Source organism: Methylobacterium sp. HJ2 (assembly GCF_056431005.1).
In genome coordinates this window covers 1-225,627 of record NZ_JBWJYM010000003.1, presented here as the reverse complement: position 1 = coordinate 225,627, position 225,627 = coordinate 1, and the positions used below count along the sequence as shown (strand labels likewise).

Here is a 225,627-nt window from a genome sequence, read left to right as displayed (position 1 = left end):
GAGGGCACGACGCGGATGAACGGCCTGCACGAGCTGCGCGTGAAGGAATCCGACCGGCTCGCCGCGGTGGCGGCGGGGCTCAAGGCCAACGGCGTCGCCCATCTCGTCGAGGGCGACGACCTGATCGTCCACGGCGACGGAGCCGCGCCAGCGGGCGGCGGCACCGTCGCCACGCATCTCGACCACCGCATCGCCATGGCGTTCCTGGTCATGGGGCTGGCCGCGCGCGCGCCCGTCACGGTCGACGACGGCGCGATGATCGCCACGAGCTTCCCGAGCTTCCTGCCGACGATGCGGGATCTCGGCGGCGCGATCGCGGAGTGAGCGGCGTGCCGATGGTGATCGCGATCGACGGCCCCGCCGCTTCGGGCAAGGGAACCCTGGCCCGCAGGCTGGCCGACCATTACGGCCTGCCCCATCTCGATACCGGGCTGCTCTACCGGGCGGTGGCCCTGACCCTGATCGATACGGGCGCGTCCCTCGACGACGAGGGCGCCGCGGCCCGCGCCGCCGCCGCCCTGATCGCCGACCGGCTGGCCGACCCGCGCCTGCGCGAGCGGGCGATGGGGGAGGCGGCCTCGCGCATCTCCGGCATCCCGGCGGTGCGCGCGGCGCTGCTCGCGTGGCAGCAGCGCTTCGCCGGCGCGGCGCACGGCGCGGTCCTCGACGGGCGCGACATCGGCACGGTGATCTGCCCCGACGCGCGGGTGAAGCTGTTCATCACGGCGAGCGCCGAGGAGCGGGCCCGCCGCCGCCACCGCGAGCTGACCGGGCGGGGCGAGGCCGTGACCCTGGCGGCGATCCTCGCCGACATCCAGGCCCGCGACGCGCGGGACGCCTCGCGCTCCGCGGCGCCGCTCAAGGCCGCGGCCGACGCGGTGGTGCTCGACACCACCGAACTCGACGCGGACGAGGCCTTCGCCGCCGCCCGCGCGGTGGTGGATCGGGCCCGCACCCAGTGACCCGGCCGGCGCCGTGACCGCGCCGGATCCCGCGCCCGGGCCTGCCTCGCGCCGCGACGCGCGCCCGGCCTCGCTGACGCTTCTCGTCGCCGTCACCATGACGGGCACGGTGGCCCTGCACATCTTCGTGCCGGCGCTCGCCGCCGCGGCCGCAGATCTCGGGACCACGCCGCGGGCCGCCCAGCTCACCATCACGCTCTACCTCGTCGGGCTCGCGGGCGGGCAGCTCGTCTACGGCCCGCTCTCCGACCGGTTCGGTCGGCGTCCGGTCCTGATCGCGGGCTTGAGCCTCTATCTGGCGGGCCTCCTCCTGGCGATCCCGGCGCCGAATATCGGCGTGCTCGTCGGCGCCCGGATCCTGCAATCGCTGGGCGCCTGCGGCTCCCTGGTGATCGGCCGGGCGATGGTGCGCGACGTCTCGACCAGCGCCGACGCCGCACGCAAGCTCGCGCTCCTCACCATGGCGATGACGCTGACGCCCGCCCTCGCCCCCGCGATCGGCGGCCTGGTCACCGCCACGCTCGGCTGGCGCGCCGTGTTCGGGGTTCTGGCGCTTCTCGTCGGCGTTCTCGGCGCCCTGGTGGTCTTCACCCTGCCGGAGACCAACCGGCACCGGGTCGCGCTGCCGGGCGTCGTCGCCATGGCGTCGGCCTACCTGCGCCTCGTCCGCGCACCGGTGTTCCGGGCCTACCTGATCGCCGGAGCCTGCGCCGGCACCAGCCTCTACGCCTTCCTGGCGGTGGCGCCCTTCCTGCTCGTCGACCGGCTCGGGCGCTCCTCCTCGGAGGTGGGGCTCGATTGCCTGATCGTGGTGTTCGGCATGGTGGCGGGCGCGGTCCTCGCCAACCGCCTGGCCGGGCGGGTGCCGATCCGCCAGGTTGCGCGCGGCGGCAACCTGCTCTGCCTCGCGGGCGCCATCGGGCTGCTCGCCGTCGATCAGGCCGGGCTCCTCACGGTGGTCAGCCTGATCCTGCCGCTCGTCGTCTACGCGGTCGGCGTCGGCCTCGTCGGACCGAACGCCGTCGCGGGGCTGATGAACGTCGACCCGCACGCGGCGGGCTCGGCCTCCAGCCTCTACGGCTTCCTGCAGATGACCTTCGGAGCGGCCTTCACGGTCGCGGTCGCGGCCTTCCCGACCGGATCGGCGACCCCCGTCGCCGGGACGCTGCTCGCTGCCGCGACGATCGCCGCGCTGGCGCTGCGGCGGGCCTGAGGCCCATCGGTCGGACGCGCATTCCTTCGACGAGCCGGCGACCGCGTCGTCGGCCTGCGCTCTAGCCGCCGGTCATGGGCGGGAAGAACGCGATCTCCCGCGCGCCCGCGATCGGGGCGTCGGGCTTGGCGTGAACCCGGTCGATGGCGGCGCGCACCACGCCGGGATTCTCGAAGGCGTAGGCATATTCCTCGCCGCGGCCCCGCAGCCAGCCGACGAGGTCGGCGACGGTCGCGATGCCGGGCGGCAGCTCGACGCTCTCCTCCGGACAGCCGACGCGCTCGCGCACCCAGGCGAAATAGACGAGCTTCATCGCGGCACTCTCCAGAACCTCGGGACCGCGCCTCAGCGCTGGTCCTCGATGGCGTGCTTCACCCCCGCCCGCATGTAGTCCCATCCGGTCCACAGCGTCAGGGCGGCGGCGGCCCAGAGCAGGCCGAGGCCGATCCGCTCGGTGCCGGGCAGGATGGTCTCGCCGGCCGGCCCCGCGACGAGGAAGCCGAGGGCGACGAGCTGCACCGTGGTCTTCCACTTGGCGACCCGGCTCACCGGCAGCCCGACCTTCAGCTCGGCGAGATACTCGCGCAGGCCCGAGACCAGCACCTCCCGGCACAGGATCACGATGGCGGCCCAGGTCGAGGGACCGCTGATCGTCCGGTCGGCCACCAGCATGAGCAGGCAGGCCGCCACCAGCAGCTTGTCGGCGATCGGATCGAGCATCCGGCCGAGCGCCGAGGATTGCGCGTAGGCGCGCGCCACGTAGCCGTCGAGGTAATCGGTGATCGCCGCCGCGACGAAGACCGCGAGCGCGGTGAAGCGGGCGGGGATCGAGTCGGGCCAGAACAGGAGCGCCACCATCACGGGGACCGCCACGAGGCGTCCGTACGTAAGGCAGTTTGCGAGCGTCCAGGCCTGCGACCGACGTCGGGGGAGGACGGCGTTCATCGGGGCGGTGAAATCACGGGTTCTCTCCACCGTCAACGGGTCGGGGATCTCGCTCACCCATCAGGCTCCGGCGTGGAAGAAGTCGTAGACGGCGCGCGCCGTCGCGGCGTTCACACCCGGCGTCCGGGCGAGATCCTCCAGCGCGGCCCGCTGGATCGCTTTCACGGTGCCGAAATGGTGCAGGAGCGCGCGCTTGCGCGTCGGCCCGATGCCGGCGATCTCGTCGAGGGGGTTCCTCACCAGTTCGCGCTTGCGCTTGGCCCGATGGCTGCCGATGGCGAAGCGGTGGGCCTCGTCGCGCAGGCGCTGCACGAAGTAGAGCGTCGGGTCGCGCGGCGGCAGGCGGAAGGGCGCCCGCGCCGGCAGGAAGAAGGTCTCGCGCCCTGCATCGCGGTCGCGGCCCTTGGCCACGCCGACGAGGGGCACGTCCGTGACGCCGATCTCCTCGAGCGCCGTGCGGGCGGCGTCGAGCTGCCCCTTGCCGCCGTCGATCAGCACGAGGTCGGGCCAGGCCGGGAAGGCGTCGGCATCGGGCGGGGGCTCCGGCACCGGCTCGGTCGCGCCTCCCTCGAGCGCTGCGACCGCGGCCTCGCGGGCGGTGCGCGGCGCCTCCTTGACGAGGCGCTTGAAGCGGCGCTGAAGGACCTCGCGCATCATGCCGTAATCGTCGCCGGGCGTCAGCTCCTCGGACTTGATGTTGAAGGTGCGGTAATGCGTCTTCATGAAGCCCGTGGGACCGGCGACGATCATGCCGCCGACGGCGTTCGTGCCCATGATGTGCGAGTTGTCGTAGACCTCGATCCGGCGCGGCGCGCGCTCGAGCCCGAAGGCCTGGCCGAGGGCGGTGAGCAGCTTGCCCTGCGAGGCCGTGTCGGCGAGGCGGCGGGCCAGGGCCTCCTTGGCGTTGCGCTGGGCGTAGTCCACGAGGTTCTTCCGCTCGCCCCGGCGCGGATGGTGGATCTCGACCCGGTGCTCGACCCGGCTCGACAGGGCGGCGGCTACGAGCTCGGCATCCTCCACCGGATGGCTCGTCAGCACCGTGCGGGGCGCCGGCTTGTCGTCGTAGAACTGGGAGATGAACGAGCCCAGCACCTCCTCGGGCGTCATCGAGCGGTCGGCTTTGGGGAAATAGGCGCGGTTGCCCCAGTTCTGGAAGTTGCGGAAGAAGAACACCTCGATGCAGAACTGGCCGGCCTGCTCGTCGAGGGCGAAGACGTCGGCCTCCTCGACCCCTTGGGTGTTCACGCCCTGCACACCCTGGATCGCCGAGAGCGCGGCGATGCGGTCGCGGAAGCGCGCCGCGCGCTCGAACTCCATCGCCTCGGAGGCCTCCTGCATCTCGGCCCGCATCCGGTCCTTCACGGCATTCGACTTGCCGTCGAGGAAGGCCTTCGCGGCCTCGGCGAGCCCGCGATAATCGTCCGTCGCGATCTCGCCCGTGCAGGGGCCGGAGCAGCGCTTGATCTGGTAGAGCAGGCAGGGCCGGGTGCGGTTCTCGTAGTAGCTGTCGGTGCAGGTGCGCAGCAGGAAGGCGCGCTGCAGGGCGTTCACGGTGCGGTTAACCGCCCAGACGCTGGCGAAGGGACCGTAATAGCTGCCCTTGCGCCGCCGCGCGCCGCGGTGCTTGACGATCTGCGGCGCCGGGCCGTCGTCGGTAACGAGGATGTAGGGGAACGACTTGTCGTCCCGCATCAGCACGTTGAAGCGGGGCTTCAGCTGCTTGATCAGGTTGGCCTCGAGCAGCAGCGCCTCGGTCTCGGTCGCCGTGGTGACGAATTCCATCGCCGCCGTCTGCGAGATCATGCGGGCGATACGGTTCGAATGCGCCTGCCCCCGGGCGTAGGAGCCGACCCGGGCCTTCAGGTTCTTGGCCTTGCCGACGTAGAGGACGTCGCCCTTGGCATCGAACATCCGGTAGACGCCGGGCGAGCCGGGCAGCGTCGACCAGAACCGCCGGATCACTTCGGTGCCGGCCTGGACCGCGCCCGGCTCGAAATCGAAGTCGATCTCCTGCCCGTCGTCGGGCACGAGATCGGGCGCCTCGTCGTCGCGGCCTCCGCCGAGGCCGTCGTCGAAGCTGTCGGGCGGAAGGTCTGACGGGGCGCGCCGGCTCATGGGGCTGATCTAAGCCCCGGGAAAACGCCGGAAAAGGGGTGCGGGCCGCGCGCGGCGCGCATCATCCCCTGGCGGGGCCGCGTGCGAGACGCGCATCGGCCTCCGGCGAGGCCTCAATCGAACAGCGCGTCGATGTCGGTCTGGTCGACGTGGCCCGGATCATCCTCGAGCTTGGGGCCGTTCAGCAGCGACGCCTCGTCGTTCGGATCGATCGTCTCGGTGCCCGCGCCCAGGACCTCACGGAAGCCGTCGAGGCCGCTCCAGGCCTCGAGCACCCGGTCGAGATGGTCCTCGACGAACTTCATCACGTTCACGATCTTGCTGATGCGTTGACCGGTCAGATCCTGGAAGTTGCAGGCCTCGTAGGCCACCACGACGCGCTCCAGGATCACGTCGATCCGCTCCTCCGCCACCTTCGGCAGGCGGGCGGCGCGCATCATGTTGGCGCTCTGCTCGATATCCTCGATGGCCGTCAGCAGGGTCGACGTCGCGTGTTCGGTGGATTCCACCACGGCATCGAGTTCGTCGGCCGCGCGGCGCATGCCCTTGCCGGAATGCTCGGAGCGGTGGAGGGCGGCGAGTTCCGCCTTGGTCCGCGTGATCGCGTCCTTCATCAAGTCGAGGTCGCCGCGCATCGCGAAGGCTTCGCTGAGCTCCCGACGGCAGGCCTCCACGGTCTCGCCCGCGCTCGCCTGGGTGATCTTCCGCAGATCCTGGATCGCGCTGAGGATCTCGTCGAGCCGCGGGCTGTCGGCCGCTCCCGCCTCGGCAGCCGAGGGCGCAGCGGCCTGGGGCAGGCCGAGGCTCTGTTCGATGCGATAGCGTTTCTGGATCATCGGGTCGGCCGGCTCGGGATCGTCTGGTGCCGACTATGCGATCAACTGGTTTCCAGACCTTCAACGGCGGGCGTCGCTTCGGCCCGATCGCCCAAGCCTTAATCGGGGATTCACGCTAGTCGCGAAGCAGCGGGGAGAGGCGGGGGCGACGCCCCGATTCACCATGTTCGTTCACCGGATCCGCCGTTGCCCGGCGGGATCGTCGAACCTGCGCGGGCCGGTTCTCGGCCTATGGGCGCGGGAGTTCACAGGCGATGCGCGGACGGATGCTCGGACGGACTTTGGGAACCATGTGCGCGGCGGCGGTCGCGACGGCGCTGGCGGCGGGAGCCGCCAAGGCCCAGAGCCGCTACGCGGAGCCGGGCGCCTATGGCGGCGGCCTGATCGAGTACCTCGTCACCGGCACCGCGCAGCCCCTGCGGGCGACGGCGCCGACGCGGCGTGCCTCGACCGATCCGCGGGACGTCGGCACCTACGGCGGCTGGACCTCGAATCCCCAGGCTGCCGCCGCGACCCAGCGCTACGCCGCGCTTCCTCCGGCCCGCGATCCCTATGCGGGGCAGGTGCCGCGCGAGACCTATCCGGCCGAGGACCGCATCGCGCGCGGCATCGATCCGCGCTACCTGCGCCAGGAGGTCGCCTTCGACGGATCCCAGCGCCCCGGCACGATCGTCGTCGATACCCCGAACAAGTTCCTCTACCTCGTGCAGCCGGGCGGACGGGCCCTTCGCTACGGGATCGGCGTGGGACGGCCGGGCTTCTCCTGGGCCGGAATCAAGACGGTCAGCCGCAAGGCGGAGTGGCCCGACTGGACGCCGCCCGCGGAGATGCTGGCCCGCCGCCCCGACCTGCCGCGCCACATGGAGGGCGGCCCCGCCAACCCATTGGGCGCGCGCGCGCTCTATCTCGGCTCCTCGCTCTACCGCATCCACGGCACCAACGAGCCGCACACGATCGGCCAGTCCGTCTCGTCGGGCTGCATCCGGATGATGAACGAGGACGTCACGGATCTCTACGAGCGGATTCCGGTCGGCACGCGCGTCGAGGTGCTGTGATGACAGGACGGGGCGGCAATTTTCCCGCCCCGTGCCGACGAAGCGCCGCGGCGTTCCCCGAAAGCTCCCGACTTGGCATCAGGTCGGCATTCTGAGCGATGACCGATCCCGGGCCCGTCATCGCTCCCGGCATCCGAAGCCGGCCCGATGACGGGCCTCGGTCTGTCTCCGGATCGCAGACGAGCCCGCGCACGGGGTCGATCGTCCTGAAGCCCGGCAATGGAGTGCGGTGGCAGTGATCCACCTTTGCCCCTCGCACCGGATGCTCCTTCGCCTGGCGCGGCAGGATGACCGGGGCCCGGACCGCCGGATCCGCTCGAGCTGCGCATCGTGGACCAGCCAGCCCGCCGCCTGACAGAAACGGGCCGACCCCGTCGTCACCGTCGCGCCCGTGCATCCCGGTCGACGCGACACGGTCCACCGCCGGCGGGGCCACACCGTCACGTCCCGACGCGACCTCGCGCCGTCTCGCGCAATGCCGAACTTTCCTCCGACAAGGGTTCCGTAGAAGCGGACAACGCGTCGTTATGAGGGGCGACAAATCCACACGCTCCCCCCCTGGACAAGGGATTCGGCTGTCGAGAGACCTCTTTCCGAACGGAGCGGTGGTGGGCCCGGCAGGACTCGAACCTGCAACCAGACCGTTATGAGCGGTCGGCTCTAACCATTGAGCTACAGGCCCCACGTTCTACAGACGCCCCGGAGGCATAACCGAGCGGGGGACTTCCGTCACCCCGCATTCGCCGGATCCCAGCGCCCTGAAGGATCGGCTATCATCGACGCATTCCGTCTGGCAGTGCTGGGTTTCGTGTCTTGAGTTTGATTGCCGACGCTGTGGCCTGAATTGTCGGAGTTGCGGCAAGCGACGGGACCGGCTGCTGGCTCGCAAGAACGGGACGACATTTTCCGAGGACCGAAGGCGATCCCCAAAAAATCACCGTGGTAACGGTCGGTCGAACGCGTCGTTCGTCGGCAGGCGCGTCAGGGGTTCTCCGCAGGGCTCACCAACCTTGCGCACGCGGCCTGTTACGCTCGATTGCGGATATCGATCGGATCGGAACCGCCAGAGGCGCCCCCGGGCGCTAATCGGCGCCCGGGGTCCCGGATCGATCTCAGGCCCAGTCGCTGTCGTCGCCACCGCCCATGTCGCCGGCGAAATCGTCGCCGCCGCCGCCGTTGTCGAACCCCGGATCGGGGAAGCCGCCGCCGAGCGGTGCGCCGAGATCCTGATTACCGCCGGCATCCGAGCCGAAGTAGTTGTTCTCGACGATCGTATCGCCACCGCCGCCGAGCCCGGCCGCCGCGGCGCTGCCGAGGCTCGAATGGCCGCCCGCGAAGGCGTTGGAGAGAGCGCTCCCGAGCAGCATGCCGCCCGCCGCGCCGGCCGCCATCGGCAGGGCGGTGGCCAGGAAGCCGCCGCCGCGCGCGGGCTGCTGCGGCTGGCCGCCCCAGGGGCCGCCTTGCTGCTGCGGGTAGCCCTGTTGCGGGTAGCCCTGCTGCGGGCCGGGTTGCTGTCCATAGCCGGGCTGCGGCTGGCCATAACCCGGCTGCCCGCCCCAGGCGCCGCCCGGCCGCTGCTGCGGCTGAGGCTCCTGGCGCTGCGAGCCGCCCCCGAAGATGCTCGACAGGAACCCGCCGCCGCCGGAGCTCTGGGGCTGCGCCTGCTGGCGCGCCTGCTCCAACTGCTGGTTGAGGCTCTTGATCGCCTCCTCCTGCACGTAGATCAGTTGGGCCATCGCGTAGGGCGCGTAGGGCTGGGCACGGAGCTTGTCGGCGATGAAGCGCTCGGCATCCGCGTCGCGGGGCTGGCTCGAGGCCTGCTCCAGGCGCTGGAAGATGCCGGAAATGACGTCGCGTTCTTCGCTGTTCATGGAGTCGTCCTCCTCGAATCGACCCGCTTCGACCGATGGGCCGCGCGGACACGAGACGACATGGGGAGGTGCCCCGTTTTTTGTCAGGGGGCGCGCACGAAACTTTGCGGTGGGCGCCGCGGAAACGGCCGGATCGCAGGTGTGGACACAGCGAGCACAGACGCGAAAAGCCCGACCTTGCGGCCGGGCTTCGCGCAGGCTTGGCCGGGTTCGGGCGGGCCTGAGGCCCGCCCCGATCGGGTCTTAGTACGAGCCGAACTTGTAGTTGATGCCGGCGCGGACGACGGCGAACTCGGTGTCGTTGCGGCGGTTGCCGCCCTGGACGAGGGTGACGCCGGTGCTGCCGATGCCGACCGGGATGCCGCTGGCGCCGACCGCGAAGAGGCCGTTGTTGCGGTTGCCCTGGTCGAGGTTGACGTAGAGGCCTTCGACCTTGAGCGTCACGGCCGAGGAGCGGAAGAAGTTCAGGAAGGAGTCGGTGGGCAGCGCGTACTCGACGCCGCCGCCGGCGGCCCAGCCAGTCTGGAAGCTGTCGGTGCTGGCGTTCGGCAGGCCGAACTGGCGCCCGCCGCCCGAGCCGTAGGCGAAGCCGCCGGTGGCGTAGACCAGGGTGCGGTCGAAGGCGTAGCCGAGGCGCCCGCGCACGGTGCCGAAGTAGTCCAGGCTCGACAGGCCGTTGGGGTTGAACACCAGGGCGTTGAAGGCGATCGGGTTGGTGGCCGAGAAGCGGTTCCGGTTGCGCCCGAAATCGGCGTACTGGGCGTCGGCCTCGATGCCCACCACCACGCCCGAGCCCGGGGTGAACTGGTAGTTGTAGCCGACCTGACCACCGCCGACGAAGCCGTCGCTCGAGCTGGTGCCCGGGAAGGCGATCACGCCGTTATAGGCGGCCGGGGCCTGGAACACGGCGTAGCGGTTGGGCACGGCCACCACGGTGGCGGTGTTGTTGTCGTTGGCGCCGAAGCCGTAGCCCGCGTTGAAACCGGCGTAGAAGCCCGTCCAGGTGAACACCGGAACCGGCTGGAACACCGGCGGAGGCGCTGCACGGCGCGGCAGGTCGGCGGCGAGCGCGGAGCCCGCGACGGCGAAGGCGGCGAGGGCGGTCGCGCCCCGAAGCATGGACTTGATCATCTGGTCCTCCAACACGGCGGCGCGGCGACGCGAGCCGGCACGCTGATCGTTCGATCTCGGCAGTCTCAGGGGCGGCTTATGCCGGCAGCGCACCGACCGTCCGTGGACGGTCCCTTACGGTGACGCTGCTCTCTGCTCCCCGAGCACCTTGCAACGAGAACGTATCCGAATGGTCAAGGTTCCACGGCAAAGCTTGTTTTTCGCGCTTCCAGACTGACAGATTGTCGCAGCCCGGTGAGGTCCGGGCGCCGCCTCACGGCAGCAACGTGATCGCGGAGATCAGCCGGCCGTAATCGGGCTCGCCCCGGTGGGTCGTGCGGCGGAAGCTGTAGAACCGCTCGGGATCGGCGTAGGTGCAGAGATTCAGCGCGGCGGCCTCGCCGATCCCGGCCTCGGCGAGTCGGGCCAGGATGAAGCCCGGCAGATCGAACTGCGCGTGGCCCGCCCTGCGGCCCTCGCCCAGGAACCGGTCCATGCCGGGCGCCTCGTCGCGGAAGCGGGCGACGAAGTCCGGCCCGACCTCGTAGGCCGCCTGCGCGATGGTGGGGCCGAGGACCGCGACGATGCGGGTCCGCTCGGCGCCCAGCGCTTCCATGGCCTCGACCGTCGCGGCGACGACGCCCGTGAGCGCGCCCTTCCAGCCCGCATGGGCGGCCCCGACGACGCCGTTCTCGGGATCGGCGAACAGGATCGGCCCGCAATCGGCCGTGGCGATCCCCAGCGCGAGGCCGGGCACCCGCGTGACCATCGCATCCGCCTGCGGGCGCTCCGCGAACGGCGCCTCGACGGTGACGCAGGTCGCCGAGTGCACCTGGTAGAGGCTGACGAGCCGGTCGTCCGGCAGATCGAGATGCGCGCACATCCGCGCCCGGTTCTCGGCCACGGCCTCGGGCAGATCGCGCGAGCCGAGCCCGCCGTTGAGCGAGGCGTAGAGCCCCTCCGAGACGCCGCCTTGCCGGGTGAAGAAGGCGTGGCGGAGGCCGGCATGGCCGCCGAGTTCCGGGGCTTCGATGAACATGCGGATGATTCCAAGCCCTTCCTGACGACACCGGCTTCGATAGCCGAACCGCCAGGCCCTGACGACCGTTGTTCGCACAGGAGGGATCCGCTGGCGCGGAGCCCCGAACGCGTGAGATCGATCATGGCGCAGAGGATCAAACCCGACCGGCCGATCTGGCCCTCGCTGCCCGAGATCGGGCGCCCCGTCCCCAAGCCCGCCTCGGGCGTCGCAGGCCCGGTCCGCTCCACGGGCCGCGAGGCCGATCCGGCCACCCGCCGGGCCGCGCCCGCGACCGGCTCGCTGCCGGGCTAGGCTCAGCCCGGTCCGAGGGCGGGCAGCGGCCCAAGGGCCGGGTCGGCGAGCCCCAGGACCTTGAACAGGCTGCCCATGCCGGGGCGGACCGGGTCGGTCAGGCGCGCCGCGGCCGCATCGATCGCCGCGGCCTGCGCCGCGCTGGCCCGCGCCTTCAACCGCTCCGCACGGGCCGGAAGGCCCATCGTGAGGAGGAAGTCGCGCTGGTCGACCGGTCCGTGGACCGCGGCACCCGCATGGGCGGCGGCGCGGGCCAGCGCGCCGAAATCGACGTGGGCGGTCAGGTCCGCCTCGCCCGGCGCCGCCAGAGGGTCGACGAAGCGGTGGCGGGCGAGCGCCTGCAGGGTGTCGCCGAAGCCCGGGCGGACATGTCCGTAATCGATGGCGAGCAGGGCTCCGCCCTGCGCACGCAGGCGCTGCCCCAGGCGTCGCACCAGATCGAGCGCGGCGCCCGGCACCGCCAGGACCGCGCCGTCCGGCGCCTCGGCGGCGATCTCGCGGCTCGGCTCCGGCGCGAGGCCGAAGGCGAGGCCGCCCTCGGCTGAGAGCCCGACGACCCGCTCGCACCAGCCGCGCGGCGTGCGCACGAACTGGCGCACCGGCAGGCAGTCGAAGAACTCGTTGGCGACGAAGAGGGCGGGGCCGTCGGGCAGGGTCTCGATCGCGTCGTGCCAGACCGGATCCGCGCCGGCGAGGTTTTGGGCCTGCGCCGCGCGCAAGGGCGGGCTCGTCTCGACGAGATGGAGGTCGAGCGCGGCGCCCGGCGCGGCGGCCCTCAGGGCCCGCAGGGCATCGGCCATCAGGGTGCCGCGGCCCGGCCCGAGTTCCACCAGGGCGAGGCGCGCGGGCTCCCCCATCGCGGCGCGGACGAGCGCGAGCCAGACCCCGATCAGCTCGCCGAACATCTGGCTGATCTCGGGCGCGGTGGTGAAGTCGCCGCGCGTGCCCAGCGGGTCGCGGGTGCGGTAGTAGCCGTGGAGCGGGTGGCCGAGGCAGAGCGCCATGTAGCGGTCGACCCCGATCGGCCCGGTCTCGCGGATGAGCGCGGCGAGCTCGGCGGTCAGCGGCGTGCCGTTCACGCCTCGACTGCCGTCCGCTCCGGGCCTGCGGCCGCCCCGACCGGGTGGCGCGGGCGCGTGACCCCGCGGGCGGCCAGCACGATATAGGTCAACCCGATGAGCGCCATCGGCACGCAGAGCAGCATCCCCATGGTGATGCCGCCGCCGAGCGGTCCGAGATGATCGCCGAACAGGAAGCCGAGCTGCCGGTCGGGCTCCCGGAAGAACTCGCAGCCGGTGCGGGCGACCGCGTAGCCGAGTACGAAGATGCCGCCGAGGAGCCCGGGCTTGCGGAAGCCGAAGCGCGAGACGGCGAGCGCCATCACGATGAAGAGGAGCAGGCCCTCGGTGGCCGCCTCGTAGAGCTGGCTCGGGTGGCGCGGCAGCGGCCCGCCGCTGGGAAACACCATGGCGTAGGCGAAGTCGGGCGCGACGCGGCCCCAGAGCTCGCCGTTCACGAAATTGGCGATGCGCCCGAAGAACAGGCCGATCGGCACCACCACCGCGCCGATGTCGAGGAGCGTGTAGCCGTTGAGCTTCCGCGCCCGGGCGAAGAGCAGGAAGGCCAGGATCGCGCCGAGGAACCCGCCGTGGAACGACATGCCGCCGTTGCGGATGGCGAAGATCTCGATCGGGTCGGAGAGGTAGAGCGGCAGGTTGTAGAACAGCACGTAGCCGATGCGACCGCCCAGGACGACGCCGAGCGCCACCCAGACCACGAGGTCGTCGATGTCGGTGATGGTCGGCCGGCGCACCACGCCCCAGAGCCGGTCGGCGAGCACGAGCCGGCGGGCGTAGTACCAGCCGCCGATCAGCCCGGCGATGTAGGCCAGCGCGTACCACTTGATGGTGATCGGCCCGATGGCGAGGGCCACCGGATCGATCGCGGGAAAGGGCAGGGCGAGGAGCGGCGGCATCGGCAACGGCCTCCGGGCATGATGCCGGCGCATTGGACGCGCCGGCGAGGATGCGTCAACCCACCCGCGCGCAGGGCTCGGCGCCCCTGAGACGCGCGCCGCCGCTACGGAGCTTGGCTCGTACCGAGGGACGCGCGCAACCCGGCAGGGCTCGGCGCGCGCCCGTTACTGCGAGCGCCGTCCGAACGAGACGGCGTAGGCCTGGACCCGGAAATCGATCAGCGGATCGTCCGAGACCTCGATCCCGTCGGGCAGCGCGTTCGGCATGAACAGCAGGGCCTTCTCGGCCTCCTTGCTGTCCGCCACGGGCTTCGTCAGCGTCAGCGTGCCGAGATCGGCGACGCGGCGTGCGTCCGGCCAGGGCTTCGAGGCATCGTTCGTCGGGTCGCCCGGCTCGGCGAGCTGGGCGAGGACCCGGAAGCGCACCGGCGCTTTGGCGACGCGCGAGCCGATCTCCCCCATCAGATAGTCCTTGTCGCGCTTGGCCGCCTCGTCGGCCGACAGGAATTCCTCGCCGTCCACGGGCTCGATCCGGTAGCGGAAGGCTTGGCGCTTGCCCGCCTTGTCCACGAGGATGAAGGCGTTGACGCCGTTGTAGGTCTGGCGGGCGAGGCTCGTGGGCGGGCGCGCCGTTGCGCCGGCCTTGCCCGCGGCCGGATGGGCGGCGACGAAGGTCTCGGCCGGCGTCGGCTTCGGGGCGTCCGGCCCGCTCTTCGCGATGGCCAGGAGCAGGTCGCGGAACTCCTCGCCGGTGGCGACCGGGAAGTATTTCAGCGCGTTGGTGACGACGTCCATCTCCGATCCGTCGGCGAGCTTGAACTTCAGCGACAGGCCGTGCGGGTTGGCCGGGGCAGCTCCGTCCGAGATCATCGGCAGGCCGGTGGAATCGGAGAAGCGGACCGTCACCGGCACGGCCGGGCCGGCGAAGACCGAGGCCTTGCTGAGCGTGGGCGCCTCGCCGCTCGGGGTGAAGCTGCCTTCCAGAACCGTACCCTTGGCGTGGTTCGCCCGGATGCCGGGATGCCGGCCCCAGAGCGCGTTCATCGCGTCGACGGTCTGCTCGGCGGTGCTCGGATCCTCGGCGTATGCCGGCGTCGCCAGGGCCAGCTCGGCGAGCAGGCACAGACGGAGCGTGGTGCGATGCATGTGGTTCCCCATTGCGATCGGCCGACCGCCGTTGCGGAGGGCTGGAGCAGGACACAACCACAAGCTATGCCGTCAAGGGATTTTCAGCAGCAGGAATCCGTGTCCGTCCGGTCCGGCCGCGTAGGCTGCCGTGCCGTCCGGGGCGGCGGAGACCCGATAGCCCGCCTTCCGGATCGCGGCGGCGCAGGCGGAGAGATCGGGAACCGCCAGGACGAAGCGACTGCTCGCCCGATCGCGCGGGCCGTACGGAGCCGGGCTCGGGCGAGAGCTCGCAGGGCGTCTGTAATGCAGCACTTCCACGTGCGGCGCAGGGTTTCCCCGCGGCGCGAGCGCCACGACATCGACCTCGGGATCGGCCAGACCGTCGAGCCTGGCCTGTTCGGGACCGGTGTTGAGGCCGCGCTGGACGAGGCGCAGGCCGAGCGCGCCCATGAAGAAGGCGAGCGTGGCCTCGAGATCGGTCACTGTGATCGCCGAATGGTCGATGCCGAGGAACAGGCCGGGTGCCGAGGCCCAGGCCTGCGCGGCGGGCCCATCGGGAAAGTAGATCAGCTCGACCGGGTGTCCGTCCGGATCGCGGACCTTGTAGGCGGTGACGCCGCCCGATGCGGCCGGCAGGGCCTGCGGACCGTTCCGGCTGATCGGCACGGGCCCGACCCGCGCGAGCTGCCGGCTCGCGGCCTCCATGTCCCGGACCGGGATCGCGATGTGCTGAAAGAACGGATCGGTCGCGGCCGGGTCCGCGGGGTAGGGCGCGCCGGGCGGGTCGAAGGCGACGAGCGTGAGGCTCTGCGCGCCGAGGCGCAGGCGCAGGCGCCGGGCGGCGACGCCCGCGCAGCCCAGCGCCTCGCGGATCGAGGCCGGCACGGGCTCGGGCGGCCCCTCGGCCGCGAAGCCGAGGCCGTCGCGGTAGAACGCCTCGGAGCGGCCGAGGTCGGCGACGGTGCGGTCGATCGCGATGATGGCCGCGACGCTCACACCAGCCGGGCTCCGCGCACGTTGAGGTAGATCGCCATCAGGCTGTGCGAGACGCAGAGGAACAGCCGGCTGCGAAAGCGGCCGCCGAAGGCGAGATTCGAGACCAGGGCGGGCGTCAGCACCTTGCCGATCAGGGCGCCGCCGGGGTCGATGCAGTGCACCCCGTCCCCCGCGCTCGTCCAGAGGTTGCCCGCCTCGTCGCAGCGAAAGCCGTCGGCCATGCCGGGCTCGACCGTGTGGAAGACGCGACCGCCCGACAGACCGCCATCCTCCGCGACGTCGAAGACCCGGATGTGGCGTTCCGGATCGTCGGCGAATTGCAGCCCGGTCTCGGCGACGTAGAGGCGGCGCTCGTCGGGTGAGAAGCACAGGCCGTTCGGCCCCAGGAAGTCGCCGGCCGCCACGGTGAGCGAGCCGTCGCGCGGATCGAACCGGTAGACGTTGGCCGGAAGCTCCGATTCCTGCTTGCCGCCCTCGTAATCGGTCTGGATGCCGTAGGGCGGGTCGGTGAACCAGATCGTGCCGTCCGACTTGCAGACGATGTCGTTGGGCGAGTTCAGACGCTTCCCCGCGAAGGCGTCGACCAGGACGGTGACGGCGCCGTCGAGCTCGGTCCGGGTGATGCGGCGGAACCGGTGCGAGCACGACAGCAGCCGGCCCTGACGGTCGCGGGCGTGGCCGTTCTCGAAGCCGGCCTGCGCCCGGTAGACGCTCACGCCTCCGCTCTCGCTCCAGCGCATCACCCGATCGTTCGGCACGTCGGAGAACAGCAACTCGTCGCGATCGGCGAACCAGACCGGGCCCTCGCACCAGCGGAAGCCCTCGGCCAGGGTCTCCAGCGGCGCGTTCGGCAGGACGAAAGCCTTGAAGCGCGGGTCCGCGATCGTGAAGCCATCCATCGGCCGCGCCCTACCGGAACCGCCCGGGCCGGTTCACGGTCGGCTCCACGTCGAGGCCGGTGACGATCATGGTGCAGGGCTCGTCGCCCACCGTGCCGGAGAGATGGCCCTTGCGCCCGTCGCGGAGCCGGGTGTTCTGGTCCTCGCCGAACATCAGCTCGCCCGGCCCCATCTCGACCCGGGTGCCGTCCATGGTCTCGACGAACCAGCGCCCGCTCAGCACCGCGATCCACTGCGGCTTCGGGTTCTCGTGCCACTCGCCGACCCAGCCGACCGGGAGGACCGTGAAGGTCACGCCGGCCTGGGACGGATCCATCTTGTCGTTCCATTGCGGGGCCACGTCCGGCCCGACGCCCTGGAAGCGGAACTCGGAGAGCCAGAACCGCGCCTGCCGGCTCACGCCCGCGTCGTCGGTGTAGACGTGCCAGTAGGGCATGCGGGGTCTTGCGGGTTCCGACATCTGCCGATCCTCACGGGTTGGCGCTGGGCGGGGCCGACCAGGGCCCGGACGAGAGCGGGTGGCGGACCACCTCGGAGGCGGGTGCGTAGGCCCCGCCGATCACCACGAGGAGAAGCCCGCCGACGAGGCCGAAGTTCTTGAAGAAATCCCAGAAATGCGCGCGGCCCTCGCCGCCCTTCGACCAGAAGCCCGGGAATTCCCAGAAGCGGTGGTAGAGGACGGCCGTCACCGCGCAGAACCCCATCAGCACGAAGGCCGCGGCCCGGTCGTACCAGCCGGTCACGATGAGGACGGGCGTCACGGTCTCGACCACGATGCCGAGAACGAGGAGCAGGCCCGGGAAGGGCAGGGGACCGGAGCGGGCCTGCCCCATCGCCTCGTCCCAATGCATCACCTTGTCGAGCGCGCTCGGCGGAAACATGCAGACGAGGCAGACCTTCGCGATGAGCGGCACCGCGACGAGGTTGAGCCACGCGCCGAAGCCCATGCCGACATCCATCGCGTTCCGCCTCCCAGCCCTCGTCCGTTCCGGCAACGCCGCCGTCCGGCCGAGGTTGCCGCCGGCTTTGCTGCATTGCGATGCAGGACCGGCTGCACGGGCGCTCGCACGATCCCGTGACGGCCATGCGCGAACCTGTCGGGCCCCGGAACGGCACCGGTCCGGCTACGTTGCCGCGATGTCATCCCGCATCGCGTGACGCCCGGACCGCGGATCCCGCGCGGTGGGCCCGATCCGCGATGCCGCGCTGCAGGACGTCCGATGCAGGATCATTACGAAGTCATCGTCATCGGCTCGGGGCCGGGCGGAGGCTCGCTGACGTCGCGGCTCGCCGGGACCGGCAAGCGCATCCTGCTGCTCGAGCGGGGCGATTACCTGCCGCGCTCGCAGGCGAACTGGAACGCCCGCACCGTCTTCGTCGAGGGCGCCTATCAGGCGCGCGAGACGTGGTACGGCGGGGACGGGCGTCCCTTCAGCCCGGCGCTGCACTACTACGTCGGCGGAAATTCCAAGGTCTACGGTTCGGCGCTGCTCCGCCTCCGGGAGGCGGATTTCGGCGCCGTTCGCCACGTCGACGGGATCTCACCGGCCTGGCCGGTCTCGTATGCCGAGTTCGAGCCCTACTACGCGCAGGCCGAGACGCTCTTCGCGGTGCATGGGCAGCGCGGCGAGGATCCGACCGAGCCCTGGGCCAGCGGACCCTACGACCATCCGGCGGTGAGCCACGAGCCGCGCATCCAGAAGCTGGCGGACGATTGGGCGAAGGAGGGGCTGCAGCCCTTCCACCTGCCGCTGGGCATCCGCCTCGACGAGCGCGACGGCAAGCCGACGCCGACGAGCATCTGCATCCGCTGCGACGCCTTCGACGGCTTCCCCTGTCTCCTCAACGGCAAGGCCGACGCGCAGGTGATGACCGTCGACCCGACGCTGGCCAAGCACGACAACGTCACGCTGCTCGTCAACGCCTACGTCTCGACGCTGGAGACCGACCCCGCCGGGCGCAGCGTCACCGCCGTCAACGTCACCCGCGAGGGCCGGGCGGAACGCTACAGCGCCGACATCGTCGTGGTGGCCTGCGGGGCGCTCTCCTCGGCGCTGCTGCTGCTGCGCTCGCACAGCGACGCCCATCCGAACGGACTCGCCAACGGCTCCGACCAGGTCGGGCGCAACTACATGCGTCACAACATGTCCGTGCTGATGGCTTTGTCCAAGGAGGCCAACGACACCGTCTTCCAGAAGACGCTCGCGCTCTCGGACTTCTACTTCGCCTCGAAGGCGTGGGAATACCCGATGGGCCTGATCCAGATGTGCGCCAAGACGCATCCGGATCAGATCCGCGGCGAGGAATTCCCGAAATGGACCGGCTTCCTGCCGAACGCCCCCTTCGACATGGTGGCGCGCCATTCCATGGACTTCTGGCTCCAGAGCGAGGACCTGCCCCACCCCGACAACCGCGTCTCCATCGACCGCGACGGACGCACCATCCTCGACATCGAGCAGAACAACCGCGAGGCGCACGACCGCCTGCGCGCCAAGCTCTCCGACCTGCTGGAGCCCGGCGGCGCCTACACCTACCTGTTCGAGCGCCACCTCTATCTCGGCAAGAACATCCCCCTGAGCGGCACCGCGCACCAAGCCGGCACGCTGCGCTTCGGCACGGACCCGAAGGCGAGCGTGCTCGACCTCGACTGCAAGGCCCACGAGCTGGACAACCTCTACGTCACCGACGCGAGCTTCTTCCCGTCGATCGGGGCCGTGAACCCGACGCTGACCATCGTGGCGAACGCACTCCGCGTGGCCGACCGCATCGCCGAACGCCTCGGCTGAGCGGGCTCTCTACGAGTCGGCGATCGCGGGACGGCAGCCGTCCGCACCGACCTTCGCCCGAGTGCAGGATGGGCGCGACCCATGCTAGGACTATCGTCAGATCCGACAGCGAGGCAGCTCCCTCTCCCGGTCGAGGGCCGGAGGGTTTCGCAGGCCCATCGGCGCCGCTCAGGCGGCCGGATCGGGCATCGGCTGCCCGGCTTCGAAGGCGGTCCGCCAGAATTCCCCGGAGATCTGGGCGCCGACCCGTGTCGCGAAGGCGTAGCGGGAGCGCGCGGTGCGTGTCCCGTCCGGCGAGCGCACCACCCAGCGGAAGCACTCCGCCTCGGTGGTGCAGGGCTCCACAGCGAGGCTGTGGGAGCGGATTGGGTTGAACCACATAGGACGATCATCGCATGGCCGGCGCCCGGGACCAAACCGCACCGTCGGGTTCCCATCAAAAGCCGGCCTAGCGCGGCTTGCCTGAGGGGGACGAATCCTGATAAAGGGGCCGCCTTTCCGCGATGCGTGCGCCGCCATCGCAGGGGGCCCCCGGGCTTCCCGCTCCCGACACCCATGCATGGACGGCCGTCGCGCCGCTGACACACGATGAAGATTCGCAACTCCCTCAAGTCGCTCCGCGGCCGTCATCGCGACAACCAGCTCGTGCGCCGCAAGGGTCGGGTCTACGTGATCAACAAGACCCAGAAGCGCTTCAAGGCCCGCCAGGGCTGAGGCGGCCGGCCCGCCGCGTGCGGGCAGGTCCGGACTATCGGGAGCGGGGGTCGCCGATCGGGCGGTCCTTGCTCTTTTTGCATGTCCGCACGGAGCCGGACGCGCGGCATGCGGGCGCGTTGACGGCGCGGGCGCGGGCGCACAAGCTCGCGCCATGCTGCGCCCCATTCCCATCCCCTTGCCGGCAGCCCTGATCGCGGCACTCCTCGTCGCGGGATCCGCGCAAGCCGCGCCCTCCGGCGGCCAGGGCCGGCCCGCCGCGGCCGACGAGGCCCAGGGCGAGCGCCGGAAGCCCACGCCGCCGCCGAGCCTCGACGACCTGTTCGCGCGGCTGCGCGCCTCCGAGGACGACGCCGAGGCCAAGGGCGTCGCCACGCTGATCGAGCGCCGGCTCGACCGCTCGGGCAGCGCCACGGCCGACCTGCTGACCGAGCGGGCGCGGCAGGCGATGGGCACGCAGGACTTCCCCCTCGCGGCCGAGCTGATGGACCGGGCCACCGCCCTGGAGCCGGGCTGGTCCGAGGGCTGGAACCGGCGCGCCACGGTGTTCTGGCACCTCTCCGACAGGGTGAACGCCGTGGCCGACATGCAGCGCGCCCTGGTGCTGGAGCCCCGCCACTTCGAGGCCTGGGCGACGCTCGGCCGGCTCTACCTGTCCATGGACGACAAGGCGCGGGCGCTGAGCGCCTTCCGCCGGGCGATCGCGCTCTACCCGCGCATGCCCAAGATCCAGGAGGCGATCGAGCGCCTGACACCGGACGTCGACGGCCGCGAGCTGTGAGGGCCGCGCTCCTGGCGCTGGCGCTCGTCGTCGGCGCCCCCGTCCTGATCGCGCTCGCGGTGCTGGCGGCGGGCGCGGTGGCGACGCTGGTGATCACGCTCCGCGTCGAGGCCGCGCATCCGCCGGCCGGACCCTTCGTCGCCGTGCCGGGCGGGCGCCTCGCCACGCTCCAGGCCGGACCCGAGGCGGGGGCCCGCGCCACCGTGGTGCTGATCCACGGCGCCTCGGCCAACGCCGCCGACCCGATGGAGAGCGTCGGGCGCGCCCTCGCCGCGCAAGGCTTCCGGGTCGTCGCCTTCGACCGGCCGGGCTTCGGCTGGAGCGACCGCGTCGGCGGAGCCGAGGCCGGCTCGCCCGCCGTCCAGGCCGAGGCGATCGCGCGGGGGCTCGCCGGGATGGGCCTCGGACCCGCGATCGTGCTGGGCCATTCCTGGGGCGGCGCGCTGGCGCTGGCGCTGGCCCTCGACCATCCCGAGCGGGTCTCCGGCCTCGCCCTCGTCTCGCCGGTCGGGCTGCCCTTCCCGCAGCGGGTGGCGCTGCCCTGGTACTGGCGCCTCGCGACCGATCCGCCGGTGGCGTGGCTCCTCAGCCGGACGATCGGGCCGCCGGTCGCCGCCTATTATCTCACGGGCGCCGCCGGCCACGCCTTCCGGCCGCAGCCCGAGACGCCCGGATACCTGGAGCGGGCGCGCGCCGCTTTGGTGCTGCGGCCCGGAGCGCTCCTCGCCAACGTGCAGGATCTCCTGGGCCTGCCGGCTGCGCTCGCCGCGCAGAGCCCGCGCTACGGCACGATCCGGACGCCGACCGTCGTCGTCTCGGGCGACGCCGATCCGCTGGTGCGCGCCGACGCCCAGGCCGAGCCGCTCGCGCGCGCGATCCCGGACGCCCGGCTCGTCCTGCTGCCGGGCATCGGCCACATGGTGCCCTGGGTCGAGACCGACGCGCTCGCCCGCGCCGTCTCGGACCTCGCCGAGCGGATCGACGCGGCGCGCGCCGTCCCGGCGCGCTGAGCGCCCGATCCGCCGGATCAGGCCCGCTCGGCGTGCTCGCGGGTGATGAAGGCGATGCGCACGAGGTTGGTGGCGCCCGGCGTGCCGAAGGGGACGCCCGCCACCACGATGATGCGGTCGCCGATCTCGGCGAAGCGCTCGCGCACCGCGAACTTGGCGGCCCGGAACGCCATGTCGTCCACGTCGCTCGCGTCCTTCGTGACGATCGGGTGGGTGCCCCAGGCCATGGCGAGGCGCCGCGCCGTCTCGCGCCGGGGGGTGAGGGCGATCACCGTGGCGTTCGGGCGCTCCCGCGACAGGCGCAGCGCCGTCGAGCCCGAATGGGTCCAGGCCATGATCGCGTCGAGATCGAGGGCGTCGACCATCTGGTGAGCCGCCGCCGCGATGGCGTCCGCCGCGGTGTGGTCGGGCTTCGAGGCCTGGGCCCGGATGATCGACCAGTAGAGCCCGTCGCGCTCCACCTGCTCGGCGATCCGGCTCATGGTGGTGATGGCCTCGACCGGGAAGGCGCCGGACGCGCTCTCGGCCGAGAGCATCACGGCGTCGGCGCCTTCGTAGACGGCGGTCGCCACGTCCGAGACCTCGGCGCGGGTCGGCACCGGCGCGGTGATCATCGATTCGAGCATCTGCGTCGCCACGACCACGGGCTTGCCCTGGCGGCGCGAGGCGCGGGTGATGCGCTTCTGCACGCCCGGCACCTGCTCGAGCGGCATCTCGACGCCGAGATCGCCGCGGGCCACCATCAGCCCGTCGGAGATCTCGATGATCTCCTCCAGCCGCGAGAGCGCCTGCGGCTTCTCGATCTTGGCCATCACCAGGGCGCGCCCGGCGGCCACCTTCTTGACCTCGGCGACGTCCTCGGGACGCTGCACGAAGGAGACGGCGATCCAGTCGGCACCCGCATTGAGGCCAGCCTCGAGGTCCGAGCGGTCCTTCTCGGTCATGGCCGGGACCGGGATCACGGTATCGGGCAGCGAGACGCCCTTGCGGTTCGAGACCCGGCCGCCGACGACGACGCGCGTCACCGCCCGGGCCTCCCCGACCTCCGTGACGGTGAGCCGGAGCTTGCCGTCGTCGATCAGGATGGCGTGGCCGGGCTCCAGCGCCTGCAGGATCTCGGGGTGGGGCAGGTGGACGCGCTCCGCGGTGCCGGGCGTCACGTCGCCGTCCAGCACGAAGGTCGCGCCGTTCTCGATCGTCTCGGCCCCGTTGGCGAAGGTGCCGAGGCGGAGCTTCGGCCCCTGCAGGTCGACCAGGATCGCTATCGGCCGCTTGGCCTCGCGCTCCACGGTGCGGATCGCCTCGACCTTCTCGGGCAGCTTCTCGCGGGGCAGGTGGCTCATGTTGAGCCGGAACACGTCGGCGCCCGCGTGGAACAGCTTGGCGATCATCTCGGGCGAGTCGGAGGCCGGACCGAGGGTTGCAACGATCTTCGTGCGGCGGGAGCGTTTCAACCGGGCCTCCAGGGTTTTCGTCCCGCGCATCCGTCGCGTGCGAACCGGCGCAGGTTGGCGTGGCGCCAATGAGCCCGCGCGGACCCTCGCGTCAAGGCGCGAGCGGCATCCGATCAGGGCGGACGCGGATCGGGGGCCGCCGCCGAGGCGCCGTGGGATGCGAAGCGCTCAATGCGCCGCGCGCGGGCGCTGCGCGGCGTCTCGCCGGGGCGGCAGGGGGAGGGCAGGGCAGGCGAGCAGCAGCCGCGCCGCGCGGACCGCCGAGAGGGCCGCCTCGGAGGCGCCCTGCCAGCGCGCCTCGTACTCGATGCGGTCGAGCCGCTCGGTGACGCGCTCGACGGCGGCGGGGTCGCGCTCGGCCCGGGCTTCCCCGAGAAGCGAGACCAGCGCGTTGACGACGGTGCAGGGTCCGGGAGCGGCTTCGGTCAGAGCGGGGATCACGGGGGCCTCCGGCAGGCGCGTGCGGCTGAACGCCAGGGCCGATCTCCTCCCGGTCGACGCGCGGCGTGCCGCCAGTTCAGTCGTCGACACGCTAGCGGATCGGCCGATGGACGGCCGCAACAAACGTTAAGCTTAACCTGGGGCGGACACGGAGCCGGCAAAGTGCGGCGCGCCGCCCTATCTGCCGGCCGAGGCCGCGCGCCGAGACGCGGCACGATCCCACGGGAGGAAGCCTGTCGATGTCCGAACCGATCGCGCCGCGTCCGCCCGAACTGCTATCGCCCTGGCGCAGCGAAGCCCGTCTCGCCCTCCAGGCGGAAGCCCGCGCCTTCGCCCGCGACGTGGTGCTGCCGCTCGCCGACACCCTCGACCGGCACAAGGGCGAGATGCCCCGCGCGCTGATCGACCAGATGGCGGACAGGGGCTGGTTCGGCATCACGATCCCGGCCGAGCACGGCGGGATGGGCCTCGGCGTGTTCGAGTACTGCCTCGTCTCGGAGGAACTCGCCCGCTCCTGGCTCTCGGTCGGCAGCATCCTGGCGCGCGGGCAGGGGCTCGGCACGCAGACGCTCGACGCGGACCGCCGCGCCGACCTGCTGCGGAAATCGGCCCAGGGGCGCTGGATCGGCAGCATCTCGCTCTCGGAGCCGACGGCGGGCTCGGATCTCGCCGGGGTGCAGACCCGGGCCGTGCGCGACGGCGACAGCTGGCGCCTGACCGGCACCAAGCGGTGGGCGGGCTTCGCGCTCGCGGCGGACTTCATCGAGGTGCTGGCCCGCACCCGCGACCCCGAGCCCGGCGAGTCGCGCTCGGCCGGGCTCGAGCCCTTCCTGGTGGTCAAGGCGCCCGGGACCTTCCCGGAGGGCATGACGGGCCACGCCATCGACAAGGTCGGCTATCACGGCTTCCAGACCTACCAGCTCGAACTCGACGGGGTGCGGGTGCCCGAGAGCGACCGCCTGACCGGCCTCTACGGGGATGTCGGCGCGGACGCGGATTCGGGCGGGTTCGCCGCCGTGCAGCGCGGGCTCAACATCGCCCGTGTCCACACCGCGGCCCGCGCCGTCGGCGTCGCCCGCGCGGCGGTGGAGGACACCCAGGCCTACCTGCAGGAGCGCGAGCAGTTCGGGCACCCGATCGGGGACTTCCAGGCCCTGCGCTTCGCGCTGGCCGACATGGCCGCCGAGGTCGCCCAGGCGCGGGCCTTCTGGCAGCAGGTGGCCCATCTCCTCGACCAGGGCGAGGCGGCCGAGTCGGAATCGGCCATGGTGAAGCTGCTCGCCACCGAGATGGCCGTGCGGGTGACCAACCAAGCGATGCAGCTTCACGGCGGCAACGGCTACACCACCGAGCGCCGGGTCGAGCGCTACTGGCGCGACGCCCGGCTCACCACGATCTTCGAGGGCACCAGCGAGATCCAGCGCCGGATCATCAGCGACAGGATGCTGCCGCGGGCCTGAGCGCGGGTCGGGCGGAGGCGGTGATCCTCCCGAATCCGGTCGATCCGGCGGGAGGGCGGATCCGGGCGCCGCGCGGGCCGAGCGAGACGGGCTCTGCTCTCGGCAGGCACAGGCCGTATGGTCCCGGACCCGGGACCGTTCAGGCGGCCTGCCGGTCCGGCGCCTGCAGCGCCTCCAGGAAGCCCCGGATCTGCTGCTCGATCGCCCGGCTCTGTCGTCCGAGGCTGTCCGACACGGTGAGCATCGAGCCCGCGGCCTCCTGCGTCTCGCCCGCGGTCCGAGTCGCGGTGCACATCGCCCGGGCAAGGGTGTCGGTGCCCGACGCGGCCGAGCCGATGCTTCCGGCGATCTCGCGCGCCGCCGCGTCCTGCTGGCCGACCGAGGCCGCGACCGCGACGGTGACGCCGTCGATCTCGCGCATGACCGCGGTCAGCGCCTGGATGCCGTCGACCGCGTCGCGGGTGGAGGTCTGGATCTCGGCGACGTAGCCGGCGATCTCCTGCGTGGCCTGCGCCGTCTGGGCGGCGAGGTCCTTCACCTCGTTGGCCACCACGGCGAAGCCGCGGCCGGCCTCGCCCGCGCGGGCCGCCTCGATCGTCGCGTTGAGCGCGAGCAGGTTCGTCTGGCTGGCGATCGCCTGCACGGTCGCCACCACCACCCCGATCCGGGCGGCGGACTGGCTCAGGCGATCGACCTGCTCGGCCGAGCGCTGTCCCATCGCGGCACCCTGGCGCACGACGCCGGTCGCGCCCTCGACCTGCCGGGCGATCTCCTGGATCGAGCTCGAAAGCTCCTCGGTCGCACCGGCAACGGACGTGACGTTGTCGGCGGTGGTCACCGATGAGGAGGTCGCGGCCTGGGCCTCCGCCGCCGAGCGGGCGGCGATGTCCGTGAGCGTGAGGGCGGTCGCCTGCATCGTGCCGGCGTCGCGGGCGAGGTCCGCGAGGGCACCCTGCACGGTCTCGCGGAAGGCGTCGATGCCGGTCTCCAGCTGAAGGCCGCGCTCGGCCCGGGTCTGCGCCTCGGTCAGGGCGCGGGCCTCGAGTTCGCGCTTGCGCGTCGCGTCGTCCCGCAGAACCTCCAGGGCGCGGGCCATGACGCCGATCTCGTCGCCGCGGTTGCTGCCCGGGACGGCGGCCTGCTCGCTGCGCGCGATGCGGGCCATCGCGTCCGCGAGGCCGAGCATCGGTCGCGCCACGTTCCGGCCGATCAGGGCCGCGGTCAGCCCGACCAGGGCCAGGACCGCGAGCAGGCCGCCGCCGAGCCGCAGCACCGTGCCGCGCAGATGGGCCGCGGTGTCGTCGGTATAGACGCCCGCCCCGACGATCAGGCCCCAGGGCTTGAAGCCCGCCACGTAGGAGATCTTGGCGACCGGCTCCTCGGCGCCCGGCTTGGGCCAGCGATAGGAGACGAAGCCGGCACCATCCCGGCGCACCGTCTCGGTCATGGCCACGAAGAGCTTGGTCCCGTCCGGATCGGCGAAGTCGCTCATGTCCTTGCCGTCGAGGGCCGGCTTGATCGGATGCATCACCATGCGCCTGGCCTCGTCGATGACGAAGAAATACTCGTCGCCGGAGAAGCGCAGCGCCCGGATCGCGGCGAGCGCCGCCTTGCGCGCCTCCGCCTGCGTGGTCCGGCCGGCGCGCGCCTCGGCCTCCTGGTGGGCGAGCAGGCCGTGGGCGAGTTCGACCGCCTGACGGGTGCGAAGCGCCCGCGCCTGATCGACCTCGCCGGAGAGACCCTGGATCGCCAGCGCGATGATGACCAGCATGCCGACGAGCGCCGTCGCGGTGACGGCATGGATCTTCCATGCGAGGCCCAGTCTCATCGGTCCGATCCCTGTTCACGTTTCAGTGAACGCAGGTAACCGCGCCGGACTTAAAAATATGTGATCGGACAGGATTCGGAGCGCGGATCTCGATCGGATCAGTGCGGAATGAAACCGATTGACTATAGGTCTGTCCGAATACTTTGGAATGCGCAGCTCAAAGCGATCGGATCAACGGGATTCATCGCCCTGACCATTCCGATGATTGCCGAGCAGGGCCGCGAACCGGGCGACCAGGCGCCGCCCGACCTCGTCCTTGGCCAGTGTCGGCCAAGTCTCGACGGTTCCGTCGCGGGCGATGAGGTGCACGGTGTTGGCGGTACCGCCCATCACGCCCCCGGACGGCGAGACGTCGTTGGCCACCAGAAGGTCGCAGCCCTTGCGGGCGAGCTTGGCGCGGGCGTGGTCGAGCACCGTGTCGGTCTCGGCGGCAAAGCCCACGACGAGGCGCGGGCGCCCGTCCCGCAGCGCCGAGACGGTGGCCAGGATGTCGGGATTCTCGACGAGCGCGAGGGGCGGGGGCGCCGCGCCGTCCTTCTTGATCTTGTGGCCCTGCTCGGCCGCCGGGCGCCAGTCGCCGACCGCGGCGGCGAAGATCGCGAGGTCGGCGGGAAGCGCCGCCTCCACGGCGGCGAGCATCTCCCGGGCAGTCTCGACGCGCACCACCGCGACGCCCTCCGGGTCGGGGATCGCCACCGGTCCGGTGACGAGCGTGACAGCCCCGCCCGCCGCCGCCGCCGCCGCCGCGATGGCGTGGCCCTGGCGGCCCGAGGAGCGGTTGGCGAGGTAGCGCACCGGGTCGATGGGCTCGTGCGTCGGGCCCGAGGTGACGAGCACGCGCCGCCCCGCGAGCGGCCCGGGCTTCGCGCGGTCGGCCAGGAAGCCGAACGCGGACCCCTGCCCCTCGGATAGCAGCGCGGCGACCGCCTCGGCGATCTCGTTCGGCTCGGCCATGCGGCCGGCGCCGGTCTCGGCCTCCGCCATCCGGCCGGAATTCGGCCCGACCACCCGGACGCCGTCGCCCCGCAGGGTCTCAAGGTTCCGCCGGGTCGCCGGATGCTCCCACATCCGCACGTTCATGGCGGGCGCAATCAGGATCGGCAGGGTGGTGGCGAGCAGGACCGTGGAGGCGAGGTCGGGCGCGTGGCCGGTGGCCATCCGGGCCATCAGGTTGGCGGTGGCCGGCGCCACCACCACCGCGTCGGCCTGCCGGGCGAGCTTGATATGGCCGATATCGGCCTCCTCCGCCCGGTCGAACAGGTCGGTATGCGCCCGCTCGCCCGCGAGCGCCGCGGCGGCGAGCGGCGTCACGAATTCCTGCGCGCCCTGTGTCAACAGGGGGCAGACGCTGGCGCCCCGCTCGCGCAGACGCCGGATCAGGTCGAGGGCCTTGTAGGCCGCGATGCCCCCGCCGATGACGAGGAGGATCCGGCGGCGGGCGAGGGTCTGGTCCATGCGGGCGATCGTAGCGGATAAGACCGCCCGGTTTCCACCGGGACGCCTACTCGGCGGCCGGCCGGGCGGCCTCCCGGAACGGGTGGGCCGGGTAGGTGCCGATCACCTTCAGCTCGCGCGAGAAGAAGGCCAGCTCGTCGAGGGCGCGGGCGAGGCCCGGCTCCTCCGGGTGGCCGTCGACCTCGGCGTAGAACTGCGTCGCGGTGAACTGGCCCTCGACCATGTAGCTCTCGAGCTTGGACATGTTCACGCCGTTGGTGGCGAAGCCGCCGAGCGCCTTGTAGAGCGCCGCCGGGATGTTGCGGACCCGGAAGATGAAGCTCGTCACGTAGGGCGTGCCGTCGTTCTCGGCAGGTTCGGGCTCGGGGGAGAACACCACGAAGCGGGTGGTGTTGTGGGATTCGTCCTCGACGTCGCGGGCCAGGATGTCGAGGCCGTAGATCCCGGCCGCCATGGCGGGCGCGAGCGCCGCGCGGGTCGGGTCACCGATCTCGGCCACCTCGCGGGCGGCGCCGGCCGTGTCGCCGGCCACGATGCCCTTGAGGCCGAGGCGCCGGACGATGCGGCGGCACTGGCCGAGCGCGTGGACGTGGCTGTGCACGCTCACCAAGCTCTCCAGCGGCGTCCCGGGCAGGGCCATCAGCTGGAAATGGATCGGCAGGAAGTGCTCGGCGACGATCCGCAGCGGCGAGGTCGGGATCAGGTGGTGGATGTCAGCGACGCGGCCCGCGATCGAGTTCTCGATCGGGATCATGGCGCGGGCGGCCCGCCCCTCGCTGACGGCCGCGAAGGCGTCCTCGAAGGTCGGGCAGGGCAGGTAGGTCCAGCCCGGGAACGCCTCGGCGCAGATGATGTGCGAGTTGGCGCCGGGCTCGCCCTGGTAGGAGATGGTGCGGTTCGTCATCGTCATCACGTCAGTTGAGGCGCCGCCGCGCCATCAGGGCCCGGGCGCGCTCGAGGTCGGCGGGGGTGTCGACGCCGAGCGGCAGGTCGTCGACGATCACGGCGTCGATGCGCATGCCGGCCTCCAGCGCGCGCAGCTGCTCCAGCTTCTCGCGGGTCTCGAGCTCGCCCGGGGGCAGGGCCATGAAGCGGGCGAGCGCGGTGCGGCGATAGGCGTAGAGGCCGATATGGTGGAACAGGGGGCCGGCGCCCCAGGGCGCGCGGGCCCGGGTGAAGTAGAGCGCGCGCAGGCGGCGCGGGCCGACCGCGTGGCCGACGAGCTTGACGACGTTCGGGTCGTCCGCCTCCTCGGGCCGGACGATCTCGGCGCAGAGCGTGGCGATGTCGACGGAGCGGTCGGCGAGCGGCGTCACCGCGGCGCCGATGATTGCGGGATCGATCGTCGGCAGGTCGCCCTGCAGGTTGACGACGACGTCGTGGTGCCCCTGGGGATCGACCGTCTCCAGCGCCTCGGCGAGACGGTCGGACCCGGAGGGGTGGTCGGCGCGCGTCATCACCGCGACGCCGCCCACCGCCTCGACCGCCGCGGCGATGGAGGCGGTGTCGGTGGCGACCACCACGGGGCCGATCCCGGCCTCCACGGCGCGGCGCCAGACATGCACGATCATCGGCTCGCCCGCGATGTCGGCCAGGGGCTTGTCGGGCAGGCGCGTGGCGGCGAGGCGGGCCGGGATCAGGACGAGGGGATCGGACATCGGGCCCTGGACGTCGCGGAGACGGAAGCGGGCGGGTGCTTAACAGGCCGCCGGACCCTTGTCATGGCGCGCAGGGGAGCGGCCGGACCGGGCACCGGGCGAGGAAGCGGCCGGGACGCGGTCCCGGCGCGGGCGCGAAGTGTTGCGGGATCGGCGCGCCGGCGCTCTGCGACCATGCGGTACCCGCCTCGATCCCGATCCGCCATTGTCAAGATCGGCCCCGAGCGGCTAAGGCACCCCGGAAAGCTTCCAAGGTCCGGCGTGCCGCCATGCGTCGGTCGCCGACGTGTGCCTCCGGGGTCGAGACAGAATGGATTCGTTCGAACTGAACAAGGTGGCCGGCGCGGTTCTGGGCGCCCTGCTGTTCGCGGTCGGATCCGGCTTCGTCGCCGAACTGATCTATCACCCCAAACCGGCCGGTAAGGCAGGCTACGACCTGCCGGAGCCGCAGCCCGAGAGCACGGCCGCGGCGCCTGCCGCCAAGGTCGAGCCGATCGCCGTGCGGCTCGCCAGCGCCAACCCCGAGAAGGGGCAGGGCGGCACCAAGGCCTGCCAGGCCTGCCACAGCTTCGAGAAGGGCGGCCCGAACAAGGTCGGCCCCGATCTGTGGGAGGTCGTCGAGCGGCCCAAGGGCGCGCACGAGGGGTTCGACTACTCGGCCGGCATGAAGGAGAAGGGCGGCACCTGGACCTACGCCGACCTCGACCATTTCCTCGAGAATCCGAAGGCCTACGTGAAGGGCACCAAGATGGCCTTCGCGGGCATCGCCGGCCCGCAGGACCGCGCCAACGTCATCGCCTACCTGCGCACCCTGGCGGACAGCCCGAAGCCGCTCCCCGCCGCCGAGAAGACCGAGGACAAGCCGGCCGAGGCCGCCAAGCCCGCAAGCGAAAGCAAGCCCGCAGGCGAGACCAAGCCCGCAGGCGAGAGCAAGCCGGCCGCCGGGACCAAGCCGGCCCAGCCCACCGATGCCAAGCCCGCGACGGACGGCAAGCCCACCGCGGCGAGCCCGGCGGCCAACAAGGGTTCCGAGGGCAAGGACAGCCCGGCCAAGCCTGCCGACATCAAGGCCGACGACGCGAAGCCGGTGCTGGACAAGGCGCCGGGCAGCCCGAAGCCGAACGCCGACACGCCGAACCGCAACGCCGTCGCGCCCCAATCCGCCCCCGAGAGCAGCGGCCCGACCGAGACCAAGCCGGCCGAAGCCTCCCCCGCGACGCCGCCTGAGCCGGCCGCCAAGGAAGCCCCGGCCCAGGCCGACCCGGCCGCCGAGGACAAGGCGAAGACCCTCCAGAACAACGGCTCGACCGAGGGTCAGCCGGCGAAATAGCGCCGGTTCGTCCCTCTCTCCGCCGCGCTCCGGGCTTCACCGATCGTGGAATGCCCCGCTTCCCCCTCCGCGGGAGAGGGAAGCGGGGAATCCCGGACGGGACCGGGCGCGCCGGAACGCGATACCGGGACCCGGTCGCCCGCAATGGCGCGCGGATCCGAGTTATCACCTGGGGTGATCGCAGCCGGTGCGTGGGGCTGCCGGGCTTACGCCGAGCGGGCGGCGGGGGCGCTCCCCTACCGGAACGCCATGACCAGCGCGCCGATGGCGATGCCCCAGAGGGCCAGCGTCTGCCAGATCGCGCGGCGGCGCTCGTTGCGGGCGAAGCGCTCGAGGCGCTGAGCGTCCTCGTTGCCGGATTCGTCGAGGCGCACCAGGATCCGCTTGAGGCGCTGGGCGAGGTCGGGCATCTCGGACACGACGTCCGCGATGGTGCGCACGGCCTCGGCGCCGCTCTCCAGCCGGCCCACCGGCCCGAGATTGCGGGCGATCCAGGCGCGCACCACCGGCTCGGCCGTGGTCCACATGTCGAGACGCGGATCGAGGGAGCGGGCCACGCCCTCGACCACCACCATGGTCTTCTGGAGCATCACCAGCTCGGTCCGGGTGCTCATGTCGAACAGGGCCGTGATGTCGAAGAGCAGGGTGAGCACCTTCGCCATCGAGATCTCGTCGGCGCGGCGCTGGTGGATCGGCTCGCCGATGGCGCGGATGGCCTGGGCGAAATCATCCACGGAGTGGTGGGCCGGCACGTAGCCGGCCTCGAAATGCACCTGCGCCACCCGGCGGTAGTCGCGCATGATGAAGCCGAGCAGGATCTCGGCGAGAAAGCGCCGCTCGTTGCGCCCGAGCCGGCCCATGATGCCGAAATCGACCGCGACCAGCCGGCCCTCCGCGTCCACGAACAGGTTCCCCTGGTGCATGTCGGCGTGGAAGAACCCGTCGCGGATGGCGTGGCGCAGGAAGCCCTGGATCACCGCGCGGCCGACGGCCTCCGGGTCGTGGCCCGCCGCCACGATGTCGGCGCGGCTGTGCAGGCGCGTGCCGTCGATCCACTCCGAGGAGAGCACGTCGCGCGCGGTCAGCTCCCATTCGGGCTTGGGCACCCGGAAATCGGGGTCGCCCTTCGTGTTCTGGGCGAGCTCGGAGGCGGCCGCCGCCTCCAGGCGGAAATCCATCTCCATCATCACCGAGCGGGCGAGGATCTCGACCACCTCGCGCGGACGCAGGCGCTCGGCCTGGGGCGAGAGGGCGTGGACCACCCGGGCGATGAAGCGCATCACCTGAAGGTCGCGCTGGAAGCGCTCGCGCACCCCCGGCCGCATGATCTTGACGGCGAGGCGCCGCTGCGTCCCGTCGGGATCCTGCACCACGGCCCGGTGCACCTGCGCGATGGAGGCCGCCGCGATCGGCTCGCTGAAGGAGACGAACAGCTCGCCGATCCGCCGGCCGAAGGCGGCCTCGACCACGCGGATCGCCTGTCCCTGCGGGAAGGGCGGCACCCGGTCCTGCAGCTTCTCCAGGTCGAGGGCCGCGGCCATGCCGACGATGTCGGGGCGGGTCGCCAGGAACTGGCCGAACTTGACGTAGCTCGGGCCGAGCCGGGTCAGCGCCGTGGAGAGCCGGGCCGCGCCCGCGCCGAGGCCGGGCCGCTCCAGGCTGCGCCCGAGGCGGAGCGCGAGCCGCAGGTGGGGCGGCAGCTCGGCCGGGTCGACGAAGGAGAGCGCCCCCTCGCGCGCCAGCACGAAGCCGACCTGGGCGCCGCGCGCCAGATGGAAGACCGCACCGAGCACCGCTCAGCGCTCCCGACCGGATGGGACCACGCTCAGGAGACCTTCCAGCCGGAATGGATCGCCACGATGCCCCCCGACAGAGCCCGGTGGCTGACATGGCGGAAGCCCGCCGCCTCGATCAGCCCCGCGAAGGCCCCGCGCGTCGGGAACTTGCGGATCGATTCGACGAGGTAGCGGTAGGATTCCGCGTCCCCCGCCACCCGCGCGCCGATGCGCGGGATCACGTGGAACGAGTAGGCGTCGTAGATCCGGTCGAGCACCGGCAGGTCGACCTGCGAGAATTCGAGGCAGAGGAAGCGCCCGCCGGGCTTGAGCACCCGCTTCGCCTCGGCGAGCGCCGCCTCGATCCTGGGCACGTTCCGGATGCCGAAGGCGATGGTGTAGCCGTCGAAGGTGTCGTCCGGCAGCGGCAGGGTCTCGGCGTTGCCGGTGACGAAGTCGATCCGGCCGGGATAGCGCCCGGCCGCCCGCTCGGCGCCGACGCGCAGCATCGATTCGTTGATGTCGAGCACGGTGACGGCCGTGCGCTCGCCCCCGGCATCGAGCACCCGGAAGGCCACGTCCGCGGTGCCGCCCGCCACGTCGAGATGGCGGAACGGCCGCCCGCGCGGCGGGCGCAGCATCGAGACGAGATTCGTCTTCCAGGCGCGGTGGAGGCCCGCCGACATCAGGTCGTTCATCAGGTCGTAGCGGCGGGCGACCGAGTGGAACACCTCGTCCACACGCCCCTGCTTCTGCTCCAGCGCCACGCGCTCGAAGCCGAAATCCGCGCTCTCCGCACCCGACGTCCCGTCCCCGGCCTTCATGCACCACCCGCTTCTGCTCGCAGGGCCTCATAGCGAAGCGGCGGGCAAAGGGCCATGCGGTGCGAAGCACCGCCTCAAGGCGAGGATCGGTGCGAAGCGCCGCCTCCGGGAGAGGATCGGTGCGACGCGCCGCCTCTCGGCGAACATCGGTGCGCCCGCCCCCGCGGCATTGCCCGGCATTGCCTGCGCGGGCGGGCGCGCCGATATCGGGCCGGACATCCGATCCGCGAACGCCAGACCCATCATGCCCGAATTGCCCGAGGTCGAGACCGTACGGCGCGGCCTCGCGCCCGCGATGGTCGGGGCCCGCTTCGCCCGCATCAGCCTGCGCCGCCCGAACCTGCGCTTCCCCTTCCCCGAGGATTTCGCCGCGCGGCTCGAGGGCCGCACGGTGACGGATCTGGCGCGCCGGGCGAAATACCTCACGGCCGGGCTCGATTCGGGCGAGACCCTGATCATGCACCTCGGCATGAGCGGGCGCTTCGACGTGGCGATGCCGGACGGGCGCAACCTCTCGCCGGGCGATTTCTACCTCGAAGGCGCTCAGGGGGTGCCCAAGCACGACCACGTGGTGATGGCGATGGGATCGGGCGCGACCATCACCTACAACGACGTGCGCCGCTTCGGCTTCATGGATCTCGTGCCGACGGAGACGCTCGCGGCCTGCCGCCACTTCGCCCGGATGGGGATCGAGCCGCTCGGCAGCGAACTCGACGGAGCGGCGATCGCCCGGCTGTTCCGGCACAAGATCACGCCGCTGAAGGCCGCGCTCCTCGACCAGAGCCTGATCGCGGGGCTCGGCAACATCTACGTCTGCGAGGCGCTGCACCGGGCGGGGCTTCATCCCGAGACGCCGGCGGGCCTCCTCGCCAAGCCCGACGGGCGCCCGACTCCGAAGGCGACGCGGCTCGCCAAGACCATTCGGGCGGTGCTCACCGAGGCGGTGGCCGCGGGCGGCTCGACGCTGCGCGACTACGCCCACACAGACGGGAGCGCGGGCGCGTTCCAGCACGCCTTCCGGGTCTACGACCGCTTCGGCGAGCCCTGCCGCGCCCCGGGATGCGGCGGCACCGTCGCCCGCATCGTGCAGTCCGGCCGCTCGACCTTCTTCTGCGCCGCCTGCCAGCCGGCCGCGGGGGGATGAGACCGGCGCGCATTTGACATTCCGGGTGCGATCACCGACACGGCCGGCCGCGACGCCGCGCACCGGTCCGGAGCCGCCCACGGCCACCCCACCCGGGACACGGGACCCCTCGATGACGGACCACGCATGACCAGCCTGTCCGCGGGCCGCGCGGCGGGGCGCACGGGTCCCGACCTGATCGACCGTCTGCCCGCGCTCGCCGCGCTCAGCCACGCCCGGGCCTGCGCCGTCCTGCTGCTCATCAGCCTCGTCCTGTTCCTGCCGGGCCAGATCTCGCTCCAGCCGATGGACCGGGACGAGCCGCGTTTCGCCCAGGCCTCCAAGCAGATGCTGGAGACGGGCGATCTCGTCGACATCCGTTTCCAGGGCGAGGCGCGCCACAAGAAGCCCGTGGGCATCTACTGGCTCCAGGCCGTCAGCGTCGCGGCCGGCGAGGCGCTCGGCGTGCCCGCGGCGCGCACGCAAATCGCCCTCTACCGCCTGCCCTCGCTCCTCGGCGCCCTGGCTTCCGTGCTCCTGGCCTATTGGGCGGCGCTCGCTTTCCTGGGGCGCCGCGGCGCGGTGCTCGCCGCGGCCCTGTTCGCCGCCTGCGTGATGCTCTCGGCCGAGGCGCGGCTCGCCAAGACCGACGCGCTGCTCACCGCCTGCGCGGCGGCGAGCCTCGGGGCGCTCGCCCGGGCCTGGCTGTCGCGGGGCAGCGCCGTACCCCTGCCGGCCTCGGTGCCGGTCGCCTTCTGGGGCGGGATGGCGCTCGGCATCCTGGTCAAGGGCCCGATGGTGCCGCTCTTCGCCGGCCTGCCCGCGCTCGCGCTGTCCGTCTGGATCCGCTCCGGCGACTGGCTCCAGCGCCTGCGCCCTCTGCCGGGCCTGGCTTTCGTGGCCCTCGCAGTGGCGCCCTGGTTCGTCGCCATCGCCTGGAAGAGCGGCGGCGCCTTCTTCGGCGAGGCGGTGGGGCACGACATGCTGGGCAAGGTCGGGGGCGCCAAGGAGAAGCATTGGGGACCACCCGGCGCCTACCTCGTCGCCTTCTTCCTGACCTTCTGGCCGGGCGCACCCTTCGCCGCACTCAGCCTGCCCTTCGCGTGGCGCGAGCGGCGCGACGAGGCGGTGGCGTTCCTGGTCGCCGCGATCCTGCCGGCCTGGCTCCTGTTCGAGTGCGTGCCGACGAAACTCCCGCATTACGTGCTGCCGCTGATGCCCGCGGTCGCGATCCTGACGGTCCTCGCGCTGACCCGCGGCGGCCTCGACCCCGCCCGGCGCGGCGCCCGCGCGGTGGCGGCGCTGCTGGTCGCGATCCCCGTCGCCCTCACGATCGGCGTCGCGCTCGCGTGCTGGCAGCTCGACCGGATCGTGCCCTGGAGCGCGATGCCGCTGCTCGCCGCCGCCTGCGCCGCCGCGTTCGCGGGCTGGCACGCCTTGGCGCAGTCCAGGCCCGAGCGCGCGCTGGTGCTCGGCGTGCTCGCCGCCCTCCTGCTCTCGCCCGCGCTGTTCGGGCTGGCGCAGCGTCAGATCCCGGCCCTGAAGATCTCGCCGCGCCTCGCCGCGATCCGCGACGCGCTGCCCTGTCGCGAGCCGCGAGTGGCGAGCTTCGGCTATCGCGAGCCGAGCCTCGTCTTCCTGATGGGCACGGACCTCGCGACGCCCGCGAGCGCCGGGGAGGCCGCGGCCTTCCTGCGCGCGGGCGGCTGCCGCCTCGTCGTGGTGGACGGCCGGCTCGCGGCCGACTTCGCCGCGGCGACCGCCGACGGGCCGCCGCCACGGGCTGTGGGCACCGTCTCGGGCTTCAACATCAATGGCGGCCGGCGGCTCGACCTCACGGCCTACGCGGTGGTCCCGTGAGCGAGATCCGTCTGAGCGTCATCGTGCCGGTGAAGAACGAGGCCGGCAACATCGCGGGCCTCGTCGCCGAGATCGGGCAGGCCTGCGCGGCCTTGGCGCCCTTCGAGGTGATCTACGTCGATGACGGCTCCACCGACGCGACGCCCGAGGCCCTGGCGGCGGCCCGCGCCCGGCACCCCTGGCTGCGGGTGCTGCGCCACGCCCGCAGCGGCGGCCAGTCGGCGGCGGTGCGCAGCGGCGTGGCGGCCTCGCGCGCCGAGATCATCGCGACGCTCGACGGCGACGGCCAGAACGACCCGGCCTTCATCCCGGCCCTCGTCGCGGCGCTCGAGGAGGGCGGCCCGGGCGCGGGCCTCGCCCAGGGGCAGCGGCGCGGGCGCAAGGACGGCGCCTTCAAGATGGCGCAGTCGCGCATCGCCAACGGCGTGCGGGGCCGGATCCTGCGCGACGCCACCCGCGACACCGGCTGCGGCCTCAAGGTGTTCCGCCGCGCGGTCTACCTGCGGTTGCCCTATTTCGACGCGCTGCACCGCTTCATGCCGGCGCTGGTCTCCCGCGAGGGCTTCCGCGTCGTCCATCGCGACGTGGTCGACCGCCCGCGCTTCTCCGGGCACTCGAATTATGGCCTGTTCGACCGGCTCTGGGTCGGCATCCTCGACCTCGCCGGGGTGTGGTGGCTGATCCGGCGCAAGCGCCCGACTCCCGAGGTCGCCGAAACGGGGGGCCCCGGACCATGCTGATCCAGCTCGCGCACGACCTGCCGGACTATTTCTACGACGTCTTCGTCACCCGGTTCGATTTCTGGCTGGTCTTCGGGATCGCCGCGCAGCTGATCTTCGGCTCGCGCTTCATCCTGCAATGGATCGCGAGCGAGCGGGCGGGCAAGAGCGTCATGCCGCTCTCGTTCTGGTTCCTGTCGATCGCGGGCGGGCTGATGACCCTGGTCTACGGCTTCGTGCGGCGGGAGCCCGTGATCATCATCGGCCAGGGCCTCTCCACCGGCATCTACCTGCGCAACCTCGCGCTCATCGCGCGCGAGCGCCGCCGCCGCGGCCGGGAGGCCAAGGCCGGATGAGCCGCGCGCCGCTGCCGCCCTTCCACGACGACCTCGACGCCTGCCGGGCCGAGCTCTGGCGGCTCCTGGGCGACGGGGCGGAGCGGGGGCGCAGCGGCTTCCACCTGCCGGTGCTCGGCACCGTCGACGCCGCCGGCCGGCCGCGGCTGCGCACGGTGGTGCTGCGCGAGGCCGACCCCGCCGCGGGGACGCTGCGCATCCATTGCGACACCCGCTCGGACAAGGCCGCGGAGATCGCGCGCGCCGCGGATTGTGCGCTCTGCGCCTACGACGGCGAGACCAAGATCCAGATCCGGGTCGAGGGCATCGCCCGGCTGCACACCGACGACGCGGTGGCCGATGCCGCCTGGGCCGCCGCGCAGGCGATGAGCCGGGTCTGCTACGGCACCGATCCGGGGCCCGGCACGGAGATCCCGGCCGGCGATGCCTACGCGCTGCCCGACGCGGCGGCCGCCCCCCAACTCGGCCGGCCGCATTTCGCCGCGGCGATCGTGCGGGCCGAGCGGCTCGAGTTCCTCTATCTCGACCGGCGCGGCCACCGGCGCGCGGCCTGGACCCGGCAGGGGTCGGGCTGGGCGGGGCGTTGGCTGGTGCCCTGACCCGGCATCTCCGCCGGGACCAAGACCGTCCGGGTCCGGGATCGGCCGGGACCCGCGACACCACGATCGCCAGATAACGGGAGCTTCGGACGATGCCGCGCTGCCTTCGCCTGCTCATCCTGATCCTGGCGCTCGTCCGTCCGGCCCTCGCCGGAGAAGGGCTCGCAGGAGAAGGGCTCGCAGGAGGAGGGCTCACCGGGGAGGCGCCGGTCCTCCAGACCCTGGACTACGCCAACACGCGCTTCTCCGACCTCGCGCAGATCGACGCCGCCAACGTCGCCACGCTCAAGGTCGCCTGGACCTTCTCGACCGGCGTGCTGCGCGGGCACGAGGGGGCGCCCATCGTCGTGGGCAACCGGATGTTCGTGCACACGCCCTTCCCGAACATCGTCTATGCCCTCGACCTCGATCACGAGGCCCGGATCCTCTGGCGCTACACGCCGCGCCAGGATGCGGGCGTCATCCCGGTCCTGTGCTGCGACACCGTCTATCGCGGGCTCGCCTACGCCAACGGGCGGCTGTTCCTGCATCAGGCCGACACCACCCTCGTCGCCCTCGATCCCGAGACCGGCGCGGCGCTGTGGTCGGTGCGGAACGGCGACCCGGGGCGGGGGGAGACCAACACGGCGACCGTGCTGCCCGTGAAGGACAAGATCATCGTCGGCATCTCGGGCGGCGAGTACGGGGCGCGCTGCCACGTCACCGCCTACGATCAGGCGAGCGGGCGCCGGCTCTGGCGCGCCTACGCCACCGGCCCGGACGCCGACATGTTGGTCGATCCCGAGCGGACGACGGAGCTCGGCAAGCCCGTCGGCCCCGAGTCCTCGCTGAAGTCCTGGGAGGGCGACCAGTGGCGCCTCGGCGGCGGCTGCAGCTGGGGCTGGTTCTCCTACGACCCGGCGCTGAACCTCGTCTATTACGGCACCGGCAACCCCTCGACCTGGAACCCGGCCCAGCGCCCCGGCGACAACCGCTGGTCGATGGCGATCATCGCCCGCGACGCCGATACGGGTGTCGCGCGCTGGGTCTACCAGATGACGCCCCACGACCAGTGGGACTACGACGGCGTCAACGAGATGATCCTGACCGAGCAGGAGATCGGCGGAAAGCGCCGCGCGGTCCTCACTCATCTCGACCGCAACGGCTTCGGCTACACCCTCGACCGGGCCACCGGCGAGCTCCTGGTGGCCGAGAAGTTCGACCCGAGCGTCAACTGGGCGAGCCGGATCGAGCAGGACCGGGCGAGCCCGGATTACGGCCGGCCCGTGGTCGACCGGCGCTACGCGCCGGAGGCGGCCGGGGAGGACGAGACCACCACGGGGATCTGCCCCGGGGCGCTCGGCGCCAAGAACCAGCAGCCGGCGGCCTACTCGCCCGCGACGCGCCTGTTCTACGTGCCGACCAACCACATGTGCATGGATTACGAGCCCTTCCGCGTCCGCTACGCGGCGGGCCAGCCCTACGTGGGCGCGACGCTCGCCCTCCAGCCGCCCGCGGGGGAGACGCGGACCGGCGCCTTCATCGCCTGGGACGGCGCGCGGGGCCGGATCGCGTGGTCGAAGCCCGAGCCCTTCTCGGTCTGGTCCGGGGCGCTGGCGACGGCCGGCGGCGTCGTCTTCTACGGCACGCTCGAGGGCTACCTGAAGGCGGTCGACGCCCGCGACGGGCGGGAGCTCTACCGCTTCAAGACGCCCTCGGGGATCGTCGGCAACGTCACCACCTACGTCCATGCGGGCCGGCAATACGTCGCGGTCCTCTCCGGGATCGGCGGCTGGGCCGGGATCGGTCTCGCGGCGGGGCTCACCGATCCGGCGGACGGCTCGGGCGCGGTGGGCGGCTACGCGGTGCTCGCGCAATACACCGCCCCCGGCGGCCAACTCACGGTCTTCGCCCTGCCGGATTGAGGGCGCGCCCCGTTCCAGGCGGGGCGCCGGCTCGCGGGTCAGGGCACCTGGCCGAAGATCGTCATGTTCGAGTTGAGCTGGTAGGCGGCGCCCGGCCGGGTGTTGACGAAGCGCAGGCGGATCGGGCTCTCGCCGAGCACCGCGCCGAAGCTCGGCGTGACCGGCACCGGCAGGCAGGTCTCGAGCGCGCGGGCGGCGCTCGCCTCGAAGCTGCGGCGTGCGTCGGCATCGCCCGTCAGGGTGCGGGCGGTGACGAGGGGCTTGCCGCGCAGCGCCCCGGTCTTGTCGAGGCCGAACCGGTAGGCGATCAGCGACCCCTCCGTTCCGGCGGGCGCCGTCCAGCATCCGGCGAGACGGGCGCGCAGGCCCGCCCAGTCGTTGACCGGCCCCTCGGCGCGGGCGGGACCGGCCCCGAGCAGCGCGAGCGCGCAGAGCAGGGCGCCGAGCCGCGCGCTCAGCTGCGGTCGCTGTGCTCGATCACCGCACACAGGGTCAGGTCTCCCTTGCCGGGATCGCCTCGGGCCGGGTCGCCCCGGCCCGGCGCTCCGTCGGTCGCCGCGCCCTTGCTCGGGTCGGCCCGCGTCACCGAACAGGTCACCGCGACGCCGTTCACCTCGACCTTGCTGTGGCGCAGGCGCGTGGCGGCATCGCGGGCGCGATGGGCGGCGACCGCGATCGTCGCGGAATCGATCCCGGTGATCGCGTGGCCCGCCTGTCCGAACAGGGTGAAGTAGCTCTCGGGGGGGCTCTCGCCGCGGTACTGGGCCCCGACCGACGAAGCGTAGGGCGCGCCGCAGGAGAAGGTCAGGCTGGTGGACGGCCCCGCCGAGAAGCGCGCGTAATCGCTGCTGCGGTCGTCGAGGGTCGCGCCGGTCTCGCTCGTCACCCGGCCGATCAGGTCGCCGCATTCGTCGGCCCGCGCGGGCGCGGCGGACAGGGCCGCCAGGAGGGGCGGACCGACGGAGAGGAGGAGACGGAGCAGGACGGCGCGCATCCGGGAAAGATAGGCCGGATCCCGCACGCGGCGAGCCGGCGCGCTCAGCCTGCGGCGATCGCGGCCGGATCCCCGAGTTCGAGCAGGACGACCTCGGGCGGGACCCCGATCCGCACGGGCACGCGGCTGACGCCGAAGCCGCCCGACACGATGAGGTGGCGTCCGCGATAGACCACGTGGCCGTAGGAGAAATCGTTGCCCTGCACGCGCCGGATCGCGGGCGAGTGGCCGAACAGCCGGATCTGCCCGCCATGGGTGTGGCCCGAGAGGGTGAGGGAGACCCGATCCGGCACGTCCACGAAGATGTCGGGCTCGTGCGCCATCAGGATGACGGGGGCGTCGTCGCCGATCTTGGCGAGCGTCCCGGGCAGGTCGTCGCGTCCGGCCTCCAGGATGCGTCCCTGCGCCAGGAAGGCCTCCTGGTCGCCGAGGCCGGCGAGCCAGAAGGGGCGCCCGTCCTTCTCCAGGCGGAGGACGTCGTTCTCCATCACGGGCACGCCGCGCGCTTCCAGGATTCGCCGCACCTCGGGCGTGCCGCCGCGCGCGCGCTGGACCGCCTCGTCGTCCCACCAATCGTGGTTGCCCAGGATGGCGTGCATCCCGAGCGGGGCCCGCAGGCCCTCGATCACCCGCACGAAGTCGGTGAGCGGCACCTTGCGCCAGGCGATGCGGCCCGCCGCCGGGTAGTCGCCGAGGAGCAGGATCAGGTCGGGGCGCAGGGCGTTCGTCGCGTCCACGATCTCGGCCACCCGGTCGAGCGGCATGAACGGCTCGCAGACGTGGAAATCGGCGAGCACGGCGACCCGCAGGGCGAGGCCCGGCGTCCAGCCCGGCAGGCGCGGGGCGTAGCGGGTGACGACGAGGCGGTGCAGCGGCTCGATGCCGAGCCCGTAGGCGCCCGTGGCGGCCAGGAGGGCGCCGCCGGTGCCGAGCCCGGCCAGCACCTGGCGGCGGGATGGAAGGATCAGCATCGGGGTCGTCCAGGTTCCGCCGCGGCGGCACCGGAGGGACGATGCCGCGGCGTGAGGGCGAAATTGCGGGCGAGCCGGGTCCGGACCCTCCCGGCCGGATGCCCGGTCCGGGCTCCCTGCCTGCCCTCAGGCGCGGCGCGGGCTTGCCGACGCCGCGCGGGCCCGGGCGATGCGCACGCCGCTTCGATCGGGCCGAGGGCTCGTCAATCCTGCGGCTCGTCCTCGTGGACGAGGCGCAGGATCCCCTGGCGCGCGCCCGCACCCATCTGCACCCGGTCCCGCACGGAGGGCTTGGCGAAGGTCGCGACGGCGGCGAGTGCGGGCAGCGCGAGGGGCCGGAAGCCGTAGCGGGCCTCGCCCTGGCCCATCTGGGGCCGCTCGCTCTCGACGGCAGCGGGATGGCTGTCGCCGGCCTGCGCTTCGCCGGCCTGGGTCTCGTTCGGGGCGTACATGGACTTCGCTTTCCGGTTCTCGGGCGACCGCGGCCCGCGCCGTCGATCCAAGGCGAATCAACCTGAACGCCGGCTTAAGACTTCGAGAGCGGACCGGAATGCGCAATCATCCCTTCGCGCCGTGTGCCGGCGGACACGGGGCCCGGACCACCGCCAAGGGTCCAGCTGGCTCGCAATCACCGGACGAAGGGCCGACGCGCCCCCGCGCGGTGTCATTCGGAGCGGACTGACTCCAAATCGGCATTCCATCGCGTTGCGCGGCTGCCGGTGCGTCGATAGCGTTCGTCGCGCAGCAACGCGTTTTCCGACGGCCAATCCAGCCGTCCGCGAGAGGTCGTCATTTCTCAGATCGTTCGGCCCGATACCTGCGAAGTGGCATTCCGGCCAGCGCGATGAGCCCGCGAATCCATGAGATGGAGCGCGTCTGGCATCCCCAGGTCGCGTTCCAGGCCACGTTGTCCTCGCGCTCCGCGCTGCGCGCCTTCAACGAGACCGGCGGCATCGCGGTGAATTTCGACACGCTGCGGGCGACGGCACCGCAGATCGAGATCGTCGGCAGCCAGAGCACGGTGCTGAGCCTGTGGAAGACCCGCTCCGCGAGCGGCTTCATCACACAGCCGAAATTTACCGCCGACCTCCTCACTTTGCGCTTCGTCACCAGCGGCCGGATCTTCTACCGGCGCACGGAAGGGGATTACCTGGGGCTGCCCGACATCGCCACGCTCGTGGCCTTCGACGAGTTGCGGCAGGTCGAGGCCTCGGCGGATTTCAGCGCCGTGAGCGCGACCCTGTCGCTCCACGCGCTCGAAGCCGCCCAGGCGGCGCTCACCGGCGGGGCCTCCAGCTCCGTCCCGCTCTTCGAGCCCATCGCCCGGCTCGAGGCGCCCGGCATGCGGGCCCTCTACTGCACGGTCCTCCAGGTGCAGCAGCGGATGATGGCGGCCGATCATCAGCAGGACCACATGTTCACGCTCCTGCACGAGATCTTGAGCTATCAGCTGCTCTCGTCCTGGCCGACGCGGGCGCCCTCGCCCGAACCTGCCCCGGTGGCCCTGCCGCCGCGGATCTTGAGGCGCGCGCTGGACTACATCGAGGCCAATCTCGATCAGCCGATGCGGCTCGCCGAGATCGCCTCGGTGGCGGGCGTGAGCGTCCGGGCGATCCAGTCGACGTTCAAGGACGAGCTGGGCCTCTCGCCCACGCAGGTGATTCTCGCCCGGCGCCTCGCCCGGGTTCACCGGGATCTCAGCGACCGCCGCGAGGCCGCGACGCCGATCGCCGAGATCGCGCGGCGCTGGGGCTTCGTTCACCTGAACGATTTCGGCCAGCGCTACCGGCGCCTGTACGGCTGCACCCCGGGGGACACGCGTCGGCAGGCGGCCCCCCCGCCGCGCGGCGCGAAGGCCGGTTCTGCCGGCTGAGGCGGCGTCCGCTCGCGCGACGCGACGGCCCGGGCTCGGCCGAGCCCGCGAAGCGATGGCGGGACGCCGGCACGGCCGCGAGGCGCCAGCACGGCCGACCTGCGCGAGGTCGCGATTCCATACTCCCGAGGCGGCCGTCCGGTGCGGCCGCGCAGGCGGGCCCCCGGCGAATGTCGAGGGGCCGCGGGTCGCCGCGTGCCGACCGGCCTCTGGCATCCTCCGCACCGGCCCGAGATCCGCTCCGCGCCGTGTGGGTCGCACGGTGCGGCCCGTCCGCAGGCCGCGCTCTCGCGTCATATCGCGCCAGGATCACAGCTTCGCCCGATGTAGAATTTGCGCATTAAAGTGTAATTATTGCGCACACGTTGACAGACTCTCGGTTTGACCCGATCCTTGCAGTGTTGCCAGTAGCCAAGCGACGAAAGTCTTCGAGCGAACGTCCTTTTCTGTTCCGAGAACAGATCGGAATTTCTTAGCACAGGACGAAATTCACTTGGCCCTCGGGATAGGATGCCATGGCGATACCCTTGCGCGAAACGTCCGCGAAGATCGAACTACACCGCCGGAGCGAGGATCCGCCGCGCCTGAACTCTCGGTTCGATGGCGGATTGTCGGCGAATTTGGACCTCACGCCCGAGACCGGTCTGGCTCGCCGTACCGCGCCTCCGGGGCCATCGGTCCCGGGGTCCGGCGCCGCCGGATGCGCCGCCGCGGGCGACCGACACGCGGATGGCCTGACGGCGCGTGCGTGCTGGCAGAAAGGCTGGCAGGACGGCCGACAGGAGGGGCGGCAGGTCGAGCAGTCCCGGGGTGATGCTTGGCTGCACGCGGCGCGCGCCCTGTCTCCGTCGGGATCGTCGGCGCTGGTGGCGGGCGACGCCGCGTCGGCGGGGCCCCCGATACCCGGGCAGGAGCTGCTCGCGAAGTCCGTCCAGGGGCATCACCTGCGCGCGGCGCGCGCGCTGCTCGGCTGGGCGATGCAGGATCTCGCCGGTCGCAGCGGGCTGTCCCTCTCCACCGTCCGGCGCATGGAGGAGAACGCCGAGACCGTGCTGGACCGGAACCGCCGGGCGGCGCTCACGACCCTGGAGCAGGGCGGCATCCGCTTCCTGGTTCTGACGGACGGCACCCTGGCGCTCGCGACGCAGAAGGGGGAGGCCGGACCGGGCCGAACCCGATCGGCGCGATCGGCGATTCCGCGGACGGCCGGGCCGGAATGCCCGACGCTCGGCGCGGCCTCCAAGGGCCGGTGCCGGTCGCAGAACGGCCGTGTCGGGAGCTTCACCCAGCCGCGCGGCACCGGCCCGGGCAGGGTCTGCGCCGACGGCCCTGGCGCTTCGCGCGCCGCCCCCTTCAGCCCCCCTGCGCCACCAAGCCCTCGGCGGCGATCCAGTCGCGGGTGCGGTCGAGCGCCCGGGTGAGCCGGTCGAACAGGGCGTCGATCTCGTCCTCGGAGATCACCAGGGGCGGGCAGACGGCCACGCGGTCGCCCGCCAGCGCGCGCACGATCAGCCCCTCGGCCTGGGCGAAGGCGACGCAGCGGGCGGCCACCCCCGCCTTCGGCTCGTATTGCGCCCGGCTCCGCTTGTCGGCGACGATCTCGAGCCCGCCGATCAGGCCGAGGCCGCGCGCCTCTCCCACGATCGGGTGCTCGGCGAGTGCCGAGAGCCGGGCCTGGAAGCGCGGGGCCTTCGCGGCGGCGCCCTCGACGATGCGGTCCCGCCGGTAGATCTCGATCGTCTTCAGGGCGACCGCGCAGGCGACCGGATGCCCCGAATAGGTGGTGCCGTGGCCGAAGGTGCCGATCTTGCGGCTCTGGTCGAGCATCGCCTCGTAGAGCGGCGGGTCGATCGTCAGCCCGCCGAGCGGCACGTAGCCCGAGGTCAGCGCCTTGGCGAAGGAGAGGCTGTCCGCCCGAATGCCGAGGGCCTCGCTGCCGAACCACGTGCCGAGCCGGCCGAAGCCGCAGATGACCTCGTCGGCGATGAGGCGCACGTCGTGGCGGGCCAGCACCGGCTGGATCGCCGCGAAGTAGCCCTCGGGCGGCACGATGGCGCCGCCCGCGCCCATCACCGGCTCGGCGATGAAGGCCGCCACCGTGTCGGGGCCTTCGCGCAGGATCAGGTCCTCGAGCTCGGCCGCGAGGCGCTCCGAGAAGGCCTGCTCGCTCTCGCCGGCTTGCGCGAAGCGGTAATGGTGCGGGCAGGCGGTGTGCAGGAAGCCCGGCAGCGGCAGATCCCAATCGGTGTGGTTGGCCGGCAGCCCGGTCATCGAGGCGCTCGCCACCGTGACGCCGTGATAGCCCCGGTTCCGGGCGATGATCTTCTTCTTGCGCGGCCGGCCGAGGGCATTGTTGTAGTACCACGTCAGCTTGACCTGGGTGTCGTTCGCCTCCGAGCCCGACGAGGTGAAGAACACCTTCGAGGTCGGGATCGGCATCAGTTCCTTGAGCACCTCGGCCAGCTCGATCGCCGGATCGTGGCTGCGGCCGGAGAACAGGTGCGTGAACGGGAGCCGGGCCATCTGCGCCCGGGCGGCCTCGACGAGTTCCGCGTTCGAGTAGCCGAGCGCCGTGCACCACAGCCCGGCCATGCCCTCGATATAGGGCCGGCCCTCGGTGTCGTAGACGTAGACGCCCTCGCCGCGCTCCAGCACCAGGGGCCCGGCGGCGCGATGCGCATCGAGGTTGGTGTAGGGATGGATCAGGGTCTCGACGTCGCGGGTGGCGAGGTTCGACAGCATGGGGCGACTCGTGCAGGAAGCCTGAGGCGGACCCGCGACGGATGCGGATCCCGTGACGGATCCCGCCACACTACCGGCCCGATGCCCGTCCAGTAACCCCGCACGCGCCCGCTCAGACACACCGGACCGAAACGGCCCCCGATGCTCGACCCCGCCCAGATCGTCGCGACGCCCGCGCCCGGCCGCGCCTGCGGATCCTGCACGCTGTGCTGCAAGGTCTACGACGTCCCCGCCGTCGAGAGCGTGGCCGGGCAATGGTGCCGCCATACCCTCGCGGGCAAGGGCTGCGCCATCCACGCCGCCCGGCCCGACCATTGCCGGGCCTTCCACTGCCTCTGGATGACGGAGGCCTGGCTCGGACCGGAATGGAAGCCGGACCGCGCCCGGATGGTGCTCGCCCTCGATCCGGCGACGCGCAACATGAACGTGCAGGTCGATCCGGGCCAGGCGAACGCGTGGCGCCGCGAGCCCTATCTCGGCCAGCTCCGGCGCTGGGCCGCGGCCTCGATCCCGAAGGGCCGCCACGTCCTCGTCCACGTCAACAAGGCGACGATCGCGGTGCTGCCCGACCGCGACGTGGCGCTCGGCATCCTCGGACCCGACGATCGCGTGGTCTCGCGCCCGCGCATGACCCCGCAGGGGCCCACGCTGGACATCGAGGTGCGGGCGGGGTGAGGCGGGGCGGATAGGGACGCAGGGCGGGGGCTGCGATCGCAAGGCGAGCCGCTGACGCGTGCGGAACTCTGCTTCGGTTTCCTACCCGTCCGCTTCCGGACCGCCGATGCGTCGAACCGAACGGTGCCGCCGGGCTCGCTTCCGACTCCCTGCGGAAGCTGTGCCAGTTTGCGTTGCACCGGAACGGTTCAGTGTCATCGGCATGGGCTTGCCGGTCCCCCTTCGAAAGACTGACCGTTGGCGAAAATCGATTTCATAGTCCTCACCGTCGTCATGGCGCTGAATTCGCCGGTGGCGGCTGCCGCATGCGATATTCCGTTTCCAGCCAAGGGCTCCATCGTCTCCTGGCCCAAATCTCTATTCGCTGCCAAAGTAGAGACTTTGAGAGTACGGGAGGTGTCAGAGGTCGAACGGTACGCGTGGGTTCGCGTTGTTGAACCGTTGGCTGGAAACTTGCCACGCGAATTTGGCGTGATCTATGATACATCAAGTTGTGGCGCCTATTTCCAGACCGGACAGACTGGAGTTGCGGGCTTCGTCGCTTTGCCTCCCGAGGAGTGGAAAGGCGACTACCACTACTCATCGAACTCGATAGCTGGAACCTGGGCCGATGCCGTATTTGTAAGTGGATGGCTGACGCTTGGGAGATGAGGGCTGCCTTCCGCCTTGAGTCGACGTTGCGGGAGGTCCGGCGAACGACCGATTTGGAGGAACGCAGTCGACGTTTCAGGCGGCCGGGCTGGGGCGTCGGCGGCCCCTCAACGCGTCAGCCCGACCGCGTTCCGCCCCACCCTCACGCCCGCGCCCCGATCCGGTCGAGCACCCGGGCCAGGTCGGCCGGGTCGATCCGGAAATCCCGCAGGTGATCGCGGCGCTCGCCCGGCTCCGCGGCGCCGTAGAGGGCGTGGTAGCCGTGCCGGCGCGCGGCGGCGATGTCGCGGTAATACGGGTCGGGGAAGCTGTCGGGGGCGAGGTGGACCACGTTCGTGCCGGGGCGGCAGAACACGGTGTTCACGAGTCCGGCGCCCTTGATCCCCACCACCGCCTCGGCCGCCGCGAACAGCGCGACCTGCGCGCGAATGCTCATGCGCTCCGTATCGAGCACCCGGAACCCGCGCGCGGCGAGCAGCGCCAGGATCGGCGCGCGGTCGAGGAGGCTGCGCCCGCGTAAGGGGTTGCGGTCGACGAAGAGGCGCAGACCCCAAGCTCCCCGCCGCACGGAAGCGGCCCGCGCGCCGAGCGTCGCGGACGGCCAGCGGCCGACCCGCCCGCGCAGCACCGCGTCGAGATGGGCGAGCGCCTCCGGGGACTTGGCGACGCCCGCGTGCTTGACCGGCGTCGCCCAATACAGGGCGGGCACCGCGTAGGCGGTATCGGGATCGACGAAGCGGATCGCCACGTCCCGCTCGGGCCCGAGGAACAGCCGGGTCGCGCGCTCGCGCATTCGGTTGTTGAACCAGTCCTGCCGCGGCAGCAGCAGGGTGATGGTCCGGCCCGGATGGCGGTGGCGCAGAACCGCGACGGCCTTCAGGCGCGGCATGTCCTCCAGGAGCCAGTGCCCGTAATTGAACGAGCCCTGGTTGCCGACGTAGAGGGCGGGCCCCTCCGGCGCGAGCGGCTCGGCCTCGGAATCCAGGGCGAGGGGCCCCGCCATCAACCGGTCCTCTGGCGGATGGCTCTCGTAGATCGCCCGCCGCGCGCCGGGCGGGCCGACCATCAGGACGTTGCGCCTCAGGGTCGCGTCGGCGACGCGCACGAGGAGGCTCGGTGGGCCTGCGCCGTGGACCGGCCGGGTCGTGGCCTCGACGAGGTCGAGGCGGGGGGATTCGGGCAGGCGGAGGCTGTCGGGCACCGGCCAGCGGTAGCGCCAGGCTGGGTAGAGCTCGGCCACGATCTCGGCCGCGCCGTCCGCGTCGAGCCCCTCCGGCACGGGGACGAGCCCGCCCGCCGGATAGAGCGCGTCGGGCGCGCAGGAGACGTAGGCTTTCATGCGAGGCGGATCATCCGGCTTCGGGCGGGCGCGGCGCCTTCTGGCACAGGGGCCGCGGCGGCGCGAGCGGTGCGCGCGCGAATCGCACCGGCGCCACCTTGCGGGCCGCCACGGAACACCGCATATTGCATAGAACAAATCAGGAACATACAGCCACGCCGGCTTTGCCTGTGGATGGCTCGGAATGCGGATCGCCCGATGGGAAGCCCGATGAGAACCGCCGACAAGCAGATCGCCGACACCCTGGTGAAGTTCGGCGAACCCTTCGCTGGGAACGTCTGGCGGGTGCAGGGCACGGCCGTGATCTATCACAAGACCCTGGAGCGCATCGCCGCCCAGGCCGGGATCAGCTTCGACCCGCCGACGATCGTGCGCGCCGAGCGCGACGAGGCGGTGCTCCTGGTGACCGGGCGGCTGCCCGGCGCCAAGCCCGGCGCGGAGCGCGTGGCGTGGTCGATCGGCGAGGCGCTGGTCAACGTGAACTACCGGGTCTCGGGCAAGCAGGCCGCCTATGTCTGGGCGATGGCCGAGAAGCGCGGCAAGGACCGCGTCATCCTCAAGCTGATCGAGCTGCACGGCCTCGTCTACAGCGAGGAGGAGGCCGACGAGTTCCGCGGCGGCCGCCTCGCCGAGGTGCAGGCGGTGGACGAGGATTTCGACGCCCCCGGCTTCGACGAGGTCACCGAGGCCGAGGCCGACATCAAGCGCGCCATCGACGCCGCCGACAGCGTCAACGCCGTCACCGACCTGATGCTGTCGGGGGAGACGCAAGGGGCGCTCGCCGCCATGTCCCAGGGCACCCGCGACGAGGTGCGGGACTACGCCAAGGCCCGCCTCGTGGCTTTGGGCTGGCCGGGGGGCAAGGGCCGCCGCCGCGCGGCCTGATCCGGCTCCGCACGCCGGATGACACCCGAGGCGACACCGACACGGACGGGGCCGGATGGGCCGGTCCCCGGAGCAGGAGAGACGCACCATGCGACGCGCGCACGCCCGAGGCCGGGACGAGGCCTTCTCGATCGAGACCCTGAGCTACAGCCCGACGCGCCTCGTGCGGCTCGGCCGCCGCAAGGTCGCGATGCTGTTCCAGCCCGCCGAGCCGGGCGCGCCCTGGCAGCTCTACCCCCATCCCGACACCTTCCCGGGTCTCGCCTTCGAGGGGCTGCCCGCGCCGTTGCGACCGGAATTCATGCCCTTCCGGGATCTGGAGGCCGTCGAGGTTTTCCTCGGTCTGAGAACGGCTTCGGACCCGGGGACGCTGGCGATGGCGGCTTGAGGCCGCGCTTGCGTCCGGCGGGAGTGATCATTATTTAACCACTTGATATCACGCGTATTCCGCCGCCACCCGCCGGGTCGGTGCGCCGGAACCCGTGGGGCCTCCCGCCCCCGCGACACGGACAGGTAGCCTTGGCAGAGACAAACGATCCGGGGGCCGGCGCGCCGCCGCCGCCCGCCAGCGACATCCGCCCCGTCTCCATCACCGACGAGATGCGCCGCTCCTACCTCGATTACGCCATGAGCGTGATCGTCTCGCGCGCGCTTCCCGACGCGCGCGACGGGCTGAAGCCGGTGCACAGGCGCATCCTGTACTCCGCCTTCGAGTCCGGGCACCTGCCGGAGCGCAAATACGTCAAATCGGCCCGCATCGTCGGCGACGTGATCGGCCTCTACCACCCGCACGGCGACCAATCGATCTACGACGCCCTGGTGCGCATGGCCCAGGACTTCTCGATGCGCCTCATGCTCATCGACGGGCAGGGCAATTTCGGTTCGGTCGACGGCGATCCGGCGGCGGCCATGCGCTATACCGAGTCGCGCCTCGCCAAGCCCGCGACGGCGCTGCTCTCCGACATCGACAAGAACACCGTCGACTTCCAGCCGAACTACGACGAGTCGCGCGAGGAGCCGACCGTCCTGCCGGCCCGGTTTCCGAACCTCCTCGTCAACGGGGCGGGCGGCATCGCGGTGGGCATGGCCACCAACATCCCGCCGCACAACCTCGGCGAGCTGATCGACGCCTGCATCGCCCTGATGGACGATCCGGGCCTGACGGTCGAGGCGCTGACCGAGATCGTGCCCGGCCCCGATTTTCCGACCGGCGGCTCCATCCTCGGCCGCGCGGGGACGCGCCAGGCCTACGCCACGGGGCGCGGCTCCATCATCATGCGGGCGAAGTCCCACGTGGAGGAGCTGCGCAAGGAGCGCGAGGCGCTGATCTTCACCGAGATCCCCTATCAGGTGAACAAGGCGACGCTGATCGAGAAGATCGCCGAGCTGGTGAAGGAGAAGCGCGTCGAGGGCATCTCGGACCTGCGCGACGAATCCGACCGCGACGGCATGCGCATCGTGGTCGAGATCAAGCGCGACGCGATGGCCGAGGTGGTGCTGAACCAGCTCTACCGCTACACGCCGCTGCAATCCTCCTTCGGCTGCAACATGGTGGCGCTGAACGGCGGTCGCCCCGAATTGATGAACCTGAAGGACCTGCTGCAGGCCTTCAACGACTTCCGCGAGGAGGTCGTCTCCCGCCGCACCAAGTTCCTGCTCGGCAAGGCGCGCGAGCGCGCCCATGTCCTGTGCGGCCTCGCCATCGCGGTCGCCAACATCGACGAGGTGATCCGGCTGATCCGGACCTCGCCCGACCCCAACAGCGCCCGCGAGGCCCTGATGGCCCGCGACTGGCCGGCCCACGACATCGCGCCGCTGATCGCGCTGGTCGACGACCCGCGCCACCGCGTCGCCGCGGACGGCACCTACCGGCTCTCGGAGATCCAGGCGCGGGCGATCCTCGACCTGCGCCTGCAGCGCCTCACCGCGCTGGGCCGCGACGAGGTCGGGGACGAGCTGAAGGCGCTCGCCGCCGAGATCGCCGACTATCTCGACATCCTGCGCTCGCGCGCCCGCATCCAGGCCATCGTCAAGCACGAGCTCGCCGAGGTGCGCGCGCAATTCGCGACGCCGCGCCGCACGGTGATCCTCGACTACGATTCGAGCGTCGAGGACGAGGACCTGATCGCCCGCGAGGACATGGTGGTGACCGTGTCCCATGCCGGCTACGTCAAGCGGGTGCCGCTCTCGACCTACCGGGCCCAGCGCCGCGGCGGCAAGGGGCGGTCGGGCATGGCCACGCGGGACGAGGATTTCGTCACCCGCCTGTTCGTGGCCTCGACCCACACGCCGGTGTTGTTCTTCTCCGACCAGGGCCAGGCCTACAAGGAGAAGGTCTGGCGCCTGCCGATCGCGGCGCCGAACGCCCGCGGCAAGGCGCTCGTCAACATCCTGCAATTGCAGGCGCCGGGCGAGCGCATCACCACGATCATGCCGCTCCCGGAGGACGAGGCGTCCTGGGAGACCCTCGACGTGATGTTCGCCACCGCCAGCGGCAACGTCCGGCGCAACAAGCTCTCGGACTTCGTCCAGGTGAACCGCAACGGCAAGATCGCCATGAAGCTCGATCCGGGCGACCACATCGTCCATGTCGAGATCTGCCGGCCCGACCAGAACGTGCTGCTCACCACGGCGGAGGGGCAGTGCATCCGCTTCCCGGTCGAGGACGTGCGGGTGTTCAAGGGCCGCGATTCCACGGGCGTGCGCGGCATCAACCTCGCCAAGGACGACCGCGTGATCTCGATGGCGATCCTCAACCACTTCGAGGCCTCGCCGGAGGAGCGGGCCGGCTATCTGAAGATGCGCCGGGCGGTGATCGGCGACGGGGGCGAGGCCGACGGCGCCGAGGAGGCGGAGGAGGCCACCGTCGAGGCCGCGATCTCGTCGGAGCGCTACACCGAGATGAGCGCCAACGAGCAGTTCGTGCTCACCCTCTCGGAGCGCGGCTTCGGCAAGCGCTCGTCCTCCTTCGAGTACCGGACCTCCAACCGCGGCGGCAAGGGCATCACCGCGATGCGGGTGAACCCGCGCAACGGCAGCCTCGTCGCCTCCTTCCCGGTGGAGAGCACCGACCAGATCATGCTGGTCACCAATGCCGGCCAGCTCATCCGCGTGCCGGTGGACGACATCCGCATGGTCGGCCGCGCCTCGCAGGGCGTGACGGTGTTCAACACCGACAAGGCCGAGCGCGTCGTCTCGGTGGAGCACATCGTCGGCGAGGACGGGGCCGAGGAGGACGAGGCGTAGGGCCCGGAAGCCGAGCGGCCCGCCCGGGTGGCGGGCCGCTCGGGGGGATGTGCGGCGCATCCAGGTCGTCGGGACGGCCGGTGCGTCGGCACCGAGCCCCTCGACCGGGTATCGTCGGGCGGTTCGCGGCGAAGGCGGAGAGGACGCATGTTCACCCACGTCATGATCGGCAGCAACGATCTGGAGCGGGCTCGAGGTTTCTACGACGCCACCTTCGTCGCCTTGGGCGGCACGCCCGGCGAGATGGATGCCCGAGGCAGGCTGATCTACGCCCACGCGGGCGGTCGGCTGATGATCACGACACCGATCGACGGCAAACCGGCGACGGCGGCCAATGGCGGGACCATCGGCATCGCCGCCGCGAGCCGCGACCATGTCCTCGCATGGCACGCGGCCGGCACCGCACAGGGCGGCACCGCGATCGAGAGCCCGCCGGCAGAGCGCCCGAACGGTGCCTTCGTCGCCTACCTGCGCGATCCGGACGGAAACAAGCTCACCGCACGAACCCAGCCGACGCGGTGACGGGAGCCGCAGCTCTCATCGCCGGGATGGCCTGAGGGCGGCGGCCGATGCCGGGGGACCGGGATGGATCGCGGGCCGACCGGGGCGAGGGGCAGCCGGCGTTCGGTTTCGGCCCGAGGCGCGGCTCAGTTCGGCCGGATGGTGACATCGTAGGACGCCGAGGCGTTCACGTTGATCATCTCGCCCCCCGATGGACCCCGCGTCTGAATGTTGCTCATGACGCGAACGTTCAGAATCTTGCAGTCACCCCGAAATGCTTGCTTGATCGTGTCGCACTCTTGGGCCGCCACTTGGTAGAGAGAGCCGCGAGAGGCTGCGAGCTGTTTGATCTGCTCGTCGGACGTCGTTCCGGCCACGAGCGGGAGGTTGATGTTCAGGCTGCTCTCTATCCGAAGCGAATAAGGCCGAGCCGGGGGCGGCGTCTCCGGAGCGGTCGCACTCCTCCCTTGATCTGTCTGCGCATAGCTGTTCGTTGACGCCGCGACGGTGAGACACCCCGCGAGCAAAACGGCTCTTCTGAAATCGCGCATCTGCTTCTCCTGGACGGTCGCAGGTTCGCACATAGGAGGTGCTGTCCATCGGAACAGAACCGGCAGGATTTTAGCCTTTTCGCATCGTTCCCCTGACCCGCCCCGGCAAGGGCTGCCCTGTGCACAGGGCCCAGATCCGACGGTCGCCGCGCGTCCGCCGCGTCCGCGATGGCGCGCGTCTCCCGTCGCATGGCGGCCGGGCCTGATCCTGCCGTTCGCTCGGTTTCCACGTCCATCCTTGACAATGTTCCTGTTTTGTGCTCAATGTCTCGCACCTGCTGCCCGGCGGGCCGGCGCGAGCCGGACCGCCTCGGGGGCCGGCCCCGGAGACCGACCGGGGCCGGTCCGGGCGGCGGGGCGGTGCCCGCGTCCCCGGCTTCGGTCGTCGGGGCCCCGGGCGGCGCTGCCGACGCAGGCCCGTCTCGGGCCGGGCGCGCGACCCGCGAGGAAATGCGCGGGGAGCCGAACCCGGATCTGGGTGGTGCCTCAGGGACACTGGCCCGCCCACTAGGAGGCGGGCTTTGCGCCGGGATAGGCGTCCGTCAGCTAATCGGGGGCACAGGCGACCCGAAGTGCGGCGGTGTGGAGTCGGGCAGCGCTGGAGACACCGCGACGCCAAGACGGCAGGCGCTTCGGGGACCACGCCCGAGCCTCTGCCGCGGAACGCCGGTGAGCCGGCTTTGCAGCAACGTTGCGTCAGGGCTTCGCGGCGTCCCGCGTCACCCCGATCGGCGGATTTCAGCCATGCTCCCGGCGGGACCCCGCGCGGGAGCGCCGCCGCATGTCCGGGCTCCGGGGTCCCGGCCCGGCGGTTCCGTTCCAGGCCGAAATGCTCTAGGTCGGACCCGATGAACCGCACCGCGCTCTATGCCGGCTCCTTCGATCCGGTGACGAACGGCCATCTCGACGTCGTGCGCCAAGCCTGCCGGCTGGTGTCGCGCCTCGTGATCGCCATCGGCGTGCATCCGGGCAAGACGCCGCTGTTCTCCGCCGACGAGCGCGCCGCGCTGCTCGGCGAGACCTGCGGGCCCCTCGCCGAGGCCGAGGGCACGGCGCTCGAGATCGTCACCTTCGCCGACCTCGCGGTCTCGGCGGCGCGGCGCTCCGGCGCCTCCCTGTTCATCCGCGGCCTGCGCGACGGCACCGACCTCGACTACGAGATGCAGCTCGCCGGCATGAACGGCGCGATGGCGCCGGAGGTGCAGACCGTGTTCCTGCCGGCCTCGATCCACGTCCGGCCGATCACCGCGACGCTGGTCCGCCAGATCGCCGCGATGGGCGGCGACGTCTCGCCCTTCGTCCCCGCGCGGGTGGCCGAGCGGCTGGCGACGCGCTTCGCGGCGCAGGCCTGATTCCGACACGACTGAACGGAGAACCGATCCATGAACCGCCGCACCCTCTGCGCGCTCGCGCTCGCCGCCTCCCTCGGGCTCTCCGGCGCCGCCCGCGCGGCGGATTCGAACACCGTCTACCTCGATACGAAGGACGGCCGCGTCACTATCGAGCTGCGCCCGGACTTGGCGCCCCAGCACGTCAAGCAGATCAAGACGCTGGTCGGCCAGGGCTTCTACAACGGCCTGAAGTTCCACCGCGTGATGGACGGCTTCATGGCCCAGACCGGCGATCCGAACGGCAACGGCACCGGCGGCTCCAAGCTGCCGAACATCCCGGCGGAGTTCTCATCGGCCCAGTTCCGCCGCGGCACGGTCGGGATGGCGCGCTCCTCCGATCCGAACTCGGCGAACTCGCAGTTCTTCATCTGCCTCGGCGACGCCTCGTTCCTGAACGGCCAGTACACCGTGGTCGGCCTCGTCACGAGCGGCATGGAGGTGGTGGACAAGATCAAGAAGGCCGCCCCCGGCGCGCCGGGCGGATCGGTGCAGAACCCCGACAAGATCGTGAAGATGCAGCTCGCCGAGAAGGCCAACTGAGGCGACGCGGTGCGGCGCCCCGGCCTGATCGCCCTGGCGCTCGTCCTGGCGCTCGCCCTCGCGCCGGGCAGCGCGCCGGCCTTCTACGACGGCGGGGCGGGCTTCCCGCTCAGCCTGCCCCAGACCCTGAGGGGCACCGTCGCGGTGCCGCTGCGCGCCGCCCCGACGACGCCCGCCGACACGCTGGCCGAGCTCTACCCGGTGCTGGCCGCCTGCTGGCGGACGCCGGACGGGCTCGACCCGCAGGCCGATGTCGAGATCACCGCGCGGTTCTCGCTGCGGCGGGACGGCAGCGTCATCGCCGTGCCGCGCATCGTCTTCATCACGGGCGTCGCCGCCCGCGCGCGACCCGGCCTCGCGCGGGCGACGCTGGCGGCCCTCAGGGCCTGCACCCCGGCGCGGATCACCCCCGCCCTGGGTCGGGCCGTCGCGGGCCGTCCCATCGGGCTGCGGCTCGTCCATCGGCCCGGCCCGAGCTGAGGCCGCAGATTTGCCCCGGCACCGCGCCTCGGGTTAGGCCGCTCTCAGAGCCGGCCGCCACACGCGCGACCTTTTCCAACCCCACACGGAGTGACCCGACATGGCTGACACCGAAACCCTCGTCCTGGAGACCACCAAGGGTCGCGTCGTGATCGCGCTGCGCCCCGACCTCGCCCCCAACCACGTCGAGCGCCTGAAGACGCTCGCCGCCCAGGGCTTCTACGACGGCGTGCCGTTCCACCGCGTCATCGACGGCTTCATGGCCCAGACCGGCGATCCGACCGGCACCGGCTCGGGCGGCTCCGACCTCCCGGACCTCAACGCCGAGTTCAACGCCGAGCCGCACGTGCGCGGCACCTGCTCGATGGCCCGCACGAACTTCCCGCACTCGGCCAACTCGCAGTTCTTCATCTGCTTCGACGACGCCCGCTTCCTCGACCGCCAGTACACCGTCTGGGGCAAGGTGGTCGAAGGCATGGACGTGGTCGACACCATCAACAAGGGCGAGCCGCCGCGCTCGCCGGACAAGATCGTGAAGGCCAGCGTCGCCGCCGCCTGAGGCGGCGCACCCGCGCGCCGCATCCGATCGAGAGCGGGCGTCCGTGCGCGGCACGGGCGCCCGCCGCCCGTCCGCGGCACCGTGCGGACCTTCACCAGCGGTGCCGCCATGCTGCCCCTGCGCGACCTCTGCCTCGCCCTGGCCGTCGTCGCGGTGTGGGGCACGAACTTCGTGGTGATCCGGGTCGGCCTCGCCCACCTGCCCCCGCTGCTCTTCGCCGCCCTCCGCTTCGTGCTGGCGGCGTTTCCGGCGATCCTCTTCCTGCCGCGCCCGCATGTCGGTTGGCGCAACCTCGCGGCCTACGGGCTCCTGATCGGGCCGGGCCAGTTCGGCCTGCTCTTCCTGGCCCTGCGCGGCGACATCGCGCCCGGCCTCGCCTCCCTCGTCATCCAGTTCCAGATCGTCTTCACCATCGCCCTCGCGGCCCGTATCGCGGGCGAGCGCGTGCGGGGCTACCAATGGGCGGCCTTGGCGCTCGCGGGCGCCGGCCTCGGGGTGATCGCCTCCCATATCGATGCCGCCACGACCCCGCGCGGGCTCGCGCTGGTGGTCCTCGCCGCGATGGGCTGGGCCGGGGCCAACATCGCGGCCAAGCGCAGCGGCGCGACCAACATGCTGGCCTACGTGGTCTGGGCGAGCCTGTTCTCGGCCCCGCCGCTCCTCGCCCTCTCCCTCGCCTTCGAGGGCTGGCCGGCGATCCGGGCCGGCCTGGTCGAGGCCGACGCGGCGACCTGGGGCGCCGTGCTGTGGCAGGCCGTGGGCAATACCCTGTTCGGGTTCGCAATCTGGGGCCGGCTGCTCGCCCGGCATCCGGCGGCCCTGGTGACGCCGACGGCGCTGCTGGTACCGGTGTTCGGGCTCGGCGCCTCCGCGCTCTGGCTCGGCGAGCCGCTGCCGGCCTGGAAGATCGAGGCCGCGCTTCTCGTGCTCGGCGGCCTCGCGGTCAGCCTGCTCTATCCGCGTCTCGCCCGGACTCCGCCGGCGCGGCCAGACCGGCCTCCGCCCGCGCCAGATCCTCGGGTGTATTGAGGTTCAGAAAAGGATCGACCGGCCGACACGCCCAAGCGACGTCGACCGCGCCGCACCGGGCGAGGAAGACCCCCACCCGGCGCTCGTCCCGGGCGAGGGCCGCCCGCAGCTCGTCGCGAAGGCCGACCGGCCAGAGGGCGACGACGGGGTGGCGCCGGTCGCCGGAGGTCGCGACGGCGACCGGCGCCCCGGTGGATGCGCGCGCCGCTTCGAGGCGCGCGACCAGATCCTCAGGCAGGAAGGGCGCGTCGCCCGGCACGCTGACCACGGCCGCGATGCCGGCATCCGCGGCATGGTCGAGCCCGGCCAGCACTCCGGCGAGCGGTCCGGGATGGCCGGGCAGGGGATCGGCCAGGATCGGGCCCGGAAAGCTGCCGAACCGGGCGGGGTCGCCGTTGGCGCTGAGGGCCAGCCCGCCGCCGCATTGCGGCGCGAGGCGCTCGCTCACCCGATCCAGCAGGGTCCGCCCGCCGAGGCGCAGCAGCGCCTTGTCGCCGCCGCCCATCCGCCGCGCCAGCCCGCCGGCGAGGATCAGGCCGAGGACCGGCGGGCCGCTCACGCGAGACCTCTCACTCGAACACGATCTTGGGCGCGGTGCGGCCGGCCGGCGCGCCCTGGAGGTTCGCCCAGAGCTTGGCCGCGATGGCGCGGTAGACCTGGGCCTGCGGACCCTCGGGATCGGTCGCGACGACGGGCCGGCCGGCATCCGAGGTCTCGCGGATCGTCATGTTGAGGGGGACCTCGCCGAGGAACGGCACCCCGAGGCGCTGCGCCTCGTTGCGGGCGCCGCCATGCCCGAAGATGTGGGATTCGTGGCCGCAATTCGGGCAGACGAAGGTCGCCATGTTCTCGATCACGCCGAGGATCGGCACCGCGACCTTCTTGAACATCGTCACGCCGCGGCGGGCATCGATCAGGGCGAGATCCTGCGGGGTCGAGACGATCACCGCTCCCGAGAGCGGCGTCGCCTGCGCCATGGTGAGCTGCGCGTCGCCGGTGCCGGGCGGCATGTCGACCACGAGCACGTCGAGTTCGCCCCAGAGCACGTCTCGCAGCATCTGGGTGATGGCCGACTGCACCATCGGACCGCGCCAGATCATCGCGGTCTCGGGCTCGATCAGGAAGCCGATCGACATCACCTTGAGGCCGTAGCCGACCATCGGCTCCATCGCCTTGTTGTCGACGACGGTCGGCTTGCCGGAGAGCCCGAACAGCTTCGGCACCGAGGGTCCGTAGATGTCGGCGTCGAGCAGGCCGACCTTCAGGCCCTGCGCCATGAGCGCGAGGGCGAGGTTGCAGGCGGTGGTGGACTTGCCGACGCCGCCCTTGCCGGAGGCGACGGCGATGATGTGGCGCACGCCCGGAAGCTTCGGGCCCTGCGGCGGCGCGCCCGGGCGCGGCGGCTGGGGCTGCTGCGGCACCGGGCGGGGCGCGGCGTCGCTCTGAGCCGGCATCCCGGGCCCACGCTCGGAGGTGAGGCTCGCGAACACGCCGGAGACGCCCGGGATCGCCAGCACCCGTCCCTCGGCGTTGCGGCGCACCGCCTCGAAGCGCTCGGCCTCGCTCGGGTCGATCAGGATCGAGAACATCACCCGGCTGTTGGCGTCCACGACCACCTGCGAGAGGCGGCCGGAGCCGGAGAGCGTGGTGCCGGCGGCGTCCACCGTCACGGAGGTGAGTGCGCGCAGCACGTCGTCGCGGGTGATGGCCAAGACTGGAACTCCTCGTGCGCGGATGGTCCCGCGCCTGCACCCTCGGGTGCCTCGCGTCCATGTAACGCCGCGCATCCAAAAGGTCAGCAGGTCAAAAAGCCGTCCGCGGCGCGAGCAGGTGCCCCCTGAACCAACCGGAGGGTTGCCCGTTGTCGACACGTTCTTCGGGCGGCGCCTCCTTCGGGCGGCGCATCACCCGCCCGGCACGAGTTGGAGACGAGAAGCCGATGCACCAGGGCAATCACCGCGACCACGAGGGCGCGAAGAAGCTGTTCGAGCTGGTCAAGGACGTGAAGATCGCGATGATGACCACGGTCGATTCCGACGGCACGCTCAACAGCCGGCCGATGTGGAACAACGACGCGGACGAGAACGGCGACCTGTGGTTCTTCACCAAGCTGCACTCGCCCAAGACGAGCGAGATCAGCCGGGACAACCAGATCAACCTCGCCTACTCGGATCCCTCGAGCCAGACCTACGTCTCGATCGCCGGCAAGGCCGAGATCGTGCGCGACAAGGCCCGGATCGACGAGAAGTGGCAGGAGAGCCTGAAGACCTGGTTCCCCAACGGCAAGGACGACCCGGAAGTCGCCCTGATCCGCGTCCACCCCGAGAAGGGCGAGTACTGGGACAGCCCCAACAGCACGATGGTCCACCTCTACGGCTACGTGAAGGCCACGCTCACCGGCGAGAGCCCGAAGACCGAGACCAAGAAGGTCGACCTCGCCTGAGACCGGCGCGGCGCCGGCCTGCGCCGCCGCGGATTGACTCGAACCCGCTCCGCATGCGCCCTGGCGCCTGCGGGCCGGGACTGCAGGGCCCGCGGGCGGAGTCCGATCCCGACCGATGCTCGATCTCGCGACGCGGGTCTACAATCACAACTTCCGGATCGACCCGATCGTCCGGTCGCTGCTCGACACCGATTTCTACAAGCTCCTGATGGCGCAGATGATCCTGCGCCGGCATCGCGACGTCGACGTCACCTTCGGCATCCACAACCGGACGACGCGGATCCGCATCGCCGAGGAGGTCGAGATCGGGGCGCTGCGCGAGCAGCTCGACTACGCCCGCTCCCTCCGCCTCGGTCGCGGCGAGGCGACCTGGCTGCGGGGCAACGCCTTCTACGGAAACCGTCGCATCCTCTCGCCCGAGTTCATCACTTGGCTCGAGACCTTCCGCCTGCCCGCGTACGAGCTTGAGCAGCGCGACGGGCAATACCTCCTCAGCTTCCACGGGCCGTGGGTCGAGACCACGATGTGGGAGGTGCCGGCCCTCGCGATCCTCAACGAGTTGCGCTCGCGCGCGGTGCTGCGCGGCCTCGGACGCTTCGACCTGCAGGTGCTCTACGCCAGGGCGATGACGCGGGTCTGGGAGAAGATCGAGCGCCTGCGCCGCCTGCCGGACCTGTCGATCGCGGATTTCGGCACCCGGCGGCGGCACGGCTACCTCTGGCAGGACTGGTGCGTCCAGGCGATGCAGGAAGGGCTCGGCGACCATTTCACCGGCACCTCGAACTGCCTGATCGCCCTGCGGCGCGAGGTGGAGGCCGTGGGCACCAACGCCCACGAACTGCCGATGGTCTACGCCGCGCTCGCGGAGGACGACGCGGCGCTCGCCCTGGCGCCCTACGACGTGCTGCGCGACTGGCAGCAGGATTACGAGGGCAACCTGCTCGTCGTCCTGCCCGACACCTACGGCACCGCGGGCTTCCTGCGCCACGCGCCGGACTGGATGAGCGCCTGGACCGGCATCCGCATCGACTCGAAGGAGCCGATCGCGGGCGGTGAGGAGGTGATCGCCTTCTGGCAATCCCGCGGCTGCGATCCGCGCGAGAAGCTTGCGATCTTCTCCGACGGGCTCGACATCGACACGATCGAGACGATCCACGCCCATTTCCACGGGCGCATGCGGATCGGCTACGGCTGGGGTACCCTGCTCACCAACGATTTCCGCGGCCTCGTGCCGGACGGGCGGCTCGACCCGGTCTCCATCGTCTGCAAGGTCTCGGAAGCGAACGGGCGTCCGACCGTCAAGATCTCCGACAACCCGAGCAAGGCCCAGGGTCCGGCCGCGGAGATCGAGCGCTACAAGCGCGTCTTCGGCGTCGAGGCGCAGGCGGCGCTGGACGTGGTGGTCTGAACCGCCCCGCATGTCAGCGCGCGCCGGATGAAACTCCGGCCCGCTCCCCACTCGGGCGTCGGCGGGATTAGGTATACCAGGACGAGGCGCGCGGGAGACGCGCCGCCATCCCGGAGGAACGCCATGACCGACATCCATCGCCGCGCGCTGCTCGGCGCCGCCGGACTTGCCCTCGCGACACCCCTGGCGACCGGCGCATCGGCCCCCGTCCGGGCGGCCGACGCGGCTCCCGCCGCGCCCAAGGACGTCACCCGCACGCTCGCGCGCTACATCACCACGGCCCGTTACGCGGATCTGCCGGAGCCGGTCCGCAAGGAGGCGACGCGCACCTTCCTGAACTGGGTCGGCGTCGCCATCGGCGGCTCCCACCACGAGACGCTGGACGTGGCGGTGTCGGCTTTGCAGCCCTTCTCGGGGCCGCCCCAGGCCAGCCTGTTCGGGCGCCCCGAGCGCTTCGACATCATGAACGGCGCCTTCCTCAACGGCGTGTCGAGCCACATCTTCGACTTCGACGACACCCACCTGAAGACGGTGATCCACCCGGCCGGCCCGGTCGCCTCGGCGATCCTGGCCTATGCGGAGATGAAGCCGGTCTCGGGGGAGGACTTCCTGAACGCCCTCGTCCTCGGCATCGAGACCGAGTGCCGGATCGGCAACGCCGTCTATCCGAACCACTACGACGTCGGCTGGCACATCACCGGGACCGCGGGGGTGTTCGGGGCGGCCGCCGCGGCCGGGCGCCTGATGGGCCTGAGCGAGCAGCAGATGGTCTGGGCGCTCGGCCTCGCGGCCTCGCAGCCCGTGGGCCTGCGCGAATCCTTCGGCTCGATGAACAAGAGCTTCAATCCGGGCCGCGCGGCAGCCAACGGCCTGTTCGCGGCGATCCTGGCCGCCAAGGGCTATACGAGCTCGGACGGGATGATCGAGGCCAAGCGCGGCTGGGCGAACACGGTCTCGACCAAGCAGGATTACCGCGAGATCACCGAGGGCCTCGGCACCCGCTACGAGAGCCTGCTCAACACCTACAAGCCCTTCGCCTGCGGCATCGTCATGCATCCGGCGATCGACGCGGCGATCCAGATCCGCGATCAGGACCATGTCGACCCGGCCCAGATCGCCCGCGTCGACCTCAAGGTCCATCCGCTCGTGCTGGAGCTCACCGGCAAGACCGCGCCGAAGGCGGGGCTCGAGGGCAAGTTCAGCATCTACCATGCGGTCGCCGTGGCTCTGATCGAGGGGGCGGGCGGCGAGAAGCAGTTCAGCGAGCGGGCCGTGCGCGACCCGGCCGTGGTGGCCCTGCGCCAGAAGGTGATGCCGGTGGTCACGCCCGGCATCGCGGCCGAGCAGGTCGACATGACGGTGACGCTGAACGACGGCCGGAGCTTCCACCGGCGGATCGAGCACGCCATCGGCAGCGTCGAGAAGCCGATGAGCGACTCGGATCTGGAGCGGAAGTTCACCGACCTCGCCGAGGGCATCCTGCCGGACGCCCAGACGCGGCGCATCCTGGCCATGTGCTGGTCGCTCTCGGAGCTGAAGGACGTGGGCGACGTGGCGCGCGCCGGCGCCCGCGCCTAGATCCGCGGGCCTGCCGCCGAGGTCTGCCGCCAAAGCCTGCCGCCAAGGCGGCGGGCCGCCTCATGCCGCGCCGCATCCGGAGATTCCGGCGCTCCGGCTGCCCTCACGATTGCGTGAGATCGCCTCTGCAACCGCGGGATCGTTTCGGGCGCTGCGAAGTTCCCCGTGCGGCGCACCATCCCGAGGCGCGCCAGCGCGTGGCGTTCAGGGCGGGCACGACATGGCGACGACCACACCCGAGGGGCCGCTGATCCCGCCGCGGCCGACCCGCATCGCCGCTGCCGAAACGCCGCGCGCGGCCGTGGCCTCGCCGGTGGTGGTCGCGGCGGTGCTCATCGCGGGCCTGTATTTCGGCCGCGAGATCCTGATCCCGATCGCGATCGCGCTGCTTCTGTCCTTCGTGCTGGGGCCGCTCGTCCATTTCCTGCGGCGGATCCGTCTGCCGCGCCTCGTCGCGGTCGGACTGACGGTCCTGCTGACACTGGGCATCGTGGCGGCGCTGGCGACGCTGATCGGGGTGCAGCTCGCCGATCTCGCCGGTGACGTGCCGCGCTATCGCAGCACGATCGAGCGCAAGATCGACGGCCTGCGCGAGAGCCCGGCCGGGCGCCTGACCGCGTACGTCGCCAATATCGGTCGGGCCATCCACTCGGCGGGCAAGGATTCGACCGGGAAGGACGAGGGCGGCGAGCCCAAATCCGCGGCCCCGGCAGGCGCGCAGGCCGATCCGGAGCCGAAGCCCGTCATCGTGGAGACCCGCCAGCCCGCGCCCGGCCCTCTGGAGATGGCCGAGACCCTGCTCTCGCCGGCCCTGCAGCCGTTGGCCACCGCCGGAATCGTCTTCGTCGTCCTGATGTTCGTCCTGCTGCAGCGCGAGGACCTGCGCGACCGTCTGATCCGGCTCGCCGGCTCCAGCGACCTGCACCGCACCACCGTGGCCATGGACGACGCCGCCCGGCGCCTGAGCCGCTACTTCGTCGCGCAGCTCGCCCTCAACACCGGCTTCGGCCTGATCATCGGCGTCGGCCTCTACCTGATCGGCGTGCCGAACCCGGTCCTGTGGGGCATCTTCGCCGCGCTGATGCGCTTCGTCCCCTATATCGGCGCCTTCCTGTCGGCGCTGCTGCCGATGGCGCTCGCCGCGGCCGTCGACCCCGGCTGGAACATGCTGATCGCCACCGGCCTGCTGTTCCTGCTCCTGGAGCCGCTGGCCGGGCAGGTCTTCGAGCCGATGCTCTACGGGCACTCGACCGGCCTGTCGCCGATCGCCGTCCTGATCTCGGCCCTGTTCTGGACCTGGCTCTGGGGCCCGATCGGGCTGCTGCTCTCGACGCCGCTCACCGTCTGCCTCGTGGTGCTCGGCCGCCATGTCGACCGCCTCGAATTCCTCGATGTGCTCTTCGGCAACAGTCCGGCCCTGACCCCGGTCGAGAACTTCTACCAACGCATCCTCGCCGACGATCCGGAGGAGGTGCAGGAGCATGCCGAACTGATCCTGAATTCCTGCTCGCTCTCGGCCTATTACGACGGCGTGGTGCTGAAGGGCCTGGAGCTTGCCGCCCGCGATGCCGCGCGGGGGGTGCTCACGGTCGAGCAGCGCTCGGCGATCCGCGCCAGCGTGACCGAACTCATCGACGACCTGTCCGAGCACGAGGACGCCGTGCCGGAGGAGCCCTCGAACGGGCAGGGCGCCTGCGACCGCGAGGGCGGGGCACCCTTCGCCGCCCAGCCTGAATCCCTGTCCGCGGCGTGGACCCGACCGGGCGCCGTGCTCTGCATCGCGGGGCGCGGCTTCCTCGACGAGGCGGCGGCCACCATCCTGGCCCAGCTCCTCGCCAAGCGCGGCCTCGGTACCCGCGTGATCCCCTTCTCGGATCTCGCCCGGGCGCGGATCGACACGTTCGACCCCGGGCCGGCGCAGATCGCCTGCATCGTGTCGCTGGCGATCGCGGGCGAGCCGATGCACCTGCGCCGCCTCGCCCGGCGCCTGAAGCAGCGGGTGCCCGAGATGCCGCTGCTCGTCGGCCTCTGGCAGGTCGACGAAGTGGCGATGGCCCCGACCGCCATCCCGGCCGACACTCATGTCGCGACGCTCCGCGGGGCCGTCGAGGCCGTGATCGCGGCCTCGGCGGCCCCGGCGGAACCGCCTGCGGATAGCAGGGCGCCGGACGCGGTCGGGGCTTGACGGACGACGCCGCGAGCGGGCTTCGTCAGGCGGCGCGGAACCCGGAGGCACAGCCGATGAGCGTCGTCGAACTCGGACGGTTCATGGGCGACCTCGCCGAGGCCTCGGGCCGGGCGATCCTCCCGTTCTTCCGGGCTCAGTTCGGGCTCGACGACAAGGCGCGCGGCGGCGCGGCCTTCGATCCGGTCACGGAGGCCGACCGGGCGGCCGAGGTGGTGATGCGGCGCATGATCCGCGATGCCTTCCCGGCCCATGGCATCCTCGGGGAAGAGTTCGGCTCCGAGCGCCTCGATGCCGAATGCGTCTGGGTGCTCGATCCGATCGACGGGACCCGGGCCTTCATCACCGGCCTGCCGACCTGGGGCACGCTGATCGGCCTCACGCACAACGGCACCGCCGTGCGCGGACTGATGCACCAGCCCTTCCTGGGCGAGCGCTTCTCCGGGGACGGGCACAGCGCGAAGCTGCGCCACGCCGCAGGCGAGCGCGTCCTGCGCACGCGCAGCTGCCCCGATCTCACCTCGGCGATCCTCGCCACCACCGATCCCCGCCTCTTCGCCGGAGGGGAGGAGATAGAGCGCTTCCAAGCCGTGCAGGATTCCGTCCGGATGGCGCGCTACGGCACCGATTGCTACGCCTATTGCATGCTGGCCGCCGGCCAGATCGACCTCGTGATCGAGGCCGGGCTCAAACCCTACGACATCGTCGCCCTGATCCCGATCATCGAGGGGGCAGGGGGCGTGGTCACCGCCTGGGACGGCAGCCCCGCGACGCAGGGGGGGCGCATCGTCGCCGCCGGCGACCCGCGTCTGCACGAGATCGCGCTGCGGCGGCTCTCCGGTTGAGGCGCGCGGGGGACGGCCCTCGCCTGCCGAGGCGGGCTTTCCGGGTGCGGAGGCCCTGAACCCGAAGGCAGGCTCGGCCGTTCCCCGAACCCGACGCGACGCGACGACGCCCCTTGCTCCTCACCGCCCTCCTGCTCCTGACGACGCTGATGCCGCGGATCGAGGCCGCGATGCCGAGCGTCGTCCTCCCGGAGGCGCGCGCCGAGGCGCCGCGCTTCGATGCGGCGGCCCGGGCGGTCACGAACTGGCGCGGCGAGGCCGGCGAGGCCCTGCGGCCGGCCTCGCTCGCCCTGGTGGCGCGGCTTTCGGCCACCGATCCGGCCTTCGTCGCCCGCTGCGTCAAGCTCAACAACTACTGGTGCATCAAGCGCGCCGGCTGGCCCGGCGAGATCGGCGCTGATGCCGAGGGCCATACCGGCTTCCGCACGGCCGCCGACGGAGCGGACGCGGCCGCCAATCTCCTGCGCCGCTACTACCGCGTCTACGGACGGCGGTCGGCGCTCGCGATCGTGCGCCGGTGGGCTCCGGCCGAGTGCGGCATCGCCCCCCCGGCTGCGCGTGCGACGGCCGCGGCCGGCCCCGCAGTTCCAGCGGCCGGCCTGACGACGCATGGGCTGGGGCGGACGCTGCGCGCGCGCTTCCTCGCCCGGCACCTGCGGGGCGGCGTCCCGCGCCGGGCGCTCGCGGCGCGCCGGCCGGGCGCCCCGGCGCTCCGGGTCCAGCCCTGGTCACCGCTCGCCCGCATGGCCGGCCATCCGGGACTGCGGCCGGGCGGACGGCGCCCGGAGGTCGCTCGGCCGAGCACAACCCGCATCGTGGCGGCCCCCGTTCGGGCCGGGACACCCGCAGCCGGCCCGCGTGGTGCCGACGACCCCGCCGCACTCCTCGACCGGCGTACGCCCTCGCCCGAACGCCTCGTGGCCGAATCGGCAACTCTGCCGCTGCTCGCGCCGGGCTTCGCGCTGGCCGACCTCCGCGCGCCGGCCCCGATCTGCGCGGGCGATACCCAGCGCATCGCCAATTACGCGGCCCGCATCTCCGCCAGCGTCGGTGTGAAGCCCGACGACGACCTCCACCTGTTCGACACGGAGGGGCGGCCCGGGCCGAACCTCGCCGCCGTGATGCTCGCGATGTCCGGCGTCGAGCTCGGCACGATGCGTGCCGGCACGGATCTCGTCGCCGGAGCCGTCGCGCGCCTCGCCCCTGCCGCGCCCGCTGCCACCGCGGAGGCATCCCCCTGATCGCGCGTCCGCGTCCCGTACCCTTGCGGGCAGCCTCCGACCGCGCCACCTCAGCGCGGCCCCGTTCCAGACGAGCCTGATCCCTTGCCACTCACCGACCTTGCGGCGCGCGCCGGATCCGCCATGCGGGCCCTCGCGGAGGCGTCGAGCGACCTCCTGATCCAGCCGACCTTGCGGCTCGGGGTGACCGGGCTCGCGCGCTCGGGCAAGACCGTGTTCACCACCGCGCTGATCCACCACCTCACCGAGACGCACGCCCTCCCGGCCTTCGCGCCCGCGCAGGAGGGGCGCCTGCGCCGCGCCAAGCTGGTGCCCCAGCCCGACGACGACGTGCCGCGCTTTCCTTTCGAGGACCATTTCGCCGCGCTGACCGAGGCGCGGCACTGGCCCCGCTCCACCGACCGGATCAGCCAGTTCCGGCTGGAGATCGAATACGAGCGCGCGAGCAGCTGGCGCTCGGGGCCCGGCACGCTGATGCTCGACGTGGTGGATTATCCGGGCGAGTGGCTGCTCGACCTTGCGCTGATCGAGCAGAGCTACACCGCTTGGTCGCGGGCGACCATCAACGGCACCCGCCGCCCGGGCCGCACCGCCATCGCGGCCCCCTGGCTCGACGTGCTCCGGACGCTGAACCCCGCCGCGCCCCTCGACGAGGTGGTGGCCGAGCGCGCCAGCAACGCCTTCAAGGCCTATCTCGCCGCGCTGCGGGCGGGACCGGAGGCGGTCGCCACCACGCCGCCCGGCCGCTTCCTGATGCCGGGCGACCTCGCCGGCTCACCGGCCCTCACCTTCGCACCCCTCGACGACCTTCCGGAGGCGCTCGCGCCCGACAGCCTCGCGGGCCTGATGGAGCGGCGCTTCGAAGCCTACAAGGCCAAGGTCGTGCTGCCGTTCTTCCGCGACCATTTCCAGCGGGTCGACCGACAGATCGTGCTGGTCGACGTGCTCGCCGCCGTCGATGCCGGGCCGACCGCTCTCGCCGAGCTGGAGGAGGCCCTCGATGCCGTCCTTCTCAGCCTCAACATCGGCCGCAACACCCTGATCTCGCGCCTGTTCGCGCCGCGGACCGATCGCATCCTGTTCGCCGCCACCAAGGCCGACCATCTGCATCAGACCAGCCACGACCGGCTCGACGCGCTGCTGCGCCTCCTCGTCTCGCGCGCCATGCGGCGCACCGAGGCCGCGGGCGCCCGCGTCGGCACCGTGGCGCTCGCCTCCGTGCGGGCGACGCGCGAGACCACGGTCCACGACGGGCCCGAGACCCTGCGGGCGGTCGCCGGCACGCCGGAGGCCGGCGAGGTCGTGGGCGACGAGCGATTCGATGGGCAGAGCGAGGCCGCGGTGTTCCCGGGCGAGTTGCCGGCCCGGCCCGAGGCCGTGCTCGAGGGCGCGGTCGAGCCGGGCTCCCTGCGCTTCCCCCGCTTCCGCCCGCCGCTGGTCAGGCCGGACGCGCTCGGGCGCCCCGGGCACCTGCCGCAGATCCGCCTCGACCGGGCGATGCAGTTCCTGGTCGGCGACCGTCTGGCCTGATCGGAGTGAGCTGACCCATGTCCCCCGAGCCCATCGCCGCGCCGCAGCGCCCGCGCGCCTTCCGCCTCTCGCCAGCCGAGCCGCAGGCCCCGCAGCAAGGGTCGCCGCCGCAGCCCGGCCCGGCGCCCCAGCCGCCACTCTCCGAGGGCGTGCGGATCGTCGAGGAGCCCTTCGAGATCGTCGAGGCGGCCGACGGTACGCCCGTGCCGGTGGCGGCCAAACGTCGCTCGCCCTGGGGCGCGCTGTTCGCCTCCGCCTTGGGCGGCCTCGTCTCGATCGCGGTCGGCCTCTCCGTCGAGCGGCTCATCGCGGACCTGTTCGCGACGGCGCCCTGGCTCGGCTGGATCGCGCTGGCGCTCCTCGGCCTCGCGGCCGTGGCGCTCGCCGCGATCGTTGCGCGCGAACTCGCCGGTCTCTGGCGCGAGCGTAAGATCGAGCACCTGCGGCAAGCCGCGATCGCGGCCATCGCCACCCGCGACCACACGGCGGCGCAGGGCGTCGTGCGGGATCTCGACGCCTTCTACGCCGATCGCGCCGGCCTCGCGGCCGGCCGCCAGCGCCTCGCGACGCTCGGCGATTCCATCCTCGATGTGGACGACCGCATCGGCATCGCCGAGCACGAGCTGCTGGCCCCTCTCGACCGGCAGGCGCGCAACGCCATCGCGACGGCGGCCAAGCAGGTCTCGGCCGTGACGGCGCTGAGCCCGCGGGCGATCGTGGACGTGGCTTTCGTGGTCTTCGCCGCCGTGCGGCTGCTGCGCCGGATCGCTGCGATCTACGGCGGCCGCCCGGGCTTCCTCGGCTTCCTGCGCCTCGCCCGCGCCGCGCTCGCCCACCTCACGGTCACCGGCGGCATGGCGGTGGGCGAGAGCATGCTCCAGCAGGTGCTCGGCCTCGGCGTGGCGGCCCGGATCTCGGCCAAGCTCGGCGAGGGGGTCCTGAACGGCCTGATGACCGCCCGGTTCGGTCTCGCCGCGCTCGCCGTCTGCCGGCCGCTGCCGTTCACGCGGGAGGCACCGCCGAAGCTCGCCGACGTCGCGGGCGAGCTCCTGCGGGCGGCCGAACCGGAGGCGACGTAGGAATTCCTACTTCGCGCCGGCCGCGGCGCGGCGATTGGCGATGCGCGAGAACATGTTGCCGGTGTAGTCGGCGACTTTCGGCTTCTCGGGCACGGTCAGTTGCGCCTCCATGCCCTCGATGCGCTTGAGGAGGGCCGCGTCGCCGAAGATCGAGCTGTTGAAGTTGATGGGTGCGCGGGGGCCGAGCGCCGCCTGAACCGCCTCGAGTCGTTCCAGAAGCTCTCTGCGCGTCACATCCGTCTCCCGCGGGCCTGTCGCGCCCGGCTTTCGGAGAACATCCAGCGGCGCCCTCGGTAAACGAACCGTTAAACCGGGCGCCGGCGTCTCACAGGCCCTTCATGAAGCCCGCGAGCCGCATCAGCCCCTCGGGCCAGGGACCGTGGCCGCTCGCGATGTTGATGTGGCCGGAATCTCCGGCGTCGACCAGCGCGGCTCCCCAAGCATAGGCGAAATCCTCGGCTCGCTCGTAGGCGCAGTGCGGGTCGGTGCGGCTCGCCACCACGAGGGACGGGAAGGGCAGGGGCTCGCGCGGCAGCGGCGCGAAGGCGCGCACGCTGTCAGGGAGGTTCGGCGCGGTCTCGACGTCGGGCAGGGCCACGAACACCGCGCCGCGGACGATCCCGGGCGGCAGATCCGGCACGGCCTCGACGCTCGCCACGACGCCCAGGCTGTGAGCGATCAGGATCACCGGGCGGGTCGCCGCCGCGACCGCCTCCACGATTCGGGCGCGCCACGCGGCGGGCTCCGGTGCGTGCCAATCGTCCTGCTCGACGAGGCGGGCGGTCGGCATACGGCTCGCCCAGCGAGCCTGCCAGTGACCCTCGCCGGAGCCCGCGAGGCCCGGGATGATCAGGATGTCGCAATCGCCGGTCTTCATGATCCGCTGACTAGCGGTTCGAATCCGCAGCGTCGAGTCGGGAAGCCACGCTCACGCGGCTGCAATCAGGCTCGTGCCGCCGGCCCGGATCTGGTCGGCTATGCCGACGGAGGCGAGGTTCTTCGACTTGGCCTCGATCTCGAAATCGGCCCAGCCGAGGTGGCGCGCCACCAGATCGTTGACCGCGCGGTTCCACATCATGTCCGAATGAGCCGCTAGATCGCGCACCGAGTGGCCCGCCTCGCGAAGGCGCTGGAAGTCCGGCAGCGCGTCGGGATCGTGGTCGGCCACGATCGCCTCGCGGCTGACGCTGATATGCGCGATCGGGCGCACGCCGCGCCAGGAGTCCCGGATCCGCGCGATGCGCGGATCGTCGGGCTCCATGTAATTTCCGCCGCTTTCCACCCAGTGATGGTGGAGGTCGAGCACGATGGGCACGGTGTCGGCGAGCGGCAGCAGGTCGTCCACGCTGAAGCCGAACTCGTCGTTCTCTATGGTGAGAAGATCGCGACCGACCCGGCTCACCCGTGGCAGCGTCTCGCGAAAGCCCGCGATGCCGGGGTCGCGGGCCCCGATATGAATATTGATATGGGCGCCGTGCGGGTGCCAGCTGCCCCCATAGCCCATCAACTCGAAGATCTGGGCGTGGTAGTCGAGTTCGCCGATGCCGTTGTCGATCGCTGCCGGATTGCGGCTCGCGAGCAGGCAGAACGGGCCAGGATGGAAGCTGAGGCGCACGCCGAGATCGCGCGCCTGCGCGCCGATCCGGGCCAACCCGTCCTCGATAGCCCGGGCGAGAACCGGCTCCGCGTAGAGCGGTGTCGCGATCGGATGGGTGTAGCCGGGCAGCACGTTACTCGCCATGCGGAGCAGGCGCTCCAGCGGCGGACGGGCACCGACCCAGGCGATCTGGCGCTCCAGGGCCGCCAGATTGTGCAACACGATCCCAGCGAGCTTTTCCTGACGCGCCGCGGGGGCCAAGCGTGTGAGATACGCCATGGTCACGCTGGTCAAATTCATCACCAGCGCCGCATCCTTGGCCGCCTTCAGCGTCGCGTGCGTCCCGGGCGGAGTATCCGGGATGAACTTGCAGCAGAAGCCGAGGCGGGGTGTTTCGCGGAGGATCGTACGAGGCATGAAGCGACAACGCGGTCCGACCGAATTCGACGCATCCCGCGCCGCTCGCCGTGAGATCGTGCCTCGGATCGTCGACGGGTCGGTTCTGCGTTGCGGAAGCACAGAAACGAGGAAGGGGCGGTGCTTCGCGGCACCGCCCCTTCCGACCCTCAACCGCCCGCGATCTGCCGATCAGAGGGTGTGTCGCGCTGGGTCGGCTGGCCGATGGTCGGGCTCATCGGTGCCCGCAGCTTTGCGGGCTGCAGCGTTGATGTTGTCGGGATCGAGCGCCGTCTGAACGAAATCTCGCCCGCGGCTCGTAAATTCACGCGCGTAGTGCAGTCCCTGATCGCGGACCTCGTCGGCTAGAGGACCGAGATTGCGATCCTCTTGCCGGGTGCGCGGCAGGAGAGCGCCGAGCAGGAGCCCAGCCGCGACGCCGACCACGCCGACGAGAAGCGGGTTCTCGGTGACGAAGCTCTCGACGGCGGTTCGCCCGCGATCGAGGCCCTCGCGGCTGCGATCAGTCAGGTCGTCGATCCGGCGACGGTGGCCATCATGGACGTCCGAAACCCAGTTTCGCGCATCGCCATACGCCGCGCGGATCCGGCTGCCGGCCTCATCGCTCGCCTGCTCGATCCGGTCCTGGATGGCACCCGCCTGCTCACGCGCATGGTCGGCCACGTCGTGAACCTTGTCGCGTAACCCGTCGCTACTCGAACCGACGCTCCCGGAACCCGGGTTGGTGTTCGAGAAATCTGCCGTGCGTCCGTGCGGGTCGAGGGCTGCCCCCGGGATCGGGTCGCGCAGTCCTGCCGGGTCGGGACGCAGGCTGTGATCCGCGCTCTGTGTGTGCGGGTCGAGGGGCGCGGCGCCGGAGCCGGGTCGGACGGTATCATGCAGCGTCCTCTCGGCGGAACCGGTCGGCATGCCGGCTCCGGCTGCGATGTCCTGGGGGAGAGTCCGCCCGTCCTTCTGTCCGTTCACGTCACTCATGGGCTACTCCTTCGAACTGGGCACCTTGGCCGCGGCGAACCAGCGAGCCGTTGGGGGCATCAGACAGCTATTTCGTCAGACATGCATCTCTTCGACCGGATCCCGCAGCGCCTTGACGGTCGGAAGGTCCGGGTCGTAGCTGCGGGCGGCGCCAGTGTTGAGCACCGGAACGCGCTCCGCCTGGACCTGGGTCCGGCGCCGATTGGCCTCCTGGGACATGCGGTGCATCAGCCAGCCGACACCGGCCGCTATCAGCAGGACCGGGACCGGGTTGCGCCGCACCGCGTCAAGAGCACCGTCATAGGCGCCGCTGAGCGGAGTCCGGCGGGCATTCCCAAGCATCTCGTCGACGAGGCTCGAGACCGAGAGTTTGCCCTGGATCTGATCGATCGTCTGGTCGAGGCGAGCGCGGCTTTCCTCGATGTCGCGCTCCAAATCGTTCATGCCACTCATCCGGATACGCGCTCCGACAATGCACGGGCGTCCTGGCGGACTTGGCGGGTGGTGCGGGTGGGCGCCAGCGTCGAGAGCGATAGCGCGCTCCGGGCCCAGAGGGCGAGCCCGACCGCAATGACGAGGAGTACACCACCGACGATCAGTGCCGAGAGCCACTCGGACCCGACGATGGTGGCGAGCCATTTCACGAAAGCGCCGATCAGTACGATTAGGGCGACGACGGCGAAGACAGCCGACGCCGCCATGCAGGCCAGCCCGATAGCCAGTGAGCGCACGTTCGAGGCCATCTCGGCGCGGAACAGCGCGATCTCTTTGCGGGCGAGTTCATTGGTCTCGCGCAACGCGTCACCGAGCAGGTTCTGGATGCTCGACGGGTTAGGGGGAGGGGAGGCCGAGCCAGACATGGCTCAACCCCGGAAGCTGTCGCGGGCGTCGCCCTCGGGGGGCAGGCTCGACGATTTGATGAAGCGTGCGGCGAGCAGGCCCGCCACGAAGGTGCCGACCGCGACCGCTACCGGGGCGCGCCGAGCGAAGGACTCGGCCTCGCTGTAGAAATCCGCGAAGCTGCGGGTCTCGATCGAACTGCCGAGCTGCTCGAGCCCATCTGCGGCGCTGTCGAAGAAGGCCTTGATGTTGGGCTTGTCGTCGAAATCCTTGGTCGACGTCCGCAGCGTCCGTGCAAGATCGTGGACCTGCTGGGCCGCATCGTTCTTACGCTGCTCGACATAGTCCTGAGCCTGCACGCGCACGGAGTCGATCAGGCCGCGGCCCTGTTGGGCGGCGACGTCTGCGAGGCCCTCGACATCGCCCTTGAGGCCACGCCAATCGGCCTCCTGGCGGATGCCGGCGGGGGGGGCTTTGGCTGCCGTATCCCCCGTGGTCGGGTCTGGGAACTCGCTGGCAGCCATTTCGGACAACTCCTTAACTCGCGGACGTTTCAGGGCTCGGGGTGCAACGCGCTGCGACGGCGCCGTCGCCCGACTCGGCTGAGTAACCGTCGCGGCCCCGCGCGGTTCCGGTCCGGGCGGAGCGGTGATGCGTGCGGGACAGGCACGATGATTCGTCGGGACTGGATTAACGCAGGATCTTGACCCCGCGGCCGCGTTCGCGCTTGGTTCGAGCCCGACGGATCGCGCTTCGCTTCCGCGCGTTCTAGCTGAAAGAGTACGGCGGGCGTGCGTATCGGCGCCCGCAGGCCAGAGGATCCGGAGCCGGCTGCGTGGCACGCCTAGTCATCGTATCGAACCGCGTGGCGGTTCCCGAGGAAGGCAGCAAGGCGGTCGCCGCCGGCGGTCTCGCCGTAGCGGTCAAGGAGGCGTTCTCATCCTACGAGGGCCTCTGGTTCGGGTGGAGCGGAACGATCAGCGACTCTCCCTCCGAGGAGCCGACGCTGATCGATCGCGGCCGCGTCCAGTACGCGGTGGTCGACCTCTCCCCGCAAGACCATCGCGAGTACTACGCCGGTTTCGCCAACCGGGCCCTGTGGCCGATCATGCATTACCGCCTCGGCCTCGGCGCGTTCTCGCGCTCGGACTACGCGGGCTACAGCCGGGTGAACCGCACCTTCGCCCGGGCGCTCGCCAAGCTCGTCGAGCCCGACGACATCATCTGGGTGCACGATTACCACCTGCTGCCCCTGGCCTCCGAGCTGCGCGGCCTGGGGCTCGCCAACCCGATCGGCTATTTCCACCACATCCCCTGGCCGGCCGCCGACGTGTTCAACTCGCTGCCGGCGAGCGGCGACCTCCTGCGCGCCATCGCCGATTACGACCTGATCGGCCTCCAGACCGACCCCGACGTCCAGAACCTCTCGCGCAACCTGATCGACACCCTGCGGGCGATCCCCCTCGGCGGCGGCTCGCTCATGGTGGACGGGCGCCGCACCCGCATCCGCAGCTTCCCCATCGGCATCGACGTCGACGGCTTCCGCGAGGCGGCCGAGCGGGCCGGCTCCAACAAGGTGGTGCGGGAGACGATGGCGGGCCTGCGCACCCGCAAGCTGCTCATCGGCGTCGACCGGCTCGACTACTCGAAGGGGGTGCCCGAGCGCATGGAGGCCGTGTCGAGCTTCTTCGCCTCGAACCCCGACCAGCGCGGCAACGTCACCTACATCCAGATCACCCCGAAGTCGCGCAGCGAGGTGCCCGAATACGAGCAGCTCGCCCGCGAGGTGAACGAGACGGTGGGCGAGATCAACGGCTCCCTCGGCGACCCGGCCTGGACGCCGATCCAGTACGTCACCAAGGCCTATCCGCGCCCCGTCCTCGCCGGCCTGTACCGGGCGGCCCGGGTCGGCCTCGTCACGCCGATGCGCGACGGCATGAACCTCGTCGCCAAGGAATACGTCGTCGCCCAGAGTGACGAGGATCCGGGCGTCCTCGTGCTCTCGAAGTTCGCGGGTGCGGCACGGCAATTGCCCGAGGCGCTTCTCGTCAACCCGTACGACCGCTTCGAGGTCGCCGAGGCAATCCGCACCGCGCTCTACATGTCGCGGAGCGAGCGCCTGGAGCGCTGGAAGCCGATGGCCGAGCGGATGACCCGCGAGGATGTGGATTGGTGGGCGCGCAACTTCCTGGCGGAACTCGAGCATTTCCGCACCGTCGAGCGCGAGCCTCCGACCGCCGCCGAGGCCGCCGAATAAGCCAGCCAGCCCGACCGGACGGACTCCCCGCATGATCGGCGTCGATGACGGCGTGCCAGCTCCGCTCGGCGCGCATTTCGACGGGCGCGGGGTGAACTTCGCCCTGTTCTCCGAGCACGCGACGGCGGTCGACCTCTGCCTGTTCGAGCACGGCGAGCGGCACGAGACGCGCACCATCCGCCTGCCCTGCCGCAGCGACGACGTCTGGCACGGGTACCTGCGCGGCGTGCTCCCCGGCCAGCTCTACGGCTACCGGGTGCACGGCCCCTGGGAGCCCGAGAACGGCCACCGCTTCAACGCCTCGAAGCTCGTCCTCGACCCCTATGCCCGGGAGATCGCCGGCCGCATCCGGTGGCACGACTCGCTCTACGGGCACCGCCGCAGCCTGGCGCGCGAGGACCGGATCGACCGGCGCGACAGCGCGGCGTACATGCCGAAGGCGGTGGTGACGGCGCCCGAGGTGCCCAACCTCGCCCTCAAGCCGGTGCGCCGGCCGCTCGCCGAGACGGTGATCTACGAGGCCCACGTCAAGGGCCTGACCATGACCCATCCGGCGATCCCCGAGGCGGAGCGCGGCACCTACGCGGCGCTCGCCCATCCGGCGATCGTCGAGCACCTCTGGAAGCTCGGGGTCACCGCCCTCGAATTGCTGCCGATCCAGGCGTTCGCCGACGACCGCTTCCTCGTCGAGAAGGGCCTCGTCAATTACTGGGGCTACTCGCCGCTCGGCTACTTCGCCCCCGATCCGCGCTATCTCGGCGAGGGCGGCCTGATCGGGCTGAAGGCCGCGATCCGCGAGCTCAACGCGGCCGGGATCGAGACCATCCTCGACGTCGTCTACAATCACACCGCCGAGGCGGACCATACCGGCCCGACCCTGTCCTTCCGGGGCATCGACAACGCGAGCTATTACAAGCTAGATCCCGGCGAGCGCCGCCGCGAGATCGACTGCACCGGCTGCGGCAACACCTTCAACGTCGCCCATCCGCGGGTGATGCAGCTCGTGCTCGACTCGCTGCGGCACTGGGTGAGCGCCTACGGCATCGCGGGCTTCCGCTTCGACCTCGCCACCTGCCTCGGGCGGGCGCCGCTGGACTTCACGCCCCAGGCCGCCTTCTTCCAGGCGGTGGCGCAGGATCCGGTCCTGGCCGGCGTGAAGATGATCGCCGAACCCTGGGACATCGGCACGGGCGGCTACCAGCTCGGCGGATATCCGCGCGGCTGGAGCGAGTGGAACGACCAGTTCCGCGACGCGGCGCGCGGCTTCTGGCGCGGCGATCCGGGCCAGCTCCCCAGGCTGACACAGGGCCTGTCGGGCTCGCGCGAGGTGTTCGGCCCCTCGGGCCGCTCGCCGCTCGCCAGCATCAACTTCGCGGCGAGCCACGACGGCTACACGCTGGCCGACGTCGTCGCCTACGAGGAGAAGCACAACGCGGCCAACGGCGAGGACAACCGCGACGGCCACGGCCACAACGTCTCGCGCAATTACGGCGTCGAGGGCGACACCGACGATCCGGAGATCCTGGGCGTGCGGGCGCTGCAGAAGCGCAACCTGCTGGCGACGGTGATGCTCGCGCAGGGCGTGCCGATGCTGCTCATGGGCGACGAGCGCTCGCGCAGCCAGGGCGGCAACAACAACGCCTATTGCCAGGACAACGCCACGACCTGGATGGACTGGACCTCGGACCCCGACCCGACGCTCTCGACCTTCGTCTCCAATCTCCTGCGCCTGCGCCGCGAGCAGCCGGCCCTGCGCCGCCGCCGCTTCTTCGACGGGCAGCGCATTGACCCGGAGGAGGGCCTGCGCGACGTCCACTGGCTCTCGCCGGACGGGACCGAGATGGACGGGCCGGCCTGGGCGGACCACGGGCGGCAGGCCTTCGGTATGCAGTTCGGCAATGACGGCGCCGCCCGCGACCGCCTGCTGATCCTGTTCAACGCCGCCGAGGAGCCCTGCGCCTTCCGGCTGGCCCCGGTGATCGGCGGCCCGTGGCGGCCCCTGTTCGACAGCGCCCGGGACACAGGCCTGCCCGGGCCCGATGCCACCTCCGTGCCGGAAGCGGGCAGCGTCGCGTTGCCGGGCCGGTCGATCCGCGTGCTCGCCACGCGCGAGGGCGACACCGCCTGAAAATCGCACGTTGTGCGAAGCGTCGGATTTCGACCGTTTGTGCGCGAAGGCCGGCCCCGCACGTTGCCGGGCCGGGCCGCCGCGTTAGTTGCGGTGCGGGAACAAGATGGTCCTGGCAGCCTTCTGAGAAGGCGGAGCCGGCCACGCCCGCCTGCCTTTCCGATATGACGAGGATGACGGCTTCATGCGGCGCGCCCACAGCATGGCATTCGGCAGCGAGTTCGTGGACGGCGGCGTGCGCTTCGCGCTCTGGGCGCCGACCGCGACGGACGTGACCCTGGTGATCGACGGCAGCGACCACGCCCTGCCCGAGGCGGGGGAGGGCTGGCGCCGGGCCGTCGTGCCGGCCGTCGCGGCGGGCGCCCGCTACGGCTTCCGGATCGACGGCGATCTCGTGGTGCCCGATCCGGCCTCCCGCTTCCAGCCCGAGGACGTGTCGGGGCTGAGCGAGGTGATCGACCCGCGCGCCTTCGACTGGACCGACGGCGCCTGGACCGGCCGGCCGTTCGAGGAGGCGGTGATCTACGAGACGCATGTCGGCACCGCGACGCCCGAGGGCACCTATGCGGGCCTCGCCGGCAAGCTCGAATACCTGCGCGACCTCGGGGTCACCGCGATCGAGCTGCTGCCGCTCGCCGACTTCAAGGGCAGCCGGAACTGGGGCTACGACGGCGTGCTGCCCTACGCGCCGGACGGCGCCTACGGCCGCCCGGACGACCTCAAGCGCCTGATCGACAGGGCGCATGCCCTCGGGCTGATGGTCTACATCGACGCCGTCTACAACCATTTCGGCCCGGCCGGGAACTACCTCCACGCCTACGCCAAGACCTTCTTCACCGAGAGGCACCAGACCCCCTGGGGCGCCGGGATCAATTTCGACGGCCACGAGAGCGGGCCGACGGTGCGGCAATACTTCATCCAGAACGCGCTCTACTGGCTGGAGGAGTACCATTTCGACGGCATCCGCTTCGACGCGGTGCACGCCATCCTGGACGATTCGGAGACGCATTTCCTCGCCGAGCTCGGCGAGACCGTGCGGGCGACATTCCCGGATCGGCAGATCCACCTGATGCTGGAGAACGAGGCGAACCAGGCGCGCTGGCTGGAGCGCGACGCCGCGGGGCGGCCGCGCCAGCACGACGCGCAATGGGCCGACGACCTGCACCATTGCTGGCACGTCCTGCTGACCGGCGAGGATTCGGGCTATTACGAGAGCTTTGCCGACAAGCCGGTGGAGCGCCTCGCCCGCTGCCTGTCCGAGGGCTTCGCCTACCAGGGCGAGCCCTTCCGGACGCTGGACAACCACCCGCGCGGCGAGCCCTCCGGCCACCTGCCGCCCTCGGCGTTCGTCACCTTCCTGCAGAACCACGATCAGGTCGGCAATCGCGCGCTCGGCGAGCGCCTGAGCCATCTCGCCGACCCCCGGAAGCTCGATCTCGCGCGCGGCGGCTTCCTGCTCGCGCCCCAGATCCCGATGCTGTGGATGGGCGAGGAATGGTCGGCCTCGACGCCGTTCCTGTTCTTCGTCGACTTCGCGCCCGACGACGAGCTGAACAAGGCGGTCCGCGAGGGACGCCGCCGCGAGTTCAAGAGCTTCGCGGCCTTCGCCGACGACACCTCGAAGATCCCGGATCCGACCGCGGCGCAGACCTTCGCCGATTCGAAGCTCGACTGGTCCGAGCTGGGGCGCTCGCCGCACCGCGAGGTGCTGGCCGAGACCAAGCGCCTGCTGGGGCTGCGCCGCGACGTCGTCGTGCCGCTCGCCAAGTCCGGCTCTCGCGGCGCCACCGCCACGCTGCCGCGGCCGGACGTGGTCGATTGCACGTGGCGCTTCGGCGCCGGCACGCTCCGCTTCGTCGCCAATGTCGGCGCCGACGCGTTCGCGGTCGACACCCGGGGCGCCCGCGCGCTCTGGACCAACGCGCCCGACGGCACGGGCGCGACTCTGCCGGGCTGGACCGGCGTCTTCCTGACGGATACCGCGCAGTGAGCAGCACTCTCGAACGTCTGGCCGACCTCGTCGGCGTCGCAGGCGGCTACACCGATGCGTTCGGCAAGCCCGTCGAGACACCTCTGGAGGTCCGCCGCGGCCTGCTCGCGGCCCTCGGCTTCCGCGTCGACAGCGAGGCGGAGATCGCCGGGAGCCTGCGCGCCGTCGAGGCCCTGCGCAGCGGGCCGATCCCGCCGCTGCTGCCGGTCGAGGCCCGCCGCGCCGCGCGGGTGCCGGTGCGGGCGCAGGCCGGGATCCTGACCTGGCGGGTCGAGGACGAGCGCGGTGCCGTGCGCGAGGGCCGCGCCACGCTCACGGGCGCCGAGCCGTCCTTCGAGCTGCCGCCTCTGACGCCGGGCTACCACCATCTCGCGGTCAGCCTCGGCGAGACCCGGGCCCAGGCCTGGATCATCGCGGCGCCGCAGCGCTGCTGGCGCCCGCGCGCCTACGCGGACGAGGGCGCGACCGATTGGGGTCTCGCGGCCCAGCTCTACGGCCTGCGCTCGGACAGCAATATCGGCATCGGCACCTACGCGGATGCGGGACGGGCCGCGCACGATGCGGGCCTGCGCGGCGCCTCCTTCCTGGGCCTGAGCCCGGTCCACGCCCTGTTCGGGGCGGACCGGACCAAGATCTCGCCCTACTCGCCCTCCTCGCGGCTCTTCCTCGAGACCCTGTTCCTGTCGCCCGACAGCCTGCCGGGCTTCGCGGGCTCGCGGGCGGAGGCGCAGCTGCGCGAGGCGGGCCGGGCGGTGGCCGCGCTGCGCGACGCGTCCCTGGTCGATCACCAGGGCGTCTGGGACGTGCTCGCGCCCGTGCTCGCGACCCTGTGGGCGGATTCGCCCGCGCGCGCCGGCGAGGATGCCGGCTTCCGTGCCTTCCGCGAGGCCGGCGGCGAGACCCTGCAATCGCATGCCCTGTTCGAGGCGCTCTCGGCCCATTTCAAGACCGCCGGTGCGCATTGGCTCGGCGACTGGCCGGAGGCGTACCGCCGCGCCGGCACCGAGGCGGTCCGGGCCTTCGAGACCGAGCATGCCGACGCCGTGAGCTTCCACGCCTGGCTGCAATACCTCGCCGACGCGCAGCTCAGGGCCGCCTCCGAGACGGCGCTCGCCGCCGGCATGCGGATCGGGCTCTACCGCGACCTCGCGGTCGGTGCCGACCGGGGCGGCTCCGAGATCTGGTCGCATCCCGAGCGCTTCGCCAACGGCGTCTCGATCGGCGCGCCGCCCGATCTCCTGGCGCCGAAGGGCCAGGATTGGGGCCTGCCGGCCTTCGACCCCCTGGAGATGGAGCGGGACGGGTTGGCGGCCTTCCGGGCGCTGGTCCAGGCCAACATGCGCCATGCCGGCGCGATCCGGATCGACCACGCCTTCCAGCTCGCGCGCCTGTTCCTGATCCCGCTCGGCGGCTCGGCCCATGACGGCGCCTACGTGGCGATGCCGTTCGAGCCGATGCTGGCCGTGCTGCGGCTGGAGAGCCACCGGAACAAGTGCCTCGTCATCGCCGAGGATCTCGGCACCGCGCCGGAGGGCTTCTCGGACGCGCTGATGCGCGCCGGCATCCTCAGCTACCGCATCCTCGCCTTCGAGCGGGAGGGCGACGGGCGCTTCAAGGCGCCGGGCGCCTATCCGCGCGACGCGCTCACCGCCATCACCACGCACGACCTGCCGACCTTCGTCGGCTGGTGGCGCGGCGTCGACACCGACACCCGGCAGGCGCTCGGCCTCTACGATCAGGACCGGGCCGAGGCCGAGCGGGGCGAGCGCGTCACCGAGCGGCGCCGGCTCACCGAGGCCCTGGCCGGCGCGCAGCTCCTGCCGAACTCCGATCCGCCCGACGCCGCGCCCTTCGAGGCCGCCGCGCGCTACCTCGCCCGCGCGCCCTCGATCCTCACGGCCGTCCAGTACGAGGACGTGATCTCCGAGCTCTCCCAGGCCAACGTGCCGGGCTCGACGGAGGGCTACCCGAACTGGCGGCGCAAGCTCGACCGCGACCTGACGGCGATCGCCGAGCCGAACGGGCCGCTGGCCAAGCTCGCCGCCTCGCTCTCGGCGGAGGAGCGCGGCCCGCATTCGGGCGCCGCGCGGCTCGCCGCGCCGCCGCCGCGGGCGACCTACCGGCTGCAGTTCCACAAGGACTTCACCTTCGCGGATGCGGAGGCGATCGTCCCCTACCTCGCCAAGCTCGGCATCAGCCACGTCTACGCTTCGCCGCTCCAGAAGGCGCGCCCGGGCTCGACGCACGGCTACGACATCGTCGATCACGGCGCGATCAACCCGGAACTCGGCGGCGAGGCGGGCTTCGTGCGCCTCTCCGACGCGCTGCGGGCGCACGGGCTGAAGCTCCTGCTCGACATCGTGCCGAACCACATGGGCGTCGGCGGCGCCGACAACCCGTGGTGGCTCTCCGTGCTCGAATGGGGGCCGCTCTCGCCCTTCGCCCACGCCTTCGACATCGACTGGGAGCGGCTCGGCGCCAACCGCAACCTCGTGATCCCGTTCCTGGGCGACCGCTACGGCGAGGCCCTGGAGAAGGGCACGCTGGAGCTGAAATTCGACGCGGAGGCCGGCGCCTTCAGCGTCTGGCACTACGAGCACCAGTTCCCGATCCGCCCGCTCAACTACCCGACGATCCTCAACCGGGTGCTGGCCGCCCTGGGCGCCGTCGGCGACGAGGCCTCAGCCGAGCTGATGGCGATCTCCGAGCGCCTGCGCACCATGGGCGAGGAGGCGAATCCCGAGCGTCGCCGCGGCTTCCCGGAGGAGGCTGAGGGGCTGAAGCAGCGTCTCGCCGCCGTCCACGCGGCCTCGCCCGCGATCCGCGACGCGATGGAGCGGGGCCTGAAGCTCCTCAACGGCGTCAAGGGCTACCCCGACAGCTTCGGCCCGCTGCACCGCCTGCTGGAGAGCCAGGCCTACCGCCTCGCCCATTGGCGCGTGGCCTCGAGCGACATCAACTACCGGCGCTTCTTCGACGTGAACTCCCTCGCGGGCCTGCGCGTCGAGAAGACGGACATCTTCCACCGCTCGCACGAGACGGTGTTCCGGCACGTCCGGGAGGGCCGGATCGACGGCCTGCGCATCGACCACATCGACGGGCTCGCCGACCCGCTGGGCTATGCCCGCGCCCTCCAGGCCGCGGTCGGTCCCGGCTTCTACGTGGTGGTCGAGAAGATCCTGGAGCCGGGCGAGCGGCTGCGCCCCTGGCCGGTCGCCGGGACCACCGGCTACGACGTGCTCAACCAGCTCGACGGGATCCTGGTCGACAAGGAGAAGGCCGCCAAGGTCCGCCGGCTCTACGCCTGGGCCTCGGGGATCGATGCCGGCTACGGGACGCAGCTGCGCGCCGCCAAGGCCGAGATCCTGGAGATCAGCTTCGCGAGCGAGCTGGAGGTGCTGACCACGGACCTCAAGGAAGCCGCCGACGCCGACCGGCGCACCCGCGATTTCTCGGTGAACGCGATCCGGCGCGCCCTGATCGAGATCATCGCCCGCTTCCCGACCTATCGCAGCTACCTCCCGGCCGAGCTGGAGGATGCGGAGATCGAGGTCGAGGACGTGCGCCTGATCGAGGGCGCGGTGGCCAAGGCCAAGCGCTGGAGCACGCTGCCCGACCGCTCGGTGCACGATTTCGCCGAGAACGTCCTGCTCGGGCGCGTCGAGACCTCGGGGCCGGGTCGTCCCGATCCGCGCGTGGTCCTGCGCTTCCGCCGCCGCTTCCAGCAGCTGACCGGCCCGGTCATGGCCAAGAGCCTGGAGGACACGCTGTTCTACCGCTACGCCATGCTGCTCGGCCTCAACGAGGTCGGCGGCGATCCGGGCGAGTACGGCCTCGACGCGGAGCATTTCCACGCGCTCCAGGCCGCCCGCGCCCGCGACTGGCCGAACGCGATGATCACCACGGCCACGCACGACACCAAGCGCGGCGAGGATGCGCGCTCCCGCCTGCTCGCGCTCTCGGAGATGCCCGAGGACTGGGCCCGCGCCTGGGATCTCTGGCGCGCCGCCGCAGGCCCCCATCTCGGCACCATCGACGACGAGCCGGCGCCCGACGCCAACGACCAGTGGATGTTCTTCCAGGCGATCCTCGGCGCGTGGCCGCTGGAGCTCCTGGACGGCGACGACGCGGACGCGATCACGGATTTCCACGATCGCCTCTGCGCCTACGCCGAGAAGGCGATGCGCGAGGGGAAGCGCCGCTCGAGCTGGGTCAACGTCGACGAGGCCTACGAGGGCGCGGTCAAGGCGCTGTTCGGCAAGCTGATCGCGCCGGGCTCGGACTTCCTGCGGACCCTCCGCCCGTTCGCGCAGCGGCTCGCCCATCTCGGCATGCTGGCGGGCCTCGGCCGCACCGTCCTCAAATGCACGCTGCCGGGGCTGCCCGACACCTACCAGGGCACCGAGTTCTGGGATTTCTCCTTCGTCGATCCCGACAACCGGCGCCCCGTGGACTACCCGGCACTGGCCCGGGCCCTGGAGGAACAGGGCAGCCCCGCCGACCTCCTCGCGTCCTGGCGGGACGGACGGGTGAAGCAGGCGGTGCTGGCCCGCCTCCTCGCCGAGCGGGCGGAGCGGCCCGCCTTCTACGCCGACGCCGAGTACCGGGCGCTCGAGGCGGAGGGAGAGGGCGCTCACCATGTCCTCGCCTTCCTGCGCTCGGACCCCGCGGGCGGCGGAGACGATCTCGTCGTCGTCCTGCCCCGCCTCGTGGCCCGGCGCGTCGGCGACGCGGTCTGGTCGGGCGAGGCCTTCGCCGGCACCGCGCTCGAACTCGGCCCGGACCGGCGCTGGCGCGATCTGGTGACGGGGGAGATCCGCAGCGGCGGCCGCGTCGATTGCGCCGAGCTGTTCCGGCACCTGCCCTTCGCGGTCCTGCGACGGACGGACTGACATCTTCGCACCCTAGAAGCGCCCGGATGCCGGGGACGGTCGCCGATCTCGGCACAGGGCCGGCCTTCGGGCGTTAGTGCAGTGTCCGCCGACCTGGCCGCCGGTTCGGCGCGAGACGATGCGGCAGAGCAATGAGACGCCGTGCTCCGGGATCAAAGGACCCTGGAGGACGGCTGAATCCGACACGACGGACCCGATGAGGCCAGCATGAACGCACCGACCCCCGCGACGACGGCCAAGGCCGCACCGGCGACCGGCGTCGAGCCCCTGCCGGCCGCCTTCGCGCCGCGGGCCGAGGGCCCACGCATCTACAACCTGTTCCCCCTGCTGGTCGGGCGGGTCTCCGACTGGACCCGGGAATTGCCGCGGATCGCCGATCTCGGCTTCGACTGGGTCTATCTCAACCCGTTCCACCAGACCGGCGGCTCGGGCAGCCTCTACGCGGTGGCCGATCCCGAGCGCCTCGACGACCGCTTCCGCGATCAGGACGGCCGCTCGGACGACGACCAGATCCGCGGCTTCTGCGCCGCGGCCAAGGATCTCGGCCTGCGGGTGATGACGGATCTGGTGATCAACCACACCGCCAATGACGGCCGGCTCGCGCAGGAGAGGCCCGACCTCTTCGCCAAGGATGCGGAGGGCAACATCGCGAGCCCCGCGGCGGTCGATCCAGACGATCCGTCGATCCGCACCGTCTGGGGGGATCTCGCCGAGCTCGACTATCACGCGCCGGCCGCCCGGGACGAGCTGACCCGGATCTGGGCGGCCTATATCGCCCATCTTCAGGGGCTCGGCGTCGGCGGCTTCCGCTGCGACGCCGCCTACATGGTGCCGGCCGAGACCTGGGGGATCCTGATCGCGGAGGCCAAGGCGCGCGATCCCGAGAGCCTGTTCGCGGCCGAGACGCTGGGCTGCACCTTCGAGCAGGCGCGCACCACCGCGGGCGCCGGGTTCGACTACCTGTTCAATTCCTTCGCGTGGTGGGACCTGAAGAAGTCCTGGGCGATCGAGAACTACGAGCGGCTGCGCACCATCGCGCCCTCCATCGCCTTCCCGGAAAACCACGACATGGGCCGCATCGCCGCCGAAGTCATCGGCGGCCCGGAGGCGGTCGCCGCGCACCTGCGCAGCCGCTACGCGCTCGCGGCGTTCTTCTCGGCGGGCGTGCTGATGCCGATCGGCTACGAGTGGGGCTACCGGCGCAAGCTCCACGTCGTCGACACGACCCCGTCGTCGCGCGAGCACGAGACCGGCATCGACATCTCCGCATCGATCGCCGCGATCAACCGGCTCCGGGCCGAGTTGCCGGCCGCCAACGTCGAGGGCGCGCAGGTGCGCCTGACGGGGCCGGACGCCGATCTCGTCGCGCTCGCGCGGTACGACACCGGGCATCACGCCTCGGCCCGGCACGCCATCTTGGTGCTCTACAACCCGACCGACCACCCGGTGCCCGTCGATGCGGGGGCGCTGATCGCCCGGACGGGCGGCCTGCTGGGGCCCTTCGTCGACCGCACGCCCGAGGCCGAGCCGATCGCCTTCCATCCGGGCAGCGCCATCGACCTCGCGCCCGGCGAGCTCCGCATCGTCGCGGCCGAGGCCGCCCGCGTCGCGCGGCTGCCCGCGAACGACCGGCCGGACGGGACGGGCCGCGTCGTGATCGAGGCGGTGAGCCCGGAACTCGACGGCGGACGCTCGCCGGTGAAGCGGATCGTGGGCGAGTCGCTGCGCGTCGAGGCGGACATCTTCTCGGACGGCCACGAGATCATCGATGCGGCCATCCTGTCGCGCGTGGCCGGGACCGCGGAGTGGCGCCGCGACCCGATGGTGTTCGTCGACAACGACCGCTGGGGCGGGCACTTCCCGCTGGAGCGGAACGCCCGCTACGAGTTCACCATCGAGGCGTGGCGCGACGGCTTCTCGTCGTGGATGCGCGACACCCTGAAGAAGCGCGACGCGGGCGTCGACGTGCGCCTCGAGACGATCGAGGGCGTCACCCTGGTGCAGAACGCCGCCGATCTCGCCGAGGGGCGCGATCGCGACCGCCTCGCCGCGCTGGTCGCAGCGCTCGCCGCCGAGGAGACCGGCTCGGCCGCCCAGCTCGACCGCATCCTGCAGCCCGATTCCGTGCGGCTCGTCCGGGCGAACGCCGAGCGCGTCAATCTCTCGCGCTACCCCGTGACGATCCCGGTGATCGCCGACCGTCTCGCGGCCCGGTTCTCGGCCTGGTACGAGATCTTCCCGCGCTCGCAATCGATGGACCCGAACCGGCACGGCACCTTCGACGACGTGATCCGGCGCCTGCCCGAGATCCGCGAACTCGGCTTCGACGTGCTCTACTTCACGCCGATCCATCCCGTGGGGCGCACCAACCGCAAGGGCAAGAACAACACCCTGAAGGCCGAGCCCGGCGACGTCGGCTCCGTCTACGCCGTCGGCGCGGAGGAGGGCGGACACGAGGCCGTCCATCCCGATCTCGGCACCCTGGAGGACTTCGCCCGGCTCGTGGCCGCGAGCCATGCCTACGGCATGGAGATCGCGCTCGATTTCGCGATCCAGTGCTCGCCCGACCATCCCTGGATCAAGGACCATCCCGAGTGGTTCGAGTGGCGCCCCGACGGGACGCTCAAGTTCGCCGAGAACCCGCCGAAGAAGTACGAGGATATCTCGAACGTCCATTTCTACGGCGGCGCGCTGCCCTCGCTCTGGATCGAGCTGCGCGACATCCTGCTCGGCTGGTGCGCGCGGGGCGTGCGCATCTTCCGGGTCGACAACCCGCACACCAAGCCGATCCCGTTCTGGGAATGGGTGATCGGCGAGGTCAACGGCCGCTATCCGGACGCCATCTTCCTCGCCGAGGCCTTCACCCGGCCGAAGATGATGAAGAAGCTCGCCAAGGCCGGCTATCAGCAGAGCTACACCTACTTCACTTGGCGCAACACCAAGCAGGAGCTGACCGAATACGCGCTCGAGCTGGCCGGGGAGATGGGCGAATACTACCGGCCGAATTTCTTCGCCAACACGCCCGACATCAACCCGTACTATCTCCAGACCAGCGGGCGCGCGGGCTTCGTCGTCCGGGCGACGCTCGCGGCGACGCTCTCCTCCGTCTACGGCATCTACAACGGCTTCGAGATGTGCGAGGCCGCGCCGTACCCGGGCAAGGAGGAATACCTCAACTCGGAGAAGTACGAGATCAAGGCCTGGGACTATCACCGGCCCGGCAATATCCGCGAGCACATCATCAAGCTCAACCAGATCCGGCGCGAGAACCCGGCGCTGTGGGACTTCCGCAACGTGGTCTTCACCGGCGCCTTCAACGACCAGATCATCGCCTACGCCAAGACGACGCCCGAGCGCGACAACTGCGTCCTGGTGATGGTCAACCTCGATCCGAAGAACCGCCAGGAATGCACCTACGAGGTGCCGCTCTGGCTGTTCGGCCTGCCCGACGACGCCGCGGTCGAGGTCGAGGACCTGCTGCAGGGCTATACCTTCGAGCTGCGCGGCAAGTCGCACCGCATCGCGCTCGATCCGGCCGAACGATCCTGCGTGATCTGGCGCCTTCGGGTGCCGCGTCGGGTTGCGGGATGAGGCGCAGCGTGCGACCAGACACCGGCGCGGCGGCAGCCGCCGCGCTGTTGCCAAGATGATGCGGTCAAGCCGTATCCTCCGTTCACGCGCCGACTCGCTCGGGCGGGACCGGCAAAGCCCTGACCCGACGCATGAGGCAGCGACGCGATGATCGATCGCAGCGATCCGCAATGGTACCGTGACGCCATCATCTACCAGATCCACGTCAAGTCGTTCTTCGACGCGAACAATGACGGGATCGGGGATTTCGAGGGCCTGACCCAGCGGCTCGATTACGTCCGCGACCTCGGCGTCACGGCGATCTGGCTGATGCCGTTCTACCCCTCGCCCCTGCGCGACGACGGCTACGACATCGCCGATTACCGCGAGGTCAATCCGTCCTACGGCACGATGGAGGATTTCCGGGCCTTCGTGGAGGCGGCCCACGCGCGCGGCCTGCGCGTCATCACCGAGCTCGTCATCAACCACACCTCGGACCAGCATCCCTGGTTCCAGCGGGCCCGCGAGGCGCCTCCCGGCAGCCCCGAGCGCGACTTCTACGTCTGGTCGGACACCGACGAGCCGTACAAGGATACCCGGATCATCTTCCTCGACACCGAGGTCTCGAACTGGACCTGGGATCCGGTCGCCAAGCAGTATTTCTGGCACCGCTTCTACAGCCACCAGCCCGACCTGAACTTCGACAATCCGGCCGTGCTCGAGGCCGTGATCGAGGTGATGCGCTACTGGCTCGACATGGGCGTCGACGGTCTGCGCCTCGACGCGATCCCCTACCTGATCGAGCGCGACGGCACGAACTGCGAGAATCTGCCGGAGACCCACACGGTCATCAAGGCGATCCGCGCGGCGCTCGACGCGAGCTATCCCGACCGGATGCTGCTGGCGGAAGCCAACCAGTGGCCGGAGGAGACAGCCCAGTATTTCGGCGACGGGGACGAGTGCCACATGGCATTCCACTTCCCGCTGATGCCGCGCATGTACATGGCGATCGCCCGCGAGGACCGGCACCCGATCACCGACATCATGCGCCAGACCCCGGAGATCCCGGAGGGCTGCCAATGGGCGATCTTCCTGCGCAACCACGACGAGCTGACGCTCGAGATGGTGACCGCGGAGGAGCGCGACTACCTCTGGTCGTTCTACGCCGCCGAGCGCCGCGCGCGGATCAACCTCGGCATCCGCCGCCGCCTCGCGCCGCTGCTGGAGAACGATCGCCGCAAGATCGAGCTGATGAAGTCCCTCGTCCTGTCGATGCCCGGCACGCCGGTGCTCTATTACGGCGACGAGATCGGCATGGGCGACAACATCTATCTGGGCGATCGCGACGGCGTGCGCACGCCGATGCAATGGTCGCCCGACCGCAACGGCGGCTTCTCGCGCGCCAACCCGCAGCGGCTGTTCCTGCCCTCCGTCCAGGATCCGATCTACGGCTTCGACGCCATCAACGTCGAGGCGCAGACCCAGGCGCAGACCAGCCTGCTGAACTGGACGCGGCGCATGATCGCGATTCGCAACAACAGCGTCGCCCTCGGCCGCGGCTCGATCCAGTTCCTCTATCCGTCGAACCGCAAGGTGCTGGCCTGGATCCGCGAGTTCGAGGGCGAGCGCATCCTGTGCGTGGCCAACCTCTCGCGCGCGCCGCAGGCCGTGCAGCTCGACCTGTCGGAGCTGCGCAGCGCCATCCCGATCGAGCTCACCGGCGGCACCGAATTCCCGGCGATCGGCGAGCTGCCCTACCTGCTGACGCTCCCCTCCTACGGCTTCTACTGGTTCTCGCTGTCCTCCGCGAATACCGGCGCGATCGGCCCGCGGCAGGAGGCGCCGGAGCTGTTCACCCTGGTGCTCACCGGCGGGATCGAGAGCCTGGTCGCCGGCCGTGAGCGCACCGCCTTCGAGCGGACCGTGATCCCGCCCTTCCTGGCGACCCGGCGCTGGTTCGGCGCCAAGGGCTCGCGCATCAAGAGCGTGCAGATCGTCGATTGCGCGGCGGTCAAGGAGGGCAACGGCGAGGCGCGTTTCTTGCTGCCGCGGGTCGCCGTCCAGCTCTCGAACGGCGAGCGGCAGGAATACTTCGTGCCCGTCGGCGTCGACGAGGGCCGCGAGGACGAGGCGCTGATGGAATTCGCCGTCGCCCGCGTCCGGCGTGGGCCCCGCACCGGCTTGCTCTACGGCGCCGCCGGCTCGGCCGACTTCGCCGTCTGCCTGATCGAGGGCATGCGCACGGGCCGCGAGATCGAGACCGAGTGCGGCAAGCTTGTCTTCTCCGCGACCTCGGCCTTCGATCACCAGACCGCCGTCGAACCCGGCGACGTGCGCCGGCTCTCGGCGGAGCAGAGCAACACCTCGATCGCCATCGGCAGCCGCATGATGCTGAAGCTGCTGCGCCGCCTGCAGCCCGGCACGCATCCGGAGATCGAGATCGGGCGCTTCCTCACGGAGACGGCGCAGTTCACCAACACGCCGCCCCTGCTCGGCACCCTGGAATATGTCGGGGCGGACGGCACGCGCACGGCGCTGGCGGTGCTCCAGGGCTTCGTGGCCAACCAGGGCGATGCCTGGACGATGATGCTCGAGGGCCTGCGCCGCGACTTCGAGACGGTCGTGCTGGCGCCCGAGAGCGAGGCGCCCACCCCCGAGGAGGCGTTCGGCGATCACCTGCGCTGGGCGGAACTCCTCGGCCGGCGCACCGCCGAGATGCACCGCGCCCTGGCCACGCCGACCGACGATCCGGCCTTCGCGCCCGAGCCGTTCACGGCGGAGGACCTCGCGGTGCTGGCGGGCGACACCCGCCATCAGGCCGAGCGCGCCTTCCGGGGCGTCAAGGGCGTGGTCGAGCGCGGCCTCGACCGGCCGGCCGTTCAGGAGCTGGCCGGCCGGCGCGGCGAGGTCGAGGCGCTGATCGAGCGCCTGACGCGCGCCGTCCCGACGGGCGCGCACAAGTCGCGCATCCACGGCGACTATCATCTCGGCCAGGTTCTGGTCTCGGAGGGCGATCTCGTCATCGTCGACTTCGAGGGCGAGCCCTCGCGGCCGGCGGACGAGCGGCGGGCGAAATCGACTCCGCTGCGCGACGTCGCCGGGATGTTGCGTTCCTTCGCCTACGGCGCCGAGACGGTGATCCGCGAGATCGCCAGCCGCTTCGCCGATTCCGAGGCCCGCGGACGCGCCGCCGCGGTGGCGTGGCGCGGCATGATCGAGGACGCCTTCCTGACGGGCTACGCCGACGCGGTGGCGGGCAGCACGGCCGCCGTCGAGGACGCGGCCACGCAGGCCGCCCTGCTGAAGCTCTGCCTGCTGACCAAGGCGCTCTACGAGATCGACTACGAGGCCAACAACCGTCCGGACTGGATCGAAATCCCGGCACGCGGGGTTCTCAACATTCTGGATGAATCCACGAGAGGCGACTGAATGACGGCGATCGACGAGACCTTCGCACCCGGCACCGACCACGGGTCGGCCCCCCACCGGGTCGCGGATGTCCCGCAGGCGGCTGCGCCGACGCGGCCGAGCCTTCATCCCGACGCGATCAAGGCCGTGATGACGGCCGATCACGGCGATCCCTTCGCGGTGCTGGGCCCGCATATGGTCAGCCCCGGCTTCTGGGAGGTGCGCGCCGTCCTGCCCGAGGCCCGCAGCGCGACGCTGCTGGTCGCGGGAAGCCGCATCCCGTTCGAGCGGCGCCACGCCGACGGGTTCTTCATCGCGCCGGTGAAGAGCGAGGGCCGGCCGCTCTACGAGATCGAGGTCGAGTTCTGGGACGGCTCGACGCGCCGCCGCTACGATCCCTACAGCTTCGGCTCATCCCTTGAGCAACACGACATCAACACCCTGCGCGAGACCGGGACCAACGTGGTCTACCGGATCCTCGGCGCGCAGCTCGGCACGCTCGACGGGATCGACGGCTTCCGCTTCGCCGTCTGGGCGCCCAACGCCCGCCGTGTCAGCGTGGTCGGCGATTTCAACGATTGGGACGGCCGGCGGCACGTGATGCGCCTGTGGCCGGACGGCGGCGTCTGGGAGCTGTTCGTGCCCGGTCTCAAGGCCGGTCAGTGCTACAAGTACGAGATCCGCGGCCCCGGCGGCGCCGTCCTGCCGCTCAAGGCCGATCCGGTGGCGTTCCGCGCCCAGCACCCGCCCGAGACCGCCTCGGTCCTCCAGGGCACCAGCGAGTTCGACTGGCACGACAAGGGCTGGATGGAGGGACGCGGCAAGCGCGACCCGCGCCACGCGGCGATCTCGATCTACGAGGTCCATCTCGGCTCCTGGGCCCGGGTGCCGGATGAGGGCAACCGCTACCTCACCTACAAGGAGCTCGGTGAGCGCCTGATCCCCTACGTCAAGGAGATGGGCTTCACCCATATCGAGCTGCTGCCGATCACCGAGTTCCCGTTCGACGGCTCATGGGGCTACCAGCCGGTCTCCCTGTTCGCGCCGACGAGCCGGTTCGGCACGCCCGAGGATTTCGCGGCGTTCGTGAACACGGCCCACGAGGCCGGCATCGGCGTCATGCTCGACTGGGTGCCCGGGCACTTCCCCCTCGATGCGCACGGGCTCGGGCTGTTCGACGGGACGCACCTCTACGAGCATGCCGACCCCCGCCAGGGCTTCCACCAGGATTGGGGGACCTACATCTACAATTTCGGCCGGGCGGAGGTCGCGACCTTCCTGACCGCCAACGCGCGCTTCTGGCTGGAGCACTTCCACCTCGACGGCCTGCGCGTGGATGCGGTCGCCTCCATGCTCTACCTCGACTACTCGCGCCGGGCGGGCGAGTGGATCCCGAACCAGTACGGCGGCAACGAGAACCTCGACGCGATCCATTTCCTGCGGAAGACCAACGAGGCCACCTACAGCCACGCCCCCGGCACCATCACGGTGGCGGAGGAATCGACGTCCTGGCCGGGCGTCTCGCACCCGACCTACACGGGCGGCCTCGGCTTCGGCTTCAAATGGAACATGGGCTGGATGCACGACACCCTGGAGTTCATCTCGAAGGAGCCGATCCACCGGCGCTACCATCACCACGACCTCACCTTCGGCCTGCTCTACGCCTTCTCCGAGAACTTCGTGCTGCCGCTCTCCCACGACGAGGTGGTGCACGGAAAGGGCTCGCTGCTGGGCAAGATGCCGGGCGACCGCTGGCAGAAATTCGCGAACCTGCGCGCCTATTTCGGCTTCATGTGGGGCCATCCGGGCAAGAAGCTGCTCTTCATGGGCGGCGAGTTCGGGCAGGAGCGGGAGTGGAACCACAACCAGTCGCTGGACTGGCATCTGCTCGACGATCCTCTGCACCGGGGCGTCAAGGATGCGATCCGCGACCTCAACCATCTCTACACCGCGACGCCGGCGCTGCACGGGCGCGATGCGGAGGCCGCCGGGTTCCAGTGGCTGGTCGCCGACGACCAGGACAACAGCGTCATCGCCTGGGCCCGCAAGGGCAAGGAGCCGGGCGAGATCGCGATCGTCGTCTCGAACTTCACGCCGGTCCCGCGCGAGGGCTACCGCGTCGGCGTCCCGCAAGCGGGCTATTACCGCGAGGCCTTCAACTCGGATGCCGGGATCTACGGCGGCTCGAACGTCGGCAACATGGGCGGCCTGCACACCGAGGACGCGCCGAGCCACGGCCAGGGGCAATCGCTCAACCTCACCCTGCCGCCGCTCGCGACGATGATCCTGGTGCTGCAGGGCTGAGGGACCGGAGCTCGCAACGCGGGCGGCGCCCGACGACGGACACAGATCGGGCCCCGCTCCAGCTGGAGCGGGGCCCGTTTCGTCAGGGTCCAGGTCTGGGCCTCAGGTCGCACGCCAGCGCGTGGCGTCAGGCCGCGCGCCAGCGCGTGGCGGCGTGGTTGCCCATGGCACGGGCGTAGAGAGCCGCGTAGTTCGCCGCCGAGCCGTCCCAGCCGAAGCTGCGGCCCATCGCCTGCCGACGCATCGCGTTGAGGCGCTTCTTCTGGCCGAAGGTGTCGAGGGCCCGTCGCACCGCGCCGGTGAAGCCCGGACCGCCCTGATCGGCGAAGCTGAAACCGGTCACGCCGTCCTCGACGGTGTCCGCGAGGCCGCCTGTGCGGCGCACGATCGGAAGTGAGCCGAAGCGCTGCGCGTACATCTGCGCGAGGCCGCAGGGCTCGAAGCGGGAAGGCATCAGCAGGAAGTCGCTGCCCGCGAACATCCGGCGCGCCTCGGCCTCCTCGAAGCCCACATGGACGCCGACCGAATCCGGGTGCCGGCGGGCCAGGTTGCGCAGCGCCGTCTCGAACCGGCCCTCGCCCTGGCCGATCACCACCATCTGGCCGCCCTCGGCCACGATGGTCTCGGCCGCCTGGATCGAGAGATCGATGCCCTTCTGGTGCACCAGCCGCGACACGATGGCGAAGAGCGGCCCGCGGGAGACGGCGAGGCCGAAGCGCCGACGCACCGCCTCGGCGTTGGCGCGCTTGCCCTTCCAGTCATCCGCGTCGAAGCGCGTGGCGAGATGCGGGTCGGTGCGCGGGTCCCAGCTCTCGTCGATGCCGTTGAGGATCCCGGCGAGGCGGCCCTGGGAGGCCCGGGTGCGCAAAAGCCCGTCGAGGCCGCAGCCCATGTCGGGCGTCTGGATCTCGCGGGCGTAGGTCTCGCTCACTGTGGTGACGTAGGAGGCGTAGTAGATGCCAGCCTTCAGGAACGAGAGCTGACCATAGAACTCCACACCGTTCATCTGGAAGGCGGTGTCCGGCACCCCGAGACGCGCGAGATTTCCCTGCGGGAACAGCCCCTGATACGCGAGGTTGTGGATCGTCAGCACCGTCGGCACCCGTGCGCCGCGCCAAGCCAGATAGGCCGGCGCCAGAGCCGCCTGCCAGTCGTTGAGATGCAGGAGATCCGCGCTCCAGGTTGGGTCGGCGCCCTGGGTGAGTTCGGCCGCCGCGAGGCTCAGCCGGGCGAAGCGCAGATCGTTGTCGGCGAAATCCCCGCGCGCATCGCCGTAGGGCGTGCCGTCGCGGTCGAACAAGTCGTCGTTCAGGAGGACATAGATGCGCAGGCCGTCGGCCGTCTCGATCAGGCCGAGGTCGCAGGGAGGCACGTGGGCATAGCCCTCCAGGCGTCCCACCACGGGGATGTCCGGGTGCGCGCTCAGCACCTGCCGGTAGCCCGGGATCAGGACGCGCACGTCGAAACTCTGGCGCAGGGCGCGCGGCAGGGCTCCGGCGACCTCGCCCAGGCCGCCGGTCTTGACGAAATCGGACATCTCCGGGGTCGAGAACAGGACCCGGGGCTTCAGCGATGTTCGGGGATCGAGACTCGGATTATGAGACGCGTGCGCCTGCTGCGGCTCCAGGCTTTCGGCGCCCGAGCGACCCCACAATGCCATCGCAGCGTTCTCATTGCGGGCGCAACGCCCGGGACGGGCTGAGGCGCCCGCGGCCAAGTTCGTCATGGCAACGCCTCTCAACCGCTGGGGTTCCGGTGCGTTGCACAATCCAGGCCATGAAAACGGTTAAGCCGCCGTTATCTTTATCGCAGCGCAGCGTGATCCCAAGATCGGGGCAGGGTCAGGATCAGGCCCTCGTTCGGTGCGAGCGCGACGGTTCCCGAGGCGGCTTCGCCGCTGCGGCCGGCGGCGCTCGAGAGCAGGATTATTCCGCCGTCGACGTCGTCGATCGGGATCCGCCGTTCCGCACCGCCGAAGTTCAGGATCACCCGGATGCGTGTGTCGGCGTCGGTGCGGTCATAGGCGAAAATGTCGTCGAGCCCGGTCGGAACGGTGCAGTAGTTGCCTAACGCCAGGGCAGGATGCTCGCGGCGCAGCGCGAGCAGGCGCCGATGCAGGGTGAGGATCGACCCGGGCGCGTCCTGCAGGCACGCGACGTTCCGGGCGGCACAATCCTCGGACAGCGGCAGCCAGGGCTCGACCGCGCTGAAGCCCGCCTGGAAGCCGTCGTCCCACTGCATCGGGGTGCGCTCGGGATCGCGGCCGTGACCGGGCTCGTTGCGCTCCCAGGGATCGCGCACCCGGTCGGGTGGGATCGGCACATGGCCGAGGCCGATCTCGTCGCCGTAATACAGCGTGGGGGTCCCGCGCAGCGTCAGAAGCAGCATCGCGGCGATGCGGGCCTGGGCCTCGCCGATGCGGGCCGCGATGCGGGGCTGGTCGTGGTTGCCGAGCACCCAGTTCGGCCAGCCGCCCTCGGGCAGCCCTGCCTCGTAGTTCTCGACGAGGCTGGCCACCGCGTCGGCGCGCCAGGGCGTCTGGATCAGCTGAAAGTTGAAGGGCATGTCGGCGCCCGAGAGATCAGGTCCGTAATAGGCCATCAGCCGCTCCAGCGGCAGGTAGATCTCGCCGATGAGGACGCGCTCGCCGTAGGCGCGCAGCACGGCGCGCATCTCGGCGATCACGTCGAGCACTTCGGGCCGGTCGGCAGAGTAGACCTGGGTGAAGCGGTTGATCTCCGGCAAGTGCTCGCGAAACCCCGGATTGACCGGGTTGTCGCGGAACCCCTCGTCCTTGATCAGATGCCAGATCACGTCGACCCGGAATCCGTCGACTCCCCGCTCCAACCAGAAGCGCAGCGCGTCGTACATCGCCTCGCGCACCGCAGGGTTGCGCCAGTTCAGGTCCGGCTGCTCGCGCAGGAAGGCGTGGTAATAGTATTGCCCGGTCGTCGGATCGAGCGTCCAAGCCGGGCCGCCGAAATTGCTCAGCCAGTTGTTCGGGGGACCGCCGTCGGGCGCGGGATCGCGCCAGATGTACCAGTCGCGTCGGGGGTTGCCGCGCGAGGCCCGGCTCTCGCTGAACCACGGATGGGCGATCGAGCTGTGGTTCGGCACGAAGTCGAGGATGACCTTCAGCTTGCGCCGGTGCGCCTCGGCCACCAGGGCGTCGAAATCCGCCAGCGTCCCGAAGAGGGGGTCGATGCCGCAGTAATCGGCGACGTCGTAGCCGAAATCGGCCATCGGGGAGGGATAGATCGGGGAGATCCAGACCGCGTCGACGCCGAGCCAGGCCAGGTAGTCGAGGCGGGCGGTGATGCCCCGGAGATCGCCGACGCCGTCGCCGTCCGTGTCCTGGAACGAGCGCGGATAGACCTGATAGACGGTCCCGCGCTTCCACCAGGCGGTCTCTGTCATGGGCTGTCCTCGCGAATCCACGCGGACAGCGTTAGCGGCTGCGCCGGCCCGAGGCGACCTGCAAATCCGATCGGGGACGGACCCGACGGCCGCATTCAGCATTGCTTCAAGCGGGGGGTGCACACTCGCCCGTCACGGCCGATCTGTGTCGACCATGCCACAATCGGCCGGCTCAACGCGCGGTGAGGGCGGGTTAGGCCTCATGGGCGCCTCGACACGGCCACAACGCGGTCCCAGGATCATCGATCCGGGGAGCCGGCGCTGATCACCACCGCCAGAAGTGGGTGACGCATCGGTGACGCGTTCACGCGCCGGCGCAACGAATGGGGGTTTTGACGTGCTCAACGAAGTCCTATCTCCGCCCGCCGCGGGTGTCGAGAAGCGCGACGCGGTTTCGGCCGCCGATCATACCGATGCGCCGCCTGCCAGCGCCTGGTCGAAGCCGGCGCGCGCCTCCGCGGGGGATCCCGTCGTCGAGATGCGCGAGGCCATCCGGTCCAAGCTCGCCTACGCCATAGGCCGGACGCCCGCCAATGCCCGCGAGCGCGACTGGTTCGCCGCCACCGCGCTGGTCCTGCGCGACCGGATCGTCGATGCCTGCACGGCCGCGGAGCGGGCCGTCCCGAACAAGCGCGTCTACTACCTCTCGCTCGAGTTCCTGATCGGGCGGCTCCTGTCCGACGCGATGAACAATCTCGGCCTCGTGGAGACGACGCGCGCGGCGCTCAAGGAGCTCGGCGTCGACCTTGGCGCCGTCGAGGGCGCGGAGCCCGATGCGGCGCTCGGCAACGGCGGCCTCGGACGCTTGGCCGCGTGCTTCATGGAGAGCATGGCGAGCATCGGCATCCCGGCCTACGGCTACGGGATCCGCTACGATCACGGGCTGTTCCGCCAGTCCTTCGAGGACGGCTGGCAGCGCGAGGCTCCCGAGACCTGGCTCGCGGAGGGCAATCCCTGGGAGTTCGTCCGACCCGAGGCCACCTACACGATCGGCTTCGGCGGCACCGTCACCCTGTCGATGGTGAGCGAGGGCGTGATCCGCCGGAATTGGCAGCCCGCCGAGACCGTCAGGGCGGTCGCTCACGACGTGCCGGTGGTCGGCTGGCGCGGGCGCACCGTCAACACGCTGCGCCTGTGGAAGGCCGAGGCCGAGGCGCCGATCGATCTCGCGCGCTTCAACGGCGGCGACCATGTCGGCGCGGCGGCGAACCGCATGCATGCCGAGGCGATCTCGCGCGTGCTCTACCCGAGCGATTCCTCGACGGCCGGGCAGGAGTTGCGCCTGCGCCAGGAATACTTCTTCACCTCGGCCTCGCTGCAGGATCTCGTGCGGCGGCACGTCCTCGAGCGCGGCGATGTGCGGTCGCTGCCCGACCACGCGGCGATCCAGATGAACGACACGCATCCGGCCATCGCGGTGCCGGAGCTGATGCGGATCCTGCTGGAGGATCACGGCCTCACCTGGGACGATGCGTGGCACGTCACCACCAACACGCTGAACTACACCAACCACACCCTGCTGCCCGAGGCGCTCGAGACCTGGCCGGTCGAGCTGATGGAGCGCCTGCTGCCGCGGCACATGCAGATCATCTACCTGATCAACTGGATGCATCTCGAGGAGCAGGGCCGCCAGGGCCAGCACGATGCCGCGCACCTCGCCGCCGTCTCCCTCATCGACGAGTCGCATGGCCGCCGCGTGCGGATGGGGCACCTCGCCTTCCACGGCTCGCGCCGCGTCAACGGCGTCTCGGCGCTCCATACCGCGCTGATGCGCAAGACCGTCTTCGCCGACCTGCACGCGCTCGACACGGACAAGATCGTCAACAAGACCAACGGCATCACCTTCCGGCGCTGGCTGCACAACGCCAACCCGGCCCTGACGAAGCTCGCGGTGGAGACGGTCGGCGCGGGCGTGCTCGATGATCCGGAACTGCTCCGCGGCCTCGACCGCTTCGCGACGGACAGGGCCTTCGTCGAGCGCTACGCCGCGGTGCGGCGCGGCCGCAAGGCGATGCTCGCCGACGTGATCTACGACCGGACCGGCATCGCGGTCGATCCGTCCGCGCTGTTCGACGTGCAGATCAAGCGCATCCACGAATACAAGCGCCAGCTCCTCAACGTGATCGAGACGGTGGCCCTCTATCAGGCCATCAAGGCCGATCCCCAGCGGAACTGGACGCCGCGCGTGAAGATCTTCGGCGGCAAGGCTGCGCCGAGCTACACGCAGGCCAAGCTGATCATCAAGCTCGCCTGCGACATCGCCCGAGCGGTCAACGACGACCCGGAGGTGGCCGACCGGCTCAAGGTGGTCTTCCTGCCCAACTACTCGGTCAGCCTCGCCGAGGCGATCATCCCGGCGGCCGACCTCTCCGAGCAGATCTCGACCGCCGGCATGGAGGCGTCGGGCACCGGCAACATGAAGCTCGCCCTCAACGGCGCGCTCACGGTCGGAACGCTCGACGGCGCCAACATCGAGATCCGCGACCATGTCGGCCCGGAGAACATCTTCATCTTCGGGCTCGACGCGGCGGGCGTCCAGGCCCGCTCCGCCGAACCGCACTACGCCCGCGACGCGATCCAGGCCTCGCCGCGGCTGGCCGCCGCCCTCGACATGATCGCCTCGGGCCGGTTCTCGCCGGAGCAGCCGAACCGGTTCCGGCCGCTCACCGACGACCTGCGCCATCGCGACCAGTATCTCCTGACGGTCGACTTCGACGATTACTGGCGCGCCCAGCGCGAGATCGACGCGGCCTGGGCGGACCCGGCCGCGTGGTGGGCGAAGGCGATCCGCAACACCGCCCGGATGGCCTGGTTCTCCTCGGACCGCTCGATGCGCGAATACGCTCAGGAGATCTGGCGGGTCCGGACCTGACACAAAAGCCCCTCTCGCCGGACGGCGGGAGGGGCCTCGCGGCCCCGGGCGGCGGCTGTCTCGCCGCCGCTCCGGGGCCCGTCGGTCTCAGATCTCGTCGAGGAGGATCGGGTAGCAGCGCGCGCCGACGGAGGCTGCCAGGACCTGCACGGCTCCGACCGTGGAGGCGCAGCCCGCCACGTGGACGACGTCGCTGGCGCGCAGGGATGGCAGATGCGCCGTCAGCGGGCCGGGCCGGACGTCGGGCGGTCGCTGGCGGCCGCGATCGGTCGTGAGCACGATCCGGCCGACGCCGGTGCGGTAGAGCCAGGCGATGCTGTCGCGCATGTAGAGATCGAGCGCGTCGCGGGCCCCGACGATCAGCGTCATCTCGCGGTCCGGCTCGATGTGGCGGGCGGCGTGGGCGATCGACCAGATCGGCGCGAAGCCGGTCCCGGCCGCGACCAGGACGAGGCGGCCGCCGCCGGGCCGGTACTGCCCGCGCCCGAGCGGGCCTTTCAGCTTGACCGTGGCGTTCGGTGCCAGCGCTTCCACGAAGCTGCCGCCCTCCTCGGAGCGGGGCAGGTGAAAGATCGCCTCGTTGAGCTCGGCTGAGCCGTCGGGACGCAGGGTCGGGCTCAGCGTGACGGGGGCAAGCCCCTCGAAGCTGACGGCGACCTGATGGCCCGGCTCGAGCACGAGGCGCTTCGTCAGGGTGACGACCACCTCGACCACGTGCGGGGTGAGCACCCGGATCGCGTCGAGCGTTCCCTTGCGGCTGAGAGCCGGCAGCCGCGGCGCGTCCGGACGCGGCGCGCTGCTCTGCGCGGGGGGCGGCCTCAGGCCGTCCACGCGCTCGCGGCGCAGCTTCGACCGGCGCGCGGCAGGCCCGGGCCCCTGCCCGAGCAGGGCAGATCCGTGCAGCGCCTGCAGCGACCCGATCATGCCCTCGGCGAGGGCGGCCTCGACGGGCGTATCGCCGGTAGAGACGCGCACGGCCTTGCCGTTGAGGATGAGCGAGCAGCGCGCGCTCATGGGCGTCTCCTAATCACGGATGATGGTCGATCAGCGAAGGCGCAGGAGCAGTTCGTCGACGAGGGCGGCCCAGCGGTCCCGCGTGGTGGTGCCGTCGGGAAGGCCCTCGCTCCCGGCCTCGAGGCGGGCGCGCAGACTCGCGGCCTCCCGACGCTCGGCGTCGACGATCGCCTTCAGGAGAGCGATCTCGGTCTCGAGCGTTTCCCGATCGCGTTCCTCATCAGCCTCGAAGGCCTCCGCATCCACGCTGTCCGGAATGGTCTCAACCGGCTCAGGAAGATGCCGGGTGTGTTCCAGGCGGATCGGACGAGCGATCAGCCGCCGCACCACGTCAGGTCCTCCGACCGGGTCCAATCGCCGAGCCGCTTCGGCCATATGCCACTCCCCTCGACAGGGCCGCGGCGCAAGACTGTGCGCCGCGATCCGTCCTTCGACAGGAACCTGACGCAACATGGTTAAGGCGGACTTAAATCAATGCGCGCGCTCGTCTCCCCGATGCTTGATCTCGACCGGCCGAGATCTCGGCACGGGCCCGTGCGGGACAGGCACATGCGGGCGCTCTCTGAAGAGTCCGATCGCGCTCCAGACCATCGGATTGAGGAGCGGGGACTTCGCGGATCCAGAGCGGCATCGCGACGGCCCATGCGACCGGGACATCCCCGGTGCGGTGTCCTCGCTGCCGAACCGCACCCGAGACCCGATGGCGACACCGGCGGAGATCGCCCGGACGCCACACATGATGAGCCGATCCTCCCGCGAGGGTGGCCGCGCCGAAGGCGGCTCTCCATCGCGCACGGACATGTCGTCCTTCGGCTTTCGTGTCGGACCGGCCGCGATACGCGCGTCGCTGCCGGCCCCGACCGCCGGGACCGCGCCTCCGATGCCTCAACGGGGATGACACGAACGGGGAGGGAGCCGCGTGGGAACCGGAATCCGTGACACGGCGCGACCGGCCAACGTGCCGGGCCTCAAGGCGGCACGGGCCGCCGCACCCGTCCCGCCCGCGCGGGAGAGCCCGTCAGGCGGCCTCGGGCGCGGCCCCGACGAGTTGCCGGGCCTGGAGCATCGTCATCGGCTCGCCGAACGCATAGCCCTGCGCATATTCGCAGCCGAGTTCGCCGAGCGCCTGGGCGTCGCCCTCGGACTCGGCGCCCTCCGCCACGATCGCGAGGTCGAGCTCGGCCGCCATCTTCACGATCGAGCGCAGGATCGCGGTCTTGCCGGTGGCCATCTGGCGCACGAAGGACTGATCGACCTTGATCGTGTCGAAGGGAAAGCGCTGCAGGTAGGACAGGGCCGAGTAGCCCGTGCCGAAATCCGACAGGGCGAGGCCCGCGCCGAGATCGCGGATCCGCGCCAGCATCTGCGCGGCGTATTCGGGGTTCTCCATCACGAGGCTCTCGGAGAGTTCGAGCTTGAGCGAGCCCGGAAGCACCCCGGAGCGGGCGAGCACCGTCTTCACGTCGTGCAGGAGATCGTGCCGCAGGAGCTGGCGCGAGGAGACGTTGACCGAGGCGAAGATCGGCGGCTCGACCTCGAGCGCCCGCTGCCAGGCCGCGAGCTCGAGGGCGGTGCGCTCCAGGGCGAAGATGCCGAGATTGACGACGAACCCGCTCTCCTCCGCCACGGGCATGAAGGTCGATGCCGGGATCCGCCCGAGCTTGGGATGGTCCCAGCGCAGCACGGTCTCGAAGCCCGCGACGGTGCGGTCCTCCAGGCGCACGACCGGCTGAAACAGCACCTTCATCTCGTTGCGCTCGATGGCGCGGCGGAGGTCGCCCTCCAGAATGGTGCGGTCGGTGCGCTCGCTGCGCATGTGGGCGCGAAACACCTCGATCCGGTCGCCCCCGCCGCGCTTGGCGTGGATCATCGCCATCTCGGCGTTCTTGAGCACGTCGTCGCGCTTGGTCTGCGCGCCGGTCTCGTAGAGGGTCAGCCCGATCGACACCGTCAGGAAGATCTCGCGGTCCGCGTAGGTGATCGGCGTCGCGATCGCCCGGCGGATCATCTCGGCGAAGGCGAGCACCCGTTCGGGCTCGCGCTCGGAGAGCAGGATCACCGCGAACTCGTCCCCGGCCACGCGCGCGAGGGTGTCCTGCGGGCGCAGCAGCCGGCCGAGGCGGCGCGACAGGGTGAGCAGGATCGAATCGCCCGCCGAGAGCCCGATGGCGTCGTTGATGCCCTTGAAGCGGTCGATGTCGAGGACGATCACCGTCGGCTTCAGGCGCGGGTCCTGGCCGGCGAAGGCCAGCGCCGCGTCGAGCCGGTCGCCGAACAGCTCGCGGTTGGGCAGGCCGGTGAGGCTGTCGTGGACCGCGTCGTGGAGCAGGCGCTCCTCGGCGGTCTTCACCTCGGTGACGTCCGCGATGGTGCCGACGATGCGGATCACCTCGCCGTCCGACCCGATCACCGGCCGCGCCTTGAGCCGGTACCAGAGATAGGCGCCGGAGACGGCGCGCAGGCGGAAATCGTGGACGATGCGACCGCGCCGCTCCTCGATCACGGTGTCGAGGGCCGCCGAGTAGCGCTCCACGTCGAAGGGGTGGAGCAGGCCGAGCCAGTTGGCCGCCGGGCCCTCCAGGGTGCCGCGGCCGAGGCCGAGCTGGCCCTCGATCTCCTGGCCGGCGAAGACCCGGTCGCCCGGCACGTCCCAGTCGAAGACCACGTCGCCCGCCCCCGTGAGCGCCAGCGCCCGCCGCTCGGTATCCGAGACCAGCGCGTGCGAGAGGCCGCCGCCCGCGAAGGCGTGCTGCATCACTGTGAAGCCGATCAGCATGACGATCAGCACGAGGCCGCCGATCAGCGCGGGCTGCACGAGGTCGCTGCCGATCTGGCCGGTGACGGCGAAGCCCGCCGCCGTCACCCAGATCACCAGCAGGGTCCAGGTCGGCACCAGCAGGATGGCGCGGTCGTAGCCGTTATGGGCCGCGAGGTAGACGATGAGCAGGAGGCCGACCCCCGCCACCGCGGCGATCGAGATCCGGGCGACGCCCGCCGCCACGGGCGGGTCGAACACCGCGAGCCCGACGAGGCCCGCCAGGAAGGCGAGCCAGAAGAAGGCGACGTGGCTGTAGCGCACGTGCCAGCGCGAGAGGTTGAGATAGGCGAACAGGAAGACGAGCAGCGTGGCGCCGAGCACCGCCTCGGCGGAGGCCCGGTAGACCCGCTCGGCCAGCTCCGTCACGGTGAAGACCCGCTGCAGGAAGCCGAAATCGATGCACGCGTAGGCGAGCACCGACCACGCCAGCGCCGCGGAGGCCGGGAAGATGATCGCGCCCTTCACCACGAACACGATGGTCAGGAACAGGGCGAGCAGGCCCGCGATGCCGATGATGATGCCCTTGTAGAGCGTCAGGCCGGCGGCCTTCTTGCGATAGGCGTCCTGGTCCCAGAGATGGACCTGCGGGATGTTCGGACCCCTGAGCTCCGCCACGTAGGTGACGGTGGTGCCGGGATCGAGGGTGATCACGAACTGGTCGGCTTCCGGGTTCTCGTCGCGCTCCGGCCGGATGCCCTGGCTCGCGGTGATCGCGGCGATGCGCGAGCCGCCGAGATCGGGCCAGACCACCCCGGAATCGACGAGCCGGAAATGCGGCGCCACCAGGATGCGGTCGATCTGCTCGTCGGTGTCGTTCGTCAGCGCGAAGACCATCCAGTCCGGCCGCGCGCCGGTGTCGCGCGCCTTGACCACGATCCGGCGGACGATGCCGTCCTTGCCCGGGGCGGTGGAGATCTGGATCAGGTCCCCGTCGGAGCGGTAGCGCTCGATCGCGGGCGTCAGGTCGATCACCGGCGCGTCGAGGGTGACGCGCACCGCCTCGACCGCGCCCGCGGGTGCGCTCGCCGCGAGGGCGCCGACGAGGACCGCGAGGATGAGGGCGAGGATGCGCAACGGGCGAGGATTCCGGCCGGGCGTGGGAGCGCGTCTACGGCTGAGCTTCGGGCAGTGGTAACGGTGCGGTCGGAGACCGGCAAGGAGGCCGGCAGGGCGACGCGGGGCGGCACCCCGGGGATCGCGCGCGTTTGCGGCCAAAACAAGTTGGCGGCGGGGGCGCGGACCCGGTTTCAGGCCGCCCGCAGGCCGGCGGCGATCCGGTCGAGGCCCGGGAGCTTCTTGATCGGGCCGATCGCGGCGAGCGTCGGGGTGCCCGAGAGGATGCGGGCGCCGGCCGCCCGCACGTCCTCGACGGTGACCGCATCGACCTTGGCGATCACCTCGGAGGCCGGGATCACCCGGCCCCAGGCCAGGATCTGCCGGGCGTTGCGCTCGATGCGGCCGCCGGGCGTCTCGAGCGCGCCGAGGAGCGAGAGCTTGAGCTGGGCCTTGGCGCGGGCGATCTCCTCGGGGCCGAGATCGCGCGTCGCCCGCACCGTCGCCTCCAGGGTGACGTCCACGAGTTCGGCGAGATCGCCCCCGGAGGTGCCCGCGCCGATGCCGAACAGGCCGCAATCGGAGAAGGGCCAGTGGAAGGCCTGGATCTCGTAGGCGAGGCCGCGGGTCTCCCGCACCTCCTGCCACAGGCGCGAGGTCAGGCCGCCGCCGAGCACCTGCGCGAACATGTGGAGGGCGTAGTAGCCCGGGTCGCGGAACGAGAGGCCCGGCAGGCCGAGCACGAGGTTGGCCTGCTCGAGCTTGCGCGGCATGCGCCGCTCGCCGCCCCCGTAGGTGCCCGGCACGGTCGCGGGCGCCTCGGCCCGGGGCAGGGCGCCGAAATGCCGCTCGGCCGCGGCCACGAACGCCGCGTGGTCGACGGCGCCGGCCGCCGCCACCACGGTGCGGTCCGGGGTGTACTCGCGGGCGAGATAGGCGCGGATCGCGCCCTCGTCGAAGCTGCGGATCGTCTCGGGCCGCCCCAGGATCGGCCGGCCGATGGGCTGGTCGGGGAAGGCCGCCTCGGTGAAGGCGTCGTAGACCACGTCGTCCGGGGTGTCCTCGACGGCGGCGTATTCCTGCAGGATCACGCCCTTCTCGCGCGCGAGCTCGCCCGGGTCGAACACCGAATCGGTGAGGATGTCGCCGATGACGTCGAGGGCGATGCCGACATCCTCGCCGAGCACCCGGGCGGTGTAGCTGGTGCCCTCGGCCGAGGTCGCAGCGTTGATCTCGCCGCCGACATTCTCGATGTCCTCGGCGATGGCCCGGGCCGAGCGGGTGCGGGTGCCCTTGAAGGCCATGTGCTCAATGAGATGGCTGAGGCCGCTCTCGTCGGCCCGCTCGTGCCGCGAGCCGGCCCCGACCCAGACGCCGAGCGTCGCGGTGGCCACGCCCGGCATCGCCTCGGTCGCCACGGTGACGCCGTTGTCGAGCCGCGTCAGCTTCAGCGAGGGCGAGGCGCCGTGGGTGTCGAAATGCTGGTTCATGCGCCCCTCAGGATGCGCGCGCGGTCGCGGATCAGCGCCTCGACGGCCGCTTGGTCGTTGGGAACCCGGGTGGTGCGCTCGGGCCGGTCCATCAGGTCGGCGAGGTGCGGGGGCAGGGCGGGCCGCAGGCCGCCGGTGGCCTGGGCCACGGCGTCCGGGAACTTCGCCGGATGTGCGGTCGCCAGTGCGACGACGGGCGTGCGCGGATCCCGGGCCAGCAGCCGGCGCCCGGCGCGCACGCCGATGGCCGAGTGGGGATCGAGCACCATCCCGGTCGCCGCGTGGGTCGCGCGGATCTCGTCCATCACGTCGGGCTCCGGGACCGCGTGGGCGTCGAACTCGGCGCGCACCGTGGCCAGCACCGCGTCGTCGAGGCGGAAGCCGCCCGATTGCTTGAGCCCCGCCATCAGGCGCCGGATCGCGCCGGCGTCGCGGCCGAGCGCCTCGAACAGCAGCCGCTCGAAATTCGAGGAGATCTGGATGTCCATCGAGGGCGAGGTCGTGGGGGTGACGCCCTGCAGGTCGTAGGCGCCGTGCTCGAGGGTGCGCACTAGGATGTCGTTGGCGTTGGTGCCGATCATCAGGCGCTCGATCGGCAGGCCCATGCGCTTGGCGACCCACCCCGCCAGGATGTCGCCGAAATTGCCGGTCGGGACCGCGAAGGAGACCGGGCGGTGCGGGGCGCCGAGGGCCACCGCGCTGGTGAAGTAATAGACCACCTGTGCGGCCACGCGCGCCCAGTTGATCGAGTTCACGCCCGACAGCTTCACCGCATCGGCGAAATCCGCGTGCTGGAACAGGGCTTTGACGATGGTCTGGCAATCGTCGAAGGTGCCCTCGACGGCGAGCGCGTGGACGTTGGGCGCATCGACCGAGGTCATCTGGCGCCGCTGCACCTCGGAGACCCGCCCGTGCGGGTAGAGGATGAAGACGTCGACCTGATCGAGCCCGCCGAAGGCCTCGACGGCGGCCGAGCCGGTATCGCCCGAGGTGGCGCCCACGATGGTGGCGCGGCTGCCGCGCCGGCGCAGGACGTGGTCCATCAGCCGCCCGAGCAGCTGCATCGCCACGTCCTTGAAGGCCAGCGTCGGGCCGTGGAAGAGCTCGAGCAGGAACAGGTTGTCGTCGAGCTGGACCAGCGGGCAGATCGCCGGATGCCGGAAGGTGGCGTAGGCCTCCTCGATCATCCGGTCGAGGTCGGCATCCGCGATCTCGCCGTCGATCAGCGGTCGCAGCACGCGCTTGGCGGCGTCGGCGTAGCGCAGGCCGGCGAGGCCGGCGATCTCGTCCCGCGTCAGGCCCGGCCAGCTCTCCGGCACGTAGAGCCCGCCGTCGCGGGCGAGACCCGCCAGCAGGGCGTCGGAAAACGAGAGCGGCGCGGCGTCGCCGCGGGTCGAGACGTGCAGCACGAGGGCCTCCGGGAGAAGGCGCACCCTCTACACGATGGCCGGCGCGGTGTCGAAGGCCGGCGCGGATCCCGTGCTGCGGTGCGGACGGACGGTTCTCCGGCGGGCGGAGCCCGCCCCGGGCTCGACGCGGCTCTCGCCGGGCCTCCGGGGGGCGCCGCTCGAAGGCTGCCGGGTTCCGGCGGCGGCCTCCCCCGGCACCGGGTCCACCGGTCGGGCCGCGCCTCGGGAGGCCCGACGATCGGCTTCCCATGCCGGATTCTCAGGCCGGTCTCCCATGAGGTTCTCCCATGAGGGACAATCGATCATTCTGCCGGGGAGCGCGCGCGCGGAACTCGGGAGGGACGACAGGTTTCGCATCATTTGGCCGGCCGGACGGCAGTAAGACTCGGCGCTTTTTAACAACTGATGAGCAGTATCATGCAATGGTTACAACCGATAATTGCCCGCCGAGATTATCGAGGAGCCAGTTCTGGTGCCCGCCTTCACCATGCGCCGCAAGCTTGTCGCCACGGCGAGCCTGTTTCTGATTCCGATCTGCCTGTTCGCCGCGCTGTTCGTGCAGCAGGCGATGACCAACGTCCATTTCGCGGAGGCCGAGCGGTCCGGGCTCGCGCAGATCCGGGCCGTCTGGCCCGTGATGCTGCAGATCGCGACCCAGCCTCCGGGCGTCGCGCTCGATCGGGCGGCGGTCGAGGCCGAGCGCGCGGCGGGCGCGGCCCTGTCGGAGGCCAACAAGGCCCCCGCGGCGGCCGACGACCTGGGCAAGGCCCTGTCCGGCACGGACCGGGCCGCCCAGATCTCCGCGGCCCATGCGCTGATCGATGCCATCGGCGACGGGTCGAACCTGCTGCTCGATCCCGACCTCGACTCCTTCTACGTGATGGATGCGGCCGTGGTGCGGCTGCCCGACATGCTCGAGCTGAACTGGCGGCTGCTCGCCCAGGCGCGGGCGCAGGCGGAGAAGGCGACCCTCTCCAAGGCCGAGTATGCCGCGACCCTGATCGAACTCGGCAAGCTGCGGGCCGACCAGGAGGGCGTCGAGCGCTCCCTCGCCAAGGCCTTCGCGGCCAATGCGGGGGCGACCAAGCAGGCGCTCACCGAACCCCTGGCCGCGTTCCAGCGCGCCTACAGGGACCTGTTCTCGGCGGCCGACGCCCTGGCGGAGGCGCACGAGGCCGGCCGCCGGCCGCAGCGGGAAGCGGCGCTGTTCGAGGGCGCCATGGCCGCGGCCATCGCGGCCGGCGATCGCCTCCAGACCGAGGCGGCCGTCGAACTCGACCGCCTGCTCAAGACCCGCATCGACGGCTTCTCCAACGCCATCCTGGTCGCCGGCACCGTCGGCTTCGGCGTCACCGCCGGAGCCTTCCTGATCGCGTGGCTGCTGAGCCGCTCGATCGTGCGGGCGCTCGAACGGCTCGGTCAACGCATCCGGACCCTGGCTGACCAGGATGTCACCGCCGACGTGCCGGAGGCGCGGGGCCGCGACGAGATCGCCGAACTCGCCCGCGCCGTCGTGCAGTACCGCGACCGCACCGCGTCCCATATCGCGGAGGCGTCCCACGCGGATCGCATGGTCGAGCGCGAATCCTGGGTCGCCTACATGGTCGAGATCTCGGAGCGGATCACCTCCGCGACCCAGACCGCGATGCGGCGCTTCAAGACGGTCGCGGACGCGATGGGCGACTCGACGCAGCACGTTCGCGGGCACGCCTCCACGACGAGCGAACGGCTCGACCAGTCCGTCGTCAACCTGCAGGCCTCCGTCGCGGACGTCACGGGGGTGGCCGCCGCCCTGGCCGAATTGTCCGCGTCGGTCTCCGAGATCGCGGGTCAGGCCTCGCAATCGAACGGCGTGATGCGGCAGGCGATGGATCAGGTCCAGGCCGCCCGCGCGCTCGCGGTGCAACTCGATGAGGCGAGCACCCGGATCGGCAGCGTCACCGACATGATCAACCAGATCGCCGGGCAGACCAACCTCCTGGCGCTCAACGCGACCATCGAGGCGGCGCGGGCGGGCATCGCGGGCCGCGGCTTCGCGGTGGTCGCGAGCGAGGTGAAGGCCTTGGCCGCCCAGACCAGCCAGGCGACGGTGGAGATCGGCCAGCAGGTCGCGGCGCTCCGCACCACCTCCCACGAGATGCTGACGGCCATGGGCAACGTCACGGCGACGATCACCACCATGGACGCGGCGGCCGCGACGATCGCCAGCGCGGTGGAGGAGCAGAGCGCCACGACGGCGGAGATCGATCGCACGGTGCAGACCTCGGCCGACCGCACGCGCTCGGCCATCGCGGATCTCGACGCGCTGCCGGCGGCGACGCGCGAGACCGATCGCCTCGCGGGGCATCTGGCGAAGCTGGCCGAGGATCTGCTTGGCGAGGCCGGGACGTTCAGCACGGAGCTCGAAGCTGTGGTGCGGGCTATCTCCGAGCGGCGGGCGTACGAGCGCCGGCGGTCGGACGCGACGGTCCGGGTGAGCATCGACGGCGTGTCCCGCGAGGCGCGGCTCCACGATGTCAGCGTGCCCGGCGCGCGCCTGCAGATCCCGGATCAGGACCTCGCGGTCGCCAGCGCGGTCACGATCGATTTCGGGGATCGCCGCGCCCGCCGCGGCTCGGTCGTCCATGTCGGGCCCGACGGCTTCGGCGTGAAGCTCGTCGAGACGGACCATCTCGATCCCGCGCTGATCGCCTCGCTCACCTCGGAGGCCCGCCGCGCCGCGTGACCGGCCCCTGTCGGCGGCCCCTAGAGGCTGGTGCCCGGGGCCTTGGCGAGGCGGCAGCCGGTGATGCGCCAAGCGCCGTCCGCCTGCCGCTCCAGGATGTACTCGGCGGTCCAGTCGATGCCGTACTCGTCCTGGATCGCCACGTCCTGCGACAGGCCCGTCTCGCCCTGGTCGCGCCCGGCGCCGAAGACGAAGCTGCGGTGGCGGTAGACCGGCCGGTAATGGGTGCGCACCATGCCGATGAACACCTCGGCGGTGGGAAACTGGCCCTGGATGGCGGGCGCCGCGAGGGCGTAGGCCGCCGCCGCATCGTCCCGGGCCAGCGCCTCGGCCTGGCGGGCGATGGCGGCCCGCGCCGCCTCGCGCGCGCCGTCGTCGGCCGCCCGCACCGGGGCCGCCGCGAGGAGCACGAGCAGGATCAGAAGGGCGCGCATCGCAGACACTCCACCCGACCGTGCCGCCGGACCGTCGGAGTGTAAGGCGGCGGACGGGGCCGGCAAGGTGCGGCGGCCGTGGCGGCCGGGGCCGCGGCGGGCCGGCCTATCCGCCGAAGAACGCCGCCAGCGCCGCGCCCGTCGCCGCCGGGTTCTCCTCGGCCAGGAAATGGCCGGCCTCGATCGCGGCGCCCTCGGCGCCCGGCGCGAAGGTGCGGCGCCAGGCCGCCAGCGCCGTCTCGGGCTTGCCGCGGTCGAGATAGGCCCGGCTCGCCAGCACTAGGACCGGCATCGGCAGCGTGCGGCCGGCCGCGAGGTCGGCGGCGTCGGCCTCGCGGTCGGGCCCGGCCCCGGCGCGGTAATCCTCGCACATCGCGTGGATGCGCTCCGGGACATTCCAGCTTTGACGGTAGAACGCGAGCGCACCCGGGTCGAAGGCCGAGAGGTCGTGCGCGCCGCTCCAGTCCCGCAGCAGGCCCTCGAAATAGGCGTCCGGGTCGGCGCCGATGCGGCGCTCGGGCCCCGGTGCCGGCTCCGCCAGGAACGACCAATGCGGGTTCAGTCCGGGCGCGTCCGCGATGCGCTCCCACTGGACCAGGGTCGGCACGATGTCGAGGAGCGCGAGCCGCGCCACCCGGCCGGGCTCGTCGAGGGCGAGCCGATAGGCGACCCGCGCCCCGCGGTCGTGGCCGGCGATGCTGAAATGGACGTGTCCGATCCGCTCCATCAGGGCGACGATCTCGCGCCCCAGCGTGCGCTTTGCGTAGGCGGCGTGCGCCGGATCGCCGGCGGGCGCCGCGGACCAGCCGTAGCCCTTCAGGTCGAGGCAGATCACCCGGTTGCCGCGGGCGAGGGCGGGCGCCACGCGGTGCCAGAGGGCGTGCGTCTGCGGGAAGCCGTGCAGGAGGAGGAGGGGGGGCGCGTCCTCGGGGCCGCCGATCCGCGCGAAGGCCTTGCCCCAGGGCGCCTCGAGCCAGCGGGCCTCGAAGCCCGGAAACAGATCGGCGTCGCTCATCCGGGTCCCTCTCGCGTCCTGCCCCGCCACCGGCCGACAACGCGGGCCGGGGCCGGCGGCTCCGGGTGACCCGGCCTCAGCCGATCTGGGTGAGGAGCGTGATCGCTCCGAAGATCAGCACCGAGAGGACGGCGACGGCCAGGAGGATCAGGGCCGCGCGCGATTCGCGCAGTTCCGGCGACATGGCGTAGTTCCCGCTCCCCGCTCGAGGCCCCAGCCTCGCATCCGCGCCCGGGCCTGTCGAGGCGGTCCCGGTTACAGGCTGCCCCGCGCCGACACCCCGGCCCGCGCCGGGAGGCGGGCGACCAGCGCCGTCACCGCGAGGTTCAGGACCAGGGCCACGACCCCGATATTGATGTCCTGCAGGGCCGGGGGCAGCATCGGCAGGGCCTGGGCGAGGGTCAGGCCCGAGAGGGTGATCGCCGCCACCGCCGCCACCCCGGCGACGATGCCGGCGCCCGCGGCGCGCCGGTCGATCGGGTTCTCGCGCATCAGGCTCGCCAGGAAGGCGGGGAAGAGCTGGGTGACGAAGTTGTAGCCCATCAGCAGCAACTGCACGATGGTGTCGCCGCCCGCGAGCGCGAAGCCGACGCAGACGAGGGCCAGCACCGGCACCAGCGCCTTGGCGAGCCGGGCCGTCGAGGCGTCGTCGGCCTCCCGGCGCAGGGGTCGGTAGAGGTTGTTGGCGACGAGCGTCGCCCCCGAGATCAGGATCATCGAGCCCGGCACCAGGGCGGTGAGAACGCCGGTGGCCCCGACGATCCCGACGAACCAGGGCGGGAAGCTCTGGAGGGCGAGGCGGAACAGCGAGAGATCGACGTCGGGCCCCGAGAGACCCGACACCTGCAGCACCGCGGTGAAGCCCACCAGGAACACGAACAGGTTGATCAGCTGGTAGAGCGGCAGCAGCGCGGCGTTGCGGCGGAAGCTGCGGGGATCGCGCGCCGTGTAGAGCGAGGCGAAGGTGTGGGGCCACATGTAGGCGCCGAGCGCGGTGAGCAGCGTCGTGCTGGCGAACCATGTCGGGCTCTGGCCGCGCTCGGGCAGGGCGAGGAAGCCCGGCTTCGCGGCCTGGATCGCGGAGAACAGCCCAGCATAGCTGCCGTAATAGTGCAGCGGCAGGTAGATCCCCATGAACACCACCACGGAGAGGATGCTCACGTCCTTCATCACGGCGGTCCAGGCCGAGCCGTGCACCCCCGAGACCACCACGTAGGCGGTGACGGGCGCCGCCCCGATCCAGACGGCGAGCGTCGGGGAGACCGCGCCGTAGGAGGCGGTGGAGACGATGATGCCGAGTCCCTTGAACTGCAGCACCATGTAGGGGACGAGCGCCACCAGGCCGACGAGCGCCACCAGCATGCCGAGGGCCGGGCTGTCGTACTTCGCGGCGAAGAAATCCGGCTGCGAGACGAGGCGGCGCTGCTTGGCGTAGGCCCAGACCGGCGGCAGGATCCAGTACGAGGTCACGTACGCGAGGGTGATGTAGCAGAGGATGTAATAGGCCGGCCCGCCCTTGCCGTAGGCGATGCCGGAGCCGCCCAGGAAGGTGAAGGTGGTGTAGATCTCGCCCGCCATCAGCAGGAAGACCAGCGCGGTGCCGAAGCCGCGCCCGCCCACCGTCCATTGCTCCAACCCCATCTCGCGGCCCGCGCGGGCGTAGAGGCCGAGGCTGAGCGCGGCGAGGAAGCCGCCCGCGACGATGACGAGGGCGACGCTCACAGGTGCTCTCCCGGATCGCCCGCCCCGGGGCGGTTCCGCGGGTCGAGGGCGTAGATCAGCGCCATGATCGCCGCGGTGGCGACGACGCAGCCGACGAGCCAGGCGAGCAGCAGCGGTAGGCCGAGGACGAAGGGCTCGACCCGGTTGAGGAAATAGGGGCCGACGAGCATCCCGAGGAACGGCAGGACCGCGAGCCACCGGATGAGGATCATGCGCGCCCTCCCGCTGCGGCCGCCCGGGCCACCGCGGGAAAACGACCGAGCCGGCAAAGCGTTCACCCGCGTGTGCGGCCGCACGGCATGTGACGCAGCGCACAGAACCTCAATCTCTGGGTGTCTAGCTAGGCCGCAATGGCCGCGGCATCGCTCGTCGCGCCTCAACCGGAGGTTATGGTCATGCCGATCTCGATCCGATCCGCCCTCGTCGGCCTCGCCGCCCTGCTCGCCGTCCCGGCGCTGGCGCAGGCCCGCGAGATCCATGCCGCCAAGGCGGTGGCGAAACCCCAGACCCGCGCGGCGATCGCCGCCTCGGCCGGCTTCAGCGCCCGCATGAGCCGGCTCGACGCCCTGATGGGCGTGCCCGCCCGCACGGGCAGCCGCGCCCGCTCCGCCAACGCCGAGGACTGAGCGGTCCAGATCGGGCCGGCTTAGGCCCGGCTCAGGCGACGCGGCCGAGGAAGGCGTCGTAGCGGGCGCCGACCTCGGATAGCCGCTCGAAATGCGGGAAGGCGCCGGTCGGCAGCGCGTGGACCTCCCAGTTCGGACGGGCGGCGAAGCGGGGCGCATCGCGGTAATCGACGAAGTCGCCGCGCTCGCCGTGCAGCATGAACACCGGCAGCCACAGGGCCTCGTAGAGCCGCGTGGTGTCCGTCGGGAACAGGTGCCCGGCGATGAAGCAGTAGGGCGCGTGCTCGGCGCCGTGCTGGTGGGCCGACGCGTAGTCGTAGGCGAGCAGGCCCTCGTCGATCCGGGACGAGCCCCAGGTCTTCTCCAGGAAGAAGCGCATGCTCGGGCGGCTCGTCAGGGCGTCGAACAGCGCCCGCCCCCAGGGGCGCGCGTCGAGGGCGTTGCGCAGGCCGTCGCGCCCGCGGTTGCCCCCGGTCTCGCCGCGTCCCGACAACCGCTTGTCGAAGCCCGCGGGGCTGATCAGCGCGAGGCTGCGGTAATCCTGTGCCCGCTCCAGCGCCGCCCGGGCGAGATAGGCCGAGGACAGGGACAGCGCGAGCGCGTCGATCCGCTCCCCGCCGTGCCGGCGCCGGATCTCGCCCGCCACCGCGTGGATCGCCTCGACCATCAGGTCCGGGGTGTAGCGCCGCCGCGTGCGCTCCGAGAAGCCGAAGCCCGGCAGGTCGAGGGCGTAGACCGGCCGGGTGCGGGCGTAATGCGTGTAGAGCGGGCGCACCTCGTAGGCGTTGGCGGCCGCGTTCACCGAGTGGATCAGCAGCATTGGCACGCCCTCCCGCCCGGCCTCGCCGTAGAACGAGACCCGGCCGGCCCGCGCCGTGTCGAGATCCTCGCGGCGCCCCGGCAGGGCCGGGCGCATGGGAGCCCGGTGGGGGATCGCCAGACGGCTGTAGGCGAGCCAGCCCGCCGCCGCGCCGAGCGCCGAGAGGCCGAGCCCCTTGGCCGCGCCGCGGGCGAGGAGGGGGAGAATGCTGTGGGGTTTGCCGGCCATGGTGCCTCGTCTCGACCGAGGACGCCTCGTCTCGATCGAGCCGACAACGCGGGGGAGGGAGGTGCGTTGCGCCGCTTGAGCCGTCTGTCCGGCCGGATGTCTCGCCGCAGCTCAGGCCGCCTCGATCTCGGTGCTCAGCTCCAGCCACTCCTCCTCGGCGGCGCCCAGCGCGGTGACCGCGTCGGCGCGCATCTTGGCGATCTCTCCGGCCTTGGTCGGGTTCTCGCGGAAGGCCGAGCCGTCGGCGAGCGCCGCGTCGATCTTGCCGATCGCCGCGGTGAGCTTGGCGATGCGGGCCTCCACGGTGTCGAGCTTCCGGCGCAGGGGGGCGAGGGCGGCGCGGCGCTCCACGCCGGCCCGGCGGGCCTCCGCCTGCTTGCCGCCCGCCGCCTCCGGCGCGCGCTCCTCGGCCCGCTCGGGACCGGCCAGCACGAGGCGGCGGTAATCGTCCATGTCGCCGTCGAAGGTCTTCACGGTGCCGTCGGAGACGAGCCAGAGCCGGTCGGCGCAGGCCTCGACCAGGAAGCGGTCGTGGCTGACGAGGATCACCGCGCCCTCGTAGTCGTTGATCGCCTCCACGAGGGCCTGGCGGCTCTCGATGTCGAGGTGGTTCGTCGGCTCGTCGAGGATCAGGAGATGCGGCCCGTGGAAGGCCGCGAGTCCCATCAGGAGGCGGGCCTTCTCGCCGCCCGAGAGCTGCTGCACCGGCGTGTCGGCCTTGTTGGCGCCGAAGCCCAGGCGCGCGGCGGCGGCGCGCACGCGCGCTTCCGGCACGTCCGGCATCAGGGTGCGGACATGGGCGTAAGCGCTCTCGGCCGGGCGCAGCTCGTCGAGCTGGTGCTGGGCGAAATAGGCGACCTCCATCTTGGAGGAGCGCCGGACCTCGCCGGTGAGCGGGGGCAGTCGCCCGCCGATCAGCTTGCAGAAGGTCGACTTGCCGTTGCCGTTGGCGCCGAGGAGCGCCACCCGGTCGTCGGGGGCGAGGCTCAGATTGAGCCCCGAGAGCACGATCCGGTCGGGATAACCCGCCTGCACCCGCTCCATCGCGACGATCGGCGGCGAGAGCGGCTTCTCGGGGCTCGGCAGGTGGATCACCGGCACGTCGTCGTCGAGGAGCGCGGCGATCGGCTCCATCCGGGCGAGGCGCTTGACGCGGGACTGCGCCTGCCGCGCCTTGGTGGCCTTGGCCTTGAAGCGGTCGATGAAGCTCTGGAGATGGGCGCGCTCGGCGTCCTGCTTGGCTTTCGCCTTGGCCTGGAGCACGCGCTTCTCGGAGAGCTGCTTGGCGAAGCTGGTGTAGCCGCCGCGGTAGATCGTGAGCTTGCCGCGGTCGAGATGCAGGATGTGATCGACGCTCTCGTCGAGGAGATCGCGATCGTGGCTGATGATGATCGCGGTGCGCGGGTACTTCTCGAGGTAGTCGTAGAGCCAGAGCGTGCCCTCGATGTCGAGGTAGTTGGTCGGCTCATCGAGGAGCAGCAGGTCCGGCTCGGAGAACAGCACCGCGGCGAGCGCCACGCGCATGCGCCATCCGCCCGAGAAGTCCGAGCAGGGGCGCCCCTGCGCCTGCGCGTCGAAGCCGAGGCCGTGCAGGATCGCGGCCGCCCGCGCGGGGGCCGAATGCGCCCCGATATCCACGAGCCGGGTCTCGATCTCGGCTCGGCGGAAGCCTTCCGCGGTCTCGGCCTCCGCCAACAGGCGGGCGCGCTCGGTGTCGGCCGCGAGGACGACGCTGTGCAGCGTTTCGGGGCCGGCGGGGGCCTCCTGGGCCACGGCGCCGATGCGCATGCCCTTCGGCAGCGACACCGCCTTGGCGTCGACCGGCAGCTCGCCGAGGATCGCCTTGAACAGGGTGGTCTTGCCCGCGCCGTTGCGGCCGACGAGCCCGACCCGGGCGCGATCGGGAATCGCGAAGCTCGCGCCGTCGAGGATCAGGCGGTCGCCGATGCGGTAGGTGAGGTCGTTGACGCGCAGCATGTCCGCGTTCTGGCGGCGCGGGCGCGGGCTTGCAAGGGTGCGCGTGCGGGAAGGGTGCGCGTGCGGGAAGGGTGCGCGTGCGGGAAGGGGTGCGTGTTCGGGACCAGGTCGCGCGTGCGGGAAGCGGGCGCGAGGGGAACCGCCCGGTGAGGCGGTGCCCCGGCGCGCCGGGGCCGCTATAGCTCGACCGTCATGACCCTCACCATCCTCGCGGCCCTCGTGCCGATCGCGCTCCTGATCGGCCTCGGCGCGGGGCTGCGCCGTCTCGGCCTCCTGGCCGAGGGCTTCTGGCCTCAGGCCGAGCGCCTCGCCTATTTCGTGCTGCTGCCGAGCCTCCTGCTGCACAGCCTCGCCACCGCCCGGCTCGAAGGGGTGCCGGTGGTCGGGCTCGCGGCCGTGCTGGTGCTCTCGACGCTCGCGGTCGCGGCCGTGATGCTCGCGATGCGTCCGCTGCTGCGCGTCGACGGGCCGGCCTTCACCTCGGTGTTCCAGGGCGGCGTGCGCTTCAACAACTATGTCGGCGTCTCGGCCGCGGCCGGGCTCTACGGGGCGCAGGGGGTGGCGCTGGCGGCCGTCGCGAACGCCGCGATCGTGCCCACCGTCAACGTGCTCTGCGTGCTGGTCTTCGCCCGCTTCGGCACGGCCGGGCGGCCCTCGCCCGCGGCCCTCGCCCGGCAGATCGCCCTGAACCCGCTGGTCGTCGGCAGCCTCGGGGGCATCGCGCTCCAGGCGCTCGGGACCGGCCTGCCGCCGGGGATCGAGCCGGTGCTGCGGGCGCTCGGGCAGGCCTCCCTGCCGCTCGGCCTGCTCTGCGTCGGCGCGGCGCTGGATTTCGGGACGGCGCGGAGCTGGGTCCGGCCGGTGGCCTCGGCCTCCCTCGTCAAGTTCGGGCTGATGCCGGCCATGACCGTGCTCGCCTGCCTCGCCCTGGGGCTGAAGGGCCCGGCCGCGGCGACGGCGCTGCTGTTCCAGGCCCTACCGACCGCCTCGTCCTCCTACATCCTGGCGCGCCAGCTCGGCGGCGACGCGCCGCTGATGGCCGGCATCACCGCGACCCAGACCGTGCTGGCGGGCCTCGCGCTGCCCCTGGTGCTGACGGCCCTTCTCGGCTGGGCCGGCCTCGGCTGACGTGGGGCGGGCGGCGTGAGGCGGGCGCCCTCAGGCCAGCTCCCAGGCGCTCCGGTCGTTCATCAGCGCGGCGATGAGGGCGTGGTTCAGCTCGTGCCCGGTATGGGCGGCGGTGAGGTGGCCGAGCACCGGGTGGCCCGCAAGCGCCAGGTCGCCGACGAGGTCGAGGATGCGGTGGCGGACGGGCTCGTCCGGCACGCGCATGCCGCCGACGATGCGGCCGCCGACGATCCCCGCCGTGCTCCGGAGCGTGGCGCCGCGCAAGACCGGCTTGCGGGCCACCCAGGCATAGAGCTTCAGCGGCACCGCCCATTTCAGCCGGCCGAAGCTGCGGGACGGGGCGAGATCCCGGTCGAAGCTCTCGGCATCGACGGCGCCCGACCAGTGCATGGCGGGGAAATGCGCGAGCGCGAGCTGCGCCGTGACGCGCAGGCGGTCGCAGGGCTCGACGCGCAGGCTGCGCTCGCCCTCCTGCACCGAGACCGGGCGCAGGACCCGGATCGACGGGCGCGGGGCGTCGAGTTCGGTCCGGCCGGCGGCGCGGATCGCGGCGCACCAGGGCGCGGCGCTGCCGTCGAAGATCGGCAGCTCCTCGGCATCGATCTCCACGACGGCGTTGTCGATGCGGTGCGCGGAGAGGGCCGCCATCAGGTGCTCGACGGTCCGCACCAGCACGCCCTCGGGCGCGCGCAGGGCCGTGCAGAGCGGCTGGCGCTCGCGCAGGTGCCAGAGCGCGGGCACGTCCAGGCTGCCGCCGCGCTTGAGCGCGCGCCGGAACACGATGCCGGTGCCGGCCGGCGCCGGCACGACCCGCACCCGGGTGTGGCCCCCCGTGTGCAGGCCGGGGCCCGACCGGGCGAAGGCCTCGGCCAGGGTCGCCTGGCGCGGGGCGGCCTCGGGCACGGGACGGGTCGTCGCGGCGGGCTGCGGGGCGGGTTGCATGGCGGGCGCCTCAGTCCCGGGACCGGCCGAGGGACCGGGCAGGCTGGCATCGGCCGGTCCGACGCGTCATGGGCGATCCCCCCGGACCGATGGTGATCGGCTGCGCTAGCGCAGCGCCCCGGCAACTTCAAGGTGCCGCGCCCTCGTGCCGGCGTGCGGCTTTCCATCCACGCCTATCCGGTCCGGCCGCCCGCGCCCGCCTTGACCGGGCCGGAGGCTGCCGTCACCATCCTGTCCGGGATCCCCCACGGGAGCCCAGCCCCGTCCGACGTTCGGGCCCGGCCGCTCCGCCCGGCGTGCGGATCCCGCAAACCTGACCGTTCCGAGCGCCGGGGCCGCGCGACGGGACCGGGCGACCACCGAGGGGCTGAACCGGATGGCCCGGCTATCCACCATACCGTTCTTCAAGGAGCCGGGCATCGATCTCGCGCCGTTCGAGCCGCGCTGCCATTGGCGGCGCTTCGACGAGCAGGAGGTGCTGGTCGATTTCGACGACATCTCCACCGACGTCTATTTCCTGGCCTCCGGCGAGGTGCGGATCCTGAACCGCACCCAGTCGGGCAAGGAGGTCATCCTCGGCGAGATGCGCGGCGGCGCCTTCTTCGGCGAGCTGTCGGCGATCGACGGGGTCGGGCGCTCGGCCAATGTCACGGCGCTCACCCGCGGCGAGGTCTGCGTGGTGCCCGCGCCCGTGTTCCGCCAGATCGTGTTCGCCTCCGAGCCTATCGCCGACCGGCTGTTCCGGCTGCTCGCCAAGCGCGTGCGCGAGCTGAACACCCGCCTGATGGAGCACGCGCTGCTCGATCTGCGCCACCGGCTCTACGCCGAGTTGCTGCGCCTCTCGGTGCCCCGCGCCGGCGGCGGCGAGGAGCGCGTGGTGAGCCCGCCGCCCTACCATCACGTGCTCGCCGCCCGCATCGGCTGCCGCCGCGAGCAGGTGACGCGGGAATTCACCGTGATGGCGAGCGAGGGCCTCGTCGACCGCACCCGCGGCGCCCTGGTGATCCGCCGGCCGGACCTCCTGGAGGCCCGGGTCGCCGAGGCGCTGCGCGAGGACAGTTGAGGCGTGGCTGACGGCCCGGAGCCCGCGCCGCTCCTGCGCCTCGCGGGGATCACCAAGCGGTTCGGCGGCGCGAGCGCCGTCGACGGCGTGGACCTCGCGCTCGGCGCGCGCGAGATGCTCTGCCTCCTCGGCCCCTCGGGCTGCGGCAAGAGCACCCTGCTGCGCCTGATCGCCGGGTTCGAGCGGCCGGATACGGGGACGATCCGGCTGGGCGAGCAGGATCTCGCCGCGCTGCCGCCGCATCGGCGGCCGGTGAACATGATGTTCCAGTCCTACGCCCTGTTCCCGCACATGAGCGTGGCGGCCAACGTCGCCTACGGCCTGTCGGAGCGCGGGCCCGCGCGCGCCGAGCGCGTCGAGAGCCTGCTCCGCCTCGTGCGCCTCGACGGGTTCGGGGACCGGCGCCCGGACACGCTGTCGGGCGGCCAGCGCCAGCGCGTGGCCCTCGCCCGCGCGCTCGCCCGCTCGCCCAGGGTGCTGCTCCTCGACGAGCCGCTCACCGCCCTCGACCGCACCCTGCGCGAGGAGACGCAGACCGAGCTGCGCGCGCTGCAGCGCCGGCTCGGCACCAGCTTCGTGGTGGTCACGCACGATCCCGCCGAGGCGATGCGCCTCGCCGACCGGATCGGCGTGATGGATCGCGGGCGCCTCGTGCAGCTCGGTCCGCCGGAGCGCCTCTACGAGCGTCCGGCGAGCCGCTACGTGGCGGGGCTCCTCGGCGACGTGAACCTGATCCCAGGCCGGCTCGGGCCCGAGGCGGCGGGGCCCGCGCGCCTTGTCGAGACGGGCTTCGGGCCGCTGCTGGCCCGCGCGCCCGACGCCGCGCTCGGCCCGGGCGACGCCGTGGTGGTGGCCCTGCGCCCGGAGCGGGTCGGGCTCGGCGCGGACGGGCCGCAGGGCACCGTCACCGAGCGGCTCTTCCTCGGCGACCGCGTCCGTCGCACCCTGCGCATGGCGGACGGCACGCTCGTCCGCGCCAGCGGGCCGCCGGAGGCCGGCGAGACGCACCCGGTCGGCGCGCTGGCGGGCCTCGGCGTCCCGGCCGAGGCGGCCACGATCCTGCCCGCATGAGCGCGCCGGACCCGACGCCGCGCGGCGCCTGGCGGGCACGGGCTGCGCGCCTGCCCCCGCTCCTGTGGCTCGGCGCCTTCTTCCTCGTCCCGTTCCTGATCACCCTGAAGATCAGCCTCTCCGACGCCGCCACCGCGATGCCGCCCTACCTGCCGGTGCTGGACTGGCAGGGCGGGCTGGAGGGCTGGTCGTCCTTCCTCGAGGCCCTCGACTTCGAGAACTACGCGATGCTCGCCGGCGACGCGCTCTACCGCGACGCGGCCCTGAGCTCGCTCGCCTACGCGGCGGCGGCGAGCGCCCTCCTCGTGCTCCTCGGCACGCCGCTCGCCTACGCGCTCTCTCGCGCCTCGGCCCGCTGGCAGCCCCTGCTCGTGGCCCTGGTGGTGGTGCCGTTCTGGACGAGCTTCCTCATCCGGGTCTACGCCTGGATCGCGATCCTCAAGCCCGAGGGCCTGCTCAATGCCGGGCTGCTCCGCCTCGGGCTGATCACGGCGCCGCTGGAGATCCTGAACACGCCCGCCGCCGTGATGATCGGGCTCGTCTACGCCTACCTGCCCTTCATGGTCCTGCCGCTCTACGCGGTGATGGCCCGGATCGACCCGGCCCTGCGGGAGGCCGCGGCCGATCTCGGGGCCGGCCCGGCCCGGGTGTTCCGGACCGTGACGCTGCCGCTCGCCGCCCCCGGGATCGCGGCGGGCGCGCTGCTCTGCTTCATCCCGATGGTCGGGGAGTTCATCATCCCGGACCTCCTCGGCGGCTCCGACACCCTGATGCTGGGTCGCGTGCTCTGGAGCGAGTTCTTCTCGAACCGCGACTGGCCGCTCGCCTCGGCGGTGGCCGTGCTGCTCCTCGCCCTCGTGATCGGCCCGGTGATCCTGTTCCGCGATGCCGGGCGGACGGCGGAGGCCGCCCGGTGAGCCCGTTCACCCGCACCGTGCTCGCGCTCGGGCTCGCCTTCCTGTACGCGCCGATCCTCGTGCTCGCCGCCTACTCGTTCAACGCGTCGAGTCTCGTCACGGTCTGGGGCGGGTTCTCGACCCGCTGGTACGCGGCCTTGCTGGCCGACGAGCCGCTCCTGTCCGCCGCCTGGGTCTCCCTGCGGGTGGCCCTGCTCGCGGCCCTGATCGCCACGCTGCTCGGCACCCTGGCGGCGCTGGCGCTGGAGCGGCACGGCCGCTTCCGCACGCGGAGGCTCCTCGTCGGTCTCGTCTTCGCCCCGATGGTGATGCCGGAGGTGATCATCGGCCTGTCGCTGCTGCTGCTCTTCGTCGGGATCGGGCTGGAGCGCGGGCTCGCGACCATCGTGATCGCGCACGCCACCTTCTGCACCGGCTTCGTCGCCGTGGTGGTCGGTGCGCGCCTGCGCGGCCTCGACCGGACGCTGGAGGAGGCCGCCGCCGATCTCGGCGCCGGCCCGCTGCGGGTGTTCTCCACGATCACCCTGCCGCTGCTCCTGCCCGCGCTCGCCGCCGGCTTCCTGCTCGCCTTCACCCTCTCCCTCGACGATCTCGTGATCGCGAGCTTCGTCTCGGGGCCCGGCGCCACCACCCTGCCGATGCGGCTCTACAGCCAGGTCCGCCTCGGGGTGAACCCGGAGATCAACGCGGCCTCGACCCTGCTCGTCGGCGCGGTCACCCTCGCGGTGCTCGCCGCCTCGCGCCTCTCCGCCCGGCGCTGATCGGCCGCCGCGCCGGCCTAGGACGAGATACAGCCCAGCGCCGTCGCGACCCTCGCCGCCTGAGCGTATGCGTGCAGGAAAACTACCTCAAGATGCAATTCACAGCTTCAAGGAGCATTCTCACGAGTCCGTGATTTTCGACATAAGACATTAATCTCTGCCGGACAGGATACCCAGACCGAGGACGGCGGTCTGGCACCGTCCGCCGAAGCGAGAGACGACGCCATGACGCTGCTAGCGCGGTTCACGAAGGACGAGGGCGGGGCGACCGCGATCGAGTACGGCATGATCGCCGCCCTGATCGCCGTCGTCATCATCGGTACCCTGAAGATCATCGGCACCCAGCTCGATGCCAAGTTCAACAGCATCTCGTCGCAGCTGAACTGATCGGGCTCCGGAGCGAGGACCTCTTCGGGCGGCGCACGGCCCGGCTTGCCAGGATGGATCGACCCCGGCCGATCCGTCCGCACCTAGAGCCGGTAATGCGCCGAGATCCGCGAGAGATTGATGTTGTAGTAGGGGTCGGCGCGCAGCTGCGCTCCCCAGCGCTCCTGCATCACCGCGGTCTCGGCCTGGAAGCGGGCCCGCTTTTCCGGCGTGTCCTCCGGTCCCCGGCTCTTCGATTCGTGGTGCGTCAGCCGGGCGAAGGGCGTCCACAGGATGCGGTAGCCGGCGGCACGGATCCGCAGGCAGAGATCGATGTCGTTGAAGGCGACCTTGAGGCGCTCCGCGTCGAAGCCGCCGAGCTCGGCGAAGATCGCGGCCCGCATGGCGAGGCAGGCGCCCGTCACCGCCGAGACCTCCTGGACGAGCTGGAGGCGGGCGAAATAGCCCGGATCGGCGTCCGGCAGCCCGAGATGGCTGTGGCCGGCGACGCCGCCGATGCCCAGCACCACGCCGCCATGCTGCACCGTGCCGTCGGGATAGAGCAGCTTGGCGCCGACCGCGCCGATCCCGGGCCGGATCGCCTGCGCGACGAGCTCGGCGAGCCAGCCCGGCTCGATCACCTCGACGTCGTTGTTGAGGAACAGCAGCACCGCCCCGCTCGCGGCGGCGGCGCCGCGGTTCGACAGGTCCGAGAAGTTGAACGGTCCCGGGGCCGGCAGCACGTGCAGGCGGAGATCGTCCCGGTAGGCGGCGAACAGCGCCGCGGTCTCGGGCTCGCGGCTGTCGTTGTCGACGACGACGACCTCGAGGTCGGGGTAGTCGGTCGCGCGAAACAGCCCGTCGAGGGTGACGCGCAGCAGCTCGGCCCGGTCGCGCGTCGGGATGATCACCGAGACCCGCGGCGGCGGCGCGGGCAGCGGCCGGACCACGCGGTTGAAGCCCAGCGGGCCCCGCTCGGCCCGGGCGCCCTGGCGCGCCGCCACCTCCTGGGCCGCCCGCAGCCGGGCCGCCTCGGCCCGGGCGAGCGCCCGGTCTGAGAAGGTGCCGGAGCCGCCCGCCGCGCGCCAATGGTAGAGCACGAGCGGGATGTGCCGGATCCGGGCGGGGTCGAGCCCCTCGGTCAGGCGCAGCAGGAGGTCGTGATCCTGGCTGCCCTCGAAGCCGGGACGCAAGCCCCCCGCAGCCCGCACCGCCTCGGTGCGGAGCACGGTGAGGTGGTTGATGTAGTTCTGGCCGTAGAGCAGCTCGCGGTCGAAATCCGCCTTGAAATGCGGCTCGAAGCGGCGCCCGGCCGCATCGACCTTGTCCTCGTCGCTGTAGATCAGCACGAGGTCGGGATCGCCCCGGACCGCGCAGGCGACCTCGTAGAGGGCGTTCTCGGCGAGCAGGTCGTCGTGGTCGAGGAAGGCGGCGTAGGGGCCGCGCGCCAGCGCCAGCGCATCGTTCGTCGCCCGGGCGATGTGCCCGTTCTCGGGGCGGCGCACCACCCGGATGCGGGCATCCCGCGCCGCCATCCGGTCGATGAGGCCGATCACGGCGGGATCGCGCGAGGCGTCGTCGCACAGGCAGAGCTCCCAGTGCGGGTAGAGCTGCGCCTGGACCGAGCGGATCGCCGCCCGCAGCACCCGCGGCGCCGGATCGTGGACCGGCATCAGCACCGAGATCAGGGGCGGACCGGCCCAGGCGGCGACCTCGGCCCGGATCCGGGCGCGGTCGGCCCGGCTCAAGGATGCCGAGCGGCGGATCCAGGCCGCGTATCCGCTCTCGCGGCGATGGCGCAGGGCCCGGTCGAGGAAGGCGCGCCCGCGCACCCGCTTGCCGAGGCCGCGCCACCAGACGGCGCGCAGGGTCAGGCCGGGGTCGCGCAGCGCCGCCCGGGCGACGAGGGCGGGGCGTCCGCGCCGGCGGATCTCGATCCGGCTGAGCGAGAGCGGGCGGCCGGGCACGAGGCCCGTGATCCGCAGGGCCGCCACATCCTCCGGCAGGCGCCCGGTCCAGGCGAAGACGCCGCCCCCGAGCGCCTCCTCGGCGAGCGGCGGCCCGGGCTTGGCGGGCGCGCCGGCCAAAAGGCTCATCAGCAGCCGGGCGTTGCGCGCGGCGCCCGGATCGTCCGTGAGCGTGATGGTGACCCAGGCGCCGCCGAACTCCGCCGCCGCGAGATCGAGGCCGATCCCGTCCGGCCCGTGCCGGAGCGGCAGCGGGCGGGCGCGCAGGCCCTCCACCAGGACCGCCTCGGCCGCCACGCTAGCGCGCCCAGCCCTTGGCCAGGGAGGCGGTGACCGCATCCGACATGGCGACGTCGAAGATCAGCATGTCGTCCACCGCGCGCACGCTGCGCAGCCGCTCGGCCAGCGCCAGGGTCTCGTCGGGGATCGGGGCGGGCACCGGCGGGGCCGCGTCGAGGCCGAGCCTGTCGAACAAGGTGGAGACGAAGGCCTCGTAATAGTCCCGGTGGCCGACGATGCCGATGCGGGCCAGGATCTCGATGGCCACGATCGAATTGCCCGGATGCACCCGGTCGTCCGGCATCCGGGTGCCGAGCTGGCGCGTCAGGGGGTTGTAGAGCATGTGGTAGGCCGGCTCCGGCAGCATCCGGAAGAAGCGCTTGAGGCTGCGCAGGTCGGTGTAGTCGTAGTCCGCGCAGAAGCGGGCGGCCTCGAGATGGCGTCCCAGGCGCCAGGCGCGGCCGGATTCGGATTCTGCTCCGAGGGATTCGCCCCGCGCCTTCAGCCAGAGCATCCGCGCCGCCATCTCGACATGGGGATCGTGCAGCAGGATCGTCGAGAGCATCAGGTCGGGGGTGAAGAATCCCTCGTAGCGGGGCACCACGATCGCGCCCGCCATCAGCGCCGAGGGCACGGTGCGGCAGCCGAGGGCGCTGGACAGCATCTCGTCGGAGAGGCGCTCCAGCCCGAAATGGCATTGCTGGAAATGCCCGAACAGGGCCGTCTGCAGGGCGATCTCCGGGTGGATGCTGGTGTTGATCAGGAGCATCCGCTCCTGCACCAGCGCCTCGCGCGGCGCGCGCCGGTAGACCAGCACGTTGGTGTCGGCGTCGTAGATCTCGAGCCGCGGCAGGCCGGACAGGCCCGGGACCTCGGCCTCGCCGATCAGGAAGGTGCACTGGCCGGTGGAGTGCCAGCCGTTCTCCTTGAACACGGGCTCGACCACGCTCGCCTCGACCTCGGCCACGCGCCGCCCGTCCACGGCGACCACGGCCCGGCTCACCGCCAGCGGGTTGTCGGGCACGATCCACCCCCGGATGAGGTCGCCGTTGTCGAAACCGATGAAGAAACGCATCTCTCGTCGCTGCGGCAGCCATGCCGGCGGCACGCGCACGGGGAGGCGCGCGGGCAGGGCGGATTCCGGTCAGACGGGGCCATAGCGTATTTTGCGCGCCGGTACAGCGTCGCGCCGAGCCCGGCAGCCCCGCCCCGCCGGCGCGGGAATGCGCCGCCGCTTGATCGGGCCGGACGGCCCGGCTACCGGCTGGAGGGCCGGGGCGGGGACCGCGCGCCCCGGGGCGGCGATCGGCGTGGGCGGCAGAGGGGATGATTCGAGGCTTGGCGATCCGGACCGAACTCGAGCGCCACCCGGAGAGCTTCGTCCGGTGCGACGACCGCGCCCGCCCGCGCTTCCCCTACCGCCCGACGTTCCGGCTCGCCGACGCGGAGGCCCGGGCCGAGCGCGAGCGCCGCAGCGCCGCCGCGCTTGCGCTCGCAGCGCGGATCGACCCGGGCGGCGCGGACGCGGCCGAGCGCGCCAAGATCTTCGAGATGGCCTACCATGGCCGCGGCGACAGCCTCGAATTCGGGACCGGGGCGGGGTGCGCCACGGCGCTGATCGCCGCCGCGATCCGGGCGCGGCCGGCCCGCCGGGTGCCGGCCTGGCTCACGCGGCGCCCGAGGCATCCGCGCGTCTTCACCGCCGACCGGAGCCTGGAGGCGCAGGCCCAGGCCCGGACGGCGCTGGCGCGCCTCGGCCTCGTCGAGACCGTCCGGTTCCTGCCCCAGGACGCGGTGCTGGCCACCATCACCCTGATCGAGCTCGGCCGCAGCTTCGATTTCTGCCTCGTGGACCATGCGCGGGCCTACGCGACGCTGGCGCCCCTCTGCCGCATGCTGCCGGACGTGATCGACCCGGGCGGCTTCCTGCTGTTCCGGACCTATCTCGATGCGCCGACCGGCTCGGGCGCCGAGCCCGACGACGGCGACGAGACCGGGTCCGGGGTCTGCCGGGCCGCCGCGCACGACCTCGACGCCAGCGCCTTCGCGTTCTTCGGCACCTACGGCCGCGCGGCCCTCTACCGGCGGCTGTGATGCGCGCGCCGCCGGCCCGCGAACGCGCCACTGCGACCCTGCCGGGATGGTCCCATGGCGGATGATCCGAGCGAGCATTTCCACGCCGGGCGGGACGGGTGGCTGTTCGTGATCTCCGGCAGCAACAACGTCATCAACCAGTTCAGCAAGGCGTTCTACATCACCTACCAGATCGAGACCTGGCGCGGCGTGATCCTCGCGCGGCGGCAACGCCTCGCGGCCCTCGGCATCACCTACCGGCACGTGGTGGCGCCGGAGAAGCTCACGATCTACGATTGCCATCTCGACGGCATCACGGTGGACCAGCGCCTGTCGCCCGCCCGCCGGCTGACCCGGGGCCTGCTGCGGCGCCCGCGGCGCTGGCACCGCGTGCGCGGCCTCGGCGACATCCTGCGCCTGCGCCGAACCTGCATCGACCTCGTCGCGCCGATGCGCGCGGCCCGCTTCGCGCGGGAGCTCTACTACCGCACCGACAGCCACTGGTCCTTCGCGGGCTGTCATCTCGCCTACCTGGAGATCTGCCGCGCGCTCAGAGCCGCTCCGTGCGCGGACCTCGCCACCCGGCCCGCCCGGCAGGACGCGTTCATCGGCGACATCGGCGCGCATTTCGATCCGCCGCGCGGCGAGACCATCGCGGTCCACGAGCGCCAGCGCCACGCGGTGCGCCGCTACGCGAACCCGGCCGTCGCGCTTCTGGAGGCCGGGCGGCTGAAGACCCCGCTGCACCGGGGCGCCCACGTGATCTACGAGAACGCGCACGCCCGGGACCGCCGCCGCGTCGTCCTCTTCGGCGATTCCTTCGCGAGCTACGAGCCGACCATGCTGACGATCCTGCTCGCGGAGACGTTCCGGGAGGTCCACTTCGTCTGGAGCACGGCGCTCGATTACGGCTACATCGCCCGCGCGCGGCCCGACATCGTGCTGACCGAGATCGCGGAGCGCTTCATGGCGCAGGTGCCGGACGACCGCTTCGACGTGATCGCCTACACCGAGGCGCGCTACGCCGCCGAACTGGCGGCCTGCGAGGGCGCGGAACCGTGATCCGCGCGGACCCGGATCGACCGCGCGCGGGACCCGCTTGCACGCCCGCCCGACAGCGGCTATAGCCGCGCCACACCGGAGCCGAGGCGCTCCGGGCCGGGCGCGTCGCTCAGCGGACGAGCGCTACCTCGACGGGGTAGCGGCGAGTTCCGTTCAGTCGCCGATCCGGATTGACTATTTCGGCGGTTTCGGGCTTGACGGCCTGGGCCGGTCGGAACGGAGACGTAGCACAGCGGTAGTGCATTCCCTTGACATGGGAAAGGTCACAGGTTCGATCCCTGTCGTCTCCACCATCTCGGTCTCCGATCGGAGATGGTTTTTCCGGAAATCACATCCCAGCGCTCTAGTTCGCGTCCGGCCGGCGACGACGCATGGCGGACCCGGACAGCCTCGCCCAGCCATGGTGCCGGGATAGTCTGAGACTGCAGAAACTCGTTCAGATTGGTTGGGGTCGACGTCGCGCGTCGGCGTGATTCGCCGGCGCTAGCGGGAGCGTCGCTTCCGAAGACCTCAACGTCCCGCCAGCACCGCCTGCACCCCGGTCCAGTGCAGATCGGAGTAGCGCGCGGTGTCGAGCGGGACGAGGCGGCCGCGCCCCTCGAACATGTCGCGCAGGTATTGCATGCCCTGCCAGGCGGGAAACACGGCGCCCCGCCCCGGCGCGAGGAGGCGGGCCGCCGCGATCATCGGCCCGAGCATGGCCGTGCCGCCGACCCGCAAGGTCCGGAACGGGGTGCCGGTCACCGCGCCCGCATCCGCCGCGAGGCGGCGCGGGCTGCTGACGGCGCCGGCGATGCGCAGGATCCGGGGCGTCTCGGGGTCGAGCGCCGCCGCGGCGGTGAAAGCCGCGGTGTCGTCCATCGTGGTGAAGTCGAGGGGCTGGTCCGGGTCTCCCCAGTAGAGCACCCGCCGCCAGGAGAACTGGATCAGCGGCATCTGGCCCGTCAGCATGTCCATGAAGGCGCCGTTGAGGATCGAGGTGGCCCGGATCGGCGCGGCGTCGAGGCGGGCGTGGAAGGCGCGACGCAGGTCGAGGTTGCGGTTGCGGCCGGGCTCGGTCCGGGTGAAGTCGAGGGCGAAATCGGACGGGATGAAGCGCGGCACCCCGGCGGCGACCGCAGCGTCGAGGAGGGCCGTCTGGCTGCCGAGGATCGTCGCCTCCAGCCCGTTCAGGGTCGAGACGACGCAGCCCGCGCCCGCGCAGGCCGAAGCGAGCGCCCGCGCATCGCCGAGGTCGGCCGCGACCACCGCGACGCCCGCCCTCTGCAGGGGCTCGAGCCGCCCGGGGACGGTGCCGGGCCGGACCAGGGCGCGCACCGCCGCGCCCCGCTCGCGAAGGGCCCGCGCCACGCGCAGGCCGAGGGTGCCCGTCGCACCCGCGAGAACGATTGGGCCGCCCATCGCCACCGCCTCCGATCCTCGATGCGAGCGGAGCCGGTCCGGGTCGCGACACGGAACGGCTCCGGATCTCCTGTCGCGCCGCGCTCCCTCCCGCCGAACCGGGCGCCGTCTCGGCGGACAGCCTTCTAAGAGCGGGCCGCCCTGACCCGTTCCGAGCCCGCGATGCGGTGGATGCGCCCTGCCCATCCGTCATCACGGGATGGCGGTCCGTGCCGAGGGGTCTATGCAGGGACCCGGACAGGCAGACCGGGGAAACCGCATGGCCGATCAAGGGGCCGAGCAGAGGGCCGAGATCGTGGTGATCGGCGGCGGCATGGTCGGGCTCGCCTCGGCGATCGCGCTCCGCGAGCGGGGATGCGACGTCCTGCTGATCGATCCCGGCGAGGCCCGTGCCCGAACCTCGTTCGGCAATGCGGGCGTGATCAGCCGCGGCTCGATCTTCCCGATGGCGAGCCCGGCGCTGTGGCCGAAGCTGCCGGCCTACCTGCGCAACGCCGACCGGGCCCTGCGCCTGCGCCGTCTCCACCTGCCCCGCATCCTGCCCTGGACGCTGCATTTCTTGGCGGCGGCGCGGACCGCGCGCTGGCGCCGGGCAGCGGAGGCCCTGCTGCCCCTCACGAGCGCCGCCTATCCGGCGCATCGGCGGCTCGCGGAGCAGGCCGGCACCGAGCGGCTCCTGCGCCGCACCGGCTGGCTCAAGCTGTACCGCACGGAGGCCGCCTTCGCGGGCGCCGCCCTGGAGCGCGCGATCCTGGCCGAGCACGGCGTGGCGGCGGAGATCCTCGACGGGCCCGCGCTCCGCGACCTGGAGCCCGCGCTGGTGCGCCCCTATGCCCGCGCCATGCTGCTGCCCGAGACCGGCGCCGTCGAGGAGCCCGGCCGCCTGATCGAGGCCTGCGAGGCGCTGTTCGCCGGGCTCGGCGGGCGCAGGCTCGGCGGCGCCGTCCGGGGCCTCGCGCCGGACGACGAGGGCTGGATCCTGACCCATCCGGCGGGGACGGTCCGGGCGCGGCAGGTCGTGGTCGCGGCGGGCGCGGCCTCGGGCGAGATCCTGCGCCCGCTCGGCTACCGCTTCGCCTTCGCGGCCGAGCGCGGCTACCACCAGCACCATGCCCTGCATCCCGACAGCCCGGCCCTGACCCGGCCGGTGCTGGATACGGGGGCCGGATCGATCATCGCGCCGATGGGCGCGCACCGGGTGCGGATCCTGTCCGGGGTGGAATTGAACGCGCGCACCGCCCCGCCCGACCACGTCCAGATCGAGGCGGCGGTGCGGGAGGCGGCGGGCACGCTGCGGCTCGGCGGCGCCCTCGACAACCGGCCCTGGCTCGGCGCGCGCCCCTCGACGCCGGACGGGCTGCCGGTGATCGGGCGCGCCCCGCGCCATCGCGGCCTGATCCTGGCCTTCGGCCACGGCCATATCGGGCTCTCGACGGGGCCGGTCACCGGGCAGCTGGTGGCGGAGCTCGCCACCGGCGCGGCCCCGTCCATCCCCCTGGCTCCGTTCGCCCCGGAGCGGCTGCTGCGGCTGCCGCGCCTCTAGGCGGTTCGGGGCCGGTTACCGCCCGAACAGCCGGGAGGCGATGGCCGGCAGGGCGCTGCCGCGGCCGCCTGCGACGACGACGAGGCGGCGGACGTCGCCGCGCAGGTAGGCCTGCAGGAAGCGGTTATAGTCCCTGAAGGAGACGCAGCCGTTCGAGGCGCCGTTGGGGCCGAGCATGTAGGTGTGGGCCAGCAGGCCGACGCGGCCGTGGATGGCGGACGGACCGCCCACGGGATTGAGCCGGATCGCCCGCACGCCGTGGAACAGGGCCTCGCGCTCGCGCAGGTCGTAGGTGCCGGGCGGGGTGGCGCCGCGCATGGAGAGATGGACGTAGCGGGGATCGTCCATGCTGGCGCCGAGGCCCGAATGCGCCTCCAGCTGCTCGCCGTTCGGCAGCGTCACCGTGCGGGCGCTGATGTCGTAGATCGCGGTGCCGGCCTCGGGGGCGAGATCGGGCCCCGGGACGACCGAGCGGCGGCCGGGCGTCACGCCGGGATCGACCGACGCGTAGGCGAGGGCGGAGCCGGTCTCGGGCCGGGTGCCGAACACCGCGTCGAAGAAGGAGCGGTCGGCCTCGGCGGCCTGGGTCGCCGCCTGGGCGGCGCGCGCGCGGGACACGGGGCGCTCGGCAAGCCGCGTCGGCAGCGACCGGAGGGCGAGATCGGCCGGACGCGGCACCGGCAGGGGCACGGTCTGGGGGCCGGATTGCGGGGCCGCCTGAGCCTGGGCGATCTCGCGGGCGACCTCCTGCGCGACCTCTCGCTCGGCGGGGACGGAACGCGTCCCGGCCGGACGGCGCTCGGCGAGGCGGACCGGCGCGCTGAACGGGATCGCGGCGACCCGGCTCTCGGCGGGCGCGGCTTCGGCGAGCCGGGGCTCGGCCGGAACCGGGAAGGCGGGCGCGAGCGGGGCGCTCGTGGCGAGGGCGGCGGCGCGCGGGCCGAGCACGGGGTTGGGATCGAGCAGCCAGGCGTAGCGGCCCGCCGCGGCGGGGGCCTCGACCTGCGCGGCGGGGCGCGCCGGAGCGGCCGGCGGGGCGAGGGCGGGGGTGAATGCGGGGGCGACAGGGGGGACGGGCTGCGGCCCGGTCAGCCGGCCGACGGCGACGCCGGCCAGGACGAGAGGGACGAGCAGGCCGAGGAGGCGGCCCCGCGAGCGGCGGCGGCGGACGAAGCGGCCGGGCGAATACGCGTCGTCGTACATGCGGGGCTACTCGGATACGCGTGTCCCGCCCGGACGATCGCGGATCGGCGCGCCCGTATTCGCGGACGTGAACCGATGATCTGCGATGGTCTGTTTAGGGAAACATCAACCTTGAACGAGGCCCATTCAGCCGCGTTTTGGTTAATTCCGGGTCAATCACCCACCTGTTCCTGCGATCCGGCACGGCACATCTCGCGGGAGGCTCCGGCAATTGCGGATCGTCCCGGGGCCAAGCCGCATCGAGCAGCCGATGCCGCGCCGAACCGCCTGATGCCGCGTCGTGCCGCCGATCCGGACCGGCGCCCCACAGCGGAACGCCGCGCCCCCGGGAGGGCGCGGCGTTCCGATTCCGTCACGGTGCGGGGCCTGCGGCCGGGATTTGGCCGCGGGCGCCGGCCTCAGTCGAGGCGCGGCGTCAGGCTGTGGGCCGGTCCCGAGCGGCTCGCGGCCGGGCGGATCGGGTCGTGCCAGCGGGCGGCGCCGCGATGGAGGTTGAAGCGCAGGGGCCGGTGGAAGCCGCGCGGCGCGGCGCGGTGGGCGCGGACATGCGCGCGATGGCCCCGGTGATAGCCGTAATGGCGCCGGTAATGCCCGTAATGGCGGTGGCGGCGATGGTGGTGCCAGTGCCGCCGGTGGCGGTGCCAGCGGCGGTGATGCCGGTGATGCCGGCGCCAGTGCCGGCGGTAGCGCACCTCGACGAGCCCCGTATCGGCGGCGGCCGCGAGTCCCGGCACCATCGGGGGCACCATCGCGGCGGCGCCGCGCGGCGCGGCGGCCACGAGGCCGCAGCCGAGCGCCAGCATGACCATCAGCTTCCTGAACACGCCGATCCCTCCAAGCTTGGGCGGCCGATCCGCCCTGCGGCTAACGCCCACGCACCCGAGAGGGTTTCGCCCTCCGGTCGCCTAACGCGCCGGCGGCGCGGCCGCGGCGGGCGGGCCCGCAGCCGGCGCGCCCTTTGCTGGCCCGATCGCGGCGCGCCACTCGCCGAGGAGGCGGGCGCGCTTGGCCCGGTCCTGGATCGCCAGGAGTTCCGGGCCGATCTCGATCGGGCGGACCGCGGCGGCGTTCGGGGAGAGCGCCGCGCCCTCGGCCTCCGCCACCGGCGCGCCGTCGAAGCCGAAGGCGAAGCTGCCCGCCCGGGCCGTGCGCTGGCCGCGCTCGGACAGCAGGTACTGGACGAAGGCGCGGGCCGCCGCGGGCTCCGGCGCGGCGGCGGGCACGAACACCGCCCGGCTCAGCACCACGGTGTAGTCGCGCGGGACGACGACGTGCAGCCGCGCCCCGCGCCGCACCGCCGCCACCGCGTAGGAGCCGAGCAGGTTGTAGCCGATAACGAGGCGACCGCTGGCGAGGAGTTCGAGGATGTCGGTGGTGCAGCAGCTGAGCGACACGTCGGCGCGCCCGAGCGCCTCGATCAGGCGCCCGAAGATCGCGCCGTTGCGGGCGTCGTAGGCGGAGAACAGGTAGCCGATGCCGGAGGTGGTGACGTCGTAGCTGCCGACCCGGCCGGCATAGCGCTCGGGATGGCTGCGCAGGAGCTCGATCAACCCGGCCCGGCTGCGGCGCATGTCCTCGGGCGGCACCGCGTCGGCGTTGTAGACGATCACCGCCGGCTCGAAGGTGAAGCCGAACAGCTCGTCCCGCCAGCGCGTCCAGCGGGGCAGGGGGCTCGTCTCGGCGAGCCCGAGCTTGGCCGCGCAGCCGTCGTTGACGAGCTTCACCAGCTGATCGACCGAGGAGGACAGCACGAGGTCGATCCCGCCGGCCCCGGCGCAGGCCGCCTGCATCCGGGCGTAGAGCTCGGCGGTGACGTACTCGGTATAGACCACCGCGACGTCGGGCCGGCTCGCCTGGAAGTCGCGGATCAGGGGGCGCATCGCCGCGAGGTCGGTCGCCGCGTGCAGGGCGATCACCGCCCGCTCGGTGCCCGGCGCCGGGAAGCGCGTGGTCTCGACGGCGCGTGCCGGCCACGCCGCCGCCAGGGCAGCCAGACCGAGGAGCAGGCGGCCCGCGCGGATCATGGCGCCGCCCCCGGCTCGGCCAGCGGGATCGCGACCGTCGCGGCGAAGCGCCCGTCGGGAAGCGTCGCGAAGGCGAGGCGCCCGTCATGGGCGCGCACCACGTCGCTGGCGATGGAGAGGCCGAGCCCCGCGCCCTTGGCGCTCCCGCCGCCCTCGAAGGGGCGCGTCACCCGCTCCCGGTCGGCCGGCGGGATGCCCGGCCCGTCATCCATCACGGCGATCGTCCCGCTCGTCCCGTCGCGTCCCACGGCGATCTCCAGCCGGCTCGGCGCGCCGTGCTTCAGCGCGTTGCTCACGAGGTTGACCACCACCTCCCGCAGGCTGACCGCGTCGCCCGCGACGCGGACCGGGGCGTCGGGTCCGTCGAAGGCGAGGTCGACCGCGCGCTCGAGCGTGCCCGCCACGTCGACGAGGACGCCGCGGGCGAGCGGCACGAGGTCGACGGCCTCGAAGCGCACCGCCTCGACCCGGTGGCTCACCATCGCGTGGTCGAGGAGCTGGTTGGTCAGGCGCGCCAGCTCGCCCGCGCGGGCCTGCACGCGCAGGAGCCGGGCGCGCTGCGCCGACGGATCCTCGGCGGACCAGACCAGCATCTCGATCTGCCCGGTCAGCGCCGTCAGCGGTGTCCGGATCTGGTGGCTGGCCTCGGCGACGAAGCGCTGCAAGGCGGCGAGGTGCCGGGCGAGACGCTCGGTGAAGCCGTCGATCGCCCCGACCAGGGCGGCGATCTCGCGCGGGGCCTCGACGGGGATCGGCGCGAGATCCTTGGGGTCGCGCGCGCGCATCGCCCGCTCGACCCGGGCGAGGGGGGCGAGCGCCAGCCGGACGGCCAGCAGCGCCGCGAGGAAGCCGAGCAGCATCATCGCGCAGAGGAGGCCCAGAGCCTTGACCGTGAGGTCGCGGGCGAGCCGGCCCCGCGCGTCGGTGGTCTGGGCGAGCGCCACCTCGACGGTGCCGGGCACCGCGGCATCCGGGATGTAGCGGCGGACCCGGACATGGCGGATGGCGCCGCCGCGGAAGCGCCCGTCGCCGAAGGTCGGCGCCGGGCCGGCGCCGGCGAGCGGCAGGGCGGCAGCGAGATCGTCGTAGCCGGTGAGCAGGGTGCCGCCGGGCGCCGTCCCGGCGGCCGTGCCCGTGTCCGGCCCGGTGGTCGTCACCGCGTAGAAGACCCGGTCGTCGGCGGCGAGCGCCAGGGTCTCGAAGGCCGCGAAGGGCGGATCGACGAGCAGGCGCCCGTCCTCCACGTAGGCGCTCTCGGCGATCTGGAGCGCGGCGGCCAGCAGCAGGCGGTCGTAGGCGTCGTCGGCGGCCGAGCGGGCATAGGAGGCCGCCAGGATGCCGAGAGCGAGGCCCGTCGCGGCCATGACGGCGGCCACGAGGGCGATGACGCGGCGATAGAGCGACGGGCGCCCCGCGCCCCGGGCGATCCCCAGCATGCGGCCCGCCTAGCAGGCCGACTTGGGCGGGGGCGGCTTGGGCGGAGACGGCTTGGGCGTGGCCGCCCGCGCGGCCTCCGGGCGGGGCGCGAGCTGGTAGCCGAGGCCGCGCAGGGTCCGGATCTCGACCTCGGAGAGCGAGAGCTTGCGGCGCACGCGGGCGACGTATTGCTCGACGGCGTTCAAGCTCGGATTGTCGTCGAGGCCGAACAGGCGGTCGAGCAGCTCGTCCTTGCCGAACACCCGGCCGGGGCGCGCCGCGAGGATCTCGAGCAGCGTCAGCTCGCGCCGCGTCAGCTCGACGGGAACGCCCGCGACGGTGACCGAGCGGGTCGCCCGGTCGATGGCGATGTCGCCGCAGATCAGGGCGTTCGTGGCTTCCCCGGCCGAGCGGCGCAGCAGCGCCCGCGCCCGCGCCTCGAGCTCGCGGAAATCGAACGGCTTCAGCAGGTAGTCGTCGGCGCCGAGATCGAGCACGCGCACCCGCTCCTCGACGGTGCCGCGGGCGGTGAGCACGAGGACCGGGCTCGCATCGCCGCGTCCGCGCAGGGCCTTGAGCACGGCGGCGCCGTCGCGGCCGGGCAGGGTCAGGTCGAGGACGATCAGGTCGTAGCGCTCCGTCGCCAGGATCTCGTGAGCCTGCGCCCCGTCCGGCTCCCAGTCGACACTGTGTCCGATGCGGCGAAATCCGGCGACGATGGATTCCGCGATCTCGGCAGTATCTTCCACGACCAATATCCGCATCGGCGGGGCTGAGCCTCTAAAATGTTTCGCGCTCGCTCGATTGTCAGGTTGGCGTCAGTGTCGTGGGCTACCCGTCGCCGACAATATCAACCTACAAAAACAAGCCAAGCGCGCCGGCCCGCAAACGGGTGACAGACCGGGCGAAGCCGGCGAGCGATCAGGAGGAAACCATGCAGGCCGACGCCATCAGACCGATTCCGCTCGCCCAGCAGGGCGCCCAACCCGGGCAGGCCGTGCGCGAACCGTTCTGGCCGCGGGGCTGGTGGCGGCTGATGGACCTCAAGATCGGCATCATCCCGATCCCGGTCTACCTGATCCTGGTCGGCCTCCTCGTGATCCTGACGCGGGAAGGCGAGATCAAGTCCGATGCGCCGACGATGATCGCCGTGCTGGTGCTCGGCGGCTTCACCTGCGCCGAGATCGGCAAGCGGCTGCCGGTGCTGCGCAGCATCGGCGCGGGGGCGATCTTCGCGACCTTCATCCCCTCGGCGCTGGCCTATTACGGCCTGATCCCGCCGCAGATCCAGAAGTCGATCGTCGACTTCACCAAGTTCACCAACTTCCTCTACATCTACATCGCGGCGATCATCGTCGGCTCGATCCTGGGCATGGACCGGCAGGTCCTGATCAAGGGCTTCCTCAAGATCTTCGTGCCCCTGGCGCTCGGCTCGATCGCCGCGGGCTGCGTCGGCACGCTGGTCGGCACCCTGCTGGGGCTCGGCGCCTACCACACCTTCTTCTTCATCGTCGTGCCGATCATGGCCGGCGGCGTCGGCGAGGGCGCGATCCCGCTCTCGATCGGCTACGCGGCGATCCTCGGCCAGGCCCAGGGCGACCTGTTCGCCCAGGTGCTGCCCCCGGTGATGCTCGGCAGCCTCACGGCGATCATCTTCTCCGGCACGCTCAACTACGTCGGCAAGCGCATGCCCCACCTCACCGGCGAGGGCCGGCTGCAGCCGGGCGAGCACGACGACATGGACCCGAAGACCGAGACCGTGAAGAGCGAGACCGGCGGCGCCATGGACGTCGCCACCATCGCGGCGGCGGGGCTCACCGCGGTGACGCTCTACCTGCTCGGCGTGATGCTGCACCACGTGCTTGGCCTGCCCGCCCCGGTGGCGATGCTGTTCCTGGCGGTGCTGGCAAAGCTCGCCCAGGCGGTCTCGCCCCATCTCCAGGCCGGCGGCTTCGTGGTCTACAAGTTCGTGCAGGTCAGCATGACCTACCCGCTGCTCTTCGCCATCGGCGTCGCCCTGACGCCCTGGGACAAGCTGATGGCGGCCTTCACGGTGGTGAACCTGATCGTCATCGTGTCGACGGTGTTCACCCTCATGGCGGTCGGCGCCCTGGTCGGGCGGATGCTCAACATGTACCCGATCGAGACCGCGATCGTGAACGCCTGCCACTCGGGCCAGGGCGGCACCGGCGACGTCGCCATCCTGACCGCCGCCGACCGCATGCAGCTGATGCCCTTCGCGCAGATCGCCACCCGCATCGGCGGCGCGATCACCGTGACCACCGTCCTGGTCGTCCTGCGCTCGATGACCTGAGGCCCGGCTCCGGAGGGCGGGAGCGCCCTCCGGAGCGCGGCTCGATCCGTATCAAAAGACGTGAGGAGGACGCCATGCAGCCCACAAAGGACCCCGTCGGCGATCCGGGGATCGTCCGCGATGCCGGGATCGCCCCGGACGGCGAGGCGGCGCTCGCCGCCGCCACGATGCGCAAGGTGGCCTTCCGCCTCGTCCCCTTCCTGATCGCCTGCTACTTCATCGCCTATGTCGACCGGGTGAATGCGGGCTTCGCCGCGCTCACCATGAACAAGGACATCGGCCTCAGCGCGGCGACCTTCGGCCTCGGCGGCAGCCTGTTCTTCGTGGCCTACGTGTTGTTCGAGGTGCCGAGCAACCTCGCGATGGAGCGGGTCGGCGCCCGGATCTGGATCGCCCGGATCATGATCACCTGGGGTCTGGTCGGCGTCGCCATGGCGTTCGTGGTCGGGCCCTACAGCTTCTACGCGGGGCGCTTCCTGCTCGGCGCGGCGGAGGCCGGCTTCTTCCCGGGCGTGATCCTCTACCTGACCTACTGGTTCCCCAAGGCCTACCGGGCCCGGGTGGTGGCGACCTTCATGGTGGCGATCCCGCTCTCGAGCTTCCTCGGCTCGCCGCTCTCGGCGATGCTGCTCGAGCTGGAGGGCGTCGCGGCGCTGCACGGCTGGCAATGGCTGTTCATCGCCGAATCGGTTCCCGCCGTGCTGCTCGGGCTGGCCGCCCTGATCTGGCTGCCGAGCCGCCCGCAGGAGGCCGCCTGGCTCTCCGAGCCCCAGCGCGCGTGGCTCGTGCGCACCCTCGCGGCGGAGCGGGCGTCCGGCCACGCCGTGGGCCACATGCCGCTGTGGAAGGTGCTGTCGAACAAGTATGTCTGGGCGCTCGCGCTGATCTACTCGGGCTCGTCGGCCACTAGCAACGCGCTCTCGCTCTGGCAGCCGCAGATCCTGAAATCCTTCGGCCTGACGAATCTCCAGACCGGCCTGCTGAACATGATCCCGTTCGGCATCGCCTCGGTGTTCATGATCCTGTGGGGCCTGCGCGCCGACAAGTCGGGCGAGCGGGTCTGGAACACGGCGCTCCCGCTCGGACTGACCGCGCTCTGCCTCGCCCTGACCAACCTGACGAGCTCGCTGCCCCTGGTGATGGTGCTCCTGAGCCTCGTCCTGGTGGGCAACTACGCGATCAAGGGGCCGTTCTGGGCGCTCGCCACCGACTGGCTCTCGCCCGCCACCGCGGCGGCGGGGATCGCGGCGATCAACACCCTGTCGCATCTCGGCACCGGCGGCGCGACGGCGCTCCTCGGCGTCATCAAGGATCACACCGGCAATTTTCCCCTGGCCCTGACGCCTCTCGTGGCGCTCACCGCGGCGGGAAGCGTGACTGTCCTGATCCTTGGTCGACAGAATAACAGTCAACCGGACGTCGCGAGCTCGGCCGTATCCAGGGCCGTCTGAGGCAAAGTCGCTTTCAATACGGCGCGATCCTCAACTCTCCCGGCCGGTCCGGGCGGCATTCTGATTGTCGTTCGGACCGGCTTCCACGAAACCTCTGTCCACTCGCGACGCCGTTCGGTCGCCCCCGGGGGTCCGCGGCAGGCGTCGGCACACGCAGACCCGTAGAAGGAACATCACCATGCCGAAGGGTTCGGACCTGCTCGTCCAGGCACTCGAGAACGAGGGCGTCGAGCGCATCTTCGGCATTCCGGGCGAGGAGAACCTCGACGTCGTCGAGAGCCTGCGCAACTCGAAGATCGAGCTGATCCTGACCCGGCACGAGCAGGCCGCGGCGTTCATGGCGGCGACCTACGGGCGGCTCACCGGCAAACCCGGCGTCTGCCTGGCGACGCTCGGACCGGGCGCGCTCAACTTCTCGACGGGCGCGGCCTACGCGCATCTCGGCGCCATGCCGATGATCATCATCACCGGCCAGAAGGGCATCCTGTCCGCCCGCCAGGCCCGCTTCCAGATCGTCGACATCATCGCCTCGATGAAGCCGATCACCAAGATGGCCCGCCAGATCGTCTCCGCCTCCTCGATCCCCACCATCGTGCGCGACGCCTTCCGGGTCGCCACCGAGGAGCGGCCCGGGCCCGTGCTGCTGGAGCTGCCCGAGGACATCGCCGCGGAGGAGGCCGAGGCCTACACCGTGCCGAGCCACCCCACGGACATCCCGGTCGCCCATCCCAAGGCCATCGAGCGCGCCGCCGAGATGATCCGCGCGGCCAAGCGCCCGCTGATCATGCTGGGCGCGGCGGCCTCGCGCCCGCGCTCCACGAGCGATCTCGGCGGCTTCGTGCAGCGCACGCGCATCCCGTTCTTCACCACCCAGATGGGCAAGGGCACCGTCGCGCACGGCTCCAAGCTCTACATGGGCACCGCCGCGCTCTCCGAGCGCGACTACGTGCACGAGGCGATCGACGCGGCCGACCTCATCATCGCCATCGGCCACGACACGGTCGAGAAGCCGCCCTTCTTCATGGGCCAGGCCGACCAGAAGGTGCTGCACATCAGCTACACCCCGGCCAACGTCGAGCAGGTCTACTACCCCGACGCCGAGGTGGTGGGCGATCTCGGCCCCACCCTGAAGCTGATCGCCGACCGGATCGAGGGCGAATTGCCCAACGCGGGTGCCTTGCTGCCGCTGCGCGAGCACATCCTCGGCCGGATCTCGGCCCGCGCCGACGAGGACCGCTTCCCGGTCACGCCGCAGCGCCTCGTGCGCGACGTGCGCTCGGTCATCCCCGAGGACGGCATCGTCTGCCTCGACAACGGGATGTACAAGATCTGGTTCGCCCGCAACTACCGCACCTATGTCGCCAACACGCTGCTGCTCGACAACGCGCTGGCCACCATGGGCGCGGGCCTGCCCTCGGCGATGATGGCCGCGATCCTGTACCCGCAGCGGCGCGTCATGGCGGTGTGCGGCGACGGCGGCTTCATGATGAACAGCCAGGAGCTCGAGACCGCGGTGCGGCTCAACCTCAACCTCGTGGTGCTGATCCTCGACGATTCCGCCTACGGAATGATCCGCTGGAAGCAGGCGGTCGACAAGTTCCCCGATTACGGCATGACCTTCAAGAACCCGGACTTCGTGAAGTACGCCGAGTCCTACGGCGCCAGCGGCCACCGGGTCGGGGCGGTGGAGGATCTGGTGCCGACGCTGGAGGCGGCGTTCAAGGCCGGTGGCGTCCACCTCGTGGCCGTCCCGATCGACTACTCGGAGAACACCCGCGTGCTCGTCACCGAGCTGCGCGAGAAGGTGAAGGGCGCCGCGCTCGAGCCGGCCGAGTAGGCGCCGGAACCGTCCCGGCCGGGCCCCCGCGGGCCCCGGCCGCGGGATCGACGCGCGAGACACAACCGATCGGACAGGAACCGGACGCCATGAATCCCTTCACCTTCCAGACCACGCCCAACGTCCTGTTCGAGCCGGGCGCCTCGGCCAAGCTGCCGGGGATCGTGGCCGGGTTCGGCGCCAAGCGCGTGATGCTCGTGACCGACAAGGGCGTGCGCGGCGCGGGCCTGACCCAGGCCGCCGAGGCGGCGCTGCAGGCGGCGGGCGTGACGCTCGACATCTACGACGACGTGCAGGCCGACCCGCCCTCCACGGTGATCGAGGCGGCCGCCGCCCGGGCGCGCGAGCTCGGCACCGATCTCGTCCTCTCCATCGGCGGCGGCTCGGCCCTCGACACCGCTAAGCTCGTCGCCTACCTCGCCAAGTCCGAGGAGCCCCTCGACGGCATCTACGGCGTCGGCCTCGCCAAGGGCGAGCGCCTGCCCCTGATCCTCGTGCCCACCACCGCGGGCACCGGCTCCGAGGTGACGCCGATCTCGATCGTCACCACGCCGACCACCGAGAAGAAGGGCGTGGTCTCGGCCAAGCTCCTGCCCGACTGGGCGGTGCTCGACCCGGACCTGACGCTGGGCCTGCCCGCCCACGTCACCGCCGCGACGGGCATCGACGCCATGGTGCACGCCATCGAGGCCTTCACCAGCAAGAGCAAGAAGAACCCGATCTCGGACCAGCTCGCCAAGCAGGCGCTGGCGCTGCTCTCGGCCAACATCCGCACCGCCTGCCGCGAGCCCGGCAACCGCGAGGCGCGCTCCGGCATGCTGCTCGGCTCGATGCTCGCCGGCATGGCCTTCGCCAACGCGCCGGTGGCGGCCGTGCACGCGCTGGCCTACCCGATCGGGGCGATCTTCCACGTGCCGCACGGGCTCTCGAACGCCCTGGTCCTGATGGGGGTGATGCGGTTCAACCTCAGCCATGCCGAGGGCCTCTACGGCGAGCTGGCGCCGATCCTCGACCCGGAGGCGGTCGGCCTGCCGGCCGGGGAAGCCGCCGCCCGCTTCGTCGAGAGCCTCGCGGCGATCTGCCGGGATTGCGGCGTGCCGGCCTCGCTGGGCGAGGTCGGCGTCAAGGAGACCGACCTGGAGCGCCTCGCCACCGACGCGATGAAGCAGACGCGCCTCCTCGTGAACAACCCGCGCGAGGTGACGTATCCCGACGCCTTCGCGATCTACTCGGAGGCCCTCGACGGCAAGGCCCGGCAGGCGGCCTGAGAGCGGCGGGGGGACCGAGATGGATCCGTTCGAATCCATGAAGGCGATGGGGGAGCTGTGGAGCCGCGGCGCCCGCTCCTTCGCCGAGGCGCAGAGCAACATGCTGGGCGCGATGCAGACGGCCGCCGGCCCCGCGCCCGTGCCCGACATGGAGGCCGCGCGCGCGGCCCAGGCCGCCTTCACCAAGGCCTGGACCGACGCGCAGGCCGTGGCCCACAGCTTCACCGCGAGCCTCGAGGGCGCCAAGGGCGGGGCCAAGGCGGACCAGGACCCGGTGGCCGCCGAGGTGCTGGCCAAGGTCTTCGATCCGCGCGGCTGGCTCTCGGCCTCGAGCGAGGTGGACGCCGCGCTGAGCCGGATGGCCGAGGGGCCGCAATTCGCCGATCTCTGGACCGTGGAGCGCAAGCTCGCGGCCGTCACCGTGGCCTGGGGGGCGCTCCGCCAGCGCAACCTCGAGCACAACACCCTGATGCTGGAGGCCTGGACGCGGGCCACCGGCGTGTTCTCGAAGGCGGTCAACGCCCGCGCCGAGGCCGGCCAGGCGCTCGAATCCGCCCGCGCCCTGATGGAGCTCTGGATCGAGACGGCCAACGAGGTCCTGATCGAGACGCAGCGCACCGAGGCCTTCCTGGCGAGCCAGCGCGAATCCCTGAAGGCCGCGACCGACCTGCGCCTCGCCCAGCAGGATCTCGGGGAGTTCTACAGCCAGATGTTCGGCTATCCGACGCGGGCCGAACTCGACGACCTGCACCGGAGCGTCACGGAGATGCGCCGCGAGCTGCGCGCCCTCAAGCGCGGCCGCCGCAGCAAGGAGCCCGCGTCATGAAGCAGCCGGCCGGCACCACGCCCGCGATCACCTCGGCCGACGCGCTCGCGGAGGTCTCGGCGCTCGGCCGGCGCATCGCCGAGGGGGTCAAGCTCTTCGGCGAGATCCGCGACGCGGACGTGCAGATCGCCACCACCCCGAAAGACCTGGTCTGGAGCCAGGACAAGGTCACGCTGCACCGCTACCGGCCGCTCGCCGAGAGCCGCGGCCTGCCCCCGGTGCTGATCGTCTACGGGCTGATCGGACGCTACACCATGGCGGATCTGCAGGAGGACCGCTCGCTGGTGCGCAACCTGCTCAAGCTCGGCCTCGACCTCTACGTGGTCGATTGGGGCAATCCCGGCCGGGCCGAGCGCTTCGTCACCATGGACGACTACGTCGACGGCTACCTCGCCGACTGCATCGCCGCGATCCAGGAGCGGAGCGGGCGCGAGCGGATCAACCTGCTCGGCATCTGCGAGGGCGGGGTGTTCACCACCTGCTACGCGGCGCTCCATCCCGACGCGGTCAACGCGATGGTGCTCACCATCACGCCGATCGACTTCCACGCCGATCAGGTGGAGAACCGCCCCGGGCACGGCTTCATCAACCTGTGGGCGCGCTCCCTCGCCCCCGAGGACATCGACCGGCTGATCGAATCGCAGGGCTCGCTGCCCGGCGCCTTCATGGGCTCGGTGTTCTCGATGATGACGCCGATGCGGACCCTGACCAAGTACAACGTCGATCTCCTCGACGCGCTCTCCGACAAGAAGAAGTTCCTGAACTTCCTGCGCATGGAGAAGTGGATCGCCGACCGGCCCGACCATCCGGGCGAGGCGGCCAAGCAGTGGCTGAAGGATCTCTACCAGGACAACAAGCTGGTCGAGAGCCGCTTCGAATTGTCGGGCCGCACGGTCCGGCTCGCCGACATCACCTGCCCGGTGCTCAACGTCTTCGCCAAGGACGACCACATCATCCCGCCCGCGACCTCGCGCGCGCTCGCCGGCAAGGTCGGCACGCAGGATTATACCGAGCTGGGCCTGCCCGGCGGGCATGTGGGCGTGTTCGTCGGCGGCAAGGCCCAGGCGCTGCTGGGCTCCGGCATCGCGGACTGGCTCGGCCAGCGTGGCTGAGGCGGGCGGATCCCACGCCCGCCGCGCGGTGGGGCGGCACCGCCCGGACGGGCGGCACGACGACCATCCGCTGCGGTACCGCTTCCGAGGACGACGCTCATGGGCAGCCTGAAGAACAAGATCGTCAGCGCCGACGAGGCCGTGGCGATCATCCACGACGGCGACATGGTGGCGGTGTCGGGCTTCGTGGGCATCGGCACGCCGGACGAGCTGATCCTGGCGCTCGCCCGCCGCTTCGACGCGGGCGCCGGGCCGCACGATCTTGGGCTGATGTTCGCCGCCGCCCCCGGCGACGGCAAGGAGCGCGGTCTCAACCGGCTGGCGCGGCCGGGGCTGGTGCGGCGCGTCGTCGGCGGGCACTGGGCGCTGGTGCCGAAGCTCGGCGCGCTCGCGGTCGAGGGGCAGATCGAGGCCTACAACCTGCCGCTGGGCGTGGTCTCGCACCTCTACCGGGAGATCGCCGCGCACACGCCCGGCCACATCACCAAGGTCGGGCTGCGCACCTTCGTGGATCCGCGGCTGGAGGGCGGCAAGCTCAACGCGATCACCACCGAGGACCTCGTCAGCGTGGTCACGCTCGGCGGCACCGAGTGGCTGCACTACAAGGCCTTCCCGGTGAACGTGGCGCTCATCCGCGGCACCACCGCGGACCCGGCCGGCAACATCACCATGGAGCGCGAGGCGCTCACCCTCGACAACCTCGCCGCCGCGATGGCGGCCAAGAACTCGGGCGGCTTCGTCATCGCCCAGGTGGAGCGGCTGGCCGAGGCCGGGTCGCTGAACCCGCGCGAGGTCCAGGTGCCGGGCGTGCTCGTGGATTGCGTGGTGCTGAGCGAGCCCGAGAACCACCGCCAGACCTACGGCACGCCCTACAACCACGCCTTCACCGGCCGCCAGCGCGTGCCGCTCGACCGGATCGCCCCGATCCCGCTCGATGCCCGCAAGGTGATCGCCCGGCGCTGCGCCTTCGAGCTGCCGCCCGGCGGCGTGGTCAATCTCGGCATCGGCATGCCGGAGGGCGTCGCCGCGGTGGCGGCCGAGGAGCGGGTGCTGAAATACCTGACCCTGACGGCCGAGCCCGGCGTGATCGGCGGCCTGCCGCAGGGCGGGCTCGATTTCGGCGCGGCGCTCAACCCCGCGGCCGTGCTGCACCAGAACCAGCAATTCGACTTCTACGACGGCGGCGGGCTTGATCTCGCCTGCCTCGGCCTGGCGCAATGCGACGGCGCCGGCAACGTCAACGTCAGCCGCTTCGGCAAGCGGCTCGCGGGGGCGGGCGGCTTCATCAACATCTCGCAGAACGCCAAGAGCCTCGTCTTCGCCGGCACCTTCACGGCGGACGGGCTCCAGGTCGGGATCGAGGACGGCGCGGTCCGCATCCTCAAGGAGGGCCGCTCGCGGAAATTCATCGCGGCGGTGGAGCAGATCACCTTCTCGGGCGACTTCGCGGCCGAGCGCGGGCAGCCGGTTCTCTACGTCACCGAGCGCTGCGTCTTTCGCCGGACGCGGGCCGGGATGGAACTCGCGGAGATCGCCCCCGGCATCGACCTGGAGCGCGACATTCTCGCGCAGATGGGCTTCGCGCCGATCGTGCACGATCCCAAGCCCATGGATCCGCGCCTGTTCCGCGAGGCCGTGATGGGTCTGGAGCCCTGGCTGCTCGGCCTCTCCCTGGCGGAGCGGATCAGCTACGATCCGGAGCGCAATATCCTGTTCTCGAACCTCGAGGGCTTCCAGGTCCGGACCATCGACGACGTCGAGCTGGTGCGCCGCGAATACGAGCGCAGCTGCCAGGAGATCGGCCGCAAGGTTCACCTGATCGCCAACTACGACGGGTTCGAGATCGACCCGACGGTGAGCGATGCATATTTCTCTACGATCGCCTATCTAGAGAACCGATATTACGAGACGGCCGCGCGCTACACAACGAGCGCATTCTTGCGGCTGAAGCTCGGCGCCTCGTTAGCGAGTCGCGATCTGGCTCCCCACGTCTTCGAGACGCGGGCGGAGGCACAGGCGAGGAACACTGCCCAGAGCGTGCCCGTGAAGCCGCGGCCTGCCGCGTCTCAGCCTCCAAAGGAACCTCTGAATGCCTGAGACCCAAACCCTGTCCCTGAAGGACCCCACGCTCCTCGTCGAGGCCTGCCTGATCGGCGGAACCTGGTCGAAGGACGGCGCGGGCTCCATCGAGGTGACGAATCCCGCCACCGGCGCGGTCGTCGCCCGGGTGCCGAACGCGGGCGCCGAGGAGACCCGCCGGGCGATCCAAGCCGCCCACGCCGCCTTCCCGGCCTGGCGCGGCAAGACGGCCGGCGAGCGCGCGGCGATCCTGCGCAAGCTCTCGGCCGTCGTCACCGAGAACCAGGAGGATCTCGCCCGCATCCTCACCGCCGAGCAGGGCAAGTCTCTGGCCGAGGCGCGCGCCGAGGTCGCCATGTCGGCAGCCTACGTGCTGTGGTTCGCCGAGGAGGCGCGCCGCGTCTACGGCGACGTGATCCCCTCGCCCTGGCCGAACCGGCGCATTCTCGTCACCAAGGAGCCGGTCGGCGTGGTCGCGGCGATCACGCCCTGGAACTTCCCGTCATCGATGATCGCCCGCAAGCTCGCCCCCGCGCTCGCGGCCGGCTGCCCGATCGTGATCAAGCCGGCGACCCAGACCCCCCTCTCGGGCCTCGCCTGGGGCGTGCTCTGCGAGCGGGCCGGGGTTCCGGCCGGGCTCGTCTCGATCCTCACCGGCTCGGCCAAGGGCATCGGCGGCGAGATGACCGGCAACCCGCTGGTGAAGAAGATCACCTTCACGGGCTCGACCGAGGTCGGCAAGCTGCTGATGGGGCAGGCCGCCGGCACGGTGAAGAAGGTCTCGATGGAGCTCGGCGGCAACGCGCCGTTCATCGTCTTCGACGATGCCGATCTCGACCGCGCGGTCGAGGGCGCGATGCTCGCCAAGTACCGCAACTCGGGCCAGACCTGCATCTGCACCAACCGCTTCCTGGTACAGGACGGCATCTACGACGCCTTCGCCGAGCGGCTGGCGCGGGCGGCCGCGGAGCTCAAGGTCGGCAACGGCGCCGACGAGGGCGTGGTCCAGGGTCCGCTGATCGACCACGCCGCGGTCGAGAAGATGGAGGCCCATATCCGCGACGCCACCGCCAAGGGCGCGCGCATCGTGGCCGGCGGCAAGCGCCACGCGCTGGGCGGCTCGTTCTTCGAGCCCACCGTTCTCGTCGACGTGGTGCCGGGCATGGCGGTGGCGCGCGAGGAGACCTTCGGGCCGCTGGCGCCGCTGTTCCGCTTCCGCGACGAGGCGGAGGCGATCCAGATGGCCAACGACACCGAGTTCGGGCTCGCCTGCTACTTCTACACCCGCGATCTCGGCCGGGCCTTCCGGGTCTCCGAGGCGCTCGAATACGGCATGGTCGGCCTCAACGAGGGGATCATCACCACCGAGGTCGCCCCCTTCGGCGGCGTCAAGGAATCGGGCGTCGGCCGCGAGGGCTCCTACCAGGGCATCGAGGACTACCTGAACACCAAGTACGTCTGCATGGGCGGCCTCGGGGCCTGACGGTCCGCTGACGACAGGCGCGCGCCGGGCCCGGCGCGCGCCGTGAGGCTCAAGCACAGCCGTGTCTTCCCGAAGCGCGGCTTCCTCCCTCCCCCCTCTGCGCTAGCGGATTCACACATCGTGTCGCGCACATCCCCTCTCTCCGCGTGCGGGGAGAGGGCCGCGTCTCCCCCTCGTCGGGGAGCGCGGCGAGGTGGCAGCCGAAGGTGAGGGGGCTTGAACGGAGGAGCCTTCCCCGGATGTCCCCCCTCACCCTCGGCTGCCGCCTCGCTCCGGCGACGACAAGGTCGCCGGAGCCCTCTCCCCGCAAGCGGGGCGAGGAAATGCGCGCCACACGCGATGGGTGAACATCATCAGCAGAGGGTGTAGGGAACCGCGGGCACAGAACGGCCCCAGCGCCGGATCGGCAATGATCCGTGCCCCCCGCACAGCCCCGACCCTCACGCCTCGGCCCCGCTCGCGTAGCGGTACGGCACCGACCGCGCCGCGTCGAACACCCGCTCGCCCGCCACGTAGGTCGCACGCACCCGCTCGGGCCCGAGCGTCATCAGCACGAACAGCAGCTCCTCGACGTCGGCGCAGTAGCGGGCGCGGTGGGCGAGCAACGGCGTCGCCGCGGTGTCGAGCACGCAGAGATCGGCCTCGTAGCCCGGGGCGATCCGGCCGATGCGGTCGTCGAGATACAGCGCCTCGGCGCCGCCGAGGGTCGCGAGGTAGAGGGCGCGCAGCGCGTCGAGCTTGTCGCCGCGCAGGGCCGCCACCTTGTAGGCCTCGCCGAGGGTGCGCATCAGCGAGAGCGTGGTGCCGGCCCCGACATCGGTGCCGAGGCCGACGCGGACCGGGCGGCGCGGATCGAGGGCGTCGAACAGGCGGAACAGGCCGCTGCCGAGGAACAGGTTCGAGGTCGGACAATGCGCGAGCGCCGCGCCGGCCCGGTGGCAGGTGCAGAACTCGTCCTCGCGCATGTGGATGGCGTGGCCGAAGACCGAGCGCGGGCCGACGAGCCCGGCCTGGGCGTAGACGTCGAGATAGCCCGCGCGCGCCGGGAACAGGTCGCGCACCCAGGCGACCTCGGCCTCGCTCTCGCAGAGATGCGTCTGCAGGAACAGGCCGTCATGCGCCCGCAAAAGGGAACCGGCCGCGTCGAGCTGCGCCTCGGTGCAGGCGGGGGCGAAGCGCGGCGTCGCCGCGTAGAGCTGGCGCCCGCGCCCGTGCCAGCGGGCAATGAGCGCCTCGCTCTCGTGGTAGCCGCGCTCGGCCGTGTCGAGGAGGGCGGCCGGCGCGTTGCGGTCCATCAGGACCTTGCCGGCGATCATGCGGGTGTCGAAGCGCTCGGATTCGGCGAAGAACGCGTCGACCGAGTGCGGGTGCACCGTGCAATAGACCATCGCGGTGGTGGTGCCCGAGGCCAGGATCTCGCGCAGGAACAGGCGGGCGACGGCCTCCGCATGGCTCCGGTCGGCGAAGGCGAGCTCGGCCGGGAAGGTGTAGCGCGCCAGCCAGTCGAGGAGCTGCGCCCCGAAGGCCCCGATCATCTGGAGCTGCGGATAGTGGACGTGGGTGTCGATCAGCCCCGGCAGGATCAGGCCGTCGGGATAATGGTCGGGCTCGAGGCCGGGCGGCAGCGCGGCCTTCGTCTCCGCATAGGCGCCGAAGGCGGCGATCCGCCCGTTCGCGATCAGCACGAGGGCGTCCGCGTGGTGGACGAGGCAGTCGCGCGCGGGGCTCAGGAACGGGTTGCCGGACAGGCTCACGGCGGGCCCGCGCAAAGCGCGGACCTTCGCGGGCGAGGCGGGTGCGGCGTCGGTCACGACGCGCGGCGCGGGCTCAACCGCCCCGGCCGATCGTCGCCTCGATCTGCCCGTGCGGCTCGTCGGTGGGCAGGAACACGGTGTTGGGATTCTCCAGCCCGAACGGCGCGAGGTTAATCGGGATGTAGTGCTTGTTGGGCATGGCGAAGCCGATCTCGGCGATCTCCGGGATCTCGGCCAGCACCGCCTCGCCCATGCGGTACATCGAATCCTGCACGCCGTACGAGTAGGTCGTGCCGAACACCGCGATCAGGATCTCCAGCACCCGGGCATTGGCCGCTTCGTGGTCCGCGGGCGCCGCGGCCCAGGTCCAGGTCGCGTCCATGCTCGTGGCGGCGATGCGGTCGGTGGTGTCGGGCAGGGTCCGGTAGCCGTCGTCCACGAAGTCGGCCCAGCCGGATTCGGTCGTCTTCATGAAGGTGAAGCCGCGCAGGCCCGAGCGCAGCACCTGACCGTCGCGGCGGGCATCGAGCGCCGTGTAGCCCTGGCCGTTGCCGTCGAGGGTGAAGGTGTGGCCGTGCGGCGCACCGCCGATGGAGTGGCGCAGCCAGCGGGTCTCCAGCGCCTCGATCGCGACGCTCTCCACCTGCGGGTAGGTGTCGAGGAAGACCTTCGCCACCGCCTGCACGAAGGCCTCCTTGTCGAGGGAGAGGTTCTTGGCCGCCGTGACGTTGACGATGTTCTTCACGCTGTCGGTGGCGACGCAGGCGCGGTTGTCCGCCCCCGTCCAGGCGGCGTCGAAGCCGCCCCGCATCAGCACCGTCAGGGTCAGCTCGCGCGGGGTGTGGTGGGCGCCGTCGCGGGTCAGACGCATCACCCGCACGCGGCCTTTGCCGTAACGCGAGGCGGTCAGGGGCATCGGGAGATCTCCGGAAGGGGAAGCCGCACGCGGCGTATCATAGCGAACGGGATGCGGCCGCCCCATCCCGGGGCCGGCACCGCGGGACCGGCGCGGCGGCGATCGATGGGCCGCGGCGATCAGGGGATTTCGACGATCAATGGGCCTCGGCGACCTTGGCCTGGCGGATCGCCGCATCGCGGGCCTCGGCGGTGTTGCCGAGCCCGTTGAAGAACAGGTTCAACAGGACGGCCGAGATCGCGCAGAGCAGGATGCCGGATTCGAGCAGCGGATGCAGCGCGTGCGGCATCTGCTTGAAGAAGTTCGGCGCGACGAGGGGGATCATGCCGAAGCCCACCGAGACCGCGACGATGAACAGGTTGTTGCGGTTGCGGGCGAAATCCACCGCTCCGAGGATGCGCGCGCCGGTGGCGCCGACCATGCCGAACATCACCAGTCCCGCGCCGCCCAGCACGCATTGGGGCACCGCCTCGACCAGGGCCGCGAGCTTCGGGATCAGGCCGAGCCCGAGCATGATCAGGCCGCCCGCCACCGTGACGTAGCGCGAGCGCACGCCGGTGACGCCGACGAGGCCGATATTCTGCGAGAACGAGGTGTACGGGAAGGTGTTGAAGACGCCGCCGATCAGCGTGCCGAGGCCGTCGGCGCGCAGGCCGCGGGTCAGGCGCTCCTCGCCGACCGGGTCCTCGGTGATCTCGGCGAGCGCCAGGAACATGCCGGTGGATTCGATCATCACCACGATCATCACGATGCACAGGGTAAGGATCGAGACCGGGTCGAAGGTGGGCAGGCCGAAGGCGAAGGGGCGCACCACGTCGAACCAGGGCGCGGCCGCGACCCGGCCGAGATCGACGAGGCCGAAGGCGGCGGCCACGACCATGCCGACGACGATGCCGATCAGCACCGAGGCCGAGGCGACGAAGCCGCTGCCGTAGCGGGTGATCGCCAGGATGATGCACAGCACGAAGGCGGCGATGGCGAGGAAGAGCGGCGCGCCGTAATTCGGGTTGCCGACGCCGCCCGCCGCCCAGTTCACCCCGACGCGCATCAGCGAGATGCCGATGACCAGGATGATGGTGCCGGTCACCACCGGCGGGAACAGCGGCAGCAGGCGTCCGACGAGGGGCGCCACGAGGAGCGCGAACAGGCCGGCGGCGATCACCGCCCCGTAGATGCCGGTGAGCCCGATCTCCGGGCTCGTGCCCATGGCGATCATCGGCGTGACGGCCGCGAAGGTGACGCCCATCATCACCGGCATCCGCACGCCGATGCCGGGCAGGCCCCAGCTCTGGATCAGGGTGGCGAGGCCGCAGGCGAAGAGGTCGGCGCTCACCAGCATCGCCACCTGCTCGGGCGGCAGCTTCAGGGCGCGCCCGACGATCAGGGGCACCGCCACCGCGCCCGCATACATCACCAGCACGTGCTGGAGTCCGAGCAGGGCGAGGGCGAGGCGGCCGACCCGGCTCACCGGCGCCGTCGGGGGTCCGAGCGGCACCGGCCCGGTCCCGCCCTTCGGATGACCCGCATCTGCCGCCGAACCCGACATGGCACTCACGCTCCCCGGCCTGGAGGCCGTCTCGGCTTCCTCAGGCGCTCACCCGGTCCAGGGCAGCAAGGCATGTGCCACTCGGCGGGAACGGCCGGGCCGGGCGGGCGCCTCCGCGGGACGTCGGAAACCCGCCCTCCGGCCCTAGATCGGACCGGGTGTCCGCGGAACCCGGATCGAAAGGCACAGGATGGTCTCGAAACGCCTGCTTCCCGCGCTCGCCCTGCTGGGCCAGGCCGCGCTCTGCCTCGCGGGCCCGGCCGAGGCGCAAGGCTCCGGCGAGACGACCCAAGCCCCCGCGGAGGAGCTCCCCCGCGCCGACCCCGCCGCGATGGGCTTCTCGCCCGAGCGCCTCGCCCGCATCCGGTCCGTGCTCGAGCGCGACGTGGCCGAGGGCAAGCTGCCGGGCGCCGTGCTCGCCATCGCGCGGGAGGGCAAGCTCGTCCTGCTCGAGGCCTACGGCTACCGCGACAAGGCCGCCGGTGCGCCGATGACGACGGACGCGATCTTCAACATCGCCTCGATGACGAAGCCGATGACCACGGTCGCGGCGCTCGACCTGACGGAGCAGGGCCGGCTGGTGCTCGACGAGCCGGTCTCGACCTACCTGCCGGGCCGCTTCACGCACGCGACGGTGGCGACGCTCGGCCCCGACGGATCGATCACCGGGACCGTGCCGGCCCGGCGTCCGATCAGCGTGCGCGACCTGCTGATGCACACCTCCGGCCTCGTCTACGGCGGGCGCGGCAGCACGGCGCTGCACCGGATGTATCCGGAGGGGAGCGTCGCCGCCGCCAAGGACATGGGCCCCGCGCGTTTCCTCGACACCCTGTCGGGCCTGCCGCTCATGCACCAGCCGGGCACGGTCTGGGATTACGGCTTCGGCCTCGACGTCACCGGGCTGATCGTCGAGGCGATCACCGGGCAGCGGCTCGACGCGGTGCTCGCCGAGACCGTGTTCCGCCCCCTCGGCATGCCCGATACGGGCTTCCTGATCCCGCCCGACAAGGTCGGGCGCTACGCCCGCGCGCTGCCGAACGATCCGGCCACCGGCAAGCCGCAGGTGCTCGGCCCCGACGCGACGCGCCCCCACGATCTCCTGTGCGGGGGCGGCTGCGCCGTCTCGACGGCGACCGACTACCTGCGCTTCGCCCTGATGCTGATGAACGAGGGCCGCCTCGGCGAGCACCGGATCCTGAGCCCGACGATCGCCCGCGCGATGGTGACGAACCAGCTCGGGCCCCAGGTGCAGAACCGGATCGGCGATGCCGACCCGACCCGGGCCGATTACGGCTTCGGCCTCGGCCTCGCGGTGCGGACCACGCCCGGCATCGTGCGGCTCCTCGGCGGGGTCGGCGATTATTCCTGGCCGGGGGCCAGCGGCACGAACTGGTGGGTCGATCCCGCGCGCAAGCTCGCGGTGGTGTTCATGGCCCACACGCCGGGCCCCGCGCGCTGGCACTACCGCTACCTGATCAACACCCTCGTGTATCAGGCGCTCGACCGCTGAGGGCCGGGGATCGGGCACCGGTATTGCCTGCGAGGCCGCACGACCCGCGCGGCCCCGCCCCGCACGAACCGCCTCCCGAGGACCCATGATCAGCCTTGCCGACCTCAACGCCATGCCGGAGGCCGATTTCGTGGCGGCGCTCGGCGCCGTGTTCGAGCACGCGCCCTGGGTCGCGGCGGGCGCGGCCCAGCGGCGCCCCTTCGGCACCGTGGAGGCGCTGCACGCCGCGATGCGCGCCACCGTCGAGGCCGCGCCGGCGGAGGCCCGGCACGCCCTCCTGGCCGGGCACCCGGAGCTCGCCGGCCGGGCGGCGCGCGCCGGCGCCATCGCGCCCGACTCGATCGCCGAGCAGGCCGCGGCCGGTCTCGACCGCCTGTCGGAGGCCGAGTACGCGCGCTTCGAGGCCCTGAACGGGTCCTACCGCGCGCGCTTCGGCATCCCCTTCATCCTCTGCATCCGGCGGCACGGCCGTGCCTCGCTGATGCGCAGCTTCGAGGCCCGCCTCGCCTCCGAACCCGAGACGGAACGGGCCACGGCCGAGGCCGAGGTGTTCCGCATCGCCGCGATCCGCCTCGGCGGGCTGGTGGACGGCGCGGGGCCCCTGCGCGTCGCGGGCCGGATCTCGACTCACGTGCTCGACACGGTGCGGGGCGCGCCCGCCGCCGGCGTCGCGGTGGAGTTGCACGAGATCGTCTCGGCCACCGAGACGGCCCTGGTCGCCCGCACCGCGACCAACGCGGACGGCCGCACCGACAGCCCGCTGATCGGCGGCCGGCCGATCCCGATCGCCGCCTACGAGCTGCGCTTCGGCCTCGGCGACTACCATCGCGGGCTCGGGCTCGACCTGCCGGACCAGCCCTTCCTCGACATCGTGCCCCTGCGCTTCGGCGTGGCCGACCCGGAGGGCCATTACCACGTGCCGCTGGTGGCGACGCCCTGGAGCTACCAGACCTATCGGGGCAGTTGACGGCGCTCGCCGGAACCCGCTTGCCGAGACCCGCTTGCCGAGACCCGCTTGCCGAGACCCGGGTCCCGGCCCAGATCGCCCGGGGGCACCGGACCGGTGCGGGACGAGGGGCTGTCGATGGCGCGGACCCGATGCGTGGACGTGGTGATCACCGGGCGCGTCCAGGGCGTCTCCTATCGGGCCTGGACCCTGAGCGAGGCCCGGGCGCGGGGCCTGTCCGGCCATGTCCGCAACCGCGCCGACGGCGCCGTCGCGGCCCTGTTCTGCGGCCCCGACGAGGCGGTCGCCGCGATGCTCTCGGCCTGCCGCGCCGGGCCGCCGGGCGCCCGCGTCGACGGGGTCGAGGCGACGGACACGGCCGACCGGCCCGAGCCCGGCTTCACGATCCAGGGTTGAGGGCGGCGCGGCTTCCGGTGTCGGCGCCCGACTGATATGCCCCGGCCGGGCCGGAGCGCCCTTTGCGAGGACCATGACCGATCTCCACACCGGCGCAGCGGCGTTCTCGACGCTCGATCTGGCCGCGCTCCTGTTCTTCATCCTCGCCTGGACGGGCTACGGCCTCTCGGTCGGGCGGCTGCGCGGCCGGATGGTGTCGCTCTCGCAGATCATGAACCGCCAGCGCGAGGCCTGGGCCCGCCAGATGGTGCTGCGCGACAACCGGGTGGTCGACACCACGATCAACGCCTCGCTCCAGAACGGCACCGCCTTCTTCGCCTCCACCACCCTGATCGCGCTCGGCGGCGTGCTCACCCTGTCGCGCTCGGGCGACGACGTGCTGACGCTGTTCGGGACGCTGCCCTTCGGCGGCGTCGCCTCGCGGCTCACCTGGGAGATCAAGGTGGCGGGGCTCGCCGTCGTCTTCGTCTACGCCTTCTTCAAGTTCGCCTGGGCCTACCGGCTGTTCAATTACAGCGCGATCCTGATCGGCGCGGTGCCGCCCAAGGGCTCGGGCGCCGACGAGGCCGCGACCCTGCGGGCGGCGCGGCGCGCGGCGGCGATGAACACCGCCGCCGGTAGCCAGTTCGCCCGCGGCCAGCGCGCCTTCCTGTTCGCCCTGGCCTATCTCGGCTGGTTCGTCAGCCCCTACGTGCTGATCGGGTCGACCGCCGCCGTGGTGCTGGTGATGTGGCGGCGCCAGTTCGCCTCCGAGATCCGCGCCGCCCTGCTGGCGGAGGACGAGGTTCTGAAGGAGGCCCCCCGATGAGCGCGCCCAAGGCCGACGAGGCCCTGATCGAGACCACCCTGCTCGACCTCGTGGATGCGCGGGGCGCCGGCAAGACCGTCTGTCCCTCGGAGGTCGCCCGCACCATCGGCGGCCCGCACTCGGAGGGCTGGGGGCCGCTGATGCAGCCGGTGCGCCGCGTCGCCGTGCGGCTGGCGCTGGCCGGGCGGATCGCGATCCTGCGCAAGGGCCGCCCGGTCGATCCGCAGGATTTCCGCGGGATCTACCGGCTCGGCACGGCGTCAGCCTCGGGTTTGGCGGACGGGGCCGGGCCGGGGAACAGCTCGGAGGTATAGCCCGACAGGCGGTAGGCCACGAGCCCGACCCATTCCTTCACCGCGAGATCGAGCTTCGTCAGGCCGTTCGAGGCGAAGGTGCTGATGCGGACCCCGTCCCGCCAGCCGCCGGTGCGGTAATCGACGGGGAACGGCTCCACGGTGAACCCGGCCTCGCGGAAGCAGCCCACCGCGCGCGGCATGTGCCAAGCGGAGGTGACGAGGATCCAGCGCTCGCCGGGCTTGGGCAGCACGAGGTCCGCGCTGAAGCGGGCGTTCTCGCGGGTGTTGCGCGAGCGGTTCTCGAGGATCAGCCGGCTGCGGGGCACGCCGAGGCCGTCGGCGTTGCGGCTGACGATGTCGGCCTCCGAGACTCCGCCGCCGCGCAGGCTGCCGCTGCCGCCGGAGAAGACGAGGCGCGCCTTGGGGAAGCGCCGGGCGAGGTCGCCCATGTAGAGTTCGCGCTCGTCCGCGTCGTTACCGACGAGCTGCCCGCGCACCTGCGACAGCTCGGTCTCGATGCCGCCGCCGAGCACGACGATGCCGGCGACCGGACCGTCGTCCTGCGCCGGGAAGGCCGGGAAGCGATCCTCCAGGGGCAGCATCACCAGGGACGGCAGGGGCGACAGGCCGCCGAGCCCGAGCCCGACGGCGCCGAGGGCCGCGAGCCCGGCCCCGGTCCGGCGCCAGCGGAAGGCCGACAGCAGGGCGCCGAGCAGGGTGCACAGGATCAGGAAGTTCGAGGGCGTGATCAGGAAGAAGATCAGCTTCGAGAGCGGGAAGAACATCGCCGGGTCAGGCCGGACGCGTCTCGGCCTCGAACCGGGCGAGGGCCGCCGCATCAGGCGGCAGTAGCGTCGCGAGGGACGCGCCCTTCTCCGCCTCGCGCAGGAGCCAGAGATCGAGCCGCTGCTGCTCCACCGCCTCGAGCGCCACCGCCTCGGCGAGGTCCCGGGGCACCACGACCACGCCGTCCGGCCCCGCCGCCACGATGTCGCCCGGATGGACCACGGCCCCCCCGCAGGCCACAATCTCCCCGCTGCCGGCCAGCGCGAGGCCGATCTCGGCGGGCGCGGCGCACCAGGCGGGCAGGGCGAGGTCGGCGGGCAGGCCCGCATCGGTGACGAGGCCGGCGATCCCCCGGTGGGCGAGGCGGGCGGCGAGGATCGCCGCGAAGGGCAGGGTGCCGCCCGAGCGGCCGGCATCGACGACGAGCACCGCGCCCTCCGGCACCGCCTCGATCGCCTCGGCCAGCGCGCCCGCCGCCTCGCCGCGGGCCGGCACCAGGCGCAGCGTGTAGGCGGGCCCGACGACGGTTGCGGACCGCTGCGCCGCGAGGCCCGCGGGCGTCGCCGCGCGGATCCCGCGCCGCGCCAGCGCCCGCCCCAGGCTCGCCCGGGTCACGGCCATGAGTGCGTCGCGCAGGGTCGGATCGATCGGGGCGGTCATCGGTGCGGTCTCGGTCCGGTACTCGGAGAAGTCCGCCGAAGGTGGGTCGCGGCGCGGCCCCGGCAAGGAGGGCCCCCGCCGCATATCGAGCCCCTTCCTCGCCTGCCTCAGGCCGCCCGGACGTTGAGGAGGAACTGCGCCATCTCGCGCTGCAGGGCGTCCGAATGCCCGGCCAGGGCGTCGGCGGCCGTCGACACGGTGTGGGCGGCCCGACCCGTGCCGTTGGCCGACCGGGCGGCCTCGGCGATGTCGCTGGTCACCTGTCCCACGCCCGCCGACGCCTCCGCCATGCTGCGCACGATCTGCTGCGTGGTCACGCTCTGCTCCTCCACCGCGCCGGCGATGCTCGTCGTCACCCCGCTCATCGCGTGGATCTGGGCCGTGATGTCCCGGATCGCCTGCGAGGCCTCGTCGGTCGCCGTCTGGATCGCGTCGATCTGGGCGCCGATCTCGTCGGTCGCCCGAGCCGTCTGGGCGGCCAGCGCCTTCACCTCGGAGGCGACGACCGCGAAGCCGCGACCCGCGTCGCCGGCCCGCGCGGCCTCGATGGTGGCGTTGAGGGCGAGCAGATTCGTCTGGCCCGCGATGGTCGAGACCAGCCCGACCACGTCGCCGATCCGCGCCGCGGCGGCCGCGAGCGTCGCCATGGTCTCAGCCGTGCGCGAGGTGGCCTCCACCGCCGCCGCCGACATCCCGCTCGCGTGGACGACCTGCCGGCCGATCTCCTCCACCGTCGAGCCCAGCTCGTTCGCAGCCGAGGCGACGGCATGCACGTTGTCGGCCGTCTGCTGCGCGGCGCCCGCCGCGCTGGTCGAGCGCAGGACCGCGTCGTCGACCGCGCTCCGCATCGTGCCGGACGAGGCCAGCAATCCGGTGGCGGCCCGCGTCACCTCGGCGACGATCCCGCCGACCGAGTGCTCGAACCCGTCGGCGAGATCGAGCAGCATGGTCCGGCGCGCCTGCTCCGCCCGCAGCCGTTCGGCCTCCGTCGTCCGGAGCTGCTGCGCGGCCTCCGCCAGCGACATGTCGCGGATCGCCACGACGGCGCGGGCGATGTCGCCGATCTCGTCGCGGCGGTCGGAGCCGTCGAGTTCCACCGCCCGGTCCCCGCTCGCCAGCCGGCGCGCATCGGCGGTCAGCCGCATCAGGGGACGGGCGAGGTTCCGGGCGATCCACCAGGCCGTGCTCGAACCGACGAGCACCATGACGGCCGCCAGGGCGAGCATCGCCCAGATCTTCCAGGCCGTCGTCTCCCGGGTCGCCTGGATCTGGCTGCGGGCATCCGCGCCGGCCAGCGCCACCGCCTCGTCGAACCGCTCACGCAGCCGGCGGCTCGCCTGGTCCATGCGCTCCACGGTGGGGATCTCGCGGGCCGCCCGCAGACCGAGCAGGATCTCCGCGTCGGCGCGCCACTGGCGCGCCTCGCTCTGCGCGCTGCGGGACATGGCCCGCATCGGCTCGGACAGGGCTGCGGCCTCCAGGCGGCCGAGGAGGCGCGCGACCGCGTCGCTCGCGGCGGTGAACTCGGCGCCGATCGGCGCCATGTCGAGCAGGTCGGTCATCGCGCCGACCCGTGCCACCAGCTCCTCAGCCCGGTGGAAGCGGTCGCGGGCGGCGCGGCTCGCCTCCGTCGCCTCGGCCGTTCGCTCGGCCAGGGCCGCGAGGTCGCCGAGGGCGCCGAGGCCCGCGAGGCCGGTCAGGCCGGACAGCAGCCCCGCGAGCAGCAGGAAGCCCAGGAGGGGAAGAAGGATCTTCTGGCGGATCGACATGGTGGTGCGTCCCTCGGCCCGTGTCAGTTCGGCAGGTTCGGCAGGACGGTCCGGGACTGCTCGGCCGTCAGCGCGTTCGGGAAGGCGATCAGGTCGGTCCGATCCTGGGCGCTCAGCGTCAGCGGCTTCATCAGCGGCGATTTCGAGGGCCGCGCGAGGCCGCCGGACTCGTAGAAGGCGAGGATGGCCTCGAGGTTGGCGAACTGGCCGGCATGGCCGAAGGGCGCGCGGTAGGTCAGGTTGCGCAGGCCTGGCGTCTTGAAGGCGTATTTCGCCAGCGGATCGTCGGCATCGATGGCCGCCCGGCCGACGTCCTTGGTGGGGACGCCGAGATCGTGGAACTTGTTGTCGGTGAAATTCCAGCCGGTGTGGCAGCTCGCGCATCCGGCCTTGCCGGTGAAGAGCGCGAAGCCCCGCTGCGCGGCGGGCGAGATCGCGTTCGCGTCGCCCTCGACCCACCGGTCGAAGGGCGCCCATCCCGACACCACCGTGCGCTCGTAGGAGGCGATCGCCGTGAGGATGTTGGCCTGGGTGACGCCGTCCCGGGGGAACAGGCGACCGAACGAGGCCGCGTATTCCGGCGTGGCATTGAGCCGGGCGACGATCTCCGGGAACTTGCCGTCCATCTCGGCATCGGCGGTGATCGGACCCGCGGCTTGAGTCTCGAGGTCCGGGGCGCGCCCGTCCCAGAAGAAGGTCGGAATCCAGGCCGCGTTCAGCACGGTCGGGGCCTTGCGCGCCAGCGGCTTGTTCGTCGCGCCGATCGCGCCCGAGACCGGGACCTCGAAGCCGAAGGAAGGATTGTGGCAGCTCGCGCAGCTGAGATTCTGCTTCCCGCTCAAGCGGGGATCGAAGAACAGCATCTTGCCCAGCGTCGCCATCTGCGGCGAGTACGGCGCATCCCCCGGGAACGGGATCGTCGTCGGGCGCCGATACTGGGCCTTCAGGGCATCCAGGTCGGCAGCCTGCGCGCAGGCTCCCGCGAGCGGCAGCATCCCGATCAGTAGAGAAACAACGTTGCGCGCCGACACGATTGCGCCCCCAGGACTATCCAGCGTGGTTTCTACGATAATATTGTGTTCGTGATCCTTACGGTTTCGGCGGTTAAAATTCCGTAGCTGTTTGTGAACCTCATTGGATCGGATACTTATATAAATCCGAAGTATCGCCGCCAAACAGCGCCGAATATAGGCACAGCATAGCCCAGTCTCGGACAGACCGGACCGACCCCCGTCGCAGGTGGGCGGGAGTCTCGTCCGAGGACAGCGTGTTTCGAAGTCTCGACGTTACCGGGGCCGCACCCGAGCGCGTGCGGGATCGGCTGCCGCGACGCGCGGCGAGGCCGGCCGGCCCCGCGCGGGGTCCCGGCCATCCGGCTGCGGGACGGGCCGATCCGGCCGCGCGCCCCGCGGGGTCACCGCCGGATCAGATGCCCGCGTACCACTCGTAGCCGCGGTCTTCCCAATAGCCGCCGCCCCCGGCGCCGATGCCCGCGAGCGCGTCCACCAGCTCGACCCGCATCACGTACTTGGCCATCTTGTAGCCGAGCTGGCGCTCGAGCCGCAGCCGCAGGGGGGCGCCGTTCGAGACCGGGAGCGCCTGCCCGTTGAGGTCGTAGGCCAGGATGGTCTGCGGGTGGACCGCGTCCACGAGGTCGATGCTCTCGTAGTAGCGGATCGGCGTGCCCTTCGGCTCGTCGTCGGGCTCCGCGTCGCCGCCGCCCCAGGCATCCGCCCCGTCGCCGGCCGCCGCCACATGGCGGACGTGGCTCGGGGTCTCGGGGCGCAGGCTCGCGCCGTCGAGGGAGCCGGCATATTCGAGGGTGTCGGCGCAGTGGAACACCGCGTAGCGCGCCTGCGGCTTCAGCCCGGCCCGGTTCAGGATCTCGGCGAGCGGCACGCCCGTCCACTTGCCGATGCAGCTCCAGCCCTCGACGCAATCGTGGCGCGTGACCTGGGTGCGGGCGGGCAGCCCGCGCAGGTCGGAGAGCGTCAGCGAGAGCGGGCGCTCGACCAGGCCGTCGATCCGGAGCCGGTAATCGGCGAAGCGGCCCGCCGCCAGCCGCTTGTAGTCGCGGTCCGGCGGGTCGATCGAGCCGTTCGGCTTGAACCAGGGCGAGATCTCGGACTCCGGGAACTCGCGGGCGAGCGAGGCCGGGGAGAGCAGCAGGCGCTGCACGAACAGGTTGGCGTCCTCGCCGAGCCGCAGGACGCGTCGGCCCGACCCGGTGCCGGCGAAGCGGTCGCAGCCCCCGAGGAGGCTCGCGCCGAGGAGGCCGGCCGCACCGGCGAGGAGACGGCGGCGGGGCAGGACGAGGCCGGAGGAGCGGATCGGCATCAGCGGGTCGTCCCGGCGTTCGGGCGGGTGCCGATGCTGAACCAGCCCGTCACCATGCCGCGCATGTTGTTCCAGAAGCCCGAGACGAGCACGAGCAGGACGTGCACGATCACGAACAGCACGAGGAGGTTGGCGGCGATGAAGTGCACGCTGCGCGCCGATTGCCGGCCGCCGAAGACCTGGGTCAGCCAGGGCCAGGCCGCGTCCATGCCGGGCGACATCGCGAGCCCGGCGACGACCATGACGGGCAGGAGGCCCAGAACCACCACGAGGTAGGTGAGCTTCTGCAGCACGTTGTAGCGCTTGGCCTCCTCGCCCTCGGGGAAGTGCAGGGTGAGGTGCTCGCGGATCGAGCCGCCGATGTCGCGCACCTGGTCGGCGTCCGGGATCAGCCGGCGGCGCAGCTGCCCGCTGCCGATCCCGTAGAGCAGGTAGACGAGCCCGTTGAGGACGAAGGCCCAGGCGAAGAGGTAGTGCCAGCGCCGGCCCGTCGCGAGGTCCTGGTTCGCCGGCAGGGTGACCCAGGACGGGAAGGCCCGCTCGGTCTCGACGCCGCCGGTCTTCGACAGGCCGAGCACCCCCGTGGTGACGAAGCGGTGCGCGCCGATCTGCACCACGCCGCGGGCCGTGCCGTCGGCATCGGGCTCCGCGGTGATCGAGAGCGCCGGGTCGTCGAAGGTCGAGCGGGCCCCCCAGTAGAGGGCCGGGTGCGCGTTGAAGATCTGCAGGCCGCTCATCAGCAGGACGAGGAGCGCGGCCGCGTTGATCCAGTGGGCCACCCGGATCACCGCCGGGTGGCGGTAGATCCAGCGCCGCTCGCCCTTGGGCGTGGCCTCGACGGTCTCTGCGGGCGACAGGGCGTGCGGGACGGCCAAGCCGGGCTCCTCCGATGGTCGATTGTGCGCGATGTTTCGCGGACCTGCCGCCGAAGGTGTCGCGCGGGCGGGCCGCGGCCAGCCCCCGGACGCGTTTTTGCCGGCGCCGGCGCGCCACGAAGCCGTGAAGGGCGCCGGCCCGCGCCCTTTACCGCACACCCCGGGGGACCTATCACCGGCCCGCGCCCATGACCCGAACGCCATGACCCAATCGCCGACTCAGCCGACGCCCGCGCGCTTCCCGCACCGCCATCTCCTCGGCATCGAGGGGCTGACGCGGCCCGAGATCGAGGGCCTGCTCGACCGGGCGGACGCCGCCGTCGACATCTCGCGCCAGATCGAGAAGAAGCGCACGACCCTGCGGGGCCGCACCCAGATCAACCTGTTCTTCGAGCCCTCGACGCGGACGCAATCCTCGTTCGAGCTGGCGGGCAAGCGGCTCGGCGCCGACGTGATGAACATGTCGGTGGCCTCGTCCTCGGTGAAGAAGGGCGAGACCCTGATCGACACCGCGGCGACGCTGAACGCCATGCGCCCCGACATCATCGTGGTGCGCCATCAATCGGCGGGCGCCGTGCACCTTCTCGCTCGCAAGGTCGATTGCTCGGTGGTGAACGCGGGCGACGGCGCCCACGAGCACCCGACCCAGGCGCTCCTCGACGCGCTCACCATCCGGCGCAACAAGGGCCGGATCGAGGGCCTGACGGTGGCGATCTGCGGCGACGTCCTGCATTCCCGCGTCGCCCGCTCCAACATCATCGCCCTGCAGGCGCTCGGCGCCCGGGTCCGGCTGATCGGGCCCTCGACGCTGCTGCCGGCCGGGATCGAGCGCTTCGGCGTCGAGGTCTTCACCGACATGCGCCGGGGCCTCGCCGGATGCGACATCGTGATGATGCTGCGTCTCCAGCGCGAGCGCATGAACGGCTCGTTCGTGCCCTCGGTGAAGGAGTATTTCCGCTATTACGGCCTCGACCGGGACAAGCTGGCCCTGGCCAGACCCGACGCGCTGGTGATGCATCCCGGCCCGATGAACCGCGGCGTCGAGATCGCCTCCGACATCGCCGACGGGGCGCAGTCGCTCATCCGCGAGCAGGTCGAGATGGGCGTCGCCGTGCGCATGGCGGTGCTCGAGGCGCTCGCCAGCCATCTGCCCAACGAGTGATGCCGATGTCCCTGCGTCCGATCCTCCTGCGGAACGCCCGCCTGCTCGATCCGGCGACCGGCCGCGAGGCCCCGGGCGCCGTGCTGGTGCGCGAGGGCCGCATCGCCGACGTCGCGCAGGGCGCGGCGCCGGGCGTCCCCGAGGGCTGCGAGGCAGTCGATTGCGCCGGCCTCGTCCTGGCGCCGGGGCTGATCGACATGCGGGCCTTCGTGGGCGAGCCGGGCGCCGAGCACCGCGAGACCCTGGCCTCGGCGAGCGCGGCGGCGGCGGCGGGCGGCGTGACCACCCTGGTCTGCATGCCCGACACCAACCCGGTGATCGACGGGCCGGCGATCGTGGATTTCGTGCTGCGGCGCGCCCGGGACACGGCCTGCGTCAACGTCCTGCCGGCCGCCGCCATCACCAAGGGTCTGGCCGGCCGGGAGATGACCGAGTTCGGCCTGCTGCAGGAGGCCGGTGCGGTGGCCTTCACGGACGGGCTGAAGGCCGTGACGAACGCCCAGGTGATGCGCCGGGCGCTCACCTACGCGCGGGATTTCGGCGCGCTGATCCTGCAGCACGTCGAGGAGCCGGACCTCGTCGGCGAGGGCGTGATGAACGAGGGCGAGTTCGCCTCGCGGCTCGGCCTCGTCGGCATCCCGCGCGAGGCCGAGACGGTGATGCTGGAGCGCGACATCCGCCTCGTGCGCCTCACCGGCGCCCGCTACCACGCGGCGATGATCTCCTGCGCCGATTCGGTGGAGATCGTCGCCCGGGCCAAGCACGACGGCCTGCCCGTCACCTGCGGGGTCTCGGTGAACAACCTCGTCCTCAACGAGAACGACATCGGGCATTACCGCACCTTCTGCCGCCTCTCGCCGCCGCTGCGGCACGAGAGCGACCGGCTCGCGGTGGTGCGGGCGCTGGCCGACGGCGTGATCGACGTCGTCGTCTCCGACCACAACCCGCAGGACGTCGAGACCAAGCGCCTGCCCTTCGCGGAGGCCGCCGACGGCGCCCTCGGGATCGAGACGCTGCTGGGCGCCGCGATGCGCCTCGTCCACAACGGCGACATCGCCCTGCCGCGGCTCCTGGCGGCGCTCACCGAGGCGCCCGCGCGGATCCTCGGGCGCGCGGGCGGACGCTTGGCCGCCGGCGCGCCGGCCGATCTCGTGCTGATCGACCCGGACCTGCCCTACCTCCTCGACAAGCGCACCTTGAAGTCGCGCTCGAAGAACTCGCCCTTCGACGAGGCGCGGCTGCAGGGCGCCGCCGTGCTGACCCTCGTCGGCGGGCGCGTCGTCCACCGCTCCCCCGAGATCGCGGTGGCCGCGTGAGCGCGCTCGCCGATCTCGCCACGCCGGCCGCGGCCGCCTGCCTCGGCCTCGGCTACGCGCTGGGCTCGATCCCGTTCGGCCTGATCCTGACCCGCTACGCCGGCCTCGGCGACGTGCGGGCGATCGGCTCGGGCAATATCGGGGCGACGAACGTGCTGCGCACGGGCCGCAAGGGCCTCGCCGCCGCGACGCTGCTCGGCGACGCCCTCAAGGGCACCGCGGCGGTGCTGATCGCGGCCCGCTTCGGCGAGGCGCCGATGCTGGCGGCCGGCCTCGGGGCCTTCCTGGGCCATCTCTTCCCGGTCTGGCTCGGCTTCAAGGGCGGCAAGGGCGTGGCGACCTTCATCGGCGTGCTGCTGGGCCTGAGCCCGCTCGCGGTGCTGGCCTTCGCGGCGATCTGGCTCGGCCTCGCCTTCGCGCTGCGCTATTCCTCGCTCGCCGCGCTCGCGGCCTCGGCGGCGACGCCCCCGCTGCTCTGGGCGATGGGGCGCCCGGCCGAAGCTGCGCTGTTCCTGGCGCTCACCCTGCTGCTATGGTGGAAGCACGCGCCCAACATCCGGCGACTCGCCGCCGGCAGCGAGGGACGCATCGGCCAGAAGGGCTGACGAACCGACCCGCGAGGCGTCATGCAGCTCACCGACGCCCAGCGGATCGACTGGCTCCGCCTGATCCGCACCGAGGGCGTCGGCCCCCGCACCTTCCGGGGCCTGATCAACCGCTTCGGCGGGGCCGGCCCCGCCCTCGACGCGCTGCCGGACCTGACGCGGCGCCAGGGCCGCCCGGTGACGCCGCCGACCCGTGCGCAGGCCGAGGCCGAGATCGCCGCCGCGGCCCGGATCGGCGCCCGCCTCGTCGCAAGCGGGGAGGCCGGATATCCCCGCCTGCTCCAGAGCGCCGATTCCGCGCCGCCGCTCCTCGCCGTGCGCGGCAGCGAGGCCGCCCTGGCCGCCCCGGCCGTCGCGATCGTCGGGTCGCGCAACGCCTCGGCGGCGGGGGGCGCCTTCACGGAGCGCCTCGCCCGCGGCCTCGGCGAGGCCGGCCTCACCATCGTCTCGGGGCTCGCCCGGGGCATCGACGCGCGGGCCCACAAGGCCTCGCTCGCGACCGGCACCGTCGCGGTGCTCGCGGGCGGCCACGACAAGATCTACCCGGCCAACCACGCCGCCCTGGTGGCGGAGATCCTCGACGCGGGCGGCGCGGTGGTCGCCGAGATGCCGATGGGCTGGGTGCCGCGCGGCCGCGACTTTCCACGCCGCAACCGCATCATCTCGGGCCTCGCCTACGGCACCGTGGTGGTCGAGGCCGCCCGCCGCTCCGGCTCGCTCATCACCGCGCGCTTCGCGCTGGAGCAGGGCCGCGAGGTCTTCGCCGTGCCGGGCTCGCCCCTCGATCCGCGCGCGGAGGGCACCAACGACCTGATCCGGCAGGGCGCGACGCTGGTGGCGGAGGTCGACCACGTGCTGGCGGTGATCGCGCCGCTCCTCGGCGACGGGACGCCCGCGATCCAGGCGCCGCAAGACCTCGCCGACCAGCCGATCTTCTGGGACGAGATCGACCTCGACGGCATCGCCCTGGCCGTGCCCGCCCCGGCGCTCGACAGCCCGGACCCGGCCGAGCCGACCGACGCGCTGGCCCAGGTGATCGGTGCGCTGAGCCCCGCCCCGATCGGCACCGACGCCCTCGCCCGCAGCACCGGCCTCAGCGTGCGGGTGGTGCAGACGCTCCTGCTCGAGCTGGAGCTCGACGGCCGCATCGAGCGCCACGGCAGCGGCACGGTCTCGCTGCTGCCGTAGGGCGGGCGTCCTACGCCTCCTCGTCCGCGTCCGGCCCGCGCATCAGGTCGAGGGCGCCCTGCAGGATGTAGGCGGCGGCGAGCTTGTCGACGAGCTCGGCCCGGCGGGCCCGGGAGGTGTCCGCCTCGATCAGGGCGCGGGTGACGACGGCGGTGGACAGGCGCTCGTCCTGGTACAGGACCGGCAGATCGAGCAGGGGTCTCAGGTTGCGCACGAAGGCGCGGGTGGATTGCACCCGCGGCCCCGCGCTGCCGTCCATGTTGAGGGGCAGGCCGAAGACGAGGCCGCCGACCCGGTGGGTCTCGCACAGGACCTTCAGGCGGGTGGCGTCCGGGGTGAACTTCACCCGGCGGATCGTCTCCAGCGGCGAGGCGATGCGGCGCTGCACGTCGGAGAGCGCGAGGCCGATCGTGCGGGTTCCGAGATCCACCCCGATCAGGCGCGGGCCGGTCGTCGCGGCCTCGGCGAAGGCACGGATGTCGCTGGTGTCCATCGGCCGGCTCTAGCCGACCGCGTCGGAGCGGGCCAGCACCGCGTCCTCGATGCCCTCGAAGACCGAGGGCAGGGGCTCGGCCGCCTCGCCGAGGACGGCGCGCACGCGCGCGTCCTGCAGGGCCCGGAACAGGGCGTCGAGGCTCTCGGCCCCGAAGCGCAGCGTCTCCAGGTCCGGCGCCAGCACCCAGATCTCGTATTCGTGCGGACCCTCGCCCGCGGGCCCGGTGCCGTCGACGTCCCAGAACAGGAAGCTGCCGTCCTCGACCTCGCCGAAGAAGCAGGCCCGGTCGAGCGGCGAGGCGTCGTCGGCGCCGATGTCCGCGGGCGGGCCGAGCTGCGCCAGCGCCGAGGCGATGCTGTAGGCGATCGTCTCGGAGCGGCCGACGAGGTCGGCGGCCGGGTAGGGCAGCGGCGTCGCGATCCTGACGGCGCCGCCCGCGAGGCCGGCCCCGCAGGCGGCGCAGAAGCTGCGGTAGGAATCGGGGAGCCGAAAGCCCAGCGCCTGCTGCGCCCGCGCGATCTCGTCCGGCGCCGAGGGACGTCCCGGGTGCAGGGCGGCGAAGATGTCGGACCACATGGGCGGATCTCCTTTCAGCGTCGCCGTTAACCCTATCGGTGGATCGCGGCCGACGGGCTGGAGCGGTTCGGGCCGAAGCGTGTTAACGAACGGTTAACCTTCTGACCGGGGATCTCCGTGACCGCCAGTCCCGCGATACGCTTCCTCGACCGGCTCCGTGCGGAGCGCCCCGACCCGCGGCCCGCGCGTCCGCCGATGCGCCGCCTGCACCGCTTCCTGCTGCTGCTGGCCTTCGAGGTGCTGGTCTTCGGCTTCGCGCAGGCGCAGTTTCACCCCGTGCGGCGCGGCATCCTGATTGAGGTGACCACGACGCCCAACCACGTGGTGACCTGAGCCCCCGCCCGCGTTGCGGCGCCGCGAAGGCCGGTGCTATAGCCCGCCGCATCGTATCGCGGATCGCGCCCGGACCGGGCGGGCAACGGGGCAGCATGTCGGTCGACGCACAGACAGTCCGGCGCATCGCGCATCTGGCGCGCATCGCGGTCTCCGAGGCGGAGGTCGCCCCGCTTCAGGGCGAACTCAACGCGATCCTGGCCTTCGTCGAGCAGCTCGGCGCCGTCGACGTCTCCGGCGTCGAGCCGATGACCTCGGTCACGCCCATGGCCATGAAGAAGCGCGCGGACGTGGTCACCGAAGGGGAGCGCGCCGCCGCCATCGTCGCCAACGCGCCCGAGACCGAGGACCATTACTTCCTCGTCCCGAAGGTGGTCGAGTAGGGCGATCCAGCTGCCGAGGGCCCGGCGCGATTGCCGGGCAGGACCTGCCGCGACGGGCGGGCGTGAGGACGGACACGTGAGCGAACTGAACGAACTCTCCCTCGCCGAGGCGCGCGACGGCCTGACGGCCAAGCGGTTCTCCGCCCGCGAGCTGACCCAGGCCCACATCGCCGCCGTCGAGGCGGCGCGGCCCCTGAACGCCTTCCTGCTCGAGACGCCCGAGCGCGCGCTCGCGATGGCGGAGGCCGCCGACGGCCGGATCGCGGCGGGGCAGGCGCGCCCCCTCGAGGGCCTACCGCTCGGCATCAAGGACCTGTTCTGCACCGAGGGCGTGCCGACCACCGCCGGCTCGAAGATCCTCGAGGGCTTCACACCGCCCTACGAATCGGCCGTCTCCGCCAATCTCTGGCGCGACGGCGCGGTGATGCTGGGCAAGCTCAACCTCGACGAATTCGCGATGGGCTCCTCGAACGAGACCAGCGCCTACGGCAATGTGATCTCGCCCTGGCGCCGGCAGGGCTCCGACGCGGCCCTGGTCCCCGGCGGCTCGTCGGGCGGCTCGGCGGCGGCGGTCGCGGCCCATCTCTGCCTCGGCGCCACCGCGACGGATACCGGCGGGTCGATCCGCCAGCCCGCGGCCTTCACCGGCACGGTCGGGATCAAGCCGACCTACGGGCGCTGCTCGCGCTGGGGCACGGTGGCCTTCGCCTCCTCCCTCGATCAGGCCGGCCCGATCGCCCGCACGGTGCGCGACTGCGCCATCCTGCTCGGCTCGATGGCCGGACCGGACGCGCGCGACACCACCTGCGTCGATCTCCCGGTGCCGGATTTCGAGGCCGCCGTCTCGCGCGGCGTGAAGGGGCTGACCATCGGCATCCCGAAGGAGTACCGGGTCGACGGGATGCCGGCCGAGATCCAGGCGCTCTGGGACCAGGGCGCGGAATGGCTGAAGGCCGCCGGCGCGACGATCCGGGAGATCTCGCTGCCCCACACCCGCTACGCGCTGCCGGCCTACTACATCGTGGCGCCTGCCGAGGCCTCCTCGAACCTCGCCCGCTACGACGGCGTGCGCTACGGCCTGCGCGTGCCGGCCGACGACATCGTCGGGCTCTACGAGAAGACCCGCGCGGCGGGCTTCGGCCGCGAGGTGAAGCGGCGCATCATGATCGGCACCTACGTGCTCTCGGCCGGCTACTACGACGCCTACTACGTGCGGGCCCAGAAGATCCGCACCCTGATCAAGCGCGACTTCGAGCAGGCCTACGCCGCGGGCGTCGACGCGATCCTGACGCCCGCGACGCCGTCCTCCGCCTTCGGCATCGGCGAGAAGGCCTCCGCCGACCCGGTCGAGATGTATCTCAACGACGTCTTCACCGTGACGGTGAACATGGCGGGCCTGCCCGGCATCGCCGTGCCGGCCGGCCTCGACGCGCAGGGCCTGCCGCTCGGGCTGCAGCTCGTCGGCCGGCCCTTCGACGAGGAGACCCTGTTCTCCGCCGCCCAGGTGATCGAGGACGCGGCCGGCCGGATGAGGCTGCCGGCGCCCTGGTGGGCATGACCGTCCCGTATTATCCCTGGACCGTCTGGATCCTGGCGGCCTTCGACCCGATCCTGATCGGGCTCGCGCTCTATCTCGGCTGGACCGCGACCCAGTTCGGCAAGGTCTTCATCGCGGCGATCATCGCGCTCGCGGTCTCCGTGCTGGCCTCGTGGGCGATCGGGGCGCTCGGCATCCCCTGGCCGGCCCCGGTGAGCCATGACGGGCCGACCTTCTTCCCCGTGCGCACCGTGGCTGCGCTCCTCTGGGCGATCCTCGGCTTCGGGGCCCGGCGGCTCCGGCCCGGACCCTGAGCCCGGCCCTGACCCCGACCGTCGACCTGCGCGAGGCCGTGGCGGCGGGCCGCGGCACGATCACCGATCTCAGCCTGTCGCGCCACGTCCGCGTGCGCCCGCCCGACCTGATGATCGGCGCGGTCACGCCCGCGCTCCTGCACACCCTGTTCTCGGAATCCCTCGTCCACGGCGCCACGGTGATCCGGGTGCGCGACGCCGAGGTGATGCGGGAGGGGATCGTGCTCCTCGACGGCGCCTTCGCCACCTGCGGGCAGATCAACGTCGATCCCGGCTATCCCGCCCGCTTCCATCCCGACCTCGTGCAGGGGGCCGGGCACCTGCCGCTCCGCCGCATCGCGGGCGAGCCCGTGCTTCTCGTCGGCGCCGGCCACACGGTGTTCGGGCACTGGCTCGTGGATTTCCTGCCCAAGCTCTACCTGCTGCATCGGGCGGGCTACAAGCTGGAACGCCAGCGCTTCCTGCTGCCCGCCGACACCCCGGATTTCGCGCGGGCCTGGCTCGCGGCCCTCGGGATCGGGGCGGACCGGATCCTCGCCTACGAGCCCTGGGCCGAGCGGCTCGCCTGCCGGGACCTGATCGTCCCGGGCGCGCTGCGGCACGCGAGCCGCGCCTCGCCCCTGCTCGCCGAAGCGCGCGCCTTCCTGCTGCGCCGGCTCGGGATCCGTCGGCGCTGGTGGCGGCCCGCGCCGCCCGGGCGGCGGCGCCTGCTCGTCGCCCGCTCGGAGAACGCCGCGACCCTCAACCGCCGCCGGCTGGCCGAGCGCGCGCTCCTCGAGGCCCGGGCCGCGGCCCACGGATTCGAGGCGGTGCGGCCCGAGACCCTGCCGATCGGCGAGCAGGTGGCGCTGTTCCGGTCGGCCGCCTGCCTCGTCGGCGAGTACGGCTCGGGCCTGCACGGCTCGCTGTTCTGCGAGCCCGGCGCCAGCGTGCTCTCGATCCGCAACGGCGACCCGGCGCTGGGCTTCCTGCAGAGCGGCCTCGATCACGCGATCGGCCATGCCAGCGGCTACGTGATCGGCGACCCGCCCGACGCCGAGGGCGGCTTCTCGGTGGCCCCGGGCGACATCGACACCGCCCTCGACTGGCTCGGCTGGGCGCGCGCCGCTTGACCCGCCCCGCGGCCGGTTCCTACACACCGGATCGAGGACGCGCCCCGCAGGGCGCCCGCGAGGTTTTCACGAGCATGACGATCCCGGTGAACCCCAACAAGCTGATCAAGGGCGGCCTGCACGACTGGGAGGTGGTGATCGGCATGGAGATCCATGCCCAGGTCACCAGCCGCTCGAAGCTGTTCTCCGGCGCCTCGACAGAGTTCGGGGCCGAGCCGAACGCCCACGTCTCGCTCGTCGACGCGGCGATGCCCGGCATGCTGCCGGTGATCAACGAGGAATGCGTCGCCCAGGCCGTGCGCACCGGCCTCGGCCTGAAGGCGCGGATCAACCTGCGCTCGGTCTTCGACCGCAAGAACTACTTCTACCCGGATCTGCCGCAGGGCTACCAGATCTCGCAGTACAAGGACCCGATCGTCGGCGAGGGCGAGGTGCTGGTCGATCTGGCCGACGGCGACTCGATCACGGTGGGCATCGAGCGGCTGCATCTGGAGCAGGATGCGGGCAAGTCCCTGCACGATCAGGCGCCGAACCAGAGCTTCGTCGATCTCAACCGTTCCGGCGTCGCCCTGATGGAGATCGTCTCGCGGCCGGACCTGCGCTCGTCGGACGAGGCCAAGGCCTACGTGACGAAGCTGCGCACCATCCTGCGCTATCTCGGCACCTGCGACGGCGACATGGAGAAGGGCTCGCTCCGCGCCGACGTGAACGTCTCGGTCCGCCGCCCCGGCGACCCGCTCGGCACCCGCTGCGAGATCAAGAACGTCAACTCGATCCGCTTCATCGGGCAGGCGATCGAGACCGAGGCGCGCCGGCAGATCGCGATCCTCGAGGATGGGGGCACGATCAGCCAGGAGACGCGGCTGTTCGACCCGGGCCGCGGCGAGACCCGCTCGATGCGCTCGAAGGAGGAGGCGCACGATTACCGCTACTTCCCCGATCCGGACCTGCTGCCGCTCGAGTTCGATCAGGCCTATGTCGACCGCCTCGCCGAGGGCCTGCCGGAGCTGCCCGACGCCAAGAAGGCGCGCTTCGTCGAGGATTTCGGCCTCTCGGCCTACGATGCCGGCGTGCTCGTCGCCGAGCGGGCATCGGCCGACTACTACGAGGCGGTGGCCAGGGGCCGCGACGGCAAGGCGGCCGCCAACTGGGTGATCAACGAGCTGTTCGGCCGCCTGAACAAGGAGGGCCTCGGCATCGAGGCGAGCCCGGTCTCGGCGGACCAGCTCGGGGCGATCATCGACCTGATCGGCGAGGGCGTGATCTCGGGCAAGATCGCCAAGGACCTGTTCGAGATCGTCTGGACCGAGGGGGGCGATCCGCGCGCGGTGGTCGAGGCGCGCGGCATGCGCCAGGTCACCGATACGGGTGCGATCGAGGCGGCAATCGACGCCATCATCGCCCAGAACCCCGACAAGGTCGCCCAGGCCCGCGAGAAGCCGACGCTGCTCGGCTGGTTCGTCGGCCAGACCATGAAGGCCACCGGCGGCAAGGCCAACCCGGCCGCGGTGAACGCGCTGCTGAAGGCGAAGCTCGGGATCGCGTAGCCCGAGGCTCGCGCGCCGGACCCTCCTGGGCCTCCGCGGCCGCGTCGGGACGGGATGGCGGCCCGCGCGCCGTCGCCTGCGGCGCGCATGCGGAAATCCCGCGCGCAGCCTCGGCTGAGGCTGTGGGCAGGCAGATCTTCGGTCACCTTGAGAGAAACCGCGCCGGAAGCGGCTCAGGTGGGGCTTGTCGCGTGTTCGAAGTCGCGCCGTTCGGCCGCTTCTGCGCCCCTGGAGCCGTCTCCGCCGGGTTGTCCGCTGGGAGCCGCTACGTCTCCGGCCGAACCTATCCGGAGATGATCGCCGCGGCGTTACGCTGGGGTGGAGTCATTCCTGTCTCCTTCAGCTTCGGCCGCAAAGTCTCGCGCACGGGGCGTCGTTCGGCGGCCGTCCTGTGCTTCCCGTCTCGAAGCACAGGAGTAGACTGTGCCCGTATTCGAGCGCCGTCAAGCCCGAAAGTTCGTCGGCGTCGCAAGTATTCGCGCGCGCCACAGCGCGCCGCAGCGCATCCTAACGACATCAAGCACTTGGCGGCACGGATGCTGCGGCGCGATACACCTGGGCCGTTGCGGGACGGCCCAGCCGTTCGCACGCGGCCGGGCCGTCCGGAGCGGGACCGGCGGCCGGACCACCGGCCCCCTCACGGGCCGCCTGTCAGGCCTCGGCGGAGATCCGCGAACCAGCCGGGCGTCCGGCCCCGGCCCTCGTTCACCGCGACCGTCGCGGTCATGCCGGCCACCAGCGGCACGCCGTCGGGCACCTGCTCGATGCGGATGCGCACCGGCACGCGCTGGGCGAGGCGGACCCAGGTGTAGACCGGATCGACGTTCGGCAGGCCCTGCGTGCTCGGCGCGGCATTGGCGGTGGAGATGCCGAGGGTGATGCTCTCGACACGCCCGCGCAGCGGCCGGTCGAAGCCGAGGAGCTGCATCTCGGCGGGATCGCCCACATGGATCCCCGCCATCTTGGTCTCCTCGAAATAGCCGTCGACCCAGAACGAGTCGGTGTCGATCACCCGCACGTTGGCGGTGCCGGTCTGGGCGTAGTCGCCCACCCGCAGCAGGAGATTCGTCACCCGGCCGTTGACCGGGGCGCGCACCTCCGTGCGCTTCAGGTTGGTCTGGGCCTGGGAGAGCTGCGCCTTGGCGGTCTCCAGCGCGGCCTCGGCGATCTTGGCCGTGCCGGCATATTGCTGCTTCTCCTCCACCGAGGTCGAGACCGTGGTGAGCGCCTGCCGCCGCGCCGATTGCGCGTTCTTCACCTGGAGGTCCGCCTCGCGGTTCTTCACCTCGGCCTCGGCCTGGGCCACCGCGACCTGGAAGTCGAACGGATCGATCACGTACAGCACGTCGCCGCGCTGCACCGTCTGGTTGTCGCTGACCCGGAGCTCGGTGATCTGGCCCGAGACCTGCGGGGCGACGCTCGCCACCTGCACGCGCACCCGCCCGTCCCGGGTCCAGGGCGCGGTGACGTAGTATTGCCAGACCACGACGGCCGCTCCGAGGGCGAGGAGCAGGATCAGGCCGGTGGCGGCGAGCCGGAACACCTTGGCCGCCCGCCCGCTCCGGACCGGCGCCGGCGCCTCGACCCGGAGCGCCGGCGGGTCCTCGCGCGGAACCCCTGCGGGGCGGCCTGTGGGACCGCCCGCGGGGTGGCCCGCCGCGGCTTTCGGGTCGTCTTCGTCGGCCATCATACCAGCACGATCAGGAGGGCGAGGATGCAGACGTAGATGCCCGCCTCGGCCAGGGGGGCGTTGGCCACGTAGCGGCTGAGGCGGACGCGGCTGAAGATCCGGCGCAGCACCACGAGGATCGCGAAGGCGGCAAGGGCATAGGCGACGAACGGGGAGATCAGGATCCCGCCGATCTGGATGTCCTGGCGCATCGTGGGGCGACTCCTCAGAACGGCGCGACGGCGAGGCGCCGCAGGAAACGCCGATGGCGTCCGATGACCCGTGCCGCCGTGACGAGATCGGTCGCGGCCCGCGCGCTCGTCATGCGGGCGGGGCGATCCTCCCGTGCGGCCGCGCGCACGAGATCGCGTGCAGCGTCCTCCAGGGCCCAGGGATGGCCGGTCGCCAGGGCGTCGCGCGCCTGGGCGATCGGCGTGTGCAGGCGCGCGAGGGGCCGGAGCAGGCGCATCTGCGCGTGGGCGCGGGCCGCGGCGGCCTCGAGCTGCGCCAGCGCGAAGGCGTGGGTGAGCGCCATGCGGCGCACCGCGCTGCTGCCGGAGCTGTAGCCCCAGAACTGGAACAGCCGGTCGGCGTTGAGGCTCGTCCGCGTGGTGGCGTCGCCCCCCTCGCCGGCCATCGCCTCGGCGAGCGCCCGGCGGGCGGAATCGAGGGCGTAGATCCGGTGCCGCGCGTCACTGATCGGCAGGACGAGGCGGACCGCCAGGAACAGCAGCACCGCCGCGACGATCACGAGGAGCACGTTCGTCAGCACGGTCTCGGGATCGTAGGTCTGCGGGTTGGCGGGCGCCAGCAGCACCGAGAAGAACACCAGGGTGATGAAGCCCACCGTGAAGGTCGGCGGGTGGAGCGACAGGAAGCAGCCGAGGAAGACCGGCGGCGCCATCGCGATGGCCAGGAGCGGGAAGCCCTGGTTGCCGTTGAGCAGGCCGAACAGCACGGCTACGGCGAAGAGGCCGGCGAGGGGCATCCCGATCAGCACGCCGAGGGCGAACTTGCGCGGATCCGGGGTCACCGAGGAGAGGGCGCAGTTGGCCGCCACCTGGACGAGGGCGAAGGAGCTCTCGGGCAGGCCGCTGAGGATCAGCAGGAACGCGCTGATGCCGAACGCGATGGCGACCCGCATGGCGGCCCGGAAGGCGACCGGGAAATCACGATGGGTCGGCAGCGCCACGTCGCGCAGGGGCCTGTGGCCATCGCAGAGGGCGCGCAGGCCGTCGTCGGCGAAGGTCGCGGCATTGACGAAGTCGAGGCAGCGCTGGAGCGCGGCCAGCTCGTCGAGGGGCCTGTCGCCGTCCCGCATGGCCGCGTCGACGAGGTCGCGCAGGCGCGCGTCGTGGGCGTCGAGGGCCGCGGCGCCGGGCGCGGAGACGTCGCCCGCGGCCACCGCGCGGCAGATCGCCAGCGCCTCCGCGACGGCCGGGGAGGGAGCCGGCAGGTGCGCGGCGGCCCGCGCCACGGCCCGGCTCGCCGCGACCATCACGTAGAGCGCCGCGATGGCGCTGCGGGCGCCCGCCGCGCGGAACGGGCCGTCGTCGAGCTCCCCCGCGATGGCGCTCGCATCGGCCCGCATCGGGGCGATCCGGCGGATCATCTGCGCGGCCCGCTCCGGCCCGGGATCCCCGGCGGCGAGGGCCTCGCGGGCGAAGTCCTTCACCGCCGCGAAGGCACCGACCAGCGTCGGCCGCAACGTCCGCCACGTGCTCGGCGAGGCCAGCGCGTCGTTGATGAAGGTGATCACCACCACCGCCACCGCGATCGCGGCGAGCCGCGAGACCGCGGCGTCGAAGGTGTTCTGCGGCGTGTCGATATGGGCGACCGCGATGATCGCGACCGTGTAGCCCGACAGCATGGCCCCGTACGCGCGGGTGTCCTGGAGATACTGCGCCACGAACACGCACAGTCCGAGCCAGACCGTGAAGGCGAGGAGGAGGAGCACGCGGTCCTGCCCGAACAGGGCCATGAACAGGATCGCGACCGCGCCGCCGATGATCGTGCCGAGGAGGCGGTAGACGGCCTTGGAGATCGCCTGGCCCCGCCGCGGCTGGGCCAGGATCGCGACGCCGGTCGCGGCCGTCGAGGGGCTGTCGAGCTGCAGCCAGAAGGCGATGTAGAGCGCCAGGGTCATGGCGATCCAGATGCGCAGCGCGAAGGCCCAGGCCGCGGGCGCGGGGACGAAGGCGTCGATCCGGTCGAGGATACGGTCCAGGCGCGCGGGAGCGCCGGAACGGGCAGGGGCCTCAGGCATCGCGGGTGAGATCCGCGGAGCCGGCGGCGCGGGCCTGGGCGGCAATCCGGGCCTGCCACAGGCAGAGCAGGGGCGTCACCACGAGCTCGACCCCGAGCGCGCCGAGCATGGTCAGGGAGGGCACGCCTGTGAGGTAGAGCCCGAGCAGCCGGGCGAGGCCGCCCAGCACCACCACCAGGGTCAGGAAGCGGAACAGCCGCGTCTTGCCCGCGATCCCCGGCACGCAGACCCAGAACAGGATGCCGATGCCCGTGAGCAGGCCCGAGAGGTAGCGGAAGTGGCTGTCGATCGAGACGCTCTCGACGCCCGAGGCGAGGCCGTTCACGCCGAAGACCACGCCGTAGAGGCCGGCCGCGACCGGGATCACCGCGCCGACGGCCACCACGCGCTGGAGTGCCTGCCGCTCGTTCATCCGCCCCCGCCCCGCCGCTCTCGCCGGTCACAGAACCCGCCCGAAGGCGGCGGGTTCGCGCGGCCGGGCCTTTTGATGGTCAGGCCTTGTCGTTGCCCTTCAGGCGCTTGTTGCACTTGCTCCAGTACTGAGGCCATTTCGGCCCCTGCGCGGTCTTCTGCGCGGCGGTGAGGGCGCGCCATTCCGAGCCGCATTGCTTCTGCCGGCCGCGGGCGGCGGTCTGCCCGGCGCTCGGCGCCTTCTCGGACGCCGTCGCGTCCTTGGCGGCGTCCTTGGGCGCGTCCTTGGCCATGACCGGCGCGGCGAGCAGCAGGGCCAGAGCGGCGCCGGCGAGGAGACGGTTGAGCATGGTGGCGATCCCGTTCGGGCCGCGAGTCGGTCCGCGGCGAGGAATCCTATCTCAGACGCAAGCCGGCCGGAGGGCAAGGGCGTCCGCACGCCGCCCTCGACATTCGCGTGGGCAGGCGCGAGCCTCGCCGGCGCGTTTCGGCCGCCGCGTGCGGGGGCGCGCTTGAGCGCGGGTGCCGATCCGGGCTAGCTAGGCCATGGACCGCCCGCCGTCGCGGCGGACGGCTCCGGACTTGCACGTCCGGCTCCGGAGGTTCGGACCCGCCGGTCCGGGCTTGCAGACGACCCCCGCGGTCACCAATCTCGAGACCTCGCCCGGCGCGCGGCGGGCGGACAGAGCCGGAGCCCCGATCCATGGCCGCCGTCACGGGCAAGCCCATCGACCTCCACACCTGGACCACGCCGAACGGGTGGAAGATCCCGATCATGCTGGAGGAGTGCGGGCTGCCCTACCGGGTGCTGCCCGTGAACATCGGCAAGGGCGAGCAGATGGCGCCCGAGTTCCTGAAGATCTCGCCGAACAACAAGATCCCGGCGATCGTCGATCACGACGGTCCGGGCGGCCAGCCGATCAGCGTGTTCGAATCCGGCGCGATCCTGCAATATCTCGGGCGCAAGACCGGCTGCCTCTACCCGGCCGACGAGCGGGCCCGCGTCGCCGTCGACGAATGGCTGTTCTGGCAGGTCGGCGGCTTCGGGCCGATGCTCGGCCAGACCCACCATTTCAAGATCTACGCGCCGGAGAAGATCCCCTACGCGATCGAGCGCTTCGAGGCGGAGTCGAAACGGCTCTACGGCGTGCTCGACGCCCGCCTCGCGGACCGGGACTACCTCGCCGGCGACTACTCGATCGCCGACGTCGCGACGCTGCCCTGGGCGAAGTTCCACGGCAAGCAGGGCGTCGACCTCTCGGCCTACCCGAACGTGCGCCGCTGGCTCGACGCGCTGCTGGCCCGGCCCGCCGTGCAGCGCGGGTTCGCGGCGCTCTGAGGGCGCCTACTCCGCCTTGGCGGCCTTCGGGGCCGCCTTCGCGGGCTTCGGCGCCGGCGCCTCGGCCGACATGTTCGCGGCCTGCTGGTTCACGTCGGGGACGCGGGTCCAGGTCTGCGAGCCGCACAGCACCTTGAGGATGCAACCGGAGACCGAGAGCTCGGACGCGCTCTCGCGCTCCAGGCTCACCTGATACACCTTGCCCTCCTCGATGTTGTAGAGGTCGCCCGAGAACTTCTCCGCGTCGGGCTTCAGGCCCTCGATGAGCTGAAGGCCGAGGACGGGGCGGGCGCGCTTCTTCGGGTCGGGATTCTTGATGTCGGTTCGGGCCGCGCCCTGGTCGGTCGTGGGCACCTTCAGCCAGACGACCTTGCCGCAGACGAGGTTCTGGCCCGGGCCGCAGCGGTCGATCCGGATCTTGGCGCGGCCGTCGCCGGTCAGCCAGGTGCCGGACGGATCCTTGGCGGTGTCGGCGGCGGCGGAGGCGAGGCCGGCGAGGAGGAGGGCGGAGCCGAGGGCGATACGCATGCGGTTCTTCTCCGAGATGTGGCGCGCTGGAACGCGGGGCGTGCCGTTCGCAAGCGACTACGCGGTCGCAATCAGGCGAATTTTCGGCCCTGTTGCAGCGAAGCCATGGCCGGGCCCCGCCCGGTCCGGCCGCGGGCCGGGTTGAGGGGGAGGGGGGTGCCGGCTATAAGCCCGGCGGCGCAACGGCTTCCGCGGGACGGAGGCCGCCGAAACCCTTCCTCGAAAAAAGACGGACTCCGCACGCCATGGCCACCGAGCGCACCTTCTCCATCCTCAAGCCCGATGCCACGCGGCGCAATCTCACCGGCGCGGTCAACGCCGTGATCGAGAAGGCCGGCCTGCGCATCGTCGGCCAGCGCCGGATCCAGATGACCCAGGCCCAGGCCGAGACCTTCTACGAGATCCACAAGGAGCGCCCCTTCTTCGGCGAGCTCGTGACCTTCATGACCTCCGGACCGGTGGTGGTGCAGGTGCTCGAGGGCGAGAACGCCGTGGCGAAGTACCGTGAGGTGATGGGCGCCACGAACCCGGCCCAGGCCGCCGAGGGCACCATCCGCAAGCTCTTCGCCGAGTCGGTGGGCGAGAACACCGTGCACGGCTCGGACAGCGCCGAGAACGCCAAGGCAGAGATCGCCCAGTTCTTCAAGGACGGCGACATCGTCGGCTGAGCCGACCGCGTTCGACTGGCCGCCGGGGCACACCGGCGGCCAAATCACCCCGCCCGCGGGCGGGGCGGCGGAATGGCCCGGCGGTGTGGCAGGGCCGCCATTGACGGGATGCGGATCGCGGGAGTCCAAGGGCGAGGCTTCATCTTTCCTACGCCCGGACCCATCGCATGACCCGCCGCTTGTCCCTCACCCTCGCAGCCGGCCTCCTGGCGCTCGGTGCCACCGCGGCGCTCGCCGGCGGCTCCACCGCCCCGTTCGAGCAGTACCAGCCCGATCCGGCGCTGCGCACCGCACCCAAGGCCAACCTCGAGAGCCGCGTCCGCCACGCCTGCGCCGTCGTGCAGGCGCGCATGACCAACGCGCCCGAGGCCGCCCTGGAGCGCCCCTGCGGCTGCTACGCCCGCCAGACCATGCGGACCCTCGACGCCTCCGAGATCGAGGCCTACCGCAGCACCGGCTACTTCAACGATTCGGCCCGCGCCAAGGCGCTCTCGGCCCTCGACAACTGCAAGCTGCAGCGCCCGGCCTGACGGCCCGTCCGGGGCGCCCGCGCGCGCCCCGGCCTCGCCCGACGATCCGGAACCCTAGAGACTGAGCAGCGCGCCCTCGGCCTGGGCCGCGGCGGGCTCGAACACCACGCGCCCGCCCTCCAGCCGAACCCCGCCGCCGGCGACCAGCGCCAGGGCCGCGGGATAGAGCCGGTGCTCCTGCACGATCACCCGGGCCGCGAGGCTGTCGGGATCGTCGCCCGCGCGCACCGGCACCGCCGCCTGCGCCACGATCGGTCCGGCATCGAGCTCGGGCACCACGTAATGCACCGTGCAGCCGTGCAGCCGCACCCCGGCCTCGAGCGCCTGGGCATGGGTGTGCGTGCCCCGGAACAGCGGCAGCAGCGAGGGATGGATGTTGAGCATCCGTCCGGCCCAGCCCTCGACGAAGCCCGGCGTGAAGATCCGCATGAAACCCGCGAGGCAGACGAGGTCGATGCCGGCCGCGCGCAGCTCCGCGTCGAGGGCCGCGTCGAAGCGCGCCCGGTCGGGATAGGCCCGGTGGTCGATCGCGCGGGCCGGGATCCCCGCAGCGGCGGCATGCGCGAGGCCCGCGGCCTCCGGCCGGTTCGAGAGCACCAGCACGATCTCGGCCGGGAAGCCCGGCGCCCGGGCCGCCTCGATCAGCGAGACCATGTTCGAGCCGTGCCCGGAGATCAGGATCGCGACGCGGGTCTTCGCGGGGGCGCTCACAGCGCGAGGTGGCCGTCGAAGGTCACCGGCTCGGCGCCCCGCTCGGTGATCCGCCCGAGGCGGACCGTAGCCTCCCCGGCCGCCGCCAGGGCGGCCTCGACGGCCGCCACCGCGTCGGCCGCGACCACCACCGCCATGCCGATCCCGCAATTGAAGGTGCGCAGCATCTCCGCCTCGGCGATGCCGCCCTCCCGGGCGAGCCAGCCGAAGACCGGCGGCACCGGGATCGCCGCGAGGTCGACCGCGATGCCCACCGCGTCGGGGAGCACCCGCGGCAGGTTGTCGGGGAAGCCCCCGCCGGTGATGTGGGCGAGCGCCTTGATGCCCTCCGCGGCCTTCAGGGCGGCGAGCAGCGGCTTCACGTAGATCCGGGTCGGCTCCAACAGCGCCTCGCCGAGGCTGCGGCCGGGCGCGAAGGGCGCCGGCGCGTCCCAGGCCAGCCCCGTGCGGGCGACGATGCGGCGTACGAGGGAGAAGCCGTTCGAGTGGACCCCCGACGCGGTCAGGCCGAGCACGAGGTCGCCCGGGGCGATGCCGGGCCGCGGCAGCAGCGTGCCGCGCTCGGCCGCGCCCACCGCGAAGCCCGCGAGGTCGTAATCCGCCCCGTCGTAGAGGCCCGGCATCTCGGCGGTCTCGCCGCCGATCAGGGCGCAGCCGGCCTGCCGGCAGCCGTCGCTGATGCCCCGCACGATGTCGGCGCCGACGCCCGGCACCAGCTTGCCGGTGGCGTAGTAGTCGAGGAAGAACAGCGGCTCGGCGCCCTGCACCACGAGGTCGTTGACGCACATCGCCACGAGGTCGATGCCGATCGTGTCGTGGCGCCCGGTCTCGATGGCGATCTTCACCTTGGTGCCGACGCCGTCATTGGCCGCCACCAGGATCGGATCGCGGAAGCCCGCGGCCTTCAGATCGAACAGGCCGCCGAAGCCGCCGATCTCCGCATCCGCCCCCGGCCGGCGCGTCGCCCGCACCAGCGGCTTGATCGTCTCCACCATGGCGTTGCCGGCGTCGATATCGACGCCCGCCTGCGCGTAGGTGAGACCCTGCGCGGTCTCGGTCTTGTCGGTCTCGGCCGTCATCGGCACCCGCATCCTGCTCGTGATCCGGTCCCTTTAGCCCAAAGATCGCCCGCGACGAACCCGACAGGCGTCAGGAAATGCGAGCGGTCGCGGATCGCGAACCGGATTCTCGCATCCCGCCCTCCGGGCATCGCCCCGGCACGGGCGTCGTCGCGACCCGTCAGCCTTGACCGTCCGCGCGGGCGTTCCCACTCTCCCGACGAGGCGGACGGAAAGGGCGGCATGCGCGCGAGGGCTGTGATCGGGCTGGCCGTGCTCGCCGCGCTCTGCGCACTCGTCTACCTGCTGCGCGACGTGATGCTGCCCTTCGTCGCCGGCATCGCGCTGGCCTACCTCCTCGATCCCCTCGCCGACAGGCTCGAGCGGCTCGGGCTCGGGCGGCTCGCCGCGAGCCTCCTGATCCTCGCGCTCTTCGTGTTCGCCCTGGTGGTGGGCCTGCTCCTGCTCGCCCCGCTCGTGGCCAACCAGATCGCCGCCCTGATCTCCAGCCTGCCCGCGATGGTGGCGCGGCTGCAGGAGATCCTGGCCGAGCGCGCCGGCCCGGTGCTGCAGCGGCTGGGCGGGGCCGACGCGCTCACCGAGCTGCAATCCTCCGTGGGCACGCTGGCGACGCAGGGGGTGGCGTGGCTGCTCGCCTTCCTCAAGTCGATCTGGTCGGGCAGCCAGGCCCTGATCTCGATCGCCTCGCTCCTCGTGGTGACGCCAGTGGTCGCCTTCTACATCCTGGTGGATTGGGACCGGATGGTCGCGGCGATCGACGGCTGGGTGCCGCCGCGCCACCGCGCGACCGTGCGCGGCCTCGCGGCCCAGATCGACCGGGCGATCATCGGCTTCGTGCGCGGCCAGACCCTGGTCTGCCTCATCCTCGGCACCTTCTACGCGCTGGGCCTCTGGCTGGTGGGCCTGAATTTCGGGGTGCTGATCGGGCTGATCGCCGGGTTCCTCACCTTCATCCCCTATGTCGGCACGCTCACGGGCTTCCTGCTCTCGGTCGGCGTCGCGCTCGTGCAATTCTGGCCGGGCGGCGACTGGCTGCATATCGGGCTCACCGTCGGGGTGTTCCTCGTCGGCCAGTTCCTGGAGGGCAACATCATCTCGCCCAAGCTCGTCGGCGATTCGGTCGGCCTGCACCCGGTCTGGCTGATGTTCTCCCTGCTGGCCTTCGGCTCGCTGTTCGGCTTCCTCGGCCTGCTGCTCGCCGTGCCGGTCGCCGCCTCGATCGGCGTGCTGGTGCGCTTCGGCCTGCGGCGCTACCTGGAGAGCCGGCTCTATCACGCGGAGCAGCCGGTGCTGATCGACGCCGACGGCCGTTGACGCCGGGCGGGCGGCGCCAGGCATCGTGCGCGAGGAGGCATCCATGCGCGAGGAGGCATCATGCGCGAGAACGCCCCGCCGAGGCAGCTCACCTTCGACCTGCCGCTCGATCCCCGCTACGGCCGCGAGGATTTCCTGGTCGGTCCCGCCAACGAGGCGGCCTACGCCCTGATCGAGGCCTGGCCCGACTGGCCGGACACAGTGCTCCTCCTCACCGGCCCGCCGGGGAGCGGCAAGAGCCACCTCGCCTCGATCTGGGCGACCCGCAGCCATGCCTGGACGGTGCCGGCCGTCGCGGTGAACGCCGGCAGCGTGCCGCATCTGGTCTCGAACGGCGCGCTGGTGATCGAGGACGTCGACCGGCCGGAGGGTCGCGACGAGGCCGCCCTGTTCCACCTGCTGAACGCGGCCCGCGAGCGCAGGAGCCCGGTTCTCCTGACCAGCGCGTCGCCCGTCGACGCGATGGCGATCGCGACGCCCGACCTGCGCTCGCGCCTGCGCCTCGCCCCGAGCGCGGCGATCCTCGAGCCGGACGACGCCCTCCTGCGGGCGGTGATCGTGAAGTTGTTCGTCGACCGCCAGCTCGTGGTCGATCTCTCGGTGATCGAGGCGCTGGCGCTGCGCATCGACCGCTCGCTCGGGCGCGCCCGCGCGGTGGTGACCGAGCTCGACCGCGACGCCCTCGGGCGCGGGCGGCGCATCACCAAGCCGCTCGCGCTCGCCGTCCTGGAGCGGATGAGCGAGGACGAAGGCGAAGGCGAAGGCGAAGGCGAGGATTAGGCGGCGGCCGGTCCCGTCATCGAACTGTCACACAGGCGACCCGATTCCCTGATAGGGCGGGCGTCGTATCGCGGGAGGACGTGTGTTGGCGGAGTTGGAGCCGAGAACCGGGACGCGGGAGAGCGGGCGCGCTCAGGAGCCGGATGCGGTGTCGCCCGCCGAGCAGCCCGCGCCGCGCCGGCCCGGCCCGGCCCGGCGCTCGGCCGGGGCCCGCGCCCCGCGCCCGGCCCAGCCGGACCCGCTGGCGGCCGGGACGGACACCCCGAAGGATGCGGGCGCCGAGACGGACCGGGGCGACGAGTGGCCGGCCGCGAGCGATCTCGCCGAGCCGCCGCCGGTCGCGGACGCACCGGCGCGGGAGCCGGTGCTGGAGGCGGGCCGGACGCTGCGCCACTCGCCCGAGCGCTTCGTCAACCGGGAGCTGTCCTGGCTGCAGTTCAACCGCCGGGTTCTGGAGGAAGCCTCGAATACCGGGCACCCCCTGCTGGAGCAGCTGCGCTTCCTCTCGATCTCGGCCAACAACCTCGACGAGTTCTTCATGGTCCGGGTGGCCGGGCTGCACGATCAGGTCCGCGCCGGGCTGACCCTGCCGTCGCAGGACGGGCTGACGCCCGCCGAGCAGCTCGCCCGCATCGGCGCGGAGGTCTCGCGCCTCGCCGAGGATCAGCAGCTGCGCTGGCGCGAGCTCCGGGCCGAGCTGCTCGGCGTCGGCATCGCCCTGGTCGAGCCGGGGGACCTCATCCCCGAGCACAAGGCGTGGCTGGAGGACTACTTCCTCGACCACGTCCTGCCGGTCCTGACCCCACTGGCGATCGACCCGGCCCATCCCTTCCCGTTCATCCCGAACCTCGGCAGCACCGTCGCGCTGATGCTGGTGCGCCCGCGCGACGGCCGGACCTTGCGCGCCCTGATCCGCATGCCGGGCGTGCTCGATCGCTTCGTGCGCCTGCCCGCCGTCGAGAACGATCCGGCGGCGCGCTTCATCGCCATCGAGCAGCTCATCGTGATGTTCACCGGGCGGCTCTTTCCCGGCTATCACGTGCGGGGCCAGGGTGCCTTTCGGGTGGTGCGCGATTCCGACCTCGAGATCGAGGAGGAGGCCGAGGATCTGGTCCTGCACTTCGAGACGGCGCTCAAGCAGCGCCGCCGGGGCGTCGTCATCCGCCTCGAGGTCGAGGCCGGGATGCCGGAGGACCTGCGCACCTTCGTGGCCGACGAGCTGGAGATCTCGCACGACGCGATCGTGCTCGTGGAGGGCATGCTGGCGCTGAACGAGCTGTCGCAGATCGTCTCGATCGACCGGTCGGACCTCAAGTTCAAGCCCTACAACCCGCGCTTCCCGGAGCGCATCCGCGAGAGCGGCGGCGACGTCTTCGCGGCGATCCGCCAGAAGGATTTCTGCGTCCACCACCCCTACGAATCCTTCGATTCGGTGGTGCAGTTCCTGACCCAGGCCGCCCGCGACCCGAACGTGGTGGCGATCAAGCAGACGCTCTACCGTACCTCCTCGAACTCGCCGATCGTGGCGGCCCTCGCCGAGGCCGCCGAGGCCGGCAAGTCCGTGACGGCGCTGGTGGAGCTGAAGGCCCGCTTCGACGAGGAGGCCAATATCCGCTGGGCGCGCGACCTCGAGAAGGCGGGCGCGCAGGTGGTGTTCGGCTTCGTCGAGCTGAAGACGCACGCCAAGCTGTCGATGGTGGTGCGCCGGGAGGGCGAGCGCCTCGTCACCTATTGCCACGTCGGCACCGGGAATTATCACCCGATCACCGCGCGCATCTACACCGACCTGTCCTTCTTCACCGCGGACCCGGCGATCGCGCGCGACGTCTCGCGCATCTTCAACTTCATCACCGGCTACGCCGAGCCCGCCGAGCTCGAGCGCATGGCGGTCTCGCCCCTGACCCTGAAGCTGCGGCTGCTCGAGCACATCGAGGCCGAGGTGGCCCATGCCAAGGCCGGGCGCCCGGCCGCGATCTGGATCAAGTGCAACTCGCTCGTGGACGCCCAGATCATCGACGCGCTCTACGACGCCTCGGAGGCCGGCGTGCAGATCGACTGCGTGGTGCGCGGCATCTGCTGCCTGCGGCCGGGCGTGCCCGGCCTGTCGGAGACCATCCGGGTCAAGTCGATCGTCGGGCGCTTCCTGGAGCACGGGCGCATCTACGCCTTCGGCAACGGCGTCGGGCTGCCGCATCCGAAGGCGACCGTCTACATCTCGTCCGCCGACCTGATGAGCCGCAACCTCGACCGCCGCGTGGAGGCGCTCCTGCCGATCACCAACGCCACGGTGCATCAGCAGGTGCTCGACCAGATCATGCTGGCCAACCTCCTCGACAACCGCCAGAGCTGGCGCGTCCTGGCCTCTGGCGGGAGCGAGCGGGTCCAGCCGGTGGAGGGCGAGGAGCCCTTCAACGCCCACAAGTACTTCATGACGAACCCGAGCCTCTCGGGCCGCGGCAAGGCCTCGAAGAAGTCGAGCCCGCGGGCCCTGAGCCGCCGGGCGCAGCGGGGCTGAGGCGAGGCCCCCCAAGCCCCGCCCCAAGCCTCCGGTCCGGGGGCGCCGGGCGGCGATACCGGAAAAGCGGGCGGGGCGGCGGGCTGCCCCGGTTCCGCGCCGGTCGGTTTGCCTCTAGCTATGGGCGTCCGCCGCACGGCGCGCCCTCGATCAAGGATCGGTCGACTTGGCATCGTCCCCAGAGCTTCCCGGGCCCGCCTCGGCCCCGGTCGCGATCATCGATATCGGTTCGAACTCGGTGCGCCTCGTCGCCTATGACGGATTGAGCCGGGCTCCGACCCCGATCTACAACGAGAAGGTGCTGTGCGGCCTCGGCCGCAACGTGCTCACCACGGGCCGGCTCAACGAGGAGGCGGTGCGCCGGGCGCTCCAGGCGCTCGCCCGCTTCCGGGTGCTCTGCGCCATCATGGGCGTCGCGCGCCTGCACGTGCTGGCCACGGCCGCCGCCCGCGACGCCGAGAACGGGCCGGCCTTCCTGGAGGCGGCGGAGGCGGCCTGCGGCGAGCGGATCGAGCTGCTGTCGGGCCGGCGCGAGGCCGAGCTCTCGGCGCTCGGCGTGATCTCGGGCTTCCACGCGCCGGACGGCGTGGTGGGCGACCTCGGCGGGGGCTCGCTCGAGCTGGTGGACGTGCGCGGCGCCGTGGTCGGCCAGGGCGTGACGATGCCGCTCGGCGGCCTCGCCCTCCAGGATCTCTCGGGCAACTCGCTCAAGAAGGCCGCCAAGCTCGTGCGCGAGCACATGCGCAAGGCCGTCCCCCAGCTCGAGACCCTCAAGGGCCGGACCTTCTACGCGGTCGGCGGCACGTGGCGGGCGCTGGCCCGCCTGCATCAGGCCGCCCGCCAGTACCCGCTGCACGTCATGCACGGCTACAGGATCGAGCCGACCGACGAGCTGAGCTTCCTGCAGGTGGTCGAGCAATGCGACATCGCCCAGTTGCAGGACGTCGACACCATCTCGGAGGCCCGGCGCCCGCTGCTGGCCTACGGGGCCGTGGTGCTCGAGGAGATCATCCGGGTCGGACGCCCGCGCGAGATCGCGATCTCGGCCTCGGGCGTGCGCGAGGGGCTGCTGTTCGAGCAGCTCGAGCGCGAGGATCGGGGGGCGGACTCGCTGCTCACCTCGGCCGCGGACCTGAACCGCCTGCGCGCCCGCTCGCCCGGCCACGGCCTCGACCTCTGCGCCTGGAGCGACCGCTTCGTGGAGAGCCTGGACGGGCCGGAGACGGCCGACGAGCGCCGCCTGCGCCACGCCGCCTGCCTGCTCTCGGATATCGGCTGGCGGGCGCATCCGGATTACCGCGGCGAGCAGAGCATCGCGCTGATCCAGAACGCGGCCTTCGTCGGCGTCGACCATCCGGGCCGGGCCTACCTCGCCCTCGCCGTGGCGCTGCGCCACGAGGGCATCGCCCCGGAGAAGGCCAACCCGGTCCTGCGGGCGCTCGCCGGCCCGCGCCTGTTCGAGCGCGCCCGGATGCTCGGCGCCCTGCTGCGCGTCGCCTTCCCGCTCTCGGCCGGCATGGGCGGCGTGCTCGCCGCAGCGCCGCTCGCCGTGGCGGACGGGCGGGTGACCCTGCAGCTGCCGCCCCACCTCCACCCGCTGGCGAGCGACCGCCTGCTCAATCGCGTGCGCGGCCTCGGCCGTGTGATCGGCCTCGACGGGCGGGTCGTGCTGGGCTGATCCGGCGCCGCGGGACCTGGGGTCCCGCGGCGGGTGCGCCTATTCCGAGAGCGAGCCGGCCCCGGTCTCGCCGCCGTCCGTGACGGCGCTCTCGTTGTCCGCCTGGGCCTCGACCACCGCCGCCGCCGTCACGTTGACGATGCCGCGCGCCGTCACGGACGGCGTCAGGATATGGGCGGGCTTGGCCGGGCCGATCAGGAGCGGGCCGACGGGCAGGGCGTCGGCCAGCACCTTGGCGAACTGGAAGGCGATGTTGGCCGCGTCGAGGTTGGGGAAGATCAGGACGTTGGCCGCGCCCTTGAGGCGGGAGCCCGGCAGCACGCGGTCGCGGATGATCTCCGAGAGCGCCGAATCGGGTTGCATCTCGCCGTCGACCTGCAGATCCGGCGCCCTGTCCTGCAGCAGCCCGAGCGCCGCGCGCATCTTCATGGCCGAGACCGAATCCGACTGCCCGAAATCCGAGTGGCTGAGCAGGGCGATCTTCGGCGTCAGGCCGAAGCGGGTGACATGGTTGGCGCAGGCCACCGCGACCTCGGCGATCTCGTCCGCGCTCGGATCCTGCCGGACGTGGGTGTCGGCCAGGAAGTAGGCGCCCTTCTTGGTGACGATCAGGCTCATCGCCGCGCATTGCGTGATGCCGGGCTTCAGGCCGATCACGTCGCGGATGATGCGCAGGCGCGTCTCGAACCGGCCTTCCAGCCCGCAGATCAGCGCGTCGGCCTCGCCCCGGCGCACGGCGACCGCGCCGATCACCGTGGTGTTGGTGCGCACCAGGGTCCGGGCGGCCTCCGGCGTGATGCCGCGGCGGCCCGCCACCTCGAGGTAGGTCTGCACGTACTTGCGGTAGCGCGGATCGTCCTCGGGATCGATCAGCTCGAAGTCCCGGCCCTCCTGGATCGACAGGCCGAAGCGCTTGAGCCGGGTCTCGACCACCCGCGGGCGCCCGACCAGGATCGGCTTGGCCACGCCGTCCTCGACGATGGCCTGGACGGCGCGCAGCACCCGCTCGTCCTCGCCCTCGGCGTAGATCACGCGCTTGGGCGCCTCCTTGGCCTTCGAGAACAGCGGCTTCATGATGAAGCCCGAGCGGTGCACGAAGCGGTCGAGGGATTCGGCGTAGGCGTCGATATCGGCCACCGGCCGCCCGGCGACGCCCGAATCCATCGCCGCCTTGGCGACGGCAGGGGCGATGCGCAGGATCAGGCGCGGATCGAACGGGCTCGGGATCAGCGAGCGCGGGCCGAAGGGCCGGGCCTCGCCGCCATACGCGCGGGCCACCACGTCCGAGGGGGTCTCGCGGGCGAGCGCCGCGATCGCCTTGACGGCCGCCTTCTTCATCTCCTCGTTGATCGAGGTCGCGCCGACGTCGAGGGCCCCGCGGAAGATGTAGGGGAAGCACAGGACGTTGTTGACCTGATTCGGGAAGTCCGAGCGCCCGGTGCAGATCATCGCGTCGGGGCGCTTCTCCTGGGCGAGATCGGGCATGATCTCGGGGTAGGGGTTGGCCAGCGCCATGATCAGCGGCTTCTCGGCCATCGTCTCGAGGTATTCGGGCTTGAGCACGCCGCCCGCCGAGAGGCCGATGAACACGTCGGCGCCGGGGATCACGTCGGCCAGCGTGCGCGCCTCGGTCTCCTGGGCGTAGACGTCCTTCCAGCGGTCCATCAGCTCGGTGCGGCCCTTGTAGACCACGCCCTTGATGTCGGTGACGGTGATGTTCTGGACCTGCGCGCCGAGCGACACGAGCAGGTTGAGGCAGGCGAGCGCCGCCGCGCCCGCGCCCGAGGTGACGATGCGGACGTCCTCGAGCTTCTTGCCCGCGAGCTCCAGGCCGTTGAGCACCGCCGCCGCCACAATGATCGCGGTGCCGTGCTGGTCGTCGTGGAAGACCGGGATGTTCATCCGGGCCCGGCAGCGCTCCTCGACCTCGAAGCACTCCGGCGCCTTGATGTCCTCGAGGTTGATGCCGCCGAAGGTGGGCTCGAGGGCGCAGACCACGTCGACGAGCTTGTCGACGTCGTGCTGGTCGACCTCGATGTCGAACACGTCGATCCCGGCGAATTTCTTGAACAGGACGGCCTTGCCCTCCATCACGGGCTTGGAGGCGAGGGGGCCGATATCGCCGAGGCCGAGCACCGCGGTGCCGTTGGTGAGCACCGCCACGAGGTTCTGGCGGATCGTCAGCGTCGCGGCTTCCTGGGGATCCTCGTGGATCGCCATGCAGGCGGCGGCCACGCCCGGCGAGTAGGCCAGAGCCAGGTCGCGCTGGTTGCCCAGCGGCTTCGTCGCCTGGATCTCGAGCTTCCCCGGCCGCGGCAGGCGATGGTAGACGAGCGCCCCGGACTTGAGATCCTCGGACATGTTGTCGGCCATGACCCACTCTCCCGCTCGTTGGCGACCGCGCCGCGCGCCCGGTGGCTGCGCCCGTTGAGGGCCCTGTTGCACCGGCTGCGCAGTGGGCGCAACCCGAACAACGAGACACGCATCCACCTCGCGAAACTCGTGTCGCGGTACGGTTTCTCCATCGGCGCCTATTCCTACGGGCGGCCGAAGGTCCGCTTCCCCGAGTCCGGACGGCGGCTGACGATCGGGCGCTACTGTTCCATCGCCGACCGGGTCGAGATCCTGCTCGGCGGCGGCCACCGGCTCGACTGGGTGACGACCTACCCGTTCGCCGCGATGCGCGCGCACTTCCCGGACGCGGCGGCGCCGGGCGACTACCACGCCTCGCGCGGCGACGTGATCGTGGGCAGCGACGTCTGGCTCGGCTCCGGCTGCATGATCCTGTCCGGCGTCACGGTCGGCCACGGCGCCGTGGTGGCGGCGCGCGCCGTCGTCACCCGCGACGTGCCGCCCTACGCGGTGGTGGCCGGCAACCCGGCCCGCGTGGTGCGCCTCCGCTTCGCCCCCGAGCAGGTCGCCGCGCTGGTGGCGAGCGCGTGGTGGGACCTGCCGCCCGAGACCGTCGCGCGGCTCGTGCCGCTTCTCTGCAGCGACCGGGTCGAGGCGCTTCTCGCCGCGCTGGCGGACGTTGCGCCCACTCGCTGAATCGCCTACCCGCAGGCGCTCTTCGAGACGTGAGACCACCGATGTCCGACACCCCGCCCGACCGCCTCGCGACCAACCCGAGCAGCCCGTACTACGACGAGACGCTCTTGGAGCGCGGCGTCGGCGTGCGCTTCAAGGGCGTCGAGAAGACCAACGTCGAGGAATATTGCGTCAGCGAGGGCTGGGTCCGCCTCAGCGCCGGCAAGACCCTCGACCGCGCCGGCAACCCGATGACGGTGAAGCTGAAGGGGCCGGTGGAGCCCTATTTCCGCGACGCGTCGCCGGCCGAGTCCGCCCCCGAGGCCTGAGCCTTCCGGACGCCGCCAGCATAGTCGCGCACCACCGCCGCGACCATCGCGGCGAGCTGCTCCGGGGTCTTCGGATCGCGGACGACGAGGCTCGCCATCACCTCCGGGTGCCCCCGGCGCTGCTTCGGCGTGCGGGCGTGGTTGGAGAGGCGCAGCCGGTGGGGCGAATCGCCCTCGGCGAGGTAGAGGCTGTCGCCGCGCTCGTTGCGGGCCACCTCGCGGAAGCCGTGACGGGCAAGCAGCGCCGCCGCGTGCGCGAGCGCGGCGCGCGGGGGCAGGGGGCTCATGGCACCGCTCCGTCCAGCCCCTCGCGTTCGAGCGCATCGCGGCCCCTCAGCGCGGCGAGCGCCCCGGCGGCCGAGCCGCCGTAGCGCTCCCAGCCGGCCCGGCGCAGGGCGAGCAGGGAGAGGGCGGCCTTGGGGGCGTTGGCGAGGAGGGTGCCGAGGCTCGGATCGGGCAGGCCGTACTTGCGCGCGACGTAGGCCTTCGACCACGCGAGATGCCAGCGGGTGCGGAACACCCGGCCGCGCTCCGGCGCCGAGGAGCGCCCGCGCCCGTGGAGCGCCACCGCCGCGTGGACATGGACGAGGGCCCGGCCCGCATCGGCGACGCGGCGGCAGAGGTCGTCGTCCTCGTAGAACAGGAAGATCTTCGGATCGAAGCCGCCGAGACCGAGGAAGAGCGCCCGCTCGGCCATCAGGCAGGCGCCCGAGAGGAAGGGCGCGCAGGCATCGCCCTCCGGCAGGTCGCGCCGGCCCTTGGCGTTCGTCAGGTAGGGACTGAGGAAGGACTGGGGCTGGAAGAAGTAGCGCCCGTCCGGCTCGACGATGCGCGGGGCGTAGAGCCCGGCATCCGGATAGGCCCGCGCGGCCGTGCGGAGCGCCGCGACGGCGCCGGGCTGCAGGATCAGGTCGGGGTTGAGGATCAGCACGTGCCCGGCGCCCTCGGCGGCGCGGACCCCGTGGGTGTTGGCCCGGCCGTAGCCCTCGTTGCGGCGATTGCGGATCACCCGCGCGCCCGCCGCCTCGGCGACCGCGACGGAGCCGTCGCGGCTCGCATTGTCGACGACGATCGCCGGCACCCCCTCGGAGCGGAGGGCGGCGAGGCAGTCGGGCAGGGCGTGGGCGCTGTCGTGGGCGACGACGACAGCGACGAGGTCAGGCGCGGGGGATCCGGGTCGCCCTCCCCCGTCCGCGGGGGAGGGAGGAGCCGGCGTCAGGCCTTCTTCTCCGGCAGATTGAGGCGGATGTGCAGCTCGCGCAGCTGCTTCGGGGTCGCCTCGGAGGGCGCGCCCATCATCAGGTCCTCGGCGCGCTGGTTCATCGGGAACAGCACAACCTCGCGGATGTTCGGCTCGTTGCACAGGAGCATGACGATCCGGTCGACGCCGGGCGCGATGCCGCCGTGGGGCGGGGCCCCGAGACGCAGGGCGTTCAGCATGCCGCCGAACTTCGCCTCGAGCACGTCGCGGCCGTAGCCGGCGAGCCCGAAGGCCTTCTCCATGATCTCGGGCTTGTGGTTCCGGATCGCGCCGGACGACAGCTCGATGCCGTTGCAGACGATGTCGTACTGGAACGCCTTGATGCCGAGGATCGTCGCCTCGTCCTCGGCCCCGAGGCCCAGGAAGGCGTCGGGGTCGAAATTCGGCATCGAGAACGGGTTGTGCGAGAAGTCGATCCGCTTCTCGTCCTCGTTCCACTCGTACATCGGGAAGTCGGTGATCCAGCAGAAGGCGTACTGGTCCTTGTCCGACAGGTCGAGATCGTCGCCGATGCGGATGCGGGCCTTGCCGGCCAGCGCCGCCGCCTTCGCCTCGGGGCCGGCCGCGAAGAACACCGCGTCGCCGGCCTTCGCGCCGGCCTTCGCGGCGATCCGGGCCTGGATCTCGGCCGGGATGAACTTGGCGATCGGGCCCTTGCCCGTCAGCGCGCCGCCCTCGTCCTCGAACACGATGTAGCCGAGGCCCGGCGCCCCTTCCGAGCGCGCCCAGTCGTTGAGCTTGTCGAAGAAGGAGCGCGGCTGGCTGCCCGCTCCCGTCGCCGGGATGGCGCGCACCACGCCGCCCGACTTGATCACGCCCTTGAACGCCTTGAACTCCACCGCGTCGTCGCCGAACTCAGCCGTCACGTCGGCGATGACGAGGGGATTGCGCAGGTCCGGCTTGTCGACACCGTATTTCAGCATCGCGTCCGCGTAGGTGATGCGCGGGAAGGCCGCGGTGACGCGCTTGCCCTCGGCGAACTCCTCGAACACGCCGCGCAGCACGGGCTCCACGGCCTGAAACACGTCCTCCTGGGTGACGAAGCTCATCTCGATGTCGAGCTGGTAGAACTCGCCCGGCGAGCGGTCGGCGCGGGCATCCTCGTCGCGGAAGCAGGGCGCGATCTGGAAGTAGCGGTCGAAGCCCGCGATCATCGTGAGCTGCTTGAACTGCTGCGGCGCCTGCGGCAGCGCGTAGAACTTGCCCGGATGCACCCGCGACGGCACGAGGTAGTCGCGCGCGCCCTCCGGCGAGGAGGCCGTCAGGATCGGGGTCTGGAACTCGAAGAAGCCGCCGTCCCGCATGCGGCGGCGGAGCGCGTCGATGATCGCGCCGCGCTTCATGATGTTGGCGTGCAGCTTCTCGCGGCGCAGGTCGAGGAAGCGGTAGCGCAGCCGCGTCTCCTCGGGGTACTCGAGATCGCCGAAGACCGGCAGCGGCAACTCGGCCGCGGCGCCCAGGACTTCGAGGTCGTCGATATAGACCTCGACCGCGCCGGTCGGCAGTTCCGGGTTCTCGGTGCCGGCGGGCCGGGTGCGCACGCGCCCGTCGATCCGCACCACCCATTCCGAGCGCACCGCCTCCGCAGCCCGGAAGGCCTTCGAATCGGAATCCACCACGCATTGCGTCAGGCCGTAATGGTCGCGCAGATCGATGAACAGCACGCCGCCATGGTCGCGGATGCGGTGGCACCAGCCGGACAGGCGGATGGTCTCACCGACGTCGGACGGGCGAAGCGCCCCGCAGGTGTGGGTACGGTAACGGTGCACGGCAGGCTCTTGAGGCAGGCGCTCGGGCGCGAGCGGGGCACCATTCACGCGACGTCCTCCAAGTCAAGCGCAGGCCTGCCGCGCATCTACCGGAACGGGGCTCGAATCCCCATATCATCTCCATGAACGCGCACGCTTTTTCCGGCTTCGAGCCGGCCGCCGCGCCGGCCCCGCCGGCCTCCGCTCCGCCGGCTTCGGCGGACACAGCCCGGTCGGCGCCGCCGGCCTGGCAGCTGCTGCCCCTCGAGGGGCGGTTCGAGCTCGTCTACGAGGACGGGCAGGGGGTATGGAGCCGCCGCACCCTCGCCGCGCGCGAGCTGAAGCTCGGGCCCGGCCGGACGCTGCTCGGCGGCATCGACGACGGCCGCGGCGGCTACCGGGGCTTCCGGGTCGACCGGATCCGGCGCCTCACCGACACAGCCACCGGCAAGCGGCTGGAAGGGGGCATCCTCGACTGGCTCCTCGCCCGCGCCGAGGCGCGGCGCCGGGCAGACGCCGCGCGCCTGCGCCGCCGGATCCGGGCACAGGCCCGGGCCCGCCGCGGCGCCGCCCTCGACGCGGTGGCGTGAGGGCGCCGCGCCGGGGGCCCGAAGAGCTGATCGACCTGTGTTTGGTGGGGACGCGCGCGCCATCGGGGGGGCGGCGCCGCTCCCTTTCCGCGGCGGGCTCCGCTATAGCCGGAGTATGGACCTGATCAGTACAACGGCGGCCCTGCGCGAGGCCTGCGATCGACTCGCCGCGCAAAGCTTCGTGACGGTCGACACGGAGTTCATGCGCGAGACGACCTATTATCCCAAGCTCTGCCTGATCCAGATGGCCGGGCCGGACGGCACGGCGGTGCTGGTCGATCCGCTCGCCAAGGAGATCGACCTCCAGCCCTTCCTCGACCTCATGGATGACGAGGGCGTGGTGAAGGTCTTCCACTCCGCCCGCCAGGATCTCGAGATCATCTGGCTGATGGGCGAGATCCTGCCGCAGCCCTTCTTCGACACGCAGGTCGCCGCGATGGTCTGCGGCTACGGCGATTCGGTGTCCTACGAGCAGCTCGTCAACGATCTGGCCAAGGCCAAGATCGACAAGTCCTCGCGCTTCACCGACTGGTCCCGCCGCCCGCTCTCGGACGCCCAGCTCGCCTACGCGCTCTCGGACGTCACGCATCTGGTGAAGGTCTACGAAGCGCTCGCGGGCGAACTGCTCAGCACCGATCGGGGTGCCTGGCTCGACGAGGAGATGGGCGTGCTCACCTCGCCCGAGACCTACCGGGCCGATCCCGAGCTCGCCTGGCGCCGGCTCTCGGGCCGGATGCGCAAGCCCCGCGAGATCGCGGTGCTGATGGAGGTCGCCGCCTGGCGCGAGCGCGAGGCGCAGGCGCGCAACGTGCCGCGCGGGCGCATCCTGAAGGACGAGGCGGTGATCGACGTGGCCACCGCCGGCCCGCGCAGCGTCGAGGCGCTCGGGCGGCTGCGCACCATTCCGGCCGGGTTCGAGCGCTCGCGCACGGGCGCCGACATCCTGGCCGCGGTGGAGCGGGGCTTTGCCCGGGACATCCAGGACATCCGCCCGCCGGAGCGCGCCCGGGGACGCAGCGGCGGCAGCGGCGCCCTCGTCGAGCTGCTCAAGGTGCTGCTGAAGGCGGTCTGCGAGACCGAAGGGGTCGCGCCCAAGATCATCGCCACGGTCGATGATCTCGAAGCAGTAGCCGAGGACGACGAGGCCGAGGTGCCCCTGCTGCAAGGCTGGCGTCGGACGCTGTTCGGCGAGAAGGCCCTGGCGCTCAAGCACGGGCGCCTCGCCCTCTCGGCCGAGGACGGCAAGATCGTGGTGCGCACGCTCGCCTGAGGCGGCATCGGCGCCGGTTTGTCGTCCGGCCCCGGTGACAGCTGCGCGGTTCGGAGATTAAGTGCGGGAACAATCGGCAACGTCGGTGCCGTTTCGTCCCGCCCCTTGTCCCGTCCCCCGCGTCGCGTCCGATGGCCGAATCGAACGAAGTCCTGAAGACGCTCACGGGACTGGGTTTCGTCTCCATACGCGACCGTCCGGCCGTGCGGGTGCGCTACCGCGTGGTGATCGAGCGCCGCGACGGCGCCCTGGTGGCGCACGGAACCCTGCGCGGAAGCCATGCGGGCCTGCGCCCGGTCTGGCTGGAACCCGATTCGCAGTTGCGCCTCAAGACGGGCCGTCGCCTCGACATCTCCGTGACCGATCTCGTGGGCGACGTCGCCGAGTTCGAGAGCACCGGGGCGGTGACCGATCTCTGAGCGCGGGATCCAAGGCGGACTACGCAGGGCCGCGTCTGCGGCGAGAGCGCGCAGCTCCGGGTAGATTCGGCAAGGCCGGGACGCGTGCCGGATGGCCGCGCGTGTCGCACCGGGATGCTGCGCCGCAAAGCAAGCTCGACCGTACGAACAGCAGTCAAACCCGACCCGGAACCCGGCTTCGCCTGCATTTGGCGCATGGACCTCAGGCCGGGTGCCGGCCCAACCTACGTTCTCGCATGATTAGGCGACCGAACGCGTCCAGTAAAAACCTGGTGAACACCGGACTCTGCTGCGATGCAACATCGTGTTTGTGCGAAGCACCATCGCTAATGCGCTGGGAGAACTGGGGATGAGCCGCCTCATTCTCTCGAGGGAGGCTCAAGAGGCGGATTGACGGCGCTCAAATTTCTCTTAGAGTTCGTTCAAGCTTCGGTTTCGAGGGGGTGGCTCAAGGGATAGCCGCCTCTGGCTCGGTGGATGTTCATCACCGCGAGAGTGCCCGCTGCCGAAGCGTATCCGATCCCTGTCGCAAACAGCAGGTCAGGTCGCATAGTCGCGAATCGAACACGCGCGGCTGTCGATCCAAAAGACTTGTCGGAGGAATCCATGAGAGCGGTCCATCTTCTTGCGCTCGGTGCCGGCATCGCCGCTGCGACCCCGGCGCTCGCTAACGAAGACCTGATGAAGCAGATCAACAACCCTGCTCAGCAGGTGCTTCAGACGGTTGACTACGCCAACACCCGTTATTCGAAGCTCGATCAGATCAACGCCAGCAACGTCAAGAACCTCCAGGTCGCCTGGACCTTCTCGACCGGCGTCCTGCGCGGCCACGAGGGCTCCCCGCTCGTCGTCGGCAACATGATGTACGTGCACACCCCCTTCCCGAACATCGTCTACGCCCTCGATCTCGACAACGAGGCGAAGATCGTTTGGAAGTACGAGCCCAAGCAGGATCCGTCCGTGATCCCGGTCATGTGCTGTGACACGGTCAACCGCGGCCTCGCCTATTCCGACGGCGCGATCATCCTGCACCAGGCCGACACCACCGTCGTCTCGCTCGACGCCAAGAGCGGCAAGGTGAACTGGTCGGTCGTCAACGGCGATCCCAAGAAGGGCGAGACCAACACCGCCACGGTTCTGCCGGTGAAGGACAAGATCATCGTCGGCATCTCGGGCGGCGAGTTCGGCGTGCAGTGCCACGTCACCGCCTACGACGCCAAGACCGGCAAGAAGGTGTGGCGCGGCTACTCGATGGGTCCGGACGATCAGATGCTGATCGACCCCGAGAAGACCACCTCGCTCGGCAAGCCCGTCGGCAAGGACTCCTCGCTGAAGACCTGGGAAGGCGATCAGTGGAAGACCGGCGGCGGCTGCACCTGGGGCTGGTTCTCCTACGATCCGAAGCTCGACCTGATGTACTACGGCTCGGGCAACCCCTCGACCTGGAACCCCAAGCAGCGTCCGGGCGACAACAAGTGGTCGATGACCGTGTGGGCGCGTAACCCCGACACGGGTGCTGCCAAGTGGGTCTACCAGATGACCCCCCACGACGAGTGGGATTACGACGGCATCAACGAGATGATCCTCACGGATCAGAAGGTTGACGGCAAGGAGCGTCCGCTCCTGACCCACTTCGACCGCAACGGCTTCGGCTACACTCTCGATCGCGCGACCGGCGAGCTTCTCGTCGCCGAGAAGTACGATCCGGCGGTGAACTGGGCCTCCAAGGTCGATATGGACAAGGGCTCGAAGAACTACGGCCGGCCGCTGGTCGTGTCGAAGTACTCGACCGAGCAGAACGGCGAGGACGTGAACTCGAAGGGCATCTGCCCGGCGGCTCTCGGCTCGAAGGATCAGCAGCCGGCGGCCTACTCGCCCAAGACGCAGCTGTTCTACGTTCCCACCAACCACGTCTGCATGGACTACGAGCCCTTCAAGGTGTCCTACACCCCGGGCCAGCCCTATGTCGGCGCGACCCTGTCGATGTACCCCGCGCCGAACAGCCATGGCGGCATGGGTAACTTCATCGCCTGGGACGGCGTGAACGGTAAGATCAAGTGGTCCGATGCCGAGCAGTTCTCGGTGTGGTCGGGCGCTCTGGCCACCGCGGGCGATGTGGTGTTCTACGGCACCCTCGAGGGCTACCTGAAGGCCGTCGACGCCAAGACGGGTAAGGAACTCTACAAGTTCAAGACCCCGTCGGGCATCATCGGCAACGTGATGACCTACCAGCACAAGGGCAAGCAGTACGTCGGCGTCCTCTCGGGCGTCGGTGGCTGGGCCGGCATCGGCCTCGCGGCCGGCCTGACCGACCCGAACGCCGGCCTCGGCGCGGTGGGCGGCTACGCGGCCCTCTCGAACTACACCAACCTCGGCGGTCAGCTGACCGTGTTCACGCTGCCGAACTAATCGGTCGCAGTTCTAGAGGTAAATCCAGTGCCGGCGCGGGTTCCCGCGCCGGCATTCCTGTGATTAGTATGTCTTGCAAGAAGGTCGAGACAGGCCGGCACGGGAATGGCTCGACCATGCCCAGGGAGATACGTCCGTTGCACCACTACCTCAGCACCTTTGTCACGCGGCCCCTCGCGGCTGCCCTCGCCCTAGCAACCGTTGGTCTGGTTGCCGTACATGCTGAGGATGCCAAGCCCGCCGATCCCGCCCTCGCGAATTCGCTGAACCCGAACGACAAGTCCGCGGAGCCCGATGAGAAGCTCCTCAAGAAGGACGCGGCCGTGAAGGTCGAGGACGGCAAATACCTGGACGCCGAAGGCCATCCGACCTTCCACGTCACCGACCAGGGCAAGAAGGTCGACTGGTACGCCTATTCCGGATACCGCCGCTATCACGCCGAGTGCCACGTCTGCCACGGCCCCGACGGCATGGGCTCGACCTACGCGCCGGCCCTGAAGGATTCGCTGAAGCACCTCTCCTACGAAGAGTTCATCGGCATCCTGGCGGGCGGCAAGCAGGATATCAGCACCTCCGATCAGAAGGTCATGCCGGCGTTCGGCGACAACAAGAACGTCATGTGCTACTCTGACGACCTCTACGTCTACCTGAAGGCGCGCGCCGCCGGCGCCATGGGCCGCGTGCGGCCGGGCGACAAGGAAGACAAGCCGGAGGCGGCCAAGAAGGCCGAGAAGGAGTGCCTGGGCGGCTGAGGATGCTTCCCAGAGCCACGCGGATCGCCGCGGCCTGCGCGCTCCTGCTGATCCCGGCAGGGGCGCGTTGCGTCTCCGCACAGCACCTGCCCGATCTCGTCACCACGGATACCCTCCGCGTGTGCGGCGATCCGGGCAACATGCCGTTCTCCGAGCGCAAGGAGGACGGCTTCGAGAACAGGATCGCGGCGATCGTCGCGGACGAGCTGAAGGTCAAGGTCCGCTATTACTGGCTGACCCAGGGGCCTGGCTTCGTGCGCAACACGCTCGGCACCGGCCTGTGCGACATCATCATCGGCTCGGCGCTCGGCAGCGAGCTCGTCCAGAACACCAATCCCTACTACCGCTCGGCCTATACCCTGGTCACCCGCCAGGGCGAGTTCGCCGGCGTGACGGGGCTCGACGACGCGCGCCTCAAGGGCAAGCGCCTCGGCGTGATCGCCGGCACGCCGCCGGTGAACCGGATGGGCGACCTCGGCCTGATCTCCGGGATGAAGGCCTACGCGCCCTATCAGCTCGATCCGTCCCGCAAGCACCAGACGATCGCCGCCGAGGTGATCTCGGACCTCGCGGACGGGACGATCGATGCGGCGGTGCTCTGGGGGCCGGCCGCGGGCTGGCTCGCCAAGCAATCGGCGCAGGCGACCGGCAAGGCGATGGACGTGGTGCCGCTCCTCAAGGAGCCGGACCGGCCTCCGATGACCTACCGCATCGCCATGGCGGTGCGGATCGGCGAGAACGACTGGAAGCGGGAGCTGAATACCATCCTGCGCAAGCGCCGCGCCGATATCGAGCAAGTTCTGCGCGCCTTCGACGTGCCGTTGCTCGAGGAGGAAGAGAACAAGCTGATCGAGCCGGCCAAGCCGTAGGCGAGGCCGCGCCGGGCGGCGGCGCCCCCCATCCGGGACAGGGGGGCGGGCGCTGCCGCGTTCAGGCGCGCTCGATACCGCTGCGGTCGAGCTTGGCCAGGGCCGAGGCGACCGTCTCGCCGCCGATCACAAGGTCCGGGGCGATCTCGGCGAGCGGCACCAGGACGAAGGCGCGCTCGCGCACGAAGCGGTGCGGCAGGATCAGCCGCGCGTCCGACACCGCGGCGCCCGCGTAGTACAGCACGTCGATGTCGATCACCCGCGGCCCCCAGCGGCGCTCGCGCACCCGGCCGAGCTCCTGCTCGACGCCGAGGCAGGCGTCGAGCAGCGCGTGCGGATCGAGATCGGTGTCGATGCCCAGAGCCCCGTTGAGGAACCAGTCCTGATCCGTCTCGCCCCAGGGCGGGGTGCGGTAATCGGCCGAGCGCGCCGTCACGCGGATCCCGGGCCGGGCCGCGAGCCCGGCGACGGCCGCATCCAGCATCGCGGCCTTGTCGCCGATGTTGCTGCCGAGCCCGAGATAGGCCTGCGTCACGGATGGGGCTCCCTGCGGCGGGTGATCGCGATGCTGACGCCCTCGAGCGTCGCCGGGATCGGCGCGCTCGGCTTGTCGACCTGGACGGTGATCGCATCGAGCCGCAGGAAACGGGCCAGGCACTCGGCGGCGACGGCCTCGGCGAGCGCCTCGATCAGGGCGAAGCGCCGGTTCGTCGCGATGTCGACGGCGATCGCCGCGAGGTCGGCGTAGCTCACGGTCTCGGTCACGTCGTCCGAGCGACCGGCGGGCGCGAGGTCGAGGGCGCAATCGAGGGAGATGTAGAAGCGCTGGCCGAGCCGCGCCTCCTCGGGCAGCACGCCGTGATAGCCGTAGACCGCGATGCGGCTGACGCGGATGCGGTCGCTCACGCGCGGCTCTCCGGACGCATCACCGCGTCGACCACCCGCATGGCCTCGACATGGGCCGCGACATCGTGGACCCGGACGATGTCGGCACCGAGCGTGCCGGCGAGGGCGTGGGCCGCGAGCGAGCCGTTGAGCCGGTCGGCGGGCTTCGTCTCGCGGTCGTGCAGGCGCCCGAGCAGGGATTTGCGCGAGACGCCGACGAGAAGCGGGAAGCCGAGCGCCCGGATCTCGGGCAGGCGCCGCAGCGCCTCGAGATGCTGCGTCCAGCTCTTGCCGAAGCCGATGCCCGGGTCGAGCACGATGTCGGCCTCCGGGATGCCGGCCGCGCGGGCGATCCCGAGGGAGCGCTCGAAGAAGCGCAGCATGTCGGCCACGATGTCGAGGCCGGGATCGATCGTCTCGCGGTTGTGCATGGCGATCACCGGCGCGCCGTGATCGGCCGCGACCCGGGCGATGTCGGGCTCGCGCTGCAGGCCCCAGACGTCGTTGACGATCGCCGCGCCGGCCGCCAGCGCGGCGCGCGCGGTCGAGGCCTTGTAGGTGTCGATCGAGATCGGGACGGAAAGGGTCGGGGCGAGCGCCCGGATCACCGGCAGCACCCGGCCCTGCTCCTCCTCCGCGGAGACCGGCACGTGGCCGGGACGGGTCGATTCCCCACCGATATCGAGAATCGCGGCGCCCTCGGAGACCAGAATCTCCGCCTGGGCGCGGGCTTCCGCCTCACCGTGGAAGCGACCGCCGTCGGAGAACGAATCCGGGGTGACGTTGAGGATGCCCATCACCAGGATGCGCCGCCCGAGATCGGGCAGCAGGCGGGGCAGGGCGGGGGGCTGGCTCACCGGGCTGAGGTCCTGAACGGTCTCGCGGGCATCGTCCCGGATCCCGTATCCGGGGCGGCGCTCCGTGGCTCGGGTTTGGACGAGAAGCCCTGCGGAGGCAACGGGTCGGCGGAGGGTCGAACCGGCCCGTCCGCCGACGTCTGAGCCCCCGCGGTCAGCCGCGGTAGCAGCGGATCTCGGCCTCTGCCTGGGCGCGCCGCAGGTCCGCGACCTTGTCGTCGAAGATCTTCGTCGAGCGGAACTCGTTCGCGCGCTGGCCGAGGCCCTGGCGCATGGACAGGACCGTGCTCGCCTGGACGTACTTGTCGTAGGGCAGGATCGCGGCGAGCTGGTCGAGCGAGCAGGCGCATTTCTGCATGTTCTCGCGGGTCTGCCCGTTCGCCGCCATGCAGGCGAAGACGTAGTCGACCCGCGCATCGGTCGGATAGTCGTTCTCGCTCTCGGCCGCCCGAGCGCCGCCCGCGAGGAGCGCGAGCGCGAGAATTCCGAGGGCCGCGCCCTCAACCCGCCTTCTGATCATAGCTCAGCTTCTCCTCGAGGAGTTCGCCGCCCTCCGGATTCTTCGACTGCGCCTCGATCGAGACGATCTCGCCGGGCACCGAAGGGGCGGTCACGAAGGTGTAGGTCATGTTGTCCATGCCGCGCATGCGCTGGGCCAGCGGGTCGCCCGCGAAGGGCTTGGCCTCGACGCGCCAGCCATCGACCTCGCGGCCGTCGAACGGCACCTTCACGGCCGTCACCACCGCCCGGTCGCGCAAGCCCTTGCGGATCGCGTTCTTGAGATAGCGCGGGTTGGCCTCCAGCACGCGGGCGAGGTTCTTCAGGTGGTTCTCGAGGAACAGGGTGATCACCGGGTTGCCCGGCATGTCCTCGAAGGGCCCGGCGGGGAAGCGGTTCATGCCCGAGAACATCTCGACGCGGATATTGCGCGCGTCGGTCTCCTTGGCGGAATCGACGCCGAGCTTGATCGTGTCATTGAGCGGGGGCCCGAACGGCCCGCGCTCGATGCCGGAGCGGCGCAGGTAATCGTAGGTGATGGTCGAGCCCGGCGCCGCGTTCTTCATCTGCGGCTGCTCGAACAGCAGGTCGGCCGCGTTCGGGGCGGCGGTGCTGACCTGCGTCGGGGCGGGCGCATCCTCGGCCAGGGCGGGCGCCGCGGCGAGGCCGAGCAGGATCACCGTGGTCGAGAGCGCCATCGTCGCGAGACACTTCACAGCGGGGCTTCCTCCTTGAGCGGCGACCGGACGTTGCTGCCGATCGTCCTGTAGACGTAATCGGGCGGGTTCTCGGCCGCCTCCTCGACGGCGAGCGCCCGCACCTTGGCGTGGAGCGGGGAGAGCGAGCAGGCCGGGTCGGTCGCCGCGGCGTCGCCCGCGAGCGCGAGCGCCTGGCAGCGGCAGCCGCCCCAATCCTTCTCGCGCCGGTCGCAGGAACGGCAGGGCTCCTGCATCCAGTCGGTGCCGCGATAGGCGGTGAAGGCCGGCGAATCCGTCCAGATCTCGGCCAGCGAATGATCCGTGACGTGCCAGAACTCGAGGTTCGGAATGGTCTCGGCGGCGTGGCAGGGCAGCACCTTGCCCTGCGGCGTCACGTTCATCAGCTTGCGGCCCCAGCCGCCCGCGCAGGCCTTCGGGTACTTGGCGTAGTAGTCGGGCACGACGAGGTCGATGACGAGCTGGCCCTTCAGGCGCTCGCGTGCGGCCTCGACGATGCGGATCGACTGATCGACCTGCGCCTTGTCCGGCATCAGGGCCGCGCGGTTGACGTAGGCCCAGCCGTAATACTGCGTGTGGGCGACCTCGAGCCGCTTGGCGCCGAGCTTGACCGCCAAGTCGATGAAGCCCTCGACCTCGTGGATGTTGCCGCGGTGGATCACCGAGTTCAGCGTCAGCGGCAGGCCGAGCTCCACCACCTTGGCGGCGAACTGCAGCTTCTGCGGCTGGGCGTTCTTCAGGCCGCCAATCCGCTCGGCGTTCTGCGCGTCGACACCCTGGACCGAGAGCTGCACATGGTCGAGGCCGACGTCGTAGAGGGCCTGAAGCTTGTCGAGCGCGCCCCCGACGCCGGAGGTGATCAGGTTGGAATAGAGGCCGAGTTCGGCGCAGGTGCGGGTGATCTCGACGATGTCGTTGCGCGCCGTCGGCTCGCCGCCCGAGAGGTGGACGTGCAGCACTCCGAGCGCCGAGGCCTCGCGGAGCACCCGCTGCCAGGTCTCGGTGTCGAGCTCGCGCGAGCGCCGGTCGAGATCGAGCGGGTTCGAGCAATAGGGGCAGCGCAGCGGGCAGCGATGCGTCAGCTCCGCCAGCAGGCCCACGGGTGCCGGGGCGGCCGGATGGGGGCGCGGGGGCGCGAGGGCGTTCATCGCTCCAGCACCCGTTTGGCCGCGAGGTCGTTCAGCATCGTCAGGATATCGGCCTCGATCACCTTGGGATCGGCCGCGTAGGTCTGGGCGAGCTGGGCCGCGATGGCCGAGACCGAGCGCACCCCGTCGACGAGCTGGAGCACCGCCACGGCGTTGTCGTCGAGGTCGAAGGTGCGCTCGGGGGCGAGCAGCACGTGCTTGCTCCGCGCCTCGTCGAAGCGCATGCGCACGCCGCGGGGCAGGCGCGGCACGTCGCCCGCCACCAGCGTCCCGGTGCCCCTGGCCTGCGTAACCGGCGCCGCCTCGGCGACGAGGCCTTCGCCCGGGCGCCACGCGTCCGGCGGCACCATCCCGGGCGCCACGTAGGCGAAGTAGAGCGCGTCGAGCTGGGTCCACAGCACGTTGCACTTGAAGGTCAGCGCCTCCATCGCCTTGCGCTGCAGCTCCGGCGTGGTGGCGTGCGTCTTGACGTAGTCGAGGGCGAAGTCGGCGTCGCGCGGGGCCTGCGTCATCCGCTTGTCGAAATAGGCCAGCGTGTCCTTGGTGATGAAGTCGTAGTTCTTCAACATGCCCGAGACGCGCTCGGAGATGATCGTCGGCGAGAACATCTCGGTCAGCGACGAGGCGATCGCCTCGAGCAGCGGCTTCTCCGAGACGAAATGCACGTAGGCCTCGACCGAGAACTTGGTGGCCGAGAGGATGCCCTTCGTGGAGAGCACGTAGTCCCGGTCGAAGCCGACGCCCTCGGCGAGCTTCAGCCAGCGCTCGATGCCGCCGTCGCCCGGCGCGTCGCCGTCATGATCGACGATGCGCTGGCGCCAGACCCGGCGCAGGGATGCGTCGGTCATGCGGGCGAGCACGGCGGCATCCTTCACCGGGATCATCGCTTGGTAGTAATAGCGGTTGAGCGCCCAGGCCCGGACCTGGTCCTTGCTCAGCTTGCCGTCGTGCAGCAGCCGGTGGAACGGGTGCAGGTTGTGGTAGCGGCGCGCGCCGATGTCGCGGAGCGCCGCCTCGAGTTCGTCGGGGCTCAGCAGCCGAAGCGTCTCGTCTGCACCGGGAGTGGGGAAGGCAGCGTTCATGGCGTTTCCAAGCGTCCGGTTCGCGAGTCCTGCTTCTTCGCGGCTTCTTCTCGGCCCGGCTGTCCGCCCGCCCGGGCGACCGGTTCCCGGCTGAGATAGGCCTCGATCCCGATGAATGCCAGCGCGGCCGATGGCCCGGCTCCGGCCTCCCGTGGTGTCGCGCCTCGTCTCGCCGAACCGGCAGCCCCTTCGGCGGACGGCGCGCTAGAGGCGCAGGTCGAGCCCGTCATGCGCGACGGTCCAGCCCGCGGCCTCGACGTCGGCCCGCTCGGGCGAGTCCTCGACCAGGACCGGGTTGGTGTTGTTGATGTGCACGAAGACGCGGCGGCCGATCGCCACGTCGGCGAGCGCCTCCACCGATCCCTGAGGGCCCCGCATCGGCACGTGGCCCATGCGCCAGCCGGTCTTGGTGCCGACGCCCGCGCGGATCATGTCGTCGTCGTGCAGCACGGTCCCGTCGAACAGGAGCGCGTCGACGCCCGCGATCCGGGCCTTCAAGTCGTCGGTGACGCGGGCGCAGCCCGGAATGTAGGCGAGGCGGCGTCCGCCGGCCTCGATCATCGCTCCGACCGTGGTCTCGGTCTCGGCGCCGATCTCCATGGTCTCATCCTCGAGCCAGAGCGGCACCTTGCCGGGGACCGGGAACAGGGTCACCGCGAGGCCGGGCAGGGGCTCGAACCGGTCGTTCAGGGCGATCGCCTCGCGCCGGACCACGTCGGCGGCCATCACGTCGAAGACCCGGTTGGCGTTGACGGAATCGAGGATCCCGGAGGTGGCGTAGAGCGTGTAGGGCTGGCCCTCGCGCAGCGTCAGCAGGCCGGCGACGTGATCGACGTCGCCGTTGGTGAGCAGCACGGCCTTGATCGGCGAGTGGCGCAGCCCCTCCCGCGGGTGCATCGCCGGGTTGTCGAAGAGTTGCTGCCGGATGTCCGGCGAGGCATTCACCAGGAGCCAATCCGTCCCGTTGCCGGAGACGGCGATGCTCGACTGGGTGCGGGGCCTGACCCGGCCCGGTTCGCTGCGCGCCGTGGCGCAGATCGGGCAGCGGCAATTCCACTGCGGGAGCCCGCCGCCGGCGGCCGAACCGAGGATCACGACGCGCATGGCAAATCCCGGCGCAACCTGCGACCCCCGGCCCGGCGCAACACCTTAGTTGAAGGTGTCGATCTCGGCGGACTCGTAGCTCGTGACTTCCATGCCGACGCAGATCTCGGAAACGACGGGGGCGGCCCACTTCATGGTGTTTCTCCTAGACTTCGGTTCACCACGTCCGGGCAACCTTAAGGGAACCCTAAGACGTTGATGGCGCACCTGTTTTCGGGCGCCGCGAACATATCCGCCATTCTGTCGGCGCCTTCAAGCACTAAATTGCCGGATGCTCCCAAATTTTTCGTGATTACCTTGTGGGCAATATAAGAGGGGGCTTCGCAATCACCCCAAGGGGAAGGAGGCTCGGGCTTTCCTGCGGGAACCGGATGCCGCCGGTCCGGGGCCCTCGTAACCAAGGCCGCCCGGAATGCCTCCGGGGATCGCGCGTGTCAGAAGCCGCTGCGGATCGCGGTGAGGACCGACGTCGAAACGCGTCGGGACGTGCCGTCCGGTGCCGAACCGGCCTCCGTCGCGGCGGCCGGCCTACTAGCGGCGCCGCCGGCGATAGGCGCGGGGGCCGACGCTGCCCGCGGTGAAGACGGCGCGCTGGCGCCCGCCGCGCGTCCGGTAGGCCCGGCGGCGCCCGCCGCGGGTCCGCAGCACGGGCTCCTCCACCTGAGGGATCGCCGCCGCCGTGGCGCCGCCGAGTCCCGGCACGCTCGCGACCGAAGCGGGCGGGAGCGGGGTCGTCGGCGCCTCGCCGGCGGCGTAGCCGCCCGCCACGTTCTTGGCGGCCGGACCGAACATCGACAAGCACTGGTTGTAGGCGAGATCGTTCTTCAGGCGCTCGCAATCGGCGACCGAGCGCGGGGCGCCCTGCGCCCAGGCAGCCGGCACGAGCGCGACGAGAACGAGGGCCGCGAGCGCGGGCGGACGACGGAGAAATGGACCTGGGAACGGGCGCAGCATCACGATCGTGGGTGAGAGGGGACGCGTCGGGAGTCGGCCGCTTCTCCTCCCCGAGTGCGGCGAAAACGAGGGGACCGGCTCAGCGGTCGGGCCGCTCCATCCAACGGATCAGCGGCATGAGCGGAAAGATCCAGGCGATGCCCAGGATGCAATAGGCCAGGGTCTGCACCAGGGGCGGGGCCTCCGCGATGCGGCTGTCGGCGAGCGCCATGGCGAGGGGCGCGTAGAGCATGACGAAGGCCAGGATGCCGATCGTCCCGACCAGGGTGCGGCTGCGGCGGCGCATGGGAATCCTCACGGGTCGTGGCGGCCGGAGCATGACGCGCCGTCCTGCCGCTGCGGCACCGCCGGGCGTTGCCCCGCGGGCCGGCATTGCCTAACCCGGATGCTTCCCGAACCGAAAGACTGAAACCGACCGATGCGGCTTTCCACCACCGCTCCTTCCGGCCCGCAGGCCGGTACGCAGGCTCGGACGCAGGCGCCCGGCACCGGCGCAGTGCGCGCCTGGCTCTACCTCGTGGCGGCCCTCGTGGTGGCCATGGTGGCGGTGGGCGGCGCGACGCGGCTCACCGGCTCCGGGCTCTCGATCACCGAATGGCGCCCGGTGACCGGGGTGGTGCCGCCGCTCTCGGCCGCGGATTGGGCGGCCGAGTTCGAGAAGTATCGCGGCACGCCCCAGTACCAGATCCTGAACCAGGGCCTCGGCCTCGCCGACTTCAAGGTGCTGTACGCCTGGGAATGGGGCCACCGCCTGCTCGGCCGCCTGCTCGGCCTCGCCTTCTTCCTGCCGCTGGCGTGGTTCTGGTGGCGCGGCCGGCTCAGCCGCCGCCTGGGCCTCGGATTGCTGGCGCTCGGCTGCCTCGGCGCCGTGCAGGGCGCGATCGGCTGGATCATGGTGGCCTCGGGCCTGAAGCCCGGCATGACGGCCGTGGCGCCCCTCAAGCTCGCCCTGCACCTCACCACCGCGAGCCTGATCCTGGCGGGCCTCGTCTGGCTCGCGGCAGGCGAGCGGCGCGGAACGGCCGCCCCCGTGGCCGGCCGTCTGCGGGCGACGGCCTATGTCCTGCCAGCCCTGGTGCTGGTGCAGATCTTCCTCGGCGGCCTCGTGGCGGGCTCCCATGCGGGTCTGGTCTACAACACCTGGCCCGACATGGACGGCACCCTGATCCCGGCCCACGAGACGCTGTTCGCGGTGAAGCCCTGGATCGAGAACTTCGTCGACAACGACGCCCTGGTGCAGCTCAACCACCGGATCACGGCCTATCTGGTCCTGCTCCTCGCCCTCGCGCACGCGGTCGACGCGCGCCTGAGCCGGGCCGGCTCGGCGGTCGCGGGCCGCGCCGCGGGCGTGGCGGCGCTCGCGGTGGCGCAGGCCTGCCTCGGCATCGCCACGCTGCTTCTCGGGGTGCCGCTCTGGGCGGCGCTCGCCCATCAGGTGCTGGCGATGGGCGTCTTGGTGATGGCGACCGTGCATGCTCGCCTCAGCGGTGCCGCGGCCCGGCCCGCGCGTGTCCTAACGCGGGGCGAGCCGGCCTTCGGCTTCGAGGAACTCGCCGGCGGCGGGATCTGAGCCGGGCCCCGGCACGAACCCTGCTACGGGACCGGATAGGGCGGTGGGGCATCCCCGATCGCATGCCGACGGATGCCGGGATCCTTGAGGGGATTGTCATCGTTTCGAGAGGGTCGTCGCGTAGAGCTGGCGAGACATCGTGCCCTGCAGCACGTCTGTTGCAGAGCACAACCGGTTACCATGCGGCATCAAGGACGGGGATATCCTGTGCTTAGGCAGTTTTCGCGGGGAACGACTTTACGCCTGGGAGCTTAGCCTGCACGCGTTGTAGGAGGCGCAGATGTTTCTGGCCGAGGATGGGAGACCCCTTTCGCTGACCTGGCACTACACGCCGCGCGAGATCTTCGCGGACGGCGTCGTCCATGGTCTCGGCGTTGTATTCGGCCTTGCTGGCGCCGTCGCGCTGGTGGCCACATCGCTCACCGGGCATCTCGGATGGGCGGAACGGGTCGCGATCGTCGTCTATGCCACGGCGCTCGTCGGGATGCTCGGCGTCTCAGCGACCTACAATCTCTATCCCGTCAGCCCACGCAAATGGCTGCTGCGCCGGGCCGATCATGCCCTGATCTACCTGATGATCGCCGGTACCTACACGCCGCTGGTCGCGCTCGTGGGGACCGGCTCCACCGCCTACGCGCTGCTCGCGGTGATCTGGATCGTGGCCGGCATCGGCATCGCCGTGAAGCTGTTCCTGCCGGGCCGCTTCGACCGGCTCTCCATCGGGCTCTACGTCATGCTCGGCTGGAGCGGGCTGTTCGCCTACGAATCCGTCATCGCGGCCCTGCAACCCACCGCCCTCTGGCTGCTGGCGATCGGCGGGGCGCTCTACACCGTCGGGGTGATCTTCCACGTCTGGCGCAGCCTGCCGTTCCAGAACGCGATCTGGCACGCCTTCGTGCTGGCAGCCACGATCTGCCATTACGGCACGGTGTGGGCGAGCGTCTCGGGCGCCGCGACGCTCGGGTAAGGCCCTCGCGCACTGCGCGAGGCTTCCATCGCAAGCCTTTTCCTGGGAAGGGTATTTCCTGGATCGAACCCTTCCCTCAGCGCCCGGCTTCGAGCGGACGGACCGCTCCGATACGGCCCGGCCCGCGACCGAGCACGCGGGCTTCGACGGCGACGTGAATACAGGATCGCAACCCTCTGTCGATCCAGAGCGATCCCGGCTTGGGTCCCTTACTTGTCGGTCCAGACGTTGATCACCCGGATCGAGGCCTGCGTGCTCACCGGAACGGGCGTCTGCGGCGCCATCCGCTTCATCCGGGCCATCTGGCGGCGCGCCTCGTCGGCCGGCAGGGCCCCGATCGGCGTCATCATCGCGGCGAGCTTCTGGCGGGTCTGCCGGTCCACCAGGCGGGAACTCTGCACCGGCTCGAAGTCGCGCAGGCTGTGGGACTTCTCGACGTCGCCCGTGAACACCCGCGCGCCGGTCTTCAGCACCACGATGTCGCCGGGCCGCAGGGTCTCGTCCTTCATCAGCGCGGCGGCCGCACCGGCCGACATGTCGATCGGCTTCTGGCGGTCGCTGACCCGGATCTGCAGAGGCTCGGAGCGGGGCAGGGCGGCGTAGCGGACCTTCAGGCGGCGCTCCGCCCGGCGGCTGCGCTGGCGGTAGGTATGGACGAAGCCCGGACTGGTCTGGGCCTGCGGGTAGGCCTGCGGCTGCACCTGCTGGGGCGGCGCGCTCGGCCGGCCGAACAGAGCCTCGAACAGCCCGCCTTCCTGCGCATGGGCGCCGGTGCCGGCGAGCAATCCGAACACGGTCATCGCCGCGAGAGCGCGGCCTCTGCCTGTCGCGTGCATGGGGTCTCCGGTCCTTGCGGTGCGGCTCACGAAAAAGCGAGCCGCGCGTCCTGGGCGCTCAACGGCAAGTTGACCGGGTCAGTTCCGTACGATCGGGAGGTGCCGGCCTAACAAGCCGGCTCGGACTGCTCGCCCTCGCCGATGCAGTCGAGGGCCCGCTCCACCGCACTCACGGCATCGAGCAGGTGCTGGACGGTGCGCTCGACCTCGCGGGCCGGGCGGCCGGTCGCGGCGGCGCGGGCGCTGACCTCCTCCAGCTGTTCCAGCAGCGTCAGGAGGTCGCCGGCGACGGCCACGACCTCGCAGCGGGCGAGTTGGGCGACCGGCGGGCGCTGGCGGAAGGGCAGGACGTTGCTCATCGACGGCTTTGTCGCCCGAATCCCCCCGGATCCGCCAGGGGCGGACGCTCCTCCTCCACACGATTGCCCCCTGCTGGTGCCGGGAAGCCGCGGGCGTGGTGAGTTTTCCGTGGCCGCGTCGCATCACTTCGTGCGCAGAGCGGCGAGGTTCGGGCAACCGCCAGGCCGGGCCGGCCGCCCGCGCTTGACGGGCCGGTGCGTTCGGGACCACCAGACCGGACTCGGCCCGGTTCCCGATCCGGGCCCCGCACAGGATCCGCGATGCGCCTCACCGTCCTCGCCCTCACCGCCGCCCTCGCCTGCACCGGCCTCGGCGCCTGCTCCAGCACCGGGGACGACGGCCGCAGCGGCCTCGCCGAGAGCTTCAGCCCCGACAATTTCCGCCGCTCGAACGACACCAACGGCACCCAGACCCGCCGCGACGTGAACCGCGCCTATACCCAGCCCTCGCTGCCGACCATCGGCAACCGCGGCTACTGACCCGCCTCAGCGCCGGGCGACCGCATCGGCGAAGGCGGCGATGCGGTTGCGGGCGTAGGTGGGCAGGCCGGCGCTGATCGAGTTGCCGGTGTTGAAGCTCGAGTTGCCCATCAGCACCTGGGCCGGCAGCAGGTTCTTCAGCACCGGCACCCGGGCGTATTCCGCCTTGCGGTCGAGCACGTCGGCCTTGATGGCGAGGGCCATGTAGGTGGTCACCACCGTCCGGGTCGGATCGCCCGGCATCGGCTGGAACACCGCCAGGAACTTGCCGAAGCGCAGGATCTGGTTGACCCAGAAAATGGTCTGCTCGAGCCCGCCGGTCACCGTGGTGTCGATCTTCGTCAGGCTGCCGAGGCCCGCCGCGGCCTCCGGGGGCAGGGTGCGCAGCTCACTCTGGAACGAGACGAACTCGGCGATCTTCTTGGAGCCGCCCTCCTCCAGCTTGTTGGCGAGCTTCACGCCGAGCGGCAGCTTGCCCTCCAGGTCGTAGCGGGACTCGATGCAGACGGTGCCCGCCTCGCACCAGGGCCGGTCCGGGCGGCGGGCGAAGGCGGCCGCCGGGTCCTTGGTCGGCGTCACGTCGGCGGGGCTCAGCGCCTTGTGCTTGATGGCCGGGTCCATGGTCTGGACGAAGCCGAGCTTGGCGAAGGCGGCGAGGTCGATCGCCTCCGCCGGCCGCGCCACCACGAAGCGCCCCTCGGCGACATAGACCTTTAGGGTCTCGTGCCGGGGCTTCGGGACGCCGTTCACCACGGTCGTGTAATCCGGCTCCTTGTAGCCGGGGTAGGGCGCGAGCGCCGCGGCCTCGGCGGGGCGGGCCCGCAGCCAGTCGAGATAGGGGATCAGCCCGCTCTCGGGGTTCGCGGGCTGCTCGCGGTGATCGGTGAACAGGATCGTGCCGGGCTTGAGCTGGGCCGGGTCCTGGGCCGTCACCGAGGCGACGTCCCTGACCCGCTCCGGCGCCGCGGCGGGTCCGGCGGCGGGCGTCGCGGGCTGAGCCCGCACGGGCCGCGCGGCGGGCAGGGCCGTCAGGAGGGCGAGGGCCAGGGTAGCCGGAAGCTGTGTCCGCAAGGGGCGATCCTTCGGGGGTTGGGAGATGTCGCGCGTCGGACGGCGCGCGTCAGTAGCGCGGGTCGTCGCCGAACAGGTAGTCCGGATCGCGGCGGCGCGGCCGCAGATCCTCGTCGTCGCCGAAGGGCGAGCGGCCGGTGCCGGGCCAGGCGCGCTCGGCGTCGAGATCGCCCTGCGCCCGGCGGCTGCGCGTCGGACGGCGCTCGCCGAACGGATCGAGGAGGTCGAAATCGGGCGCCCGATCGGGCGCGCGGCGCCCGGCCATGCCGCCCAGCGCGTCGCCCGCCGCATCCGCCCCGTCCTCGGCGCCGGCGAGATCGCCGTCCTCGGAATCGGGGCGTCCCGCATAGAGGGTCTCGCGCGGCACGAGGCGGTACTGCGTGTCGGCCACCCGGCCGTCGCCGGCGCTGCGGAAATGCTCGAGGAACCCGCCGCCGGCCATGCGCTGGCCGCTGCGGGGCTCGACCGGCAGGTCGACGAGATAGGGCTTGGCCTCGGGCGAGGGGCCGCGCAGGGGGGTCCGCGCCACGCCGTTGGCCCAGGCCGCGTTCAGGATCGCGCCGGCGATCGGCACCGCGAGATGGCCGCCGGTCTGGCCGCGCCCGAGGGTGCGCCGGGTGCCGTCGGCATTGTCGTAGCCGACCCAGACCACCACCGTGACCTCGTTGGTGAAGCCCGCGAACCAGGCGTCGTTCTCGTTCTCGGAGGTGCCGGTCTTGCCCGCCAGGTAGGCCGCGTCGCGCGCGAGCGCGGCGGCGGTGCCGTGGGCGACCACTCCCTGCAGCATGGTCTTGAGCTGGTAGAACGCGACCCGGTCGGCCGAGCCGATCCGAACGGGTTCGCGGGCGGCGTGGCTGTAGACCACCTTCCCGTCCCGCTCGATCCCCTCGAGGGCGTAGGGCGCGGGCCGCACGCCCTCGTTGGCCACCGCCGCGTAGAAGCCCGCGAGATCGAGCATGCGGACCGGCTGGGCGCCCAGCACGAAGGGGTAATAGGGCTCGCACTCGGCGTAGATCTGGGCCTCCAGCGCGATGTCGCAGACGCGCTTCAGGCTCGCCGGCGCCTTCTCGCTGATGCCGCCCTGGAGCAGGCGGGCGGTGACGAGGTTCTTCGAGAATTCGAGGCCGCGACGGAGCGTCGTCGGGCCGGCGCCGCCGCCGTCGTAGTTCTTGGGCGACCAGGATTCGCCGATCCCGCCGATCGGCGGCAGGGTCACCGGGCTGTCGAGCACCAGGGTGTTGGGTTGCAGGCCCGCGTTCAGCGCCGCGAGGTAGGTCAGCGGCTTCAGGGTCGAGCCGGGCTGGCGCACGGCCTGGGTCACCCGGTTGAGCTGGCTCACCGGATAGGAGAAGCCACCCGCCATCGCCAGGATGCGCCCGGTGCGGTTCTCCAGCACCAGGGCCGCGCCCTGCACGGCCGGCCGCACCCGGATCTCGGCGCGGGGGGCGCCGCGGCCCTCGCGCAGCTTCACCCGCACCACGTCGTAGGGCTGGAGACGGCCGCGGGCGATCCCGGCGTCGAGCCCGGCGACGCGCCCGTCGGCGAGCCCGACCCGGACGCCGTTGCGTCCGGTCTCGAGCACCACGGCGAGCGGCCAGTGCACGTCGTAGAGGACGGGCCGCGCGCTCTCCAGCGCCCGCAGCCAGACGGGCTTGACCGCGGGCGGCTTCGCCGACGCGGCCTTCGCAGCGGGGGCTCTCACAGCGCCCTTGCCCGTCGCAGCCCCCTTGCCCGCCGCGCCTTGGCCGGTCGCCGGCCTGTCGGCGGTGGGCGGCGCCTCCGCGCCCGTGACGGTCGGGAGCGCCTGGGGCGCGGCCTCGGGCGCCGGAACGGCGGCCTGGAGCTTGCGCACGCTCTCGGCGATGTTGAACTCCGGCCCCGCCCAGGTCTGGCGCCCGGTGGCGCGCTCGTAATTCGCGAGCCCGTCCTGGAGCGCTCCCTCGACGGCGCGCTGCAGCCCGGCGTTCAGCGTCGAGCGCACGGTGAAGGAGGCGGCGGTGAGCGAATCGACGCCGCCGACGCTGCGGGCCTCGCGGTTGAGATAATCGAGCGCGTAGAAGCCGCTGTCGCGCCGCGCGGTCTCCACCGGCTTCAGGCCGAGATCGGCCTTCACGGCCTCGGCCATCTGCGCGTCAGTGATCACCCCCTCCTCCTTGAGGCGGGAGAGCACGTAGGCGCGCCGCTCGCGGGCGCGGTCGGGATACTTGTCGGGGCTGTAGAAGTTCGGCCCCTTCGGCATGCCGGCGAGGAGCGCCGCCTCCGGCAGGGTGAGCTGGCCCACCGACTTGCCGAAATAGCTGCGCGCGGCCATCTCGATCCCGTAGGCGCCGCGCCCGAGATAGATGCCGTTGAGGTAGAGCCCGAGGATCTGGGGCTTGCCCAGGATCCGCTCCAGGCGCGCCGCCACGATCATCTCGCGGATCTTGCGCTCGTAGGTGACGTCGTCGCCGACCGAGAGGTTCTTCACCACCTGCTGAGTGATGGTCGAGCCGCCCTGCGGGCGGCCCGGTGCCGCGAGGTTGCCGATGAAGGCGCGGATTACCCCGCGCTCGTCGATGCCGTGGTGGCTCTCGAAGCGCTTGTCCTCGGCCGCGATGAAGGCCTTCTGGACGAGGGACGGCACGGTCTCGATCGGCACGTTGATGCGCCGGCCGTTCGGCTCGAAGGTCTCGGCGAAGGGCTTGCCCGCGCCGTCGAGCACCTGCGTCATGCCGGGCAAGGCCTTGTCGCGCAGGGCCTCGGCCGTCGGCAGGTTCTCGGTGGCCTTGTTGTAGAACGCGATCACGGCCCCGGCGTCGAAGGGCGAGTCCTTCGGGTTCTCGCCCTTGCAGAACTGGCGGTAGCTCGTGTTCAGCTCCCCGATGTCGAGCCCGTGCAGGATTTTGGGGGCCGAGGCGCCCGCCACCGCGCTCGGATCCTCCATCGCGGTCGAGATCAGCTCGTCGAGGTTGATGTCCTCGATGTCGAAGGCCTTGCGCATGTGGGCGCAGCCGTCGCGCAGGATCTGCACCACCTGCGCGGTGTCGGTCGCGGGGTCGAAGCGGGTCTTCAGGGCGTCCGGCTTGGTCGTGACCTGGCTGAGCGTCAGCGCGGTCGCGAACAGCTTGATCAGGATGGTGTTCATGCGGGCCGGGGCACCGGGGCGGGGATACGGGGCCCGGTGGGAATAGGGCTACGCCGGGGCGCCTGAATAGGGGCTGCACAACGCGGCTGTTTTGAGGCCCGGGGGCCGGCTCGACGCGGCGCGATACGGCAACGCTTTTCGCCCGTGCCGCGTTGGGGACCCGCATGCGCGCATGGCAGGCGCTGGGCGGGCCCGCAGGGGCAGTCGCGCCGGGCAGGCGCAGGGGGACCGGCCGATGATCACCGACCTCTGGTACAAGAACGCGGTGATCTACTGCCTGTCGGTGGGCACCTTCATGGATGCCAACGGCGACGGGATCGGGGATTTCGCCGGGCTCGAGCGGCGGCTCGACTACCTCCAGGGCCTCGGGGTCACGGCGATCTGGCTGATGCCGTTCCAGCCCTCGCCGAAGAAGGACGGCGGCTACGACATCTCGGATTACTACGGCGTCGATCCGGCCTACGGCTCACTCGGCGACTTCGTGGCCTTCACCCATGCCGCCGAACAGCGCGGCCTGCGGGTGCTGATCGACCTCGTGGTCAACCACACCTCGGACCGGCACCCCTGGTTCCAGTCCGCCCGCTCCGACCCGGACTCGCCCTACCGCGACTGGTACGTCTGGTCGAAGGAGAAGCCGGCGGATGCCGACGAGGGCATGGTGTTCCCGGGCGTGCAAAAGACCACCTGGAGCTGGGACGCGCAGGCCAAGGCCTATTACTTCCACCGCTTCTTCGACTTCCAGCCAGACCTCAACACCGCCAACCCGGCGGTGCTGGCCGAGATCCTGAAAATCATGGGCTTCTGGATCCAGCTCGGCGTCTCGGGCTTCCGCATGGACGCGGTACCGTTCGTGATCGCCCAGAAGGGAGCCGACCTGAAGGGCGAGCCGCGCGAGCAGTTCGACATGCTGCGCGACTTCCGTGAGTTCCTGCAATGGCGCAAGGGCGACTCGATCATCCTGGCCGAGGCCAACATCCTGCCCAAGCAGGATCTCGACTATTTCGGCGACGACGCCGACCGCATGCACATGATGTTCAACTTCCAGCTCAACCAAGCGACGTTCTACGCGCTGGCGGCCCATGACGCGCGGCCCCTCGTCAAGGCGATCGCCCGGACGAAGCCCCGGCCGCTCTCGTGCCAGTGGGGCATCTTCCTGCGCAACCACGACGAGCTCGATCTCGGGCGCCTCACCGACAAGCAGCGCGCGGCGGTCTTCGCGAGCTTCGGCCCCGAGAAGGGCATGCAGCTCTACGACCGCGGCATCCGCCGACGGCTGGCGCCGATGCTCGACGGCGACCCCCGCCGGATCCGGCTCGCCTACTCGCTGATGTTCACCCTGCCGGGCACCCCCGTGCTGCGCTACGGCGACGAGATCGGCATGGGCGACGACCTTGCCCTGAAGGAGCGCGACTGCGCCCGCACCCCGATGCAATGGACGAACGAGGCGCATGGCGGCTTCACCGCCTCGGACCGGCCGGTGATGCCGGTGATCGACCACGGCCCCTACGGGCACAAGCACGTCAACGTCGCCCAGCAGCGCCACGACCGGGATTCGCTCCTCAACTGGATGCAGAGCGTGATCCGGATGCGCAAGGAGGCGCCCGAGATCGGCTGGGGCGAGGTCGAGGCGCTGGAGACCGGGCGCGCGAGCGTGCTGGCCCTGCGCTACGACTGGCGCAACAACGCGGTCGTCTGCGTGCACAACCTCGATCCCGGGCCGGCCGAGGTGGAGATCGCCACCGGCATCCCGGCGCCCGCGGGCGACGTGCTGATCGACCTCCTCACCGGCCAGCGCAGCGACGCCGAGGCGGGCCGCCACTGCCTGTTCCTCGAAGGCTACGGCTACCATTGGTTCCGGGTCGGCGGCCTCGACGCGCCGCTGAAGCGCTCGCCCGCCTGAGGCGCGGGCAGCCCGGGCGGCGGGAAGGGCGGTGCCGGTCGGTTCGCGCCGCGTCCGGATCCGGGCTAGAAGGCGCCGGACCCATCGCGACACCAGACGGCCAACGGACGCCCATGCCCACACCCCGCGCAGGAATCATCCCGGTCACGCCCTTCCAGCAGAACTGCACCCTGATCTGGGACGACGCGACGAAGGTCGGCGCCGTGGTCGATCCGGGCGGCGACCTCGAGCGGATCGAGGCGGCCATCGCCCAGCAGGGCGTCACGGTCGAAAAGATCCTGCTGACGCACGGGCATATCGACCACGCGGGCGGGGCCGCCGAGCTGCGCGACCGCCTGGGCGTCCCGGTCGAGGGCCCGCACGAGGCCGACCGCTTCCTGCTGGATTCCCTGCCCGAGACCGGCGCCAATTACGGGCTCGACGGCGCGCGCGCGATCACCCCGGACCGCTGGCTCGACGAGGGCGACGCGGTCACGGTCGGCGGGCTGGCCTTCGACGTCCTGCACGCCCCCGGCCACTCGCCGGGCAGCGTGGTGTTCGTCTCCCGCGATGCCCGCTTCGCCCTCGTGGGCGACGTGGTGTTCAAGGGCTCGGTCGGCCGCACCGACCTGCCCGGCGGCAACCACGAGCAGCTGATCCGGGCGATCAAGGAGAAGGTGCTGCCGCTCGGCGACGACGTCGCCTTCATCCCGGGCCACGGCCCGACGGGCACGCTCGGCGAGGAGCGGGTCTCGAACCCGTTCCTTCAGGATTGAGGACCGCCTTCCGCCGGGGCAGCTGCGCGGTCGCCTAACGCGACGTTAAGGCGAAGCCGCCAGAACACGATTCCGGGCCGGCCGCGCACGGCCCGAAACCGATGTAATTTCAAGGCGGAACCCCTATATCAGACGGGTTCGACGAATCGCAGGCGAAGCCGCCCGGCACGAGGGCCGGGCGGAGCATGGCGAGGAACCGCCTGCCCGAGGAAATTCATGGCCGACACTCCGCAAACTGCACAAGACGCCTACGGCGCGGAATCGATCCGGGTCCTGAAGGGCCTGGACGCCGTCCGCAAGCGGCCGGGCATGTATATCGGCGACACCGACGACGGCTCGGGCCTGCACCACATGGTCTACGAGGTGGTGGACAACGCCATCGACGAGGCGCTGGCGGGCCATGCCGACCTCGTCACCGTGACGCTCAACCCCGACGGCTCCTGCACGGTCTCCGACAACGGCCGCGGCATCCCCACCGACATCCACAAGGAGGAGGGCGTCTCGGCGGCCGAGGTCATCATGACCCAGCTGCACGCGGGCGGTAAGTTCGACCAGAACTCCTACAAGGTCTCCGGCGGCCTGCACGGCGTCGGCGTCTCGGTGGTCAACGCCCTCTCGCAGTGGCTGCGCCTGCGCATCTGGCGCAACGGCAAGGAGCACGCGATGGAGTTCCGCCACGGCGACGCGGTCTCGCCGCTGGTGGTGGTCGGCGACGGCAACGGCCGGCGCGGCACCGAGGTCTCGTTCCTGCCCTCGACCGACACCTTCACGATGATCGAGTTCGACTACGCGACGCTGGAGAAGCGCCTGCGCGAGCTCGCCTTCCTCAACTCGGGCGTGCGCATCGTGCTCACCGACGCCCGCCACGCCGAGAAGCGGCGCGAGGAACTCTACTACGACGGCGGCATCGAGGCCTTCGTGCGCTACCTCGACCGCTCGCGCAAACCCATCGATGGGATGACCAAGCCCGTCACCGTGCGGGCCGAGCGCGACGGCATCCGGGTCGAGGTGGCGTTCTGGTGGAACGACTCGTTCAACGAGACGGTGCTGCCCTTCACCAACAACATCCCGCAGCGCGACGGCGGCACCCACATGGCGGGGTTCCGCGCGGCGCTGACGCGCCAGATCACCGGCTACGCGGATTCCTCGGGCGTCTCCAAGCGCGAGAAGGTCTCGCTCACGGGCGAGGATTGCCGCGAGGGCCTCACCGCGGTCATCTCGGTGCAGGTGCCCGATCCGAAGTTCTCGTCGCAGACCAAGGACAAGCTCGTCTCCTCCGAGGTGCGGCCGGCCGTCGAGAACGTCCTTAACGAGGGCCTGTCGAACTGGCTGGAGGAGAACCCGGTCCAGGCGAAATCGGTGATGGGCAAGGTCGTGCTCGCGGCCTCCGCCCGCGAGGCGGCGCGCAAGGCCCGCGAGACCGTGACCCGCAAGGGCGCCCTCGACATCGCCTCGCTGCCCGGCAAGCTCGCCGATTGCCAGGAGCGCGACCCCACCAAGTGCGAGATCCTGCTGGTGGAGGGCGATTCCGCCGGCGGCTCGGCCAAGCAGGGCCGCGACCGCACCTTCCAGGCCGTGCTCCCCTTGCGCGGCAAGATCCTCAACGTCGAGCGCGTGCGGGCCGACCGCATGCTCTCCTCGGCCGAGATCGGCACGCTGATCACCGCGCTCGGCGCCGGGATCGGGCGCTCCTCCACCGACCGGGAAGGCTTCAACCCGGAGAAGCTGCGCTACCACCGCATCATCATCATGACGGATGCGGACGTGGACGGCTCGCACATCCGCACCCTGCTGCTGACGTTCTTCTTCCGCCAGATGCCGGAGCTGATCGAGCGCGGCCATCTCTACATCGCCCAGCCGCCGCTCTACAAAGCCGAGCGCGGCCGCAAGGCGATCTACCTGAAGGACGAGCGCGCGCTCGAGGATTACCTGATCGACCAGGGCGTCGACGGGGCGATCCTGCGCCTCGCCTCCGGGGTGGAGTTCGCCGGGCCGCAGTTGAAGACCCTGGTCGAGGAGGCGCGCGGCTTCCGCTCGGTCCTCCAGGGCCTGCACACCCGCTACGACCGCGCGGTGGTCGAGCAGGCGGTGCTGGCGGGCGCCTTCAATCCGGCGATTGCCGACAATCCGAGCGAGGCCGAGGTGCTGGCCGCCATGACGGCCAAGCGCCTCGACGGCATCGCCGACGAGATCGAGAAGGGCTGGGAGGGCGAGGCCTTCGAGGGCGGCTACCGCTTCAGCCGGACGCTGCGCGGCGTGCGGCAGGTGGCGACGCTCGATGCGGGGCTGATCGCCTCGCAGGAGGCGCGCCGGCTGGCCGAGCGCGCCGCGACCCTGCGGGAGATCTACGGCGAGCCGGCGACCTTCGCGCGCAAGACCGACGAGACCGTGCTGCACGGCCCCGTCGGCCTGTTCGAGGCGGTGATGGCCTTCGGCCGTAAGGGCCTCCAGCTCCAGCGCTACAAGGGGCTGGGCGAGATGACCGCCCAGCAGCTCTGGGAGACCACCCTCGACCGCGACGTGCGCTCGCTGCTGCAGGTGAAGGTGAAGGACACCACCGACGCCGACGACCTGTTCGTGAAGCTGATGGGCGACGTGGTGGAGCCGCGCCGCGAGTTCATCCAGGAGAACGCGCTGAGCGTATCCAACCTCGACGTGTGAGGGGCCGTGCGTCTGCCTTTACCTAAAATGGCTCCCGTTGAACCTATTTGGGCTTCACCGGGAGTCTTTTTTTACCCATTACAATCGGCATTTGCGCTCTTAAGCCCATATCCCTCGGCTCGGTCAGTCCAGCAACTGACGAGAACCGTTCGGCTGCGACCAGCATGCCGTGGGAGAAATATAGAGTGTAGCCCTTGGTCGGAGGCGCCCCGCCAGCGGCTGCCGCGCCTCAATCCGAGAACAACTCGGTCACCGGCCACCCGTCGCGCTGGATGGAACAGACAACAGACGCGGGGTTGAGCAGGTTGCCGTAGGCATACGTGTCAGACCCAGTGCTACGCGCCGAGGTCCTGACCTGACCGGCTGGCTTTGGACCGGGCTGATTGAGAGGATCAGCGTGGACCAGAGGAGTTGGGGATGAAGCGAGGACAAAGGCCGAGCGCGGAACAGGTCGTGCTGACGCTGCGCCAAATC

Annotated in this window: 200 protein-coding genes and 2 tRNA genes (1 of these 202 only partly in view); 102 read left to right on the top strand and 100 right to left on the bottom strand. The window is 71.6% G+C overall.

The annotated features are described in order from the left end of the window. The 3 genes in view from aroA to ACS5RC_RS09630 are tightly spaced (at most 13 nt apart) and all read left to right on the top strand, a layout consistent with a single transcriptional unit that may run on beyond the window. On the top strand, positions 1 to 324 hold the end of the coding sequence (gene aroA, locus ACS5RC_RS09640) for a 3-phosphoshikimate 1-carboxyvinyltransferase (RefSeq protein ID WP_478343635.1). The gene continues 1,026 nt to the left of window position 1, outside the view; only the last 324 of its 1,350 coding nucleotides appear in the window; the start codon falls outside the window, past its left edge; the stop codon is at positions 322 to 324. 11 nt (positions 325 to 335) lie between these two features. Then, positions 336 to 962 (top strand): (d)CMP kinase, encoded by a 627-nt coding sequence (gene cmk / locus ACS5RC_RS09635; protein WP_478343924.1) that lies wholly within the window; start codon positions 336 to 338, stop codon positions 960 to 962. A 13-nt stretch (positions 963 to 975) separates the two neighbouring features. Then, positions 976 to 2,175 (top strand): multidrug effflux MFS transporter, encoded by a 1,200-nt coding sequence (locus tag ACS5RC_RS09630; RefSeq protein WP_478343634.1) that lies wholly within the window; start codon positions 976 to 978, stop codon positions 2,173 to 2,175. 61 nt (positions 2,176 to 2,236) lie between these two features. Here the strand turns inward: ACS5RC_RS09630 and moaD are convergent, their stop codons facing one another. The 4 genes from moaD to ACS5RC_RS09610 form a co-directional block, all read right to left on the bottom strand. Continuing rightward, the gene (moaD, locus tag ACS5RC_RS09625; RefSeq protein WP_478343633.1) at positions 2,237 to 2,488 is read right to left on the bottom strand and encodes a molybdopterin converting factor subunit 1; all 252 of its coding nucleotides are present in this window, start codon (positions 2,486 to 2,488) and stop codon (positions 2,237 to 2,239) included. A 32-nt stretch (positions 2,489 to 2,520) separates the two neighbouring features. Continuing rightward, on the bottom strand, positions 2,521 to 3,120 hold the full coding sequence (gene pgsA, locus ACS5RC_RS09620; RefSeq protein WP_478343923.1) for a CDP-diacylglycerol--glycerol-3-phosphate 3-phosphatidyltransferase: 600 nt from the start codon (positions 3,118 to 3,120) through the stop codon (positions 2,521 to 2,523). Positions 3,121 to 3,180: 60 nt separating this feature from the next. Next, the gene (uvrC, locus tag ACS5RC_RS09615) at positions 3,181 to 5,235 is read right to left on the bottom strand and encodes an excinuclease ABC subunit UvrC (RefSeq protein ID WP_478343632.1); all 2,055 of its coding nucleotides are present in this window, start codon (positions 5,233 to 5,235) and stop codon (positions 3,181 to 3,183) included. A gap of 113 nt (positions 5,236 to 5,348) precedes the next feature. Further along, positions 5,349 to 6,071, bottom strand: coding sequence for a chemotaxis protein (locus ACS5RC_RS09610; RefSeq protein ID WP_478343631.1), 723 nt, complete (start codon positions 6,069 to 6,071; stop codon positions 5,349 to 5,351). A 254-nt stretch (positions 6,072 to 6,325) separates the two neighbouring features. Between ACS5RC_RS09610 and ACS5RC_RS09605 the strand changes: the two genes are divergently transcribed. Next, a complete protein-coding gene (locus tag ACS5RC_RS09605) occupies positions 6,326 to 7,126 on the top strand; it encodes a L,D-transpeptidase (RefSeq protein ID WP_478343630.1) in 801 nt (266 codons plus the stop codon). A gap of 606 nt (positions 7,127 to 7,732) precedes the next feature. Here ACS5RC_RS09605 and ACS5RC_RS09600 read toward each other — a convergent pair. From ACS5RC_RS09600 to pgeF, 4 genes are all read right to left on the bottom strand, one after another. Further along, positions 7,733 to 7,808, bottom strand: a tRNA-Ile gene (locus ACS5RC_RS09600). Between the two features lie 430 nt (positions 7,809 to 8,238). Beyond that, on the bottom strand, positions 8,239 to 8,997 hold the full coding sequence (locus ACS5RC_RS09595) for a DUF2076 domain-containing protein (protein WP_478343629.1): 759 nt from the start codon (positions 8,995 to 8,997) through the stop codon (positions 8,239 to 8,241). 243 nt (positions 8,998 to 9,240) lie between these two features. Next, entirely contained in the window at positions 9,241 to 10,125 is an 885-nt protein-coding gene (locus ACS5RC_RS09590; RefSeq protein ID WP_478343922.1) for an outer membrane protein, read from the bottom strand. Between the two features lie 256 nt (positions 10,126 to 10,381). Continuing rightward, positions 10,382 to 11,146, bottom strand: a complete 765-nt coding sequence (gene pgeF / locus ACS5RC_RS09585) for a peptidoglycan editing factor PgeF (protein WP_478343628.1) — start codon at positions 11,144 to 11,146, stop codon at positions 10,382 to 10,384. 123 nt (positions 11,147 to 11,269) lie between these two features. Here pgeF and ACS5RC_RS09580 point away from each other — a divergent pair, with 123 nt between their 5' ends. Beyond that, complete coding sequence (locus ACS5RC_RS09580) at positions 11,270 to 11,440, top strand: hypothetical protein (protein WP_478343627.1); 171 nt, start codon at positions 11,270 to 11,272, stop codon at positions 11,438 to 11,440. 2 nt (positions 11,441 to 11,442) lie between these two features. On the opposite strand, the gene ACS5RC_RS09575 is transcribed toward ACS5RC_RS09580, so the two are convergent. The 7 genes from ACS5RC_RS09575 to ACS5RC_RS09545 form a co-directional block, all read right to left on the bottom strand. Continuing rightward, positions 11,443 to 12,519 (bottom strand): class I SAM-dependent methyltransferase, encoded by a 1,077-nt coding sequence (locus ACS5RC_RS09575; protein WP_478343626.1) that lies wholly within the window; start codon positions 12,517 to 12,519, stop codon positions 11,443 to 11,445. After that, the gene (lgt, locus tag ACS5RC_RS09570; RefSeq protein ID WP_478343625.1) at positions 12,516 to 13,415 is read right to left on the bottom strand and encodes a prolipoprotein diacylglyceryl transferase; all 900 of its coding nucleotides are present in this window, start codon (positions 13,413 to 13,415) and stop codon (positions 12,516 to 12,518) included. Before lgt ends, ACS5RC_RS09575 begins: the two co-directional genes overlap by 4 nt. Positions 13,416 to 13,580: 165 nt before the next feature. Further along, positions 13,581 to 14,561 (bottom strand): catalase family peroxidase, encoded by a 981-nt coding sequence (locus ACS5RC_RS09565; RefSeq protein ID WP_478343624.1) that lies wholly within the window; start codon positions 14,559 to 14,561, stop codon positions 13,581 to 13,583. Between the two features lie 72 nt (positions 14,562 to 14,633). Next, a complete protein-coding gene (locus ACS5RC_RS09560; RefSeq protein WP_478343623.1) occupies positions 14,634 to 15,539 on the bottom strand; it encodes a VOC family protein in 906 nt (301 codons plus the stop codon). Beyond that, positions 15,536 to 16,438 carry an SMP-30/gluconolactonase/LRE family protein gene (locus ACS5RC_RS09555; protein WP_478343622.1) on the bottom strand — a complete coding sequence of 301 codons (903 nt, stop codon included), beginning with the start codon at positions 16,436 to 16,438 and terminating at the stop codon, positions 15,536 to 15,538. The genes ACS5RC_RS09560 and ACS5RC_RS09555 overlap by 4 nt, the downstream gene beginning before the upstream one ends. Positions 16,439 to 16,448: 10 nt before the next feature. Beyond that, complete coding sequence (locus tag ACS5RC_RS09550) at positions 16,449 to 16,898, bottom strand: cupin domain-containing protein (RefSeq protein ID WP_478343621.1); 450 nt, start codon at positions 16,896 to 16,898, stop codon at positions 16,449 to 16,451. Between the two features lie 10 nt (positions 16,899 to 16,908). Further along, positions 16,909 to 17,397, bottom strand: coding sequence for a DoxX family protein (locus ACS5RC_RS09545; protein WP_478343620.1), 489 nt, complete (start codon positions 17,395 to 17,397; stop codon positions 16,909 to 16,911). A gap of 261 nt (positions 17,398 to 17,658) precedes the next feature. Here ACS5RC_RS09545 and ACS5RC_RS09540 point away from each other — a divergent pair, with 261 nt between their 5' ends. Continuing rightward, positions 17,659 to 19,224: a GMC oxidoreductase gene (locus ACS5RC_RS09540; RefSeq protein WP_478343619.1), complete on the top strand. Its 1,566-nt coding sequence runs from the start codon at positions 17,659 to 17,661 to the stop codon at positions 19,222 to 19,224. Positions 19,225 to 19,392: 168 nt separating this feature from the next. Here the strand turns inward: ACS5RC_RS09540 and ACS5RC_RS09535 are convergent, their stop codons facing one another. After that, complete coding sequence (locus ACS5RC_RS09535) at positions 19,393 to 19,605, bottom strand: hypothetical protein (RefSeq protein ID WP_478343618.1); 213 nt, start codon at positions 19,603 to 19,605, stop codon at positions 19,393 to 19,395. 207 nt (positions 19,606 to 19,812) lie between these two features. Here ACS5RC_RS09535 and ykgO point away from each other — a divergent pair, with 207 nt between their 5' ends. The 3 genes from ykgO to ACS5RC_RS09520 all read left to right on the top strand — a co-directional run bounded on the left by ykgO (position 19,813) and on the right by ACS5RC_RS09520 (position 21,729). Beyond that, positions 19,813 to 19,938: a type B 50S ribosomal protein L36 gene (gene ykgO / locus ACS5RC_RS09530; protein ID WP_003601867.1), complete on the top strand. Its 126-nt coding sequence runs from the start codon at positions 19,813 to 19,815 to the stop codon at positions 19,936 to 19,938. A 154-nt stretch (positions 19,939 to 20,092) separates the two neighbouring features. Next, positions 20,093 to 20,719, top strand: coding sequence for a tetratricopeptide repeat protein (locus ACS5RC_RS09525; RefSeq protein WP_478343617.1), 627 nt, complete (start codon positions 20,093 to 20,095; stop codon positions 20,717 to 20,719). Continuing rightward, positions 20,716 to 21,729 (top strand): alpha/beta fold hydrolase, encoded by a 1,014-nt coding sequence (locus tag ACS5RC_RS09520; protein ID WP_478343616.1) that lies wholly within the window; start codon positions 20,716 to 20,718, stop codon positions 21,727 to 21,729. Before ACS5RC_RS09525 ends, ACS5RC_RS09520 begins: the two co-directional genes overlap by 4 nt. Positions 21,730 to 21,746: 17 nt before the next feature. Here ACS5RC_RS09520 and pyk read toward each other — a convergent pair whose 3' ends face one another. Next, positions 21,747 to 23,183 (bottom strand): pyruvate kinase, encoded by a 1,437-nt coding sequence (gene pyk / locus ACS5RC_RS09515; protein WP_478343615.1) that lies wholly within the window; start codon positions 23,181 to 23,183, stop codon positions 21,747 to 21,749. Positions 23,184 to 23,351: 168 nt separating this feature from the next. Next, on the bottom strand, positions 23,352 to 23,624 hold the full coding sequence (locus ACS5RC_RS09510) for a hypothetical protein (RefSeq protein WP_478343614.1): 273 nt from the start codon (positions 23,622 to 23,624) through the stop codon (positions 23,352 to 23,354). A gap of 239 nt (positions 23,625 to 23,863) precedes the next feature. Here ACS5RC_RS09510 and ACS5RC_RS09505 point away from each other — a divergent pair, with 239 nt between their 5' ends. Beyond that, positions 23,864 to 25,084 (top strand): acyl-CoA dehydrogenase family protein, encoded by a 1,221-nt coding sequence (locus tag ACS5RC_RS09505; RefSeq protein WP_478343613.1) that lies wholly within the window; start codon positions 23,864 to 23,866, stop codon positions 25,082 to 25,084. Between the two features lie 139 nt (positions 25,085 to 25,223). Here the strand turns inward: ACS5RC_RS09505 and ACS5RC_RS09500 are convergent, their stop codons facing one another. The 4 genes from ACS5RC_RS09500 to ACS5RC_RS09485 all read right to left on the bottom strand — a co-directional run bounded on the left by ACS5RC_RS09500 (position 25,224) and on the right by ACS5RC_RS09485 (position 30,025). Then, a complete protein-coding gene (locus ACS5RC_RS09500; RefSeq protein WP_478343612.1) occupies positions 25,224 to 26,912 on the bottom strand; it encodes a methyl-accepting chemotaxis protein in 1,689 nt (562 codons plus the stop codon). 171 nt (positions 26,913 to 27,083) lie between these two features. Further along, the gene (gene coaBC / locus ACS5RC_RS09495) at positions 27,084 to 28,367 is read right to left on the bottom strand and encodes a bifunctional phosphopantothenoylcysteine decarboxylase/phosphopantothenate--cysteine ligase CoaBC (protein ID WP_478343611.1); all 1,284 of its coding nucleotides are present in this window, start codon (positions 28,365 to 28,367) and stop codon (positions 27,084 to 27,086) included. 46 nt (positions 28,368 to 28,413) lie between these two features. After that, positions 28,414 to 29,271 (bottom strand): prephenate dehydratase, encoded by an 858-nt coding sequence (locus ACS5RC_RS09490; RefSeq protein ID WP_478343610.1) that lies wholly within the window; start codon positions 29,269 to 29,271, stop codon positions 28,414 to 28,416. A gap of 10 nt (positions 29,272 to 29,281) precedes the next feature. Beyond that, entirely contained in the window at positions 29,282 to 30,025 is a 744-nt protein-coding gene (locus ACS5RC_RS09485) for a 3-deoxy-manno-octulosonate cytidylyltransferase (RefSeq protein ID WP_478343609.1), read from the bottom strand. Positions 30,026 to 30,335: 310 nt separating this feature from the next. Here ACS5RC_RS09485 and ACS5RC_RS09480 point away from each other — a divergent pair, with 310 nt between their 5' ends. Further along, positions 30,336 to 31,355, top strand: coding sequence for a c-type cytochrome (locus tag ACS5RC_RS09480; RefSeq protein WP_478343608.1), 1,020 nt, complete (start codon positions 30,336 to 30,338; stop codon positions 31,353 to 31,355). 236 nt (positions 31,356 to 31,591) lie between these two features. On the opposite strand, the gene ubiB is transcribed toward ACS5RC_RS09480, so the two are convergent. Together ubiB and ubiE are read right to left on the bottom strand one after the other, a co-directional pair. Beyond that, positions 31,592 to 33,148, bottom strand: coding sequence for a 2-polyprenylphenol 6-hydroxylase (ubiB, locus tag ACS5RC_RS09475; RefSeq protein ID WP_478343607.1), 1,557 nt, complete (start codon positions 33,146 to 33,148; stop codon positions 31,592 to 31,594). 32 nt (positions 33,149 to 33,180) lie between these two features. Next, positions 33,181 to 33,954, bottom strand: a complete 774-nt coding sequence (gene ubiE / locus ACS5RC_RS09470; protein ID WP_478343606.1) for a bifunctional demethylmenaquinone methyltransferase/2-methoxy-6-polyprenyl-1,4-benzoquinol methylase UbiE — start codon at positions 33,952 to 33,954, stop codon at positions 33,181 to 33,183. Between the two features lie 244 nt (positions 33,955 to 34,198). Between ubiE and mutM the strand changes: the two genes are divergently transcribed. The 6 genes from mutM (at position 34,199) to ACS5RC_RS09440 (ending at position 40,515) form a co-directional block, all read left to right on the top strand. Continuing rightward, positions 34,199 to 35,098: a bifunctional DNA-formamidopyrimidine glycosylase/DNA-(apurinic or apyrimidinic site) lyase gene (gene mutM / locus ACS5RC_RS09465; protein ID WP_478343605.1), complete on the top strand. Its 900-nt coding sequence runs from the start codon at positions 34,199 to 34,201 to the stop codon at positions 35,096 to 35,098. Between the two features lie 126 nt (positions 35,099 to 35,224). Continuing rightward, positions 35,225 to 36,937, top strand: coding sequence for an ArnT family glycosyltransferase (locus ACS5RC_RS09460; RefSeq protein ID WP_478343604.1), 1,713 nt, complete (start codon positions 35,225 to 35,227; stop codon positions 36,935 to 36,937). Beyond that, positions 36,934 to 37,677: a glycosyltransferase family 2 protein gene (locus ACS5RC_RS09455; RefSeq protein WP_478343603.1), complete on the top strand. Its 744-nt coding sequence runs from the start codon at positions 36,934 to 36,936 to the stop codon at positions 37,675 to 37,677. The genes ACS5RC_RS09460 and ACS5RC_RS09455 overlap by 4 nt, the downstream gene beginning before the upstream one ends. Beyond that, the gene (locus ACS5RC_RS09450; protein ID WP_478343602.1) at positions 37,671 to 38,012 is read left to right on the top strand and encodes a lipid-A-disaccharide synthase N-terminal domain-containing protein; all 342 of its coding nucleotides are present in this window, start codon (positions 37,671 to 37,673) and stop codon (positions 38,010 to 38,012) included. Before ACS5RC_RS09455 ends, ACS5RC_RS09450 begins: the two co-directional genes overlap by 7 nt. Beyond that, positions 38,009 to 38,611 (top strand): pyridoxamine 5'-phosphate oxidase family protein, encoded by a 603-nt coding sequence (locus tag ACS5RC_RS09445; RefSeq protein WP_478343601.1) that lies wholly within the window; start codon positions 38,009 to 38,011, stop codon positions 38,609 to 38,611. The genes ACS5RC_RS09450 and ACS5RC_RS09445 overlap by 4 nt, the downstream gene beginning before the upstream one ends. 92 nt (positions 38,612 to 38,703) lie before the next feature. Beyond that, positions 38,704 to 40,515 (top strand): methanol/ethanol family PQQ-dependent dehydrogenase, encoded by a 1,812-nt coding sequence (locus tag ACS5RC_RS09440; RefSeq protein WP_478343600.1) that lies wholly within the window; start codon positions 38,704 to 38,706, stop codon positions 40,513 to 40,515. Between the two features lie 38 nt (positions 40,516 to 40,553). On the opposite strand, the gene ACS5RC_RS09435 is transcribed toward ACS5RC_RS09440, so the two are convergent. The 4 genes from ACS5RC_RS09435 to ACS5RC_RS09420 form a co-directional block, all read right to left on the bottom strand. After that, complete coding sequence (locus ACS5RC_RS09435) at positions 40,554 to 41,003, bottom strand: hypothetical protein (protein ID WP_478343599.1); 450 nt, start codon at positions 41,001 to 41,003, stop codon at positions 40,554 to 40,556. Then, positions 40,970 to 41,509, bottom strand: coding sequence for an ABC transporter ATPase (locus ACS5RC_RS09430; protein ID WP_478343598.1), 540 nt, complete (start codon positions 41,507 to 41,509; stop codon positions 40,970 to 40,972). The genes ACS5RC_RS09435 and ACS5RC_RS09430 overlap by 34 nt, the downstream gene beginning before the upstream one ends. A gap of 44 nt (positions 41,510 to 41,553) precedes the next feature. Next, positions 41,554 to 42,480, bottom strand: coding sequence for a metallophosphoesterase (locus ACS5RC_RS09425; RefSeq protein WP_478343597.1), 927 nt, complete (start codon positions 42,478 to 42,480; stop codon positions 41,554 to 41,556). Positions 42,481 to 42,683: 203 nt separating this feature from the next. Continuing rightward, positions 42,684 to 42,932, bottom strand: a complete 249-nt coding sequence (locus ACS5RC_RS09420) for a hypothetical protein (RefSeq protein ID WP_478343596.1) — start codon at positions 42,930 to 42,932, stop codon at positions 42,684 to 42,686. A gap of 392 nt (positions 42,933 to 43,324) precedes the next feature. Here ACS5RC_RS09420 and ACS5RC_RS09415 point away from each other — a divergent pair, with 392 nt between their 5' ends. Continuing rightward, positions 43,325 to 44,353, top strand: coding sequence for a helix-turn-helix transcriptional regulator (locus tag ACS5RC_RS09415; RefSeq protein WP_478343595.1), 1,029 nt, complete (start codon positions 43,325 to 43,327; stop codon positions 44,351 to 44,353). Positions 44,354 to 44,868: 515 nt separating this feature from the next. Then, complete coding sequence (locus ACS5RC_RS09410; RefSeq protein ID WP_478343594.1) at positions 44,869 to 45,774, top strand: helix-turn-helix domain-containing protein; 906 nt, start codon at positions 44,869 to 44,871, stop codon at positions 45,772 to 45,774. On the opposite strand, the gene ACS5RC_RS09405 is transcribed toward ACS5RC_RS09410, so the two are convergent. Next, on the bottom strand, positions 45,707 to 47,095 hold the full coding sequence (locus tag ACS5RC_RS09405) for an aminotransferase (RefSeq protein WP_478343593.1): 1,389 nt from the start codon (positions 47,093 to 47,095) through the stop codon (positions 45,707 to 45,709). The two genes, ACS5RC_RS09410 and ACS5RC_RS09405, sit on opposite strands and share 68 nt — an antisense overlap. Positions 47,096 to 47,236: 141 nt before the next feature. On the opposite strand from ACS5RC_RS09405, the gene ACS5RC_RS09400 reads away from it, so the two are divergent. Both ACS5RC_RS09400 and ACS5RC_RS09395 read left to right on the top strand, forming a co-directional pair. Continuing rightward, on the top strand, positions 47,237 to 47,770 hold the full coding sequence (locus ACS5RC_RS09400) for a hypothetical protein (protein ID WP_478343592.1): 534 nt from the start codon (positions 47,237 to 47,239) through the stop codon (positions 47,768 to 47,770). Positions 47,771 to 48,007: 237 nt separating this feature from the next. Continuing rightward, positions 48,008 to 48,421: a hypothetical protein gene (locus ACS5RC_RS09395; protein ID WP_478343591.1), complete on the top strand. Its 414-nt coding sequence runs from the start codon at positions 48,008 to 48,010 to the stop codon at positions 48,419 to 48,421. Positions 48,422 to 48,563: 142 nt separating this feature from the next. Here the strand turns inward: ACS5RC_RS09395 and ACS5RC_RS09390 are convergent, their stop codons facing one another. Then, the gene (locus ACS5RC_RS09390; protein WP_478343590.1) at positions 48,564 to 49,760 is read right to left on the bottom strand and encodes a glycosyltransferase family 61 protein; all 1,197 of its coding nucleotides are present in this window, start codon (positions 49,758 to 49,760) and stop codon (positions 48,564 to 48,566) included. Between the two features lie 210 nt (positions 49,761 to 49,970). On the opposite strand from ACS5RC_RS09390, the gene ACS5RC_RS09385 reads away from it, so the two are divergent. The 4 genes from ACS5RC_RS09385 to ACS5RC_RS09370 all read left to right on the top strand — a co-directional run bounded on the left by ACS5RC_RS09385 (position 49,971) and on the right by ACS5RC_RS09370 (position 54,413). After that, positions 49,971 to 50,645 (top strand): trna delta -isopentenylpyrophosphate transferase, encoded by a 675-nt coding sequence (locus tag ACS5RC_RS09385; protein WP_478343589.1) that lies wholly within the window; start codon positions 49,971 to 49,973, stop codon positions 50,643 to 50,645. 88 nt (positions 50,646 to 50,733) lie between these two features. After that, complete coding sequence (locus tag ACS5RC_RS09380) at positions 50,734 to 51,033, top strand: hypothetical protein (RefSeq protein WP_478343588.1); 300 nt, start codon at positions 50,734 to 50,736, stop codon at positions 51,031 to 51,033. A 131-nt stretch (positions 51,034 to 51,164) separates the two neighbouring features. Further along, complete coding sequence (gene gyrA, locus ACS5RC_RS09375; RefSeq protein WP_478343587.1) at positions 51,165 to 53,891, top strand: DNA gyrase subunit A; 2,727 nt, start codon at positions 51,165 to 51,167, stop codon at positions 53,889 to 53,891. Positions 53,892 to 54,038: 147 nt separating this feature from the next. Then, entirely contained in the window at positions 54,039 to 54,413 is a 375-nt protein-coding gene (locus ACS5RC_RS09370; RefSeq protein ID WP_478343586.1) for a VOC family protein, read from the top strand. Positions 54,414 to 54,538: 125 nt separating this feature from the next. On the opposite strand, the gene ACS5RC_RS09365 is transcribed toward ACS5RC_RS09370, so the two are convergent. Continuing rightward, a complete protein-coding gene (locus tag ACS5RC_RS09365; RefSeq protein WP_478343585.1) occupies positions 54,539 to 54,943 on the bottom strand; it encodes a hypothetical protein in 405 nt (134 codons plus the stop codon). 848 nt (positions 54,944 to 55,791) lie between these two features. Here ACS5RC_RS09365 and coaD point away from each other — a divergent pair. From coaD to ACS5RC_RS09340, 5 genes are all read left to right on the top strand, one after another. Beyond that, positions 55,792 to 56,295: a pantetheine-phosphate adenylyltransferase gene (coaD, locus tag ACS5RC_RS09360; protein WP_478343584.1), complete on the top strand. Its 504-nt coding sequence runs from the start codon at positions 55,792 to 55,794 to the stop codon at positions 56,293 to 56,295. Between the two features lie 30 nt (positions 56,296 to 56,325). Further along, a complete protein-coding gene (locus ACS5RC_RS09355; RefSeq protein ID WP_478343583.1) occupies positions 56,326 to 56,874 on the top strand; it encodes a peptidylprolyl isomerase in 549 nt (182 codons plus the stop codon). 9 nt (positions 56,875 to 56,883) lie between these two features. Then, positions 56,884 to 57,354, top strand: coding sequence for a hypothetical protein (locus tag ACS5RC_RS09350; protein ID WP_478343582.1), 471 nt, complete (start codon positions 56,884 to 56,886; stop codon positions 57,352 to 57,354). Between the two features lie 100 nt (positions 57,355 to 57,454). Further along, the gene (locus ACS5RC_RS09345) at positions 57,455 to 57,913 is read left to right on the top strand and encodes a peptidylprolyl isomerase (protein ID WP_478343581.1); all 459 of its coding nucleotides are present in this window, start codon (positions 57,455 to 57,457) and stop codon (positions 57,911 to 57,913) included. A gap of 81 nt (positions 57,914 to 57,994) precedes the next feature. Beyond that, positions 57,995 to 58,942 (top strand): EamA family transporter, encoded by a 948-nt coding sequence (locus tag ACS5RC_RS09340; protein ID WP_478343580.1) that lies wholly within the window; start codon positions 57,995 to 57,997, stop codon positions 58,940 to 58,942. Here the strand turns inward: ACS5RC_RS09340 and mobA are convergent. Continuing rightward, positions 58,857 to 59,501 (bottom strand): molybdenum cofactor guanylyltransferase MobA, encoded by a 645-nt coding sequence (gene mobA, locus ACS5RC_RS09335; protein ID WP_478343579.1) that lies wholly within the window; start codon positions 59,499 to 59,501, stop codon positions 58,857 to 58,859. The genes ACS5RC_RS09340 and mobA overlap by 86 nt on opposite strands. Before the next feature lie 10 nt (positions 59,502 to 59,511). Further along, complete coding sequence (gene apbC / locus ACS5RC_RS09330) at positions 59,512 to 60,654, bottom strand: iron-sulfur cluster carrier protein ApbC (protein WP_478343578.1); 1,143 nt, start codon at positions 60,652 to 60,654, stop codon at positions 59,512 to 59,514. A gap of 227 nt (positions 60,655 to 60,881) precedes the next feature. Between apbC and ACS5RC_RS09325 the strand changes: the two genes are divergently transcribed. From ACS5RC_RS09325 to ACS5RC_RS09290, 8 genes are all read left to right on the top strand, one after another. Further along, entirely contained in the window at positions 60,882 to 61,385 is a 504-nt protein-coding gene (locus tag ACS5RC_RS09325) for a pyridoxamine 5'-phosphate oxidase family protein (protein WP_478343577.1), read from the top strand. Positions 61,386 to 61,500: 115 nt separating this feature from the next. Continuing rightward, positions 61,501 to 62,793 carry a nicotinate phosphoribosyltransferase gene (locus ACS5RC_RS09320; RefSeq protein ID WP_478343576.1) on the top strand — a complete coding sequence of 431 codons (1,293 nt, stop codon included), beginning with the start codon at positions 61,501 to 61,503 and terminating at the stop codon, positions 62,791 to 62,793. A gap of 123 nt (positions 62,794 to 62,916) precedes the next feature. After that, positions 62,917 to 64,371 (top strand): MmgE/PrpD family protein, encoded by a 1,455-nt coding sequence (locus ACS5RC_RS09315; RefSeq protein ID WP_478343575.1) that lies wholly within the window; start codon positions 62,917 to 62,919, stop codon positions 64,369 to 64,371. A gap of 220 nt (positions 64,372 to 64,591) precedes the next feature. Next, positions 64,592 to 66,556, top strand: a complete 1,965-nt coding sequence (locus ACS5RC_RS09310) for an AI-2E family transporter (RefSeq protein WP_478343574.1) — start codon at positions 64,592 to 64,594, stop codon at positions 66,554 to 66,556. A gap of 56 nt (positions 66,557 to 66,612) precedes the next feature. Then, entirely contained in the window at positions 66,613 to 67,401 is a 789-nt protein-coding gene (hisN, locus tag ACS5RC_RS09305) for a histidinol-phosphatase (RefSeq protein WP_478343573.1), read from the top strand. Positions 67,402 to 67,514: 113 nt separating this feature from the next. Further along, positions 67,515 to 68,642, top strand: coding sequence for a hypothetical protein (locus ACS5RC_RS09300; RefSeq protein ID WP_478343572.1), 1,128 nt, complete (start codon positions 67,515 to 67,517; stop codon positions 68,640 to 68,642). 123 nt (positions 68,643 to 68,765) lie between these two features. Beyond that, on the top strand, positions 68,766 to 70,172 hold the full coding sequence (locus ACS5RC_RS09295; RefSeq protein ID WP_478343571.1) for a YcjX family GTP-binding protein: 1,407 nt from the start codon (positions 68,766 to 68,768) through the stop codon (positions 70,170 to 70,172). 32 nt (positions 70,173 to 70,204) lie between these two features. Continuing rightward, positions 70,205 to 71,251: a YcjF family protein gene (locus ACS5RC_RS09290; RefSeq protein ID WP_478343921.1), complete on the top strand. Its 1,047-nt coding sequence runs from the start codon at positions 70,205 to 70,207 to the stop codon at positions 71,249 to 71,251. A 6-nt stretch (positions 71,252 to 71,257) separates the two neighbouring features. Here ACS5RC_RS09290 and ACS5RC_RS09285 read toward each other — a convergent pair whose 3' ends face one another. From ACS5RC_RS09285 to ACS5RC_RS09255, 7 genes are all read right to left on the bottom strand, one after another. Beyond that, on the bottom strand, positions 71,258 to 71,485 hold the full coding sequence (locus ACS5RC_RS09285; RefSeq protein WP_478343570.1) for a hypothetical protein: 228 nt from the start codon (positions 71,483 to 71,485) through the stop codon (positions 71,258 to 71,260). Positions 71,486 to 71,576: 91 nt separating this feature from the next. Next, on the bottom strand, positions 71,577 to 72,128 hold the full coding sequence (locus tag ACS5RC_RS09280) for an RBBP9/YdeN family alpha/beta hydrolase (RefSeq protein ID WP_478343569.1): 552 nt from the start codon (positions 72,126 to 72,128) through the stop codon (positions 71,577 to 71,579). Between the two features lie 51 nt (positions 72,129 to 72,179). Beyond that, complete coding sequence (locus ACS5RC_RS09275) at positions 72,180 to 73,265, bottom strand: apurinic/apyrimidinic endonuclease family protein (protein ID WP_478343568.1); 1,086 nt, start codon at positions 73,263 to 73,265, stop codon at positions 72,180 to 72,182. A 171-nt stretch (positions 73,266 to 73,436) separates the two neighbouring features. Further along, complete coding sequence (locus ACS5RC_RS09270; RefSeq protein WP_478343567.1) at positions 73,437 to 74,174, bottom strand: hypothetical protein; 738 nt, start codon at positions 74,172 to 74,174, stop codon at positions 73,437 to 73,439. Between the two features lie 141 nt (positions 74,175 to 74,315). Then, complete coding sequence (locus ACS5RC_RS09265; protein ID WP_478343566.1) at positions 74,316 to 74,684, bottom strand: DUF3618 domain-containing protein; 369 nt, start codon at positions 74,682 to 74,684, stop codon at positions 74,316 to 74,318. Positions 74,685 to 74,689: 5 nt separating this feature from the next. Beyond that, complete coding sequence (locus tag ACS5RC_RS09260) at positions 74,690 to 75,100, bottom strand: phage holin family protein (RefSeq protein WP_478343565.1); 411 nt, start codon at positions 75,098 to 75,100, stop codon at positions 74,690 to 74,692. A gap of 3 nt (positions 75,101 to 75,103) precedes the next feature. Next, positions 75,104 to 75,604: a hypothetical protein gene (locus ACS5RC_RS09255; protein ID WP_478343564.1), complete on the bottom strand. Its 501-nt coding sequence runs from the start codon at positions 75,602 to 75,604 to the stop codon at positions 75,104 to 75,106. A gap of 311 nt (positions 75,605 to 75,915) precedes the next feature. Between ACS5RC_RS09255 and ACS5RC_RS09250 the strand changes: the two genes are divergently transcribed. The 7 genes from ACS5RC_RS09250 to glgB all read left to right on the top strand — a co-directional run bounded on the left by ACS5RC_RS09250 (position 75,916) and on the right by glgB (position 95,629). Beyond that, a complete protein-coding gene (locus ACS5RC_RS09250; protein ID WP_478343563.1) occupies positions 75,916 to 77,337 on the top strand; it encodes an alpha,alpha-trehalose-phosphate synthase (UDP-forming) in 1,422 nt (473 codons plus the stop codon). 31 nt (positions 77,338 to 77,368) lie between these two features. Further along, entirely contained in the window at positions 77,369 to 79,465 is a 2,097-nt protein-coding gene (glgX, locus tag ACS5RC_RS09245; protein ID WP_478343562.1) for a glycogen debranching protein GlgX, read from the top strand. A gap of 184 nt (positions 79,466 to 79,649) precedes the next feature. Continuing rightward, positions 79,650 to 81,455, top strand: coding sequence for a malto-oligosyltrehalose trehalohydrolase (gene treZ, locus ACS5RC_RS09240; protein ID WP_478343561.1), 1,806 nt, complete (start codon positions 79,650 to 79,652; stop codon positions 81,453 to 81,455). Further along, positions 81,452 to 86,347, top strand: coding sequence for a malto-oligosyltrehalose synthase (locus ACS5RC_RS09235; RefSeq protein ID WP_478343560.1), 4,896 nt, complete (start codon positions 81,452 to 81,454; stop codon positions 86,345 to 86,347). Before treZ ends, ACS5RC_RS09235 begins: the two co-directional genes overlap by 4 nt. Before the next feature lie 207 nt (positions 86,348 to 86,554). Further along, positions 86,555 to 89,938 carry a maltotransferase domain-containing protein gene (locus ACS5RC_RS09230; protein ID WP_478343559.1) on the top strand — a complete coding sequence of 1,128 codons (3,384 nt, stop codon included), beginning with the start codon at positions 86,555 to 86,557 and terminating at the stop codon, positions 89,936 to 89,938. Positions 89,939 to 90,085: 147 nt separating this feature from the next. Beyond that, positions 90,086 to 93,346: a maltose alpha-D-glucosyltransferase gene (treS, locus tag ACS5RC_RS09225; RefSeq protein ID WP_478343558.1), complete on the top strand. Its 3,261-nt coding sequence runs from the start codon at positions 90,086 to 90,088 to the stop codon at positions 93,344 to 93,346. Beyond that, entirely contained in the window at positions 93,347 to 95,629 is a 2,283-nt protein-coding gene (glgB, locus tag ACS5RC_RS09220; RefSeq protein ID WP_478343557.1) for a 1,4-alpha-glucan branching protein GlgB, read from the top strand. Between the two features lie 127 nt (positions 95,630 to 95,756). Here glgB and glgA read toward each other — a convergent pair whose 3' ends face one another. Both glgA and ACS5RC_RS09210 read right to left on the bottom strand, forming a co-directional pair. Beyond that, positions 95,757 to 97,289, bottom strand: coding sequence for a glycogen synthase GlgA (glgA, locus tag ACS5RC_RS09215; RefSeq protein ID WP_478343556.1), 1,533 nt, complete (start codon positions 97,287 to 97,289; stop codon positions 95,757 to 95,759). 143 nt (positions 97,290 to 97,432) lie between these two features. Then, positions 97,433 to 99,046, bottom strand: a complete 1,614-nt coding sequence (locus ACS5RC_RS09210) for an alpha-amylase family glycosyl hydrolase (RefSeq protein ID WP_478343555.1) — start codon at positions 99,044 to 99,046, stop codon at positions 97,433 to 97,435. Between the two features lie 337 nt (positions 99,047 to 99,383). On the opposite strand from ACS5RC_RS09210, the gene ACS5RC_RS09205 reads away from it, so the two are divergent. Beyond that, positions 99,384 to 101,918: a glycogen/starch/alpha-glucan phosphorylase gene (locus tag ACS5RC_RS09205; RefSeq protein ID WP_478343554.1), complete on the top strand. Its 2,535-nt coding sequence runs from the start codon at positions 99,384 to 99,386 to the stop codon at positions 101,916 to 101,918. An 87-nt stretch (positions 101,919 to 102,005) separates the two neighbouring features. Here ACS5RC_RS09205 and ACS5RC_RS09200 read toward each other — a convergent pair whose 3' ends face one another. The 5 genes from ACS5RC_RS09200 to thrC all read right to left on the bottom strand — a co-directional run bounded on the left by ACS5RC_RS09200 (position 102,006) and on the right by thrC (position 109,702). Then, positions 102,006 to 102,932: a ferredoxin reductase domain-containing protein gene (locus tag ACS5RC_RS09200; RefSeq protein WP_478343553.1), complete on the bottom strand. Its 927-nt coding sequence runs from the start codon at positions 102,930 to 102,932 to the stop codon at positions 102,006 to 102,008. 30 nt (positions 102,933 to 102,962) lie between these two features. Next, positions 102,963 to 103,262 (bottom strand): hypothetical protein, encoded by a 300-nt coding sequence (locus ACS5RC_RS09195; protein WP_478343552.1) that lies wholly within the window; start codon positions 103,260 to 103,262, stop codon positions 102,963 to 102,965. 688 nt (positions 103,263 to 103,950) lie between these two features. Beyond that, positions 103,951 to 106,824 carry an EAL domain-containing protein gene (locus tag ACS5RC_RS09190; RefSeq protein ID WP_478343551.1) on the bottom strand — a complete coding sequence of 958 codons (2,874 nt, stop codon included), beginning with the start codon at positions 106,822 to 106,824 and terminating at the stop codon, positions 103,951 to 103,953. A 173-nt stretch (positions 106,825 to 106,997) separates the two neighbouring features. Then, complete coding sequence (locus ACS5RC_RS09185; RefSeq protein ID WP_478343550.1) at positions 106,998 to 108,293, bottom strand: M16 family metallopeptidase; 1,296 nt, start codon at positions 108,291 to 108,293, stop codon at positions 106,998 to 107,000. Then, the gene (thrC, locus tag ACS5RC_RS09180; protein ID WP_478343920.1) at positions 108,290 to 109,702 is read right to left on the bottom strand and encodes a threonine synthase; all 1,413 of its coding nucleotides are present in this window, start codon (positions 109,700 to 109,702) and stop codon (positions 108,290 to 108,292) included. Before thrC ends, ACS5RC_RS09185 begins: the two co-directional genes overlap by 4 nt. 472 nt (positions 109,703 to 110,174) lie before the next feature. Here thrC and ACS5RC_RS09175 point away from each other — a divergent pair, with 472 nt between their 5' ends. Next, positions 110,175 to 112,427 (top strand): methyl-accepting chemotaxis protein, encoded by a 2,253-nt coding sequence (locus ACS5RC_RS09175; protein WP_478343549.1) that lies wholly within the window; start codon positions 110,175 to 110,177, stop codon positions 112,425 to 112,427. Between the two features lie 20 nt (positions 112,428 to 112,447). Here ACS5RC_RS09175 and ACS5RC_RS09170 read toward each other — a convergent pair whose 3' ends face one another. The 4 genes from ACS5RC_RS09170 to ACS5RC_RS09155 form a co-directional block, all read right to left on the bottom strand. Continuing rightward, positions 112,448 to 112,861 carry a DUF4864 domain-containing protein gene (locus ACS5RC_RS09170; RefSeq protein WP_478343548.1) on the bottom strand — a complete coding sequence of 138 codons (414 nt, stop codon included), beginning with the start codon at positions 112,859 to 112,861 and terminating at the stop codon, positions 112,448 to 112,450. Between the two features lie 106 nt (positions 112,862 to 112,967). Continuing rightward, positions 112,968 to 113,876, bottom strand: a complete 909-nt coding sequence (locus tag ACS5RC_RS09165; RefSeq protein ID WP_478343547.1) for an alpha/beta hydrolase — start codon at positions 113,874 to 113,876, stop codon at positions 112,968 to 112,970. A 255-nt stretch (positions 113,877 to 114,131) separates the two neighbouring features. Next, a complete protein-coding gene (locus ACS5RC_RS09160) occupies positions 114,132 to 115,598 on the bottom strand; it encodes a sodium:solute symporter family protein (protein WP_478343546.1) in 1,467 nt (488 codons plus the stop codon). Next, a complete protein-coding gene (locus ACS5RC_RS09155; RefSeq protein ID WP_478343545.1) occupies positions 115,595 to 115,810 on the bottom strand; it encodes a DUF3311 domain-containing protein in 216 nt (71 codons plus the stop codon). The genes ACS5RC_RS09160 and ACS5RC_RS09155 overlap by 4 nt, the downstream gene beginning before the upstream one ends. A gap of 183 nt (positions 115,811 to 115,993) precedes the next feature. Here ACS5RC_RS09155 and ACS5RC_RS09150 point away from each other — a divergent pair, with 183 nt between their 5' ends. Beyond that, complete coding sequence (locus ACS5RC_RS09150) at positions 115,994 to 116,224, top strand: hypothetical protein (protein WP_478343544.1); 231 nt, start codon at positions 115,994 to 115,996, stop codon at positions 116,222 to 116,224. A gap of 31 nt (positions 116,225 to 116,255) precedes the next feature. On the opposite strand, the gene ACS5RC_RS09145 is transcribed toward ACS5RC_RS09150, so the two are convergent. After that, entirely contained in the window at positions 116,256 to 117,272 is a 1,017-nt protein-coding gene (locus ACS5RC_RS09145) for an alpha/beta fold hydrolase (RefSeq protein ID WP_478343543.1), read from the bottom strand. Positions 117,273 to 117,383: 111 nt separating this feature from the next. Beyond that, positions 117,384 to 119,249 (bottom strand): ABC-F family ATP-binding cassette domain-containing protein, encoded by a 1,866-nt coding sequence (locus tag ACS5RC_RS09140; RefSeq protein ID WP_478343542.1) that lies wholly within the window; start codon positions 119,247 to 119,249, stop codon positions 117,384 to 117,386. A 192-nt stretch (positions 119,250 to 119,441) separates the two neighbouring features. Here ACS5RC_RS09140 and ACS5RC_RS09135 point away from each other — a divergent pair, with 192 nt between their 5' ends. After that, complete coding sequence (locus ACS5RC_RS09135; RefSeq protein WP_478343541.1) at positions 119,442 to 120,377, top strand: AEC family transporter; 936 nt, start codon at positions 119,442 to 119,444, stop codon at positions 120,375 to 120,377. Positions 120,378 to 120,407: 30 nt separating this feature from the next. Here ACS5RC_RS09135 and ACS5RC_RS09130 read toward each other — a convergent pair whose 3' ends face one another. Continuing rightward, complete coding sequence (locus ACS5RC_RS09130; RefSeq protein WP_478343540.1) at positions 120,408 to 121,319, bottom strand: UDP-3-O-acyl-N-acetylglucosamine deacetylase; 912 nt, start codon at positions 121,317 to 121,319, stop codon at positions 120,408 to 120,410. Positions 121,320 to 121,695: 376 nt separating this feature from the next. Here ACS5RC_RS09130 and ACS5RC_RS09125 point away from each other — a divergent pair, with 376 nt between their 5' ends. The 5 genes from ACS5RC_RS09125 to ACS5RC_RS09105 all read left to right on the top strand — a co-directional run bounded on the left by ACS5RC_RS09125 (position 121,696) and on the right by ACS5RC_RS09105 (position 125,518). Continuing rightward, positions 121,696 to 122,382: a Crp/Fnr family transcriptional regulator gene (locus tag ACS5RC_RS09125; RefSeq protein WP_478343539.1), complete on the top strand. Its 687-nt coding sequence runs from the start codon at positions 121,696 to 121,698 to the stop codon at positions 122,380 to 122,382. A 3-nt stretch (positions 122,383 to 122,385) separates the two neighbouring features. Next, positions 122,386 to 123,453, top strand: coding sequence for an ABC transporter ATP-binding protein (locus ACS5RC_RS09120; RefSeq protein WP_478343538.1), 1,068 nt, complete (start codon positions 122,386 to 122,388; stop codon positions 123,451 to 123,453). Beyond that, complete coding sequence (locus tag ACS5RC_RS09115) at positions 123,450 to 124,370, top strand: ABC transporter permease (RefSeq protein ID WP_478343537.1); 921 nt, start codon at positions 123,450 to 123,452, stop codon at positions 124,368 to 124,370. The genes ACS5RC_RS09120 and ACS5RC_RS09115 overlap by 4 nt, the downstream gene beginning before the upstream one ends. Further along, positions 124,367 to 125,131, top strand: a complete 765-nt coding sequence (locus ACS5RC_RS09110; RefSeq protein WP_478343536.1) for an ABC transporter permease subunit — start codon at positions 124,367 to 124,369, stop codon at positions 125,129 to 125,131. Before ACS5RC_RS09115 ends, ACS5RC_RS09110 begins: the two co-directional genes overlap by 4 nt. Positions 125,132 to 125,356: 225 nt before the next feature. Then, a complete protein-coding gene (locus tag ACS5RC_RS09105) occupies positions 125,357 to 125,518 on the top strand; it encodes a Flp family type IVb pilin (protein ID WP_478343535.1) in 162 nt (53 codons plus the stop codon). 83 nt (positions 125,519 to 125,601) lie between these two features. On the opposite strand, the gene ACS5RC_RS09100 is transcribed toward ACS5RC_RS09105, so the two are convergent. Continuing rightward, entirely contained in the window at positions 125,602 to 127,761 is a 2,160-nt protein-coding gene (locus ACS5RC_RS09100) for a glycosyltransferase family 2 protein (RefSeq protein ID WP_478343534.1), read from the bottom strand. A 1-nt stretch (position 127,762) separates the two neighbouring features. Further along, the gene (locus ACS5RC_RS09095; RefSeq protein ID WP_478343533.1) at positions 127,763 to 128,818 is read right to left on the bottom strand and encodes a hypothetical protein; all 1,056 of its coding nucleotides are present in this window, start codon (positions 128,816 to 128,818) and stop codon (positions 127,763 to 127,765) included. A gap of 263 nt (positions 128,819 to 129,081) precedes the next feature. Between ACS5RC_RS09095 and ACS5RC_RS09090 the strand changes: the two genes are divergently transcribed. The 3 genes from ACS5RC_RS09090 (at position 129,082) to ACS5RC_RS09080 (ending at position 131,171) form a co-directional block, all read left to right on the top strand. Further along, the gene (locus ACS5RC_RS09090) at positions 129,082 to 129,837 is read left to right on the top strand and encodes a class I SAM-dependent methyltransferase (protein ID WP_478343532.1); all 756 of its coding nucleotides are present in this window, start codon (positions 129,082 to 129,084) and stop codon (positions 129,835 to 129,837) included. A 54-nt stretch (positions 129,838 to 129,891) separates the two neighbouring features. Then, positions 129,892 to 130,878, top strand: a complete 987-nt coding sequence (locus tag ACS5RC_RS09085; RefSeq protein WP_478343531.1) for an alginate O-acetyltransferase AlgX-related protein — start codon at positions 129,892 to 129,894, stop codon at positions 130,876 to 130,878. Positions 130,879 to 131,096: 218 nt separating this feature from the next. Continuing rightward, positions 131,097 to 131,171: transfer RNA gene (locus tag ACS5RC_RS09080), tRNA-Val, on the top strand. A 217-nt stretch (positions 131,172 to 131,388) separates the two neighbouring features. Here ACS5RC_RS09080 and ACS5RC_RS09075 read toward each other — a convergent pair. Next, entirely contained in the window at positions 131,389 to 132,279 is an 891-nt protein-coding gene (locus tag ACS5RC_RS09075) for an NmrA family NAD(P)-binding protein (RefSeq protein WP_478343530.1), read from the bottom strand. Between the two features lie 259 nt (positions 132,280 to 132,538). Between ACS5RC_RS09075 and ACS5RC_RS09070 the strand changes: the two genes are divergently transcribed. Continuing rightward, the gene (locus ACS5RC_RS09070) at positions 132,539 to 133,822 is read left to right on the top strand and encodes an NAD(P)/FAD-dependent oxidoreductase (RefSeq protein WP_478343529.1); all 1,284 of its coding nucleotides are present in this window, start codon (positions 132,539 to 132,541) and stop codon (positions 133,820 to 133,822) included. Positions 133,823 to 133,837: 15 nt separating this feature from the next. Here ACS5RC_RS09070 and ACS5RC_RS09065 read toward each other — a convergent pair whose 3' ends face one another. The 5 genes from ACS5RC_RS09065 to ACS5RC_RS09045 all read right to left on the bottom strand — a co-directional run bounded on the left by ACS5RC_RS09065 (position 133,838) and on the right by ACS5RC_RS09045 (position 139,229). Beyond that, on the bottom strand, positions 133,838 to 135,025 hold the full coding sequence (locus ACS5RC_RS09065; RefSeq protein WP_478343528.1) for a DUF2778 domain-containing protein: 1,188 nt from the start codon (positions 135,023 to 135,025) through the stop codon (positions 133,838 to 133,840). Between the two features lie 398 nt (positions 135,026 to 135,423). Next, positions 135,424 to 135,849 (bottom strand): hypothetical protein, encoded by a 426-nt coding sequence (locus ACS5RC_RS09060; RefSeq protein ID WP_478343527.1) that lies wholly within the window; start codon positions 135,847 to 135,849, stop codon positions 135,424 to 135,426. An 81-nt stretch (positions 135,850 to 135,930) separates the two neighbouring features. Further along, complete coding sequence (locus ACS5RC_RS09055) at positions 135,931 to 137,049, bottom strand: ABC transporter substrate-binding protein (RefSeq protein WP_478343526.1); 1,119 nt, start codon at positions 137,047 to 137,049, stop codon at positions 135,931 to 135,933. Then, positions 137,046 to 138,485, bottom strand: a complete 1,440-nt coding sequence (locus tag ACS5RC_RS09050; RefSeq protein WP_478343525.1) for a sensor histidine kinase — start codon at positions 138,483 to 138,485, stop codon at positions 137,046 to 137,048. The genes ACS5RC_RS09055 and ACS5RC_RS09050 overlap by 4 nt, the downstream gene beginning before the upstream one ends. Positions 138,486 to 138,494: 9 nt before the next feature. Next, positions 138,495 to 139,229: a response regulator transcription factor gene (locus tag ACS5RC_RS09045; protein WP_478343524.1), complete on the bottom strand. Its 735-nt coding sequence runs from the start codon at positions 139,227 to 139,229 to the stop codon at positions 138,495 to 138,497. Between the two features lie 170 nt (positions 139,230 to 139,399). Here ACS5RC_RS09045 and ACS5RC_RS09040 point away from each other — a divergent pair, with 170 nt between their 5' ends. The 8 genes from ACS5RC_RS09040 to ACS5RC_RS09005 all read left to right on the top strand — a co-directional run bounded on the left by ACS5RC_RS09040 (position 139,400) and on the right by ACS5RC_RS09005 (position 150,835). Further along, positions 139,400 to 140,779: a 2-hydroxycarboxylate transporter family protein gene (locus tag ACS5RC_RS09040; protein WP_478343523.1), complete on the top strand. Its 1,380-nt coding sequence runs from the start codon at positions 139,400 to 139,402 to the stop codon at positions 140,777 to 140,779. A 167-nt stretch (positions 140,780 to 140,946) separates the two neighbouring features. Then, positions 140,947 to 142,230, top strand: a complete 1,284-nt coding sequence (locus ACS5RC_RS09035) for an MFS transporter (protein WP_478343919.1) — start codon at positions 140,947 to 140,949, stop codon at positions 142,228 to 142,230. A gap of 178 nt (positions 142,231 to 142,408) precedes the next feature. Beyond that, complete coding sequence (locus ACS5RC_RS09030) at positions 142,409 to 144,067, top strand: acetolactate synthase large subunit (RefSeq protein ID WP_478343522.1); 1,659 nt, start codon at positions 142,409 to 142,411, stop codon at positions 144,065 to 144,067. Positions 144,068 to 144,156: 89 nt separating this feature from the next. Then, positions 144,157 to 145,335: an iron-containing alcohol dehydrogenase gene (locus ACS5RC_RS09025; RefSeq protein WP_478343521.1), complete on the top strand. Its 1,179-nt coding sequence runs from the start codon at positions 144,157 to 144,159 to the stop codon at positions 145,333 to 145,335. Between the two features lie 19 nt (positions 145,336 to 145,354). Continuing rightward, entirely contained in the window at positions 145,355 to 146,161 is an 807-nt protein-coding gene (locus ACS5RC_RS09020; protein ID WP_478343520.1) for a poly(R)-hydroxyalkanoic acid synthase subunit PhaE, read from the top strand. Then, a complete protein-coding gene (locus tag ACS5RC_RS09015) occupies positions 146,158 to 147,273 on the top strand; it encodes an alpha/beta fold hydrolase (protein ID WP_478343519.1) in 1,116 nt (371 codons plus the stop codon). The genes ACS5RC_RS09020 and ACS5RC_RS09015 overlap by 4 nt, the downstream gene beginning before the upstream one ends. A gap of 99 nt (positions 147,274 to 147,372) precedes the next feature. After that, entirely contained in the window at positions 147,373 to 149,370 is a 1,998-nt protein-coding gene (locus ACS5RC_RS09010; RefSeq protein WP_478343518.1) for an acyl CoA:acetate/3-ketoacid CoA transferase, read from the top strand. Then, positions 149,363 to 150,835, top strand: a complete 1,473-nt coding sequence (locus ACS5RC_RS09005) for an NAD-dependent succinate-semialdehyde dehydrogenase (protein WP_478343517.1) — start codon at positions 149,363 to 149,365, stop codon at positions 150,833 to 150,835. Before ACS5RC_RS09010 ends, ACS5RC_RS09005 begins: the two co-directional genes overlap by 8 nt. A gap of 440 nt (positions 150,836 to 151,275) precedes the next feature. On the opposite strand, the gene guaD is transcribed toward ACS5RC_RS09005, so the two are convergent. The 3 genes from guaD to ACS5RC_RS08990 all read right to left on the bottom strand — a co-directional run bounded on the left by guaD (position 151,276) and on the right by ACS5RC_RS08990 (position 155,000). Further along, entirely contained in the window at positions 151,276 to 152,646 is a 1,371-nt protein-coding gene (gene guaD, locus ACS5RC_RS09000) for a guanine deaminase (RefSeq protein WP_478343516.1), read from the bottom strand. Between the two features lie 16 nt (positions 152,647 to 152,662). Next, positions 152,663 to 153,505 (bottom strand): factor-independent urate hydroxylase, encoded by an 843-nt coding sequence (gene pucL / locus ACS5RC_RS08995; RefSeq protein WP_478343515.1) that lies wholly within the window; start codon positions 153,503 to 153,505, stop codon positions 152,663 to 152,665. 136 nt (positions 153,506 to 153,641) lie between these two features. Then, positions 153,642 to 155,000, bottom strand: a complete 1,359-nt coding sequence (locus ACS5RC_RS08990) for a nucleobase:cation symporter-2 family protein (RefSeq protein ID WP_478343514.1) — start codon at positions 154,998 to 155,000, stop codon at positions 153,642 to 153,644. Positions 155,001 to 155,241: 241 nt separating this feature from the next. Between ACS5RC_RS08990 and ACS5RC_RS08985 the strand changes: the two genes are divergently transcribed. The 5 genes from ACS5RC_RS08985 to ACS5RC_RS08965 all read left to right on the top strand — a co-directional run bounded on the left by ACS5RC_RS08985 (position 155,242) and on the right by ACS5RC_RS08965 (position 159,046). After that, on the top strand, positions 155,242 to 156,561 hold the full coding sequence (locus ACS5RC_RS08985) for a serine hydrolase domain-containing protein (RefSeq protein ID WP_478343513.1): 1,320 nt from the start codon (positions 155,242 to 155,244) through the stop codon (positions 156,559 to 156,561). Between the two features lie 85 nt (positions 156,562 to 156,646). Further along, positions 156,647 to 157,528 (top strand): 2-oxo-4-hydroxy-4-carboxy-5-ureidoimidazoline decarboxylase, encoded by an 882-nt coding sequence (gene uraD, locus ACS5RC_RS08980; protein WP_478343512.1) that lies wholly within the window; start codon positions 156,647 to 156,649, stop codon positions 157,526 to 157,528. Positions 157,529 to 157,645: 117 nt separating this feature from the next. After that, complete coding sequence (locus ACS5RC_RS08975; RefSeq protein ID WP_478343511.1) at positions 157,646 to 157,924, top strand: acylphosphatase; 279 nt, start codon at positions 157,646 to 157,648, stop codon at positions 157,922 to 157,924. A gap of 73 nt (positions 157,925 to 157,997) precedes the next feature. Then, positions 157,998 to 158,732: a DUF599 domain-containing protein gene (locus ACS5RC_RS08970; RefSeq protein ID WP_478343510.1), complete on the top strand. Its 735-nt coding sequence runs from the start codon at positions 157,998 to 158,000 to the stop codon at positions 158,730 to 158,732. Then, entirely contained in the window at positions 158,729 to 159,046 is a 318-nt protein-coding gene (locus ACS5RC_RS08965) for a DUF3253 domain-containing protein (protein ID WP_478343509.1), read from the top strand. Before ACS5RC_RS08970 ends, ACS5RC_RS08965 begins: the two co-directional genes overlap by 4 nt. Here the strand turns inward: ACS5RC_RS08965 and ACS5RC_RS08960 are convergent. The 6 genes from ACS5RC_RS08960 to ACS5RC_RS08935 all read right to left on the bottom strand — a co-directional run bounded on the left by ACS5RC_RS08960 (position 158,974) and on the right by ACS5RC_RS08935 (position 165,455). Then, positions 158,974 to 159,813, bottom strand: a complete 840-nt coding sequence (locus ACS5RC_RS08960; protein ID WP_478343508.1) for a YdcF family protein — start codon at positions 159,811 to 159,813, stop codon at positions 158,974 to 158,976. The two genes, ACS5RC_RS08965 and ACS5RC_RS08960, sit on opposite strands and share 73 nt — an antisense overlap. Before the next feature lie 7 nt (positions 159,814 to 159,820). Beyond that, entirely contained in the window at positions 159,821 to 160,474 is a 654-nt protein-coding gene (locus ACS5RC_RS08955; protein ID WP_478343507.1) for an RraA family protein, read from the bottom strand. 107 nt (positions 160,475 to 160,581) lie between these two features. Next, a complete protein-coding gene (locus ACS5RC_RS08950; protein ID WP_478343506.1) occupies positions 160,582 to 162,243 on the bottom strand; it encodes a methyl-accepting chemotaxis protein in 1,662 nt (553 codons plus the stop codon). A 23-nt stretch (positions 162,244 to 162,266) separates the two neighbouring features. Further along, entirely contained in the window at positions 162,267 to 163,238 is a 972-nt protein-coding gene (locus ACS5RC_RS08945; protein ID WP_478343505.1) for a cytochrome-c peroxidase, read from the bottom strand. 430 nt (positions 163,239 to 163,668) lie between these two features. Next, the gene (locus ACS5RC_RS08940) at positions 163,669 to 164,580 is read right to left on the bottom strand and encodes a molybdopterin-dependent oxidoreductase (RefSeq protein WP_478343504.1); all 912 of its coding nucleotides are present in this window, start codon (positions 164,578 to 164,580) and stop codon (positions 163,669 to 163,671) included. Further along, positions 164,580 to 165,455 (bottom strand): cytochrome b/b6 domain-containing protein, encoded by an 876-nt coding sequence (locus ACS5RC_RS08935; protein ID WP_478343503.1) that lies wholly within the window; start codon positions 165,453 to 165,455, stop codon positions 164,580 to 164,582. Before ACS5RC_RS08935 ends, ACS5RC_RS08940 begins: the two co-directional genes overlap by 1 nt. Positions 165,456 to 165,657: 202 nt before the next feature. Here ACS5RC_RS08935 and ACS5RC_RS08930 point away from each other — a divergent pair, with 202 nt between their 5' ends. The 4 genes from ACS5RC_RS08930 to dprA are packed head-to-tail and all read left to right on the top strand — an operon-like array spanning position 165,658 to position 169,726. Next, the gene (locus ACS5RC_RS08930) at positions 165,658 to 166,617 is read left to right on the top strand and encodes an aspartate carbamoyltransferase catalytic subunit (protein WP_478343502.1); all 960 of its coding nucleotides are present in this window, start codon (positions 165,658 to 165,660) and stop codon (positions 166,615 to 166,617) included. Positions 166,618 to 166,622: 5 nt separating this feature from the next. Next, complete coding sequence (locus ACS5RC_RS08925) at positions 166,623 to 167,933, top strand: dihydroorotase (protein ID WP_478343501.1); 1,311 nt, start codon at positions 166,623 to 166,625, stop codon at positions 167,931 to 167,933. Next, on the top strand, positions 167,930 to 168,538 hold the full coding sequence (gene plsY, locus ACS5RC_RS08920; RefSeq protein ID WP_478343500.1) for a glycerol-3-phosphate 1-O-acyltransferase PlsY: 609 nt from the start codon (positions 167,930 to 167,932) through the stop codon (positions 168,536 to 168,538). Before ACS5RC_RS08925 ends, plsY begins: the two co-directional genes overlap by 4 nt. 21 nt (positions 168,539 to 168,559) lie before the next feature. Further along, positions 168,560 to 169,726, top strand: a complete 1,167-nt coding sequence (gene dprA, locus ACS5RC_RS08915) for a DNA-processing protein DprA (protein ID WP_478343499.1) — start codon at positions 168,560 to 168,562, stop codon at positions 169,724 to 169,726. Positions 169,727 to 169,736: 10 nt separating this feature from the next. Here the strand turns inward: dprA and ruvX are convergent, their stop codons facing one another. After that, positions 169,737 to 170,219 carry a Holliday junction resolvase RuvX gene (ruvX, locus tag ACS5RC_RS08910; RefSeq protein WP_478343498.1) on the bottom strand — a complete coding sequence of 161 codons (483 nt, stop codon included), beginning with the start codon at positions 170,217 to 170,219 and terminating at the stop codon, positions 169,737 to 169,739. A gap of 9 nt (positions 170,220 to 170,228) precedes the next feature. After that, complete coding sequence (locus tag ACS5RC_RS08905) at positions 170,229 to 170,798, bottom strand: SMI1/KNR4 family protein (RefSeq protein WP_478343497.1); 570 nt, start codon at positions 170,796 to 170,798, stop codon at positions 170,229 to 170,231. 117 nt (positions 170,799 to 170,915) lie between these two features. Between ACS5RC_RS08905 and ACS5RC_RS08900 the strand changes: the two genes are divergently transcribed. The 6 genes from ACS5RC_RS08900 (at position 170,916) to gatB (ending at position 176,024) form a co-directional block, all read left to right on the top strand. After that, a complete protein-coding gene (locus tag ACS5RC_RS08900; protein WP_478343496.1) occupies positions 170,916 to 171,131 on the top strand; it encodes a hypothetical protein in 216 nt (71 codons plus the stop codon). A gap of 95 nt (positions 171,132 to 171,226) precedes the next feature. Then, positions 171,227 to 171,514, top strand: a complete 288-nt coding sequence (gene gatC / locus ACS5RC_RS08895) for an Asp-tRNA(Asn)/Glu-tRNA(Gln) amidotransferase subunit GatC (RefSeq protein ID WP_478343495.1) — start codon at positions 171,227 to 171,229, stop codon at positions 171,512 to 171,514. Positions 171,515 to 171,590: 76 nt separating this feature from the next. Continuing rightward, positions 171,591 to 173,072, top strand: coding sequence for an Asp-tRNA(Asn)/Glu-tRNA(Gln) amidotransferase subunit GatA (gene gatA, locus ACS5RC_RS08890; protein WP_478343494.1), 1,482 nt, complete (start codon positions 171,591 to 171,593; stop codon positions 173,070 to 173,072). Further along, complete coding sequence (locus tag ACS5RC_RS08885) at positions 173,069 to 173,365, top strand: hypothetical protein (RefSeq protein WP_478343493.1); 297 nt, start codon at positions 173,069 to 173,071, stop codon at positions 173,363 to 173,365. Before gatA ends, ACS5RC_RS08885 begins: the two co-directional genes overlap by 4 nt. A gap of 38 nt (positions 173,366 to 173,403) precedes the next feature. After that, positions 173,404 to 174,477 (top strand): glycosyltransferase family 61 protein, encoded by a 1,074-nt coding sequence (locus tag ACS5RC_RS08880; RefSeq protein WP_478343492.1) that lies wholly within the window; start codon positions 173,404 to 173,406, stop codon positions 174,475 to 174,477. A 74-nt stretch (positions 174,478 to 174,551) separates the two neighbouring features. Further along, positions 174,552 to 176,024 carry an Asp-tRNA(Asn)/Glu-tRNA(Gln) amidotransferase subunit GatB gene (gene gatB, locus ACS5RC_RS08875; RefSeq protein WP_478343491.1) on the top strand — a complete coding sequence of 491 codons (1,473 nt, stop codon included), beginning with the start codon at positions 174,552 to 174,554 and terminating at the stop codon, positions 176,022 to 176,024. 637 nt (positions 176,025 to 176,661) lie between these two features. On the opposite strand, the gene ACS5RC_RS08870 is transcribed toward gatB, so the two are convergent. From ACS5RC_RS08870 to ACS5RC_RS08850, 5 genes are all read right to left on the bottom strand, one after another. Further along, complete coding sequence (locus ACS5RC_RS08870) at positions 176,662 to 177,714, bottom strand: efflux RND transporter periplasmic adaptor subunit (protein WP_478343490.1); 1,053 nt, start codon at positions 177,712 to 177,714, stop codon at positions 176,662 to 176,664. Further along, entirely contained in the window at positions 177,711 to 177,905 is a 195-nt protein-coding gene (locus ACS5RC_RS08865) for a DUF1656 domain-containing protein (RefSeq protein WP_478343489.1), read from the bottom strand. The genes ACS5RC_RS08870 and ACS5RC_RS08865 overlap by 4 nt, the downstream gene beginning before the upstream one ends. Before the next feature lie 14 nt (positions 177,906 to 177,919). Beyond that, positions 177,920 to 179,959 (bottom strand): FUSC family protein, encoded by a 2,040-nt coding sequence (locus ACS5RC_RS08860; RefSeq protein ID WP_478343488.1) that lies wholly within the window; start codon positions 179,957 to 179,959, stop codon positions 177,920 to 177,922. Continuing rightward, the gene (locus ACS5RC_RS08855) at positions 179,952 to 180,371 is read right to left on the bottom strand and encodes a DUF4345 domain-containing protein (protein WP_478343487.1); all 420 of its coding nucleotides are present in this window, start codon (positions 180,369 to 180,371) and stop codon (positions 179,952 to 179,954) included. The genes ACS5RC_RS08860 and ACS5RC_RS08855 overlap by 8 nt, the downstream gene beginning before the upstream one ends. A gap of 79 nt (positions 180,372 to 180,450) precedes the next feature. Beyond that, positions 180,451 to 180,720 carry a hypothetical protein gene (locus ACS5RC_RS08850; protein ID WP_478343486.1) on the bottom strand — a complete coding sequence of 90 codons (270 nt, stop codon included), beginning with the start codon at positions 180,718 to 180,720 and terminating at the stop codon, positions 180,451 to 180,453. Positions 180,721 to 181,073: 353 nt separating this feature from the next. Here ACS5RC_RS08850 and ACS5RC_RS08845 point away from each other — a divergent pair, with 353 nt between their 5' ends. Next, the gene (locus ACS5RC_RS08845) at positions 181,074 to 181,709 is read left to right on the top strand and encodes a glutathione S-transferase N-terminal domain-containing protein (RefSeq protein WP_478343485.1); all 636 of its coding nucleotides are present in this window, start codon (positions 181,074 to 181,076) and stop codon (positions 181,707 to 181,709) included. 6 nt (positions 181,710 to 181,715) lie between these two features. Here ACS5RC_RS08845 and ACS5RC_RS08840 read toward each other — a convergent pair whose 3' ends face one another. Continuing rightward, positions 181,716 to 182,237 carry a DUF2147 domain-containing protein gene (locus ACS5RC_RS08840; protein ID WP_478343484.1) on the bottom strand — a complete coding sequence of 174 codons (522 nt, stop codon included), beginning with the start codon at positions 182,235 to 182,237 and terminating at the stop codon, positions 181,716 to 181,718. A 245-nt stretch (positions 182,238 to 182,482) separates the two neighbouring features. On the opposite strand from ACS5RC_RS08840, the gene ndk reads away from it, so the two are divergent. Beyond that, positions 182,483 to 182,905, top strand: coding sequence for a nucleoside-diphosphate kinase (ndk, locus tag ACS5RC_RS08835; protein ID WP_478343483.1), 423 nt, complete (start codon positions 182,483 to 182,485; stop codon positions 182,903 to 182,905). 167 nt (positions 182,906 to 183,072) lie between these two features. Beyond that, a complete protein-coding gene (locus ACS5RC_RS08830; protein ID WP_478343482.1) occupies positions 183,073 to 183,435 on the top strand; it encodes a hypothetical protein in 363 nt (120 codons plus the stop codon). A gap of 54 nt (positions 183,436 to 183,489) precedes the next feature. Here ACS5RC_RS08830 and purN read toward each other — a convergent pair whose 3' ends face one another. Next, entirely contained in the window at positions 183,490 to 184,146 is a 657-nt protein-coding gene (gene purN, locus ACS5RC_RS08825; RefSeq protein WP_478343481.1) for a phosphoribosylglycinamide formyltransferase, read from the bottom strand. Continuing rightward, a complete protein-coding gene (gene purM, locus ACS5RC_RS08820) occupies positions 184,143 to 185,225 on the bottom strand; it encodes a phosphoribosylformylglycinamidine cyclo-ligase (RefSeq protein WP_478343480.1) in 1,083 nt (360 codons plus the stop codon). The genes purN and purM overlap by 4 nt, the downstream gene beginning before the upstream one ends. A gap of 222 nt (positions 185,226 to 185,447) precedes the next feature. Between purM and ACS5RC_RS08815 the strand changes: the two genes are divergently transcribed. The 4 genes from ACS5RC_RS08815 (at position 185,448) to ppx (ending at position 191,512) form a co-directional block, all read left to right on the top strand. Next, positions 185,448 to 186,539, top strand: a complete 1,092-nt coding sequence (locus ACS5RC_RS08815; RefSeq protein ID WP_478343479.1) for an AI-2E family transporter — start codon at positions 185,448 to 185,450, stop codon at positions 186,537 to 186,539. Positions 186,540 to 186,599: 60 nt separating this feature from the next. Further along, positions 186,600 to 187,319 (top strand): P-loop NTPase family protein, encoded by a 720-nt coding sequence (locus tag ACS5RC_RS08810; RefSeq protein WP_478343478.1) that lies wholly within the window; start codon positions 186,600 to 186,602, stop codon positions 187,317 to 187,319. A 148-nt stretch (positions 187,320 to 187,467) separates the two neighbouring features. Beyond that, complete coding sequence (locus tag ACS5RC_RS08805; RefSeq protein WP_478343477.1) at positions 187,468 to 189,834, top strand: RNA degradosome polyphosphate kinase; 2,367 nt, start codon at positions 187,468 to 187,470, stop codon at positions 189,832 to 189,834. Positions 189,835 to 190,000: 166 nt separating this feature from the next. Further along, entirely contained in the window at positions 190,001 to 191,512 is a 1,512-nt protein-coding gene (gene ppx, locus ACS5RC_RS08800; RefSeq protein ID WP_478343476.1) for an exopolyphosphatase, read from the top strand. Positions 191,513 to 191,551: 39 nt separating this feature from the next. Here ppx and ACS5RC_RS08795 read toward each other — a convergent pair whose 3' ends face one another. Continuing rightward, the gene (locus tag ACS5RC_RS08795; RefSeq protein WP_478343475.1) at positions 191,552 to 193,885 is read right to left on the bottom strand and encodes an NADP-dependent malic enzyme; all 2,334 of its coding nucleotides are present in this window, start codon (positions 193,883 to 193,885) and stop codon (positions 191,552 to 191,554) included. 66 nt (positions 193,886 to 193,951) lie between these two features. Here ACS5RC_RS08795 and ACS5RC_RS08790 point away from each other — a divergent pair, with 66 nt between their 5' ends. After that, a complete protein-coding gene (locus ACS5RC_RS08790) occupies positions 193,952 to 194,560 on the top strand; it encodes a CatB-related O-acetyltransferase (protein WP_478343918.1) in 609 nt (202 codons plus the stop codon). Between the two features lie 41 nt (positions 194,561 to 194,601). Beyond that, positions 194,602 to 194,868 (top strand): DUF3297 family protein, encoded by a 267-nt coding sequence (locus ACS5RC_RS08785; RefSeq protein WP_478343474.1) that lies wholly within the window; start codon positions 194,602 to 194,604, stop codon positions 194,866 to 194,868. Here the strand turns inward: ACS5RC_RS08785 and ACS5RC_RS08780 are convergent. From ACS5RC_RS08780 to aspS, 3 genes are read right to left on the bottom strand one after another with little or no spacing between them, the layout of a single operon-like run. Then, complete coding sequence (locus ACS5RC_RS08780; RefSeq protein ID WP_478343473.1) at positions 194,823 to 195,155, bottom strand: hypothetical protein; 333 nt, start codon at positions 195,153 to 195,155, stop codon at positions 194,823 to 194,825. The two genes, ACS5RC_RS08785 and ACS5RC_RS08780, sit on opposite strands and share 46 nt — an antisense overlap. Next, entirely contained in the window at positions 195,152 to 196,087 is a 936-nt protein-coding gene (locus tag ACS5RC_RS08775) for a glycosyltransferase family 2 protein (protein ID WP_478343917.1), read from the bottom strand. Before ACS5RC_RS08775 ends, ACS5RC_RS08780 begins: the two co-directional genes overlap by 4 nt. Continuing rightward, the gene (gene aspS, locus ACS5RC_RS08770) at positions 196,084 to 197,898 is read right to left on the bottom strand and encodes an aspartate--tRNA ligase (RefSeq protein WP_478343472.1); all 1,815 of its coding nucleotides are present in this window, start codon (positions 197,896 to 197,898) and stop codon (positions 196,084 to 196,086) included. Before aspS ends, ACS5RC_RS08775 begins: the two co-directional genes overlap by 4 nt. A 122-nt stretch (positions 197,899 to 198,020) precedes the next feature. Here aspS and ACS5RC_RS08765 point away from each other — a divergent pair, with 122 nt between their 5' ends. The 6 genes from ACS5RC_RS08765 (at position 198,021) to xoxJ (ending at position 204,186) form a co-directional block, all read left to right on the top strand. Continuing rightward, a complete protein-coding gene (locus ACS5RC_RS08765; protein ID WP_478343471.1) occupies positions 198,021 to 198,467 on the top strand; it encodes a hypothetical protein in 447 nt (148 codons plus the stop codon). A gap of 115 nt (positions 198,468 to 198,582) precedes the next feature. Then, positions 198,583 to 199,737, top strand: a complete 1,155-nt coding sequence (gene rnd, locus ACS5RC_RS08760) for a ribonuclease D (RefSeq protein ID WP_478343470.1) — start codon at positions 198,583 to 198,585, stop codon at positions 199,735 to 199,737. A 131-nt stretch (positions 199,738 to 199,868) separates the two neighbouring features. After that, positions 199,869 to 200,156 (top strand): hypothetical protein, encoded by a 288-nt coding sequence (locus ACS5RC_RS08755; protein WP_478343469.1) that lies wholly within the window; start codon positions 199,869 to 199,871, stop codon positions 200,154 to 200,156. 606 nt (positions 200,157 to 200,762) lie between these two features. Continuing rightward, the gene (gene xoxF1 / locus ACS5RC_RS08750) at positions 200,763 to 202,565 is read left to right on the top strand and encodes a lanthanide-dependent methanol dehydrogenase XoxF1 (protein ID WP_478343468.1); all 1,803 of its coding nucleotides are present in this window, start codon (positions 200,763 to 200,765) and stop codon (positions 202,563 to 202,565) included. Between the two features lie 137 nt (positions 202,566 to 202,702). Continuing rightward, the gene (locus ACS5RC_RS08745) at positions 202,703 to 203,317 is read left to right on the top strand and encodes a c-type cytochrome, methanol metabolism-related (protein WP_478343467.1); all 615 of its coding nucleotides are present in this window, start codon (positions 202,703 to 202,705) and stop codon (positions 203,315 to 203,317) included. Positions 203,318 to 203,319: 2 nt separating this feature from the next. Then, on the top strand, positions 203,320 to 204,186 hold the full coding sequence (xoxJ, locus tag ACS5RC_RS08740) for a rare earth element methanol dehydrogenase accessory protein XoxJ (RefSeq protein ID WP_478343466.1): 867 nt from the start codon (positions 203,320 to 203,322) through the stop codon (positions 204,184 to 204,186). Positions 204,187 to 204,247: 61 nt separating this feature from the next. Here the strand turns inward: xoxJ and folK are convergent, their stop codons facing one another. The 11 genes from folK to ACS5RC_RS08685 form a co-directional block, all read right to left on the bottom strand. Next, positions 204,248 to 204,721, bottom strand: a complete 474-nt coding sequence (gene folK, locus ACS5RC_RS08735) for a 2-amino-4-hydroxy-6-hydroxymethyldihydropteridine diphosphokinase (protein ID WP_478343465.1) — start codon at positions 204,719 to 204,721, stop codon at positions 204,248 to 204,250. Further along, the gene (gene folB / locus ACS5RC_RS08730) at positions 204,718 to 205,092 is read right to left on the bottom strand and encodes a dihydroneopterin aldolase (protein ID WP_478343464.1); all 375 of its coding nucleotides are present in this window, start codon (positions 205,090 to 205,092) and stop codon (positions 204,718 to 204,720) included. The genes folK and folB overlap by 4 nt, the downstream gene beginning before the upstream one ends. Beyond that, positions 205,089 to 205,868, bottom strand: coding sequence for a dihydropteroate synthase (gene folP / locus ACS5RC_RS08725; protein WP_478343916.1), 780 nt, complete (start codon positions 205,866 to 205,868; stop codon positions 205,089 to 205,091). Before folP ends, folB begins: the two co-directional genes overlap by 4 nt. A 214-nt stretch (positions 205,869 to 206,082) precedes the next feature. Then, positions 206,083 to 206,448, bottom strand: a complete 366-nt coding sequence (locus tag ACS5RC_RS08720; RefSeq protein ID WP_478343463.1) for a hypothetical protein — start codon at positions 206,446 to 206,448, stop codon at positions 206,083 to 206,085. Next, a complete protein-coding gene (locus ACS5RC_RS08715; RefSeq protein WP_478343915.1) occupies positions 206,429 to 207,124 on the bottom strand; it encodes a hypothetical protein in 696 nt (231 codons plus the stop codon). Before ACS5RC_RS08715 ends, ACS5RC_RS08720 begins: the two co-directional genes overlap by 20 nt. Positions 207,125 to 207,138: 14 nt before the next feature. Continuing rightward, complete coding sequence (gene pqqE / locus ACS5RC_RS08710) at positions 207,139 to 208,290, bottom strand: pyrroloquinoline quinone biosynthesis protein PqqE (RefSeq protein WP_478343462.1); 1,152 nt, start codon at positions 208,288 to 208,290, stop codon at positions 207,139 to 207,141. Then, positions 208,287 to 209,372, bottom strand: coding sequence for a pyrroloquinoline-quinone synthase PqqC (gene pqqC, locus ACS5RC_RS08705; protein ID WP_478343461.1), 1,086 nt, complete (start codon positions 209,370 to 209,372; stop codon positions 208,287 to 208,289). Before pqqC ends, pqqE begins: the two co-directional genes overlap by 4 nt. A 204-nt stretch (positions 209,373 to 209,576) precedes the next feature. Beyond that, positions 209,577 to 210,476: a pyrroloquinoline quinone biosynthesis protein PqqB gene (gene pqqB / locus ACS5RC_RS08700; protein ID WP_478343460.1), complete on the bottom strand. Its 900-nt coding sequence runs from the start codon at positions 210,474 to 210,476 to the stop codon at positions 209,577 to 209,579. A gap of 45 nt (positions 210,477 to 210,521) precedes the next feature. Continuing rightward, positions 210,522 to 210,611 (bottom strand): pyrroloquinoline quinone precursor peptide PqqA, encoded by a 90-nt coding sequence (gene pqqA, locus ACS5RC_RS08695; RefSeq protein ID WP_007564431.1) that lies wholly within the window; start codon positions 210,609 to 210,611, stop codon positions 210,522 to 210,524. Between the two features lie 396 nt (positions 210,612 to 211,007). Next, the gene (locus tag ACS5RC_RS08690) at positions 211,008 to 211,430 is read right to left on the bottom strand and encodes a hypothetical protein (protein WP_478343459.1); all 423 of its coding nucleotides are present in this window, start codon (positions 211,428 to 211,430) and stop codon (positions 211,008 to 211,010) included. Positions 211,431 to 211,509: 79 nt separating this feature from the next. After that, entirely contained in the window at positions 211,510 to 211,716 is a 207-nt protein-coding gene (locus tag ACS5RC_RS08685) for a DUF2842 domain-containing protein (RefSeq protein WP_478343458.1), read from the bottom strand. A gap of 132 nt (positions 211,717 to 211,848) precedes the next feature. Here ACS5RC_RS08685 and ACS5RC_RS08680 point away from each other — a divergent pair, with 132 nt between their 5' ends. Continuing rightward, positions 211,849 to 213,000, top strand: a complete 1,152-nt coding sequence (locus ACS5RC_RS08680) for a COX15/CtaA family protein (RefSeq protein ID WP_478343457.1) — start codon at positions 211,849 to 211,851, stop codon at positions 212,998 to 213,000. 280 nt (positions 213,001 to 213,280) lie between these two features. Then, positions 213,281 to 213,967 (top strand): PAQR family membrane homeostasis protein TrhA, encoded by a 687-nt coding sequence (gene trhA / locus ACS5RC_RS08675; RefSeq protein ID WP_478343456.1) that lies wholly within the window; start codon positions 213,281 to 213,283, stop codon positions 213,965 to 213,967. Positions 213,968 to 214,176: 209 nt separating this feature from the next. On the opposite strand, the gene ACS5RC_RS08670 is transcribed toward trhA, so the two are convergent. After that, complete coding sequence (locus ACS5RC_RS08670) at positions 214,177 to 214,803, bottom strand: hypothetical protein (protein ID WP_478343455.1); 627 nt, start codon at positions 214,801 to 214,803, stop codon at positions 214,177 to 214,179. Between the two features lie 107 nt (positions 214,804 to 214,910). Further along, positions 214,911 to 215,162, bottom strand: a complete 252-nt coding sequence (locus tag ACS5RC_RS08665) for a hypothetical protein (RefSeq protein ID WP_478343454.1) — start codon at positions 215,160 to 215,162, stop codon at positions 214,911 to 214,913. A 261-nt stretch (positions 215,163 to 215,423) separates the two neighbouring features. On the opposite strand from ACS5RC_RS08665, the gene ACS5RC_RS08660 reads away from it, so the two are divergent. Beyond that, on the top strand, positions 215,424 to 215,642 hold the full coding sequence (locus ACS5RC_RS08660) for a hypothetical protein (protein WP_478343453.1): 219 nt from the start codon (positions 215,424 to 215,426) through the stop codon (positions 215,640 to 215,642). 6 nt (positions 215,643 to 215,648) lie between these two features. On the opposite strand, the gene ACS5RC_RS08655 is transcribed toward ACS5RC_RS08660, so the two are convergent. Both ACS5RC_RS08655 and ACS5RC_RS08650 read right to left on the bottom strand, forming a co-directional pair. Next, positions 215,649 to 216,713 (bottom strand): hypothetical protein, encoded by a 1,065-nt coding sequence (locus ACS5RC_RS08655; protein WP_478343452.1) that lies wholly within the window; start codon positions 216,711 to 216,713, stop codon positions 215,649 to 215,651. 49 nt (positions 216,714 to 216,762) lie between these two features. Continuing rightward, positions 216,763 to 219,837, bottom strand: a complete 3,075-nt coding sequence (locus tag ACS5RC_RS08650; RefSeq protein ID WP_478343451.1) for a penicillin-binding protein 1A — start codon at positions 219,835 to 219,837, stop codon at positions 216,763 to 216,765. Between the two features lie 235 nt (positions 219,838 to 220,072). Between ACS5RC_RS08650 and ACS5RC_RS08645 the strand changes: the two genes are divergently transcribed. From ACS5RC_RS08645 to gyrB, 3 genes are all read left to right on the top strand, one after another. Further along, entirely contained in the window at positions 220,073 to 221,737 is a 1,665-nt protein-coding gene (locus ACS5RC_RS08645; protein WP_478343450.1) for an alpha-amylase family protein, read from the top strand. A gap of 113 nt (positions 221,738 to 221,850) precedes the next feature. Then, positions 221,851 to 222,492 (top strand): MBL fold metallo-hydrolase, encoded by a 642-nt coding sequence (locus ACS5RC_RS08640; RefSeq protein ID WP_478343449.1) that lies wholly within the window; start codon positions 221,851 to 221,853, stop codon positions 222,490 to 222,492. A gap of 216 nt (positions 222,493 to 222,708) precedes the next feature. Then, positions 222,709 to 225,153 (top strand): DNA topoisomerase (ATP-hydrolyzing) subunit B, encoded by a 2,445-nt coding sequence (gene gyrB, locus ACS5RC_RS08635; RefSeq protein WP_478343448.1) that lies wholly within the window; start codon positions 222,709 to 222,711, stop codon positions 225,151 to 225,153. Positions 225,154 to 225,627: the final 474 nt, after the last annotated feature.

Coding starts and splice junctions, on each gene's coding strand:
- cmk (WP_478343924.1), top strand. CDS start 336: ATGGTGATCGCGATCGACGGCCCCGCCGCTTCGGGCAAGGGAACCCTG.
- moaD (WP_478343633.1), bottom strand. CDS start 2,488: ATGAAGCTCGTCTATTTCGCCTGGGTGCGCGAGCGCGTCGGCTGTCCG.
- pgsA (WP_478343923.1), bottom strand. CDS start 3,120: ATGAACGCCGTCCTCCCCCGACGTCGGTCGCAGGCCTGGACGCTCGCA.
- uvrC (WP_478343632.1), bottom strand. CDS start 5,235: ATGAGCCGGCGCGCCCCGTCAGACCTTCCGCCCGACAGCTTCGACGAC.
- ACS5RC_RS09610 (WP_478343631.1), bottom strand. CDS start 6,071: ATGATCCAGAAACGCTATCGCATCGAACAGAGCCTCGGCCTGCCCCAG.
- ACS5RC_RS09605 (WP_478343630.1), top strand. CDS start 6,326: ATGCGCGGACGGATGCTCGGACGGACTTTGGGAACCATGTGCGCGGCG.
- ACS5RC_RS09595 (WP_478343629.1), bottom strand. CDS start 8,997: ATGAACAGCGAAGAACGCGACGTCATTTCCGGCATCTTCCAGCGCCTG.
- pgeF (WP_478343628.1), bottom strand. CDS start 11,146: ATGTTCATCGAAGCCCCGGAACTCGGCGGCCATGCCGGCCTCCGCCAC.
- ACS5RC_RS09580 (WP_478343627.1), top strand. CDS start 11,270: ATGGCGCAGAGGATCAAACCCGACCGGCCGATCTGGCCCTCGCTGCCC.
- lgt (WP_478343625.1), bottom strand. CDS start 13,415: ATGCCGCCGCTCCTCGCCCTGCCCTTTCCCGCGATCGATCCGGTGGCC.
- ACS5RC_RS09565 (WP_478343624.1), bottom strand. CDS start 14,561: ATGCATCGCACCACGCTCCGTCTGTGCCTGCTCGCCGAGCTGGCCCTG.
- ACS5RC_RS09555 (WP_478343622.1), bottom strand. CDS start 16,438: ATGGATGGCTTCACGATCGCGGACCCGCGCTTCAAGGCTTTCGTCCTG.
- ACS5RC_RS09550 (WP_478343621.1), bottom strand. CDS start 16,898: ATGTCGGAACCCGCAAGACCCCGCATGCCCTACTGGCACGTCTACACC.
- ACS5RC_RS09545 (WP_478343620.1), bottom strand. CDS start 17,397: ATGGATGTCGGCATGGGCTTCGGCGCGTGGCTCAACCTCGTCGCGGTG.
- ACS5RC_RS09540 (WP_478343619.1), top strand. CDS start 17,659: ATGCAGGATCATTACGAAGTCATCGTCATCGGCTCGGGGCCGGGCGGA.
- ACS5RC_RS09535 (WP_478343618.1), bottom strand. CDS start 19,605: ATGTGGTTCAACCCAATCCGCTCCCACAGCCTCGCTGTGGAGCCCTGC.
- ykgO (WP_003601867.1), top strand. CDS start 19,813: ATGAAGATTCGCAACTCCCTCAAGTCGCTCCGCGGCCGTCATCGCGAC.
- ACS5RC_RS09525 (WP_478343617.1), top strand. CDS start 20,093: ATGCTGCGCCCCATTCCCATCCCCTTGCCGGCAGCCCTGATCGCGGCA.
- ACS5RC_RS09505 (WP_478343613.1), top strand. CDS start 23,864: ATGTCCGAACCGATCGCGCCGCGTCCGCCCGAACTGCTATCGCCCTGG.
- ACS5RC_RS09500 (WP_478343612.1), bottom strand. CDS start 26,912: ATGAGACTGGGCCTCGCATGGAAGATCCATGCCGTCACCGCGACGGCG.
- coaBC (WP_478343611.1), bottom strand. CDS start 28,367: ATGGACCAGACCCTCGCCCGCCGCCGGATCCTCCTCGTCATCGGCGGG.
- ACS5RC_RS09490 (WP_478343610.1), bottom strand. CDS start 29,271: ATGACGAACCGCACCATCTCCTACCAGGGCGAGCCCGGCGCCAACTCG.
- ACS5RC_RS09485 (WP_478343609.1), bottom strand. CDS start 30,025: ATGTCCGATCCCCTCGTCCTGATCCCGGCCCGCCTCGCCGCCACGCGC.
- ACS5RC_RS09480 (WP_478343608.1), top strand. CDS start 30,336: ATGGATTCGTTCGAACTGAACAAGGTGGCCGGCGCGGTTCTGGGCGCC.
- ubiE (WP_478343606.1), bottom strand. CDS start 33,954: ATGAAGGCCGGGGACGGGACGTCGGGTGCGGAGAGCGCGGATTTCGGC.
- mutM (WP_478343605.1), top strand. CDS start 34,199: ATGCCCGAATTGCCCGAGGTCGAGACCGTACGGCGCGGCCTCGCGCCC.
- ACS5RC_RS09460 (WP_478343604.1), top strand. CDS start 35,225: ATGACCAGCCTGTCCGCGGGCCGCGCGGCGGGGCGCACGGGTCCCGAC.
- ACS5RC_RS09450 (WP_478343602.1), top strand. CDS start 37,671: ATGCTGATCCAGCTCGCGCACGACCTGCCGGACTATTTCTACGACGTC.
- ACS5RC_RS09445 (WP_478343601.1), top strand. CDS start 38,009: ATGAGCCGCGCGCCGCTGCCGCCCTTCCACGACGACCTCGACGCCTGC.
- ACS5RC_RS09440 (WP_478343600.1), top strand. CDS start 38,704: ATGCCGCGCTGCCTTCGCCTGCTCATCCTGATCCTGGCGCTCGTCCGT.
- ACS5RC_RS09430 (WP_478343598.1), bottom strand. CDS start 41,509: ATGCGCGCCGTCCTGCTCCGTCTCCTCCTCTCCGTCGGTCCGCCCCTC.
- ACS5RC_RS09425 (WP_478343597.1), bottom strand. CDS start 42,480: ATGCTGATCCTTCCATCCCGCCGCCAGGTGCTGGCCGGGCTCGGCACC.
- ACS5RC_RS09420 (WP_478343596.1), bottom strand. CDS start 42,932: ATGTACGCCCCGAACGAGACCCAGGCCGGCGAAGCGCAGGCCGGCGAC.
- ACS5RC_RS09415 (WP_478343595.1), top strand. CDS start 43,325: ATGAGCCCGCGAATCCATGAGATGGAGCGCGTCTGGCATCCCCAGGTC.
- ACS5RC_RS09410 (WP_478343594.1), top strand. CDS start 44,869: ATGGCGATACCCTTGCGCGAAACGTCCGCGAAGATCGAACTACACCGC.
- ACS5RC_RS09405 (WP_478343593.1), bottom strand. CDS start 47,095: ATGCTGTCGAACCTCGCCACCCGCGACGTCGAGACCCTGATCCATCCC.
- ACS5RC_RS09400 (WP_478343592.1), top strand. CDS start 47,237: ATGCTCGACCCCGCCCAGATCGTCGCGACGCCCGCGCCCGGCCGCGCC.
- ACS5RC_RS09390 (WP_478343590.1), bottom strand. CDS start 49,760: ATGAAAGCCTACGTCTCCTGCGCGCCCGACGCGCTCTATCCGGCGGGC.
- ACS5RC_RS09385 (WP_478343589.1), top strand. CDS start 49,971: ATGAGAACCGCCGACAAGCAGATCGCCGACACCCTGGTGAAGTTCGGC.
- ACS5RC_RS09380 (WP_478343588.1), top strand. CDS start 50,734: ATGCGACGCGCGCACGCCCGAGGCCGGGACGAGGCCTTCTCGATCGAG.
- ACS5RC_RS09370 (WP_478343586.1), top strand. CDS start 54,039: ATGTTCACCCACGTCATGATCGGCAGCAACGATCTGGAGCGGGCTCGA.
- ACS5RC_RS09365 (WP_478343585.1), bottom strand. CDS start 54,943: ATGCGCGATTTCAGAAGAGCCGTTTTGCTCGCGGGGTGTCTCACCGTC.
- coaD (WP_478343584.1), top strand. CDS start 55,792: ATGAACCGCACCGCGCTCTATGCCGGCTCCTTCGATCCGGTGACGAAC.
- ACS5RC_RS09355 (WP_478343583.1), top strand. CDS start 56,326: ATGAACCGCCGCACCCTCTGCGCGCTCGCGCTCGCCGCCTCCCTCGGG.
- ACS5RC_RS09345 (WP_478343581.1), top strand. CDS start 57,455: ATGGCTGACACCGAAACCCTCGTCCTGGAGACCACCAAGGGTCGCGTC.
- ACS5RC_RS09325 (WP_478343577.1), top strand. CDS start 60,882: ATGCACCAGGGCAATCACCGCGACCACGAGGGCGCGAAGAAGCTGTTC.
- ACS5RC_RS09320 (WP_478343576.1), top strand. CDS start 61,501: ATGCTCGATCTCGCGACGCGGGTCTACAATCACAACTTCCGGATCGAC.
- ACS5RC_RS09315 (WP_478343575.1), top strand. CDS start 62,917: ATGACCGACATCCATCGCCGCGCGCTGCTCGGCGCCGCCGGACTTGCC.
- ACS5RC_RS09310 (WP_478343574.1), top strand. CDS start 64,592: ATGGCGACGACCACACCCGAGGGGCCGCTGATCCCGCCGCGGCCGACC.
- hisN (WP_478343573.1), top strand. CDS start 66,613: ATGAGCGTCGTCGAACTCGGACGGTTCATGGGCGACCTCGCCGAGGCC.
- ACS5RC_RS09295 (WP_478343571.1), top strand. CDS start 68,766: ATGCGGGCCCTCGCGGAGGCGTCGAGCGACCTCCTGATCCAGCCGACC.
- ACS5RC_RS09280 (WP_478343569.1), bottom strand. CDS start 72,128: ATGAAGACCGGCGATTGCGACATCCTGATCATCCCGGGCCTCGCGGGC.
- ACS5RC_RS09275 (WP_478343568.1), bottom strand. CDS start 73,265: ATGCCTCGTACGATCCTCCGCGAAACACCCCGCCTCGGCTTCTGCTGC.
- ACS5RC_RS09270 (WP_478343567.1), bottom strand. CDS start 74,174: ATGCCGACCGGTTCCGCCGAGAGGACGCTGCATGATACCGTCCGACCC.
- ACS5RC_RS09265 (WP_478343566.1), bottom strand. CDS start 74,684: ATGAACGATTTGGAGCGCGACATCGAGGAAAGCCGCGCTCGCCTCGAC.
- ACS5RC_RS09260 (WP_478343565.1), bottom strand. CDS start 75,100: ATGTCTGGCTCGGCCTCCCCTCCCCCTAACCCGTCGAGCATCCAGAAC.
- ACS5RC_RS09255 (WP_478343564.1), bottom strand. CDS start 75,604: ATGGCTGCCAGCGAGTTCCCAGACCCGACCACGGGGGATACGGCAGCC.
- glgX (WP_478343562.1), top strand. CDS start 77,369: ATGATCGGCGTCGATGACGGCGTGCCAGCTCCGCTCGGCGCGCATTTC.
- treZ (WP_478343561.1), top strand. CDS start 79,650: ATGCGGCGCGCCCACAGCATGGCATTCGGCAGCGAGTTCGTGGACGGC.
- ACS5RC_RS09230 (WP_478343559.1), top strand. CDS start 86,555: ATGAACGCACCGACCCCCGCGACGACGGCCAAGGCCGCACCGGCGACC.
- treS (WP_478343558.1), top strand. CDS start 90,086: ATGATCGATCGCAGCGATCCGCAATGGTACCGTGACGCCATCATCTAC.
- glgB (WP_478343557.1), top strand. CDS start 93,347: ATGACGGCGATCGACGAGACCTTCGCACCCGGCACCGACCACGGGTCG.
- glgA (WP_478343556.1), bottom strand. CDS start 97,289: ATGGCATTGTGGGGTCGCTCGGGCGCCGAAAGCCTGGAGCCGCAGCAG.
- ACS5RC_RS09210 (WP_478343555.1), bottom strand. CDS start 99,046: ATGACAGAGACCGCCTGGTGGAAGCGCGGGACCGTCTATCAGGTCTAT.
- ACS5RC_RS09200 (WP_478343553.1), bottom strand. CDS start 102,932: ATGAGCGCGCGCTGCTCGCTCATCCTCAACGGCAAGGCCGTGCGCGTC.
- ACS5RC_RS09185 (WP_478343550.1), bottom strand. CDS start 108,293: ATGAACCAGCATTTCGACACCCACGGCGCCTCGCCCTCGCTGAAGCTG.
- ACS5RC_RS09170 (WP_478343548.1), bottom strand. CDS start 112,861: ATGCGCGCCCTTCTGATCCTGCTCGTGCTCCTCGCGGCGGCCCCGGTG.
- ACS5RC_RS09165 (WP_478343547.1), bottom strand. CDS start 113,876: ATGAGCGACGCCGATCTGTTTCCGGGCTTCGAGGCCCGCTGGCTCGAG.
- ACS5RC_RS09155 (WP_478343545.1), bottom strand. CDS start 115,810: ATGATCCTCATCCGGTGGCTCGCGGTCCTGCCGTTCCTCGGGATGCTC.
- ACS5RC_RS09150 (WP_478343544.1), top strand. CDS start 115,994: ATGCCGATCTCGATCCGATCCGCCCTCGTCGGCCTCGCCGCCCTGCTC.
- ACS5RC_RS09145 (WP_478343543.1), bottom strand. CDS start 117,272: ATGGCCGGCAAACCCCACAGCATTCTCCCCCTCCTCGCCCGCGGCGCG.
- ACS5RC_RS09140 (WP_478343542.1), bottom strand. CDS start 119,249: ATGCTGCGCGTCAACGACCTCACCTACCGCATCGGCGACCGCCTGATC.
- ACS5RC_RS09135 (WP_478343541.1), top strand. CDS start 119,442: ATGACCCTCACCATCCTCGCGGCCCTCGTGCCGATCGCGCTCCTGATC.
- ACS5RC_RS09130 (WP_478343540.1), bottom strand. CDS start 121,319: ATGCAACCCGCCCCGCAGCCCGCCGCGACGACCCGTCCCGTGCCCGAG.
- ACS5RC_RS09125 (WP_478343539.1), top strand. CDS start 121,696: ATGGCCCGGCTATCCACCATACCGTTCTTCAAGGAGCCGGGCATCGAT.
- ACS5RC_RS09115 (WP_478343537.1), top strand. CDS start 123,450: ATGAGCGCGCCGGACCCGACGCCGCGCGGCGCCTGGCGGGCACGGGCT.
- ACS5RC_RS09105 (WP_478343535.1), top strand. CDS start 125,357: ATGACGCTGCTAGCGCGGTTCACGAAGGACGAGGGCGGGGCGACCGCG.
- ACS5RC_RS09095 (WP_478343533.1), bottom strand. CDS start 128,818: ATGCGTTTCTTCATCGGTTTCGACAACGGCGACCTCATCCGGGGGTGG.
- ACS5RC_RS09085 (WP_478343531.1), top strand. CDS start 129,892: ATGGCGGATGATCCGAGCGAGCATTTCCACGCCGGGCGGGACGGGTGG.
- ACS5RC_RS09075 (WP_478343530.1), bottom strand. CDS start 132,279: ATGGGCGGCCCAATCGTTCTCGCGGGTGCGACGGGCACCCTCGGCCTG.
- ACS5RC_RS09070 (WP_478343529.1), top strand. CDS start 132,539: ATGGCCGATCAAGGGGCCGAGCAGAGGGCCGAGATCGTGGTGATCGGC.
- ACS5RC_RS09065 (WP_478343528.1), bottom strand. CDS start 135,025: ATGTACGACGACGCGTATTCGCCCGGCCGCTTCGTCCGCCGCCGCCGC.
- ACS5RC_RS09055 (WP_478343526.1), bottom strand. CDS start 137,049: ATGATCCGCGCGGGCCGCCTGCTCCTCGGTCTGGCTGCCCTGGCGGCG.
- ACS5RC_RS09050 (WP_478343525.1), bottom strand. CDS start 138,485: ATGCTGGGGATCGCCCGGGGCGCGGGGCGCCCGTCGCTCTATCGCCGC.
- ACS5RC_RS09045 (WP_478343524.1), bottom strand. CDS start 139,229: ATGCGGATATTGGTCGTGGAAGATACTGCCGAGATCGCGGAATCCATC.
- ACS5RC_RS09040 (WP_478343523.1), top strand. CDS start 139,400: ATGCAGGCCGACGCCATCAGACCGATTCCGCTCGCCCAGCAGGGCGCC.
- ACS5RC_RS09035 (WP_478343919.1), top strand. CDS start 140,947: ATGCGCAAGGTGGCCTTCCGCCTCGTCCCCTTCCTGATCGCCTGCTAC.
- ACS5RC_RS09030 (WP_478343522.1), top strand. CDS start 142,409: ATGCCGAAGGGTTCGGACCTGCTCGTCCAGGCACTCGAGAACGAGGGC.
- ACS5RC_RS09025 (WP_478343521.1), top strand. CDS start 144,157: ATGAATCCCTTCACCTTCCAGACCACGCCCAACGTCCTGTTCGAGCCG.
- ACS5RC_RS09020 (WP_478343520.1), top strand. CDS start 145,355: ATGGATCCGTTCGAATCCATGAAGGCGATGGGGGAGCTGTGGAGCCGC.
- ACS5RC_RS09015 (WP_478343519.1), top strand. CDS start 146,158: ATGAAGCAGCCGGCCGGCACCACGCCCGCGATCACCTCGGCCGACGCG.
- ACS5RC_RS09010 (WP_478343518.1), top strand. CDS start 147,373: ATGGGCAGCCTGAAGAACAAGATCGTCAGCGCCGACGAGGCCGTGGCG.
- ACS5RC_RS09005 (WP_478343517.1), top strand. CDS start 149,363: ATGCCTGAGACCCAAACCCTGTCCCTGAAGGACCCCACGCTCCTCGTC.
- pucL (WP_478343515.1), bottom strand. CDS start 153,505: ATGCCCCTGACCGCCTCGCGTTACGGCAAAGGCCGCGTGCGGGTGATG.
- ACS5RC_RS08985 (WP_478343513.1), top strand. CDS start 155,242: ATGGTCTCGAAACGCCTGCTTCCCGCGCTCGCCCTGCTGGGCCAGGCC.
- uraD (WP_478343512.1), top strand. CDS start 156,647: ATGATCAGCCTTGCCGACCTCAACGCCATGCCGGAGGCCGATTTCGTG.
- ACS5RC_RS08975 (WP_478343511.1), top strand. CDS start 157,646: ATGGCGCGGACCCGATGCGTGGACGTGGTGATCACCGGGCGCGTCCAG.
- ACS5RC_RS08970 (WP_478343510.1), top strand. CDS start 157,998: ATGACCGATCTCCACACCGGCGCAGCGGCGTTCTCGACGCTCGATCTG.
- ACS5RC_RS08965 (WP_478343509.1), top strand. CDS start 158,729: ATGAGCGCGCCCAAGGCCGACGAGGCCCTGATCGAGACCACCCTGCTC.
- ACS5RC_RS08960 (WP_478343508.1), bottom strand. CDS start 159,813: ATGTTCTTCCCGCTCTCGAAGCTGATCTTCTTCCTGATCACGCCCTCG.
- ACS5RC_RS08955 (WP_478343507.1), bottom strand. CDS start 160,474: ATGACCGCCCCGATCGATCCGACCCTGCGCGACGCACTCATGGCCGTG.
- ACS5RC_RS08950 (WP_478343506.1), bottom strand. CDS start 162,243: ATGTCGATCCGCCAGAAGATCCTTCTTCCCCTCCTGGGCTTCCTGCTG.
- ACS5RC_RS08945 (WP_478343505.1), bottom strand. CDS start 163,238: ATGCTGCCGCTCGCGGGAGCCTGCGCGCAGGCTGCCGACCTGGATGCC.
- ACS5RC_RS08940 (WP_478343504.1), bottom strand. CDS start 164,580: ATGCCGATCCGCTCCTCCGGCCTCGTCCTGCCCCGCCGCCGTCTCCTC.
- ACS5RC_RS08930 (WP_478343502.1), top strand. CDS start 165,658: ATGACCCAATCGCCGACTCAGCCGACGCCCGCGCGCTTCCCGCACCGC.
- ACS5RC_RS08925 (WP_478343501.1), top strand. CDS start 166,623: ATGTCCCTGCGTCCGATCCTCCTGCGGAACGCCCGCCTGCTCGATCCG.
- dprA (WP_478343499.1), top strand. CDS start 168,560: ATGCAGCTCACCGACGCCCAGCGGATCGACTGGCTCCGCCTGATCCGC.
- ruvX (WP_478343498.1), bottom strand. CDS start 170,219: ATGGACACCAGCGACATCCGTGCCTTCGCCGAGGCCGCGACGACCGGC.
- ACS5RC_RS08905 (WP_478343497.1), bottom strand. CDS start 170,798: ATGTGGTCCGACATCTTCGCCGCCCTGCACCCGGGACGTCCCTCGGCG.
- gatC (WP_478343495.1), top strand. CDS start 171,227: ATGTCGGTCGACGCACAGACAGTCCGGCGCATCGCGCATCTGGCGCGC.
- ACS5RC_RS08885 (WP_478343493.1), top strand. CDS start 173,069: ATGACCGTCCCGTATTATCCCTGGACCGTCTGGATCCTGGCGGCCTTC.
- gatB (WP_478343491.1), top strand. CDS start 174,552: ATGACGATCCCGGTGAACCCCAACAAGCTGATCAAGGGCGGCCTGCAC.
- ACS5RC_RS08870 (WP_478343490.1), bottom strand. CDS start 177,714: ATGATGGCCGACGAAGACGACCCGAAAGCCGCGGCGGGCCACCCCGCG.
- ACS5RC_RS08865 (WP_478343489.1), bottom strand. CDS start 177,905: ATGCGCCAGGACATCCAGATCGGCGGGATCCTGATCTCCCCGTTCGTC.
- ACS5RC_RS08860 (WP_478343488.1), bottom strand. CDS start 179,959: ATGCCTGAGGCCCCTGCCCGTTCCGGCGCTCCCGCGCGCCTGGACCGT.
- ACS5RC_RS08855 (WP_478343487.1), bottom strand. CDS start 180,371: ATGAACGAGCGGCAGGCACTCCAGCGCGTGGTGGCCGTCGGCGCGGTG.
- ACS5RC_RS08850 (WP_478343486.1), bottom strand. CDS start 180,720: ATGCTCAACCGTCTCCTCGCCGGCGCCGCTCTGGCCCTGCTGCTCGCC.
- ACS5RC_RS08845 (WP_478343485.1), top strand. CDS start 181,074: ATGGCCGCCGTCACGGGCAAGCCCATCGACCTCCACACCTGGACCACG.
- ACS5RC_RS08840 (WP_478343484.1), bottom strand. CDS start 182,237: ATGCGTATCGCCCTCGGCTCCGCCCTCCTCCTCGCCGGCCTCGCCTCC.
- ndk (WP_478343483.1), top strand. CDS start 182,483: ATGGCCACCGAGCGCACCTTCTCCATCCTCAAGCCCGATGCCACGCGG.
- ACS5RC_RS08830 (WP_478343482.1), top strand. CDS start 183,073: ATGACCCGCCGCTTGTCCCTCACCCTCGCAGCCGGCCTCCTGGCGCTC.
- purM (WP_478343480.1), bottom strand. CDS start 185,225: ATGACGGCCGAGACCGACAAGACCGAGACCGCGCAGGGTCTCACCTAC.
- ACS5RC_RS08815 (WP_478343479.1), top strand. CDS start 185,448: ATGCGCGCGAGGGCTGTGATCGGGCTGGCCGTGCTCGCCGCGCTCTGC.
- ACS5RC_RS08810 (WP_478343478.1), top strand. CDS start 186,600: ATGCGCGAGAACGCCCCGCCGAGGCAGCTCACCTTCGACCTGCCGCTC.
- ACS5RC_RS08795 (WP_478343475.1), bottom strand. CDS start 193,885: ATGGCCGACAACATGTCCGAGGATCTCAAGTCCGGGGCGCTCGTCTAC.
- ACS5RC_RS08785 (WP_478343474.1), top strand. CDS start 194,602: ATGTCCGACACCCCGCCCGACCGCCTCGCGACCAACCCGAGCAGCCCG.
- ACS5RC_RS08780 (WP_478343473.1), bottom strand. CDS start 195,155: ATGAGCCCCCTGCCCCCGCGCGCCGCGCTCGCGCACGCGGCGGCGCTG.
- ACS5RC_RS08765 (WP_478343471.1), top strand. CDS start 198,021: ATGAACGCGCACGCTTTTTCCGGCTTCGAGCCGGCCGCCGCGCCGGCC.
- rnd (WP_478343470.1), top strand. CDS start 198,583: ATGGACCTGATCAGTACAACGGCGGCCCTGCGCGAGGCCTGCGATCGA.
- ACS5RC_RS08755 (WP_478343469.1), top strand. CDS start 199,869: ATGGCCGAATCGAACGAAGTCCTGAAGACGCTCACGGGACTGGGTTTC.
- xoxF1 (WP_478343468.1), top strand. CDS start 200,763: ATGAGAGCGGTCCATCTTCTTGCGCTCGGTGCCGGCATCGCCGCTGCG.
- xoxJ (WP_478343466.1), top strand. CDS start 203,320: ATGCTTCCCAGAGCCACGCGGATCGCCGCGGCCTGCGCGCTCCTGCTG.
- folP (WP_478343916.1), bottom strand. CDS start 205,868: ATGGGCATCCTCAACGTCACCCCGGATTCGTTCTCCGACGGCGGTCGC.
- ACS5RC_RS08720 (WP_478343463.1), bottom strand. CDS start 206,448: ATGATCAGAAGGCGGGTTGAGGGCGCGGCCCTCGGAATTCTCGCGCTC.
- ACS5RC_RS08715 (WP_478343915.1), bottom strand. CDS start 207,124: ATGGCGCTCTCGACCACGGTGATCCTGCTCGGCCTCGCCGCGGCGCCC.
- pqqE (WP_478343462.1), bottom strand. CDS start 208,290: ATGAACGCCCTCGCGCCCCCGCGCCCCCATCCGGCCGCCCCGGCACCC.
- pqqC (WP_478343461.1), bottom strand. CDS start 209,372: ATGAACGCTGCCTTCCCCACTCCCGGTGCAGACGAGACGCTTCGGCTG.
- pqqB (WP_478343460.1), bottom strand. CDS start 210,476: ATGCGCGTCGTGATCCTCGGTTCGGCCGCCGGCGGCGGGCTCCCGCAG.
- pqqA (WP_007564431.1), bottom strand. CDS start 210,611: ATGAAGTGGGCCGCCCCCGTCGTTTCCGAGATCTGCGTCGGCATGGAA.
- ACS5RC_RS08690 (WP_478343459.1), bottom strand. CDS start 211,430: ATGCTGCGCCCGTTCCCAGGTCCATTTCTCCGTCGTCCGCCCGCGCTC.
- ACS5RC_RS08685 (WP_478343458.1), bottom strand. CDS start 211,716: ATGCGCCGCCGCAGCCGCACCCTGGTCGGGACGATCGGCATCCTGGCC.
- ACS5RC_RS08680 (WP_478343457.1), top strand. CDS start 211,849: ATGCGGCTTTCCACCACCGCTCCTTCCGGCCCGCAGGCCGGTACGCAG.
- trhA (WP_478343456.1), top strand. CDS start 213,281: ATGTTTCTGGCCGAGGATGGGAGACCCCTTTCGCTGACCTGGCACTAC.
- ACS5RC_RS08670 (WP_478343455.1), bottom strand. CDS start 214,803: ATGCACGCGACAGGCAGAGGCCGCGCTCTCGCGGCGATGACCGTGTTC.
- ACS5RC_RS08665 (WP_478343454.1), bottom strand. CDS start 215,162: ATGAGCAACGTCCTGCCCTTCCGCCAGCGCCCGCCGGTCGCCCAACTC.
- ACS5RC_RS08660 (WP_478343453.1), top strand. CDS start 215,424: ATGCGCCTCACCGTCCTCGCCCTCACCGCCGCCCTCGCCTGCACCGGC.
- ACS5RC_RS08650 (WP_478343451.1), bottom strand. CDS start 219,837: ATGAACACCATCCTGATCAAGCTGTTCGCGACCGCGCTGACGCTCAGC.
- ACS5RC_RS08645 (WP_478343450.1), top strand. CDS start 220,073: ATGATCACCGACCTCTGGTACAAGAACGCGGTGATCTACTGCCTGTCG.
- ACS5RC_RS08640 (WP_478343449.1), top strand. CDS start 221,851: ATGCCCACACCCCGCGCAGGAATCATCCCGGTCACGCCCTTCCAGCAG.
- gyrB (WP_478343448.1), top strand. CDS start 222,709: ATGGCCGACACTCCGCAAACTGCACAAGACGCCTACGGCGCGGAATCG.